Genomic DNA, 165,918 nt, shown 5'->3' with positions numbered 1-165,918 from the left:
CGCCGCCCGTGCCGGTCCAGCAGTCCGGCTGCGGGTGGGGCGGGGCTGGGGGCGGGCCCGGTGCTGCGCAGCTGCGGGATGCCCAGGGAAACGCTCATGACACCGCCTCGATGGTCGCGTCCGGCCCGCACGGTGCTCGGCGTGCCGGGATGGTCCGCCCAGTGTAGTCAGTCCCCACCCCGCCGGGGACGTGCCGTGCCCCGGCCGGGTCCTCCGCCGGCGGTCCGCGCCGGGTGCCCGCCGTGTGCCCGGCACGTCCCGGTCGGCGTCAGGCCGGCTCCGGCGGGGCCTGCTCGTCCAGCCGGGCGAGGGCCTCCGTCCAGCGGGCCTCCCGTTCGGCCGGGCTCTGCTCCCACCAGGGCGTGCCCCGTTCGCCCAGACCGCGCTTCGCCAGCCCGACCCGGTCCCGCACGGCCCGCAGCTCGTCCTCCGAGCCCTCCCGCCGCGTGGTGCGCACCGCCGCGCGGGCGCGCCCCAGGTGGGACCTGAGCCGGGCCGCGACGTCCTCCGGCAGCGCCGGGTCCTGCCGCCGCCAGCGCCGTCCGTCCACCACGATCCACCGCCCGTCCGGCGTGTGCTCCACCTCCCGCTGTGCCATGTCCCCGATCCTGCCAGGTCCGCCCGTCTCCGTGGGCCGCGCGGCGGGCCCCTACGCTGGGGGCATGAGCAGGCACGCCGAGCACCCGGTCCGCAGCGTCGACGAGCACCGCCGTGCGGTCACCGAGGCCCTGCGCGGAATCCGCCCCCGCGTGGAGACGGTCCCCCTGGGACAGGCCACGGGCCGGGTCCTGGCCGAGGACCTCGTGGCGCCCCTGGCCCTGCAGCCCTTCGACAACTCCCAGATGGACGGCTTCGCGGTGCGCGCCGCCGACACCCGGCGGGCACCGGGGGAGGAGGACGCGCGGCTCGTCGTCGTCGCCCCCGTCCCGGCGGGCCACGTCCCGGGGCCCCTGGCGCCCGGGGAGGCCGCCCCGGTCATGACCGGGGCGCCGCTGCCGCCCGGGGCGGACGCCGTGGTCCCGGTCGAGGAGACGCTCCCGGGCGGATTCCCGCCCCCGGGGAGCGTGCTCCGCGTGCCGGCCGGCCAGCCGGCGGGACGGTTCGTGCGCCGGGCGGGCGAGGACCTGGCCCAGGGCGCCACCGCCCTGTCGGCCGGGCAGCGGCTCACGCCCGCCCGGATCGGTCTCGCCGCCGCCCTGGGGTGCGCCGCGCTGCGCGTGCGGTCCCGGCCCCGGGCCGTGGTCTACACGACGGGGGACGAGGTCGTGGCCCCCGGGACCGCGCGCGGGCCCGCCCAGATCTTCGACGCGAACGCGGCGATCCTGGGCGCCCAGCTGACGGAGGCGGGCGTGGAGGTCCTCGCCGCCCACCTCGTCCCCGACGACCCCGGGGCCTTCGCCGCGCGGCTGGCCGCCGACGCCGCCCGGGGGCCCGACCTCTTCGTCTCCTCCGGCGGCGTCAGCGAGGGCGCCTACGAGGTCGTCCGCCAGGTGCTCGGGCCCCACGGCGCGTTCGTGCACGTGGCGATGCAGCCGGGCGGGCCGCAGGGGCTCGCCCACCGGGACGGGGTGCCCTTCGTGTGCCTGCCCGGCAACCCCGTGAGCACGCTGGTGTCCTTCGAGATGTTCCTGCGCCCGGCCCTGACCGAGGTCGTCGGCGCCCCCGTCCCCCGCCCGCTCCGCACGGCGCGGCTCGCGGAGGCCGTCCGCCCGCTGCCCGGCCGGACCCAGGTCCGCCGGGGCGTGTGGGACGGCACGGAGGTGCGGATGGCCGGCGGTCCCGGCTCCCACCTGCTGGCCGCCGCGGCCCGGGCCAACGCCCTCGCCCTGCTGCCGCCGGGGGACGCGGAGCTGCCGGCGGGCGCTCCCGTGGAGCTGCTCGAGCTCGACTGACGGTGGCCGGGCCCGTCCGCCCCGCTGACTAGACTGGTCCGCGCCCCTCGCCGCGGGCCCCGGTCCGGGACCGGGACCGCGGCGACGACCGCTACAGAACAGGCCCCCATGACGTCCCTGCCCGCGCCCCTGCTGCTCGCCGCCACCGCCGTGATCCAGGCGCTCGGCCGCTACGCGTACCACCAGAACGCGATCACCGTGGTGGGCCAGATGCTGTTCCCCATCTTCTTCGCCGTCCTGGCGATCTTCCTCGCCCGGCGGGGGACGGAGGGCGCCTTCGGCACCACGCACCTCGTGCTGCTCGTGGCCGGCGCGCTCCTGTTCGTGCTCAGCCTGGTGGGCTGGAACGGCACCGTCCCGCAGCTGTACCCCTCGGTGTGGGTCTACTACGCCGCGTTCGCGCTCGTGGCGGTCGAGGCCGCGCTGCGGATCGCCGGGACTCCCGGCCGGCGGCGCGGCACCCCCGCGGACGAGGAGCCGTCCCGCCGCTGAGCGGCTACCCGGCCCCGCCGGCACGCGCGACGACGAGCGCCGCCAGCTGCTCCGGGCGGGTCTCGGGCAGCCAGTGCCCGGCGTCCAGCTCCACGAACCGGTACGGGCCGCGCACGTGCTCGGCGGTCAGCTCCGCGGCCCGGCGGCCCAGGGCGGGATCCCGGTTGCCCCAGGCGTAGGTGGTCGGGACGTCGACCGTCCCCGGGCGCAGCCGGGACAGCGGCACGGCGCGGTACCAGTCCAGGGCCGCGGTCAGGGCCCCCGGCTGCTGCATCCGGGAGGCGTAGCGGGCGGCCTCCGCGGCGGGCAGGCCGGAGCGGCGCAGCAGGTCCCCGAGCCGCGGGCCCAGCACGGTCTCCGGGAGCCGGGGCAGCTGGAAGGCGGCCACGTAGGCGGAGCGCAGCGCCTGCCCCGAGCGGAGCAGGGACCGGGACAGTGCCCGGGGATGGGGCACCGAGGCCACCGTGAGGGACGCCGTCCGCTCGGGCCGGTGCGCCGCCAGGGCCCACGCCACGATCCCGCCCCAGTCGTGGCCGAGCACGTGCGCGCGCGCCACCCCGGCGGCGTCGAGCACCGCCACGGCGTCCTCGACGAGCAGCTCCAGCCGGTAGGCCCCGCGACCGCGCGGCCGCGCCCCGGGCGAGTAGCCGCGCTGGTCGGGGGCGAGGGTGCGCAGGCCGGCGGCGTGCAGCGCGGGCGCGAGACGGTCCCAGCTCGTGCGGTCCTGGGGGAAGCCGTGCAGCAGCAGCACCGGGGCGCCGTCGACGGGCCCCTCGTCGCGGACGTCGAGCAGCAGGCCCGCCGACGGGCACCGGGCGAGCCGCTCCGTCCCGTCCGGCCGGACGGTGCCGTCGTCCACCCGCTCGGTCATCCGGGGTCCGCCGCGCCGGCGGCACCGGGGTGCGCCGCTCCGCCGCGTCCGGCGCCGCGCAACGGCTCCCCGCGGGGGCGCACCGGCGGGTCCTCGACGCCGGCGGCGTGCTCGTCCGTCATCGGGTGCTCCTTCGCGGGTCGGCGGCCTCGGCGGCGCGGGAGGGCGTGCGGCCACGCTAGCACCGCGCCCGACCGGCAACCAGGCCCGGCGCCGGACAGGGCGTGGGCCAGAATAGGAGGACGCACCGACCGGAGACCCGAAGGGACCGCACCGACATGACCGACCAGCAGCAGGGCCTCACGCATGTCCGGGCGGACGGCTCCGCGCACATGGTGGACGTCTCGCACAAGGACGTCACCACCCGCGAGGCCACCGCGACGGCCACGCTGCGCACCCGGCCCGACGTCGTCGAGCAGGTCTTCGCCGCCGACCTCCCGAAGGGCGACGCCCTTCCGGTGGCCCGGGTCGCGGGGATCATGGCGGCCAAGCGGACCCCGGAGCTCGTCCCGCTGTGCCACCCCCTGCCGATCAGCAAGGTGGAGGTGGACTTCGAGCGGCTGGCCGACGGCGTGCGGATCACCGCCACCGTGCGCACCCGCGGGGTGACCGGCGTGGAGATGGAGGCGCTGACCGCGGCGTCGGTGGCCGCCCTGACGCTCTACGACATGATCAAGGCCGTGGACAAGCTCGCCGAGATCGACCGGGTCAGGGTGCTCGCCAAGTCCGGCGGGAAGTCGGGGGACTGGTCGCGGGACGGCGGTGACCGCGCATGAGGAGCGCCGCCGTCATCGTCGCCTCCACCCGGGCGGCCGCCGGGGTCTACCGGGACCGGAGCGGGCGGATCGCCGCGGACTGGTTCGGCTCCCACGGCTTCACCGTGGAGGGCCCGTTCGTGGTGGCCGACGGTGAGGACGTCCGCGCCCAGCTCGAGCGCCTGCTCGTGGCGCGGGCGCCGGAGGACCGGCCCCGTGTCGTGGTGACCACCGGCGGCACCGGCCTGTCCCCCGACGACCTGACCCCGGAGGTCACCCGCCCCTTCCTCGACCGGGAGCTGCCGGGGATCATGGAGGCACTGTGGGCGGAGGGCCGGAGGACCACGCCCCTGGCGGTGCTCAGCCGCGGGCACGCCGGCGTCAGCGGGCACACCTTCGTCGTCAACCTTCCCGGCTCCACCGGCGGGGTGTGGGACGGGCTGAAGGTGCTCGAGCCCCTGCTCGACCACGTCTGCGACCAGCTCGAGGGCCACCGCGACCGCGGGCACACCGGCCCCGGGCCCCGGCACCCCGCCGCCGACCCGCAGGACCCCGATCAGCAGGCTCCGGGGCCGCAGGCCCCGCCACCGCGGGGACCCGCCCCGCAGGAGCCCGAACCGCGCGAGGAGAACGACCGATGAGCACTCCCGGACCCATCCAGGCGGACACCGCCGTCGTCGCCGCGTTCGTGACGGACGAGCCGCTGGACCACGGACAGGCGGTCTCGGCCGTGCAGGACGAGCGCACCGGTGCCGTGGTCTCCTTCAGCGGCGTGATCCGCGACCACGACGGCGGACGCTCCGTCACGAGCCTGGACTACACCTGCCACCCCGGCGCCGACCGGGCGGTCAAGGACGTGGCCCGGGCGGTCGCCGAGCAGTTCCCGGGCACCCGGATCTGGGCGGCCCACCGGATCGGCCACCTGGAGGTCGGGGACTCCGCCCTGGAGGCCGCCGTCGGCGCCGCCCACCGCAAGCTCGCGTTCGCCGCCTGTGACGCGCTCGTCGACCGGATCAAGGCCGAGGTGCCCATCTGGAAGGAGCAGTCCTTCGCCGACGGCTCCACCGAGTGGGTCGGACTGGACGCCTGAGCGCCGTGGAGCTGCCCCCGCTCGTCGACCCCGCCCCCGCGCTCACCGACGCCGAGCTGCGCCGCTACGCCCGGCACCTCACCGTCCCCGAGATCGGGGAGGAGGGCCAGCGGCGGCTGAAGAACGCCCGGGTGCTGTGCGTGGGCGCGGGCGGACTGGGCTCCCCGGCGCTGCTCTACCTCGCGGCCGCGGGCGTGGGGACCCTCGGGGTCGTCGACGACGACGTGGTGGAGTCCTCCAACCTGCAGCGCCAGGTGATCCACGGGGAGGCCGTCCTGGGGGTGCCCAAGACGACCTCGGCCGCGGCGCGGATCGCCGACCTCAACCCGCTGGTGCGCGTGGTGGAGCACCGCGAGCGGCTCACGGCGGCGAACGCGCGGCGGGTCCTGGCCGGCTACGACCTCGTGCTGGACGGCTCGGACAACTTCGGGACCCGCTATCTCGTCTCGGACGCGTGCGAGCTCGGCGGCGTCCCGCACGTGTGGGGCTCCATCCTGCGCTTCGACGGCCAGTACTCGGTCTTCTGGGGCGCGCACGGGCCGACCTACCGGGACCTCTACCCGGTGCCGCCGGCGCCGGGCAGCGTGCCCGACTGCGCCGAGGCGGGGGTGCTCGGTGTGCTGCCGGGCCTGCTGGGGACCGCCATGGCGGTCGAGGCCGTCAAGCTGGTCACCGGGGTCGGCACCACCATGCTGGGCCGGGTGGCCACCTACGACGCCCTGTCCGCGCGCTGGTGGGAGATCCCGCTGGCGCCCACGCCGGGGCGCCCGCCCGTGCGCGCCCTGCAGGACGACGCCGGGGAGCCCTCCTGCGCGGCGCCCGCCCCGGCGCGGCCGCCGGGGAAGGAGCCGGCCGAGGAGCTGCCCACGGTCACGGCGCCCCGGCTCGCGGAGCTGCTCGCGGCCCGGGAGCGCGGCGAGGCGCAGTTCGAGCTCATCGACGTGCGCGAGCCCTACGAGGCCCGTCTCGCGGCCATCCCGGGGGCGCGTCTGCTCCCCCTGGCCGGCTTCGAGTCCGGCGAGGCCCTCGCGCAGATCGACCCCGCCCACCGGGTGCTGCTGCACTGCAAGGCCGGGGCGCGCTCCGAGCGGGCCCTGCGGCTGCTGCGGGCGGCCGGGCACACGGACGCCGCGCACCTGGAGGGCGGGGTGCTGGCCTGGATCGAGCAGGTGGATCCCGCCCAGCGGCCCTACTGACCGTCCGGAGCGCCCGGCCGGCCCGGGTACGCGCGGAGCGGAATCCGCTGGCGGGTCCGCCCCCGCACGTGCCTACGGTGGGGCCGTACCGTACCGACGAAAGGATTCCCCGCATGTCCGAGAACAGCATCTCCGCCAGCCGCCTCATCGACGCCCCCGCCGACGCCATCTTCGACGTCCTCAGCCTTCCGTCCCGGCACCAGCAGATCGACGGCTCCGGCACCGTGGTCTCCGGCGACGACCAGCGCATCCAGCGGGTCGGCCAGGTGTTCGTGATGAACATGAACGGTGAGCACATGGGCGGCGACTACGTCATGGAGAACACCGTCTCGGGCTTCGACGAGAACAAGCTCCTGGCCTGGCGGCCGAAGCCGCAGGGCGCGGAGCTCGAGGGCTGGGAGTGGATCTGGGAGCTCGAGCCCCAGGGCCCGGGCGCCACCCTGGTCACCGAGACGTACTCCTGGGAGCACGCGAGCCCCGAGGCCAGGAAGGCCGTGTCCTTCCCGCTCTTCGAGGAGGGCGCCCTGGAGAACTCCCTCGAGCGGCTCGCGGCGGCCGTCTCGGAGAAGTGACCGGCTGACGCACAGTGCCCCCGGCCGCACCGCTGCCGGGGGCGGCGTGCGTCCGGTGCCGCTCAGGCGTGCCCGGAGCCCTCCAGGGGCCGCTTCTGCTGCACCGCCGTCCAGTCCCCGGAGCCGGCCAGCGGGTCCATCCACACGATCTCCCAGAGGTGCCCGTCGGGGTCCTGGAAGCTGCGCGAGCGCAGGAAGTCCCGGTCCTGGGGGCGGCCCTCCGCGGCGCCGGCGGCCACCGCGCGGACCACGAGCGCGTCCACCTCTCCCGGGCTCGCCACGGTCACGGAGGCGATGACCGCGGCGCAGCGCCTGGTGTCCGTGACGTCCTTGTCCGCGCGGCCGCGGAACGTCAGGTGGTCGAGGAGCACGACCCACAGGTCCTCGCCGGCCACGACGGTCACGGCGTGCCGGTCGGAGAACCCGGGGTGGGCGGTCCAGCCCAGCGCGGTGTAGAAGCTGCGGGACGCCGCGAGGTCGACCACCGGCAGGTGGATCAGGACGGCGGGCGCCACGAGTGCTCACCCGCCCCGCCGGCCCGGGCCGGCACCGGCGCCGGGTCCACCCACAGGACCTCCCAGTGGTGCCCGTCCGGGGCCTGGAAGCCCCGCGAGCGCAGGAAGCCGTAGTCCATGGTCTCGCCTTCCGTGGCACCGGCGCGGACGGCCCGCTCGACGACGGCGTCGACCTCCGCGGGGGAGCCCACGTCGATCGCGGTGACGACCGAGGAGTCGGCCGCGGTGCCGGGCGACTCCGGGCCCACCGGGCACCGGTGCCGGTCCTCGCTGAGGACCATGACGTGCGCCGCGCCCCGCACCAGCATCGTGGCGCCCTCCGGGACGTTCGGGCTCGGGGGGTCCAGCTCCCAGCCGAGACGGGAGTAGAACCGCCTCGCCCGGTCCAGGTCTGCGACGGGAAGGGCGACGAAGTCGGCCGTGATCATGACGTCTCCTCCAGAGTGCGGCAGAGCTCGGGTCCAGGATGGTCCCGGGTGTGTGCCGCTGCAACCGTGTGACGGGAGATCGGCGCGCATGTCGCCGTGGCAACGCCCCGGCAACGGCACGGTGTCGGAGCGGCCCCGGAATGGGTGCCGGACCTGCGCCGTTGGAACGGTCATGCTGGTCATCGGAGTCGTGTCGTTCGGAGGGCCGGAGGCCCTCGCCGTCCACGAGGTGCCGGATCCGCACCCGGGTCCCGGGGAGGTCCGGATCCGGGTGCGGGCGGCGGCCGTCAGCCCCACGGACACACTCCTGCGCGCCGGGGGGCAGGAGCTGGGCGGGCGGCGCCCGCCGTACGTGCCGGGTATGGACGCGGCCGGGACCGTCGACGAGGTCGGTGAGGGCAGCGCCTGGCGGGTGGGGGACGCCGTGATGGCGATCGCCCTGCCCCGCGGTGAGCACGGGGGCGCCTACGCGGAGCTGCTGGTCGCCCCGGACGACTCGATCGCCCGGATCCCGGCGAACACGGACTTCGCCGCGGCCTCGACCCTGCCGATGAACGGGCTGACGGCCCTGCAGGTCCTCGAGGAGCTCCGCCTCCAACCCGAGCAGACGCTCGCCGTCACTGGGGCCGCCGGCACCCTGGGCAACTACGTGGTGGAGCTGGCCGAGCACCAGGGCCTCACCGTGGTGGCGGACGCCGCCGACCAGGACCTGGAGCTGGTGGAGAGCCTCGGCGCCGACCACGTGGTGGCCCGCGGCGACGACGTGGCGGAGCGGATCCGGGAGTTCTTCCCGGAGGGGGTGGACGCACTGGTGGACGCCGCCGTGCTGAACGAGAGGGCCGCTCCCGCGGTGCGGGACGGCGGCCGCTTCGCGACCGTCCGGAACTGGGACGGGGACCCGGGCCGGGGCATCACCGTGCACCGGATCAGCGCGCCGCGCGAGCACCGGTCCGGGCACAAGCTCGAGCTCCTGCGCCGCTGGGTGGAGGAGGGGGTGCTGACGCTGCGCGTGGCCGACGTCCTGCCCGCCGCGGAGGCCGCCGAGGCCCACCGCCGGCTCGAGGCCGGCGGCGTCCGGGGGCGGCTGGTCCTGCGCTTCTGACCGCGGGACCGCGCCTCGACCCGGACCCCGGCGGCCCGGACGCTCGGGGCCTCAGCGGCCGGAGCGGTACTGGTGGTCGATCCCCGCCTGGTCGACCCTGCGGTGGAAGCGCATCCCGGCCAGCCCGCCGAGGATCGCGGCGACCAGCGGGACGACCACGGCCGCGACCAGGGCGATCACGCCCCCGGTGCTCAGGGCGCCCTCGCCGATCGGGATGCGCGGGAAGCCGTTGACGTCACGCAGGACGTCGAACCGCTCGCCGGCCGCGGCGCCCAGGACGGCGAGCACGACCGCGACGACGACGGCCCAGACCCACACGGCCACGCCCTGCCTGGCGCCGTCGAAGCGCGCCATCCGCCCCGCCACGTAGCCGCCGGCGAAGTAGGCGACGAACAGGATCAGGGCCAGGACGATGCCGCTGACGATCCCCACGGCGCCGGCGTTCTGCCCCACCTGGTCCGCGATCTCTGCCGGGTCGGTGCTGGTCGCCACGCCGATGCCCGCCCCGATCCCGGTGAGCAGGGCGGTGAGCAGCACGGCGACGCCGGTGGCGGTCATCCAGCCGAAGAACGCGCAGCCGAGCTTCACGCCCCCGTACTCCTGCTTCTGCGCGGCGACCACCTCGTGGCGGCGCGCCCGGGGGGTCGTGGCGCCCGCACCGTCCGGGGCGCTCCGCCCGGGGCCCTCGGGGACGGACGCCCCTGCCGGTTCCTGGTGCACCATGGCGCTCTCCTCACCTCGGGCCATCAGCTGGGTCAACAGGTTCCTCCGAACGTCCGGGGCGCGCAACCGAGCGCCGCGGACCCGGTGGAACCGGTGCCGCCGCCCGGCAGCGGGAGTAGCCTGACGGTTCCGGCACCACCTCGAGAGCGGCCCGCCGGCGGCGGGCGGAGAGGCACGACCATGGACTTCACCCCTCGCACCGCCATCGTGACCGGCTCGGACTCCGGGATCGGCCGCGCGACGGCCGTCGCTCTGGCCGCGGCCGGGATGGACGTCGGCATCACCTGGCACCAGGACGAGGCCGGTGCCGAGCGCACCGCGGAGGAGGTCCGCTCCCACGGCCGCCGCGCCGTGGTCGCCCGGCTGGACACCGCGGACCTCGACGGCTGCGGCGGCGTCGTGGACGACCTCGTGGAGCAGCTCGGCGGGCTCGATGTGTTCGTGAACAACTCCGGCACGGGCGCCGGCGTCCCGTTCCTGGAGACCCCGCTGGGCACCTGGCGCCAGGTCGTGGCCACCGACCTGGACGGGGCCTTCGTCTGTCTCCAGGCGGCCGCCCGGCACATGGTCGCCGCCGGGCGCGGGGGACGGCTGATCGCCGTGACCAGCGTGCACGAGCACCTGCCCCGCGTCGGCTCCAGCGCCTACGACGCCGCCAAGCACGGGCTGGGCGGGCTCGTGAAGACCATCGCCCTGGAGCTGGGGGAGCACGCGATCACGGCGAACGCGGTGGCTCCGGGGGAGATCGCGACGCCCATGACGGGCCAGGAGGACGAGGACCCCCGGCGCACCCGCCGTCCCGGCGTGCCGCTGGGCCGGCCCGGGGACGCCCGGGAGATCGCCGCGGTCATCGCCTTCCTCGCCTCCCCGGCCTCCGCCTACGTCACCGGCGCGTCCTGGGTGGTCGACGGCGGCATGGTGCAGATGGGGCCGCAGGCCGGCTCCCACCTCACCAGCGACGACTGGCGCAGGGGCTAGGCCGGACGGGACCGCCCGGCGCTCCGCCGGCCGGCCCGCCCGTGCGGGCGGGTCCCGGTGCGCGACGGTGCGAGCCCCCCGGGCGGCGGGCTTAGAGTGGGGACCGCCCCGCCCGCCGCACGAGGAGTCCCGCCATGCGCGCCAGCACGACCGCGACCGGTCCCGACCGCCACGGGATCGTGGCCGCGGTCGGCCGGAGCTCCTCCCGCGCGCCGGCCGGCACCCCCGCCCGGGAGCCGGGGCCCCGGTGACCGTCCCCTCCGCCTCCGCCGCCGTGGCGTCCCGCCCCCGGCGCTCCGCGCCGCTCACCGGGACGGTGTGGCTGCTGCTGGCGGGCGCGCTGGTGCGCTCCGTCTGGCTGGTCTTCGACGGCAGCATCGACCTGGACGTCTACCGGCTCGGCGGCATGGCCGTGGTGAACCGCCACGGGTTCGACGACGAGCTCTACGGCCCGGGCCTGAGCCGGGACGGCGACGGGGGGCTGCCCTTCACCTATCCGCCGTTCGCCGCCCTGCTGTTCGTGCCGCTGGCCTATCTGCCCGAGTGGCTCACCGAGCTCGCCCTCGCGCTGTTCACGATCGGCTGCGCGGCCGGGCTGTCGTGGCTCCTCCTGCGCCACGCGGCGGACCACGGACGGCCGCTGCCCCTGCAGAGCCGCCTGGACCCGGCCACGGCGGTGGCGGCGGGCACCGCCGTGCTGCTGTGGTCCGGGCCGTGGATGCGCAACGTCGGCCTGGGGCAGATCAACGCGCTGATCCTCGCCCTGGTGCTCTACGACCTCCTGCGCACCCGCGACGACAGTCCGCTCGGCCGGGTGCCGCGCGGGTTCTGGATCGGGCTGGCCGCCGGGATCAAGCTGACGCCGCTGGCCTTCGGGCTGGTGTTCCTGGTGCGCGGACAGCTGCGGCCGATCCTCGCGATGGGCCTCACCTTCGCCGCGACCGTCCTCGCCGGGTTCCTCGTCCTGCCGCGGGACGCGGTCGTGTTCTGGACCCGGGCCGTGGTCAGCGACGAGCGCGTGGGCAGCCCCGCCTACGTGGACAACACCTCGCTGCAGGGGGTGCTGCTGCACCTCGGCGTTCCCGTCGGTCCCGAGCCCCTGCTGCGCTGGGGGCTGCTGCTCGTGCTGCTGGTCGGCGCCGCCCTGCTGATCCGGGTCCTCGCCGCGCGCGGGATGGTCCTCTCCGTGGTGGCCGTCAACGCCCTCGTCATGCTCTACCTGTCACCGGTCACCTGGTCCCACCACCACCTGTGGTGGGGGCTCGTGCTCACCGCGCTGTGGGTGGAGGCCTGGCCCGCGTTCCTGCGCGACGGCCCGCGCCGGTCGGCCGCGGCGCTGGGCGCGGTCGCCCTCGTGGGCCTGTACGTGGGGCCGATCCGCTGGGACGCCTGGCTGCGCCCGCTCGGCGCCCCCGGGCCCGTGATCGACGTGGTGGCCGCCGTGCCCTACCTCGCGCTGCTCCTGCTGCTCGGCCTCTGGGTGGTCACCGGGCTCCGGGCCGGGGTCCCGGCGGCCGGTCCCGGCCGTGGCTGAGCGCGTCCCGCCGGGGGCGTGGACCGGCTACGACCGCGGCAGCCGGGGCTACCGCCGGGTCCTGCTCGCCCTGCTGTGCGCCGGGGTCGCCACGTTCGCCCAGCTCTACTCCGTGCAGGGCGTCCTGCCGCTCATGGCGGCCGACCTGGGGATCGACGCCGCCCGCGCGTCCCTGGGCGTCTCGGCCGCGACCTTCGGGCTGGCCGTGGGCGTCCTGCCCTGGTCCGTGGTCTCCGACCGCTGGGGCCGGCTGCGGACCATGGTGATGGCGGTCGTGGCCGCCACGGCGCTCGGGCTCGTGATGCCCTTCGCCCCGACCTTCGAGACCGTGGTGGCCCTGCGCTTCGTGGAGGGCGTGGCCCTCGGCGGCATCCCCGCCGTGGCCATGGCCTATCTCGCGGAGGAGCTCGACCGCCGGCACGCGGCCGTCGCGGCCGGCACCTACGTGGCCGGCACGAGCCTGGGCGGGCTGGCCGGGCGCATCGTCGCCGCCCCCGTGGGGGACGCGTTCGGCTGGCGGACCGGCACGGTCACCGTGAGCGTGCTCGCCGCGCTCGCCGCCGGCGTGTTCGTCCTGATCGCCCCGCGCCAGCGCGGCTTCGTCCGCCAGACCGTCCGGCTCACCGGGCCGTCCGGGCTGCTGCGCCGGCTGGGCGCCAACCTGGCGGACCGGGGCCTGCTGGTGCTGTACCTGCAGGGCTTCCTGCTCATGGGCGGGTTCGTGGCGATCTACAACTACCTGGGCTTCCACCTGGGGGAGGAGCCGTTCGGCGTCTCCCAGACCGTGGTGAGCCTCCTGTTCCTGGCCTACCTCTCCGGCACGTGGTCCTCCGGCACGGCCGGGCGGCTCGCGGCCGCCCACGGCCGGAGGGTGGTGCTCGTGTGCAGCGGACTGGTCATGCTGGCCGGGCTGCTGACCACCCTCGTCCCCTCGATCCCCGTGATCGTGGCGGGCCTGCTGCTGTTCACCGCGGGCTTCTTCGCGGCCCACGCGGTGGCCTCGGGCTGGGTGCCCGTGCGCTCGCGCACGGGCAGGGCCCAGGCGTCGTCCCTCTACACGCTCTTCTACTACGGGGGCTCGTCCGTGCTGGGCACGGCCGGCGGGGTCTTCTACACCGCCGCCGGCTGGTCCGGGGCGGTCGCGTTCGTGGCGGCGCTCGTCGTCGTCGCCGTCCTGCTCGTGCTGGCGGTGCTCCGGGAGCCGGAGCGCACCTGACCCGGCGCCGGGCCGGGGGAGCCGTCAGTCGTCCGTGCCGCCCCAGCGCAGGGGGAACACCTCGAAGGAGCTCGCGAGCGGCACCCCGGCCCGTGCGCCCACGGCCTGCGCGTTGCCGCGCAGGAAGGCGTCGGGGTCGAAGTCGGCCCAGCCGAGGCCGTCCAGGTACGCCCGGTGGGCCCGCAGGGACGCCACACCGGTGTCGAAGTCGTCCGTGACGTCCACGGCGTGCCGGGCCTGCGGGGAGCCCGCGGCCCACACGGCCACCACCCCCGGCCACGGTTCCAGCCCCGACTCGACCTGCTCCGGGTGGATCCACCGGTTCCCGGCGTCCCGGGCGGCGTCCAGAGTGGCGCGGCCCACCGCGATGTGGTCGGCCTGGTTGAGGTTCGTGGCGCCGTCCCAGGTGTCGCGGAAGTTGTTGGTGAGCACCACGTCCGGCCGGTGCCGGCGGACCACCTCGGCGATCCGGCGGCGCAGCGCCACCCCGTACTCCAGGACCCCGTCCGGCAGCCGCAGGAACTCCACCTCGTCCACGCCCACCACCCGGCAGGACTCCCGCTGCTCGGCCTCCCGCAGCGGGCCCGCCTCCGGCGGGGCCATCCCGTCGATCCCGGCCTCCCCGCTGGTCACCAGGCAGTAGACCACGTCCTTGCCCTGGCCGGTCCACCGGGCCACGGCGGCCGCGGCGCCGAACTCCATGTCGTCCGGGTGGGCGACCACCACGAGGGCGCGGTTCCAGTTCTCGGGCAGGGCGGTGAGCGGCGTCTCGGTCATGGTGCCCATCATGGCCCGCGCCGCGCGGACCGGCAACGCCCGCCGGGCCGCCGCGGCGCTCAGCCCGCCGCGGCCCCGCCGGGCGCCAGGGCCGGCCGCTCCGTCCGGGCCGCCTGCGGCGGCACCGGTGCCGCCGCCGCGCGACCGCCCCGGTCGCGGACCGCGCCGACGAGCTGCCACAGGGCGTAGCCGAACAGGGCCGCGGCGACCAGCACGACCCCGCCGCGCTTCTGCTCCGCGTCCAGCAGCGTGGCGGCGTGGCCGACCCAGGGCACGTGGTACCTCACCACGCCGCGCAGCTGGGTGGCGGTGACCGGCTCCGGGTCCGGGACGGCGTTGGCGTCGCCCTGGGTCGTGAAGCTGCGCGCGCCCTCGCCGTCCACGGCGACGGAGACGATCCGGTGGGTGACCAGGGTGTCGTCGTCGGGCCGGGGCATGAACGTCACGACGTCGCCGGTGCTCAGCCGCGCGGCGTCGGCCTCGCCCTCGAGGGGTTCGACGACGACCTGGCTGCCGGTCGGGACGGTCGGCTCCATCGAGCCGGAGAGCACCGTCAGCGGCACCCAGCCCAGGACCAGGGGCAGGACGACGACGGCCAGCAGCAGCGCGGAGACCGCGGTCAGGAGCACGACGAGCAGCGGGTGGAGGGCCTTGCGGAGCACGGTGGTCATGACGGCAGTCCTTCGCAGGTGAGGTTGTTGCTGGCGCCGGCGATCTTGATCCGCCAGGCGTAGGCGCTATCCACGTGGCGACCGGTGCCGGGGTCGAGGACGGCCCGGACGAGGGCCTCGTAGTCCTGGTTCTTCTCGTATCCCGGGAGGCCCCGGACCTCGTCGGAAGTCAGCCGGATCTCCCTCGTGGACCCGTTCAGCACGACCTTGACCGGCGTGGGCGCTCCGGTGCTGCCGCTCGGGCGGACCAGGACCTGCCACTGCGTGACGGCCGGGGTGCCGGCAGCGCCACTCCAGGTCCAGCGCAGCGCCGCCGTGCCGTCGTTCGCCCGGCACCGCGCCGCATACTCCGGTTTCGGAGCCGAGGGCGGGAGGTCCACCGTCCACGGCACCGACCACGAGCGGGCTGCCGACCAGCTGCCGTTGTCGAGGGAGGAGGCCTCCAGCTCGGTGACCACCTGCAGGGCCCGCCCGGCCAGGGGGCGCAGCGCGTCCTCGGCGACGCCGTCCGTGGACACCGTCAGGCACACACCCGCGGGACGGTCCCGCTGCAGGGGCGCCCGGGTGGTCCCCGGGACGGCCACCGCGGCGGACCCGCCCGGCGCGACGGCGCTCCAGGTGGCGGGCGACGCGGGGGAGCTGCAGTCCGTGCCGGTGCGGTAGGCGAGGCGCAGTCCCGCCGGCGGTGCCACGGGCGTCCCTGCGGTGTCGGTGAGGGAGACCTGCCGGGGCCGGTACTGGACGCCGAAGCCGGACGTGTTGGTCAGGGTCGCCGCGCTGCCGTCGACGGCGACGTCGAACCCGATCCGGCCCATGGTGAGGGCGGGCACCTCCGCCTGCCCGGCGGCGGACCAGCGCGCCCGGGTGCCGCTGTTCGGCGTCGTGAGCACGACGACGGTCAGCAGGAGGAGGACGGCGAGCGCATAGGTCGCGGGGGTGCGGTACTTCCTCATAGGGGGGCTCCCGGGTTCAGTTCTGGGTCAGGGCGAGCGTCAGCGGGCCCGGTGCGAGGGCGGTGCCCTGCGCCGAGGGGTCGGCGGGGACGTCGTAGGAGACGGTGACGTCGTAGACGGCGCCGTCCTGGGCCTCGGTCACGGTCTAGGCGGACGGTCCGGGGCCCGGGACCGGGGGCGCCGTGCCGGGCGCTGGGGCCAGCTCCACGCGCGGGACGACCGCGCCGCCGGCCGGCACACCGGGATCGACCGTGAGGGTCGCGGTGAGGTTGGCGCCCGCCAGGTCGAGGTGTGCGCGGGTCGTGACGACGACCGTGTCGCCGGGAGCCAGTGCCGGTACGGCGCCCGCCGGCCCGGTGAGGTCGGTGGTCGCGCGCCGGACGGCGCCGGTCGCCGGGTCGAAGTCGGTGTGCTGGAGGGCCGTCCGCGCCGGCTCGAGCACCAGGTCGAGGGTTCCGGTGCTGACGGCCTGCGTCTCGAGCGGGACGGCGTCGGACCACCGGGCGGCCGTGCCCATGCTGTTGCCGAGCAGCGTCAGGGCGAGCAGGGAGGCCGCGGTGGCCGCGAAGGCGCGGCCGGCGGCCGAGGGGTGGGGGCGGGCGGGCTGTGTCACGGGGGCCTCTGGGGGTGAGACGGAGAATCTGTGGATGGAGTCCCCGGTGCGGCGCTGCCGCCGCACCGGGGACTCCCGGAGCTGCTCAGAGGCTCTGGTCGAGCACCAGGTTGAAGCCCGCCAGGGACTGGGCCGGGATGTTCTGGCCCTGGTCGCCCGAGACGCTGCCGGCCTTCCAGGTGAAGGCCGCGACCACGTCGACCTGCTTGCCGTCGTTGGCCTCGGTGACGTCGTAGACCTTGTCGCCGTCCCCGTCCGAGAGCCCGTCGACCTGCAGGGTGTAGTCGAGGTACGTCCCGATGGCGGACTTGAGGTTCGCCGGCAGCTCCAGGGCGAAGGCGGCCTGGAGATTGTCGCCCTCGGCCTGGATGGTCGGGGAGACCTTCAGCTTGACGGTGTCGCCCGGGACGACCTGGTACTTGTTGATGTCGATGACCTTGTCGTTGCCGTCGGTCCAGATGACCCCCTCCTCCAGGGCGAGGCTCAGCTCGCCGGTGGCGATCGTGTCGTCGGAGGCGATGGCCTCGGAGTCGGACCACTTCGAGAAGGTGCCGCCGCCGGCGGCCAGGAGGCCGACGGCCACGACGCCGGCCAGGACGGCCTTGCCGGTGCGGCGGTTCTGGGCGCCCCGCGCGGGGGACTCGGACGGGAGGTGCTGTGCTGCAGAGGACATGGTTCCGCTTTCGTGCAAGAGGAGTGGGAGGAGGGCTGCGCGGGTGCGGTGCGCACCGCGCGGGCCCCGGTGGAGCAGGGGCGCCCGCCCCGGGATCAGGGAGGCCGGCGTCCCCGGTGCGCCCGAGGGCGCTGGTCCGCGGGACCGCGGTGGATCGCCGGGCGATCCGCCGGTAGCCCGCCGCCGGATCGCCTTGACGTGTCAACTCTAGACAAAAGTCTATGAATTCGAACAGAGTCCGGTTGTCCCCACTTCACCTGACGTTACTGCTCGGTAATGGGCTCGGTCCGGCCGGTCCGGTCCCGGGCCTAGGATGCCGAGGGGAGGGTCCCCACCCGGAGGGCCCCGGAGCGGAGGACCCCATGACCCGAGCATCCCAGCGACGCCGGGTGCACCGGTACACGGCCGAGGGCGACGGGGGCGGCCGCGCGGACACCCTCGCCGGGGAGGAGCCCCTGGAGATCCGGCTGCACGGCAGCTCCTTCACCGTCACCATGCGCACCCCGGGCCACGACTTCGACCTCGTGGCCGGGTTCCTCGTCTCCGAGGGCGTCGTGCGGGCGCCGTCGGAGCTCGCGCAGATGGACTACCGCAGCGGCGTCGGCCCCGACGGGCAGCGCACCTACAACGTGGTCGACGTCCGGCTCGCGCCGGGGGTCGCCCTGCCGGACACCTCCATGCAGCGCCACGTCTACACGTCGTCGTCGTGCGGGGTCTGCGGCACGGCGTCCATCGAGGCCGTCACCAAGGTCTCCTCCTTCGACCCCGCGGCGGACCCGGTCCGGCTCCCCGTGCCGGGGCTGCTCACCCTGCCGGACCGGCTGCGCACCGGGCAGAAGCTGTTCGCCACGACCGGCGGCGTGCACGCCGCCGGGCTCTTCCGCTGGCCCGGACACCCCGCCGGGGCCGGAGACGGCCCGGCCGAGCCGGAGCTGCTGTGCGTGCGGGAGGACGTCGGGCGGCACAACGCCGTGGACAAGGTCGTGGGCTGGGCGCTGCGGGAGGGCCTGCTGCCCCTGCGCGGCACCGTCCTCCAGGTCTCGGGACGTGCCTCCTTCGAGCTCGTGCAGAAGGCCTCCATGGCCGGTGTGCCCGCGCTCGCGGCGGTCTCGGCGCCCTCCGCCCTCGCGGTCGACCTCGCGGACGAGGTGGGCATCACGCTGCTGGGATTCAGTCGCGGGACCTCCTTCAACGCCTACGCCCACCGGGAGCGCCTCGTCCCCTGACCGGGCGGGGAGCCCTCCGGCGCTGACTACGATGGGGGCATGAAGCCCTTCCTGCTGCTCGCCACCCGCGCCGAGGACGACGTCGCGGACGAGGAGTACGAGACGATCCGCCGTTTCAGCGGTCTGCAGGAGAGCTCGCTCCACCGGGTCCGCCTGGAGGCCGGCCCCATGCCGCCGATCGACCTCGAGCGCTACTCCGGGGTCATCATCGGCGGCTCCCCGTTCAACTCCTCCGACCCTCCCGAGCTGAAGTCGGAGACGCAGCGGCGCGCCGAGTCGGAGATGCGGGACCTGCTCGACGAGGTCGTCGCCCGGGACTTCCCCTTCCTGGGCGCCTGCTACGGCGTCGGCACCCTGGGCACCCACCAGGGCGGGATCGTGGACCGCACCCGTGGCGAGGAGATCGGGGTCATCGAGGTGACCCTCACCGAGGAGGGGCGGAAGGACCCGCTGCTGCGGGACTTCCCGGACGTCTTCCACGGGTTCGTGGGGCACAAGGAGGGCACGCGCGCCCTCGCGCCCGCCGCCGTGCTGCTGGCCACCGGCACGGGGTGCCCCGTCCAGATGTTCCGGATCAGGCGGAACCTCTACGCCACCCAGTTCCACCCCGAGCTCGACGCCCCCGCCCTGCTCAACCGGATCGAGGCGTACAAGGAGCACGGCTACTTCCCGGCCGACGGGGTCGAGGAGGTCAAGGACCGGATCCGCCGGGGCCCGCCCGTGACCGAGCCGGAGAAGCTCCTCGCGGCGTTCGTGGACCGCTACGCCCGCTGAGCCCGCCGCGGCCGCCCCGGGCTGCCGCGCCCGCGGGTCGCCCGGGGCCGATAGCGTAGGGGCATGACCATGCGCGCCGCCCCGTGGAGCCCGGGCCCCCTCGACGACCACCGCCCGGAGCCCGCACCCCGGGTCCTGCCGTACCACCGCCTGGCCCACGCCGATCCCGCGCACCGGTGGTGGAAGCCTCTCGTGGAGCTGCTGCTCTTCGGCGCCTTCTACCTGGTGCTGACGATCCTGTTCAGCGTCGTGTGGGCGGTCGGCATGCTGGCCGTGCGCGGGGAGGAGGCCCTGGACGACCTCGCCCTCGACCCCGCGGCCCTGGACATGATGGACCCCGCGGTCTTCTTCATGCTCTTCTTCTCCCTGGTCCTCATGATCCCCGCGCTGCTGGCGGCCCGGGCGATCATGGGGCCCCGCCCGGTCGGGCTGCTGCTGTCGGTCACCGGGCGGCTGCGCCGGGGCTTCCTGGGCCGGTGCCTGCTCGTGGCGCTGGCCGTCTACGCGCTCGGCCACGCGGCCGCGCTCCTGCTGGAGCTGGCGGTCCTCGGGACACCGCCCCCGCCCCGGCCGGTGGAGGGGTTCTGGTGGCTGATCGCGATGATCGTGCTCGTGGTGCCGCTGCAGTGCGCGGCCGAGGAGCTCGTCTTCCGCGGCTACCTGCTCCAGACCGTCGGCCGCTGGCTGCGCCGGCCCGTGTTCGCCGTCCTCCTGCCGGTGCCCCTGTTCACCTTCGGGCACCTGTACGACGTCTGGGGCCTGCTGGCCGTGGCCGTCATGGCGGTCGTCGCCGGGTGGCTGACCTGGCGCACGGGCGGGCTCGAGGCCGCGATCGCCCTGCACGTGGTCAACAACGTGGTGGCCACGCTCTTCGGGGCCTTCGGCCTGGCGGATCCGGACGCCCAGGAGTCCACGGGGCTCGCCCTCGCGCTCTCGGCGGCCATGCAGGTGCTCTTCGCGTGGCTCGTGGTCCGCTCCGCGCGCCGGCACGGGCTGGAGGTCACCCGCACCGTGCACCCGCCGCGCCCGGCCGTGCCCGGCCCGGGCGCGCCGGCGTGGGGCGGTCCCGGGGACGCCGCGTGGGCGTGCCCCGGCCCTCCCGCCTGCCCCGGCCACTGGACCGGCCGGGCTCCCCGGCCCGTGCCGCAGCGCCTTCCGTAGACTGGCGCCATGGACCCCCGCCCCGCCCCCACCGCCGACCCGCTGTCCACCGCCGAGGATCTCGGCCGCTACGTGCTGGACTCGCCGAGCTCCTTCCACGCGGCCCACGCCGCGGCCGCACGGCTGGAGGAGGGCGGTTTCACCCGGCTCGACGAGACCGTGGACTGGACCGGGACCGGCGTGCGCGGGCGGCGCTACGTGCTGCGCGACGGGGCCCTCATCGCGTGGGCCACTCCCGCGGAGGTCACCCCGGCGGCCGGCTTCCGGATCCTCGGCGCGCACACCGACTCGCCGGGCTTCAAGCTCAAGCCCCGGCCCACCACCACCGCGCACACCTGGTACCAGGCGGGCGTGGAGGTCTACGGCGGGCCGCTGCTGAACTCGTGGCTGGACCGCGAGCTGCGCCTGGCCGGGCGGCTGGTGCTGCGCGGCGAGGACGGCGCACCGGTCGAGCGGCTCACCGCGACGGGCCCCGTGGCGCGGATCCCGCAGCTGGCCGTCCACCTGGACCGTGAGGTCAACAAGGGGCTGCAGCTGGACCGGCAGCAGCACGTGCAGCCGATCTGGGGCGTGGGACGCCCGGAGGGCGCCGACGTCCTGGCGCTGCTGGCCGAGCACGCCGCCGGCGGTCCCGTGGACCCGGCGCGGATCCTCGGCTACGACGTGGTGCTGGCGGACACCCAGCCGCCCGCCGTGTTCGGGCACGGGGGGACCCTGCTCGCCTCCGGGCGGCTGGACAACCTCTCCTCCGTGCACGCCGGGCTCGGCGCCCTGCTGCGCGAGGCCGAGGCCGTCGAGGACGGGCGGCACATCGCGGTGCTCGCCGCCTTCGACCACGAGGAGATCGGCTCCGGCACCCGCTCCGGGGCCGCCGGGCCGTTCCTGGAGGACGTGCTGGTGCGCGTCGCCGACGGACTGGGGCGCACCGCGGCCGAGCACCGCCGGGCCCTGGCCGGGTCCGTGTGCCTGTCCGCCGACGCCGGGCACCTGGTGCACCCCAACTACCAGGGCCACCACGACCCGGTGAACCGGCCCGTCCCGGGAGCGGGGCCGCTGCTGAAGATCAACGCCGACCAGCGCTACGCCACGGACGCCGTGGGCGCCGGGATCTGGGCCGAGGCGTGCGGGCGCGCCGGGGTCGGCTACCAGGAGTTCGTCTCCAACAACCGGGTGCCCTGCGGCTCCACGATCGGCCCCATCACGGCCGCCCGGCTGGGCATCCGCACGATCGACGTCGGGATCGGCCTGCTGTCCATGCACTCGGCCCGGGAGCTGTGCCACGTGGACGACGTCGCGGCCCTCGGCGCCGTCGCCGGGGCCTTCTTCACCGCCTGAGACCGGCTCCCGGCACCGCCGGGGCACGGCCCCGCCGACACGGGGAGGGGCCGTGCCCGACCCGGCACGGCCCCTCCTCCCCGGGCACCGCCCGGGCAGGGATCAGCCGGACAGCGCGCCCACCGCGACCCGCTCGGCCGGGAACTGCGGCATGGCGATGTCGGCCATCCGGGCGAGCACCCGCACCACCTGGCAGGAGTAGCCGAACTCGTTGTCGTACCAGACGTAGAGCACCAGCGAGCTGCCGTTGACGATCGTGGCCAGGCCGTCCACGACGCCCGCCCGGCGGGAGCCGACGAAGTCCGTGGAGACGACCTCCGGGGAGTCGGTGTAGTCGATCTGCTTGCGCAGGGACGAGTTCAGCGAGATGTCCCGCAGGTACCGGTTGACGGCGGCCTCGGACTCCGGGGCCTCCTCGAGCTGGAGGTTCAGGATGGCCATGGAGACGTCCGGGGTGGGCACGCGGATCGCGTTGCCGGTCAGCTTCCCGGCCATCTCCGGCAGGGCCTTGGCCACGGCCTTCGCGGCGCCGGTCTCGGTGATGACCATGTTCAGGGCGGCGGAGCGGCCGCGGCGGTCGCCCTTGTGCCAGTTGTCGATGAGGTTCTGGTCGTTCGTGTAGGAGTGCACCGTCTCGACGTGGCCCTGGGCGATGCCGTACCTGTCGTTGAGGACCTTCACCACCGGGGTGATGGCGTTGGTGGTGCAGGACGCGGCCGAGAGGATGGTGTCCTCCGGGGTGATCATGTCGTCGTTGACGCCGCACACGATGTTCTTCAGCTCGCCCTTGCCCGGCGCCGTGAGCAGGACCTTGGCCACGCCCTTGGACTGCAGGTGCTTGGACAGGCCCGCCTCGTCGCGCCACACGCCCGTGTTGTCCACGACGATCGCGTTGTCGATGCCGTAGGCGGTGTAGTCGATCTCGGACGGGTCGCTCGCGTAGATGAACTGGATCGCCACGCCGTTGGCGGTGATGACGTTGTTCTCCTCGTCGACGTGGATGGTCCCGTCGAACTTCCCGTGCACCGAGTCCCGGCGCAGCAGGGACGCGCGCTTGACCAGGTCGTTGCCGGGCTTCTTACGCACCACGACGGCGCGCAGGTTCAGTCCGGTGCCGTCGTTGCGGTTCACCAGGATGCGGGCGAGCAGGCGGCCGATGCGGCCGAACCCGTAGAGGACCACGTCCTGGGACTCCGGGAGGTTCTGCGCCCTGCGGTCCACGACCGGGGCGAGCTCCTCGCGCAGGAACGCCTCGAGGTCCTGGTCCGACTCCTGGGCCAGCCGGTTCAGCTTGCCGAGGTCCACCGCGCAGGTGCCGAGGTTGAGCCCGGACATCACCTCGAGCAGGCGGGTGGTGTCCTCCAGCGGCAGCTCCTGGCCGTCGATGCGGCGGGCGAAGCGGTGGGCCTTGAGGATCTGGGTGACGGACTTGTGCACCAGCGAGCGGCCGTAGACGGTCGGCACGACCTTGTTCTCGCGGTGCAGGCGGCCGACCAGGGGAACCATGAGCTCGGCGAGGGCCTCGCGGTCGGACCAGCTTTCGGGAGTGCTCAAGAATGACTCTCTTCCTCGGCCGGGGACGTCATCGTGTCCGGCCGTGACGGGCCGCGCCTCGTTGCGCGGTCTCGGGTGCGCGCGCCGCTGCGGGTCGCGCAGGGTGCCACCGCCCATTCTAAGGGCACCGCGCGCCCGGGGCGGGGCCTCATGACGCCCCCGGGACGCCGGTGCGGCGGGAACGGCGGGTGCTACCGTGAGGGCATGCTGACGGTGATCGGTGAGGCGCTCGTGGACGTGGTCTCCAAGCGCGGACAGGAGCCCCGCGCGCACGCCGGCGGGAGCCCCATGAACGTGGCCGTGGGCCTGGCCCGCCTCGGGCACCGGGTGCAGTTCCTGGGCCGCTACGGCGAGGACGAGTACGGCGCCCAGGTCGAGGCCCACCTGCGGGACAACGGCGTGCTCCTGCCGTTCGAGGCCGACGCCCGGCCGACCTCCGTGGCCGAGGCCGTCATCGGCGACGACGGCGCCGCGACCTACGACTTCCAGCTGGACTGGTCCCTGGACCTCGGCGACGAGCAGCTGGGCGAGCTGCTCCGGGACACCACCCTGCTGCACGTCGGGTCGATCGGCGCGATGCTCGAGCCCGGCGCCTCGAAGGTGCGCCACGCCGTGGAGCTGGCCCAGCACACCGCGCTCGTGTCCTACGACCCCAACTGCCGGCCGTCCATCATCCCCGACTCCTCGCGGGCCCGGGCGCGCGCCGAGCAGCTCGTGGCCCTCGCCGACGTCGTGAAGGCCTCGGACGAGGACCTCCTGTGGCTCTATCCCCACCGCGGCGTCGAGGAGAGCGCCGCGGCCTGGCTCCGGGCCGGCGCGGAGCTCGTCGTCGTCACCCGCGGCCCGCTGGGGCCCTGGGCCCTCACCCGCGCCACCGGCCCGCGCGGGGTGCAGGTGCCCGCCGCCCAGGCCGACGTGGTGGACACCGTGGGCGCCGGCGACTCGTTCATGGCCGCGCTGCTGGCCTGGCTCACCGACCACGGCTTCACCGGGGCCGCGGCCCGCGAGCGGCTCGACGACCTCGACGCGGAGCAGGTGGGCGAGCTGCTGCGCTACGCCGCCTCGGCGGCGGGCGTCACGGTCTCGCGCGCCGGTGCCGACCTGCCCCGCGCGGACGAGCTGCCCTCCTCCTGAGCAGAACCGATCCGTCCGCGCCCGACCGACAGGAGGACCCCGTGCCCGACCGCGCACCGTCCGCCGGCCCGCGTGCGGCCGGACCGGCGCCGCGAGGAGCCGTGAGCCCGCTCCCGTGACCCCGGCCCCGCAGGTGCCCGGCGACGCGGCACCCGTCAAGCTGATCGCCAGCGACCTGGACGGCACCGTGCTGGGGGACGACTTCCGGTTCCGCCCGCGCACCGTCGAGGCGATCCGGGCCGCCCAGGACGCGGGCCTGCACGTGGTGTTCGTGACGGGCCGGCCCATGCGCTGGCTCGACCCGCTGCGCGAGCAGCTGGCGCACCAGGGCGTGGTGATCTGCTCCAACGGTGCGGTGGTCTACGACCTCACCGCCGACGTCGTGGTCGAGTCCAGCCTGTTCCCCGCGCACGAGGCCTTCGCGATCATGGCGGAGGTGGCCGCACGCCACCCCGGCACGCTGTTCGCCGCCGAGACCCTGGACGGCGTCTACACCGACCACGGCTGGGCCCGCACCGACCGCATGGAGACCGGCGCCCCGCGGGTCGGGCCGCTGCGGGAGCGCCTGCCCGCCGGAACGGGACTCGTGAAGCTCCTCGCCAAGCTCGACGCCGCCGACCCGCAGGAGTACTACCGCGCGCTCACCGACCTGGTGGCCGGACGGCTGTCCGTCACGCACTCGGTCGCGGCCTCCCCGCTCGTGGAGATGGGCCAGCGCGGGCTGACGAAGGCCCGCACCCTGGAGCAGTACGCGGCCGAGCGCGGGATCCTGCCGCAGGAGGTCATGGCCTTCGGGGACATGCCCAACGACCTCGAGATGCTGACCTGGGCCGGCCACGGCTACGCGATGGCGAGCGGGCACCCCGCCGTCGCCCGGGCGGTGGGCCGCACGGCCCCGCCGTTCGCGGAGGACGGGGTGGCCCAGGTGATCGAGGCCCTGCTGCTCGGCCGCCGCCCCGGCGCGTCACGGGCGGGACATTCCGCTACCACGGGGTAACAATGGGAGGGTGACCCCTCCAGCGCCCCGGCGCCGCGCCCCCGCCGCCCTCGCCCACCGCGGCTTCTCGCGCGAGGGCGCCGAGAATACCCTCGACGCCTTCCGCGCGGCGCGCGACCTCGGCTACGAGTGGATCGAGACCGACGTGAACACGACCGCCGACGGCGTGGTCCTGTCCTTCCACGACGGCACGCTCGAGCGCGTGACCGGCGACGCCGGGGAGGTCTCCCGCCTGACGTGGGAGCAGATCCGCTCCCGGCGGGTGGCCGGGGCCGGGGGCATCCCGCGGCTCGCCGACCTGCTGACCGAGCTCCCGGAGCTGAAGCTCAACATCGACGTCAAGGACGAGGCGTCGGTGACCGCCCTGCCCCCGCTGCTGCACGCGCTGGGGGCCGTGGACAGGGTGCGGGTGACGTCCTTCTCCGAGAGCCGGCGCCGGCGCACGCTGCGCCGGCTCCGCGCGCTCGCCGGGCGCTCCGTGCCCACCTCCTCCGGCCAGGGCGGGATGCGCCTGCTGCTCGTGTGCTCCTGGCTGGGCGGGCCGAGCTGGCGTCTGCTGCGGCGGGCCGCGGCCCGGTGGATCGAGCCCTTCGACACCGTCCAGATCCCGCGGCGCCACCGGCTCCGCGGCGGGGCCGAGCTCGAGCTCGTCACCCCGCGCTTCCTGGACTTCGCCCACCGGCACGGCATCGACGTGCACGTGTGGACCGTCAACGACACCGCGGAGATGGCCGAGCTGCTGGAGCTGGGCGTGGACGGGATCGTCACCGACCGCGCCGACCTCCTCGCCGGGCTGCTGGCCGAGCGGGGGCAGTGGCCGCCGTCGGTGGCGTGAGCCATGACACGTCCGGGTCCCGCGTGGCAGGGTGGGGCCATGACCCACACCGCCGCCGCGCCCGCGGACACCGACCAGCACGTCCTCGCCGAGGTCCGCAACGGGACCGGGCACCTCGTGCTCAACCGTCCCCGCCAGCTCAACGCGCTCACCGCGCAGATGTACCACGACCTGAAGGCCGCCCTGGACGCGTGGAAGGACGACGACGCCGTGCGCCACGTCCTGGTCACCTCGGCCTCCGACCGGGCCTGGTGCGCCGGCGGTGACATCCGGCAGGTGCGGGACGCCGTGCGCGGCGGGCAGGTCGGGGCGGCGACGCAGGTCTTCGCCGTCGAGTACGCCCTGGACTGTCTGATCGCGGACTACCCCAAGCCCTACGTGGCGCTCATGAACGGCATCTGCATGGGCGGCGGCATGGGCATCTCCGTGCACGGGTCCCACCGCGTGGTCGGCGGATCGACCGTCATGGCGATGCCGGAGACGAAGATCGGCTTCTTCACCGACATCGGGGCCTCCTGGTTCCTGCCGCGCGTCTCCCGCCCGGATCGCCGGGGGGAGTCGAGCCCGGCCGTGGGGCGCTGGCTCGCCCTCGGCGGGCAGCGGATCGGCGGCGCGGACGCCGTGGCGCTCGGACTGGCCGACGTCCTCGTGGCCGACGAGGACTTCCCCGCTCTCGCGGCGGCCGTGGTGGAGGAGGGGCCCGCCGAGGCCCTCGCCCGCTACGCGCGCGAGGCGGGGCCCTCGCCCGTCGTGGCCCGGTGGGAGGAGATCGAGGACCGCTACGGGGCCCCCACCCTGCCGGAGATCGTCGCCGCCGCCCCCGAGGACCTCACGGGCATGAGCCCGTCCTCCCTGGTGCGCACCTTCGAGCTGCTGGAGCGCGGCGCCGCCGACGGCAGCGTGCGCTCCTGCCTGGAGCGGGAGCTGCGCCTGGCCGCGGACACGATCGCCCGGCCCGACTTCGCGGAGGGCGTGCGCGCGGTCCTCGTGGACAAGGACAACGCCCCGGCGTGGGAGCACGCCTCCGTCGCCGACGTCGACGTCGACGCGGTCCGGGCCGTGCTGGACGAGAAGCTGCCGCTTCCGCTGTGACCGGGTCCGCCCGGCGCGCTCAGCGGTGGGCGGCGTCCTTGCCGTTGCGCCCCACCACCGCGCCCACCGGGCCGGCCGTCCCCCCGGAGCCGGTGGGCCGGTCCACGAAGCGGCGGTAGCCGAGGAACAGGACCGCCACCAGGGACGCCGTGACCACCCCGAAGCCGACGAGGGTGTCCTGGGAGATCAGGCTGCGCACCACGCTGTGGAGGAGGGTGAACAGCCCGCCCAGCAGGATCCCGTCGCCCAGCACCGGCCCGCGCCGCCCGACCAGCAGGCCGAGCCCGAGCAGCACCACGGCGACGACCAGGACCATCAGGCCCACGTCCCGGCTGTGCCGCAGGAACCGCTCCTCCCACACCTCCCGGTCCCGCAGGTGCCCCGCCCACTGCTGCTGCTCCTCCGCGGTCAGCTCGCGCACCTCCTGCGCGGCGACGAGCTCCGGGGCCGCCTGCGGCTCCCGCGGCCCGGGGTGGACCGTGCTGACGCCGAGCCCCACGAACAGCGCGATCAGCGCTCCCAGGACGACCGCGTAGACCGTGCCCACGGTCCGGGTCTGCGTGCGGTCGCCCATGCGGCGTGCTCCGTCCTCCCGCCGTGCGGGATCGTGCGTGCGGGATCGTGCGTGCGGGCCGGACGGTCCGCCGCCGGCCCCAGGTGCTCGCATTATCGGCCCGGCCCGCGGCGATGTCCACGTCCGTCACCTGGCGGGCGGATCTTCCGCCGCGTTCCGCCCCTGCCTACGCTGGAAGCGTCCGCTCCGGCGTCCGGTCCGCGGTGCCCGCGGCCGGGCACGAGGCGGCGCCGGGACGGCGGGACGCACCCGCCGGAGGGGTGGTGGAAGACATGGTGGTCTTCGAGGACAGGGCCGACGCCGGGCGCCGGCTCGGCAGGCGGCTGCTGCCCCGGCGCGGCCCGGACGTGGTGGTGCTGGGCCTGCCCCGCGGCGGAGTGCCCGTGGCCCACGAGGTGGCCCAGGTGCTCGACGCCCCGCTCGACGTCATCGTGGTCCGCAAACTGGGGGTCCCCTCCCAGCCGGAGCTGGCGATGGGCGCCATCGGCGAGGAGGGCGCCCGGGTGCTCGACGAGCGCACCCTGCAGTACTTCGGCGTGACGGACGCGCAGCTGGAGCGGATCGAGGAGCGGGAGCGCGCCGTGCTCGAGGCCCGCACCGCCCGGTTCCGGGAGGGACGGGAACGGGTCGACCTCACGGGCCGGACCGCCCTCGTCGTCGACGACGGCATCGCCACCGGCGCCACCGCGCGCGTGGCCTGCCGGATCGCCCGCCAGCTGGGCGCCGGGCGGGTGGTGCTGGCGGTGCCGGTGGCCCCGGAGGAGGCCCTCGGCCGGGTGACCGAGGCCGACGAGGTGGTCTGCCTGGCCACCCCGCCGTACTTCGCGGCCGTGGGCCACCACTACCGCGACTTCTCCGCGACGCAGGACGACGAGGTGGTCGCCCTGCTGGACGCCGCCCGCCGCCGGCACGAGGCGCAGCTGCCCCCCGGGCGCGGCGCCGCCGCGCCCGAGGACGCCGGGGACGCCGTGGACGTCGAGGTGCGCATCCCGGCCGGGGCGGGACGGCTCGAGGCCCGTCTGCACCTGCCGGCCCCCGGCGCCGGGGTGGTGGTCTTCGCCCACGGCAGCGGCAGCGGCCGGCTCAGCCCGCGGAACCAGTACGTGGCCTCCGTGCTGCAGCGGGCCGGTCTGGGCACCCTGCTGCTCGACCTGCTCTCGGACGAGGAGGAGGCCGAGCGCGCCCGCGTCTTCGACGTCGAGCTGCTCGGCCGCCGGCTGCTGCTGGCCACGGCCTGGCTGCGGGAGCAGCCGGGCTCCGCCGCGTCACCGGTCGGCTGGTTCGGGGCGAGCACCGGGGCCGGCGCGGCCCTGTGGGCGGCGGCCGAGCCCGGGGCGCCGGTGGCGGCCGTGGTCTCCCGCGGCGGCCGCCCCGATCTCGCGGGGGAGCGGCTGCGCCTCGTGCGGGCGCCCACCCTGCTGGTCGTCGGCAGCCGGGACGTGGAGGTGCTCGGCCTCAACCGCTGGGCGCAGGAGTCCCTGCGGTGCCCCACCCGGCTGGCCGTCGTGGAGGGCGCCGGGCACCTGTTCGAGGAGCCCGGCACGCTCGACGAGGCCGCCGGGCTGGCCCGCGACTGGTTCCTCCGGCACCTGGCGCCGGTCCGGGAGCACACCGGCGGAGACCCCCGGTGACCCCCGCCGCCCACGAGCGGTCCCGGGCCGCCGACGTCCTCGCCGGGATCCGCTCCCTGGCCGCACCGCTGGCGGGCGCCCCGGACCTCGACCTGCTCGTCGAGCGCTGCGCAGGGGCCCGGTTCGTGGCCGTGGGGGAGGCCTCGCACGGCACCCACGAGTACTACCGGTGGCGGGCGCTGCTCAGCCGCCGGCTCATCGAGGAGCACGGCTTCACCTGGATCGGGGTGGAGGGCGACTGGCCCGACTGCTGGCGGCTGAACCGGTGGGTGCGCGGACAGGCCGAGCAGGACCTCGACGCCCGCGGCGTCCTGGCCGGCTTCGGCCGCTGGCCCCGCTGGATGTGGGCGAACGAGGAGGTCGCCGAGTTCCTCGACTGGCTCCGGGCGGAGAACGCGCGCCGGCCGGAGGCGGAGCAGGTGGGCTTCTACGGGCTGGACGTGTACTCGCTGTGGGACTCGCTGCGGGAGGTCATCGCCTGGCTCGGGAACCACGCGCCCGAGGCCCTGCCGGCCGCGCTGCAGGCGTGGCAGTGCTTCGTCCCGTACCACGAGGACCCGCACGAGTACGCGTGGAGCACCCGGATCGTGCCCGAGAGCTGCGAGGCCGACGTCGTCGCCCTCCTGGCCGAGGTCCGCCGGCGCACGCTCGACCGGCCGGAGGGCGACCCCGCCGCGTTCGACGTCGCGCTCAACGCCATGGTCGCCACCGACGCCGAGCGCTACTACCGCACCATGGTCCGCGGGGACCGGCAGTCCTGGAACGTGCGCGACGAGCACATGGCCGACACGGCGGAGCTGCTCTCCCGGCACCACGGCCCCGGCGCCAAGGGGCTCGTGTGGGAGCACAACTCGCACGTGGGGGACGCCCGGGCCACGGACATGTTCGACGCCGGGCTGGTCAACGTGGGACAGCTGCTGCGCGAGCGGCACGGTGTCCCCGAGGTGGTGCTCGTCGGCATGGCGGGCTGGCGCGGGACCGTGGTCGCGGCGGAGTCCTGGGGAGCGGCCGAGGAGGTCGTGGGCGTGCCCGAGGCCCGGTCCGGCTCCTCCGAGGACCTCCTGCACCGGGCCCTCGGGGAGCCGGCGGTCCTCGTGTTCGGCCGGGACCGCTCCGGTGCCTGGCTGTCCGGGCGGCTCGGCCACCGGGCCATCGGGGTGGTGTACCACCCGTGGCGCGAGGCCGGCAACTACGTCCCCACCCGCATGGGGGAGCGCTACGACGCCCTGCTGTGGTTCGAGGAGACCTCGGCGCTGCGCCCGCTGGCGCACGAGCCGCCGCCGGAGGAGCCCGAGCTGGGGACCGAGCCCTCCGGCTTCTGAGGCCCGCGGCGCCGGGCCCGGGGCGCGGTGCGGCGCGGTGCGGTGTGGCGGGTGCCCGCGGGCCCGGGCGCGCCCCGGCCGGGCGCCCACGCGGCGATCCGGGTGACGGTGCCGTGGGCGGGCAGCTCGTCGGGCAGCACGAACCGCACGGGCGGGGTGCCCTGCACGGCGTCGTCGTGCTCCGCGGCCCAGCGCAGCAGGTCCACGGCGGCGGGCTCGACGTGGTGGGCGGAGGTGGTGTCCACGACCACCGCGATCCCCGGCACCAGGGTGCGGGCGCGGCGGACCAGCGGGCACAGCGCGCGGTGGTTGAGCTCGGTGACGCACCCGGTCACGACGAGCCGGACGTGCTGGCCGTCCAGGTCGACCTGGACGAGGACGGACAGTCTGTGGTGCATGTGGTTCCTCTCCCGCGGTGCGTCGAGCGTGACCGGCCGCTCGACCCGCACCCCACGCTAGGGGACGGGTGACGGACGTCACGGGAAAATGCGGCCTCCTGGGCGCACATTTCCTCTACCGACGGGTAGAAGAGGAGCGGCTCAGCCCAGCGGGGAGGGCAGGCGGGTGGTGTCCGGGGCGAGCGGGTCGCTGCCCACCGTGCCCCGCCCGCGGGCCAGCGCCGCCATGAGGTGGTAGACCACGAGCGTGGCGGCGGTGCCCAGGGCGATGCCCGCGAACTGCAGGCCGAAGGCCTCCCACGTGTAGTCGGCGATGCCGATGATCATGGCGACCGCGGCGGTGGTGAGGTTGACCGGGTTGGAGAAGTCCACCCGGTTCTGCACCCAGATCCGCACGCCCAGCATGCCGATCATCCCGTACAGCACCGTGGCCGCCCCGCCGAGGACGCCGGCGGGGACCGTGGCCACGGCGGCGCCGAACACGGGGAAGACGCTGAGCAGGACCGCCACGAGGGCGGCCACCCAGTAGGCCGCCGTCGAGTAGACGCGCGTGGCGGCCATGACGCCGATGTTCTCGGCGTAGGTCGTGGTCCCGGAGCCGCCGCCCGAGCCGGCGACCACGGTGGCCAGCCCGTCGGACATGATGGCCCGCCCGATCCAGGGGTCGAGGTCGTCGCCGGTCATGAGGGCCACCGACTTCACGTGGCCGATGTTCTCGGCCACCAGGACGAGGATCACCGGGATGAACAGGCCCATGAGGGGCAGGTGGAACTCGGGGGCCTGGAACGGGGGCAGCCCGAAGAGCCCCTGCTCCCGCCACACCGTGCCGAGCACGGAGAAGTCCACCTCCCCGCGCAGCACCGCCGTGACGTAGCCGATGCACACGCCGAGCAGGATCGACAGGCGCCCGGGCAGGCCGCGGAAGAGCACCGAGACGAGGATGATGGAGGCCAGCGTCACCAGGGCGGTGACCGGGGCCCGCATGAAGTTGTCCTTGGCGGACGGGGCCAGGTTGAAGCCGATGAGCGCCACGATGGTGCCCGTGACCAGGGGCGGCATGAGCCGCTGGAGCCAGGACGTGCCCGCGAACTGCACCACGAGACCGATGAGGAACAGTGCCGCGCCGGCCATGAGGACGCCGCCGAGGGCCCCGCCGGGGCCGTACTGGTTCGTCGAGGCGCTGATCGGTGCGATGAACGCGAAGGAGGACCCCAGGTAGGAGGGCACCCGTCCCGCCGTGACCACCAGGAACAGGATCGTGCCCACCCCGGAGAAGAAGAGCGTCGTGGAGGGCGGGAAGCCGGTGATCAGCGGCACCAGGAAGGTGGCGCCGAACATGGCCACCACGTGCTGCGCGCCGATGGTGACGGTCCGGGGCCAGGTGAGCCGCTCACGGGGCGTGACGACCTCCCCGGGGGTGACGGTGCGCCCGTCGCCGTGCAGGCGCCAGCCCAGGCCGAGGCGGGCGGCGGCGGTGGTCCGTCCGGGCACGGGGGAACTCACGGGGGAACTCATGCGGGTCTCCTCGACGGCGGGGTGCAGCCCGGAGCCGGGCCCCCACCACTGTACTCGGTGCCCCGGGCGCGCGGAGAGGGCCCCGGGGCCGTGGCACGGCGGTGTCGGACCCCCTCCATATGATCAGCACGGTGATGGAAACTATGATGGTGGCCGGTTCACCCCACCGGACGGACAGGAGTCGACACATGCGTCAGCCACAGCCACGAGGCCCGCTGGGCGAGGACCTCCTCGCGGTGCTCGGGGAGGCGCCCGGCACCCCGGCGGCGGAGTCCGGGGCCGCGGCGCTGCCGGACGCCGCCCGCGCGGCCGTGTCCCGCGCGGACGGCGTGCTGGCCGACGACGACGTCCAGCTCAGCCTGTTCCTCCTGCACGCCCTGCACTACCAGGGCATCGACGGCGTCGACGACCGCTGGGAGAGCGACCCCGAGCTGCTGCGCACGCGCGGGATCCTCTCGGACGCGCTCGAGGCGCAGCTGCGCGCGGAGCTGCCCGCCGACACCGTGCCGGGCACTCCGCAGGCGGTCGCGGACGCGCTGTTCGCCATGGCCGCCGACGACGACGGCCCGAGCCTGGCGCGCCACCTCTCCGGCCGGGCGGACGCCGCGCAGGCGCGGGAGTTCCTGCAGCTGAAGTCCGTCTACCAGCTCATGGAGGGCGACCCGCACACCTGGGGGATCCCGCGGCTGGCCGGGCGGGCGAAGGCCGGCCTGATCGAGATCCAGATCGACGAGTACGGGGGCGGCAACGCCGCCCGGATGCACGCGGCCCTGTTCGCGGCCGGGATGCGCGAGGCCGGCCTCGACGACGCCTACGGCAGCGCCGTGGACCGGGTGCCCGCGCCGTGGCTCGCCGGCGTGAACACCGTCAGCATGTTCGGCCTGCACCGCCGGCTGCGCGGGGCGGTGGTCGGCCACCTGGCGATGTACGAGATGACGTCGTCGGTGCCCTCCAAGTTCCTCGCCCGCGGCTTCCACCGCCTGGGCCTGCCGGCCGCGGCCGCGTTCTACGACGAGCATGTGGAGGCCGACGCCGCCCACGAGCAGATCGCCGCGCGGGACATGGCCGGGGGGCTGGTGGTCGAGGATCCCGCCGTCGCGGCGGACGTCTTCTTCGGCGCGCGCTGCGTGCTGCACCTGGACGCGCTCGCCGCCCGCCACGCGCTGGACCGCTGGGAGGCGGGGGAGTCCGCGCTGCGCCCGGCCCCGGCGGAGTCCTCCGTGCCCGGTGCGGCGGAGCTGGTGCGGTGAGCGCGGAGCGCGCCCCCGAGGGCCGGGACCAGGAGCCGCTCCGGGAGCCCGCGCCCGGCGGGCCCGCGGAGCCGGTGTCGATCACCGTGTGCCCCGACGGCCCGCTGCTCGTGCGCGGCGGCTATCAGCTGTTGGACGGGGACGACCGCCCCATCGACCCCGGGCGGGCCACCGTGGCGCTGTGCCGGTGCGGGGCCTCCTCCATCAAGCCCTTCTGCGACGGCTCGCACAAGCGCGCCCGCTTCCGGGCCCGCTGAGCCTCAGCGCCGCGGCGCCCGCTCGCGCAGCAGCCACTGGGCGAGCCCGTCCAGGACCATGCCCAGCAGGCCGATGACGAGGATCACCACGAGCATCTCGTCGTAGGCCAGCCGGTCCCGGGCGTTGAGGATCTCGTAGCCCAGGCCGCTGCTGACGCCCAGCATCTCGGCGGGGACGATGACCACCCACGAGATCCCCAGGGCGAGCCGCACGCCGGTCATGACGAAGGGCCGGACGCTGGGGAGCACCACGGTGCACAGCCGCTCGACCGGGGTGGCCCCCAGCGTCTCGGCGACGCGCAGGTGCAGCGGGTCCAGCGCCGTCACGCCCGCGGCCGTGTTCATGGTGATCGGCCAGACGGCGGCGGCGGCCACGAGGAAGACGACGGGCGCGTCGCCCACCCCCGGCAGGGCCACGGCGACCGGCGCCCAGGACAGCGGGGAGACCATGCGCAGGAACTGCACCACCGGAGTGCTGGTCCACCGGAAGCGGCGGGAGGACCCGACGAGCAGGCCCAGCGGCACCCCGATCACCGTGGCGACGGCCAGCCCGCACAGCAGCCGCCACAGGCTGGTCAGACCGTCCTGGAGCACCACGCCCCGCTCGACCAGCGAGGCCACGGCGCCGGGCATGCGCTCGGGCTGGAACGCGGCGACCATCGTGCTGGCCCCGGCCGCGGCGTGCGTGAACGCCCACCACGCGGCGACCGTGGCCAGCACCCCGAAGACCCCCCCATGCCGGGTCGGCCCCGCGGGAGCCGGCGCGCCGGGCCGCCCGCGCGGGGGCGGGACGGCCGGGCCCGGTGCGGGCGACGTCGTCGAGGTCGGTGGGGGTCCCCGGGGCGTCCTGCGGGGTCCGGTGCGGGGCGCTCATGGGGCGATCTCCTCGGTGCGGGTCATGCCGGTCAGGCCGAAGACGCCCAGCCCGCCGACCTTCTCGATGCAGCGGGTCACGAGCGTGTCGTCGACGAGCTCGCGGTGGGCGGCGGCCGGGTCGAGGCCGTCGAGGAACCCGGCCGGGGCGTCGACCACGGTTTCCTGCATGGCACGCACGAGCTCCTCGGTGTAGCTCGGGTACGGGCACGGGTTCCAGGCCGGGCCCCGCCTCCCGGCGTGTCCGGACCGTCGTCACGGCGCGCAACACGGGCGGTTCCGGGCGTCTCCCGTGCTATCGGGGCACGCCGCGTCCGCACCCCGGTCCCCGGGTGCAGCGCCCCGCGGCTCGCTACCCTGGTGGGATGCGCGCGGAGGAGCTCAACCGGTCCGTCCAGGACTGCCTGAAGACCGTCTGGCTGGCCCAGGAGTGGTCGGCCGACCCGGTGACCACCACCGGCCTGGCCCAGAGGCTGGGTCTGTCCCCGTCGACCGTCTCGGAGGCCGTCAAGAAGCTCACCGCGCAGGACCTGCTGGGCCGCACCGAGCACGCGGGGATCGTGCTGACGGACCGGGGCCGGGAGGTCGCGGTGCAGATGGTCCGGCGCCACCGGATCCTCGAGGCCTTCCTCGCCACCCGGCTCGGCTACGCGTGGGACGAGGTGCACGAGGAGGCCGAGGTGCTCGAGCACGCGGTGAGCGAGAAGTTCATCGCCCGGGTGGACGCCCTCCTGGGCCACCCGGAGCGGGACCCGCACGGGGACCCCATCCCGGGGCGGGACGGCACCGTGCCGCCGGCCACGGCCGTGCTGCTGGCCGACGTCCCGCCGGGCACCACCGTGGTGGTGGCCCGGGTCTCCGACGCCGACCCCGACCGGCTGCGCCGGCTCGGCGAGGCCGGGATCCGGCCCGGGACGGAGCTCGTGCTGGGCGAGCACCTGTCCCGGGCCGTGGCCGTGACGGTGGGCGGGGCCGTCGTCGAGCTGGGCCTCCTGGCCGCCGAGGCGGTCTGGGTCCGGCCGCGGCCCTGAGCCGGGCCGGGCCGCCTCAGGAGATGACGCCGTCCACCAGGGCCTTGGCCTCCTGCTGGACCTGCGCCAGGTGCTCCTCCCCGAGGAAGGACTCCGCGTAGATCTTGTAGACGTCCTCGGTGCCGGACGGGCGGGCCGCGAACCAGGCGTTCTTGGTGGTGACCTTCAGCCCCCCGATCGCCGCGCCGTTGCCGGGGGCGTTGGTGAGCTTGGCGGTGATCTGCTCCCCGGCCAGGGCGTCGGCCTCCACCTGGGCGGGGGAGAGCTGCTTCAGCGCGGCCTTCTGCTCGCGGGTCGCGGGCGCGTCGATGCGCTGGTAGACGGGCGCGCCGAAGTCCTCCGTGAGCTCGGCGTAGCGCTGGGACGGGGTCTTCCCCGTCCGGGCCGTGATCTCCGAGGCCAGCAGCGCGAGGATGATCCCGTCCTTGTCGGTGGACCACACCGAGCCGTCCGTGCGCAGGAAGGAGGCGCCGGCCGACTCCTCGCCGCCGAAGCCGATCGAGCCGTCCATCAGGCCGGGCACGAACCACTTGAAGCCCACCGGCACCTCCACGAGGTCCCGGCCCAGGGAGGCCGCGACGCGGTCGATGATCGAGGAGGACACCAGGGTCTTGCCGACCCCGGCCTCCGGGGACCAGCCGGTGCGGTTCCGGAAGAGGTAGTCGATCGCCACGGCGAGGTAGTGGTTCGGGTTCATCAGGCCCGCGTCCGGGGTCACGATGCCGTGGCGGTCGGTGTCGGCGTCGTTGCCGGTGGCGATGTCGTACTTGTCCCGGTTGCCGATGAGGGAGGCCATGGCCGAGGGGGAGGAGCAGTCCATCCGGATCTTCTCGTCCCAGTCCAGGGTCATGAACGCCCACTGCGGGTCCACCGCGGGGTTGACGACCGTCATGTTCAGCCCGAAGCGCTGGGCGATCTCGCCCCAGTAGGCCACGGAGGCGGAGCCCATGGGATCGGCGCCGATGTGCAGCCCGGAGTCGCGGACCACGTCGAGGTCGATGACCTCCGGCAGCGTCCGCACGTACTCCTCGAGGAAGTCGTAGCCGCCGGTGGTCCCCGCCGCGCGGGCCTGCGCCAGGGGCACCCTGCGGACCCCCGCCATGCCGTTCTCCAGGAACTGGTTGGCGCGCCGGGCGATCCACTCGGTGGCGTCCGTGTCCGCGGGGCCGCCGTTGGGCGGGTTGTACTTGAAGCCGCCGTCGGAGGGCGGGTTGTGCGAGGGGGTGATGACGATGCCGTCGGCCATGCCCTCGGCCCGGCCGGTGTTGTGGGTGAGGATCGCGTGGGACAGCGCCGGGGTGGGCACGTATCCGTCGCGGGAGTCCAGCAGGACGGTGACGTCGTTGGCGGCCAGGACCTCGAGCGCGGTGTCCTGGGCGGGCCCGGAGAGCGCGTGGGTGTCCTTGCCCATGAACAGGGGCCCGGTGATCCGCTGGCCGGCGCGGTACTCCACGATGGCCTGCGTGATCGCGGCGATGTGCTGCTCGTTGAACGACCCGCGCAGGGACGAGCCCCGGTGCCCGGAGGTGCCGAAGGCCACGCGCTGGTCCGGGTCGGAGGGGTCGGGCACGACGTCCGTGTAGGCGTCGAGGAGCCTGCCGAGGTCGACGAGGTCACTGGGTTGGGCGACGGTGCCCGCTCGATTTGTCATGCCGCCCAACCTACCGCCGGGCCGTCGGCTGGCGGAGGCGGGCGCGCGATCTGGTCGCCAGGTTGCGGTGATTCCGCTCTGCGCGAGCCGCGGTGGCGGGGCTGGAGGAATCGGGGCCGGTGGGCGAGGATGAGGGCACCAGCGAGCGCACGACCCAGCGAGGAGGCCGGCAGCATGAGCGAAGCATCCGACGAGACGACCGAGGGCTCGGGCAAGGGCCCGGAGGGCACCGTCCCGGACAACGACCAGGGCATCGGGCTGACCACCGACGACGACCGGACCGGCTTCGAGCCGGAGGAGGACCCCGAGGCGGCCACCGAGCCGGGGGACGACCCCGGAGCGGGCGACGTGGCCCTGGGCCACTCCTAGTCCACCGCGGTGCCGGGCGCCCGCCCGCCGACCGGTCCCGGTCGGCGGGCGGGCGTTCCACGGCCCGCATCCCCGTCCGGCCTGCCGCCCGCCCCGTGGCGCGGCGCCCGGTGCGCCGGGGAGGCCTCCAGTTGCGCGGCGACGGCGAGCAGGTGCGCCTCCGCGCTGGGGCGGCCGACGAGCTGGACGCCCATGGGCACGACCGGACCGCCGGCCGGGCCGGTCCACAGCGTCGGGACGGTCACCGCGGGCAGACCCACCACGTTCACGATCGAGGTCCACGGCGTGTACTGGCACTGGCGCATGTAGTCCTGGTCCGCGCCGGCGGGGTCGTCCTGCCCGTACCCTGCCCAGTACCAGCCCAGGGGCCGCGGCGGCAGGGCCAGCGCTGGCGTGAGGACCATGTCCCAGGCCCCGTACGCCCGGATCACCTCTTGCTCGATCCGGCGCAGCGTGCCCACGGCCCGCGCCAGGTCGACGGCCGAGCGGCGCAGGGCGCGGGCGCGGAAGGCCGCCGCCAGGCCGGTCAGCCGCTGCGCCTGCCCGTGGTCGAGGGGCGCGGTGCCCATCGCGGTGGTCCAGACGTCGAAGAAGGCCCCCGGGTACTCGGGGTCGTAGCCGATCGAGGCCTCGCCGACCTCGTGCCCGGCCGCCCGCAGCCGGGCGATCCCCGCGTCCAGGGCGGCCCGCGCCTCGGGGGAGACCTCGATGTCGTAGACGGTGTCGAACGGCGAGGCGGTGCTCACCCCGATCCGCAGCGGCCGCCCGCCCCAGGGCGGGTCCCCCCGGCGGGCGGCCCGCACGGTCTCCAGGAAGGAGGGCTGCGGCGCGGCGGCCACCGCCCGGTGCACCACGTTGCCGTGGGCCGGGCCGGGGACCGGGGCGCAGAGCACGTCCAGCAGCAGGGCCGCGTCCTCGGTGGTGCGGGCGATGGGTCCGTTGACCACGAGCTGCGCGGCGTCCGACTGCGCGTCCGCGGTGGGCACCCGCCCGCGGTTGGGCTTCAGGCCCACCAGCCCGCACGCCGCCGCCGGGATGCGCACGGAGCCCCCGCCGTCGGAGCCCGGGGCCAGGGGCAGCATGCCCGCTGCCACGGCGGCGGCCTGCCCGCCGGAGGATCCGCCGGCGCCGGTGCCGGGGTCGTGCGGGTTGCGCGCGGGCGGGGCCACGAGGTTCTCGGAGTAGCAGTTGAGACCGAACTCGGGCACCTGGGTCTTGCCCAGGCACACGGCGCCGGAGGCCGCCAGCACGGCCACGAGGTCGTCGTCCCGGGCGGCGGCCGGCGCCGCGGTGCCGGGCTCCGCCACGGCCGCGGAGCCGTAGCCGGTGGGCATGCCGGCGACGTCGTGCAGGTCCTTCACCGCGAGCGGCACCCCGTGCAGCGGTCCGCGGGGCGCGCCGGCGGGCAGGGCGTCGAGGGCGCGCGCCCGCTCGAGCGCCGGTCCGTGCGCCACGTGCACGAACGCGCCCAGCTGCGGATTGCGCTCCTCGATCCGGTCGAGGTAGAACGCCGCGGTCTCCGCCGCGCCCAGCTCGCCGCGCGCGAGCGCGTCCCGCAGCTGCACGGCGGTGAGGTCCCCGATCCCGGTCACGGCGGCTCCTGCTCCTCGGCCACGGCGCTCCGGGGACGGCGGTCCGGGACACACTGTGGGGTGTGCTGCCCAGGCTAGTAGGGTGAGGGCGCCCGGACCGCGACCCGCGGTCCCCGATCCGCACCGGAGGCCCACCGTGCCGACCGCCCGCCCGTCCCGTCCCGCCGTGGCCCGTGCCGCGGCGGCGGCCGCCCTGCTCCTGGCCCTGACCGGCTGCTCCCTCTTCGACCGCGAGGCCGGGTCCGGCGGCGCGTCGGCGGAGGCCGGCGTCGACACCGTGGAGGAGACCTGCGCCCGGGTGCTGGAGGCGGCGCGCACCGCTCCGGAGCGGCTCCGGGAGGACCCGGCCGGGCTGCTCGCCGAGGTCGAGGACCTCGCCGCCACCGCCCCGCCCGAGCTCTCCGGGCAGATCACCTCGATCCGCGAGGCCGTCGAGGACTACCGGCAGGGCGAACGGTCCATGCTCAGCGTCGCCCGGGAGGCCCGGGCGCTGCAGGAGCGCTGCTCCGGCTGACCGCGCCCGGGCCCGCCCGCAGACGAGCACGAGGGGCCGTCGCGCAGCAGGTCCTCGCCGATGACGAGCGGGGGCAGCAGGCGCACGATGTTGCCGAACGTGCCGCAGGTCAGGATGATGACGCCCTGCGCCATGCACTCCGCGGCGATGGCCTTGGCGGCGTCCGCGTCCGGCTCCTTGCCGCCGGGCAGCACGAACTCGAGGGCCATCATGCCGCCGCGGCCGCGGATCTCCCCGACGATGCCGGTCTCCTCGGCCACCGGGGTCAGCTCCTCGCGGATGATCTCCTCGATCCGGCGGGCACGGGCGATGAGGTCCCACTCCTCGATGGTCTCCAGGGCCCCCAGGGCGGCGGCGCAGGCGACGGGGTTGCCGCCGTAGGTCCCGCCGAGGCCGCCGGCGTGCACGGAGTCCATGATCTCGGCGCGGCCCACGACGCCGGACAGCGGCATGCCGCCGGCCACGCCCTTGGCCACGGTGATCAGGTCGGGCACCACGCCCTCGTGGTCCACGGCGAACCACTTGCCGGTGCGGGCCACGCCGGCCTGGACCTCGTCGGCGACGAACACGGCGCCGTTGTCGGTGCACCACTGGGACAGCGCCGGCAGGAACCCCTCGGCGGGCACGATGAAGCCGCCCTCGCCCTGGACGGGCTCGATCACGACGGCGGCCACGTTGCCCGCGCCCACCTGCTTCTCCACCTGGAGCAGGGCGCGGCGGGCGGCCTCGGCGCCCGTCATGCCCTCCGGGTCGCGGAAGGGGTAGGAGACCGGCACGCGGTAGACCTCGCCGGCGAAGGGCCCGAAGCCCTGCTTGTAGGGCATGACCTTGGCGGTCATCGCGAGGGTCATGTTGGTGCGTCCGTGGTAGGCGTGGTCGAAGACGACGACCGCCTGGCGGCCGGTGTGCACCCGGGCGATCTTCACGGCGTTCTCGACGGCCTCGGAACCGGAGTTGAACAGCGCGGCCTTCTTGGGGAAGTCCCCGGGGGTGAGCTCGGCGAGCTTCTCCGCGACGGCCACGTAGCCCTCGTAGGGGGTGACCATGAAGCAGGTGTGCGTGAAGTGCTCCACGGCCTCCTTGACGCGGGCGACCACGGCGGGCGCGGAGGCGCCCACGGTGGTCACGGCGATGCCGGAGCCGAGGTCGACGAGCTGGTTGCCGTCGACGTCGAGCACGATCCCGCCGTCCACGTCCGCCGCGTAGGCGGGCACGCTGGAGGCCACGCCGGAGGCCACGGCCTCCTGCCGGCGGGCGGACAGCTCCTGGGAGCGGGGTCCGGGCAGCGTGCCCTCGATGCGGCGCACCTGCTCCAGCCGGTACTGGATGTCGGGCAGGGTCTCGGTCATGGGAGACGTCCTTTCGGGAAGGGGGTGCGGTCGCCGCGGGAGCGCGGCGACCGCACCGGGGGTGGAACGGTCCGTCCGGGGACGGGGGATCAGGCGGGGGTGCCGGTGCCGGGGTTCGGGACGTCGGCCCAGGGGTTCTCCACGCCGATGTACTGGGTGGAGGTGTACTCGGCGATGCCCTCGGCCCCGCCCTCCCGGCCCAGGCCGGACTGCTTGACCCCGCCGAACGGGGCGGCCGCGTTGGAGATCACCCCGACGTTGAGGCCCATCAGGCCGAACTCGATGCGGTCGCCGATGCGCAGGCCGCGGGAGATGTTCTCGGTGAACACGTAGGAGGCCAGCCCGTACTCGGTGGCGTTGGCCAGCTCCACGGCCTCGTCCTCGGTGGCGAAGGTGACCACCGGCGCCACGGGCCCGAAGATCTCCTCGGTGACCGCCCGCGCGTCGGTGGGCACGTCGGCCAGCAGGGTGGGCTGGAAGAAGTAGCCGGGCCCGTCCACCCGCTTGCCGCCGACCACGACGCGCGCCCCGCGCGCCACGGCGTCCTCGACGAAGGCCTCCACGGAGTCGCGGGCCTTGGCCTCCACGAGCGGGCCGACCTGCACCCCGTCCTCGACCCCGTTGCCCACCGTGAGGGCGGACATCTTCTCGGCGAGCTTGGCGATGAACTCCTCGGCGACGTCCTGGTGCACGAGCAGCCGGTTGGCGGCGGTGCAGGCCTCGCCCATGTTGCGCATCTTCGCGGCCATCGCCCCGGTGACGGCCTTGTCGATGTCGGCGTCCTCGAAGACGATCAGCGGGCCGTTGCCGCCGAGCTCCATGGAGGTGCGCAGCACGTTGTCGGTGGCGGCCTTCATCAGCTGCTTGCCCACCGGGGTGGAGCCCGTGAAGGAGACCTTCCGCAGCCGCGGGTCGGCCATGATCGGCTCGGACACGTCCGAGGCGGACTTGGAGGAGACCACGTTGAGCACCCCGGCCGGGATCCCGGCGTCGATCATGATCTGCGCGAAGTACTGGGAGGTCAGCGGGGTCAGCCGGGCCGGCTTGAGCACCATGGTGCATCCGGCGGCCACGGCCGGGGCGACCTTGCGGGTGGCCATGGCCAGCGGGAAGTTCCACGGGGTGATCAGCAGGCACGGGCCCACCGGCTTGCGGGTCACCAGCATCCGCAGGTTGCCCTCGGGGGTGTCGAGGTAGCGGCCGTAGTCGCGCACGGCCTCCTCGGAGAACCAGCGCAGGAACTCACCCCCGTACTTCACCTCGCCGGCCGCCTCGGTCACGGGCTTGCCCATCTCCAGGGTCATCAGCAGCGCCAGGTCCTCCGCGCGCTCCTGGACGAGGTCGAAGGCCCGGCGCAGGATCTCCGAGCGCTCCCGGGCGGGGGTGCGCGCCCAGGACTCCTGGGCGTTTGCGGCGGCGTCCATGGCGGCGGCGGCGTCCTCGCGGGTGGCCGAGGCCATCGTCGCGATGACCTCGCCCGTGGCCGGGTTCTCCACCTCGAAGGTGCCCCCGTCGGAGGCGTCGCGCCAGACGCCGTCGATCAGCAGCCCGGTGGGGGTGGCGGCCAGCAGCGCGCTCACGCGCTCCTGGAGGGAAGCGGCCGTGGCGGCCTTCTCCGTGATGCTCATGTATCAGCCTCTCTAGCTCGACGCACGCCCCGGGCACCGGGGCCGGTGCCTGCACGGTGCGTCAACGGGATGGTCGGACGGGCGGGCGACGACGTCGGGCCCGCACGTCCATGGTACGAGTCCCCGGACGACCGTCGCGGGCCCGATGTTCCGTAGGACCGCCGCACCGGGTGCCGGGCCGCTCGTCGGGTGCTGCCGGGAGGCCCGTCAGCCCGTCGACGAGCTCAGACTAGCGCTCCCACCGGAGGGCGCAGTGCTGAACTTTTGGCGTCTGGACAGGCATGGTGCACAGGGCCCGGGTGGTGCGGTCACACCGCCCGGGCCCGGTGCGGGACCGGCCGGGATCAGGCCCCGGCGCGGCCGCGCCGGCGGTCGACCTCGGCGACGAGGCGGTGCTCGGCGTCGACGCCGGGGCGGATCCCGGTGGGGATGCGGAGCAGGAAGACCAGCCCGAGCAGCCACCACAGCCCGAAGATGGCCCAGGCGGGCGCGCTCAGGAACGCGGGCATGCCGGGCAGGTACAGGCTGATGAGACCGACGCACAGGACGACCGAGAGCACGCCGATGGCCGTGCCGCCGTGGCTGCGGCCGCCGATCCTGAAGGGGCGGTCCATGTCCGGCTCGCGGCGGCGCAGGATCACGAACACCACCGAGACCAGGGCGTAGGCGATCACGATCGACGGGGAGCCGGAGTCCACCAGCCAGCCCAGCATCTCCGCGCCGAAGAAGGGCGCCACGAACGAGAGGGCGCCCACGAACAGCAGGGCGTTGGCGGGGGTGCCGTACTTGGGGTGCAGCCGGCCGAACCACTGCGGCACCATCCGGGAGTTGCCGAGCGCCCAGAGCAGGCGGGACGCGCCCATGAGCAGCGAGTTCCAGGAGGTGAGGATGCCCGCGAGGCCGCCGGCGATGAGCAGGTTGGCCACGGTGGTGCTGCTGAACATGGCCCCCATGGCGTCGGCCACGGCGATGTCCGCGCCGGCGATGTCCGCGGCGGACATCGCCGAGGACGTGGTGAGCACGACCATGACGTACCACGCCGCGGCGAGCAGGACGGAGACGATGATGGTCCCGCCCAGCTGCTTGGCCGGCAGGTGCATCTCCTCGGAGACCTGCGGGATGACGTCGAAGCCCACGAACAGGAACGGGACGGTGACGAGCACGAGGAAGAAGCCCGCGGTGCCGCTGGTGAAGAAGGGCTCCATGGTGGCGACCGAGCCCCGGGTGAACGCCCCGAAGATCATCATCAGACCCACGATCAGCAGGAACAGGATCACGAAGATCTGCACCGTGGACGCGTGCTTGACGCCGCGGATGTTGACCCCGGTGATCAGGACGGCGGTCAGCGCCCCCACCAGGGCCCAGGTCAGGTTCACCTCGAAGCCGGCGACGGTCCACAGCGGGATCTGGCTCAGGCCGGGGAAGATGTACTGCACCGTGCGGGGCACGGCCACGGCCTCGAAGGCCACGATGGTGATGTAGCCGCCGGTGATGGCCCACGAGCCGATGAAGGCCCACCGGGCCCCCATGCCGCGCAGCAGGTAGTTGTGCTCCCCGCCCGCGTACGGCATGGCCGCCACGAGCTCGCCGTAGACGAGGCCGACCACGGCCATGATCAGGCCGCCGGTCACGAGGGCGAGCACGGCGCCCATGGTGCCGGCCTCCACCAGCCAGTCGCCGGTGAGGATGACCCAGCCGAAGCCGATCATCGCGCCGAAGCCGAGGCCGATCGCGTCGAGGCGCCCGAGGACCCTCTTGAAGCCGTGGTCCTCGCGGTCCGGGGAGGGCGGTGCCGCGCCCCGGGTGTCGTTGCTGCTCATGGCCGTGCATCCTTCGTGTCGAGGACACCGGGGGTGTCCGATGGGGAGGGGCCGCGCGGGGTCCGGGCGGCCGGGAAAGAGGGTACACAGCCATTGTTGCGTTTCTGTGAGCCACCTGGACGGCCCGCGCCCTGCGGGCCGGGACCCGCAGGCGTGGGCGCCCACCCGGCCGCGGACTAGGCTGGTCAGCGCAGACCCATCCGCAACGAGAGGACCCGCACGATGGACAACCTGGACAACCTGCCCAGCGCCTCGGTGGAGGAGATCCCCGAGGGCGCGCGCATCCTGGACGTGCGCGAGGACACCGAGTGGGAGGCCGGGCACATCGCCGGCGCCCAGCACATCCCGCTGGGCCAGCTCCCCGAGCGCTACGGCGAGGTGCCCGCGGACGAGGACGTCTACGTGATCTGCCGCAGCGGCGGCCGGTCCCTGCGGGCCACGGCCTACCTCCAGCAGTACGGCTTCGACCCCGTCAACGTCCTGGGCGGCATGGGGGCGTGGATGGACGCCGGCAAGCCCATGGTGTCCGAGACGGACGAGACGCCGACCGTCCGTTGAGATACGCCTACCTGGGCCCCGCCGGCACCTTCACGGAGGCCGCCCTGCTCGGCGTGGAGGGCGCGCGGGAGGCCGAGCGCCGCCCGGTGTCCTCCGTGCCCGTGGCGCTCGCGGCCGTGCGCGCCGGCGAGGTCGACGCCGCGATGGTCCCCATCGAGAACTCCGTGGAGGGCGGGGTGACGGCCACCCTCGACGCCGTGGCCACCGGCAGCGACCTGCGCATCGTGCGCGAGGCGCTCGTGCCCGTCAGCTTCGTCCTCGTGGCCGCCCCGGGCACGACCCTCGCCGACGTCCGCACCGTGTCCACGCACTCCCACGCCTGGGCACAGGTGCGCGGCTGGATGGACGAGCACCTGCCGGGCGCCGGCTACGTCCCGGCGTCCTCCACGGCGGCCGCGGCCCTGCCGCTGCTGCCCGGTGCCGGGGCGGAGCCCGGCTTCGAGGCCGCGGTCTGCTCACCCGTGGTCGTCGAGCGGCACCCCGAGCTGGAGGTGCTCGCCGAGGACATCGGGGACAACCGGGCCGCGGTGACGCGCTTCGTGCTCGTGGCCCGCCCGGACGCGCCCCTGCCGCCGCGCACCGGGGCGGACCGGACCACGCTGGTCGTCCCGCTGTGGGAGGACCGGGCCGGGGCGCTGATGGAGATCCTCGAGCAGTTCGCCACCCGCGGGGTGAACCTCTCCCGGATCGAGTCCCGGCCCACGGGCAACGTCCTCGGGGAGTACTTCTTCAGCATCGACGTGGACGGGCACCTGCACGACGCCCGCGTGGCCGACGCCCTGGTGGGCCTGCGCCGGGTCTGCCCGAGCACCCGGTTCCTCGGCTCCTACCCGCGCGCCGACCGCAAGGCCGCCACCGTGGCCCGGCACCACGCCGACGGCGCCTTCCGCGAGGCCGCCGCCTGGGTGGCCGCGCTGCAGGGCCCCGGGGCGGCGGACGGCGGGCCCGCCCCCGCGTAACGGAGCGTCCCGCACCGCTCGCCGCTTGTTAGCTATTGCGAATGCATGCACCATGGGTGGTGCGGGAGCGTCCGTTCCCGCGATCTTCAGCCGGTGTCGACCGACCCCCCGGGCCGGTGCCGAGCCCGACCGGAGGTGCCACCATGCCTGCTCCCGCCGCCCGCCGTTCCGCCCTCGCCGCCGCGTCCGCCGCGCTGGTCTGCGCGCTCGCCGCCGCCCCGGCCGCCGCCGGGGGCCCGGAGGGCCCCGGGGGGCTCCGCACCGAGATCGTCCCGGCACCCGCCGCCGGCGACCCGCGGACGGTGGAGGACCTCGTGCCGGCCGCCCGGCTCGCCCTCGACCCGGCGTCCCCGGCCCCGGACCGGGAGCGGGGCCCGCTGCTGGCGGTGGGCGGGGCCGTGGTCGCCCTCATGGGCGCCTTCGTGGCGGGCCTGAGCCGCCGTCCCGACCCGGTCGACTGAGCCGGGCGCGCGGGCGGGTCCGGCCGGCGGGCCCCGCGGGTCAGTCGGCCTGGGAGGGGGGCACCCGCACCGAGAGCACGCCCGGCAGGATCTCGGACTCGAAGCCCTTGATCAGCCCCGTGCCGTCCCCGTCCACCTGGGACTCGACGGGCTCGTGGAACTCCACGCGCACCCTCTTCCCGGCGAAGAACTCGATCACGGGCAGGTCCCGCCGCTGCCGGAACACCACCTTCGCGGCCATCAGCGCCCACTCCAGGGTGCTGCGCGGGGACATCACCACGAGGTCCAGCACGCCGTCGTTGATCTTCGCCTGGGGCACGAGGATCATCCCCGCCGTGAGGATGCCGCAGTTGGCGGCCATCACCGAGCGCACCCGCCGGCTCTGCCACTCGCCGTCGTCGATCCGGAACCGGGCCCACCGCGGCGGGGCGAACAGGTGCCGGACGCCGGCCTCCCCGTAGGCGGCCCAGCCGACCAGCTTCTTGAGCTCGTCCTTGGTGTCCGTCATGATCTGCGCGTCGAAGCCGGCCCCGCCCATCACGCAGAAGGCGTGGTCCTTCACCGTCCCGTCGGCCAGCTCCAGCCGGAAGCTCGCCATGTCGATGGCCCGCTCGTCGCCGAAGAGCGCGATGTCCACGTTGCGGTGCGGGTCGCCGAGGTCGGCGCCGAGGTTGCGGGCCAGGAGGTTGCCCGTGCCCAGCGGCAGCAGGCCCAGCGGCACGTCCCCGTCGACGAGGGTCTCGGCGACGGCCCGCACGGTGCCGTCGCCCCCGGCGGCGAGGACGAGGTCGAAGCCCTGCTCCAGCGCCCGGCGGGTCATGGAGAACCCGGGGTCGTCCTCCTCCGTCTCGAAGAAGACGGGGTCCGGCAGCCCGCCCTTGCGGCAGCCGATGATGATGGCGTCGCGGGCGACGTCCGCGTCGGCCTTGATCGGGTTGATGACGACGGCGACCCGTTTCGGGCCCACTGGAGTGGCGGTCACGGGAGGACTCCTCGGTTCGGCGGTGCTGGGCGTGGGCGGCGTCGTGCGGTGACCGCGCGGGGCGGCGCGCCCGTCCCGGGGCGCCGGGCGGACCGCGGCGGTCCTCCAGCCTAACCCGCCGGCCCCGCCCGGCCCGAGCACGGGTCTTGGGTACCCTGTCAGGGTGATCGACATCAACCAGCTCCGTGAGAACCCCGACGTCTTCCGCGCCTCGCAGCGCGCCCGCGGGGCGGACGTGTCCCTGATCGACCGGATCCTGGAGGCGGACGTCGCGCGCCGCAACCTGATCACCGAGTACGAGAACCTGCGGGCCGGGCAGAACGCGTTCGGCAAGCAGGTGGCCCGCGCGCAGGGCGAGGAGAAGCAGGCGCTGCTGGCCGAGGTCAAGGAGCTGGCGGCCCGCGTCAAGGAGGCGCAGGCGGCCGCCGAGGCGGCCCGCGTCCGGCAGGACGAGCTGGTCTCCGTGGTCGAGAACCTCGTCCTCGACGGCGTCCCCACCGGCGGGGAGGACGACTACGCGGTGCTGCGGACCGTGGGGAAGCCGCGGGACTTCGCCGCCGAGGGCCTCGAGCCCCGGGACCACCTGGAGATCGGCGAGCTCGTGGACGGCATCGACATGGAGCGCGGGGCCAAGGTCTCCGGCGCCCGGTTCTACTTCCTCAAGCGCGACGTCGCCCGGCTCGAGACCGCCCTGCTGCTCATGGGCCAGGACCTCGCGCTGGACAACGGCTTCGTCCCCATGACCACGCCCAACCTCGTGCGCCCCGAGATCATGAGCGGCACGGGCTTCGACATCGCCCACTCCGACGAGATCTACCACGTGGGCAAGGACGGGCTCTACCTGGTGGGCACCTCCGAGGTCCCGCTGGCCGGGTACCACGCCGACGAGATCCTCGACCTCGCCGACGGGCCGCTGCGCTACGCCGGCTGGTCCTCCTGCTACCGGCGCGAGGCCGGCTCCGGGGGCAAGGACACCCGCGGCATCATCCGCGTGCACCAGTTCAACAAGCTGGAGATGTTCGTCTACTGCGCCCCGGAGGACGCCGAGGCCGAGCACGCCCGGATGCTCGGCTGGGAGGAGGAGATGCTCGCCCGCTGCGAGCTGGCCTACCGGGTGATCGACACCGCCGCCGGGGACCTCGGCGCCTCCGCCGCGCGCAAGTTCGACTGCGAGGCGTGGGTGCCCACGCAGGGCCGGTACCGCGAGCTGACCTCGACCTCGAACTGCACCACCTACCAGGCCCGGCGGCTCAACGTGCGCGAGCGGCTGCCCGGCACCACGGACGACGCCGGCAGGACCCGCAAGGGCGGCACCCGCACGGTGGCGACGCTCAACGGCACGCTGGCGACCACCCGCTGGCTGGCCGCGATCCTGGAGACGCACCAGCAGGCGGACGGGTCCGTGCGCGTGCCGGAGGCGCTGCGCCCCTATCTGCGCGGCCAGGAGAGCATCCCCGTCCGGAGCTGAACCGACGGGCCGCGTTCGACCCGTATTCATCTCATGCCGAAATGCTGGTCACCCTGTCGGTGTGATGTGGCACCATGTCCCGCATGACGAAAGAAAAGACGGCTGGCACCGAGGACCAGCACGAACTGATCAGCATCAACTCCACCGTCCCGCTGAAGGTCGATCACTCGGAGGACCTCGGCGACACCGGCGGCACCACCGCACCCACGCGCTCGGCCGCGGACGTCCGCGTCCCGCTCAAGGTCCAGCCGCCCCGCTCCAACGGGTGGAAGAAGGAGGCGGGGGTCCGCTACCTCGTGGCCCTCGACGTCGACGGCACCCTCGTGGACCACGACGGGCACATGTCCCCGGCGGTGCGCGACGCCACCCGCGCCGTGCTCCGGGCCGGCCACCACGTGGTCATCTCGACCGGCCGCTCCAAGGGGGCGACCCTGCCCGTGGTCGAGCTCATCGGCCAGGAGCGCGGCTACGCCGTGTGCTCCAACGGCGGCATGACCCTCGAGCTGGACCCGGCGCTGCCCGACTACCACCGGGTCCTCGAGTGCGTCTCCTTCGACCCCGGCCAGGCCCTCGAGGCCCTCGAGCACCGCCTGCCCACGGCGAAGTTCGCCCTCGAGACCGAGGACGGCTCCTTCTACTCCACGGAGCGCTTCCAGGACGCCTCCTTCGGCATCGAGGCCGTGGGCGTGGACCTGCACCAGCTCGCCCGGATGCGGGCCGTGCGCATGGTCGTCTACAGCACCGAGCACACCCCGGAGGAGTTCGCCCTGGCCATCGACGAGGCCGGTCTGCACGGCGTCACCTACTCGGTGGGCTGGAGCGCCTGGCTGGACATCGCCGCCAACGGCGTCTCCAAGGCCAGCGCCCTGGAGCAGGTCCGGCGCCGGCTGGGCGTGGACCCCTCCCACACGGTCGCGGTCGGCGACGGCCGCAACGACATCGAGATGCTCGGCTGGGCCGCCCGCGGCGTCGCCATGGGCCAGGCCCCGGACGAGGTCGCGGCCGTCTGCCACGAGGTGACCCACACCGTCTACGAGGACGGCGTCGCCCGGATCCTGCGCTCCCTGCTGTGAGGGGTGCGGCTCACAGGCCGTACTCCTCGAGCAGGCGCAGCCACACCTCGCTGATCGTGGGGAAGACGGGCACCGCGTGCCACAGCCGCTCCAGCGGCACCTCGCCGACCACGGCGACGGTCGCCGCATGGAGCAGCTCCGTCACGTCCGGGCCCGCGAAGACCGCCCCGACGAGCGTGCGGCGGCGCCGGTCGACCACCAGGCGGGCCCAGCCGCGGTAGCCGTCCCGGTGCAGGGCGGCCCCCGCCACGTCGATGTCGTGCTCCACGACGTCCACCTCGAGCCCGTCCGCGCGGGCCTGCTCCGCGGAGCGGCCCACGGAGGCCACCGCAGGGTCGGTGAACACCACCTGGGGCACGGCGCAGGCGTCGGCGGTGGCCGCGTACCGCGACCACGCGGGAACGGGGTCCCCGAGCCGCCCGGCGGCCCGGGCCACGACCGCGTCCCCCACGGCCCGCGCCTCGTACTTGCCCTGGTGGGTGAGCAGCGCGCCGCCCGCGGCGTCCCCCGCGGCGTACAGCCACTGCTCCTGCGGGCCGGCCACCCGCCCCGAGGCGTCGACCCGCAGGGCCGCGGGGTCCACCCCGAGCTCCTCGAGCCCGAGGCCCTCCAGGGCGGGGCGCCGCCCGGTGCTCACCAGCAGCCGCTCCGCGCGCAGCGTCCCGCCGTCGTCGAGGACGAGCTCGACGCCGTCCCGGCCGTGCCGGACCCGCTCCGTGCCCCGCCCCTCGAGGACGGTGACGCCCTCGGCCGCCAGCGCGTCGGCCACCAGCCGTGCCGCCGGCCGGGGGAACGCGCCCAGCAGCCGGCCGCGGGCGACCACGGTGACCCGGGAGCCCAGCCGCGCGAAGGCCTGCGCCAGCTCCGTGCCGGACACCCCGCCGCCGAGCACCGCGAGCGAGGCGGGGACCTCCCGGGCGGCGGTGGCCTCCCGGGTGCCCCAGAACGGCCCGTCCGCCAGCCCCGGCACCGGCGGCACGACCGGGCGCGAGCCCGTGGCCAGCACCACGGCGTGGCGGGCCGCGAGCCGCCGCACGTCCCCGTCCCCGGCGGTCACCTCCACCTGCCGCGGCCCGGCCAGCCGCGCCCGGCCCCGGAGCAGCTCCACACCGGCGCCGGCGAGCCACTCGGCCTGGCCCGCGTCGTCCCAGTGCACGGCGAAGCCGTCCCGGCGGCGCAGCGCCGCGGCCGCGTCCGGGCGCCCGGTGACGGCCTCCGCGGCCCCGCCCACCCCGCGGGCGGCCTCGACCGCGGCGCCCGGGCGGAGCAGCGCCTTGGAGGGGACGCAGGCCCAGTAGGAGCACTCCCCGCCCACGAGCTCCGCCTCCACGAGCGCGGCGCTCAGCCCGCCCCGCACCACGCGGCCGGCCGCGTTCTCGCCGACCGGGCCGCCGCCGATCACCACCACGTCGTACGTCTCCGGGGTCCGTGTCATCCCCCGAGTCTGCCAACGGCGGGGGCGCCCGACAACCGGCCCCGCCCCGCCCCCGGGGGTGAGCCGGGTCACGACTGCGGAACTGCGGGTGATAGGGTCCTCGGCAGACCGGGTGACCACGTCATCGCCGACGAGCCGAGGGGCATGCCGTGACCGAGTACGTGTCCGACCGGTGGGAGCAGATCCTCTTCGCCGGCTGGCAGCACTTCTCCCTGGTGGTCCAGTGCCTGGTGCTGGGCACGGTCCTCGCGGTGGCCCTGGCGGCCCTGTGCTACCGCTCGCCCCGGCTCACCGCCGTGGCCAACGGCGTCTCCGCCGTGGGCCTGACCATCCCCTCCTTGGCCCTCATCGGCCTGCTCATCGCCCCGCTCGGCTTCGGGGTGCCGCCCGCCGTGGTCGTCGTCACGTTCTTCGCCGCGCTGCCGGTCCTGCGCAACGCGGTGGTCGGACTGGCCGGGGTCCCGCCGGCCACCGTCGAGGCCGCCCGCGGCCTGGGCATGAGCCGCGCCGCCACGTTCCTGCGGGTCGAGCTGCCGATGGCCTGGCCGGTCATCCAGGCCGGCATGCGCGTCTCGGCCCAGATGGCGATGGGCGTGGCCGCCGTCGCCGCCTACGTGCTCGGCCCGGGCCTGGGCGGCTTCATCTTCTCCGGGCTGTCCCGGCTCGGCGGCGCCAACTCCCTGGCCTCGGTCCTCACCGGCGTCGTGGCCGTCGTCGTCGTCGCCCTCATCCTGGACGGGCTGCTCGTGCTGCTCGGCCGACTCACCACATCGCGAGGTATCCGTGCCTGACTCCGTGACCGCCCCCCGCACCGACTCCTCCGTCACCGGTGCCCGGATCCTGCTGGAGAACGTCTCCAAGCGCTACCCCGGGCAGGCCCGGGCCGCCGTGGACGGGCTGACCCTGGAGATCCCCGCGGGCAGCACCGTGATGCTCGTGGGGCCCTCCGGGTGCGGGAAGACCACCACGCTGAAGATGATCAACCGGCTCATCGAACCCTCCGCGGGCCGGATCGTGATCGACGGCCAGGACGTCACCTCGATGGACGGCGACGAGCTGCGCCGCGGCATCGGCTACGTCATCCAGGCCGGCGGGCTGTTCCCGCACATGAGCGTGGCCACCAACATCGGCATGGTGCCGAGGATGCTGGGCTGGGACCGGGCCCGCACCGCCGCCCGCGTGGACGAGCTGCTGGAGCTCGTCTCCCTCGACCCGGCCGTGTACCGCAACCGCTATCCGCGGGAGCTCTCGGGCGGGCAGCAGCAGCGCGTGGGGGTGGCGCGGGCCCTGGCCGCGGACCCGCCGGTGCTGCTCATGGACGAGCCCTTCGGCGCCGTGGACCCCATCACCCGCCAGCGCCTGCAGGACGAGCTCATCAACATCCAGCACGAGCTGCAGAAGACCATCGTGTGCGTCACGCACGACTTCGACGAGGCCGTGAAGCTGGGCGACTGGATCGCGGTCTTCGACGAGGGCGCCCGGGTGGTGCAGTACGACGCCCCCGAGCGGATCCTGGCCGAGCCCGCCGACGAGTTCGTGGAGGACTTCATCGGCACGGGCGCCGGCCTCAAGCAGCTGACCCTCACCCGGGTGCGGGAGGTGGACCTCGTCCCCGCCGTGACCGCCCGGCCCGGTGAGGACGTGCGGGCGGTGCTCGCCCGCGGCGAGCGGTCCGGCACCCGGGACGTCGTGGTCCTCGACGACCGGGACCGTCCGCTGTCCTGGCCCGCCCGCCGGCAGCTGGAGCGCTTCGGCACGGTCCCCGGCGAGCGCAACGAGCGGCTGCCGCTGGTCGGCACGGGCGCCACGCTCAACGACGCGCTGGACACGATGCTGGTCTCGAGCACCGGCGCGGCCCTCGTGGTGGGCCCCCGGGACCGCTTCGAGGGTGTCATCTACGTGGAGACCGTCATGGCCGCCATCACGGAGGCCCGCCGGGCCGTGGACCCGGAGGACGCGCCGCTGGGGCACAACACGGGGGAGCTGCCCGCCGTGCGCTCCGCCGGCCCCGGCGGTGAGGGCCGGTGAGCACGCGGACGGGCCGTCCCGCGGCGGCCGCTGCTGAGGCCCAGGACGGCCCGGTGACCCCGGACGCCTCCGCCGACGTCGACCGGAGGACCTGGCGCGGGCTGCTCCTGCAGCCCGTGGTGGTGCTCGCGGCGCTGGGCCTGCTGGCGCTGTGGCTGTCCACCGCCGAGCTGACCGAGACCGAGGCGGTGACCCTGCGCCCGGGCGCGCTGTGGGACCTCACGGTGCAGCACCTGCGGCTGACCGTGGTGGCCACCGTGGTGGTGCTGCTGGTGGCCGTGCCGGTGGGGGTCCTCCTCACCCGCCCGCCGCTGCGCGTCCTCACCGGCCCGGTGATCGCGGTGGCGAACATCGGCCAGGCCGCCCCGGCGGTGGGGCTGATCGTGCTGTTCGCGTTCTGGCTGGGCTTCGGCTTCCGGGCGTCCGTGGTGGCGCTGATCGTCTACGCGATCCTGCCCGTGCTGAAGAACACCATGGTCGGCCTCGACGGCGTCGACCGCAGCCTCGTGGAGGCCGGCCGCGGGATGGGCATGAGTGCGCTCGCGGTCCTGCTCCGCGTCGAGCTGCCGCTGGCCGTGCCGGTCATGCTGGCCGGGGTGCGGACCGCGCTGATCCTCGTGGTCGGCACCGCCACCCTCGCCACCTTCGTCAACGGCGGGGGACTGGGGCTGCTGATCACCACGGGCGTCAATCTCGACCTCGTGCGGGTGCTCGTGGCCGGCTCGGTCCTCGTGGCGCTGCTCGCCCTGACCATCGACTGGATCGGCCGCGTCGTGGAGCACGTCGCCCGCCCGAGGGGACTGCGATGAGAACCCCCCGCCCCGCGGGCGCCGCCCTGCTGCTCTCCGGCGCCGCGCTGCTGCTGGCCGGCTGCGGGCTGGAGTCTTCCACCGCCTACGTGCCCGCCGCCGCGCCCGGCTCCATCCGGCCCGTCGAGGGCGCCGGGGGCACCGAGGTGACGGTGACGGCCAAGAACTTCACCGAGCAGCTGGTCCTCGGCAAGATCGCCGTGCTGGCCGTGGAGGCCGCCGGCTTCGAGACCCGGGACCTCACGAACGTGCCCGGCTCCCAGCCGGTGCGCGAGCTCATGCTCTCCGGGGGCGCCGACCTGACCGTCGAGTACACCGGCACCGCGTGGCTCACCTACCTCGGCCACGAGCAGGGCATCCCGGACCAGCAGGAGCAGTGGCGGGCCGTGCACGACGAGGACCTCGGCAACGGGCTGACCTGGGGCGCCCCGGCCGCGCTCAACAACACCTACGCCATGGCCGTGCGCGCCGAGTACGCCGAGGCCCACGGGCTGCGCACGGTCTCGGACATCGCCGGGCTGCCGGTGGCGGAGCGCACGTTCTGCGTCGAGGCGGAGTTCAACTCCCGCAGCGACGGGCTGACCCCCCTGCTCGCCCACTACGGCCTGGACCGCGGCAGCGAGGTGCCGGAGGACAACGTCGGCATCTACGACACCGGGGCGATCTACTCCGCCACGGACAGCGGCGAGTGCAACTTCGGGGAGGTCTTCTCGACCGACGGGCGCATCCCCGCCCTGGACCTGACCGTCCTCGAGGACGACCGGCAGTTCTTCCCGGCCTACAACGCCGCCCCGGTGTTCAGCACGGAGCTGCTGCAGCGGTTCCCGGCGCTGGAGCAGGTCCTGGAGCCGGTCTCCCGGGCGCTGACCGACGACGTGATGCAGGAGCTCAACCGGCAGGTGGACGTCGACGGGCGGGACCCGGCCGACGTCGCCTACGAGTGGATGCTCGCCGAGGGGTTCGTCGTGGAGGCCTGAGCCTCCGGGCCGGTCCCGGGCGGTTCGCACAGCTCCAGCAGCCGCGCCGCGGCGGGGCGTGCGTCCCACTCCTCCTGCCACAGGGCGCGCGCCACCGCCTTGGAGACGGCCTGCGGGGTGACGCCGAGCTCCCCGGCCACCACCTTCTGCTGCCCGCGCGCCCCCGGCACGAGGAGGTCGACGACGCGCCACTCCGCCGCCGTGCGCTGGGCCACGATCCGCCCCAGCAGCCGCAGCACGGACTGGGCCCGGGCCGCGGCCGCGGCGTCCTCCGCGGCCACGCACACCGGCACCCGCCCGGCCCGGGCCGCCGCCGCCGCGGCCCGGTGGGCGTGCACCGTGCCGGGGCCGTCGGCGCGCAGGCCCGTGCTCCCGTCGGCGCCGGACACGGTCCCGAGCCCGACCGGGCCCACCCCGATCCCCACGATCCACGCCCCGTCCCGCAGCCCGGCCAGGGCCGCGGCCACCGCCGCGGCCGGGTCCGCGGTGATGCCCTGCACCGCGTGCGCCCGGACGCACTGGAAGGGCACCACGGCCCCGAGGTCCCCGAGCCGGCGCGCCAGGGCCGGGGCGAGGTCGCCCGCCCCGCGGCGGCGCTGGTCCAGGCTCACGACGTACACGCTCCCAGTATCGGTCACCGCGGCGGCCCGCTCCCCGCGGCGCGGCCGGGGCTCACTCCCAGAACCGCGGCTCGATGTCCGCGCCGCGGGCGAGCAGCTCGTCCTCCAGCGGCTCCCGGCAGATCAGGGGCAGGCGCAGGCAGCCGATCCGGTCGTCGGGGTCGAAGTAGGCCGTGAGCCGGTCGAAGCCCTGCCGGAACCGGGAGAGCTCCTTGGCGGTGGCGGCGACCTCCGTGAGGTCGGCGTCGGAGGCCAGCACCCAGAAGGACGCCGGGTCGGTGAGCTGCAGCAGCCCCACCGGCCCCCCGGCGTCGTTGTTCTCGGTGCCGGCCCAGCCGGGCACGCGCAGCCAGCCGCCGGGTTCGGCCGCGCCCAGGGCCGGCGCCACGGGATCGTACTCCCACGCCCGGGCCCGCTGCAGCCACCACGGCGGGGCGGGCAGGTAGAGCGGGCCGTCCAGGTCCACGGGCCACCGCGCGGCGGCGAAGGCCCCGGCGTCGACGCGGTCCCAGAAGGGCGCGGCGGTGAGGTCGGTGCCCACGCTGTTCAGGGCCGCGCCCGGGTCGTCCCGCTGCATCCCGTGCCAGTACGTGGGGCGGGTGGACACGCCCGCGCCCCGGAGCAGGGCGTCGAGCTCCTCGAGGTGAGCCGGCTCCCCGAGCACCACCGTCCGGTTCTCGAAGTGCAGGACGTAGGGCACGCGGGCCGAGCGCTCGCCGCTCACGGCGACCCCGGGCCCGCCCCGCGGCGGCACAGCCGGGTGAACCGGCCCAGCAGCTGCAGGCCCTCCGGGGTGGCGGGCAGGTAGTCCGTCAGGGCGGGGGAGCGCACGAGCACGGCGCACCACTGCCCGCGGGAGACCGCCACGTTGAGCCGGTGGGGGGACAGCAGGAACTCCATGCCCCGGTGGCCCTCGGCGGAGGAGGCGGCCATGGACACGATCACCACGGGGGCCTCCTGCCCCTGGAACCGGTCGACGGTCCCCACCCGGACCCCGGCGCCCGCCTCGTCCCGCAGCCCCGCCGCGCGCAGCTCCTGCGCCACGAGCTCGACTTGGGCGTTGTAGGCCGCCACCACGAGCACGTCCTCGGGGGTCAGGGCCGCGGGCGGGGCGTCCGGGCCGGCCCGCCACGGGGTGCCCACGAACTCCCGCGCCAGCGCCACGACCTGCCGGGCCTCCTCGGGCGAGGCCGTGCGGTTGCCCGAGTGCTCGACGTAGCAGGTGCGCAGGCCCGGGGCCACGCCGGTGAGCTCCCGCCGGGACGCGGCGGGGGCGGAGCCCAGCCGCCCGGCGTAGGAGAGCTCGGAGACCGGCTCGCACAGGGCGGGGTGCATCCGCCAGGTGCGGTCCAGGAAGTAGCCGTACTCGGCGGGCAGCGTGGGCGACCCGTGGGAGAGCCAGCCGAGCGCCGACTCGTCGACCGGCAGGGGGTGGGTGCCCTGGGAGACCTGCGGCAGCTGCTGGGGGTCCCCGAGCAGCAGCAGCCGGCGTGCGGCGCGGGCCACGGCCAGGGTGTTGGCGAGCGAGTACTGCCCGGCCTCGTCGACCACGAGCAGGTCCAGGGCCTCGTCCTCGAGGTACGCGGCGTTGGAGAAGTCCCACGCCGTGCCGCCGACCACGGCGCCGCCCTCGGCGAGGAAGGCGGCGAAGTCCCGGCCCGCGAGGGCCCGCCAGGGCCCGGGCGCGGGGCGCCCAGCCGGCGCCTTCTTGCCGACGCGCTCGGCGGGCACGCCGCCCTTCGCGATCACCCCGCCCAGCAGGTTCTCCACCACCGCGTGGGACTGGGCCACCACGCCGATCCGCCACCCGGCCTCCACGAGCCGGCCGACCACGTGGGAGCCGAGGTGCGTCTTGCCGCTGCCGGGCGGGCCCTGGACGGCGAGAAAGCTGCGGTCCAGGGAGCGCAGGGCCTCGACCACGGCGTCGATCGTGCCGCCGGGACCCGGGGCGGGCAGGGGCCCGCCGCCGGCCGGCCGCGGCGGCTCGCGCAGGAGCAGCCGCAGCCCCGGCAGCCCAGGCAGCTCCGGCAGGGCGTCGGCGGTGCGGGCGGCCAGGGTCTGCAGGGACTCCTCGAGGGAGGCGGTGGCGATCGGCCGCTCCGGGGTCAGGGCCAGGGGGAGCTCGGCCCAGGGCTCGGGGGAGGGGGCGCCGCGGGGCGTGCGCAGCCGCTCCCGCACGGTGAGCACCGCCGTGCCGTCCTCGCGCTCGTCGAGCTCCTCCAGCGCGGCGGCCCAGTCCCCGGCCCGGCCGCTGCCGCGTCCGGCGGCCTCCTCGGCGAGGTGGGCGGGCACGGGCGGGCCGTAGACCAGGAACAGCCCGGTGGCCCCCGGCCGGAGCGTGGAGCCCTCGCCGAACCGCCCCGTGAGGCGCAGCAGGCGGGTGGGCGCGGCGCCCCGGCGCCGGGCCGGGTCCTTCGCCCAGTCCTCCAGCACCTCGGCCCGCTGCACCACGAAGACGTCGCGGGTGTCCTCCCAGTCCTCGACCGGGCCCTCCAGCCGGTCGAAGTGGGACCACCAGTACTGCTTGCGCTCCCGGCGGTGGTAGCCGGTGGCGGAGGCGACCATCGCCACGGCCGTGCGCTGCCGGGGCCCGAGGGTCTCGGCGGACCCCGGGCGGTCCAGGAACGCGCGCAGCCGCTGCTCCGCGTCCGTCATCGCGGTCCCGGGGAGCTCCTCGGCGGGCTCGGGCCGGGCCGGGGCGGGCCGGTGGTGCGCCGGGTCGGGGGAGATCCCGGCGAGGCCGAGCAGCCAGTCCCGCAGCCGCAGGGTGGAGAGGCAGTCGTAGGCGTTGTAGTCGGCGATGCCCGCCAGGATCCGGTCCGCCTCCTCCGCCCGTCCGGCGTCCCGGGCGGCGCAGGAGTCGGCGTAGGCCACCACCGACGCCCCGGCGTCCACCACGTCCCCGGTGCGCAGGTGCCGGCCCATGTACAGCGGCTCCAGCCGCTTGATGGAGTAGGAGCTCTCGGACAGCCGCAGGCCCGCCCGCACGGTGTCGTAGAGGTCCACCAGGACGTTCTCGCGCAGCAGCCGGTCCACGGCGTCCTCGCCCACGGCGTGCACCAGGGAGAGCCGGCGCAGGGCCGCCTTCTCGTAGTCGGCGTAGTGGTAGACGTGCATCCCGGGGAAGCGCGCCCGGCGCTCGGCCACGTAGTCCAGGAACTGCCGCAGCGCGGTGCGCTCCTCCTCCCGCGAGTGGGCCCAGAACGGCCGGAAGACGGGATCGGCCCCCGGGGCGGAGGGCTGCTCGACGACGCCGAAGAGGTACTCGAGCCCCCAGGACGTCGGGTCCCCGGGATCCTGCCACAGGGGGTCGCCCTCGAAGTCGAAGAACACGTCCCCGGGGTTCGGCGCGGGCAGCCGCCGCAGCGGCTCCGCGGAGGTGACCCGGTAGGCCGTGCGGTGGCTCCGCCCGTCCTTGACCCACTCGACGGCGCCGTCCTCGCCGCCGCGGCCCGTCTGCATCGCGGCCTGGTCCCGCAGCCTGCGGACCGCGACCGGCAGGCGCGGCCCCTCGAGCCCGGCGAGCTCGTCGACGGTGCGCACCCCGTGCCGCTCGCGCAGCGTGCGGCGCATCCGCACCGACATGCCGGCGGTCAGCAGCAGGTCCCGGTGCTCGGCGACGGCCCGCGCGCAGTGCCCGCAGCGCCCGCAGCGGCCCACGCGGTCGTCGTGCCACCGGACGGGGCCGGTGCGCGCCCGGTGCGCGGCGGCGGCCGCCACGAAGCGCTCCCGGCGCTCGCGGTAGACGGCCAGGTGCTCGGCGACGGGGAAGACGGCCTCGCGCCGGTCGCCCAGGACCAGCGTGACCTCCGGCGCCACGGGAGCCCCCGCCCGCTCGAGCTGGTCGGCGTAGGCGGCGAGCTGGAGCAGGGCGGTGACCTTGGCGTGCCGGGCGAGCTTGGTGTCGTGGACGGCGTAGGCGCCGTCCGGGCGGCGGACGAGGAAGTCGGCGCGGCCGTGGAAGGCGCCGTCGAAGAACGAGGCCTGGAAGACGACGTCCGCCCCGGCGCGGAGGGCGGCCAGGGACTCCGCGTGCTTGGCCGCCAGTCCGGTCCGGTCCGTGCCGCGGGCCGGCTCGACCTCGTAGACGCCGCGGCCGGTCCCCGGGTCCCAGGGGCCGAACGCCGCCCGGTGGGCGGCGAGCACCCGGTGCTCGTGGGCGTCGCCCAGGGCGGCCGTGCGGGTGCGCATCGCGTCGCGCTCCTCGGGGCGCCGCGGCGCCCGGCCGAGCAGCTCGTCCAGCACGCTCAGGCTCGCGAACGGGCACTCGGCCGCGCGCACCAGGTCGCTCGCGGAGAAGACGAGGTCCGCCTCGGGGCCCAGCAGGAACATGCGCATCCTTCCGACGGGACCGGGGCCGTCCCGGGTCCGGGACCATCGAACCACAGGGGCCGGACGGCGTAGGGCCGGGCGGACCGGGATCGGCCGGCAGGTCCGGGGACCTGCCGGCCGACTCCCGGCGGCGGTGGAGCCGCTCCGCCGGGATGGGCCGGGAGAGATCGGTGGATCGCGGCGCGGGTGGGGGGACCCCCGCCGCTCCCGGGCACCTCTCGGGTGCTCACCGGAGACCTCGATCCCGGCCGGCGGCCCGGATGCCGTGGGGGGATGCATCCCGGACCGTCGGGCCGGCTGGGCCGGCCGATCCCAATATAACGAAATTCATGGAGTTGCCACAGGGGTCCGGGACGCGGCGGGGGCCGGGGACCGGTGTGGTCCCCGGCCCCCGCCGGTGCGCCGTCCGCTCAGTCGGTGGACGAGGCCTTCTCCTCCGCCTCGGCGGCGGACTCGTAGTGCGACTGCTCGAAGCGCTCGAGCGCCTCCGCGACGAGGCGCTCGGCCGTCTCCCGGCCCTCCCAGCCCTCGCCCTTGACCCACTTGTTCGGCTCGAGGTCCTTGTAGCGCTCGAAGAAGTGCTGGATCTCCTTGAGCTTGAACTCGTCGATGTCGTCCAGGCCCTGGATGTGGTCGTAGCGCTTGTCGGTGGACACGCACAGGATCTTCGCGTCCCCGCCGGCCTCGTCGTTCATGTTGAACACGGCGATCGGCCGGGACTCCACGAGCACGCCCGGGACGATCTCGAAGTCCAGCAGCACGAGGGCGTCCAGGGGGTCGCCGTCCTCGCCCAGCGTGTCCTCGAAGTACCCGTAGTGCGCCGGGTACTGCATCGAGGTGAACAGCACACGGTCCAGGCGCAGGCGGCCGGTCTCGTGATCGATCTCGTACTTGACGCGCGATCCCCGGGGGATCTCGATGGTGACGTCCAACTCCATGGTGTTTCTCCTCGTGCGTGCGAAGGCCGGCGGGACCCCGGGTCCTCCGGGGCGGCCGGACAGGGCTGACAGCGGCCGGGCACGGCCGCACCACCCGGTGGGGTGGGGGCAGATCCGCCCCCACGATAACCGCGGCCCCGCGGGCGGCGGTAACCGCCCGGGCGCGGGACACGCCGGGACGGGCCCCCCGCGCGGGCCACAATGGGCACCATGCACACCCCCCGGCGCCCCGCGCCCGGCCGCCGGCGCCGGGTCCTGGCCACCTCGCTCCTCGCGCTCGGCGCCGGCCTGGCCGGCTGGTCCCACCCGGTCTGGCTCCCCGCGCCGGCCCCCGGAACGGCCGTGCCGCCGGCGGCGCGGGCCCTCCCCGCGGCCGCGCCCGCCCCGCACGGCGCGGTGCCGCCGGACCCGGGCGCGCCGACGCCCTCCGCCGCCGAGGTGGCGGCGGCGGTGGGCCCGGCCCTCGACGGCGCCCCCGCCGGGCGGCGCTCCGTCCTGGTGGCCGACGCCCTCACCGGTGCCCCGCTGCACGAGCAGGACCCGGACGCGGCCCTCGTGCCGGCCTCCAACCAGAAGCTGCTCACCCTCCTGTCGCTGCTGACCCACGCCGACCCCGGCGAGCGGCTGCGCACCGCCGTCGTCGCGGGGGAGGACCCGGGCACGGTCGTGCTCGTTGCCGGCGGCGACACCCTGCTGCGGCCCGGCCGCTCCGACCCGGACTCGGTGCAGGGCCGCGCCGGGGTGCGGACCCTGGCCCGGGACACGGCCCGCGCGCTCGCCGCCCGGGGGGAGGGCGCGCCCGGCACCGTGCGGTGGGACGCCGGGCTCTTCCCGGGGCCGGCCCTCAACGAGGCCTGGGCCGCCGGGGACGTCGCCGCCGGGCAGATCGGGCCCGTGGCGCCCATGGCGTTCTGGTCCCACCACGTGCCGGCCGGGGACGGGGCCTCGCCCGTCCGCCCCGGTGACGCGGCGGCGGACGTGGCCGCGGTCTTCGCCGCCGAGCTCCGGGCGGCGCTCGCCGCCGAGGGGATCGCCGCCCCGCCCGCCCGGCTCGTCCCCGGACCGGCGCCCCGGGGGGCGGCCGAGCTGGCCGCGGTGGAGTCCGCCACCCTGGCCGAGCAGGCCGAGCTGATGGTCCGGAACTCCGACAACCACCTCGCGGAGGTCCTCGCCCGGATCGCGGCCCGGGCCGCGGGCCACCCGGGCAGCATCGCCGGCGGGCGCGAGGCCGCGGCCGAGGCGCTCGCGGCCCTCGGGGTCGACCCGGCGGGCCTCGTGCTCTCCGACGCCTCCGGGATGTCCCTGGAGAACCGGGTCCCCGCCCGCGCCCTCGAGCGGGTGGTGCGGGCCATGGCGGTGGACGGCACCGGCGCGCTGGCCCCGGGGGCCCGTGCGCTGCCGGTGGCCGGCGGGTCCGGGACCCTCGCCGGGCGGTTCGACGACGAGGCCGAGGCCGCCGGGCGGGGAGCGGCCCGGGCCAAGACAGGGACGCTGAACACGGTGGTGTCGCTCAGCGGCCACGTCTCCACCCGGGAGGGACGGCTGCTGACGTACGCGGTGGTGCTCAACGAGGTCCACGACCCCGCCGGCGCGCGCGACGCCGCCGACCGCGCCGTGGCGGCCCTCGCCCGACTGTGACGCGCGCCGCGGGAGCTCCCAGGCGCGTGTGGTTGCATGAGGCCATGACCGCAGCACACCGCACCCCGGAGTCCGGGACGTCCTCGGCGGCGCCGGGCATAGTCCGGTGGGACCTCGCCGCCGCCGCCGCCGCACGGATCACCCCGCCGGGGCCGAAGATGTCCGCCGGGGCCATGCAGACCGCGGTCGCGTCGATGCGCCGCCACGCCGAGGCCTCCGTGGACCACGTCCACCGCATCACCGGGCTGGAGTCCGCCCGGGACCTGCGGGACTCCACGGTCCTGGTGGTGGACCGCGCCGGGTGGGCCCGCGCCAACGCCCAGACCTTCCAGCTGCTCATGGAGCCGGCGGTCGAGGCGCTGCGCCGCCGCCGGCCGGAGCAGTTCGGCGCCGCCGCCACCGCCCTCGGCGGAACGGCCACCGCCATGGAGATGGCCGCCGTGCTCGGCTTCCTCTCCTCGAAGGTGCTCGGCCAGTACGACCCCTACGCGGGACTGGTCTCCGCCCTCGCCGCCCAGCGCCACCCGGGCGGGCGGCTGATGCTCGTGGCCCCCAACATCCTCACCGTGGAGCGGGAGCTCAACGTGGAGCCCGAGGACTTCCGGCTGTGGGTCTGCCTGCACGAGCAGACCCACCGGGTCCAGTTCGCCGCGGCGCCGTGGCTGCGCACGCACATGATGGAGCAGATCGACGAGCTCGCCGACTCGCTCATGGGCCAGGCCGAGACGCTGGGCGCCCGGCTCACGGAGGCCGTCCGGACCCTGCCGGGACGGGCCGCCGGCCGCGGGGAGCCCCGGCCCTCCCTCGGCGTGGTGGGCCTGCTGATGGGCCCCCGGGAGCGGGAGGTCCTCTCCCACCTCACCGCCGTGATGAGCCTGCTCGAGGGGCACGCGAACTTCGTGATGGACGGGGTGGACGCCTCGGTGGTGCCCACCGTCAAGACGATCCGGCGGCGCTTCGAGCGCCGCTCGGAGCTGCAGGGCAGCCTGGACCGCTTCGTCCGGCGCCTGCTCGGCATGGACGCGAAGATGCGCCAGTACAGCGACGGTCAGCGCTTCGTCTCCGGCGTGGTGCGGGCCGTGGGGCTGGAGCAGTTCAACCGGATCTGGGAGGCCCCGGAGCACCTGCCCACGGAGGCCGAGATCCACGCCCCGGAGCGCTGGATCGAGCGCGTCCTGGGGGCCGGCGCGCCGCTGCGCTGAGCCGTCCGCGCCCACGGCGCCGCAAAGTGTGCTAGACGGGACCGACCCCCGGCTGACATGCAGATTCATCAAGTTTTCGGGGTGCGCGGACGGGCGCGCCGACCGCGGTCACAGGTCGACACGCGGTAGGTGGGGATCACCTTTGTGTGACAGTATTTTTACGTGAGCACAGAGAACATCGAACAGCAGGTCAAGCTGTACGGCCAGCCCCTCTCGGAGCGTTTCGGCACCGTGGTGCAGGCCTACGGCATCACGCAACGGCGACTGGCCGAGGTCCTCGGCCTCTCCGCCCCCATGCTGTCACAGCTCAACAGCGGCCGCCGGATCAAGATCGGCAACCCCGCGGTCTACGAGCGCCTCGTGATGCTGGAGCAGCGCATCGGCACCCCGGACATCGAGGAGACGCTCTCCGCGGTGGAGGCCTCGCAGCCGGTGCTGTCCACCACGCAGATCCAGGCCGGCATCCACAGCGAGACCAACGCCGTGGCCGCCCTGGCCCACGTGGTCCCGCAGCGGGAGCTGGAGGCCGCCCTCGACCTGCTGGGCGACACCGCCCCGACCCTCGCCAAGGTCGTGCGCCTGGCCGTGCGGGAGGCCCAGAACCAGCAGGCCGCGAGCGCCCGCGAGGACGCCCGCCGGTGACCCAGTTCGCCCGCCGCGGCCGGCTGTCCCCGGACGTCGCCGCGGGGCGCCGCCGTGTGCTCGACGCCGTCCGGCAGCACGTCCCCCGGACCCGTCCGGAGCCCCCGCTGGTGCTGGTCGCCTGCAGCGGCGGGCCCGACTCCCTCGCCCTGGCCGCCGTGGCGGCCCACTTCGCCCGCCGCGGCACGCTGCGCGTGGGCGGGGTGGTGGTGGACCACCGCCTCCAGGAGGAGTCCGCCGCGGTGGCCGAGCGCACCGCGCGCGCCCTCGAGGACCTGGGGCTGGCCCCCGTGGTCGTGACCGCCGTGACCGTGCGCCGGGACGGCGGCGGGCCGGAGATGGCCGCCCGCACCGCCCGCTACGCGGGGATCGCGGAGGTCGTGGCGCGCACGGGCGCGGACGCCGTGCTGCTCGGGCACACCCTCGACGACCAGGCGGAGTCCGTGCTGCTGGGCCTCGCCCGCGGCTCGGGCACCCGTTCCCTCGCCGGGATGCCCGCGGCGCGCGAGCTCGACGGCGTGACCTACCTCCGGCCCTTCCTCGACCTCTCCCGCGAGCAGGCCCGGCGGATCTGCGCGGCCGAGCAGCTCGAGCCGTGGCACGACCCCACGAACCGGGACACCTCCCTGATGCGCTCCCGGGTCCGCCACCGGGTGCTCCCGCTGCTGGAGCAGGAGCTCGGGCCCGGTCTCGCCCGCGCCCTGGCCCGGTCGGCGGCGATCCTGGGCCCGGACGCCGACTACCTCGACGCCGCCGCGCGGGAGCTGCTCGACCGGGCGCGGGCCGCCGCACCGGAGCTGCCGGGCTCGCTGGCCCTGGACCTGGCGACCCTGCGAGAGGCCCACCCCGCGCTGCGGCGCCGGGCCCTGTCCGCGGCCGTGGTGGACGCCGGCGGGGAGACCCCCGCCCACGAGCGCCTCGGCGCGCTCGACGCGTTCGCCGGGGAGCACGGGGCCGCGGGGCCCGTGCAGATGGCGGGTAAGGTGTCCGTGTGGCGCCGCCGCCCGCCGGCAGGCACCCGTGGTCCGGGACACCTGGAGCTCGTCCGCCCGCGCACCGCGGCCGGGGCGGGCGCCGCCGGCCCGCAACCGAATTGACGCATCACACGAGGAGCGCCGTGAAGGCTGAGGACGTCCAGGGGGACCTCACCGAGGTCCTGTTCAGCAAGGAAGACATCGAGGCGAAGATCGCCGAGCTGGCGGCGGCCGTCGACGCCGACTACCGGGGGCGGGACGTGCTGCTCGTGGGCGTGCTCAAGGGCGCGGTCATGGTCATGGCCGACCTGTGCCGGGCGCTCCAGGGCCAGTACCCCATGGATTGGATGGCGGTGTCCTCCTACGGCTCGGGCACCAAGTCCTCCGGCGTGGTCCGCATCCTCAAGGACCTCGACACCGACCTCTCGGGCCGCGACGTCCTGATCGTCGAGGACATCATCGACTCGGGGCTGACCCTGTCCTGGCTGCGCGCCAACCTGGAGTCCCGCCGCGCCGCCTCCGTGGAGGTCTGCGCCCTGCTGCGCAAGCCGGAGGCCGCGAAGACCTCCATCGACGTCAAGTACGTCGGCTGGGACATCCCCAACGAGTTCGTGGTGGGCTACGGGCTGGACTACGACGAGAAGTACCGCAACCTCGACTGCATCGCCACGCTCGCCCCGCACGTCTACGCGTGAGCGGCGGTGCCCGGCGGCGGTCCGCCGGGCACCGCCGTCCGCCCGCGCCCGGGTCCGCTGTCCGCTGACAGGGAACTCGCGGGCGCCTCCGGGGGAGACCCGCCGTGCGGGCTGTACATTGAAGGTCTGCGTCCCCTGGACCCCCGGCCCTGGGCGGGCCCCGGCTCGAGGGGCCCGGACAACCATCCACGGGAGGATCAGCGGCTTGGCCACGGCGAAAAAACCCAACAGCTTCTTCAGAGGACCCTGGTTCTGGGTCCTTCTGGCCGTTCTGGTCCTCTTCCCCGTCGTGGGCTCCCTCACGACCGGTGCGGGCAACCGCGTGGACACCAACGTCGGTCTGCAGCTGCTGCGCGAGGGACAGGCCTCCGAGGCCAAGATCTACGACGGCCAGCAGAAGGTCGAGCTCCAGCTCGAGGAGGACCTCAGCCTCGACGGCCGTGACCTCGGGCGCAACGTCGAGTTCTACTACGTCACCCCGCGCGGCGAGGAGGTCGTCGACGCGATGAACGCGGCCGACCTCCAGGGCTTCACGGACCAGCCGGTGGAGTCCAACTGGTTCACCAGCCTGCTCGGCTTCCTCCTGCCGTTCCTGATCATCCTGGCCATCTTCTGGTTCGTGTTCTCCCGCATGCAGGGCGGCGGCTCGCAGGTGATGCGCTTCGGCCGCTCGCGGGCCAAGATGTTCGACAAGGACAACCCCACCGTCACCTTCGCCGACGTGGCCGGGGCGGACGAAGCCGTCCAGGAGCTGGACGAGATCAAGCAGTTCCTGGTGGAGCGCGACCGCTTCACCGCCCTCGGCGCCAAGGTCCCCAAGGGCGTGCTGCTCTACGGCCCGCCCGGCACCGGCAAGACCCTGCTCGCCCGGGCCGTGGCCGGGGAGGCCGGGGTGCCCTTCTTCTCCATCTCCGGCTCCGACTTCGTGGAGATGTTCGTGGGCGTGGGCGCCTCCCGCGTCCGGGACCTGTTCCAGCAGGCGAAGGAGAACGCCCCCGCGATCATCTTCGTGGACGAGATCGACGCCGTGGGCCGCCAGCGCGGCGCCGGCATGGGCGGCGGCAACGACGAGCGGGAGCAGACCCTCAACCAGCTGCTGGTCGAGATGGACGGCTTCGACGCCACCACCAACGTCATCCTCATCGCCGCCACCAACCGCCCGGACGTCCTCGACCCGGCGCTGCTGCGCCCGGGCCGCTTCGACCGGCAGATCGGCGTGGAGGCCCCGGACATGAAGGGCCGCCTGCAGATCCTGCGGGTGCACGCCCAGGGCAAGCCGCTGGCGGACAACGTGGACCTCGCCGGCGTGGCCAAGCGCACCCCGGGCTTCACGGGCGCCGAGCTCGCCAACGTGATGAACGAGGCGGCGCTGCTCACCGCCCGGTCCCACGCCCAGCTCATCGACGACCGCGCCGTGGACGAGGCGATCGACCGCGTCATCGCGGGCCCGCAGAAGCGCAGCCGGATCATGAAGGAGCTCGAGCGCAAGGTCACCGCCTACCACGAGGGCGGGCACGCGCTCGTGGCCGCGGCCCTGCGCAACACGGACCCGGTCACCAAGATCACGATCCTGCCCCGGGGCCGCGCCCTGGGCTACACCATGGTCATGCCCCTGGACGACAAGTACTCGACCACCCGCAACGAGCTGCTCGACCAGATGGCCTACGCCATGGGCGGGCGGGCCGCCGAGGAGATCGTCTTCCGAGACCCCTCCACCGGCGCCTCCAACGACATCCAGAAGGCCACCGACACCGCCCGCAAGATGGTCACCCAGTACGGGATGAGCGCCCGCGTGGGCTCCGTCAAGCTGGGCGGGGACAGCTCCGAGCCGTTCCTGGGCCGCGACGCCGCCGGCGGGGGCCGGGAGTACTCCGAGCACACCGCCGCCCTGGTGGACGAGGAGGTCCGGGCGCTGCTCGACCAGGCCCACGACGAGGCCCACCAGATCCTGATGGACAACCGTCCCGTCCTCGACCGCCTGGCCCTGGAGCTGCTCGAGAGGGAGACGCTCAACGAGGCGCAGGTCGCGGAGATCTTCCACGACATCCGCCGGCGGGACCTGCGCCCGGTGTGGCTGTCCAAGGACACCCGCCCGCTCTCGGAGGACCCGCCGGTGGTCACCCAGGCCGAGCGCGAGGAGGCCCGGCGGCTCCACGCCCAGGACCCCGCGACCCTGGCACCCCAGGACCAGGCGGCCGCCGCGAAGCCGGAGCACCCCCTGGAGGTGCCCGAGCGCGGCCACTCCGTGCCGCCCGGGGACGGCGCCGGGTCCTCCGGCGCCGTGGGGGCCGCCCCGGGCCCCGGCGTGGACTGAGCCGGGCCTAGGATGGAGCGACAGCCGGTCGCGTCCGCCGATCCCCGTCGCGTCCGGCAGAACCGGCAGACCCCGAAGGAGGGCGCGTTGCCCCACGAGGCCCACACGCACACGCACGACCCCGCCGCCGAGGCCTTCGAGCCGCCCTACCCGGACCCCGCCCCCGCGCTCGCGGCCGGGGCGGGGGCGGTCGACCAGCCCCGCGTGGCCGCGGCCGTCCGGGAGCTGCTGCTCGCGATCGGCGAGGACCCCGACCGGGACGGCCTGCAGGGCACCCCGGGACGGGTCGCCCGGGCCTACGCGGAGATGTTCGCGGGCCTGCACCAGGACCCCGCCGAGATCCTCGGGACGACGTTCGACATCGGCCACTCGGAGATGGTCCTGGTCAAGGACATCCCCTTCTACTCCACGTGCGAGCACCACCTCGTGCCCTTCCACGGCCACGCGCACGTGGGCTACATCCCCGGCCACGACGGCATGGTCACCGGGCTGAGCAAGCTGGCCCGGCTGGTGGAGCTCTTCGCCCGCCGCCCGCAGGTGCAGGAGCGGCTCACCACGCAGATCGTCGAGGCGATCGTGGAGCACCTGAAGCCCGCCGGGGTGATCGTGGTGATCGAGTGCGAGCACCTGTGCATGTCGATGCGCGGGGTGCGCAAGCCCGGGGCGATGACCGTGACCTCGGCCGTGCGCGGCCAGCTGCGCGAGACCGCCACCCGCGCCGAGGCCATGAGCCTCATCCTGGGGCGGTGAGCCGGTGACCACGACGACCCGCACCGCGCACGGACCCCTCGGCTGGGGCTCCTTCGAGGACCTGCCCACCGGCCGGACCCTGGTCATGGGCGTGCTCAACGTCACCCCCGACTCGTTCAGCGACGGCGGGGAGCACGCCGGGCACGAGGCCGCGATCGCCCACGGGCTGCGGCTGCTCGCCGAGGGCGCCGACGTCCTCGACGTCGGCGGGGAGTCCACCCGCCCGGGCTCGGAGCGGATCACCCCCGCCGAGGAGCAGCGCCGGATCCTGCCCGTGGTGGAGGCCCTCGCCGCGGCGGGGGCGGTGCTCAGCGTCGACACCCTCCACGCCGCCACGGCCGCGGCGGTGCTCGACGCCGGCGCGCACCTGGTCAACGACGTCTCGGGGCTGTCCGCGGCCCCGGAGATGGTGGAGCTCGTCGCGGAGTGGCAGGCGCCGTACGTGCTCACGCACGCCCGGGGCACGCCGGCGACCATGGACGGGCTGGCGGTCTACGACGACGTCGTCGACGACGTCCTGGCCGAGCTGGAGACCCTGCGGGACCGGCTGGTCGCCGCCGGCCTGGCCCCCGAGCGGATCGTGCTGGACCCCGGGCTGGGCTTCGCCAAGCGCGGGGCGCAGAACTGGGCGCTGCTGCGCGCCCTGCCGCGCTTCACCGCCACGGGCCACCGGGTCCTGGTGGGCGCCTCCCGCAAGCGCTTCCTCGGCGCCCTGCTCGAGACGCACGGCACGGCCCGGCCCCCGGCCGGGCGCGACGCCGCGACCGCGGCGGTCAGCGCCCTCTCGGCCCACGCGGGCGCGTGGGCCGTGCGGGTGCACGACGTCCGCGCGAGCGCCGACGCCGTGGCCGTCGCGCACGCGTGGCGCGGCACCGAGCCGGCGGTCCTGCGCCCCGGCGCCGTCCGGGCGGACGCCACCGGGGGAGGGTTCCGGTGAGCCGCCTGCCGCGCGAGGAGGCCGACGCCGGGCGCCTGCGCGCCGGGGACCGAGCCGGGCGCCAGCACGTGCCGGCGGCCCCGCCGCGCGTGCCCGACCGCCGGGACCGGATCACCCTGCTGGGTGTCGGTGCCGTGGGCTACCACGGGGTCCTGGACCAGGAGAAGCGCAGCGGTCAGCCGTTCTTCGTGGACCTGGTGATGTACCTGGACCTCTCGCGGGCCGGGGCCGAGGACGACGTCGCCCTGACGGCCCACTACGGCGAGGTCGCCGAGGAGGTGCGGGACATGGTGATCGGCCCGAGCGTGAACCTCATCGAGACCCTCGCCGACCGCATCGCCCGCCGCCTGCTCGAGCGCTTCCCCCTGGAGGCGGTGGAGGTCACGGTGCACAAGCCGAAGGCGCCCATCGAGGTGACCTTCTCCGACGTGTCCGTGACGATCTACCGGGAGCGCTGACGTGGGAACCCTGGCCGTCCTCGCCCTCGGCGCCAACCTCGGCGACCGGGAGGACACCCTGCGCCGGGCCGCCCTCGACCTCGCCGCCCACCCGCGGATCACCCTGACCCGGGCCTCGCCCGTGGTGCGCTCCAAGCCGGTCGGCGGCCCGCCGGACCAGGGCGACTACCTCAACGCGGTGGTCGAGGTGGACACGGAGCTCAGTCCCTTCGGTTTGCTCCGGGCCTGCCAGGAGATCGAGCAACTCCACCACCGCACCCGGACGCAGCGGTGGGGACCCCGGACCCTGGACATCGACATCGTGGTCTACGGCGAGCTGCGCCTCGACGAGCCGGACCTGACCGTCCCGCACCTGCGCGCCGCCACGCGGGCGTTCGTGCTGGTGCCCTGGGCGCTGATGGACCCCGCCGCGACCCTGGAGGGGCGCCGGGTGGCCGACCTGGCCCGCGAGGCCGAGGACCTCGGCGGCCTGGGCCCGGACACCGTGCCGCTGCTGCCCGCCGGGCCCGGCGGCGGGGACCGGGACTGAGGAGGCCGCGCCGTGCACGTGCTCACCGTCCCGGCCCTGCTGCTGTGCGCCGCCGCCGCCGGAGCCCTCGGCTGGACCGCCAACCGGCTCTCCACGGGGGCGGGCGGGCCGCTGCTGATCCTGCCGTGGGTCTCGCTCGCGGCCGTCGCGGCGGCCGCCGTGGCCCTGCTCGTGCTGGGCGTGCGGGTCAAGCGCTACCAGGAGGGGGCGCACCCGGAGCGCTTCGACCCCCTGGTGGCGGCCCGCACCGTCGCCGGGGCGCAGGCGGCGGCCTGGGCGGGGGCCGTGCTCACCGGCTGGCACGCCGCCGTGGCCGTCGACCAGCTGGCCCTGCTGACGGTGCGCTCCGAGCAAGGGCCGCTGTGGGCGTGCCTGGCCCACGCCGCGGCGGGGCTGGCCCTCGTCGTCGTCGGCTGGATCGTGGAGGGCTTCTGCAAGCTCCCGCCGGACGATCCCGAGGCCGGGGAGGACGCCGAGTACGGTAGGGGACGGCAGAAGGAGCTCCCCGAGGGAGAAGGTGGTTATGCCCGAGAGATCCGCGAACGGCCCCGGGCGCGGCCCCGCGGCCGGGACGCCCGGTGACCGGGTGCCGCTGAGCAACCGGGCGATCGACCCGGACGGGCTCGTGTGGACCCGGGTCTCCCCCCGGCACGTCACGGTGACCGTGCTGTCCGGGCTGGCGGGCACCGCGTTCTGGCTCGCGGTGGTGGGCTGGCCGGCGGTGCTGGCCGGCACGGGCGTCTGGTCCGCGGCCCCGCTGGGCTGGCTGCTGCTGCCGCCCGCGGCGGTCCTGGTAGTGGGGGCGCTCTCCGTCCTCCTGGCCCCCCGGCGGGTGCGGGCGCTCGGCTACGCCGAGCGCGGGGAGGACCTGCTCGTGCGCCGCGGGCTGCTTTACCAGCGGGTCACCGTCATCCCCTACGGGCGGATGCAGTACGTGGACGTGTCGGTCTCGCCCCTGCAGCGCAGCTTCGGGCTGGCCACCGTGAAGCTGCACACCGCGGCCGTCGGCAGCCACGCCGAGATCCCGGGGGTCGAGCACGCCGAGGCGTCGCGGCTGCGCGAGCGGCTCACCGCGCGCGGCGAGGCCCTCCTGGCGGGCCTGTGAGCGGCGCCCCGGGCCCCACGCCCGCGGCGGCCGGCGCGTGGCACCGCGTCCACCCGCTGACCCCGGTGGTCAAGGGGTGGCTGGCGATCCTCGTGCTCGCGGGCGGCTTCGTCAACATCGTGCTCGACGACCTCGTGCGCGCCTACCTCGGCGGCGGGGACTCCCCGGCGCAGGACTTCGACCCCGGCCGGGTGGGCGCGGTGTTCTGGTGGGTGCTGGCCGGGATCGTGCTGCTCGTGCTCCTGGTGGCGGGCGCCGTGGTGCTCGTCGCGTGGTGGTTCACCCGCTACCAGGTGACGCCCGAGCACGTGCGGGTGCGCTCCGGGGTGCTCTTCCGCCAGGAGCGCCAGGCCCGCCTGGACCGGGTGCAGGCCATCGACATCCACCGGCCCTTCCTGCCCCGCGTGCTGGGCCTGGCCGAGCTGAAGTTCGAGGTGGCCGACGCCGGGCAGTCCGCGGTGTCCCTGTCCTACCTCACGCACGATCGGGCCCGCGCGCTGCGCGGCGAGCTGCTGGGCCGGCTCGGGCTGGCCGCCGGCCCGGGGGCCCCCTCCGGCCCGTCGGCCCCGGGCGGCCTGCCGGGGTCGCCCGGGCGGCGTCCCGCGCCCTGGGCGGCCACCGGCGACGAGGAGCGCCCGGTGCTCACGGTGCCCGTGCCCCGGCTGCTCGGCTCCGTGCTCGCCTCCGGCTCGGCCGTGGTCCTGGCCGTGCTGCTGCTGGCCGCCCCGGTCGCGCTCGTGCTCGACCCCGTGGCCGCGCCGGCGGTGCTCGCGGCCTGGCTGCCGGGGCTGGTCAGCTTCGGCGCGGTGGCCTACCGCCGCTTCGAGCAGGGCTACCGCTTCCGGCTGCTGCGCATCCCCGAGGGCGTGCGCGTGCGCTGCGGGCTCTTCAGCGTCCGCTCTCAGACGGTCCCCGCCGGGCGGGTGCAGGCGGTGGGCGTGGACCAGCCCCTGCTGTGGCGGCCCTTCGGCTGGTACCGGGTCCGGGTCAACGTGGCCGGCTACGGACCCGCCGCGGGGGAGGGCGACGCCATGCGCTCGACCCTGCTGCCGGTCGGCACCCTGCCGGAGGTGCGCACGGTCCTGCACCTGGCCCTGCCCGGCGCCCGGGACGGGGACCTCACGGCCCTGCTCGAGGAGGGCCTGCACGGCCTGGGCGCGCAGGGCCGCTACACCACCTCGCCGCGCCGGGCGCGGTGGCTCGACCCGCTGGTGCACCGCCGCACCGGCTTCGCCGCGACGGAGGACGTGCTCGCCGTCCGGTCGGGCCGGCTGAGCCGCCGCACCGACGTCCTGCCGCACGAGAAGACCCAGTCCGTGGCCGTGTCCCAGGGCCCGCTCGAGCGCGCCCTGGGACTCGCGGACGTCCACCTGCACTCGACCCCCGGCCCGGTGACCGTGGCCGTGGCGCACCTCGACACCGCGCACGCCCGGGCCCTGGCGGCCGCCCAGGCGGCGCACGCCGCCGGCGCCCGTAGACTGGCCGACGCCCCGAGCCACCCCCGAACCCCCCTGCAGGAGAGAGCATGACCCGTCCCTCGGACCGCCCCGGACGCCTCGGGGTGGGGATCGTCAGCGCGGGCCGGGTGGGCACCGTCCTCGGCGCGGCGCTGCGCGCGGCCGGCCACGCCGTGGTCGGGGTCAACGCGGTCTCCGAGGCCAGCCGGGACCGGGCCGAGGCCCTCCTCCCGGACGTGCCCGTCCTGGACGTGCCCGCCGTCCTCGAGCGGGCCGAGCTCGTGCTGCTCGCCGTGCCCGACGACGAGCTGCCCGGGCTCGTGCAGGGCCTCGCCGACGCGCAGCTGTGGCAGGCCGGGCAGCTCGTGGTGCACACCGCCGGGCGCTGGGGCACCGGCGTCCTCGACCCCGCCCGCCGCCTGGGGGCCATCCCGCTGGCCGTCCACCCGGCGATGACCTTCACGGGTCTGAGCCTGGACCTCGCCCGCTTGAACGACTGTTCGTTCGGGATCACCGCGCCGGGGCCCGTGCTGCCCATCGCCCAGGCGCTCGTGGTGGAGATGGGCGCCGAGCCGGTGGTCGTGGCCGAGGCCGACCGTCCGCTCTACCACGCCGCCCTCGCCCACGGCGCCAACCACCTGATGACCGTGGCCGGGCAGTCGATGCAGGTGCTGCGCGACATCGGGGTGGAGCACCCGGACCGGATGCTCGGGCCCCTGCTGCGCGCGGCCCTCGACAACGCCCTGGCCTCCGGGGAGTCGGCGCTGACCGGTCCCGTCGCCCGCGGGGACGCGGGCACCGTGGCCGCCCACCGCGGGGCCCTGGACGAGTACGCCCACGGGCACCAGGGGGACGACGTCCTGCTGGCCTACCTGGACCTCGCCCGCGTCACCGCCCGCCGCGCCCTGGACCGCGGCCTGCTCGACCGCCCCCGCTACGACGCGGTGCTGGCGGCCCTCGACCTCACCGACGGAAAGGACACCCCGTGAGCACCTCCACCACCCCCCGCGTCTGCCGGGGCATCGGGGAGTTCCGCGCCGCCCTCGCCGAGCGCCTCGCCGCGGCGCCCGGCGAGGCGTCGCTGGGACTCGTGCCCACCATGGGCGCGCTGCACGAGGGGCACGCCCACCTGGTGCGCCTCGCGCGGGAGGAGAACGCGGTGGTCGCCGTCTCGGTCTTCGTCAACCCGCTCCAGTTCGGCCCGGACGAGGACCTCGAGCGCTATCCGCGCACCCCCGAGGCCGACCTCGAGCTGCTCGCCCGCTGCGGGGCCGACCTCGTGTTCGCCCCCGCCGTGGAGCAGATGTACCCCGACGGCGAGCCGCTGGTGCGCGTGACCGCCGGGCCGCTGGGGGCCGTGCTCGACGGCGCCAGCCGCCCGGGGCACTTCGACGGCGCGCTGACGGTGGTCAACAAGCTCCTCAACATCACCGCCCCGGCCGGTCCGGGGCCGTTCCGGGCCTACTTCGGGGAGAAGGACGCCCAGCAGCTGCTGCTGGTGCGCCGGATGGTCGCCGACTTCGACCTGCCGGTCACCGTCCGCCCCGTGCCGATCGTGCGCGACGCCGACGGCCTGGCCCTGTCCTCGCGCAACCGCTACCTCGACGCCGGCCAGCGGCACGCGGCGCTCGTGCTCCCGGCCACCCTGCGGGCGCTCGCGGCCGGGGAGCTGGACCTCGACGCCGCCCGCGCCCGGATCGACGCCGAGGACCAGGTCCGGCTCGACTACCTCGTCGTCGTCGACCCCCGCACGCTGGCCCCGGCGGCGCCCGCCCCCGGGACCCTCGCCCTCGTCGCGGCGCACGTGGGCAGCACCCGGCTGATCGACAACCTGGCCCTCTGAGGTCCGCCGCCCGGACCTGCCCGGGCCCCGGGGGAGGATTTGACCCCCGCGATATCCTGGACCACTGTGACCAACGCGCAGAACACCACCCCGACCGTCCAGGACCAGGCCGCCGAGCAGGCCGAGCTCTCGGAGCAGATGCAGTTCCGGCTGGCCAAGCGCGCCCGGCTGCTCGAGTCCGGCCGGGAGGCCTACCCCGTGGGGGTGGAGCGCACGCACACCCTCGCGCAGGTCCGGGAGGCCCACGGCCACCTGGCGCCCGGGGAGGAGACCGGGCGGTCCGTGGGCGTGGCCGGGCGCGTGGTGTTCGTGCGCAACACAGGCAAGCTGTGCTTCGCGACCCTCCAGGAGGGGGACGGCACCCGCCTGCAGGTCATGCTCTCCCTCGCGAAGGTGGGCGAGGAGTCCCTGGCCGAGTGGAAGCAGCTCGTGGACCTCGGCGACTTCGTGGCCGTCCACGGCGAGGTCGTCGCCTCCCGCCGCGGGGAGCTGTCCGTCATGGCCGACGCGTGGTCCATGGCCTCGAAGGCCCTGCGGCCGCTGCCCACGCTGCACAACGAGCTCAACGACGAGACCCGGGTGCGCCGGCGCTACCTCGACCTCATCGTCCGGCCCGAGGCCCGCGACGTCGTGCTGAAGCGGGCGCGGATCATCCAGACGGTGCGCAACGTCCTGGTCGAGCGCGGCTACGTGGAGATCGAGACGCCCATCCTGCAGCTGGTGCACGGCGGGGCCAGCGCCCGGCCGTTCGAGACCCACCTGAACGCCTTCGACCAGGACATGACCCTGCGCATCGCCACGGAGCTCTACCTCAAGCGCGCCGTGGTGGGCGGGATCGAGCGGGTCTTCGAGATCGGCCGGGTCTTCCGCAACGAGGGCGTCGATTCCTCGCACAGCCCGGAGTTCACCACCCTGGAGGCCTACGAGGCCTACGCCGACCAGTTCACGATGGCCGAGCGGATCCGGGAGATCATCCTCGCGTGCGCCGACGCCCTGGGCGTGGACACGATCGAGACGGACCGGGGCACGATCGACCTGCGCGGGCCGTGGCGCTGGCTCTCGGTGTACCCCGCGCTGTCCGAGGCCGTGGGCCGGACGATCACCCCCGGGACGCCCGTGGCGGAGCTGCGCCGGGTCGCCGAGGAGCACGAGGTCGCCGTGGACCCGGCCTGGGACGCGGAGAAGCACGTGCTCGAGCTGTTCGGGGAGATCGTGGAGCCCACACTGATCCAGCCGACCTTCGTGTGCGACTACCCGCCCTCGGCGCAGCCGCTGGCCCGCCCGCACCGCTCCGAGCACGGGCTGATCGAGGCCTGGGACCTGATCATCGGCGGCATGGAGCGCGGCACCGCCTTCTCCGAGCTGATCGACCCCGTGGTCCAGCGCGAACGGCTCACCGAGCAGTCCCGCCGCGCCGCCGCCGGTGACGACGAGGCCATGCGCCTGGACGAGGACTTCCTGCGCGCCCTCGAGCACGGCGCCCCGCCCATGGGCGGTCTGGGCCTGGGCCTGGACCGGCTGATCATGCTCTTCACCGACCTGGGGATCCGGGAGACCATCCTGTTCCCCCTCATGAAGCCGGAGCAGGACTGAGCCCGTCCGCGGGCCCTCAGCCTCCGCCCAGACCGTCCCGGGAGAATCGCCCCATGGAATACGTCTTCGTCCTGCTGCCCTCCATCAGCATCGGCCTCATCTTCTGGCTGGTCCTCCGGTCGATCCTCCGCGGCGACCGCGCCGAGCGCGCCGCCCAGTCCCGCTCCCAGGAGGACGCGCAGCGCTGGTACGACCAGCTCCGGGAGCGCGACGGCGCCGACGTGCCCTTCGGCCACCGGCCGCGCCGCGGGCGCGGCGCGCGGCGCTGACCCGGCGCTCCTCCGCCCCGGCACCTTTCCGATGAATTCGGATCGGTGCCGCGTTTCTTCCCCCGACTTTCCGCCAGGAATCCCGGCGGGGTTTATCCCCTTTTCCGTGCCGACGAATTGCGACGCGAAATTGTAGGATAAAGTCGTCAGCACCGGGAACAGGAGTTCCCGGTACTGCCCGGAATTCATGATCCGGGTCTTCCGTCCCGGCACGGGGGAATCAGCAGCAGTTCAGGCCGCACCGGACCGGTGCGACCGCAGCAGGACGAACGCCGAAAGGCGGAGGGAAGTTTCAGCCATGGCACAGACCGTGAAGATCATTCTCGAGGACGACCTCGACGGCGGACCGGCCGAGGAGACCGTCCGCTTCGGACTGGACGGGACCCAGTACGAGATCGATCTCTCCGAGGAGAACGCCGCGAAGCTGCGCGACGCCGTGCGGCCCTTCATCGCCAAGGCCCGCCGGGCCCAGGGCAAGCAGACCCCGAAGCAGGCGCGCTCCGGCGCCGCCCGCCCCACCGGCAGGTCCAACCCGGACACCGCGGCGATCCGGCAGTGGGCGCGCGAGAACGGCCACCCGGTCTCCGACCGCGGCCGCATCCACCAGGACGTGCAGAAGGCGTACTACGACGCCCACCAGTGAGCACGCCCGCACCGGCGCCCGGAGGACGATCCGGCGCCGGCGCGGACACCAGCAGGAGGGGCCGGTAATCCGGCCCCTCCTTTTGTGCTCCCGCGGATCTCCGCCGTATCACCGCCACCGCACGGCCGTTTCACCGCGACAGCACTGCTGTTTCACCGCGATAGCGCGGCCATAGCACCGCCGTTTCACCGCCCTGATCCGGGCGGTTCTCCGGTGCGGCTCCGCGCGGACGATTTCTGCCGGCGCGGAGTGACTTCTGGGCCGGTCCGGGATATTGCCGAGCACGGCGCCCGCGCCGCCTCCGGAATAGCCGTGGGCCGGTGCGGGGATAAAGGTGCCGGAATTGCGCGCGTGACCTGCGCGTTCGGCGGTGCGGGCGGGAATCCGGATATCGCCCGTGCCCTTTCCCCGGCGCGGGCGGAGCCGCCGCCGGCGCCCCGTCTCGCCGGTGGCGAACAGCCCCCCGATCGGGCTCCCGGGTGCGTAGCATCGTCTGCAGACATCGACTGAGGAGTATCCATGTTCGAACGCTTCACCGACCGCGCCCGCCGGGTCGTGGTGCTGGCCCAGGAAGAGGCCAGGATGCTCAACCACAACTACATCGGCACCGAGCACCTGCTGCTCGGGCTGATCCACGAGGGCGAGGGGGTCGCCGCCAAGGCGCTCGACTCGATGGGCATCACCCTCACCGGCGCCCGCGAGCAGGTCCAGGACATCATCGGCCCGGGCCAGCAGGCCCCGTCCGGGCACATCCCCTTCACCCCGCGCGCCAAGAAGGTCCTCGAGCTCTCCCTGCGCGAGGCCCTCCAGCTCGGCCACAACTACATCGGCACCGAGCACATCCTGCTGGGCATCATCCGCGCCGGCGAGGGCGTGGCCGCGCAGGTGCTGACCAAGCTCGGCGCGGAGCCGCAGAAGGTGCGCTCCACCGTGCTGGAGCTGATCTCCGGCTACCAGGGCGGCGGGACCCCCGAGAAGGAGGGCGCCGGCGTGCGCTCCGCCGGGCAGTCCGAGGGCACCCCCGCCGGCTCGGCGGTGCTGGACCAGTTCGGCCGCAACCTCACCGCGGCCGCCCGCGAGGGCAAGCTGGACCCGGTCATCGGGCGCTTCCGCGAGATGGAGCGCGTGATGCAGATCCTCTCCCGGCGCACCAAGAACAACCCGGTGCTGATCGGCGAGCCCGGCGTCGGCAAGACCGCCGTGGTCGAGGGCCTGGCCCAGGCCATCGTGCGCGGCGACGTCCCGGAGACCCTCAAGGACAAGCACCTCTACACCCTGGACCTCGGCTCCCTGGTGGCGGGCTCCCGCTACCGCGGCGACTTCGAGGAGCGGCTGAAGAAGGTGCTCAAGGAGATCCGCACCCGCGGGGACATCATCCTGTTCATCGACGAGATCCACACCCTCGTCGGTGCCGGCGCGGCCGAGGGCGCGATCGACGCCGCGTCGATCCTCAAGCCCATGCTCGCCCGGGGCGAGCTGCAGACCATCGGCGCGACCACCCTCGACGAGTACCGCAAGCACATCGAGAAGGACGCCGCCCTGGAGCGCCGCTTCCAGCCGATCCAGGTGGACGAGCCCTCCGAGGCGCACGCCGTGGAGATCCTCAAGGGCCTGCGCGACAAGTACGAGGCCCACCACCGCGTCTCCATCTCGGACGAGGCCCTCGAGGCCGCCGTCCACCTGGCGGCCCGCTACATCTCGGACCGCTTCCTCCCGGACAAGGCGATCGACCTGATCGACGAGGCCGGCGCCCGGCTGCGGATCAAGCGGATGACCGCCCCGCCGGAGATCAAGGAGCTCGACGACCGGATCACCGAGGTGAAGCGGCTCAAGGAGGCCGCCATCGACGGCCAGGACTACGAGAAGGCCGCCTCGCTGCGCGACACCGAGCAGAAGCTCATCGCGGAGCGCGACGACAAGGACCGGTCCTGGCGCGAGGGCGGCGACGAGCTCGCCGAGGTGACCCCCGAGGTCATCTCCGACGTCCTCTCCGCCTCCACCGGGGTGCCCGTGTACAAGCTCACCGAGGAGGAGACGGGCCGTCTCCTGCACATGGAGGACGAGCTGCACAAGCGCATCATCGGCCAGGACGACGCCATCAAGGCGCTGTCCCGCTCGATGCGGCGCACCCGCGCCGGGCTGAAGGACCCGAAGCGGCCCGGCGGCTCGTTCATCTTCGCCGGCCCCACCGGCGTGGGCAAGACCGAGCTCGCGAAGGCGCTCGCGGAGTTCCTGTTCGGGGACGAGGACGCCCTCATCACCCTGGACATGTCCGAGTACCAGGAGAAGCACACCGTCTCGCGCCTCTTCGGAGCCCCTCCCGGCTACGTGGGCTACGAGGAGGGCGGCCAGCTCACCGAGAAGGTGCGCCGCAAGCCGTTCTCCGTGGTCCTCTTCGACGAGGTCGAGAAGGCCCACCAGGACCTGTTCAACTCCCTGCTGCAGATCCTCGAGGACGGCCGCCTGACCGACTCGCAGGGCCGCGTGGTGGACTTCAAGAACACCGTGATCATCATGACCACGAACCTGGGCACCAAGGACATCTCCCGGGCCGTGCCCGTGGGCTTCCAGACCGGGGTGGACTCCACCTCCAGCTACGAGCGGATGCAGGCCAAGGTCCAGGACGAGCTCAAGGAGCACTTCCGGCCCGAGTTCCTCAACCGCGTGGACGAGATCATCGTCTTCCCGCAGCTGACGGAGTCGGAGATCGTCCAGATCGTGGACCTCTTCGTGGCCCGGCTGCAGGAGCGGCTGCGGGACCAGGGCATGTCGATCGAGCTCACCGACGCCGCCAAGGTGTGGGTCAGCCGCCGCGGCTACGACCCGGCGATGGGCGCCCGGCCGCTGCGCCGCACCATGCAGCGGGAGATCGAGGACCGGCTCTCCGAGAAGATCCTCTTCGGGGAGATCAGCTCCGGGGAGAAGATCACGGTGGGCACCGAGGGCGAGGGCGACCAGGAGGTCCTGACCTTCTCCTCCACCCCGATGTACGACCTGACCGGCGACGGCATGGTCGACCCGATGGACGGCTTCGAGGACGTCGAGGCCGTCCGCGGGGACGGGGAGCGCGGCGCCGAGGGCTGAGCCCCTCCCGCCGGACGAAGGGCCCGCTGCGCACCGGCGCAGCGGGCCCTTCCGCGTCCCCCGAACTGCGGTCGGTCTCGGGGCGACATGCCCGGCGGCCTGCGGAGTTAGCGAGCGTACACTTGCCGGGTGACCGAACTGCGCCTGCGACCCGCCCGCACCTCCGACGTCCCCGCGATCAAGGAGCTGGTGGCCCCGCTGGCCCGGGCCGGGGTGCTGATCAACAAGGACACGGTCGCCTACTACGAGGGCATCCAGGAGTTCCTCGTCGCGGAGAGCGCCGACGACGGCCCCGTGCGCCTCGTCGGCTGCGGGGCGCTGCACGTGATGTGGGAGGACCTCGGCGAGGTCCGGACCCTGGCCACCTCCGAGGCCTGGCGCGGGCGCGGCGTCGGGCGGGCCCTGCTGACGGGGCTCATCGAGCGGGCCCGGGCCGTGGGGGTCTCCCGGGTGTTCTGCCTGACCTTCGAGGTCGACTTCTTCCGCCGGTACGGCTTCGAGGTGATGCCCAACCAGCAGCAGCTGGACCCGGACGTCTTCGCCGAGCTGATGCGCTCCCACGACGAGGGCGTGGCCGAGTACCTCGACCTGGCCCGGGTGAAGCCGAACACGCTCGGCAACACCCGGATGATCCTCGAACTCAGCCCGGAAGGCTGATCCCCGCGGGACCACGCGCCGCGAGACCGTCCTGGAGCAGTCCGTCCAGGGCGCGCCGGCGCTGCTCCTCCGGGGCGCCGAGCGCGTGCAGGGCGTCCAGGGCGCGCAGGGCCTCCGGGGCCAGGCCGGTGCCGGTCGCGACGTCCACCGGGCCGGTCAGGTGCGGCTCCGGCACGGGGTCGCGCCCGGCCCGGAGCACGGCCAGCACGGCGCCGCGCACCTGGCGGTCCGTGCCGTGCCAGCTCTGCCCCCGGGGCGCCTCCTCGGGCTCGGGCCGGCCCGCGGCGACCCACGCGCACGCGTGCCGGACGGGGCACTGCTCGCAGCGCGGTGAGCGGGCGGTGCAGACCACCGCGCCGAGCTCCATCACGGCCTGGTTCCAGCGCACGGCGAGGTCGTCGTCCTCCGGCATCAGCCGCTCGGCGAGCCGGGTCTCCGCGGCCGTCAGGGAGCGGGACGGCAGCGCCCGCCCCGAGACCACGCGGGCCTGCACCCGCCGGATGTTGGTATCCACCACGACCTGCCGGTCCCCAAAGGCGAACACCGCGATCGCGGCGGCCGTGTAGGCGCCCACACCGGGCAGGGCCAGCAGCTCGTCGTGGCCCGCCGGGACCCGCCCGCCGTGGCGCTCGGTGATCTCGACGGCGGCCGCGTGCAGGCGCAGCGCCCGCCGCGGATAGCCCAGCCGCCCCCAGGCCCGCACCGCCTCGCCGGTGCTGGCGGCCGCGAGGTCGGCCGGGCGCGGCCAGCGCTGCAGCCATGCCCGCCACACCGGCAGCACGCGCACCACGGGCGTCTGCTGGAGCATGAACTCGCTGACCATGACACCCCACGGGGAGCAACCCGGGTCCCGCCACGGGAGGTCCCGGGCGGCGACGTCGTACCAGCCGGTCACGGCGCGGTGCAGGTCCGGCAGGCCGGGGTCCACGGCGGGGGCGGGGGCGGGAACGGGGCTCATCGCACCCACTGTAGCCTTGGTGGCATGGCGCAGAAGGGTTCCGGGAGCACCCCCCACGGACGGTCGGGGAACGGTCACGACGACGACGGACGGGCTCCCCGCACCTCCGAGGCGCGGCGGGTGGGCCCCGAGGTCTACCGGCGCCGGCGGATCGTCGCCGCGGTCGCGGCGGGCGTGCTGCTGCTGCTCGTGGCCGTGGGGATCGGCTCGGCGGTCGTGGCCATGCTCGGTCCCGGCGAGCCGGAGGCCGCCCCGGCCCCGGCGGCGACCACCGCCGCTCCCACGGTCTCCCAGGAGCCCTTCGCCGACTTCACGCCGCGGCCCGACGAGAGCCCCTCCGCCTCCCCGTCGGCGACCGCCACGGAGGGACCGGCCGAGGAGTGCGGGACCGACCTGGCCGTGCGGGCGTCCACGGACCGGGAGAGCTATCCCGAGGGGGAGGAGCCCGTGCTGGTGCTCACCCTGGAGAACACGGGGGACGATCCCTGCACGGTCAACGCCGGCACCTCGCAGATGGTCTACGAGGTCGGCTCGGGGGCGGACACCGTCTTCGACAGCCGGCACTGCCAGGCCGGCTCCGCGGACGAGGAGCGCACCCTCGAGCCGGGGCAGGAGGAGAGCGCCCGGCTGACGTGGAACCTCCGGCGCACCGCCGAGGGCTGCACGGAGGCGGGGGGAGCGGCGCAGGCCGGCTACTACCGCCTGGTGGTCTCCCTCGGGGAGCGCACGAGCGAGCCCGCGGCGTTCGTCCTGGAGTGAGCGGTCCGCGCCGCGCTCACATGAAGCGTTCGAGCAGGCTGGTCTCGGCCATCCGCGAGAGCGACTCGCGGACCGTGCGGGCGCGCTGCTCGCCGATGCCCTCCACCGCCTTGAGGTCCTCGAGGTTGGCGGCCATGAGGGACTGCAGCCCGTCGAACTGGCGCACCAGGCGGTTGGCCACCGCCCGGGGCATGGACTTGATGCCCTCCAGCAGCCGGTAGCCGTGCGGGTGCAGGTCCGTCTCGAGGCTGCCCTGCGGCTCGATCAGCCCCACCGACACCGCGATCCGCTGGAGGTCGATGAGCTCCGCGGGGGTGAGCTCCGCGAGCCGCTCCAGCCCCTGGTCGATGTCCTCCGCGGGAGTGCCGTCCGGCAGGTAGTCCCGCAGCACGACGTCGGGCCCCGGGCCCGTGCCCGCGGTCAGCTCCTCGAGCTGCAGGGCGATGAGCCGGCCGTCCACGCCCAGCTCGAGGACGTACCAGCCGATCTCGGAGGAGATCCGCCGCACCATCTCCATGCGCTGCAGGGTCAGCGCCACGTCCCGCACGGTCACGGACGCCTCGATCTCCAGCGAGGAGAGGTTGCCGAGGACCTGCTCCATGCGGTTGCTGTAGTGCTCCAGCGTCTGCAGCGCCTGGTTGGCGCGGGCCATGATCGACTGGGAGCCCTCGATCGCGTAGCGGGTCTCGCCCACGTAGATCGTGATGACGCTCATCGACTGGCTCACCGAGATCACCGGGACCCCGGTCTCCTTGGCGGTGCGCTCCGCCGAACGGTGCCGGGTGCCGGACTCGGTGGTGCCGATCGAGGCGTCCGGCACCAGCTGCACCCCGGCCTTGAGGATGCGGGTGGCGTCCCGGTCGCACACGATGGCGCCGTCCATCTTGGCCAGTTCCCGCAGCTTGGGCGCGGAGAAGTCGGTGTCGATGTCGAAGCCCCCGGAGCAGATCGCCTCCACGGACCGGTCGAAGCCCAGCACCAGCAGTCCGCCGGTGCGCCCGCGCAGGATCCGTTCGAGACCGGTGCGCAGCTCGGTGCCCGGCGCGATGCGGGCCAGCGTCTTGCGCAGTGCGTTCTCAGGGGTCTTCGCCACCGTCACATCATACGGCCGCGGCGGTCTGCCGCTTCTGCCCGGAGCCGGCGCCCGACCGGGGGAAGAGCAGCTCCATGGCCTCGGTGATCGTGGTCACCTCACGCACGGTGAAGCCCGCCGGGACCGCGCCCGGGCCGGTGGAGCTGGCCGGCACCACCGCGTGGGTGAAGCCGAGCCGGGCCACCTCCTGGATGCGGCGGCCGATGCCCGGGACCGGGCGCACCTCGCCGGCGAGGCCGACCTCCCCGAAGCACACGAGCCGCTGGGGGAGGGGGCGGTCCTGCGCGGCGGACGCCAGGGCCATGGCCACGGCGAGGTCGGTGGAGGGCTCGGCGAGCTTCACCCCGCCGACCGTGGAGACGTAGCAGTCCAGCCCGGCCAGGTTGACCCCCGCCCGGCGCTGCAGCACGGCGAGCAGCATCGCCACCCGGGAGGAGTCCAGGCCGGCCGTGGCGCGCCGGGGCTGCGCGGTGGCGGAGCGGTCCAGCAGCGCCTGCACCTCGGCGAGGAGGGGCCGGCGGCCCTCGAGCGTGACGGTCAGGCACGTCCCGGAGACCGGCATGGCCGTGCGGGAGACGAACAGACCCGAGGGGTCCTCCACGCTCGTGATGCCGGTCTCGGTGAGGTCGAAGCAGCCGACCTCGTCGGTGGGCCCGTAGCGGTTCTTCACCGCCCGCAGCAGCCGGATCCGGGAGTGCTTCTCGCCCTCGAACTGGCACACCACGTCCACGAGGTGCTCCAGCAGCCGCGGCCCGGCGATGGAGCCGTCCTTGGTCACGTGGCCGACGAGCAGGGTGGTCATGTTCCGCTTCTTGGCCGCGGCGATGAGGGAGGCCGCGACCTCGCGCACCTGCGTGACCCCGCCGGCGGACCCCTCGACCTCGGCGCTGGCCAGCGTCTGCACGGAGTCGACCACGAGCAGGCGGGGCGAGATCGTCTCGATGTGCCCCAGGGCGGTGGCGAGATCGGTCTCCGCGGTGAGGTAGAGGGTGGGGGCGACGGCGCCGATCCGGTCCGCGCGCAGCTTCACCTGCGCGGCCGACTCCTCCCCGGTGACGTAGAGGACGTCGCGGGTCCCCGCGCCGGCGCCCTCCGCGAAGCGGGCGGCGACGTCGAGCAGCAGGGTCGACTTCCCGACCCCCGGCTCCCCGGCCATCAGGACGACCGCCCCGGGCACGAGGCCGCCGCCGAGGACCCGGTCCAGCTCGGGAACGCCGGTGGGCGCGGAGGTCGCGACGGTGGCGTCGACCTGGGCGATGGGCCGGGCGGGCTCGGCGATGGAGCGCGCCGCCGTCGTCCGGGCCTTGTGCTCGCCGATCTCCTCGACCGTGCCCCACGCCTGGCACTCCCCGCACCGGCCCACCCACTTGGCCGTGCTCCAGCCGCACTCGGTGCAGCGGTAGGCGGGGGAGTTGCGGCGGGTGCGGGTGCTCATGGCGTCCAGGCTAGCGACCGCGGCGGACGGCCTAAGCCCCCCCTCGGCGCCGGTGGACGGCCCGACCCCACGGCACCGCCGGACGTGCGGGGCGGAGGTGCACGGTGGACGGCCTCGGCGCCCGGGCGCGGCGGGCGGCGTCAGCGGGCCGTCGAGGCGCCGGCCCGGCCCAGGTCGAGGAAGGAGCGGAGCTCGGCGAAGGCCTCGGGCACCACGGAGTAGTGGGCCCACTTGCCGCGCTGCTGGCGGGTGACCAGTCCGGCGTCGACGAGCCTCTTCATGTGGTGACTCACCGTGGGCTGGCCGATGTCCACCACCGCGGTCAGGTCGCACACGCAGACCGGGCCGCAGCCCTGGGCCGCCACGTGCGAGAGCAGCCGCAGGCGCGTGGGATCGGACAGGGCCTTGAGCCGGCCGGCGATCCGCCGGGCCTCGTCGGCGGTCATGGGCCCGCCGGAGAGCGAGCAGCACTCCGAGCCCGTCGCGCGGGGGGCGCACTGCTCGGCGGCGGCGGACCGGAGCTCCGGGGCGGACGTCATCCCCTCATCCTACATTGACGTTCATCGATGTGATCCCTAGGGTGTCCGGTGGACCGCCGTCGACACGAAGGACCCAGCCCGCCCATGAGCGCCCCCGCCCCTGCCCCCGCCACCTCCCGGGGGGTGCTGCAGGACCTGTCCTTCCTCGACCGCTGGCTGCCCGCCTGGATCGTCGCCGCCATGGTCGCCGGCCTGCTGCTCGGCCGGTTCGTGCCGGGCCTGGACACCGCCCTGGACGCGGTGCGGATCGGCGAGGTGTCCGTGCCCATCGCGATCGGGCTGCTGGTGATGATGTACCCGGTGCTCGCCCGGGTCCGCTACGACGAGACCCGCCGTGTGGCCGGGGACCCGCGGCTGATGGGGGCGTCGCTGGTGCTGAACTGGGTCGTGGGACCGGCGCTGATGTTCGCCCTGGCCTGGATCTTCCTCCCCGACCTGCCGGAGTACCGCACCGGTCTGATCATCGTGGGGCTGGCCCGGTGCATCGCGATGGTGCTGATCTGGAACGACCTGGCCTGCGGGGACCGGGAGGCGGCGGCGGTGCTGGTCGCGGTCAACTCCGTCTTCCAGGTGATCGCCTTCGGCGCCCTGGGCTGGTTCTACCTCCAGGTCCTGCCCGGATGGCTGGGCCTGCCCACCACCAGTGCCGAGTTCTCCCTGTGGTCGATCGTGCTGAGCGTCCTGGTGTTCCTGGGCGTCCCGCTGGCCGCCGGGTTCCTCACCCGCACCCTGGGCGAGAGGGCCAAGGGCCGGGACTGGTACGAGGGCACGCTCCTGCCCCGGCTCGGTCCGTGGGCCCTGTACGGGCTGCTGTTCACCGTCGTGCTGCTCTTCGCCCTGCAGGGGGACGCGATCACCTCCCACCCCGGGGACGTGGTGCGCATCGCGTGGCCGCTGCTGGTGTACTTCTCCCTCATGTTCGGCGTCGGCCTGCTCGCCGCCCGCGCCCTGGGGCTGGACTACGCCCGGTCCACCACCGTGGCCCTCACCGCCGCCGGCAACAACTTCGAGCTGGCCATCGCCGTGGCCGTCGGCACCTTCGGGGTGACCTCCGGGCAGGCCCTGGCCGGCGTGGTCGGGCCGCTCATCGAGGTGCCCGTGCTGGTGGCCCTGGTCCACGTCTGCCTGCGGGCCGGGGGGACGCTCTTCCCCGGCGACCGCACCGTCCCCGTCCGCTGACCCTGTGACCCCGTGACCCCCGAGGAGTACCCGATGAGTCCCGAGAGCACCAAGCCCTCCGTCCTGTTCGTGTGCGTGCACAACGCCGGGCGGTCCCAGATGGCCGCCGCCTACCTGACGCACCTCTCCGGCGGCCGGATCGAGGTCCGGTCGGCCGGCTCCGCCCCGGCCGACGCGGTGAACCCGGCCGCCGTGGCGGCCATGGCCGAGGAGGGCATCGACCTGAGCGCGCAGACCCCGAAGATCCTCACCGACCGGGCGGTGCAGGACTCGGACGTGGTGGTCACCATGGGCTGCGGGGACGCCTGCCCGTTCTACCCGGGCAAGCGCTACGAGGACTGGGCGCTGGAGGACCCGGCCGGACGGGGCGTGGAGGCCGTGCGCCCGATCCGCGACGAGATCAGGACCCGCGTCGAGCAGCTGATCGCCGAGCTGCTGCCGGCCGGGAACGGGGCGTGAGGGCCGGACCGCCACCGGTCCCGCCCGGGAGCCCGTGAGCCGTCCCGCGGCCCCGTCGAGGCCGTCGGCGCGGGTGGGGCGGTGCTCAGGCGCGGTCCCAGCCATCCAGCCGGGGGAGCTGGTCGCGCGCCTCCTCGTGGGTCATGCCGGCCGCCTCGAGCAGGTCCACGACCATCGGCCGCATGTCCAGCACCAGGGTCTCGCCCTCCATGGTGCGCACCCCCATCTCGCGGGGGTGCAGCCGCCCGGCCACGTCCGCCAGCTCGTTGCGGGCCTGGCGCAGGTAGCTCTCCCGGGACCCGGGGGCGGCCACCGCCAGGGCGTTGCCCAGGGTGGTGACCGCGTCCGCGAGGTCGTCCAGGGCGTCGGTGAGGGCGGCCACGGCCTCGTCGGAGAGGGTCACGTGGTTGAGCACCGAGGCGAGCCGGCGGGTGAGCACCCGGGCGTTGCGCACGGCGAGGTCGAGATAGCGGATGGAGCGCCCGATGGTCTCGATCTCCGCGCGGCGGCCGCGGTACAGCGGGGAGGCCGTGGCGATCTCCACGGCGGACCTCAGCCCGGAGGTCACCGAGTCCACGAGCGGCTGGGTCTGGCGGGAGCGCACGAGGGCGTGCCAGGCGGCGGTGGCGTCGTAGTCCTCGACGGCGCGGCCGGCCTCCCGCAGCACCCCGGAGAACTCGTCGACGAGCGCCCGCAGGTCCTGGCGCGGCTGCCGCCGCGGGTCCGTGGGCACGAAGTACGCCATGGCCAGGGCGCACGCCCCGCCCACGACGGCGTCGGTGGAGCGGGCGAACACGCCGTCCTGGGAGGGCGGGAGCAGGACTACGAGCACCGACTGCAGGCCCATCTGCGTGGTGAACAGCGTGCCGTTGTCCAGGAAGCGGGCGAGCAGGATCGAGGTCATGAGCACCACCGCGGCCTGCCACACCCCGGCGCCCAGGACATGGATGAGCGTGTCGCCCACGGCGATGCCCAGGGTGCAGCCGATCGAGACCTCGAGCACCCGCCGGTAGCGCAGCCCGTCCTTGGCGAAGCCCAGGGCCACGAGGGCGGCGGTGGCCGCGAAGATCGGCCCGGAGTGGCCCAGGAGCCGCTCGGCGATCACGTAGGCCCCGACGCTCGCGACCGTGATCTGGAAGCTCTGGAGCAGGCCCGTGCGCACCCGCGTCAGGCCGACCCGGGTGCGGCTGCGCACCGCACGGGCCGCGGCTCGCGCACGGTCGCCTGGCTGCATGGGCCCATCCTAGGGGAGCGGGCCGGGGCGGCCCCGCGGCACGGCGGACCGGCGGCAGGTGCCGGCCCGGATGTGATCTTGCCGACCCGCGACCGGGGAACCCGGCACTGTTCACCCTCCGTTCACTTTCCCGGGGCAATCTGGTCAGGTGCGATTCCTAGCGTCTCCCTGTGTGGGGGCGCCGGAGCGAACTCGCGAACCTCACTCCTCACCGGACGCGGCTCCATGCCCGCCGTCCGTAGCACCAGGCCCCTCGCCGGGCCAAGACCGTGATTCTGAAGGGGCAACTCAGTGAAGGCATTCCAGCTCGGCCGTTCCGCCGCCGTCCTCACCCTCGGCGCGCTCGCGCTGACCGCGTGCGGGTCCGACAACGCCACGGGGGAGAGCTCCTCCGGGGAGTCCGCCGCCACGGGAGGATCCGGTGTCACGGGCACGCTGACCGGCATCGGGGCGTCCTCGCAGCAGGCGGCCATGACCGCGTGGCAGAACGGCTTCCAGGGCGCCAACGCCGAGGCCCAGGTGCAGTACTCCCCGGACGGCTCCGGGGCGGGGCGCGAGGCCTTCACCGCCGGCGGCGCGGACTTCGCCGGGACCGACGCCTACCTCGACGAGGAGGAGTACGAGGCGTCCAAGGAGGTCTGCGGGCCCGACGGCGGCTTCCACGTCCCCGCCTACATCTCCCCGATCGCCGTGGCCTTCAACCTGCCCGGCGTCGAGACCGTCAACATGGACGCGGAGACCATCGCGCAGGTCTTCACCGGCGAGATCACCGAGTGGAACGACCCGGCCATCGCCGAGCAGAACCCCGACGCGGACCTGCCCGACACCCGGATCACCGTGGTGCACCGCAACGACGAGTCCGGCACCACCGAGAACTTCCAGGAGTACCTGGCCGCCGCCGCCCCCGAGGTGTGGACCGAGGAGGTCTCCGGCAACTGGCCCGCCCAGTGGGCCTCGGAGAACAACAAGGGCACCGCCGGGGTCGTCTCCTCGACCAGCTCCACCGAGGGCGCCATCACCTACGCCGACGCCTCCGCGATCGGCGACCTCGGCACCGTGGCCGTGGGCGTGGGCGAGGAGAACGTGCAGTACTCCCCGGAGGCCGCCTCCGCGGCCGTGGAGTCCTCCACTCCGGTCGAGGGTCGCGCCGAGTACGACATGGCGATGGACCTCGAGCGCGACACCACCGAGTCCGGGGCGTACCCGATCGTGCTCGTGTCCTACCACCTGTTCTGCAGCCAGTACGATTCCCAGGAGACCGCCGACCTGGCCAAGGCCTTCGGCGAGTACGTGGTGAGCGAGGAGGGCCAGCAGGCGGCCGCCGAGGCGGCCGGATCCGCCCCGATGTCCGAGAACCTGCGCACCCAGGCGCAGGAGGCCCTGGGCAACATCACGGCAGCGGGCTGATTCCGCCCACTTGATCCCGTTCGGGGCGGGCCGACCCGCCCCGAACGGGACATTTGTGTGTGGGGCATCTCGGGAGCGAGGTGCCCCACCGGACCCAAGCGCAGGGGGCACGGTCCGGCCCCGGCGCGATCCGTGTCAGGCAATCGAAGGGGGCACCCGACATGTCCACCACCGTCACCACCCAGGAAACCGACGCCGGCAGCCGCAGGCAGGCCGCCGGCGGCCGGAGGGGCGACTCCGTATTCTCCGGGCTGAGCCTCGGCGCCGGCGTGCTGATCCTCGCGGTGCTGGCCGCCGTCGCGCTGTTCCTCTTCCTGCAGGCGCTGCCCACGTTCCAGGCGCCCGCGGACGAGATCTCCGGCGGGGCCGGCTTCTTCTCCTACATCTGGCCCCTGGTCATCGGCACGATCATCGCCGCGATCATCGCCCTGGTCATCGCGACCCCCCTGGGTGTGCTGGTGGCCCTGTACATCTCGCACTACGCGCCGGCGCGGATCGCCAAGCCGGTGGGCTACGTCATCGACCTCCTGGCGGCCATCCCCTCGGTCGTCTACGGCGCCTGGGGCACCACGGTCTTGGCCTCCTCGCTCGTGCCGTTCTACGGCTGGGCCGCGCAGCACCTCGGCTTCATCCCGATCTTCGCCGGGCCGGCCTCCCAGACGGGGAAGACCATGCTGACGGCCGGGATCGTGCTGGCCATCATGGTCCTGCCGATCATCACGGCGATGTCCCGGGAGATCTTCATCCAGACCCCCAAGCTCCACGAGGAGGCGGCGCTGGCCCTCGGCGCCACCCGGTGGGAGATGATCCGGATGACGGTGCTGCCCTTCGCCCGCCCCGGGATCATCTCCTCGGTGATGCTGGCCCTCGGGCGAGCGCTCGGCGAGACCATGGCGGTGGCCCTGGTGCTCTCCAGCGGACCGCTGATGGCCTCCCTGATCCAGTCCGGCAACCAGACCATCGCGGCGGAGATCGCCCTCAACTTCCCGGAGGCCTACGGGCTGCGGCTCTCCGAGCTGATCGCCGCGGGCCTGGTCCTGTTCCTCATCACCCTGGTCGTGAACATGATCGCCCGTGCCATCATCGCCCGCTACAAGGAATTCTCGGGAGCCAACTGATGCTGAACACCGCTCACGCCTCCTCGCCGACGTCCGGCGGCCGCGCGCCCCGCCTGACGCGCAACCAGCGTCCGAAGTGGCTGGTGCCCGCGATCGGTGCCGCGTCGATCGTCGTCGGCGCCGCGCTCGCCGCGCTCGTCGGCTTCAACGTGGCCCTCTGGGCCGTGTTCGCCGCCGTGCTCTTCCTGCTGGCCGCGGCGCTCGCCGTGACCGTGGTCGAGGGCCCCCGGAAGGGCGCCGACTCCCTGGTGACCTACCTCGTCTACGCCGCCTTCGTGCTCGCGGTCGTGCCGCTGATCTCGGTGATCTGGACGGTGCTGGCCAACGGCCTGCCGGGGCTGAACTCCAACCTGCTGCTGACCTCGATGAACGGCGTCACCGGCGCCACCGACAACGCCGCGGCCGCCGGGGAGACCCCGGTGCTCGGCGGGGCCTACCACGCGATCGTCGGCACCGTGTCGATCACGTTCTGGGCCACCCTCATGTCCGTGCCGATCGGGCTGCTCACGGCGATCTACCTCGTGGAGTACTCGAAGGGCGCCTGGCTCGGGCGCGCCATCACCTTCTTCGTCGACGTCATGACCGGCATCCCGTCGATCGTCGCCGGCCTGTTCGCGGCGGCCCTCTTCGGTCTGATCTTCGGCCCGTCCACCCGCTTCGGGTTCGTCGCGGCCGTCGCCCTGACGGTGCTGATGATCCCCACGGTGGTGAAGAACACCGAGGAGATGCTGAAGATCGTCCCGAACGAGCTGCGCGAGGCGTCCTACGCGCTGGGCGTGCGCAAGTGGCGGACGATCACCAAGGTCGTCATCCCCACCGCGATCTCGGGCATCGCCTCCGGCGTGACGCTGGCGATCGCCCGCGTGATCGGGGAGACGGCGCCCCTGCTCGTGACCGCCGGCTTCGCGACCTCCATCAACTGGAGCTCGTTCTCCGGCTGGATGACCACCCTGCCGACCTACATCTACTACCAGATCCTGACGCCCACGTCGCCCACGAACCCGGACCCGTCCCTGCAGCGCGCGTGGGCTGCGGCACTGATCCTCATCGTCATCGTGATGCTGCTCAACCTGGTCGCCCGTGTCGTCGCGCGCGCCTTCGCGCCCAAGATGACCGGTCGCTGACCACACCGCACGCCTCACCCTCGAGAAAGCAGCAAGGAACCAGCATGTCCAAGCGAATCGACGTCCACGACCTGAACGTCTACTACGGCGACTTCCGCGCCGTCGAGGAAGTCAACATGGGCATCGACGCCCGCTCGGTGACCGCGTTCATCGGTCCGTCCGGATGCGGCAAGTCGACCTTCCTCCGCACCCTCAACCGCATGCACGAGGTCATTCCGGGCGCCCGTGCCGAGGGGCAGGTCCTCCTGGACGGGGAGGACCTCTACGGCCCGGGCGTGGACCCGGTCGTGGTGCGGTCCATGATCGGCATGGTGTTCCAGCGCCCGAACCCGTTCCCCACCATGTCCATCCGGGACAACGTGCTCGCCGGCGTGAAGCTCAACAGCAAGCGCATCTCCCGGTCGGACGCGGACGCCCTCGTGGAGAGCTCGCTGCAGGGCGCGAACCTGTGGAACGAGGTCAAGGACCGCCTGGACAAGCCGGGCTCGGGCCTCTCCGGCGGGCAGCAGCAGCGCCTGTGCATCGCCCGGGCGATCGCGGTGAAGCCGGAGGTGATTCTCATGGACGAGCCCGCGTCGGCGCTGGACCCGATCTCCACCCTGGCGATCGAGGACCTGATCAACGAGCTCAAGCAGGACTACACCGTGGTGATCGTGACCCACAACATGCAGCAGGCCTCCCGCATCTCGGACCGGACGGCGTTCTTCAACATCCAGGGCACGGGCAAGCCGGGCAAGCTCATCGAGTACGGCCCGACCTCGGAGATCTTCTCCAACCCGAAGCAGCAGCAGACCGAGGACTACGTCTCCGGCCGCTTCGGCTGAGCCGCCGCGCCGACGACGACGGGCGCCGACCCCACCCGGGGCGGCGCCCGTCGTCGTCCGCGCCGGGCGGACGCGGGTGCCCGCCCGGGCGCCGGCGCGCTAGAGCAGGGGGGAGAGCGCCAGCAGCAGCGTGCCCGAGACGGCCCCGCACACCGGGACGGTCACGGCCCACACGAGGACCACCCGCCGCACCACGCGGGCGTTGACCGTGTGGAAGCGCTGCTGCCGTCCGGCCCCGAGGATCGCCGCGGCGGTCGTCTGGGAGGTCGACATCGCCACCGGGATGAGCGTCCCGCCCAGGAAGAGCAGGGAGCCGGCCACGCCCTGCGCCACGGCGCCGCGGAAGGGGTCGATCGTGATCATCCGGGAGGACAGCGTGTAGGCGATCCGCCAGGCCCCGAACAGGGTGCCCGCACCCAGCCCCGCGGCGACGAGGACCAGGATCCACGGCTCGGCGGCCCGGACCGAGACCGGCAGGTCCGCGCACAGCATCAGGGTGGTGAACACCCAGACGGCCCGCCGCCCGTGGGTGAGGCCGTGGCCGAAGGAGATGGCCGCGGCTCCGGTGGCCTGGACGACCTGGGAGCGGAAGGTGGTGGTCGAGGGCTCGGAGTGGCGCAGCAGGTGCAGCAGCGGGACCACCAGCGCCCAGGCCAGCCCGTAGGCCAGCAGCGGGGCCACCAGGAGCGGGACGGCCAGCTGGGACAGCGTCGCCGCGGTCAGGGGGTCCTGGTCGGTCAGGTCCACGGCACGGGCCCCCAGCATCGCCCCGAGCAGCCCGCCCAGCAGGGCGGTCGTGGAGGAGGACGGCATGCCCAGCCACCACGTGAGCACGTTCCAGGCGATGGTGGTCGCCAGGGCGCACACCAGCGCCGCCGAGCCCACCGCGTCCAGCGGCACGGGGGTGGCCGGGAAGATCCAGTCGGTCAGCAGCCAGCCGGCGGCGAAGACCCCGGCCGTGTTCACCAGGGCGCTGAGCACCAGCCCGACCTTCGGGGCCAGCGCCCGGGACCGGACCGGCAGGGCGAGGGCGTTGGGGGCGTCGTGGAAGCCGTTGACCACCACGTGCACGGTGGCGAGGAGCAGCCCGAGGACCGTGAGCAGCACCAGCACCGCGGCTCAGGACTCCGCCACGACGATGCGGCCCACCTCGGTGGACACGCGCACCAGCGCCCGGGCCGCCTCCACGAAGCGCTGGGCGGCCTGCTGCCGGCGCAGGGCCGGGACCGCCTTGTGGTGCTCCAGCAGGTGGGCCATGTGCAGCTGGTGGATCCGCTCGGCCTGCTTGCCGAGGCGCAGCATCTCGTACCAGTAGTCGTCGAGGCCCTGCAGCCCGGCGAGGTCCCGCATGGCGCGGGTGGTCAGCTCGGACATGCGCACGATCACCCCGAGCTGGTCGGTGGCGTACGAGGGGGGCCGGGTGAGGCCGTGGACGACGTGCGCCTCGGCCACGGCCAGGAGCTCCTCGGCGGCCTTGTTGAGCCAGTGCCCCAGCACGTAGACGTCCTGCCGGGGGACGGGGATCACGAACGTGGAGCGCACCGTGGTCATCACGGAGAAGTAGAGGTCGGTGGAGCGGGCCTCGCACTCCCGGATGCCGTCGAGGGTCGCGGCGTCCACCTCGGGGGACCCGATCAGCTCCGAGAGAAGGCGGACGGACGCCGTCACCTGTCCCGACATGTCGGCCAGCAGGTCCAGGACCAGCTCGTCCTCCGGGAAGATGCGAAGCGCCATCTGGTGACCGTCCTGGGCGTCGGGGCCGGCGCCGCGGAGCACGGCGGGCTCCACTGTACACGGCACAGTCGGAGGTTCCGCGGGTCCGCGGACGGCGGCGGAGGAGGAAGGGGGCGGTGCCGGACCGGGAGCGCCTCTCGGCGGAAGGCCGCTCGTGGCGGCTATGAGATGGAGCCCGGGGCTGCCGCGGCCCGGCACCTGCAGTCCATGGTAGTCCACGTGCCCCGCAGGCCAAGCCCGGAGGCTGTGGCCTCCCGCACGGCCGGCGGTGGCCGCGGTCTCAGTCGAGGTGCCCCCGGCGCCAGGCGTTGGCCGAGGCCTCGAGCTCCTCCGCGGTGCGCTCGAGGCGCTGGGTCAGGGCCACGGTGCTCGGTCCCCGGGGCGCGTGCGGGTCCACGACCGGCAGCTGGCCCGTGTCGGCGAGCCGGATCCGTCCCAGGGCGATCACGCGGCAGAAGGCCGCGAACCGGTCGAGGGCGACGTCGAACGCGCCGTTGAACGCCCCGGACAGGATGGCGTCCGCCATCGTGGTGATCTCCTCGGCCCCCGGGGGCTCCGCCACGCCGGCGACCACGTGGGAGACCTGCGCGGTGCCCCGGCCGGCGGCGAAGTACCGGCCCATCCGCACGGGGTCCTTCCGCACCCCGGCGCGCAGCGCGTAGAGCCGCCAGAGCGCGCCGGGCAACGAGACCGCCGGGGCCTCCGCCCACATCTCGGCGATGCCCTCCAGGCCCTGCTCGTCGGTGAGCTCGATGAGCCGGCGGCTGACCTCCGGGTCGTCGCTGGCCCGCCCCCGGGAGACCAGGGCGTGGGCGGCGAGGTGCGCCGCCTCCGAGACGCGGGCCGGGTCCGGGCCGCCCTCGTGGGCGTCGAACTTCTCGGGGGAGAACTTCACCGGCTTGTGGTGGCGGGGGACGTCGCTCATGCGTCCAGGGTACGGCCGCGGTTCCCGCCGGGCCACGGCGTGCTCACCAGTCGCTGGCCGAGGCGTGCACCGCCGCGTCCCGCCACTGCTGGTCCGCCCGCTCGAAGCCGTCCCGGGCCAGCGCCCGCCACAGCCGCAGCCCCAGCGCCGGGTCCTCCTGCTCGAGCTCCGCCAGCGTCTGCGGGGACAGGACCCGGGCCGTGACGTCCGTGATGGCGCTGAGGGTGGTGTGCTGCTTGTCCCCGGTGCCCAGGGCCAGCTCGCCGAAGCTCATGCCGGGGCCCAGCACCTGCAGCTCCACGCGCTCCCCGGACGGCGTGCGCAGGGACATCGACACGTCCCCGGTCACGATGAGGTGGATGCCGGCGAAGTTCTGGCCGGAGCGCAGGATGTTCTCCCCGGCCGCCCACGTGCGCTCCACGGTGCGGGCCCGCAGCGCGCGGGCGTCCGCCGGCTCCAGCCGGGAGAACAGCTCCGACTCGACGGGCCGGACCCGGGACGGGGTGCACTCGGGTCCGCCGTGCTCCTCGAGCAGCGCGTCCTCGACCCACTTGATGGCCGCGGCACGGCTCGGGAAGACCTCCAGCGGCGGATCCCCCCGGAAGGAGCGGCCGAAGTCGGGGTTGCCGGCGACGACCACCACCGTGCGCCCGGCCGCGTGCAGCTCCTGCCGGGTCCGGGCCAGCATCGGCATCGCGTAGTCGGCGATGACGTCCACCCGGCGCAGGTCCACCACCACGTAGGAGGCGTCGTAGGCGACGTCGCGGACCGTGCGGATCGCCGTCTCCGTGCCCGTGAACAGCAGGTCGCCCTGCAGCTCCACGACGACGGCGTCCGTCCCGTGCTCGGCCAGCACGGCCTCGGCCTCCGCGTTGCGCCGCACCAGGGACGGGGACTGGTCGATCGGGTAGCTGGCGCGCACCGTGGAGCGGGCCACCCGGGCGGTGTGCGTGAAGTGCAGGTCCAGGTCCTGGGAGAGCCGCTCGCACGCGAGCACCCCGCGCACGCTGTTGCCGTGCCGGTCCAGGGCGGGAGAGAAGGTCGCCACCGCCAGCTCGCCCGGCAGCACGGCGATGATGCCCCCGCCCACCCCGGACTTCGCGGGCAGGCCCACCCGCACCATCCACTCGCCGGCGTCGTCGTACATCCCGCAGGAGCTCATGACGGACAGGACCCGGGAGACGGTCCCGGCGTCGAAGACCTCCTCGCCGGTGAGCGGGTTGGTGCCCGCGTTGGCCAGGGTCGCGCCCATCAGGGCGAGGTCGCGGCAGGTGACCAGCACGGAGCACTGGGCGAAGTAGTCCTCGAGCGCCTGGGTGGGGTCCCCCTCGATGATCCCCGCGGAGGCCAGCAGGTAGCCCAGGGCCCGGTTGCGGTCCCCGGCGTCGTGCTCCTGGGCGAGGACCTCGGGGCTGATGGCCAGGTCCCGGCCGGCGCAGCGGGAGTAGGCCTCCCGGATCCGGTCCCGGCGCAGGTCGCGGTCGCTGTCCGGGACCAGCCACGTCGAGGCGATCGCCCCGGCGTTGATCATGGGGTTGGCCGGGCGCCCGCTGCCGGGCTGGAGCGAGATCTCGTTGTAGGCGTCCCCGCTGGGCTCCACGTCCATCTTCGCGTGCACGGCCTCCGCCCCGAGGTCCTGCAGGGCGAGGGCGTAGGTGAAGGCCTTGGAGATCGACTGGAGGCTGAACTCGTCCCGCGTGCTGCCCGCCTCGTAGACGTGGCCGTCCGCCGTGGCGATGACGATGCCGAAGCGCTCCGGGTCCGCCCCCGCGAGGGCCGGGATGGAGGAGCTGGGGGCCCCGCCGCGCTCGTCCCGCAGCTGCTCCACCACGTGCTCGAGGTACGCGGTGACGGCCGAGGGGCCGAAGAGTCCCGTCTCGACGCGCTCTTCTTCCTCGGTGCTCGGCTGCGGCACGGGCGGTCCTCCGGTCGGGTCGGTGTGCACGGTCGTCACGACCACTCTAGGCGGACGCGCCCGGGTGCTCGTCGGCCCCGCCCGGGCGGGCGGCGTCCCGGGCGCCCGGGGGACCGTGCGGTAGAGTGGTGCCCGCTCCGGACCGGCCGCGCCCCGTGCCCGCCGACCGGCAGCGGGCCTCTAGCTCAGTTGGTAGAGCAGTGGACTTTTAATCCATGGGTCGTGGGTTCGAGCCCCACGGGGCCCACCCGTCCGAAAGGGCCCCCTTCCCGTCCGGGAAGGGGGCCCTTCCGCACTCCGTGGGCCGGGGACGGTGCGGCGGCGTCCGCGGGGCCGGTGCGGGGCGTGCCTAGTCGAGCAGGCGCAGCGCCTCGTCGATCCGGTCCCGCAGGAGCCTGGCCTGCGCCACGGTCCAGGCCTCGTGGCCGATGTGCAGCACCACGCCGTCCGGATGGGCGTAGGAGCCGTCCGGGGTGGTGACGACCTCCCACGTCTCCAGCAGGGCCACCGGCGAGGGGCCGGCGAGGGAGCGGGCCGGCAGCTCCCGCGAGTTGGTGACCGTCTCGGGGTCGGTCACCTCCTGAGCGGTGGCCCAGGCGGGACGGGGGACGAGAGCCGTGTTCTCGTGCATGGGGGTGCCTTCCAGGGAAGAGGGGTGATCCCATGTTCCTGCATGTGGGAGCCGTTTCCGGCGACCGGGCGGCGTGTGTCGCGCCGCTGGGCGAGGACTGGACGTCCGTCGGCCCGGACTGGACCTTCGTCGTGCGTGCGCGGGACGCCCGCTACCGCCCGTCGAGCTGCTCGGAGGGCGTGGGCACCGACTCGGGGCCCGGCTGGTCCGGGGCCGGCGCCCCGGAGCCGACCTGCGCGTCGCCCGAGGCGCTCTCGGGCACGGGCGTGGTGGTCACGGGCGGCGGCGGGCTGAAGGTGCTCGTGGAGGAGGTCCCGGGCGGTGTCGCGGGGGCGTCCGGCCCGTCCTCCCGCGCGTCGTCGCAGCCGGTCAGCGCGAGGGCGAGCAGTGCCGCGGCGGGAATGATCCGGCGCATCCGGGTGGTCCTCTCGGTCGGTGACCCCTCCACGGTATCCGTGCCGGACCGGATCCGCAGGGACCCGCACGCCCGGGACGGTGCGCGGCGTCCCGGGCGTGCGGGTCGGGGCGGTGCTACCGGCGGTGCTGTCGGCGGCGCAGCCGGGGCACGTGGCGCAGGAGCAGGGCCACCACCACGGCGCTCACGCCCAGCAGGCCGGCGCCGATCCCGGCGGAGAGGTGCATCCCCGCCTCGAAGGCCGCCACGGCCGAGGCGAGCAGCTGGCCGGCCGCGGCCGGGTCCAGGGCTCCTGCGACGTCGACCGCCCCGCCGAGGGTCTCGGCCGCGGTGGCGGCCTGGTCCGGGGCCAGTCCCGGCGGCGGCACCACCCGGTCGGCGTAGGTGGCCGTGACGGCCGTGCCCAGCACGGCCACGCCCAGCCCCGCGCCGAGCTCGTAGGCGGTCTCGGAGATCGCCGAGGCCGCGCCGGCCTGCTCGGGGGCCACCTCGGCGAGGATGAGGTCTCCCGCGATCGTCTGGGCGGCCCCGGAGCCGAGCCCGATCACCATGAGGGCGACGACGAGGAGCGTCCCGCCGGAGAGGTCCCCGAGCAGCACCAGCAGGAAGCCGGAGGCCATGACCAGCAGGCCGCCGCCGAGCACGAGCGCCGGGCGGACGACGCCGACCACGTGCACCGCGAGCAGCCCCGACACGATGGTCACGGCCGCTCCCGGCAGCAGGGCCAGCCCCGCCCGCATCGGCGGCACGCCCTGGACGAGCTGCAGGTACTGGGAGACGAAGAACAGGAAGCCGATGAAGGTGGTGGAGGCCACCAGGTTGTTGAGCAGCCCCCCGGTGAAGGGTGCGTGGCGGAACAGGCGCAGGTCCAGCATCGGCACCGGCCGGCGCAGCTGGCGGCGCACGAACAGGGTCCCCGCGGCGGCGGCGAGCAGGACCGCCGCGGCCACGGCCGGGGAGGGCCCGTGCGCGCCGAGGTCCTTGAGGCCGTGGACCAGGGCGACCATCGCCGTCATGATCAGCACCGCGCTGAGCACGTCCACGGGCCCCGGGGCAGGGTTCCTGGACTCCGGCACCAGCACCGGGGCCAGGACCAGCAGAGGCAGCAGCACCGGCACGGCGATGAGGAGGACGGAGCCCCACCAGAAGTGCTCCAGCAGGAGCCCGCCCAGCACCGGGCCGAGGGCCCCGCCCGCGGAGAAGCCCGTGGCCCAGACCGCGATGGCGGCCCGCCGCTGGGTGGCGTCGTGGAAGATGTTGCGCAGCAGGGACAGGGTGGCCGGCATCAGCATGGACCCGAAGAGCCCCAGCAGCGCCCGGGCCGCCACGAGCACCGCCCCCGTGGGCGCGAACGCGGCCAGCGCGGACACCACCGCGAACCCCGTGCTCCCCACCAGCAGCAGCCGGCGGCGCCCCACCCGGTCCCCGAGGGACCCCATCGGCACGAGCAGCCCGGCCAGCACCAGCGGATAGGCGTCCACCATCCACAGCAGCTGCGTGCCGGTGGGGCGCAGCTCCCGGGAGATCTCGGGCAGCGCGAAGTTGAGCACCGTGTTGTCCACGGAGATCAGCAGCACCGGCAGCATCAGCACCACGAGGGCCGCCCACTCCCGGGCGCCGGCGCGGGCGGGGGGTGCGGCGGTGGCCGGGGACGGCATGGCGGGCGGGTCCTCTTTCCGGGACGGCGGGCGTGGGCACCATCCTCGCAGAGCCCGGCCGGCGGGGGCGCCGCACTAGACTGCTCGGGAAGGCCGGCCGGACGAGCCCGCCCGGCCCGCAGCGACGGAGAAGAGGTCCCCGATGGTCGAGCCGGTCCCCACGAGCGCGATGTCCGACGCCGCCCCCGGTGTCTCCGAGCAGTACGAGGCGGTCCGCGACCGTGTCCTGGAGCTGCGCGAGGACTACGAGCGGGCGCGGGAGGAGTTCCGCTGGCCGCGGATGGAGCACTTCAACTTCGCCCTGGACTGGTTCGACCACGTGGCCCGGGACCCCGGGCGGGGCAGCCGCGACGCCCTGTGGATCGTTGCCGCCGACGGCTCGGAGCAGCGGCGCACCTTCGCCGAGCTCGCCGGGTCCTCGGCCCGCACCGCGAACTGGCTGCGGGGCCTGGGGGTCCGCCGCGGCGACCGCATCCTGCTGATGCTGGGCAACCAGCTGGAGCTGTGGGAGACCCAGCTCGCCGGGATGAAGCTGGGGGCGCCGCTGATCCCGACCGCCGTGATGATGCCGTCCGCGGACCTGCAGGACCGGGTCCGGCGCGGCCGGGTCTCCTGGGTCGTGACGGACGCCGCCAACGCCCCGAAGTTCGCCGCGGTGGACGGCGACTACGGTCTCGTCGTCGTGGGCGGGGAGGCCGAGGTGGAGGCGGCGCGGGAGCAGCTGCCCGGCCGGGCGGTGCGCCGCTACGCTGAATCCGCCGGCGCGGACGCCGTGTTCGTCCCCGAGGGGGTCACCCGCTCGCGCGACCCGCTGCTGCTGTACTTCACCTCCGGGACCACGTCGCAGGCCAAGCTGGTGGAGCACACCCACTACTCGTACTCGTTCGGGCACCTCTCCACCGTCTACTGGATGGGCCTGCGCCCCGGCGACGTGCACCTGAACATCGCCTCGCCCGGCTGGGGCAAGCACTCGTGGTCGAACTTCTTCGCCCCCTGGATCGCGGAGGCCACCGTGTTCATCCTCAACCAGGACCGCTTCGACGCGGTGGGGCTCATGGAGCAGATGGGCCGCGCGGGCGTCACCAGCTTCTGCGCCCCGCCCACCGTGTGGCGGATGCTCATCCAGGCCGACCTGCACCGCGTCCAGGACCCGCCCGTGTCCGCGGTCTCCGCCGGGGAGCCGCTGAACCCCGAGGTGATCCGCCGGGTGCAGGAGGCGTGGGGCGTGACGATCCGGGACGGCTACGGCCAGACGGAGACCACGCTGCAGATCGCCAACACCCCCGGCCAGCCGGTCGTGCCGGGCGCCATGGGCAGGCCGCTGCCGGGCTTCGTCGTCGAGCTCCTGGACCCCCGCACCGGCGCACCCGCCGAGGAGGGCGAAATCTGCCTGAAGGTGGACGACGATCCCCCCGGGATCATGGCCGGGTACATCGACGAGCCCGAGCGCACCGCCGAGGTCGTCCAGGACGGCTGGTACCACACCCGGGACATCGCCCGCCGGGACGAGCACGGGGTCTACACCTACGTGGGGCGCACCGACGACGTCTTCAAGGCCTCGGACTACCGGATCTCGCCGTTCGAGCTGGAGTCGGTGCTCATCGAGCACCCCGCGGTCGCGGAGGCGGCCGTGGTCCCGGCCCCGGACCCCGTCCGGCACGCCGTGCCGAAGGCCTACCTGGTGCTCGCCGCCGGGGCGGAGCCCACCCGGGAGCTCGCGGGGGAGATCCTCCGCTTCGCCCGGGAGAACCTCGCCCCCTACAAGCGGGTGCGCCGGGTCGAGTTCACCGACCTGCCGAAGACGATCTCGGGCAAGATCCGCCGCGTGGTGCTGCGCGAGCGCGAGGAGGCCGCGCAGCGACCGGCGGCCGGCGCGCCGGCGACGCCTCCCGCCGACGGCCTGGGCGTCGAGTACACCGAGGCGGACTTCCCGGGGCTGCGCGACTGAGCGGCGGCGCGCCCGGTGCCCCCGGCGGGGGCACCGGGCGCGCAACGTGACGTCACCAGGCGCCGGGAAAGGGTGCCCAACGGGGGACAGACCGAGGCCGGTCTGTCCCCATTTCATGCCACGTTTTCCGATGCAAATGAATCGACGAGGTGCTCCGAGGCCGCCACAAGGCCGATGTGGCAAGCGCAAACACATGAAAAAACGTCGGTGTCGGCCGTTCGGAATATGACGTCGGCCGCCGTGACAGGTCCTGGAAACCCTGCCACCATGGAGTCAATTGGTTCACCCGACGAGGATGGGCCAACGGATCCGCCGGGGGGCGGATCGACCGCGGTCCATCGGGGGATGGGCCGCCCGCACGCAGGCACCGGGGGGTGCCGGTGCGACCGGTTCATCGGGGGGTGAACCGACACGGGAGCACCGCTGGGGGGCGGTACTCCCACCAGGCGAGTCTCTGCTCGCCACCGGCCGTCAGGCCGGACGATGCGCCCGTTGCGGGGGCCATCCGTTCCGACGGATGGGCAACGGGCGCATCGCTCTGTCCGCGCCCGACCGGTGGCGCCGGGCGGTGCGGCACGGTGCGCCGTGCCGCACCTCCCGGCGACCACCGCGCCACGGCGTCGGAGGACCCTGGAAGACTGGGGCCCATGACCACCTCCCCGGCCTCCGCCGCCGCCCAGGACACCATCCAGGACACCGCCCTGCACGAGGACGCGCTCGGGCTGCTGCGCGCGCTCACCGGCCGGGCCGACGCCGCCTTCCACCCCGGCCAGTTCGAGGCGATCGAGGCCCTCGTGGGGCACGGCCGGCGCGCCCTGGTGGTGCAGCGCACCGGGTGGGGCAAGTCCGCGGTCTACTTCCTCTCCGCCCTGCTGCTGCGGGCGCGCGGCCGGGGCCCCACCCTGATCGTCTCCCCGCTGCTGGCCCTGATGCGGGACCAGGTCGCCGCCGCGGCCCGGGCGGGCGTGCGGGCGGCGGCCATCAACTCCGCCAACGCCACGGAGTGGGGGCAGATCTCCGCCCAGCTGCAGGCCGACGAGCTCGACGTCCTGCTCGTCTCCCCGGAGCGGCTGAACAACCCGGTGTTCCGGGAGCAGCAGCTGCCGCAGCTGGTGGCCCGGCTCGGGCTGCTCGTGGTGGACGAGGCGCACTGCATCTCGGACTGGGGCCACGACTTCCGCCCCGACTACCGGCGCATCCGGGACCTGATCGCGCGCCTGCCCGAGGAGGTCCCGGTGCTGGCCACGACCGCCACCGCCAACGAGCGGGTGGTCGCCGACGTCGAGGAGCAGCTGGGCGTGCGGCCCGGCGGCACGAGCACGGGGGAGGTGTTCACCCTCCGGGGCCCGCTCTCCCGGGCGTCCCTGCGACTGGGCGTGCTCGACCTGCCCTCGGCCACGGCCCGGCTCGCCTGGCTGCTCGAGCACGTCGGGTCCCTGCCGGGCAGCGGAATCATCTACGCGCTCACGGTGGGGGCCGCCGAGGACACCGCCCAGGCCCTCGCCGAGGCCGGCCTGCCGGTGCGGGCCTACACCGGGCGCACGGACCAGGGCGAACGGGAGGAGCTCGAGGCCGCCCTCAAGGAGAACCGGGTCAAGGCCCTGGTGGCCACCTCCGCGCTGGGCATGGGCTTCGACAAGCCGGACCTCGGGTTCGTGGTCCACCTGGGCGCGCCGTCCTCGCCGGTGGCCTACTACCAGCAGGTCGGCCGGGCCGGGCGCGCCACCGACAACGCCGACGTCCTGCTGCTGCCCGGCACGGAGGACCGGCAGATCTGGGAGTACTTCGCGACCGCCTCCATGCCCACGGAGCAGAAGGCCGCCGCCGTCCTCGGCGAGCTGGCCGCCGCGGGGGGCGCCCTCTCCGTGGCCGTCCTGGAGTCCCGCGTGGACGTCCGGCGCAGCCCGCTCGAGCTGCTGCTGAAGGTCCTCGCCGTCGAGGGCGCCGTGGAGCGCGTGCAGGGCGGCTGGCAGGCCACGGGCGTGCCGTGGCGCTACGACGCCGAGCGCTACGGCCGGATCGCCGCCGCCCGGGTGGACGAGCAGAACGCCATGCTCGACTACGAGCGCACCACCGGGTGCCGCATGGAGTTCCTCGCCCGGCAGCTGGACGACCCCACGGCCGCGCCGTGCGGGCGGTGCGACACCTGCGCCGGCCCGTGGTACCCCACGACCGTGGACGAGAGCGCCACCGACTCCGCCGGGGCCGCCCTGACCCGGGTGGGCGTCGTGCTGGAGCCCCGGGCGCAGTGGCCCACGGGGATGCCGCGGCTCGGCGTGGACGTCAAGGGCCGGATCCCCGAGGACGAGCGCTGTGCCGAGGGCCGGGCCCTGGCCCGGCTCACGGACCTGGGCTGGGGGAACCGGCTGCGCGAGCTGTTCCGCACCGACGAGCAGGGCGCCCCGGTCGACGGGCCGGTGGACCCGGCCCTCGGCCGGGCCTGCGTGCAGGTCCTCGCCGAGTGGCGCTGGGCGGACCGGCCCGCGGCGGTCGTCTCCGTCCCGTCCCGCTCCCGGCCCCGGCTCGTGCGCTCGCTGGCGGAGGGCATGGCCGGGGTGGGCCACCTGCCCTACCTCGGGGAGCTCGACGTCCCCGAGGGCTTCCCCGCCGGCGGGCACGGCGGCAACAGCGCCTACCGGCTGGCGGCCGTGTGGGAGAAGTTCCGGGTGGGCCCGGGGCTCGCCGAGGAGCTGGACCGGCTCGGCGGACGACCCGTCCTGCTCGTCGACGACCTCGTGGACAGCCGCTGGACGCTGGCCGTGGCCGCCCGCGCCCTGCGCCGGGCCGGCGCCGGGCCGGTGCTGCCCTTCGTGCTGGCCTCCCAGGGCTGAGCCGCCGGGGCCGGGCCGCGGGGTCGGGCCGCGGGGCGGACCGGGCCGGGGGAGCGGCCGGGCCCCGTCTTGTACGCTGTCCTGCGTGTCCTCCCCTCCCACGCCGCTCGTCGACGTCATCATCCCCGTGCACACGCCCGCACGACCCGTCGACCGGGCCGTCGGCGCGGTCCTGGCCGGAGGCCTCGCGGTCGGCGAGCACGACGGGGTGCGCGTCACGGTGGTCTGCCACAACGTCGACACCGCCCTGATCCGCGAGCGCCTCGCCGCGCAGCACCGGCCGCTGGTCGACCTGCTGGAGTGCTCCGACGGCACCCGCAACCCGGCCGCCCCCCGCAACCTGGGCCTGGAGCGCTCCTCCGCCCGGTACGTCTGCTTCGTGGACAGCGACGACACCATCGCGCCCGGGGCGCTGGCGGCGTGGACGGCGGTCGCGGAGCGCCACGGCTCGGCGGCGGTGCTCCCGCGCCTCGTCCACGGCGGCGGCGGCGTGCTCCGCACCCCCGTGCCCCGCCCGTTCCGCCGCGCGGACCTCGACCCGGTCAAGGACCGGCTGGCCTACCGCACCACCAGCCTGGGGCTGCTGCGCCGGCAGGTGCTGGCCGAGCGCGGGCTGCGCTTCCAGGGCCAGTACGTCACCGGCGAGGACCTGGGGCTCACCGCCCGCGCCTGGTTCGGCGGCGGACGGCTCGACCTCGCGCCGCGGTGGGCGCACTACGTGGTGCACGACGACGCCGCCGACCGGATCACCCGGGCGCCGCGGCCCCTGGAGCAGGAGCTCGCCGCCTTCGTGGACCTGCTGGGCGGGGACTGGGCGGCGGGGCTGCCGGAGCGGCAGCGCAGCGCCATCGCGGTGAAGGTCCTCCGGGTCCAGCTGTTCGGGACGGTGCACGCCCGGGCGGCGGCGGGGGCCTGGTCCGACGCCGACGCCGCGACCTGCCGGGCGCTGCTGCGGCTGGTGGAGTCGGTGGCCGGGACGGCGCTCGAGGTGCTCCCGCGGGCCGACCGGGACCTGCTGGACCTCGTGGTCCGCGACGGGGCCGCCGCCGGTGAGGTGCACGCCGCGTCCGCCCGGCGGCGCCGCTTCGGCCGGCCCGCCACGCTGCTCACCCGGGACCCGCGCCGGGTCCTGCACCGCGAGGCACCCCTGCGCTTCATGGCCGCGTCGCTGCTGGTCTGACCGGCCGGTGCGACAATGGTGGCCTGTCCATCGTCTGACCCCCCTCCTGACGAGAGAGTTCCATGAGCCGTCTCCTGCCCGCCGAGCTGTCCGCGGGGACCGCGCCCGCCACCGCCCCCGCCCCGGCCGCCCACCGCTTCCGTCCCGAGGTGCAGGGGCTGCGCACCGTGGCCGTCCTCCTGGTCGCCGTCTACCACGTGTGGATCGGCGGGGTCTCGGGCGGGGTGGACGTCTTCCTGTTCATCTCGGCGTTCCTGATGACCCTCTCCTTCGTCCGGCGGCTCGAGGCCGGGACGGGGCCGCAGCTGGGCCGCTACTGGGCCCGGACCTTCTCGCGGCTGCTGCCGCCCGTCGTCGTCACGGTGCTGGGCACCCTCGTGGCGGTGCGGATGCTGTTCCCCTCCGACCGCTGGTACGCCGCGATCGAGGAGGCGGCGGCCACGGTGCTCTACGCCCAGAACTGGGTGCTCGCGTTCAACGCGGTGGACTACTACGCCGCGGACACCTCCCAGGCCAGCCCGTTCCAGCACTTCTGGTCCCTGTCCGTGCAGGGCCAGGTGTTCCTGCTCTGGCCGCTGCTGCTCGCCCTGTGCGGACTGCTCGCCCGGCGCACCCGGCAGCCCGTGGGCCGGGTGGCCGCCGTCGTGTTCGGGGCGGTCTTCCTGGCCTCCCTCGTCTTCTCGGTGGTCTCCACGAACCACGAGCAGGCCTTCGCCTACTTCGACACCCGCGCCCGGCTCTGGGAGTTCGCCCTCGGCTCGCTGCTGGCCCTGGCGGTGCTGCGGGGCGTCACCCTGCCGCACGCCCTGCGCCTCGTCCTGGGGTGGGCCGGGCTCGTGGCCATCGCGGTGTGCGGGCTGGTCCTGGACGTCCAGGGCTCCTTCCCCGGGTGGGTGGCGCTGTGGCCGCTGACCGGGGCGGCGCTGGTGATCCTCGCCGGTCACACCGGGGACCCGCGCGGGGCGGACGCCCTGCTCACCCGCCGCCCCCTCCTGGTCCTCGGCGAGGCGTCCTACGCGGTCTACCTCGTGCACTGGCCGGTGCTCGTGACCTACCTGGTGGTCACGGACCGCGAGAAGGCCACGCTGCTGCACGGGCTGGTCATCCTGCTGGCCAGCATCGTCCTGGGCGTCCTGGTGCACCGGCTGGTCGAGCGCCCGCTGCGGCTCGGCACCGGTGCCCGGGCCGGCCTGCGCCAGCTCGGGCTGATCGTGCTGTGCCTGGTCCTCGTGCTGGTCCCCGCCGCGGGGGCCCGGGCGGTCCTGGACCGGCACGCGCAGGAGGCCGCGGCCCGGGCCGCCGTCGAGAACCCGGGAGCCGCCGTCCTGGCCGGGGACCTCGCCTGGCAGCAGGACCCGGCGGTGCCCACGATCCCGAACCCCCTGGTGCGGGAGGGCCAGTGGTCGGCGCTGCCGGAGAAGTGCGACGCCGCGGCGGAGGACTGGTTCGGCGACCACGTCGTGGCCTGCACGGCCCTGCCCGTGGACCCGGACGCCGAGGTCGACGCCATGGTCGTCGGCAACTCCCACGCCGAGCAGTGGCTGCCGGCGTTCCAGCGCGTCGCCGAGGACCGCGGCTGGAACCTGCTCTCCGCCGTCAAGGGCGCCTGCCGGTACCAGCCGGTCGAGACCACCGACGAGCCCGAGTGCCAGGAGCTCATCCGGCTCACGGACCGCTACATCGAAGAGCAGGACATCGACGTGGTCTTCACGACCTCCACCGTCACCTCCACCGACGGGCCCGGCGAGCAGATCGCCCCCGGCTTCGCGCAGCTGCTCGAGGACCTCGACGAGCGGGGCGTCACCGTGGTCGGGATCCGCGACAACCCGCGCTTCCCCTTCAACATGGTCACCTGCATCGACCAGGACGGGCCCGACGCCGCGCGCTGCAACCCGCCGCGGGAGCAGAAGCTGGCGCCGCAGAACCCGGCGGACGCGCTCGAGGCCTCGCACGGCAACTTCGTCAACGTCGACATGAGCGACTGGATCTGCCCGGACGGCACGTGCCCGTCCCGGATCGGCAACCGCTGGGTCTACATGGACGACAACCACATGCCCCGCGACTACGTGGTCACCATGGCCCCGGCCTACGCGGAGCAGTTCGACCGGCTGGTGGAGCGCCGGGCGCAGCCCCTGCCCGGCGGGTGAGCGGCGGAGCCCGGTGCGGCGGCCGGGCAGGGGCTCAGCGCCGGAGGCGGCCCGCGACGGCCCGGACCATCGGGCGCAGGTCACGGGCGCTGAGCCCCGCCCACACCGCGAGGAACACGGCGGTGACCCCCAGGGCCGGCAGCACCCGGAACCCCGGGCCGAGGATCTGCAGAGCCGCCAGCACCAGCCCGTAGCCGACGCCGATGCGCAGCAGGATCCCGCCCCAGCGCATCCGGTCCAGCCGCCAGACCACCAGCAGCGGCAGCACCGCGCTGACCAGCGCGCCCACGAGGTAGCCCACGGCCGAGGCCGTGATCCCCAGCTCCGGGCCCAGCACCACCATGGTGCCCACCCCTGCGGCCAGGCCCAGGCCGTTGGCGGCGGCCAGCACCTTGATCCCCCAGGGCTCGGTGCCGTTGAGCCGGGCGTTCGCGGCGTTGAAGCTGGTCGCCGAGACGGCCAGGAACAGCAGGACGAGCAGCGGCTCGGCGTCCACGAACTCCGGCTCCGCGAAGTACACCAGCCGCAGGACGGGCTCCGCCCACAGGGCGCCCACGCCGAAGACCGGCAGGAAGACCGTGACCATCGTGCGCAGGATGGTGTCCACCTGACGGGTCAGCCCCGCGGTGTCCCCGGCGGCGTACATGCGGGCCACACTCGGGGACAGCGCGGTGAGCATGGCCCCGGACAGCATGCTGGCGGGTGTCGCGAGGGACACCGCGGCGGCGTAGAGGCCCACCTCGGGCTTGGTGGCGAAGCCGTCGCCGATCACGAGGGACAGCTGCATCAGGCCGCTCGCCGCCACGAGGTGGGCCGAGCCCCACGCGGTGAAGAGCAGGATCTCCCGGCGTTGGGCCGGGTCGAGGCGGGCCCCGCTGCGGCGCGGCCACGCCGGCAGGGCATAGACCGTATAGCCGGTGATCAGGGGCAGCAGCAGCACCCAGTGCCAGCCCGCGAGCAGGACCAGCAGCAGCAGGGTGAGGGTGAGGAACGAGCTGATCGTGTCCCACGCCGTCGTCGTCACGAACTGGTTGTTGCCCGTGCGCACGCCGCGCACGAAGTTGTAGGCCGACAGGGAGAGCACGAGCAGCCCCGCCGAGACCGTGTAGGCCCACGGGAGCTCGATCACGAACGCGGCGTAGAGCACCGCCGAGACGGACAGCACCGCCATGCCCGCGGACGCGCTGGTCGCCGTGAACGAGGCGGTGGCGGCCTGCGCGTCCCGGTCCTGGCGCCCCCGGGCCATCGCGATGAACTTGGACGCCGCCGTGCCGGAGGCCTGGGGCCACAGCAGGACGAGGAACAGCGCCAGCGAGATCGTCAGGTTGACGTCGGCGAGCGCTCTCTGGCCCATCAGGTTGCCCACCAGCACGCTGTAGCCGAAGCGGGACAGCCCCTGGACGAACACGGCCACCACGGTCAGCGCGAACGCGGACCCCAGGGGGTTGTCGGTGTTCGCGTGGTTGGGGGGCGGGAAGAGGATCGGGCGCAGCCGGGACATCAGGCGGCCGCCCCGGGGGCTGGGCTGGTCATCGGGTCCGAGTCTACCCAGGCCGGCCGGGCCCTCGGGCGATGCGCCCCGGGCCCCGCCGGCGTGGATACGCTGGGGGCATGAGCCAGCACACCGAGACATCCCCCGGCCCGCGCCCCGTGCGGACGCCGCAGACCAGCGGCAGGGGCTGAGCGGCATGCGCGTGCTCGTCGTCAGCACCTGGTACCCCTCGGCCGAGCGCCCCGGGGAGACGCCGTTCGTGCCCCGGCACGTCCGGGCCGTCTCCCGCCATCACGACGTCCGGGTGGTGCACGTCCGGCTCCTGCGCACCGGACCGGTCCGCGGCGAGGTCTGGGACGGTGTCCCGGTGCTGCGCGTGCCGTTCCACCCGCTCCGGCCGCGGACCCTCCTCCGGGCCTACCGGATCCTCCTGCGGGGACTGCGCGGGGCCGAGCTCGTGCACAGCATGGCGTTCTCCGCGGCCCTCGTGCTCGCCCCGCTGGCCGCGGCGCGGCTCCTGGGCCGCCCCTGGGTGCACACCGAGCACTGGAACGGCGTCCACACCCCGGAGCAGGTCGGCGGCGTGTGGCCGTGGTTCGCGTGGTCGCGCCACGTGCTCCGGCTGCCGGACCTGGTCACCGGGGTCAGCGAGGCGATGTGCGCGACCCTGCGGCGCTTCTGCCGCCCCGGCAGCGTCCGCTGGTGGGGCAACGTGGTGGACCACGACGACGCGGTGGTGCCGCCGCCGCGGGGGAGGACCCTCGAGCTCGTGTCCGTCGGCGGCCTGTGGGGGCTCAAGGACCCGCTGCTCGCCGTCGAGGCGGTGGCGGCGCTGCGCCGCTCCGGCGCGGACGTGCACCTGGTGTGGTGCGGTGAGGGACCGCTGCGCGGCCGGGTCGAGGAGCGCATCGAGGCGCTGGGCCTGCAGGGCGCGGTGGAGCTCGCCGGCAGCCTCGAGCCGGCGCAGGTGCGTCGGCGCCTGGCCGCCGCGGACGTGTTCCTGCTGCCCAGCCGCACGGAGACGTTCTGCGTGGCGGCCGCCGAGGCGCTGGCGGCCGGCCGGCCCGTGGTGATGGGGGCGGTCGGCGCCCACACGGAGTTCCTGCACCCCGGCAACTCCCGCCTCGTGGCCGAACGCACCCCGGAGGCCTTCGCCCGGGCCGTGCTGGACCTCGCCGCCGCGGAGGACCTGCTCACCCCGGAGGCGATGGCGGAGGAGATCCGCGCCGTCTACGGCGGCGAGCGGATCGCCGCCGACGTCGACCGGCTCTACCGGTCGCTCACGCCCGGCTCGGGCGCGGGGCGTCGGCTTTGACCCCGCGGCCGGTCCTCGCTTAAGCTGGCCTGTGTTGTCCACCCGGCGTGGTGGACGGCGGATGGAGACGTGCCAGAGCGGCCGAATGGACTTCACTGCTAATGAAGGGTCGGGGTTAAACTCGACCGGGGGTTCAAATCCCCCCGTCTCCGCACTCACGATGTCCTCGGACATCGACAACACCCCCGGACCGCATGGTCCGGGGGTGTTCGTGTTCTCCCGTGCCGTCGGCTGCGTACCCCCCGACGTCAGTGAGGTTCGGAGGAGGAGCACGACACGACGGCGCACGGAGCAGGCAACGACGTGACTATTGGCTACGGCCGAGTAGCATCTGATTTGCATATGTTCATTGCTGTTCGGAGGCCCCCATGTCCGTACCCAACCGACGCCGCGTTGTCGCTGTTCTGACAGCAGCGCTCATCTCCGCCACAGGCATCGGCCTGACCGCCCTGCCTGCCCATGCGGCACCGGCCGGCGCTCCGCAGAGCCAGGTGCTCCTCACGGCACAGTTCCGTGTGGGCGGTGCCATCGGAGCCAAGTGGAGGAGCCTGGGCGGCAGCAGCGGCTTCCTGGGCCAGCCCGTCAAGAGCGAGCAGCGCCTCAGGAGCGGCGGCGCCTATCAGTCCTTCAAGGGCGGGGCGATCCACTGGTCCCCGCGGACCGGAGCTCATGCCACCAGAGGTGCCATCCAGAAGACCTGGGCTCGCGCCGGCTGGGAGAACGGCAGATACGGTTATCCGACGAGCGACGAGTACTCCACCTCCACCGGAAAGGCGCAGCGCTTCCAGGGTGGCGTCATCACGTGGACGGATCCGGCCAAGAAGCCCGCGCCCACCGGCACCCGGACCTATCGGGGCAACGGCGACGCGGTCATCACCATTGCCAAGCCCGACGGTCTCAAATCCGTCGCCGCGGTGCAGTCGTCGTACAACGGGCCGGGGAATTTCGTCGTCTGGGGGTTGGACTCCGGATACGGGAACACCGATCTGCTGGTCAACACCATCGGGTCCTATTCCGGCACCGCGCTGCTCGACGAGTTCGACTGGGGAAACAAGACCACGCGGCTCGAGATCACGGCTGAGGGTCCGTGGACCGTCACCGTCAAGTCGACCAAGGTCCTCCCCGCCTACGGGGCCGGGCGTGCGGTCGCCGGCAAGGGCGATACGGTCTTCCGGTACACGGGCGGCAACTCCACCCGCCACCTCTCGCACAGTGGCGCCAGCAACTTCGCCGTCTGGTCGTACGGCAACAGCGGGATGGACGACCTTCTGGTCAACCGTATCGGGCGGTACTCGGGTCGGGTGACCTATCCCGGTCCCGGCCTCGTGGAGGTCACGGCAGACGGGTCCTGGACGATCAAACCCTGATCCGCCATTCCTGGCCCCTCGGTGGCACGGCGGAGCGCCTTGCACGCGACGAGTGGCAGGTCGGACCGGAACGAAGTGCAACGCGAGCCACCCCGGACCCGCGGTCCGGGGTGTTTCGCGTTGCGGGGCCGCGCCGGACCCGGTGCCGCGCGTCATCTGCGGCGGTGCCCGTGACCGCCACCGGGGCGCTTCCTAGACTGGTGCCCAGCGTCGCCGAGGGGCCGATTCCAGGGGGAACACCATGTCCGAGCAGCAGCAGCCCGGCGTCCCGGCCGACCCGTCCCCGGGCCGCGCCACCGCGCAGTGGGAGGCCGGGGCCCCCGACCGCTCCGTGCTGGAGCGGGCCCTGGACGCCGTGACGGTGCGCCGGGTCTTCGGCGAGGCCTACGAGCTCGACGGCGCCACCATCGTGCCCGTGGCCCACGTCCGTGGCTGGGGCGGGGGCGGGGGCGGCTCCGGCGAGCAGCACGGCGAGTCCGGCAGCGGCTCCGGCCTCGGCTTCGGGGTCAACGCCTCCCCGGCCGGGGTGTACGTGCTCCGGGACGGCGCCGTGACGTGGCAGCCGGCCGTCGAGCCGGTCCGGATCGCCCTGCCCGTGGGCCTGGCGCTCGTCGCGGCGCTCGGCGCGGTCGGCTGGGCCCTCGCCACGCGCCGGGCCTGAGCGCCCGCACCCGGGCGACCCCTCCGGGGCAACCTCTACCGGGTGCCCGCCCCTGTCCCCCTGCCGCCGGGCCCTGACAGGATGCGGCCATGTCCTTCGCGCTCCGCGTCCTGGTCAACGCGCTCGCCATCTGGGTGGCCGCGTGGATCCTGCCCGGGATGCGGCACACGGCGGACCCCTCGGTGGTCCCGGAGCGCGAGCAGCGCTGACCGGACGCGGGCTCAGTCCCGGTGCAGCGCCGCCCAGAGGAACTCGTGGGAGAGGGCGTGCAGCCGGGCCGCCTGCCGGTTGTCCCCGGCGCCCGCGTGCCCGCCGTCGGTGGCCTCGTAGAACCACACGTCCTCGTAACCCATGTCCAGCATCCGCGCCGCGGTCTTGCGGGCCTGCACCGGGCCCACGCGGTCGTCGCTCGTGGCGGTCCAGAACAGCACCGGCGGGTAGTCCTGGTCCGCGCGCAGCAGGTGGTACGGCGAGAACGTGCGCACGGACTCCCACTGCGCGGGATCGTCCGGGTCCCCGTACTCCGCGATCCAGGACGCCCCGGCGGAGAGCCTCGTGTAGCGGCGCATGTCCAGCAGCGGCACCCCGCAGGAGACCGCGCCGAAGAGTTCCGGCCACCGGGTGAGCATGTTGCCCACGAGCAGCCCGCCGTTGGACCCGCCCGAGCAGGCCAGGCGCCGCCGCGCGCACACGCCCCGGGCCTGCAGGTCCGCCGCGACCGCCGCGAAGTCCTCGTAGGCGCGGTGCCGACGCTCCCGCAGCGCGGCCCGGTGCCACGCCGGGCCGTACTCCCCGCCGCCCCGGATGTTGGCGAGCACGTACACCCCGGAGCGGCCGGCGGCGTCGGCGCGGGACAGCCAGGACCGCCCGAGCGCCCCGGAGTAGGAGGGGGTCCGGGAGACCTCGAAGCCCCCGTAGCCGGAGAGCAGCGTCGGGTTCCCGCCGTCGAGCACCAGCTCGGCCGGGCCCACCTGGAAGTACGGCACCCGGGTGCCGTCGGCGGAGACCGCGAAGTGCTGCTCGACCGTCAGCCCGGACGCGTCGAAGAACGCCGGCGCGGTCCTCGCCGGGCGCGGGGGCGCCCCGGCGCCCCCGCCGGCCGGGAGGGTGCCCCGGGAGACGGTGGTCGGGGTGAGGAAGCCGGAGGCCACCAGCCAGTAGTCGTTGCCCGCCTCGGGGTCCTCGTCGTCGACGGCGTAGGCGTCCAGGCTGGACAGCGCCGGCGCCCCGGGCAGCTCGACGGTGGTCCACGGGCCCGGCTCGGCCACGCGCACCACCGAGGAGACGTCCCGCAGCAGGTTCAGGATCAGCCGGTCGGCCGTCCAGGACCAGGACTGCAGCGCGGTGTGCTCGTCCGGGACGAACACCGGCGCCACGGAGCGGTCCCCGGCCAGGAAGGCCTCGAGCTCGGCCGCCAGCAGGGAGCCCGCGGGGTGGACGGTCCCGTCCAGCTCCAGCTCCTCCTGGGGGCGCAGCAGCAGCCACTGCCGGTGCAGGTCCACCGTGACGCTGTCGGGCACGTCGACGTGCACGAGCTCGCCCTCCCGCACCAGGTAGGTGCGGGAGGAGAAGAAGTCGACCACGTCCACGGCCAGGTCCCGGACGAAGCCGGGGGTGTGGTCGCGCACGAACACCGCCTGGACGTGCTGCTCGTCCACCTCGAAGACCTGGCGGGCCTGCTGGAGGTCCTGGCCGCGGCGGAGCACGCGCACCGTGCGGGGATAGGAGGAGGCGGTCATCGAGCCGGGCCCGAAGTCGGTGCCCACGTGCACGGTGTCCGCGTCGACCCAGCTCACCGAGGACTTCGCCGTGGGGACGTCGAAGCCGCCGGGCACGAACCGCCGGTGCTCGAGGTCGAACTCGCGCACCCGCCGGGCGTCGCCGCCGTCGGGGGAGAGGCTGATCAGCGCCCGCCGGTGCCGCCCCCCGGTGTACTGGGGGCGCAGCAGCCGGGCGCCGCCGTAGACCCACTCCACGCCCTCCTGGGCGGAGAGGGCGTCGACGTCGAGCAGCAGCTCCCACTGCGGGTCCTCGCTCAGCCAGGACTCCCAGGTGGTGCGGCGCAGGACGCCGCGCGGGTGCTCGGCGTCGCGCCAGAAGTTGTAGTAGTGCGGCCCGTGCTTGGCGACCATGGGAATCCGGTCGGTGGAGTCCATGACGTCGAGCACGTCCGCCTCCAGGCGGCGCAGCTGCGGTCCCTCGAGCGCGGTCAGCGTGCGGGCGTTCTGCCGGGCGACCCACTGCAGGGGCGCCTCGCCCGTGATCTCCTCCAGCCACAGGTGCTCGTCGTGCGGCTGCTCGGCGGTCGGTCGGGCGGCGGTCTCGGCGGTCTCGGTCATGTCCGCCATCGTAGGCCCCGCCCGGTCCGGCCCCGCCCTCTTCCGGCGCGGCCCGCGCGGGTCGATACCCTGAGGGTCATGAGCGCAGCGGGCAGGACAGGGACCGAACGACGAGTCACGGTGATCGGGGCGGGCCCGCGCGGGCTGTCCGTGGTGGAGCGGCTCGCGGCCCGCTCGGCGGCCTCGGGCACCCGGGTGCGCATCGACGTCGTCGACCCCTTCCCGCCCGGTCCCGGCCACGTGTGGCGGACCAACCAGTCCCCCCTCTACCTCATGAACACGCCCTCGCTGTTCCCCACCGTGATCGCCGACGACGGGGTGCTGCCCGTGGACCCGGTCGAGCCACTGCGGAACATGAGCTTCGAGCACTGGCGGCTCGCGGCCGTGTCCGGGGCGATCGCCGTGGACCCCGACGACGCCGCGCAGCTGACCCGGATGACCCCCACGTCCTACCCCTCCCGGCGGATGTACGGGGTCTATCTCGACTGGCTCTTCCGCACCCTGCAGGACGCCCTCCCGGGCTCGGCGCAGCTGAGCGTGCACCGGGCCGAGGCCGTGGGCGTGCACGTGCGCGAGCACGCCCGGCACCGCTACGACGTGGAGATCAGCGGCGGGCAGAACCTGCCGGCCGACGCCGTGGTGCTCGCCCTCGGCCACCTCGACGCCGACCTGCGCCCGGACCAGCAGGAGCTCGTGGACGGCGCCGCGGAGTTCGGGCTCACCTACTGGCCGCCGGCCGTGCCCGCCGACGTCCACTGGGACGACCTGCCGGCCGGGGAGACCGTCCTGGTGCGCGGGATGGGACTGAACTTCTGCGACGTCCTGGCCCAGCTGACCGAGGGCCGCGGCGGCATCTACACCCAGGAGGGGGAGCGCTTCGTCTACCACCCCTCGGGCCGGGAACCGGTGGTCGTGGCCGGCTCCCGCCGCGGCGCCCCCTACCGCTCCAAGGCGGTGCTCGAGGGCTACTACGCGCGCGCCCTGAGCACCCGCTTCTTCACCCTCGACGCCGTGCGGGCGCTCGCGGCGCGGGCGGACGGGCCCCTGTCCTTCGAGGCGGACCTCTATCCGCTGATCCGCAAGGACGCGCAGTGGAACTACTACACGGTCCTGGCCCGGACGGCCCCGGAGTCCTTCGAGACCGACCCGGAGGACTTCCTGGCCCGCTTCGACGCCGTGCTCGGCACCGGGGACGACCACCCGGAGGGGCCGTGGACCTCCCGCGCCGAGCGGCTCATCGCCGCGGCGGTGGTCCCGGGCCGGCAGCTCAACGCGCTGCGGCTCGCCCGCCCGTTCGAGGGGGTCGGCTTCGACTCCCACGACGAGTACGCCGCCGCCGTGGTCCACCACCTGGACCGGGACGTGCACGGGGCGCTGGCGGGGGAGGACGACCCGCTGCAGATGGCGATCGCCTCGCTCAACGCCGCGCGCACCGTGCTGAAGGCCGTGCTCGCGGACATCGGGATCGGCGACGCCTCCTGGACGGACGAGCTGCGCCGCAGCTTCGAGCCGTTCGTGGAGGGCCTCGCCTCGGGGCCGCCCGTGCTGCGGACCCAGCAGCTGGCGGCCCTCGCCCGGGCCGGGGTGGTCCGCTTCCTGGGGCCCGACCCGCAGTTCCTCGTGGACGAGGAGCAGGGCCGGTTCGTGGCCGGCTCGCCGTGGGTCAAGGACGAGCCCTTCCACGCGGAGCACCTGGTGGAGGCCATGTCACCGCCCAACGACGTCCGCCGCAACATCTCTCCGCTGCTGTCCGCGATGCACCGGGAGGGCCTGGTGCGGGTGCGGGCGATGGAGACCCGGGACGGCGTCGCGACCGTGCCCGGTACCGGCCTCGACGTCAGCCGCCCCCCGTACCGGGTCGTGCGGGTCGACGGCGGCGTGGAGCCTGGTGTGCACGTGCTCGGCCTGCAGCTCTCGGCCGTGCAGTGGGGCGTGGCGATCGCCGCCGAGGCCGGGGCGTCCGCGGAGCTGGGCGCGCGGACCCTGGCGGACGCCGACCGCATCGCCGAGGCGGTGCTGGCCCCCGCCCTCCTCCGCGGCTGACGACCGACCCCCTGTCCCTCGGGCGGCCACGGGGTCCTGTGGTCGCCCGGGGACAGGGGGGTCGGCGTGGGAGGCGCCCGGGGCGGGCGCGCCGGGGCCGCTCAGCCGAGGCGGCCCTGCAGGACCTCGCGGGCGCGGTCGGCGGCGTGCTCCCGGAGGCCCTTCCCGGGGTGCTCGCCGGTGGTGCCGCGACCCGGGTGCTCGCCGGAGGTGCCGCGGCCGGGGTGCTCGCCGGAGTTGCCCCGGCCCGGCTTCGGCGGGTCGGTGGGCGCCGCCCCGCCGACGGCGAGGCCGACGACCTCCGGGTTGTGGTCGGAGGCCCGGTACGGGTCCGGCGCGTAGAGGTCGGTCACGTTGTAGTTGTGCCGGCTGTACTCCAGGCCCACGGACTCGTGGGCGTTGATCTCCCAGATGTCCGAGCCGGTGACGAGCTCGGCCGCGGCGGGGGAGGCCAGGACGTGGTCCAGCGAGCCGAGCAGCCCGCCGTAGGCGTAGGAGTACTCGCCCTCGGGCGCCAGGTTCGCGTACCCGGCGTCGTGCAGGACCCGCATCGGGTCCTCCTGGTCGTAGGAGTTGAAGTCACCCGTGAGGAGGACCTTGTCCGTGCCCTGCGAGCTCTTCAGCTGCTCGGCGAACGCGACCAGCGCCTGCGCCTGCGCGGTGCGGTCGGCGTTCCAGCCGCCGGCCCCGTCCCCGGCGTCGGCGTTGGGCCCGGTGCCGGGCGCGGAGCCCTTGGACTTGAAGTGGTTGACCACCACGGTGAAGTCGTCGGCCGGGCCTCCGCCGGCGGGCCGGAACGTCTGGGCGAGCGGCTCCCGGGCGTTGTCGAAGTTCTCCTCGTCCTGCAGGATCACGGACTCGCCCACGGGGCCGACCGCGGCGGGCCGGTAGATGAACGCCGTGCGGATGACGTCCTCGTCCTCGAGGGCGGGTCGCTGCGCCGGTGAGGGCGCGTACGCCCAGACCTCAGCCCCCGCCGCCGCGTTGAGGGCCGCGACCAGGTCGGCGAGCGCCTGGTCGCGGTCCTTGCCGAACTTCGCGGAGTTCTCGATCTCCTCCAGGGAGACCACCTCGGCGTCGAGGGCGTTGATCGCGGCCACGATCTTGGCCTGCTGGCGCTCCAGGTCCTCCTGCTCGGCCGCGCCGCGGGCCGAGCAGCCCCCGCGCACGGAGATCGGGTCACCGGCGCGGTCGGTGTAGTAGGAGCACCCGGAGAGCTCGTCACCGGTGGTGCTGAAGTAGTTGAGCACGTTGAACGTGGCGAGCTGGAGGTCCCCGCCCACGTCCTCCGGGGCGGCGGTGCGGGTGTTCCCGGCGACCACCGGCGCGTCCTGCGGGTTCTCGCCGGTGAGGTGCGTGGTGGGCTGGAGGCGCCACTCGTCGAAGGAGTAGCCGAGCACCACGGGCGCCACGAAGTCGACGGGCGCGCCGATCCGCATCGGGGTCTGCGGGGTGAGGTAGGGCAGCGGCACCGACGCGTTGGCGGGGTTGCCGTAATTGGTGGTCGCGCCGTCGTCGAGGAGCACCCCGCGGGCGGCGTTGTCGGCGGCCTGGGCGGCGGCCTCGGGAGAGCCGGGGGCCCCGACGGCGGTGGGCTGGACCAGGGGTGCGCCGCCGGCGGCGAGCCCGAGCTCCCCGTAGGTGTTGAGGCCGTAGTTGTCCGTGATCACGAACTCACCGGAGGGGTCGAGCAGCATGCCCTCGAGGCGCTCGCGCCCGGCGTCGTCGGCCGGCCAGCCGACCGTGGCCGGCTCGACGGCCTCGGCGGGCTCGTCCAGGACCCGCAGCCCGTCGGGGCGCACGCTGAGCTGGGTCTGGCCGTAGTACTCGGCGACCGTCCCGGTGACCTCCACGTACTGGCCGGGCCGCACGCCGGCCACGGCCGAGGGGGAGTGCACGAACACGCCGTCCGAGGCCGTGTGGCGGCCGGGGTCGAGGTCGCCGCCGGTGCCGGGCGTCTGCACGTACCACCCGTCGAGGCCGCCCGTGGCGTAGACGGCGGTGACCACGCCGCGGGTGGTCACCGTCCGACCGGCCACGGGCGAGGCGTCCCCGGTGCCCTGGATCTCCCGGATCGGGAGGCTGACGGGCGGGGCCGTGGGCTCGGGCTCGGGCGCCGGGCCGTCGCCGCCGGAGTTCTGCGGGGTCACGGTGCCGGTGGCCGTGAAGTCGGCGGAGTTGTCGTCGGTGTCCGCTCCGTCCTGGCGGGTCATCGAGCGGGGGTCGCCGTTCGTGGCCGGCCCCGTGGCCGGTGCGCCCTCGAACGTGTTGGAGGTGCCGTAGCCGAGGAGGTCCACGACGCCGTCCGCGCCGGTCACCGAGCCGGTGGGGGCGCTCAGGCGCTCGGCGCCGTCGGAGAGCAGGATCGTCCCGGAGACTCCCGCGGGATTGAACGAGGTGGTCAGGTCGGGGGCGGGCAGGGGCTCCCCGGCGGTGCCGTTGGACCCGCCCTGGACCAGGAAGTAGCCCCCCGGGGCGATGGTCCCGGACAGCGCGACGGCACTGGCCGCGCCGGTGCCGCCCGCGGAGCGGTACTGCAGCGTCCAGCCGGTGAGGTCCACGGGCTCGGAGGTGGGGTTGTAGAGCTCGACGAACTTGTGCCGGTGCACGGCATCGGCCGAACCGCCGTTGGTGTAGGCCTCGTTGATGACCACGGCGGTGCCGTCCGGGGCGGCGTGGACGGGAACGGTCAGCGGCGCGGCGAGCAGCGCCGCCGCCAGGGCCCCGCTCAGGGGCAGGGAGAGCAACGTCTTCACGGTGGGAGGGTTCCTTCGGCTCGGGGGGAGGGACGGGCGAGGACGACGGGGGAGGACGACGGGGGAGGACGACGGGGGAGGACGGAGCGGGCAGGGCGCGGGTCAGCCGAAGAGGCGGCCGAGGACCTCGCGGGCGCGCTCGGAGCCGTGCTCCCACACGCCGCGGCCAGGCTCGCCCTTCCCGGGGTGCCCGCCCTTCCCGGGGTGCTCCCCGGGCCGGCCCGCGCCGGGCTGCTGGGGCCCGGCCGGGTCGGTGGGCTGCGGGTCGGTGGGTTCGGGCGTCGCGCAGTCCGCGGCCAGGCCGAGGACGGCGTCCGGGACCCGCACCCGCGTGCCGGTGGGGTCGGCGACCAGCCACACGGCGGTGCCGTCGGCCAGCTCGGCCGTGTCGAGGCTGACGGAGGCCGCGCCGTCGAGGACCGGGACCGTGCCGAGCTCCGGCCCGTCCGGGGCGCCGGCGCGCACGGACAGGGAGGCGGTGTCCGGGGCGCCCAGGGACGTCATGTCCAGGGCGGAGACGTCGAAGCGGACGGTGCAGGCCTCGGCGGCGGCGCCGGTGAGCTGGACCGAGCGGCGGTCGAACCCGGGGCCGAGCGGCGAGTTCGCGGCGAGGTACGCCGCGAAGGCCTCGCGGTCGATCCTGCCGGTGTCGGTCGCGGCCGTGCCCTCGGCGAGCGCACTGAAGTTGTCGCCGCCCGCGGTCAGGAAGGACACGGAGCCCACCACGTAGCTGCCCGCGGGGTCGTAGGGCGCGCCGTCCACCGTGATGGAGGTGATCCGGTCGCCGGCCGGCCGCGAGGGGTCGGCGGTGTAGGAGACGTTGTCCGAGAGCCCCAGCTGGAGGTAGGGCCGGGAGGAGCCGGCGGGCTGCCACTGCTGCTCGAGGACCTGCTTGAACTGGGCGCCGGTGAGGGTGACGGTGTTGAGGTTGTTGGCGAAGGGCAGCACCTGGTTCACCTCGGCCTCGGTGACCTGGCCGTCGCGGTCGCCGTCGATGGCCTCGCCGGGGGTGTCCGCCCACAGCAGGTCCGCGCGCAGTCCGCCCGGGTTGATCAGGCCGATCTGCACGCCGTGGGGCTCCTGCAGGGTGGCGCGAATGGACTCCGCGACGAGGTTGCCCAGGCTCGACTCGGCGCCGCGGTCGTCGCGGGCCGGCCGGCCGTCCCGGAGCCCGTAGGCGGTGGTGATGTCCCCGGTGATCCGCCCGACCGGGGTGCGGCCCTGCTCGACGGCCACGGCCTCGGCCCCGGCGACGATCTCGGCGACCCGGGCGACGCGGGGGTACCGGTCCACCAGCTCCGCCTCGGAGGCGGTGACGGTCTCGCCGACGTCGAGCACCTCGGTGCGCGCGTCGACGGCGTCGGTCTCCCGGTCGTAGCTGAAGGAGACGCGTCCGAGGCTGCCGCCGTAGGAGCCGGCCTGCAACACGGCGCGCTCGAAGGCGCCGTCGCCGTCGCGGTCGACGGCCTGGTCGTAGACGGCGTGGGTGTGCGCGGTGAACACCACGTCCACGGTCTCCGAGGTCCCGGTGACCAGCCGGTCGCCCAGGACGTCGGAGGTCGCGGCGACGCCCTCGTGGTACAGGGCGACGACGACGTCGGCCCCCGCCGCCTCGAGCCGCTCCGCCTCGGCGTTGACCGCCGCGACGGGATCCCCGAAGGTGATGCCCTCGATCCCGGCGGGCGAGACGAGGGTGGCCGTCTGCTGGGTGACGGCGCCGACCACGCCGACGCGCACGCCGTCGACGTCGAAGGTCGCGGACGCCTCGGTGACGGACGCGCCGTCGGGGCCCAGCACGTTGGCCGCCAGGTAGGGGAAGCCGGCGCGCTCGGTGATGCGGCCGGTGAGGTCCTCCACGCCGCGGTCGAACTCGTGGTTGCCCACGGCGGAGGCGTCCAGCTCCAGGGCGTCGAGCACGTCCAGGGTGGGGTTGTCCTGCTGGACGGCCGAGACGTACTCGGAGGCGCCGACGTTGTCGCCGCCGGACAGCAGCAGCGTGCCGTCCTCGTTCTCGGCGCGCAGCTGCTCGATCGCACCCGCGAAGAGCAGCGGGTCGGAGGCGAGGCGGCCGTGGTAGTCGTTGAAGTAGAGCAGGTCGACGTCGGCGTCCGCCGGGGCGGAGGGCGCGGGCGGCGCGGCCGGGACCACGTCGGCGTGCGCCGCCGGGAGGACGAGAGCGGACGAGGAGACGACGCCGGCGGCGAGGGCCGCGTGCAGGGCAGGACGGTGCTTCGGGGGTGTCATGAGGGGGTCCTCCGGGGCGGGTGACGATCGGTGTCCCCATTGGAGCACGCAGACGTGAACGCCCGGCGTCGTGACGGGCACATGTCGGCGGCGCACCGGGGAACCGGCCGGAGGGGCGCGGCAGCGCCACGGCCCCCGGCGCGTTGCGCCGGGGGCCGTGGCAGGAGCGGAAGGTAAGGGATTTGAACCCTTGGTACGGGGTCACCGCACACCGGTTTTCAAGACCGGCTCCATAGGCCGCTCGGACAACCTTCCCCGCGCTCGCCGGGACGGCGGAGCGCGCCGCCCATTCTTCCACGCCGCTGGGAACGCCAGCAAAGCCCCCGCTAGGGTGGGCGCGTGAGCGCACCGGAGAGCCCCGCCCGCGGGACGACGACGATCGTGTGGTTCCGGGACGACCTGCGCGTCACCGACCACCCCGCCCTCGAGGCCGCGTGCCGACGCGGGGAGGTGCTGGCCCTGGTCGTCCTGGACGAGCAGTCGGCGGGCGTGCGCCCCCTCGGCACGGCCTCGAGGTGGTGGCTGCACGGGTCGCTGCGCTCCCTGCGCGCCTCCCTGGAGGAGCTGGGGATCCCGCTGGTGCTGCGCCGCGGCCCCGCCGGGGAGGTGCTGCCCGAGGTGCTCGAGCGCACCGGGGCGGGCGGGATCACCTGGAACCGCCGGTACGGAGGGCCCGAGCTCGCGGTGGACGCCGGGGTCAAGCAGTGGTGCTCGGAGCACGGGGTGGAGGCCCACTCCTACCAGGCGTCGCTGCTGCACGAGCCGTGGGCCCTGCGCACGGGGGCCGGGGGCCCGTACAAGGTGTTCACCCCCTTCTGGAAGGCCCTGCGCGCCCTGGAGATCCGTCAGCCGCTGCCCGTCCCGGACGCCGGACGGGGCGCGGACCGGGCCGTCGCGGACCGCGCCGCCGGGGAGGACCTGGAGTCGTGGGGCCTGCTCCCCGACGCCGGGCGCGCGGCGGGGCTGGCCGGGACGTGGACGCCCGGAGAGGCCGCCGCGTGGGAGCGGCTGGACGACTTCCTGGACCGCGCCGAGGACTACGACGAGGGCCACGACCGCCCCGACCGCGAGGGCACCAGCCGGCTCTCCCCGCACCTGCGCTGGGGGGAGATCAGCCCCTTCGCGGTGTGGGACGCCGCCGTCCGGCACCGCGCCGAGCGGGGGAGCAGCCCGGGGCTGGAGAAGTTCCTGACCGAGCTGGGCTGGCGGGAGTTCAACTGGCACCTGCTCCACCAGCAGCCGGAGCTGCACGTGCGCCACGTCCGCCCGGCGTTCGACGCGTTCCCGTGGCGGGACCCCGCCGAGGGCGCCGCGGACCTGCGGGCCTGGCAGGAGGGCCGCACCGGGTTCCCGCTGGTGGACGCGGGCATGCGGCAGATGCTGGCCACGGGGTGGATGCACAACCGGGTCCGGATGGTCGCCGGGTCCCTGCTGACCAAGAACCTCCTGCTGGACTGGCGCAGCGGGGAGCAGTGGTTCTGGGACCACCTCGTGGACGCCGAGCCCGCCAGCGGGCCGGGCAACTGGCAGTGGGTGGCCGGCTCAGGGGCGGACGCGAGCCCGTTCTTCCGGATCTTCAATCCGCTCACGCAGGGGCGCCGGTTCGACCCCGACGCCCGCTACATCCGCCGGTGGGTCCCGGAGCTGGCCGGGGACTCCGGGGTGGACCCCCACGAACCCGGCCTGCTCGGGCCGGCGGTGGGCTACCCCGCCCCGGTGGTGGACCTGCCGGCCAGCCGCGCCCGCGCCCTGGACGCCTACGCCTCCATCCGCTGAGCAGCGCGGCCGGCCACCCCGGTCACCCCGGGGCGTTCGCCGGCGGGGGAGTCCGGCGGCCGCGGGCGACCCGGGCCGGGAGCGGGGACACAATGGGAGCGCACGTCGTTCCCGACAGGAAGGCCCCATGATGCGCGCAGTGCTCGAGACCACCCCCGGCGGGCCGGAGGTGCTCGCCGTGACCGAGGTCCCCGCCCCTGAGCTCACCCCGGACGGCGTGCGGATCCGCGTCCGGGCCGCCGGCATCAACCGGGCCGACGTCATGCAGCGCCTGGGCCGGTACCCCGTGCCCCCGGGGGCCTCGGCGGTCTTCGGCCTCGAGGTCTCGGGCACGGTCCAGGAGCTCGGCCCGGCGGTCCCGGCGGGAGCCCGGCTCGCGGTCGGGGACGACGTCGTCGCGCTGCTGGACTCCGGGGGCTACGCCGAGGAGGTGGTGGTCCCCGCCGGGCAGGTGCTGCCCGTCCCGCAGGGGGTGGACGTGCAGGCCGCGGCCGCGCTGCCCGAGGTGTGCGCCACCGTCTTCTCCAACGTCTTCATGGCCGCGGCGGCCCGGGAGGGGGAGACGGTCCTCGTCCACGGCGGCACCGGCGGCATCGGCACCAACGCGATCCAGATGTGCCGGGCCCTGGGCCTGCGGGTGCTGACCACGGTCGGCGGTCCGGGCAAGGCGGCCGCGGCCCGCGAGCTCGGCGCGGAGACCGTCGACTACCGCGAGGAGGACTTCGTGGCCCGCGTCCGGGAGCTGACAGACGGCCACGGCGCGGACATCGTCCTCGACGTGGTGGGCGGGTCGTACCTGGACCGGAACCTGGACGCGCTCGCCGTCAACGGGCGGCTGGTCGTGATCGGCCTGCAGGGCGGGCGCCGGGGGGACCTGGACCTGGGCAAGCTCATGGCCAAGCGGGCCGCGGTCATCGGCACCACGCTGCGCGCCCGGCCCGCCGGGGAGAAGGCACGGATCATGGCCGCCCTGCGCGAGCACGTCTGGCCCCAGGTCGAGGCCGGGCGGATCTCCCCGGTGGTCGACCGCGCCTTCCCCCTGGACCAGGCGGCGCAGGCCCACGAGTACTTCGACTCGGGCTCGCACATCGGCAAGGTCCTGCTCGTCCCCTGAGCGCGGGGACGCGGTCGGGCGGTGCTGTGTCCGGGATCACCGGGGACCTAGAATCGGACCTGTTTTCCCGGGAGGCGCACAGCTTCCCCTCTCACGTCTGGAGACCTGCCATGAGCTCTTCCCACCAGCCCCCCGGGCGGCCCGGGGGCACCGTGCCGCCGGGCGCCGCCGGGGGCGCCCCCGCCGTCACCGCGGAGCGGCCCCCGGTCGCCCTCGACCCCGCGGTCCTCGACCAGGAGACCCGCCGCTGGACCCCCGCCAAGATCGCCCTCTGGGTCGCGATCGCCCTCGTGGGGGCCCTGGGCTGGTTCATGCTCGCGATCGCCCGCGGGGAGGCCGTCAACGCCATCTGGTTCGTCTTCGCCGCCGTGGCCACCTATCTGATCGCCTACCGCTTCTACTCGAAGTTCATCGAGGACAAGCTGGTGCGCCCGGACGACACCCGGGCCACCCCCGCGGAGTACAAGGCCAACGGCAAGGACTTCATGCCCACCGACCGCCGCGTGCTCTACGGGCACCACTTCGCGGCCATCGCCGGCGCGGGCCCGCTGGTGGGCCCCGTCCTGGCCGCGCAGATGGGCTACCTCCCCGGGACCATCTGGATCATCGTGGGCGTGATCCTCGCCGGCGCCGTCCAGGACTACCTGGTGCTGTTCTTCTCCATGCGCCGCGGGGGCCGCTCGCTCGGCCAGATGGCCCGCGAGGACCTGGGCGTGGTCGGCGGCACGGCCGCGATCGTGGCCACCCTCGCCATCATGATCATCATCACCGCGATCCTCGCCCTCGTGGTCGTCAACGCCCTCGGGGAGTCCCCGTGGGGCGTCTTCTCCGTGGCCATGACCATCCCGATCGCCCTGTTCATGGGCGTGTACCTGCGCTACCTGCGCCCGGGCAGGGTCATGGAGGTCTCCGTGATCGGGTTCGCGCTGCTGATGCTCGCCATCGTCGCCGGCGGCTGGGTCGCGGAGAACCCCGCGTGGGCCGAGGCCTTCACCCTGGAGCGCACCACCATCGCCTGGGGCATCATCGTCTACGGCTTCGTGGCCGCGATCCTGCCGGTGTGGCTGCTGCTCGCGCCGCGCGACTACCTCTCCACCTTCATGAAGATCGGCGTGATCGGGCTGCTGGCGATCGCCATCGTCGTCGTCCGCCCCGAGGTCACCGCCCCCGCCGTGGACGTCTTCGCGTCCCGCTCGGACGGGCCGGTGTTCCCCGGCTCGCTGTTCCCCTTCCTCTTCGTCACGATCGCCTGCGGAGCCCTCTCCGGCTTCCACGCGCTGATCTCCTCCGGCACCACCCCGAAGCTGCTCGAGAAGGAGCGCCAGGCCCGGTTCATCGGCTACGGCGGCATGCTCATGGAGTCCTTCGTGGCGATCATGGCCCTCGTGGCGGCGGTGACCATCGACCGCGGCCTGTACTTCGCCATGAACTCCTCGGCCGCCGTCACGCAGGGCACCGTGGAGGGCGCGGCCGCGTTCGTGAACTCGCTCGGGCTCACCGGCGTGAACGTGGACCCCGCCATGCTCGAGTCCACGGCCCAGGCCGTGGGGGAGGAGTCGGTGGTCTCCCGCACCGGCGGCGCCCCGACCCTGGCCGTGGGGCTGGCCAACATCCTGGCCCAGCTGTTCGGCGGCGCCGGCATGATGAGCTTCTGGTACCACTTCGCCATCATGTTCGAGGCGCTGTTCATCCTCACCGCCGTGGACGCCGGCACCCGGGTGGCCCGGTTCATGCTCTCCGACTCCCTGGGCAACGTGCTGCCGAAGTTCCGGGACACCTCGTGGCGGCCCGGTGCCTGGCTGACCACCGCGATCATGGTCGCCGGCTGGGGCGCGATCCTCTACATGGGCGTGACCGACCCGCTGGGCGGCATCAACACCCTGTTCCCGCTGTTCGGCATCGCCAACCAGCTGCTCGCGGCCATCGCCCTCGCCGTCTGCCTGACCATCGCGGCCAAGCGCGGGTCCTTCCAGTACCTGTGGATCATCGCGCTGCCGCTGGCGTTCGTCACCGTCATCACGGTCTACGGGTCGATCCTGAAGATCTTCTCCTCCGTGCCGGCGGTCGGCTACTGGGCCCAGCACAACGCGTTCCGCGAGGCCAAGGCCTCCGGCGCCGAGACCTTCGGGACGGCCAGGACCCCGGAGGCCATCGACGCGGTCATCCGCAACACGTTCATCCAGGGCTCGCTGTCCGTCCTGTTCGTGGTGCTGGCGGTGATCGTCATCGTCACCGCCCTCGTGCGCACGGCGCAGGCCTTCGCCCACCGCGACGACCCGGAGCACCCCTCCCGGCGCAACACCGAGGACCCCTACCGGCCGGCGGAGATCTACGCCCCCGCCGGCCTGGTCGCCTCGGCCCCGGAGAAGGAGCTCGAGCGGCAGTGGGCCGAGTACCACCGGGCGCACCCGCAGCCGCGGAGGCGCAGCCATGGCTGACACCTCCGCCCTGCGGCGGGAGCTGCGGCACGGGCTGCGCCGGCTCGCGGACGGGATCGGCCGCGCGGGCCGGGCCGCCCTGACCGGCGACAAGTACGAGCACTACCTGAAGTACCACGCCTCGACCGGGTGCGAGCACCCGCCGATGACCGAGGCGCAGTTCTGGCGCGACTACCACACGTGGCAGGACGACAACCCCCAGGGCCGCTGCTGCTGAGACCGCCCCGCCCCACCCCGGCCCCGGAGCCCCGTGCTCCGGGGCCGGGTCCGTCCCGGCCCCACCGGCGCGGGAGGCGCCCCCGGCCGCCGTAGGATGGACTGTCTCCTCCCGAAAGGACCGCCCGTGGCATTCCTGCGCGACTACCGCGCCGCTCGCCGTGACGAGGCCGAGCTCGGACTGGGCGTGTGGCGCCGCGCCCACGACCGGTTCCGCCGAGGTCTGGACCGCTTCCACCAGATCCTCGAGACCCTCCCGGACAAGGCGCTCGCGCAGTCCGTGGTGCCCACCGCGAACGCGCTGGCCGACCTGCTGCCGGAGGTGCGGGCGATCTGCGCCGCCGCCCAGCGCACGGCGCCCAGCACCGGCCACGACATCCCCGCCTCGAGCGGCGGCTACCTCAACGACGTCCACCGCGAGCTCTCCCGGGCCGGCAACGCCATGGCCCAGGCCGCCGAGGCGCTGACCATGGCGCGGTTCATGCGCACCGACGACGAGAGCGCGGCCCACCGGCTGGACGCGGTGGTGCGCCGGGCCGAGGCGGTGCGCGGGCACGTGGAGCGCGCCCGGGAGCTCCTCGAACGCGGGTGAGCCGGGCCCGCCGGGGGTGGACCCCTCCGCCTGCTGCTGGTTTGATGGAGGACATGACTGCTCCAGGGTTCGACTACCGCGCGGCCGACGACGAGTTCGACGCCCGCTGGTCCCGCTCCCCGCTGGGCCGTCCCGGGCCCCGGGGCCCCGGCCGGTTCGCCCCCGGCTACGACCTCCCCGGCCACCGCTGGAGCCCGTACGGGCGCGGCGGACGCCGTTCGGGCCTGCGCATGCTGCCGTTCCCCAGCTACTCGACCCGCACCCGGCGGGGCACGAACGTCTCGGTGGGCGGATGCTGCCTGCCCATCCCCATCGGGTGCCTCACGACCACGGTCCTCGCCGGCGCGGCGGCCGTGGTCGTCGGGCGCGCCGCCCGGTCCTGAGGGCCGCTTCCGGGCGCCGCCGCGGGACCCCGGCGGGTCAGGCGGCCACCGGCTGCGCCGGGGCGCGGTGGAGCACCTCGACCGGCGTGCGCACGGGCACGTCCTGCTCCGCCTCCGGCGGCGCGGCCAGGCGCCACCCGACGGCCTCCAGGTCCAGGGCCAGCCGGGCGTGCCCGGTCACCGGCCCCTCGTCGCAGTAGCGGCCGAAGGACCGGTGGACGTCCTCGAGCGCGCACCAGCGGACCAGGGCCGCGGCCCCGCCCACGGCGGAGGCCCGGGCGGGGACGGCGCCCACGTTGCGGTCCTGCAGGGCGGTGAGCGCGCGGTCCAGGAACCCCGGCGGCAGCTCGGCGTCCGGATCGAGCAGCAGGACGAGGTCGCCGGCCCCCATCCGCACCGTGCTCAGGGCCTGGTTCACCGCCCCGGCGCGGTGGTGCGGGTTGTCGACGGTGAGCAGCACCTCGGCGCCCGCACGCAGCGCGACGTCCACGGTGGCGTCCGTGGACCCGTCCGACATCACGAGGATCCGCTCCGGGGGACGGGTCTGGCGGTGGAGCGAGGTGACCGCGTGCCCCACGCGGGTCGCCTCGTCGTGGGCGGGGATGATGGCCGCGATCATGACGACGCCTCCCGTGCTGCGCGATGCGCGTCCCGGGGGTGCTTCCCCCCGCGGCGGGAGCCCCGAACGGCTCCCCGAGTGCGTGCTGCAGATGACACCGGATGTCCCCCCTGACGTCCTGTCCTGCCGCCAATTCTAGGGATCGCCGCAGACAGTTCACATACGCAAATAGGGGGACGGCGGGGTCTACGGGCCCTCGGGATCGCACTCCCGGGAGAGCTCCCAGACGTTCGCGTCCCCGCGGCGCTCGAACACCACCCGGCTCACGAGGGCCTGGATCAGGGCCAGTCCCCGGCCGGACTCCAGGTGCTCCTCGGCCATGGCCCGGTCGAGGTCCACCTCGGCCGGGGCGGCGCCGATCTCGTAGATCATCGCCTCCAGCCGGTGCGGTGCCGCCACGAGGTCCACCTCGAGCTGGATCGGGGCCTCCGCGGCGGGCACCGCGTGCACCACCACGTTGCCGGCCGCCTCCATGACCGCCAGCGTGAAGGCCATCCGGTCCGCCTCGGGCACGAACGCGGCGTCGTCCCACAGGGCGTCGAAGTCCTCGTGCAGGGCGTCCACCGTCTCGGCGGTGGCCGGACCGCGCCGGGAGCGGCGGGACGTGGGCTCAGTCATCGGCGAAGGCCGCGTCAGCGGTGTCGTAGGGCGTCAGGACGCGGTGCATGCTGGTGAGCTCGAGCACCATGCGCACCTGGGGCCGGACGTTGGCGATCCGCAGGTCCCCGCCGGCCTGCCGGGCCAGCTTGAGGCACCCGATGAGGGCGCCCAGGCCGGAGGAGTCCATGAACTCCGTGCCGCCGAGGTCCACCACCACGTGGTTGCTGCCCCCGTCCACGACCTGCGCCACGACCTCCCGCAGCTTCGGCGCTCCCACCATGTTCAGCCGTCCGGTGCCCGTGATGTGGGCGAACCTCGGCTTCTGCTCAACCGTGAACTGCATCGGCTTTCCTCTCCTCCGGGTCGGAGCCCGGGTATCTCGCGGTGGTGCCGAGCACGCTCGGCACCACCAGGTCGAAGGCGACCCGGGCCACGTCGGCCAGGGTCCCCGCCGGTTCGTTCGGTCCCCGCACGGAGCGCGGCGCCGGGCCGTGCGGCCGGCCGCCCCCCGTGGGGACGCCCCGTGCTGCCACGGGGCAGAGCATCGGCGCGGTGCGGCGGACGACGGCCGCGGACCCGCTGAGGTAGGTCCACATCGTAGCGAAGCACCTGAGCCGCTGCCCCCGTCCGGGCCGGGGCCGCGGCAGCGGGTTCTCGCGGAGCAGCACCCCCCGGGCCGGAGCCGTCGACGCCGAGGAGCCGAGGGGCACGGCGGTCCACGCGGACCGGTTCGGCGACCCGGGCCGGCGCCGGGCGACGCGGTCGACGCCCAGCGGCCGGTCGAGGAAGCGGCTCACGCTCCGCCCTGCGGTTCCGGGAGCCGGCGCAGGACCACCGCGGTCACGTCGTCGCCGGGCAGGTCGGGGTCCGGGACGGCGCCGCGGGCGAGGTCGAGCACGGCGGCGCAGACGGCCTCGGCGTCCGCGCCGCGGGAGGTGGCCTCGGCCACGGCGTGCACGGCCTCGTCCACGTCCTCGTAGGCGTCGAGCAGGCCGTCGCTGACCACCACGAGCGTGTCGCCGGGCGCGAGCGCGAACCGGCCGGGCGTCCAGCTCGTGCCGGGCACCGCGCCCACGGGCGGTCCGCCCGGGCGCAGCCGTGCGACGCCGTCCGCGTGGACGTGCAGGCCCAGGCCGTGCCCGGCGTCGACGTAGTCCACCATGCCGCGGGCCGTGTCCAGCCGGGCGTGGAAGAGCGTGACGAAGGACCCGGAGTGGTCGAGGTCGTTCTCGAGCTGGCGGCAGGTGTCCCGGAAGGCCTGCTCCATGTCGGGCTGTCCGGCGGCCGAGCGCAGCACGGCCCGGACCGTGGCGGCGATGAGCGCGGCGCCCATGCCCTTGCCCATGGCGTCGGCCAGGGAGACCTGCAGGCCGCCCTCGGTGGTGTACCAGTCGAAGAAGTCCCCGCCCACGCTGCGGGAGGGCCGGCACGCGCCGGCCACGTCGTAGCCGGCCACGACCGGGGCGACCGAGGGCAGGAGGCTGCGCTGGACCTCCGCGGCGCGGCGCAGCTCCTCCGCGTCGGCCTGCTCCGCCCGGGCGCGCGGGCGGCGGAACATCGCCTCGATCCGCGCCTGCAGCTCGCGCGGGCTGAAGGGCTTGCTGATGTAGTCGTCCGCCCCGAGCTCCAGGCCCTCGAGCCGGTCGATCTCGCCGGGGCGGGCGGTGACCATGAGGAGGTAGGCGTCCGAGAACTCCCGGACCCGCCGGCACACCTCCATGCCGTCGAGGTCGGGCAGGTTGAGGTCGAGGGTGATGAGATCGGCGCCGTTCCGGCGCACGGCCTCGAGCCCCTCGAGGCCGGTCGCGGCCGTGGTCACGGTGAAACCGCGCATGCCGATGGTCTGGGCGAGCAGGTTGCGGATGTCGTCGTGATCCTCGATGACGACGGCACGACGGCCCTGGGGGGAGGGGGTCATGGACCCATTAAGCCGCTAATCTTTGCGAATGTCATCCCGACCCTCCGGGGACGGCTCACTCCCGTCGGAAGTGCATCCCGTGGACCGCATGCTCACCGTCCTGTCCCTCGACCGGCTCCGCTTCCACGAACTGTCGATGCGCCGGAGGGTGCTGCTGAGCCAGCTGCCGTTCACCGTCACGACGGCGGTGCTCGTCCTCGGCGTGTGGGTGGCGCACGCACCCCTGCGCGGGCACCTCCAGCTGCACCTGGCGACGGCGCTGACCCTGGTGCTGACGGCCCTGTGCGTGCTCGTGCCGTGGGACCGGCTGCCCGACGGGGCCTTCCTGGCCGTGCCCGTCCTGGACTTCGTGCCCCTGACCCTCCTCCGGGAGGCCACCCTGACCTGGGTGACCGGGGTGGGGATCATGGCCGCGTTCCCCGTCGTCTGGCTCGCCGCCTCGGGGCGGCTGCCCCGGGCCGCCGCCCCGCTCGGCTTCCTGCTGTCCCTCGCGATGGTCTGGGTCCCGCTGCTCGTCCCGCCGCGGCCGCTGACGGTGCAGCTGTTCACCGCCCCGCTGCTGATCCCGGTCATGCTCCTGGGCATCGGGATCACGGTCCAGGTGCTCTCGAACAGCATGGAGAGGCAGAACGCCGAGCTGACGGCCAAGGACGCGCAGCTGCGCCGCCTGCTGGACGTGACCGCCCGCCGGGAACGGCTGCTGCAGACCGTCATGGACACGGTGGACGTGGGGGTGCTGGCCATCGACGAGGACGGCCACGACGTCCTCATGAACCGGCGCCAGCGCCGGATCCACGAGCTCTCCCTGCCCGAGGGCCGGTCCGACGGCGCCGAGGCCGACCTGCTCATCTACGCGGACGCGGAGGGGACGCCCCTGCCCGCGGAGCAGCGCGCCGCGGCCCGGGCGGTGCGCGGGGAGTCCTTCACGGACCTGCTGGTCTGGGCCGGCCGGGCCCCCGCCCAGCGGGTGCTCTCCGTCTCGGCCCGGGTCATGCGCGACGACGACGGACGCCCGGAGGGCTCCGTCCTGTCCTTCAACGACGTCACCGAGCTCGTCGCCGCCCTGCAGGCCAAGGACGACTTCCTGGCCGGGGTCTCGCACGAGCTGCGCACGCCGCTGACCTCCATCCGGGGCTACACGGAGCTGCTGGCCATGGACGACGGCCTGCCCGGGCACGTCCGCTCCGGGCTGGAGGTCATCGAGCGCAACGCCGACCAGCTGCTGGTCCTGGTGGAGGACCTGCTGGGCACGGCGGGCTCGGTGCTCGAGCCGCAGCTCGTGGCCGCCGACCTCGTGCAGGTGGTCGAGCAGTCCGTGGCCGCCGCCGGCCCGAAGGCCGCCGCCGGCGGGGTGGACCTGCGCGTCGAGGCGCCGCGGCGCCTCGTGCTGGAGTGCGATCCCGTGCGCATCGGCCAGGTGCTGGACAACCTGCTCTCGAACGCGATCAAGTACTCGCCGTCCGGCGGACCCGTCACGGTGAGCATCACCCCCGCCGGGCGCGCCGTGCAGCTGCGGGTGGCGGACCGCGGCATGGGCATGCGGCCGCAGGACGCCGAGGAGGTCTTCGGCCGCTTCTTCCGCAGCGCCAACGCCCGGATGAGCGCGATCCCCGGGCTGGGCCTGGGACTGGCCGTCGCCCGGAAGATCGTGGAGCGCCACGGCGGCGGCATCCGCTGCGAGAGCGAGCTGGGGGAGGGCACGGTCTTCACGGTCGTCCTGCCGCTCGCCGGTCCCGGGGCCGCGGGCTCGGGCCCGCTCGAGGCGCTGCAGCGCCAGGACTGACGCCCGGAGCAGGACCGGGGCACCGCCGGTCCCGGGCCCGGGGACGACGAAGGCTCCGGGCCCTGGTGGGCCCGGAGCCTTCCGGGAGAGCCTCCTGTCGGAATCGAACCGACGACCTTTTCATTACGAGTGAAACGCTCTACCGACTGAGCTAAGGAGGCCTGCACGTCACCGTCCGGGACGGGATCAGTGCAGGTGAAACTGTAGCAGAGAGCGTCCCGGCGTCCGCAATCCCGGCCGTCCCGGCGTGGTGCCGGTGCGGCACCGGCACCACGCCCGCGTTCCCCGGGTGTTCACCCGCCCTTCGGCCGTGGCGCCTTCCGGGCCCCCCGCCGGGGGCGCACCATGGACGGACACGACGACGGGGCGGGCCGCTGGGGCTCCCCCGGGACAGGAGGGCCCGCGGTGGGCGAGACGGCGCAGGACCTCGACCTGGCGTTCCTGGACATGTCCGGGACCCTCTTCCACGACAACGGGATCGTGGAGCGGGCCTTCGAGCGGACGGCGGCCGGCCTGGGCGTGGACCCGGACTCCGAACGGTTCCGGCGGATGCTCGAGCACCTCCGCAGCTGCCCGGGGCAGTCGCGGTCCGGGACGCTCGAGCAGCTCTTCGCCGCCGAGCCGGACCGGGCCCGGCGGGTCGTGCGGGACTTCGAGCGCCACCTCGACGACCTGCTGGCCGCCGAGGGCGTGTGCCCGGTGGAGGGCGCGGAGCAGGCGGTCGCGCAGCTGCGCGAGGCCGGGCTGCGGGTGTGCCTGGCCACCGGCCACAACCGGCACAGCATGAACACGCTGCTGGAGCAGCTGGGCTGGACGGGCCTCGCCGACCTCAGCCTGTGCCCCTCGGACGCCGGGCGCGGCAGGCCCTGGCCGGACATGGTCCTCACCGCGGTGCTGGCCCTGGACCTCGGCGACGTCCGCCGGGTCATGGTCGTCGGGGACACGGTGGCGGACATGCAGGCGGGCCGGCGCGCCGGATCGGCCGCCGTCGTCGGGGTCCGCACGGGCGCCCACCCCGCCGAGGCCCTGCGCGCGGCCGGTGCGCACGTGGTGGTGGACTCCGTCCGCGACCTGCCCGGCCTCCTCCGCGCGCCCGTGGCCCTGTCCCGCTGAGCCCCCGGCACGGACCCGCCCTCCGCGCCGGGACGACGACGACCCCGTCGGCTGGCATGCTGGTCGAGGGGGGCGGCAGGCCGCCGGTCCCCGCCCTCGTCCGCCGGCACACCTCAGAGGACCCCCATGGAACGACCCGCCCCGCCTCCCCACCGCTCCTGGCGGACCTCGCAGCGTGTGCTGATCACGGGGCTGACGCTCGCCTTCGGGGCGCTGGGACTGGTCGTCCTGCTCGCCGGCGCCGAGGCCGGGGCGCGCGCCTGGCACGGCCGGGCGGACCTGTGGCTGGAGGCCGCCGCGGTGACGGCCCCGGACGTGGGCGGCCTGGCCCCCGGTCTCAGCTCGGAGGGCTACGACCTGGTGCACGTGCGCGTCACGGGGGCGGAGTCCTCCAGCATGGTCCTCTACGCCCTGACCCTGGCCCTGGGCACCGTGGTCTTCGCCGGCATCTGCTTCTTCCTCGCCTACCTGTGCCACCGCATCCACCTCGGCCGGCCGTTCGACCGGGTCCTGACCGTGGGGCTGACGGCGTCCTCGCTCTCGCTCGTGGCGCTGTCCCTGCTGGGCCCGTTCCTCTTCGCGGCGGCGCAGGGGAGGATCTTCGCCGAGCTCGGCGTGGAGCTCGGCCGGGCGCCGTTCGTCAACGGCTGGTCCTTCGGGGACACCGACGCGGTGCTGCTGGTCGCCGGGGTGTTCCTCGGCCTGCTGGCGCTCGCCTTCCGCGCGGGCGCCTGGTGCCAGCGCACCGAGCCCGCGCGGTCCTGACCCGCCGGTCCCGGGCGGGTGCCGGCCGGTGCGACCCGTCCGGTCCCGCTCCGCCCCGTCCGGTCTCGCTCAGTCCCGGTCCGGTCGGTCCAGGGACACGACCGCCAGGAAGCCCCGGCCGGTGAGCTCGGGGCTGTCCGGCTCGGCGCCGCGCACGGTGTCGAGGACCCCGACCTCCTCGGCGCTCCTCCCGCCGGCCGTGAGCACGGCGCGGCCCGAGAGCAGGACCGCCAGCTGGTCCGCGAAGACGGGGTGCGGGCGCTTCGCGGACAGCTCCAGCACCACCACGTGCGCCCGGACCGCCCCGCGCGCGGCCAGGACCTCGAGGGCGCGGACCGGGCCGGTGGGCAGCGCGGCGTCGACGGGCTCGTCGGCGGGACCCCGGAACGGCCGGTGCCGCTCCAGCGCCTGCTCCCGCCCGCCGGCGCCGAGCACGAGCAGCTCGCCGTCGACGACGGTGAGCACGCGCTCCGCCCCGGCGGCTGCCGGCAGCGTGCCGGGGCGCTCGATGTCGAGCAGGGAGAGCTGCCAGGCGCCGGCCGGGCCGGCGGCGATCCGGCGCACCGTGCGGCCTCCGGCGCGGGCGACGGGCAGGTCGCCGGCGCGCAGCAGGACGGGGCGGGGGAACGGGTCGGTCACGGGAGCCTCCGGTCGGCGGTCGTGGACGGTCTCAGGAGCACGTGGTCCCCTCCTCGGGCAGCTCGCCCTCGAGCAGGTAGGCGTCCACGGCGGCCTGCACGCAGTCGTCGCCCGAGGTGTAGGCCGTGTGCCCGTAGCCGTCGTAGCTCAGCAGGCGGGCGCTCTCCAGCTGCTCGGCGAGGGCCTGGGACCAGTGGTAGGGGGTCGCGGGGTCGTGCGTGGTGCCCACGACGAGGATCGGGTCGGCGCCGGCGGCGTCGACCGGAGCGGGTGCGGCCGCGGGCCCCACCGGCCAGCCCTGGCACGCGGCGTCGCCGTAGCCGAGGTAGGGGCCGAAGGTCGGCGCGACCTGTTCGAGCTGCTCCTGGTGCCGGGCCATCTGCTCCTCGGTGACCGCCTCGGCGGACCGGTCGAGGCAGTTCACCGCGGTGAAGGCCATCGTGGTGTTGTTCGCGTACCGGCCCTCGGCGTCGCGCCCGTGGGTGGCGTCGGACAGCGCCAGCAGCGGGGAGAGGTCCCCGTCGAAGGCGGCCCCCAGGGCCTCGTTGAGCTGCGGGTAGGACGTGGTGGTGTACAGCGGGGTCAGGATGCCCTCCACCACGTTCGTGGCGGTGACCCGGCGCCCGTCCCCGGCGGTGACGGTGCCCTCCTCGACCGAGGCGATGAGCTCCTGGATCCGCGCCGTCGCCGCGTCCGGGTCGGCGTCCCCGACCACGCAGCCGCGGATCTCGGCGCGGCACACCTGCACCCAGTGCCGCAGGTTCTCCTCGAAGCCCGCGGCCTGGTCCGCGGTGGCCTGCCGGTCGCTGAGGGTCGGGTCCACCCCGCCGTCGAGCACGAGCCGGCCCACCCGGTCGGGGAACAGGTCGGCGTACACGGCGCCCAGGTGGGTGCCGTAGGAGAAGCCCAGGTAGGTGGTCCGCTCGTCGCCCAGGACCGCCCGCAGGACGTCCAAGTCCCGGGCGGCGCTGACGGTGTCCATCTCGGCGACCAGGTCCCCGGAGTTCTGCACGCACTGCGCGCCGAGCCGCTCGTACTCCTCGCGGATCTCGTCGGCGGGGTCGGACCGCGGGTCGAACATCGGCTCGGCGCGCCACGCGTCCAGCTCGGCGTCGTCGAGGCACTCGATCCCCGCGGAGCGGCCCACGCCCCGCGGGTCGAAGCCCACCACGTCGTACACCTCCCGCACCTCGTCCGAGACCGTGTACTCGGCGAAGGCCGTCGCGTCCACCCCGGAGGCCCCGGGGCCGCCCGGATTGATCAGGAGGCTGCCGCGGGAGCGCCCCTCGGCCGGGAGACGGGACATCACCACGGTGGTGATCTCCCCGGACGGGTCGTCGTAGTCCAGGGGCACCTCCACGGCGGCGCAGCGGAGGTCGTCCTCCGCGCCGTTCGCCTCGATCTCGAACTCGCACCCGCCCCAGTCCACCGTCTGGGTGTAGAACCGCTCGAGCTCCGTGGGCGTGCCCTCCACCACGGCGCCGCTCGCGCCCCCGGACGGGGGCCCGGCCGTGCCGGGGACGCCCAGGGAGGCGCACCCGCCCAGGAGCAGGCCCATGGCGGTCAGCGCGGCCGCGGCGGGCAGGGGCGCGCGGCGTGCTCGGGGGGCGCGGCGGGTCATGGGGCTCCTCGGGGCGGGGGAGTCGGACGGGGTCACAGCAGGGAGACGGCCATCGCCTCGAACGCGAGCTGCGCGCTGACGTTGGTGCGGATCCGGTCCCGGGTCCGGCTGATCACGTCGATGCGCTGCAGGGTCTGCTCGGGGGTGGCGTTGGAGGCGTGGTCCCGCAGCTGCTGGGCCAGGTGCTCGTTGACCAGACCGGAGCCCGTGCGCAGCTGCAGCGTCAGGACGTCCCGGTAGAAGGTGGTGAGGTCGATGAGGAAGCGGTCGAGGGTGTCCGTCTGGATCCGCCGGGAGCGCCGCTTCTGGTCCGCCTCGAGCCGGTTCAGCGCGCCGCGGATGGCCGGCGGCACCCGGCCCGACTCGGGGGCCCCCAGCGCCACCAGCAGCTGCTTGCGCTCCGACTCGTTGCGGGCCTCGGCGTCCGCCTGGGACTCCTCGACCGCGATCTTGTGCAGCCGGTCGGCGGCGCGCACGGCGTCGGGCACCCCGGAGAGCTTCAGCGGCATGGACACGACCTCCTGCCGCCGCGTCCGGGCGTCGTCGTAGAGGGCGAGCCGCTTGGCGATCCCGACGTGGGACTGGGCGAGCCGGGCGCTCTCCTGCGCCCGCTGCCGGGGCACCCCGTGCCGGCGGATGAGCAGCTCCGCGACGTCCTCCACCGCCGGGACCTTCAGCGTGGCGGGCCGGCAGCGGGAGCGGATGGTCACGAGCACGTCCATGGGGCTGGGGGCGCACAGCAGCCAGATCGTGTTCGGCGGGGGTTCCTCGATGGCCTTGAGCATGACGTTGGAGGTGCGCTCCACCATCCGGTCGGCGTCCTCGACCACCATCACGCGCCAGCGGCCCACCGAGGGCCGGTCCTGGGCGCGCACCACGAGCTCCCGCGCCTCGTCGATGGTGATCTGCGGGTTCTCCGTCACGAAGTGGGTGAGGTCGGCGTGGGAGCTGGCCAGCACCGTGCGGCAGGCGTGGCAGTGCCCGCAGCCGCGGTCCGCGGGGTCCTGCTGCTCGCACAGCAGCGCCGCCGCGAAGGCCAGGGCCGCGTTGGACCGGCCGGAGCCGGGCGGGCCGGTGAACAGCCACGCGTGGGTGGGCCGGTCCTCGCGGGCGGCGCGGCGCAGCTGCGCGACCACGGCCTCCTGGCCCAGGAGCTGGTCCCACACGCTCACGGGGCCACCTCCGCGGCGGTCCGGGGGAGCGCGGCCAGCCGGCCGCGGACGGCGGCCGCGAGCTCCTCGGCCGGCCGGGTCGCGTCGAGCACCAGGTAGCGCTCCGGGGCCCGGGCGGCGAGTTCGAGGAAGGCCTCGCGGTTGGCGTCGTGGAAGGCGTCGGGCTCGAGCTCCAGGCGGTCGCCGGCGTCGCCGTCCCGGGCCTCGCGGCGGGCGCGGCCCGTGCGGGCGGGGACGTCCAGCAGCACGGTCAGGTCGGGCACGAGACCGGTGGTGGCCCACGCGTTGAGCTCCGCGACACGGTCCACCCCGAGCCCGCGCCCGGCGCCCTGGTAGGCGGCGGAGGAGTCGGCGTAGCGGTCGCAGACCACGATGCGCCCGGCCGCGAGGGCGGGGCGGATGAGCTGCTCGACGTGGGCGGCGCGGGCGGCCGCGAACAGCAGGGCCTCGGTGCGGGCGTCCACCGGGCCGTGCGCCGGGTCCAGGAGCAGGGCGCGCACCCGCTCGCCCAGCGCGGTGCCGCCCGGCTCCCGGGTGCGCACCACGTCGTGGCCCTCCGCGCGCAGGGCGTCGGCGAGCAGGCGGGCCTGCGTGGACTTCCCGGCGCCGTCCCCGCCCTCGAACACGACGAACACCCCGCGCCGGGCGGGCGCGGGGGAGGACTCCGGGGCGGGGGCGGACGGCGGGGCGGGAGCCGGTCGGGTGGTCACTCCACCAGCCTATCGACCGCGGGGGACGGGGAGCGCTCCGGGCCCTGCCGCTGGGGACCCGGCGGGCCGCTAGCCTGTGACCATGACTGCGCGCCCCGAGACCCCGTCCGCCCACTCCACCGACGCCCTGCGCCCGGACACCGTGGTGGTGGCCGGCGGGCGCCCCGCCCCGGAGCACGACGCCCCGGTGGGGCCCTCCATCGTCCTGACCTCCACGTACCGGGGCTCCGGCGGCCTCGACGCCGCCGACCGCGCCTACGGCCGCTACAGCAACCCCACGTGGGAGGACATGGAGGACGTCCTGGCCCGGCTCGAGGGGGCCGGGCAGCCCGGGCTGCTCTACGCCTCGGGCCTGGCGGCGATCGCGTCGGTGCTGTCCCTCGTCCCCGCGGGCGGGTGCCTGGTCATGCCCCGGCACAGCTACCAGGGCTCCCTGGCCCTGGCCAAGGACCTCGAGGCGCGCGGGCTGCTGACGATCGTCACCGTGGACGTCGCGGACACCGAGGAGGTCGTGGCCGCCCTCGGCGGCGCGGACCTGCTGTGGCTCGAGAGCCCCACCAACCCCATGCTGGAGGTCGCCGACCTCCCGGCGCTGCTCACCGCGGCCCGGGAGCGCGGCATCCTCACGTGCGTGGACAACACCTTCGCCACGCCCCTCGTGCAGCGCCCGCTCGAGCACGGCGCCGACGTGGTCGTGCACTCCGTGACCAAGTACCTGGCCGGGCACTCCGACGTCGTGCTGGGGGCGGCCGTCACCTCCGATCCCGGCCTGCGGGACCGGCTGAAGGGCCACCGCTCGCTGCACGGGGCGATCCCGGGGCCGTTCGAGGCGTGGCTCGCGCTGCGGGGGATGCGGACGCTCGCGCTGCGGATCGAGCGCTCCGCGGCGACCGCGGGGAAGCTCGCCCGCCGGCTGCAGGAGCACCCGGCCGTGCTCGAGGTCCGCTACCCCGGCCTGCCCGGGGACCCGGGGCACGAGCGCGCCGCCGCCCAGATGGACGGGTTCGGCGCGATCGTGGCCATCGTGCCGGCGGGGGACGTCGACGCGGTCGAGGCGGCGGTGGACCGGCTGCGGGTGTGGACCCCCGCGACCTCCCTCGGCGGGGTCGAGTCGCTGATCGAGCGGCGGCGCCGGCACCACGAGGAGCCGCGCAGCGTGCCGGAGACGCTGCTGCGGCTGTCGGTGGGCATCGAGAACGTCGAGGACCTCTGGGAGGACCTCGACCACGCCCTGCGCGGGATCGACCGGTAGGCTGGGCACCGTGGACATTCCCTGGGTCTTCTACCTCGTGCGATTCATCGACATCGCCCTCGCGCTGGTCGTCGCCGGCCTGGCCGTCTGGGCCTTCGTCGACTGCCTGACCAAGGCGCCGGTGCAGTTCCAGCGCGCGTTCAAGCGCACCAAGGGCTTCTGGCTCGCGCTGACCGGCGGGTCCCTCGCGTTCACGGTCTTCACGCTGCTGCTGCTGCGCCCCAGTCTCTTCGTCCTGCTCATCGCGGGCACGGCCGTGGGCGTCTACCTCGCCGACGTCCGCCCGGCCGTGGGCCTGGAGTCCAAGGGGCCCAACAGCTGGTGACCCGCCCCCGTGGCGCCGGCTTGTCCCGGGCTCGCGCCCGGATGGAAGAATGGGGCCATGGCTACCGAATCAGCACCGTACAAGCTCGTCCTGCTCCGCCACGGACAGTCCGACTGGAACGAGAAGAACCTGTTCACCGGGTGGGTGGACGTGGACCTCACCGACAAGGGGCGGGAGGAGGCCGTCCGCGGCGGTGAGCTGCTCGTGGAGAAGGGCATCGCCCCCGACGTCCTGCACACCTCGCTGCTGCGCCGGGCGATCACCACGGCGCACCTCGCCCTGGACCGGGCGGACCGGCACTGGATCCCCGTCAAGCGGTCGTGGCGGCTCAACGAGCGCCACTACGGTGCGCTGCAGGGCAAGGACAAGACCCAGGTCCGCGAGGAGTACGGCGACGAGCAGTTCATGACCTGGCGGCGCTCCTACGACGTCCCGCCGCCCGAGCTGGACGACTCCGACCGGTACTCCCAGGCCGGGGACCCCCGGTACGCCGACGTGGCGCACGCGCCCCGCACCGAGTGCCTCAAGGACGTCCTCGACCGCTTCATGCCCTACTGGGAGCAGGAGATCGTCCCGGACCTGCAGGCCGGGCGCACCGTGCTCGTGGCGGCGCACGGCAACTCGCTGCGCGCGCTGGTGAAGCACCTGGACGGCATCTCCGACGACGACATCGCGGCGCTGAACATCCCCACGGGCATCCCGCTCTACTACGAGCTGGACGAGGACCTGCGCCCCGTGGTGGCCGGTGGCCAGTACCTCGACCCGGAGGCCGCCGCCAGCTCGATCCAGGCGGTCGCCAACCAGGGCAAGAAGTAGGCCCGGCACCGCAGCACGCCGAAGGGCCGGCCCCACCGCGGCGGTGGGGCCGGCCCTTCGGCGTTCCCGGGCGCGGGACGTGCCGCGCCCGGGCGGGAGCTCACACGCCGCCGTCGCGGCCCACGTGCCCGTGTCCGGTCGGGTGGTCGGAGGTGGCGGGGACCCACTCCCCGGTCACGAGGTAGGAGACCTTGCGGGTCACCGAGACACCGTGGTCGCCGATCCGCTCGAGGTAGCGGGAGCACAGGGTGACGTCCACGGCCGTGGGCACCGGGTACTCCCAGGCGGGGTCGGCCAGGACGTCGAACACCGACTGGTGCAGCGCGTTGACCTCGCCCTTGAGGGCGTAGATGTCGTTGGCCAGGGAGAGGTCCCGGGTCTGGAGCACCTGGATGACCCGGTCCACGATCTGCAGGTCGAGGTCGAACATGCGGGTGAACGTCTCCACGAGCGGCCCGGGGATGACCGGCTCCGGGTAGCGCAGGCGCACGGCCTGGGCCAGGTGGCGGGCCAGGTCCCCGGCGCGCTCGAGCGAGGCGCTCATCCGCAGCGCCCCCACGATCATCCGCAGGTCCGAGGCCACGGGGCTCTGCAGGGCGAGGATGTCGATCGAGCGCTCGTCGAGGTCGTTCTGCAGGAAGTCGATCCGGGCGTCGTTGGAGATGACCTCCTCGGCCAGCTCGATGTCCGCGTCGAGGAGGGCGTCCTTGGCGCGGGCGAGGGCCTCGCGCACCAGGGTCGCGATCTGGGTGAGCTCCTCCCCGACCTGGTGGAGTTCTGCCTGGAAAACCTTGCGCACGGGTGTGTCCTTTCGAGATGCGGCACGTCCGGGGTCCGCGGCCGGGGTGCGGCGCGGGGCGGAACGGATGACGAGGGGGCGAGGTGCGAGCACACCCGCCGCCACGCTCACAGCCAGGAGTGAACTTCCGCTCATCTTAGGGTGAACGTCCGTTGAACCTGTAGCGCGTGACGCCCGGCGGGACGTCCCCGGGCCGGGGGGAGCCTAAGCTGGATCCGTGAGTCCAACAGCCATCGCCGTCGTCGCCGGCCTGCTCGGCTTCGCCCTGGGCGTGAGCGGCCTGATCGGCCTGCGGCTGAGCGGGCGCGGCCGCCGCGCCCGCGCCGACGTGCAGGAGCCCGCCCTGCCGGACGGCACCGCGGACGTCCTCGCCGTGATCGGGCGGGCCTACGTGGTGGTGGACGGCGTGGACGGGGTGGTGCGCGCCTCCCCGGCCGCCTACGCGTTCGGGCTGGTCCGCGGGCACACCGTGGTGCACGACCAGATGCTGGAGATGATCCGCCGCGCCCGCCGCAGCGGGGTGATCGAGGAGCGGCGGGTGGAGCTGACCCGCGGGCCCTTCCAGACCGGTGCCGTGGTGCTCGACGTCCGGGTGGCGCCCATCGCCGAGGAGTACATCCTGCTGCTCGCCGACGACCAGACCGAGATCGCCCGGGCGCAGTCGATCCGCAACGACTTCGTGGCCAACGTCTCGCACGAGCTGAAGACCCCGGTGGGGGCGATCGGGCTGCTGGCCGAGGCGATCGAGGACGCGGCCGAGGACGAGGAGGCCGTGCGCCGCTTCGCCAAGCGGCTGCACAAGGAGTCCGTGCGGCTCACCGCCCTGGTGCAGGACATCATCGAGCTCTCCCGCCTGCAGAGCGCCGACGTCGTCACCGAGGGCCGGCCCGTGGACCTCAACCAGGTGATCGCCGACGCCGTGGACCGCAACCGGTTCCCGGCCGAGACCAAGCGGATCGAGCTGGTGGTCGGCGGCCACGTGAGCCGGCCCGTCTTCGGCGACCCCGACCTGCTGGTCACGGCCCTGCGCAACCTCATCGACAACGCGGTGCACTACTCCCCGGAGGGCACCCGCGTGGGCATCGGTGTCCGCGAGCGGGACGGCATGGCGCAGATCTCCGTCACCGACCAGGGCCCGGGCATCCCCGAGGACGAGCAGGACCGGATCTTCGAGCGGTTCTACCGCGTGGACGCGGCCCGCTCCCGGCGCACGGGCGGGACCGGGCTGGGCCTGAGCATCGTCAAGCACGTCATGTCGCAGCACGGCGGGGAGGCCACCGTGTGGTCGCAGCCGGGCCGCGGCTCCACCTTCACCCTGCGCATCCCCCAGATCGAGGGCGCCGACGAGCCCGAGCGGACCGCCCCGGCGGCCGCCGGCGCGTCCGCCCCGCCGGCGCCCGCGACGGCGCCGCCCGACCCAGTGACCACGACCCCACGGCCGGCCGCCACCGCGCGCCGGACCGGGAGCACGGAGGACCGACAGTGACCCGCATCCTGATCGTCGAGGACGAGGAATCCCTCAGCGACCCCCTCTCCTACCTGCTGGGGAAGGAGGGGTTCGAGGTGCAGGTCGTGGACAACGGCCTCGACGCCGTCACGGAGTTCGACCGGGCCGGGGCCGACCTGCTGCTGCTGGACCTCATGCTCCCCGGGCAGTCCGGCACCGAGGTGTGCCGGCAGGTGCGGCAGCGCTCCTCGGTGCCGATCATCATGCTCACCGCCAAGGACGCCGAGATCGACAAGGTGGTGGGGCTCGAGCTGGGCGCCGACGACTACGTCACCAAGCCCTACTCCTCGCGCGAGCTCGTGGCCCGGATCCGCGCCGTGCTGCGCCGCCAGGCGGAGCCCGAGGAGCTGGTCACGGCCACCGTGCAGGCCGGCCCGGTGCGGATGGACGTGGAGCGCCACGTGGTGAGCGTCAACGGGGAGCAGGTGGCCATGCCGCTCAAGGAGTTCGAGCTGCTGGAGATGCTGCTGCGCAACGCGGGCCGGGTGCTCACCCGCGGGCAGCTCATCGACCGGGTCTGGGGCTCGGACTACGTGGGGGACACCAAGACCCTCGACGTGCACGTCAAGCGGCTGCGCGCCAAGGTGGAGCCCGACCCCTCCGCGCCCCGGCACCTGGTCACCGTGCGGGGCCTGGGCTACAAGTTCGAGGCCTGAGCGCCCGCCGCGGGAGCCGCCGCGGCGGGCACACGGGAGAGGGCCCGGAACCCGCGGTGCGGGTCCCGGGCCCTCTCGCCCGTGCGCGGGATCAGTGCTCGTCGGCCTGCTGGCCTCCCACGAACGCCTCGTCGCCGGGCTCCGCCGGGACGTTGGAGGGGTTCGCCGGGGTGGTGGGGGCCCCGCCCGGGATGTACTCGGCATAGCGGGGGAAGGTGTGGTCGAGCACCGGCACGGACTCGGTCACGGACTCGCCGGCGGCGCTGATCACGGTCTCGACCATCAGCCCGGGCCTGGCGCCGGCCGGGTCCAGGAGCACGGGCTCGCTGTCGGCCAGCCGCAGGGTGGTCCCGGCGGGGATGGGGATCTCGCCCGTGGCGCCGTCCGCGTCCACCGTGACGGTGATGTCCTGGTCGCCGTTGTTGGTGAGGCTGCCCAGCAGGCGGCCCTCGGCCTCGGCGCTCTCGGCCACGATGAGCAGATCGGTGGCCTTGAGGTCGCCCATCTGCACCACGATGCCGTCCGCGGGCGCGTAGCCCACCCCGGCGGTGGCCACCGGGTTCACGGCGCTGCACCCGCTGGCGGTGAGCAGGGCGGCCACGGCGGCGGCACTGAGGCCTGCGCGCTTCAGGGACTTGCGGGCGGCGGTCTTCACGGCGCGTACTCCTCGGGAGCTCAGGACGATGTCCCCACCAGCTTATCCGTTTGCCGACGGATCGTCCGCATCGCCGGGCGTCCGGGGGCGCTCACGGCGGATCGGCGAATCCTACACCGTGTTAGAATGGACGTTCTGAAAGGGGTATTTCCATATGGTTTTTGAGGTTGGCGAGACGGTTGTCTATCCGCACCACGGCGCGGCGACCATCGAGGAGATCAAGACCCGCACCGTCAAGGGCGAGGAGAAGATGTATCTCAAGCTCAAGGTGACCCAGGGCGACCTGGTCATCGAGGTCCCCGCAGAGAACGTGGACCTGGTGGGCGTCCGCGACGTCGTCGACGAGGACGGGCTGAAGAAGGTCATCTCGGTCCTGCAGGCGAAGGACACCGAGGAGGCCAGCAACTGGTCCCGGCGCTACAAGGCCAACCTCGAGAAGCTCGCCTCGGGCGACGTCCTGAAGGTCGCCGAGGTCGTGCGCGACCTGTGGCGCCGCGACCGCGACCGCGGGCTCTCGGCGGGGGAGAAGCGGATGCTGACGAAGGCCCGCCAGATCCTCACCTCCGAGCTCGCCCTCGCCAAGAAGATCGACGAGGAAGAGGCCGAGAAGCGCCTCGACGACATCCTGGCGTCCTGACCTCCCCGTGACCGGGAACGGGCCACGGCCCCCGACGGCGAACCCGCCCTCTCCGGAGGGCGGGTTCGCCGTCGTCGTCGTGGCGGCCGGGTCCGGCACCCGGCTCGGGCACGGCATCCCCAAGGCCCTCGTGCCCCTGGACGGGCGCCCCCTCCTGGAGCACGCGCTGCGCGGCGTCGCCGCGGCCGGGATCGCCGACCGGGTGCTCGTCACGGTCCCCGCCGGCGACGTCGCCCTGTCCGCCCTCGCCCGGGCGCACGGGGCCCTGCCCGTGACCGGCGGCGCCTCCCGCGCCGCGTCGGTCCGGGCGGCCCTGGCCGTCCTGGAGCGCACCGGTCCCCGGAGCAGCGGGGTGCTGGTCCACGACGCCGCCCGGTGCCTGACCCCGCCGGAGGTCTTCCGGGCCGTGGCCCGGCGCGTGCGCTCGGGCGACCGGGCCGTGGTGCCGGTGCTCCCCGTCGCGGACACGATGCGCCGGGTCGACGGGGCCGGCCGCTCGCTGGGGACCGTGGACCGGGCGGCCCTGCGCGCAGTGCAGACCCCCCAGGGCTTCGACCTCGCCCTGCTGCGCGCCGCCGACCGCGCCGCCGCCGAGGCCGGCGCGGACCCGGAGACCGTCACCGACGACGCCTCGCTCGTGGAGACCCACGCCCCCGGGGTCACCGTCCAGACGGTGCCCGGCCACGAGCACGCCTTCAAGATCACCCGGCCCCTCGACCTCGTGCTGGCCGAGGCCGTGCTCCGGGGCCGGGCGCCCGGCGCCGCCGGCACGGTCCCGGTCGCCGCCGGGCCCTCGACCGCCACCACCCCCGAGGAGCGCTGAGCCCGTGAACCTGCCCCGCACCGGCATCGCCGTGGACGTCCACGCCTTCGGGCCCGAGGGCACCCCGCTGTGGGTCGCCGGGCTCGAGTGGCCGGGGGAGCGCGGCCTCGCCGGCCACTCCGACGGGGACGTCGTGGCCCACGCCGCCGCCGACGCCCTGTTCTCCGCCTCCGGCACCGGGGACCTGGGCTCCAACTTCGGCGTGGACCGCCCCGAGATGCAGGGTGCCTCGGGTCTGCACATCCTCACCGAGGCGGCCCGGATCGTGCGGGCGGCCGGCTTCGAGATCGGCAACGTGGCCGTGCAGCTGATCGGCGAGCGGCCGCGCTTCGCGCCCCGCCGCGCGGAGGCCGAGGCCGCCCTCAGCGCCGCCGCCGGCGCCCCCGTGACGGTCAGCGCCACGACCTCGGACCACCTCGGGTTCCCCGGCCGCGGCGAGGGGCTCGCGGCCGTGGCCACGGCCCTGGTCGTCGCCGCGGGAGCGGGCGCAGCCTGACCGTCCCGCGGGCGCGCGCCCTTATGATGGGCCGTGTGACTCTGCGCTTCTACGACACCGCCACCGCCACCGTGCGGGACTTCGAGCCCGTCCGCCCCGGTGAGGCCCGTCTGTACTACTGCGGTGCCACCGTGCAGGGCATGCCGCACATCGGGCACGTGCGCTCCGCGCTCGTCTTCGACCTGCTGGCGCGCTGGCTGGAGTTCCGCGGCCACCGGGTCACCACGGTGCGCAACGTCACCGACATCGACGACAAGATCCTCGCCAACGCCGCGGCCTCGTACGCCCCCGACTACGCCGGCGACCACCCCCGCGAGCCGTGGTGGGCGCTGGCCTACCGGTTCGAGCAGGTCTTCAACGCCGCCTACGACGCCATCGGCATCGCCCGGCCCACCTACGAGCCGCGCGCGACCGGCCACGTCCCGGAGATGCACGCCCTGATCCGGGCCCTCGTCGACGCCGGGCACGCCTACCCGGCCCCGGACGGCTCGGGCGACGTCTACTTCGACGTCCGCTCCTGGGCGCGCTACGGGGAGCTCACCCACCAGTCGGTGGACGACATGCAGGACGCCCCGGACGCCGACCCGCGCGGCAAGCGCGACCCCCGCGACTTCGCCCTGTGGAAGGGGCACAAGCCCGGCGAGCCGGAGACCGCGCGCTGGGACTCCCCCTGGGGCGCCGGCCGGCCCGGCTGGCACCTCGAGTGCTCCGCGATGGCCGGGAAGTACCTCGGGGAGCACTTCGACATCCACGGCGGGGGCCTGGACCTGCGCTTCCCCCACCACGAGAACGAGCTCGCCCAGTCCGCGGCGGCCGGGCAGCGCTTCGCCAACTTCTGGCTGCACAACGGGCTGGTCACCTCCGCGGGCGAGAAGATGTCCAAGTCGATCGGCAACACGGTCTCCCCGGCGGACATGCTCGCCGCGGCCCGCCCGCTGGCCGTGCGCTACTACCTCGGGCAGGCCCACTACCGCTCCGTGCTGGACTACCGGCCCACCTCGCTGACCGAGGCGGCCGCCGCGGTGGAGCGCGTCGAGTCCTTCCTGCGCCACGCCGCGGACGCCGGTCTCGACTCCGCCTGGACGCCCGCCGACGTGCCGGCGGCCTTCCAGGAGGCCATGGACGACGACCTCAACGTGCCCCAGGCCCTCGCGGCCCTGCACGAGGCCGTGCGGGCGGGCAACTCCGCGCTCGCCGACGGCGGCGACCCCACCGCGTTCGCCCGCGCCGTGCGGGCCATGACCGACGTCCTCGGGCTGACGGGGCTCATGGACCTGGGCGGGACCGGCGGCAACGCCGCCGAGCACGCCGCCCTCGACGCCCTCGTGCGCTCCCTGCTGACCCAGCGCGAGCAGGCCCGCTCCGCCAAGGACTGGGCCCGGGCCGACGCCATCCGGGACGAGCTCGCCGCGGCCGGGGTCGCGGTCCGGGACGGCGCCGACGGCGCCGCCTGGTCCGTGGCCTGAGCCGGCCCCACCCACCCCCGACCGAGAACAGAGGAATCCCATGCCAGCCCCCAAGCGCCCCGGTGCGATCCGCAAGAACAAGAAGGGCCCCCTCGTGGGCACCGGCGGCCACGGCCGCAAGGCCCTCGAGGGGCGAGGACCGACGCCGAAGGCCGAGGACCGCCCGTACCACAAGGCGCACAAGATGAAGAAGGCCGCCGAGCGCCGCCAGCCCCCGGGCGGGCGCGCTGCCTCCCGCACCCGGGGCAAGGTCCAGGAGGACCTCGTCACCGGGCGGAACTCGGTGGTCGAGGCGCTGCGGGCGGACATCCCCGCCAAGGCCCTCTACGCGGCGAGCAGGATCGACGTGGACGACCGCGTGCGGGAGATCCTGCAGATCTGCGCCGAGCGCGGGATCACGGTCCTCGAGGCCTCCAAGTCCGAGCTCGACCGGCTCACCAGCGACGCCGTGCACCAGGGCGTGGCCCTGCAGGTGCCGCCCTACGAGTACGAGGACGCCGTGGAGACCGCCCGCAGGCTGATGACCCAGTGGGAGAAGCGGCACATCCGCCGCCCGCCGCTGCTGGTCGCCCTCGACGGCATCACCGACCCGCGCAACCTCGGGGCCATCATCCGCAGCGCGTCGGCGTTCTCCGGCAACGCGGTCATCGTCCCCGAGCGCCGCTCCGTGGGCGTCACCGCCTCCGCCTGGAAGACCAGCGCCGGCGCCGCCGCCCGCGTGCCCGTGGCGAAGGCGGCCAACCTGAACCGCGCGCTCGAGGAGCTCAAGGGCATGGGCTACTTCGTGGTCGGGCTCGACGGCGACGGCGACGTCCAGCTGCCCGGGCTGGACCTCGCCACCGAACCGCTCGTGATCGTGGTCGGCGCCGAGGGGAAGGGCCTGTCCCGGCTGGTCACCGAGAACTGCGACCAGGTCGTCTCCATCCCCATCGACTCCGCCATGGAGTCCCTCAACGCCTCGATGGCCGTGGGCATCACCCTGTACGAGGTGTCACGGCGCCGTGCTGGTTCCTGAGCCCCGGCGGCAGGACACCGGCCGGCCCTACGTCTCCCACCCGTACCCGCTCGGGGTGCACCCCTCGCACGAGCGCGACGGCAGCGCCAACGTGGCCGTCTACGCCCCCGGCGTGCCGGACCTCGACATCGTCTTCCGGCTGCCGGGCGGGCGCTGGCAGCGGCGCCGGCTCACGGGGCGCACCGGCGGGGTGCACCACGGGACGATCCCCCCGGCGGAGCAGCAGCGGCTCTCCGAGACCGGCTTCGAGTACATGCTGCACCGGGACGAGGCGCCGGCGCTGCCCGCCGGCACGGAGTACGGCTTCGTGCCCGCGGACTCGCCGGTGGCCGCCCGCCGCCGCGGCCCGGACCCCGCCGACCACCAGGTCCTGCTCGACCCCTACGGGAAGGGCCTGCGCCGCGTGGCCCCGCCGGCCGGCGTCGCGGACCCCGGCCCCGACGCCTACGGCGGGCGCTACGTCTCCGTCATCGCCCAGCAGGACTTCGACTGGGACGAGGACCGCCCGCCGGCCACCGCGTGGCGGGACACGGTGATCTACGAGGCGCACGTCAAGGGCCTCACCGCCCTGCACCCCGACGTCCCCGAGCACCTCCGGGGCACGTACGCCGGCCTGGCCCACCCGGTGATGACCGACTACCTCACCTCCCTGGGCGTCACGGCCGTGGAGCTGCTGCCCGTGCACGCCCACCTGGACGAGCCCCACCTCACGGCCCTGGGGCTGAGCAACTACTGGGGCTACAACACGCTGGGCTTCTTCGCCCCGCACGCCGGCTACGCCACCGAGGCCGCCCGTGCCCGCGGCCCCCAGGGGGTGCTCGACGAGTTCAAGGCCATGGTCCGCGACCTGCACCGGGCCGGCCTCGAGGTCTACCTCGACGTGGTCTACAACCACACGGCCGAGGCCGGGCAGGACGAGCCGGCCTACTGCTGGCGCGGTCTCGGCGACGAGGCCTACTACCGGCACGGCGACGACGGCCGCTACGTGGACGTCACCGGGTGCGGCAACTCGGTGAACTTCGGCAACCCCCGCGTGGTGCAGATGGCCCTGGACTCCCTGCGCTACTGGGTGGAGCGCTGCCACGTGGACGGCTTCCGCTTCGACCTCGCCCCCGAGCTGGCCCGCGACGAACGCCACCGCTTCACCCGCAACCACCCCTTCCTGGTCGCCGTGAACGCGGACCCCGCCCTGTTCGGCACCAAGCTCGTCGCCGAGCCGTGGGACGTGGGCATGGGCGGGTGGCAGACCGGGCACTTCCCCGAGGGGTGGGCCGACTGGAACGACCGCTTCCGGGACACCGTGCGCGACTTCTGGCTCACCGGCCCGCGCAGCATGAGCCTGGGCGGGGACGGGGGCAACGCCTCGCGCCTGGCCGGGGCGCTCACCGGCTCCGCGGACCTGTTCGCCGCCTCCGGGCGCAGCGCCCTGGCCTCCGTGAACTTCGTGACCGCCCACGACGGCTTCACCCTGGCCGACCTCGTGGCCTACGACAACAAGCACAACCAGGCCAACCTCGAGCGGAACCGGGACGGCACCAACGACAACCACTCCTGGAACCACGGGGTCGAGGGCCCGGCCCGGGACGTGCGGATCCGGGCCGACCGCGCGCAGACCGCGCGCAACGTCATGGCCACCCTGCTCTTCTCCCAGGGCGTGCCGATGATCACCGCCGGGGACGAGTTCGGCCGCAGCCAGCGCGGGAACAACAACGCCTACTGCCAGGACAACGAGCTCTCCTGGGTGGACTGGCGCCACACCCCCGCCGACCGGGCGATGCTGGCCGCGACCCGCTCCCTCGTGGCCGTGCGCGGCGAGTTCCTCGCCGGGCAGCCGTCCCACTTCCCGACCCGCCCGGACGAGGTGATGATGCACTGGTTCGGCCCGGACGGCTCGCCCATGACCGCGGCCGACTGGCAGGCCCCCGGCTCCCGCACCATCCAGGTGCTGATCGGCTCGCGCGGCGGACGCGTCTCGGGGCTGATGGTGGTCAACGGGGCGAGCACCGACATGGCGATCACGGTCCCGGACGTCACCCAGCTGCTCCACCCCGACGAGGAGGAGCACCCGTTGCGGGCCTCGGAGGGCGTCTACGCCCTGGTGCACAGCACCGCCTCGGTCCTGCACGGCCGCTACGGCGCCCGCTACCGGGCCGGGCGGCCCCAGGGCGTGCCGGCCAACTCCGTCACCCTGTTCCGGCTCCTCTGAGGGGCCCCGGCCGGGCACACGCCGGGGGCCGCACCCCTGCACGGGTGCGGCCCCCGACGTGCGCCGGCCCGGTCCTGCCGGGCCGGGCTCAGGCGTTGGCCACGAGCCCCAGCTCCGCCCGGTCGGCGAGGTGGGGGTGGGTCGGCAGCACCCGCACGGTGTAGCCGAAGGGCCCGGAGCGGTCCACGGTGATCGTCCCGCAGAACCGGTGCCGCCCGCCCCCGAGGTCGCCCGTGGGGCGCAGGGTCGCGTACTTGCGCTCGTGGATGTGGTCGGTCTCCGAGACGCGGCCGTAGCCGATCTCCGCGCGGACGTCCTCCGGGGCCAGCGAGCCGAGGGTGACGTAGGCGCACACGGAGAGCTCGTCGCCGATCTGCGGGTCCTGGGCCACGCCCTCGGTGTCGACGTGCTCCACCGAGACCTGGCCCCAGGCCTGGCGCACGCGCCCGATCCACCGGGACTTCGCGCGCGCGGCGGCGTGCCCGTCCGCGGCGGCCCGGCGCCCGGAGACGGCGGCGGGGACGTAGAGCTCCCGCACGTAGTCCTCGAGCATCCGCTTGGCCGAGACGCGGGGGCCGAGCGTCGCCAGGGTGTGCCGGACCATGGCCAGCCACTGGTGCGGCACCACGTCCGCGCCCGGCTCGGCGGCGTCGGCCGTCTCCCCGTAGAAGCGCGGCGCCACGTGGTTCTCGATGAGCTCGTAGAGGGCGGCCGCCTCGATGTCGTCGCGCTCGTCCGGGTGGGCGCCCTCGTCCGCGGTGGGGATGGCCCAGCCGTTCTGGCCGTCGTACATCTCGTCCCACCAGCCGTCGAGCACCGACAGGTTCAGCCCGCCGTTGAGGGCGGCCTTCATCCCCGAGGTGCCGCAGGCCTCCAGCGGGCGCAGTGGGTTGTTCAGCCACACGTCGCAGCCGGGGAACAGGGTCCGGGCCATCGCGATGTCGTAGTTGGGCAGGAAGACGATCCGGTGGCGCACCTCCGGGTCGTCCGTGAAGCGCACGAGGTCCTGGATGAGCCGCTTGCCCTGCTCGTCCGCCGGGTGGGACTTCCCCGCGACCACGAGCTGCACCGGGCGCTCCGGGTCCAGCAGGATCTTCTTGAGCCGCTGCGGGTCCCGCAGCATGAGCGTGAGCCGCTTGTAGGTGGGCACCCGGCGGGCGAAGCCGATCGTCAGCACCCCGGGGTCGAGGACGGAGTCGGTCCAGCCGAGCTCGGCGTCGGCGAGACCGCGCTTCTTCCAGGAGGCCCGCAGCCGGGCCCGGACGTCCTCCACCAGGCGGGTCCGCAGCTCCCGGCGCACCGCCCACAGCTCGGCGTCGTCCACCCCGTAGATCCGCCGCCACCGCGCGGCCCGGTCGAGGTCGGAGCCCATCGGGTCCAGGGCGAGCTCCGCCATGCGGGGGTCGATCCACGTCATGACGTGCACGCCGTTGGTGATGGAGCCGATCGGCACCTCGTCCTCGTCGAAGCCCGGCCACAGACCCTGGAACATGCCGCGGGAGACCACGCCGTGCAGCTTGGCCACGCCGTTGGCGCGCTGGGCCAGGCGCAGGCCCATCACCGCCATGTTGAACTTGGACGGGTCCCCGTCGTCGTAGTCCTCCGCGCCGAGGGAGAGGACGTTGGCCGTGGGGACGGCCGGGGCGAGACCGGCGTTGAAGAAGTGCTCGATCTGCGCCCGCTCGAACCGGTCGATGCCCGCGGGCACCGGGGTGTGGGTCGTGAACACGGTCGCCGAGCGCACCGAGGCCAGGGCCTCGTCCCAGGTCAGCGCCTCGCTCCCGTCGGCGGGGTCCATGAGCTCCGCGATCCGCTCGATGCCCAGGAACCCGGCGTGGCCCTCGTTGCAGTGGAAGACCTCCGGGGCCGGCGCCCCGGTCAGCCGCGAGAACGTGCGCAGGGCGCGGATCCCGCCCATCCCGAGCAGCAGCTCCTGCTGCAGCCGGTGGTCGCCGCCGCCGCCGTAGAGGCGGTCGGTGACGCTGCGGGCGTGGTCGTCGTTGTCCGGGATGTCGGAGTCGAGCAGCAGCAGCGGCACGCGCCCCACGTCGGCGCGCCAGATCTGCGCGGACAGCGAGCGCCCGTTGGGCAGCGGCAGGGTGATCCGCGCGGGCGTCCCGTCCTCCTCCCGCAGCAGGGACAGGGGCATCCCGTCCGGGTCGAGCACCGGGTAGGACTCCTGCTGCCAGGCGTCGCGGGAGAGGGACTGCTTGAAGTACCCGTGCTGGTAGAACAGGCCCACGCCCACGACCGGCACGCCGAGGTCCGAGGCGCTCTTGAGGTGGTCCCCGGCGAGGATGCCCAGCCCGCCCGAGTACTGGGGCAGCACGGAGGTCACACCGTACTCGGCCGAGAAGTAGGCGATGGCCCGGGGGGCGTCCTCGGTCTGGGTCTGCTGGTACCACAGCTCGTCGGTGAGGTAGCACTCCAGGTCGGCGTCGAGCTCCTCGATCCGCCGCACGGTGGCGGGGTCCTCGGCGATCTGCTGGATCTCCTCCCGGGTGAGGGAGCCCAGCAGCTTGACCGGGTCGCCGTGCACGGTCTCCCAGGCCTGCGGGTTCAGATCCGCGAACAGCTGTTCGGTCGGCCGGTGCCAGGACCAGCGGAGGTTCCTCGCGAGACGGCTCAGAGGGGCGATGGACTCCGGCAGCACGGTGCGCACGGTGAATCTACGGATTGCCTTCACGCGGTCAGACTACCGGTGGACCGGCCGGAATCGGCGGTGTCCTCGCACGGTCGTCCCCCCGGCGTGCCGGGCGCTCCCGCAGGCGCGGGGACGCCGCCGCGCCCTTCGACAGCGGGCTTAACGATCGCGGGGTTTGTCGCTAACGTGTTCCAGGTGAGCCAAGCCAACACGCCGTCCCCGTCCGACCCGGCCGCGAGCCCGGCCGGCACGTCCGCCACCGACCTCCCGGCGGCGCCCGCCGCCGAGGCCGCCGTCCCCGCCGCCGTCCCGGCCGAGCAGCCGGCGAAGAAGGCCCCGGCCCGCCGCAGGGCCTCGACCGCCCGGAAGGCCCCGGCCGCGGACGCCGCGTCCGTGGAGGACGAACCGGGCATCTCCGTGGTCCCGGCCGCGGAGCCCGCCACCACCGCGCGCAGGACCTCGACCCCGAGGACGTCGAAGACGTCGACGGCCAGGACGTCGACCGCGAAGACCGCCACCGCGAAGACCTCCGCCGCCAGGACGTCGACCGCGAAGGCCGCCACGGCGAAGACCCCGGCCGCCCGCACGTCGACGACGAAGAAGGCCACGACCACGCGCAAGGCCCCGGCCACGCGCCGGAAGGCCGCCGGGTCGGCGTTCTCCCGCGAGGAGCTGGTCTACGGGCGGATCCCGGTCGTCGGCGTGAGCCCCGTGGTCGAGGACGGGCGCTTCCCGGCCAAGGCCGTGCCGGGCGAGTCGATCCGGGTGGGCGCCACCGTGTTCCGGGAGGGCCACGACGCCCTCGGCGTCACCGCGGTGCTCTACGACCCGCAGGGCGCCGAGACCGAGCGGGTGCCCATGCGCCTGACCACCCCCGGCACCGACCGCTACGAGGCGTGGCTGACCCCGACCTCCGAGGGCGCCTGGACCTTCGCCGTCGAGGGCTGGGGCGACCTCTACGAGACCTGGCGGCACGCCGCCGAGATCAAGATCGGCGTGGGCCAGGACGTCGAGCTGATGATGGCCGAGGGCGTGCTCCTCTTCGACCGCGCCGCCGCGGAGGAGGGGCGCCCGGACGCCGACGCCGAGCTGTTCCGCGCCGCCTCCCGCACGCTCGGCAACCAGGAGCTGGCCGCCGAGCACCGGCTCGAGGCCGGCACCTCGGCCGAGGTGCTGGCCGTGGTCGCCGAGCGCCCGATGCGCGACCTCGTCACGCAGAGCCGCCGCTACCCGCTGAAGGTCGAGCGCACCGCCGCCGGCCGCGGGTCCTGGTACGAGTTCTTCCCGCGCTCCGAGGGCGCCGTCCTCGACCCCGGGACCGGCACGTGGACGTCCGGGAACTTCCGGACCGCCGCGGAGCGGCTCGAGGCCGTGGCCGGGATGGGCTTCGACGTGGTGTACCTGCCCCCGATCCACCCGATCGGCCGCGCCCACCGCAAGGGCCCGAACAACACGCTCGTGGCCGGCGCCCAGGACCCCGGGTCCCCGTGGGCCATCGGCGCCCCCGAGGGCGGGCACGACACGATCCACCCGGACCTCGGCACGTTCGAGGACTTCGACGGGTTCGTGGCCCGCGCCGCCGACCTCGGACTCGAGGTCGCCCTGGACCTGGCCCTGCAGGCGTCCCCGGACCACCCCTGGGTCACGGCCCACCCGGAGTGGTTCACCACCCGGGCCGACGGCTCCATCGCCTACGCCGAGAACCCGCCGAAGAAGTACCAGGACATCTATCCGATCAACTTCGACAACGATCCCGAGGGCATCTCCCTCGAGGTGCTGCGGATCGTGCAGCTGTGGATCTCCCACGGCGTGAAGATCTTCCGGGTGGACAACCCGCACACCAAGCCCCTGTGGTTCTGGGAGTGGCTGATCGGCACCGTCAACGCCCAGCACCCCGAGGTCGTCTTCCTGGCCGAGGCGTTCACCCGCCCCGCCATGATGCAGGGCCTCGCCCGGGTGGGCTTCCAGCAGTCCTACTCCTACTTCACCTGGCGCAACACGAAGGAGGAGATCGAGGAGTACCTGCAGGAGGTCAGCCACGAGACCTCGGCGGTGTACCGCCCGAACTTCTTCGTGAACACCCCGGACATCCTCACGGAGTACCTCCAGTTCGGCGGTCCCGCGGCCTTCCGGATCCGCGCGGTGCTGGCCGCCACGGGCTCCCCGCTGTGGGGCGTCTACGCCGGCTACGAGCTCTTCGAGCACGTGGCCCGGCAGGGCGCCGAGGAGTACGTGGACAACGAGAAGTACCAGTACCGCCCCCGGGACTTCGCCGGGGCGGAGGAGCGCGGGGAGTCCCTGGCCCCGTACCTCACCCGGCTCAACGAGATCCGCCGCCGGCACGCCTCGCTGGGCGACCTGCAGAACCTGACCGTGCAGTCCACGTCCGACGACGCCCTGGTCGCGTACTCGAAGACCAAGACGGTGCGGCACGGGGGCTCCGCCTACAAGGACACGATCATCGTGGTCGTCAACGTGGACCCGCACGCGACCCGCGAGGGCACGGTGTGGCTCGACCTGGCGTCCCTGAACCTGGACGACGCCGACTTCAACGAGGACGGCAGCTTCTGGGTGGACGACCTGCTCAGCGGCGACTCCTGGAAGTGGGGCACGCACAACTACGTGCGCCTCGACCCGCACCACGAGCCGGCGCACGTCCTGCACGTCCGGCGCAACGTCAAGTAGGGATCCTCCGGACCCCGTCGGGGCCCTCCCGGGCAGCGCCACCCGGGAGGGCCCCTTCCCACCCGAAGGCCTTCGACCCACCTGCCCGAAAGGCGGCACCCCCGCATGAGCATCTCGCCGTTCTCGCTCAACGCCCCCGGCATCTCCCACGACCCCGACTGGTTCCGCAAAGCGGTGTTCTACGAGGTCCTCGTCCGGGCGTTCTCCGACGCCAACGGTGACGGCTCCGGCGACTTCTCCGGGCTGATCGACAAGCTCGACTACCTGCAGTGGCTGGGCATCGACTGCCTCTGGCTGCCGCCCTTCTTCGAGTCCCCGCTGCGCGACGGCGGCTACGACATCTCCGACTACTACTCCGTGCTCGACGAGTTCGGCACGATCAGCGACTTCAAGCGCCTCGTCGCGGAGGCGCACGCCCGCGGCCTGCGGGTGATCATCGACCTGCCGCTGAACCACACCAGCGACCAGCACCCCTGGTTCCAGGCCTCCCGGGAGGACCCGGAGGGACCCTACGGCGACTTCTACGTCTGGTCGGACACGGACGAGCTCTACCAGGACGCCCGGATCATCTTCGTGGACACGGAGGAGTCGAACTGGACGTTCGACCCGATCCGCCGCCAGTTCTTCTGGCACCGGTTCTTCTCCCACCAGCCCGACCTCAACTTCGAGAACCCGGCCGTGGTCGAGGCCGTCCACGACGTGGTGAAGTTCTGGCTGGACATGGGCATCGACGGGTTCCGCGCCGACGCGATCCCCTATCTGATCGAGGAGGAGGGGACCAACTGCGAGAACCTCCCCGGCACCCACGACTTCCTCGTGCAGCTGCGCCGGATGATCGACGAGGAGTACCCCGGGCGCGTGGTGATCGCCGAGGCGAACCAGATGCCGCACGAGGTCGTCGAGTACTTCGGGACCGAGCAGGACCCCGAGTGCCACATGTGCTTCCACTTCCCGATCATGCCGCGGATCTTCTACGCGCTGCGGGACCAGAAGGCCGCCCCCATCGTGGACACCATGCAGGAGACCCCCGACATCCCGCGCGGGACCCAGTGGGGGACGTTCCTGCGCAACCACGACGAGCTGACGCTCGAGATGGTCACCACCGAGGAGCGCCAGGCGATGCTGGGCTGGTACGCCCCGGACTCCCGGATGCGCGCCAACGTGGGGATCCGCCGCCGGCTGGCGCCGCTGCTGGACAACTCCCGGGCGGAGATCGAGCTGATCCACGCCCTGCTCCTGTCCCTGCCGGGCAGCCCGTTCCTGTACTACGGCGACGAGATCGGGATGGGGGACAACATCTGGCTCGACGACCGCGACGCCTCCCGCACCCCGATGCAGTGGACCCCGGACCGCAACGCCGGGTTCTCCAAGGCCGATCCGGGCAAGCTGTACCTGCCCGTGATCCAGTCGCTGGTCTACCACTACAACCAGGTCAACGTGGAGGCGCAGCTGGCGTCGTCGTCGTCCCTGCTGCACTGGATGCGCCAGATGCTGGCGGTGCGCAAGGCGCACCCGGCGTTCGGCCTGGGCAGCTACGTCAACGTGGAGACCGACCACGACTCCGTGCTCGCGTTCCTGCGGGTGCTGCCCGACGAGGAGACCGAGGACGGCCGCGGCGAGACGGTGCTGTGCCTGTTCAACCTGGCCCACACCCCCGCGTGCGCCCGCATCCGGCTGCCGCAGTTCGCGGGCCGGGGGCTGCGCGAGCTCTTCGGCGGCGACCTGTTCGGGGAGGTGGACGAGGCCGGGGAGTACCGCATCACCCTCGGCAGCCAGGACTTCTTCTGGCTGAGGCTGCGCGCGGCCCGCCGCGACGACGGCACGCACCCGCAGACCACGGCCCTGCCGATCATCACGCCCGCCAAGACGTCCTGAGCGCCACCGCGCGTCCGGCCACCACCCCGCCCGCCCCGGAAGGACCCGATCCCATGACCGACCAGCACCCCGACGAGCTCCTCGACCTCCTGCGGCGCTGGTTGCCGCAGCAGCGGTGGTTCCCCTTCGCGGACGGCGGCGCGGACGCGGAGCTGCGGGTCCTCGCCCAGCTCACCCTCCCGGAGCGGGCGGGCGGCACGGCCCGGGTGCTGCTCCTGGAGGTCGCGGCGGGGGACCGCACCGAGCTGCTCCAGGTGCCGCTGACCCTCCGCCCGGCACCCCTCGAGGGCGCCGAGCGGTTCCTCGTGGCGGAGCCGGCGGCCCCGGCGGACGCCGGCGAGGGGCGGACGGCCGCGCCGGGCGCGGAGCAGGGCCCCGGTCCGCTGCGGGCGGCGCGCAGGCTCAAGGACCGCGCCGCACGGGCCGGGCGGGCGGTGGCCGACCGCACCGGTCTGCCCGTGCCCGGGGCCGACGGCGCGGTGGCGGGATCCTGGGTCTACGACGGCGTGGGGGACCCCGCCTTCGTGGGCGCCGCGCTCGAGCTCATGCAGCAGCAGGAGACCGCCGGGGGCGGACCGCTCGGGCTGTCCCTGACCGGCGCGCACGGGGACGCGCTGCGCGTGCCCTACGCGGTGGAGTCCCGGGACCAGGTCCGGGTGATCTCCAGCGAGCAGTCGAACTCCTCGGTGATCATCACCCCGCCGCCCGGGCGGACGCACGCCGATGCCGTCATCGTGAAGTTCTTCCGCGTGGTGGGGGAGGGCGCCAACCCGGACGTGGAGGTCGGCCGCGAGCTCACCACCCTCGGCTGCCCCGCGGTCCCGGCCACCTTCGGCTGGCTCGACGCCCGCTGGCGCACCGGCCTCGCCGCCGCGGAGGGCCAGCTCGCGGTCGCCACCGAGTTCCTCGCCGGGTCCGCCGACGCCTGGGGCCGGGCCGTCGAGGCCGCCGGGCAGGGCGCCGACTTCACCGACGAGGCCCGGGAGCTGGGCCGCACCACCGCCCGCGTGCACCGGGACCTGGCCCGCGCCTTCGGCACGGAGACCCCCGACGACGCCGCCCGCACCCGCCTCCTGGACGGCCTCGCCGGGCGCCTCCGGTGGGCCCGGGCGCAGACCGGGGACCTGTTCGCCGAGCACGCCCAGGCCCTCGACGCGCTGCTGGCCTCCCTCGACGGCGTGACCGAGCTGCCCCCGCTGCAGCGCATCCACGGGGACTACCACCTGGGGCAGGTGCTCCAGACGGAGGAGGGCCAGTTCAAGGTCCTGGACTTCGAGGGCGAGCCCCTGCGCCCGATCGAGGAGCGCACCCGGCCGGACGTGGCCCTGCGCGACGTCGTGGGCATGCTCCGCTCCTTCGACTACGCCGCCGCGTTCGGGGCGCGCGCCGGAGCGGGGGACACCGAGCAGTGGGGCCGCCGGACCGCCGAGGCCTTCCTGTCCGGCTACGAGCAGGGCGCCGGGCACGCCGTGGACCGCGACTCGCCGCTGTTCCTGGCGCTGTGGCTGGACAAGGCGCTCTACGAGGTCGTCTACGAGCAGCGCAACCGGCCGGACTGGCTGAGCGTGCCGGCCGGCGCGGTGCGCCGTTTCCTGGACGATCTGCCGTCGCGTAGCGTGAACCCTGAACCCGCCGGCGCGGACTCCGCGCCCGGCACCGGCCATGACGACGACAGGTCCCGTTCCGCCCGGCTCGCTGCGGCGGAACCGGGAACGGAAACCGAGGACGCAGTGACCGCCAGCACCCCGCAGGACCGATCCGACCCCGTCCGGGCGGCCGGCCACGACGTCGCCCCGGCCGGGCCCGTCGCCGTGCCGGAGCACGTGCTCGCGGCCGTCTCCGAGGGCCGCCACCACGACCCGCACGGCGTCCTGGGCGCCCACCTGGGCCCGGACGGCAGCGTCACGGTGCGCACCCTGCGCCGGTTCGCCACGGCCGTCTCCGTGGTCACGCAGGACGGCGCCTTCGAGCTCGAGCACGAGTGGGGCGGCATCTTCACGGGCGTGGTCCCGGCCCACGAGCCGGGCCGGATCCCCGACTACCGGGTGGACGTCACCTACCGGGACCTCGAGCCGCAGCGGAGCGACGACCCGTACCGCTTCGCCCCCACGCTCGGCGAGCTCGACCTGCACCTGATCGGGGAGGGGCGGCACGAGACGCTGTGGACCGTCCTCGGCGCCCACGTGCGCCGCTACCCCTCGGCCCTGGGGGACGTCACCGGCGTGAGCTTCGCCGTGTGGGCGCCCAACGCCCAGGCCGTGCGCGTCATCGGCGACTTCAACGGCTGGGACGGCAGCGAGCACGCGATGCGCTCCCTCGGGTCGTCGGGCGTGTGGGAGATCTTCGTGCCGGGGCTGGGCTCCGGCACCACCTACAAGTTCCGCATCCTCGGCCGGGACGGCGGCTGGCGGGAGAAGGCCGACCCCATGGCCTTCGGCACCGAGGTCCCGCCCTCCACCGCGTCGCGCGTCTTCGAGTCGACCTACGAGTTCCAGGACGACGCCTGGCTGGCCCGCCGCGCGGCCACCGACCCCCACAACGCCCCGATGAGCGTCTACGAGATGCACATCGGCTCGTGGCGGATGGGCCTGGGCTACAAGGACCTCGCCAAGGAGCTCGTCGAGTACCTCACCTGGCAGGGGTTCACGCACGTGGAGTTCATGCCCGTGGCGGAGCACCCGTTCGGCGGGTCCTGGGGCTACCAGGTGACCTCGTACTACGCGCCGTCCTCGCGGTTCGGCAGCCCGGACGAGTTCCGCTACCTGGTGGACCAGCTCCACCAGGCCGGCATCGGCGTGATCGTGGACTGGGTCCCGGGGCACTTCCCCAAGGACGAGTGGGCCCTGGCCCGGTTCGACGGGGAGCCCCTGTACGAGCACGCCGACCCCCGCCGCGGGGAGCACAAGGACTGGGGGACCCTGATCCCCGACTACGGCCGCAACGAGGTCCGCAACTTCCTGGTGGCCAACGCCTCCTACTGGCTGGAGGAGTTCCACGTCGACGGGCTGCGCGTGGACGCCGTCGCCTCCATGCTCTACCTGGACTACTCGCGCAACGAGGGGGAGTGGGAGCCGAACGTCCACGGCGGCCGGGAGAACCTCGAGGCCATCGCGTTCCTCAAGGAGGCCAACGCCACGGCCTACAAGCGCACCCCGGGGATCGTCATGATCGCCGAGGAGTCGACCTCCTACCCGGGGGTGACCCGGCCCACCGACGCCGACGGGCTCGGCTTCGGGCTGAAGTGGAACATGGGCTGGATGCACGACACCCTCGAGTACATGGCCGAGGACCCGATCAACCGGTACTACCACCACAACCAGCTCACGTTCTCGCTCGTCTACGCCTTCTCGGAGAACTTCCTGCTCCCGATCTCCCACGACGAGGTCGTCTACGGCAAGGGCTCCCTGCTGCGCAAGATGCCCGGGGACCGGTGGCAGCAGCTGGCCAACGTCCGCGCCTACCTGGCGTTCATGTGGGCCCACCCGGGCAAGCAGCTGATCTTCATGGGCACCGAGTACGCCCAGGAGTCCGAGTGGTCCCAGGAGCACGGACTCGACTGGTGGCTCTCCGAGACCCCGCCGCACAAGGGCGTGCAGGAGCTCGTGCGCACCCTCAACACCGTCTACCGGGACACCCCGGCGCTGTACGAGCGGGACAACAACCCCGCCGGCTTTGAGTGGATCGACGCCGCCGACGCCGGGCGCAACACGCTGTCCTTCACCCGCTGGGACGAGCAGGGCAACCCGCTGGTGTGCGTGGCCAACTTCGCCGGCAACCCGCACGAGAACTTCCGGCTGGGCCTGCCCTGGGCCGGGGAGTGGGACGAGGTGCTCAACACCGACGCGGAGCACTTCGGCGGATCGGGCGTGGGCAACCTCGGGCGGGTGAGCGCGACCGAGGGCGCCCACAACGGCAGCCCCGCCTCCGCCGTGCTGACCGTCCCGCCGCTGGCGGTGCTGTACCTCAAGCCGGCCGAGCACTGAGGCCGCACCGGTCGTCCCGCGGGGGCGGACCGGTGCGCCGGGGCAGGGGCCCGGGTCTTCGGACCCGGGCCCCTTCCCCGTTCCCGCCCCGCGGTGTGTGGCGCGGACCGCCGGGTTGCACGGGCCGGGGAAACCGGGTAACTTCTTCCGAGTCGTCGCGGCGAGGAGCTCCTCCGGGAGCACCACGGGACGGCGCCCCACCCGACCTTCCGGACCGAACGGCCAGCGCGCTGCGAGGATCCGGGGACGTGCTAGGGTGGCGGCTCGTGAGCTTCGCCTGAGGGCGGCTCCGGTCACGATCGGGTCACCAAGTGTTCACCCAGGATTGACCGGGACGACCAGCAGGGCTAAGGTTGCAGAGCACTCCGGGAGCACGGTGTCCAGCGGGACACGCTCACCGGTCTGTTGTTTGAGAACTCAATAGTGTGCCATGTTTGTTGATACCAAATGTTTTGTTTGGTTGATGGATCGCCTGTGTCCCGCCTCCGTGGGGTGTGGGTGGTCGTTTCGGCCTGGATCGCTCGCT

At 74.6% G+C, this 165,918-nt stretch carries 149 protein-coding genes and 4 tRNA genes; 95 read left to right on the top strand and 58 right to left on the bottom strand.

What is annotated here, in order from left to right:
• Positions 1-268: 268 nt before the first annotated feature.
• Positions 269-598, bottom strand: coding sequence for a biopolymer transporter Tol (locus tag ACWCOM_RS06985; protein WP_454548017.1), 330 nt, complete (start codon positions 596-598; stop codon positions 269-271).
• A gap of 64 nt (positions 599-662) precedes the next feature.
• Between ACWCOM_RS06985 and ACWCOM_RS06980 the strand changes: the two genes are divergently transcribed.
• Positions 663-1,892: a molybdopterin molybdotransferase MoeA gene (locus ACWCOM_RS06980; RefSeq protein ID WP_454548016.1), complete on the top strand. Its 1,230-nt coding sequence runs from the start codon at positions 663-665 to the stop codon at positions 1,890-1,892.
• A 108-nt stretch (positions 1,893-2,000) separates the two neighbouring features.
• Entirely contained in the window at positions 2,001-2,384 is a 384-nt protein-coding gene (locus ACWCOM_RS06975; RefSeq protein ID WP_454548015.1) for a hypothetical protein, read from the top strand.
• Positions 2,385-2,388: 4 nt separating this feature from the next.
• On the opposite strand, the gene ACWCOM_RS06970 is transcribed toward ACWCOM_RS06975, so the two are convergent.
• Together ACWCOM_RS06970 and ACWCOM_RS06965 are read right to left on the bottom strand one after the other, a co-directional pair.
• Complete coding sequence (locus ACWCOM_RS06970; protein WP_454548014.1) at positions 2,389-3,255, bottom strand: alpha/beta fold hydrolase; 867 nt, start codon at positions 3,253-3,255, stop codon at positions 2,389-2,391.
• Entirely contained in the window at positions 3,252-3,377 is a 126-nt protein-coding gene (locus tag ACWCOM_RS06965) for a hypothetical protein (protein ID WP_454548013.1), read from the bottom strand. The genes ACWCOM_RS06970 and ACWCOM_RS06965 overlap by 4 nt, the downstream gene beginning before the upstream one ends.
• A 156-nt stretch (positions 3,378-3,533) precedes the next feature.
• Here ACWCOM_RS06965 and moaC point away from each other — a divergent pair, with 156 nt between their 5' ends.
• The 5 genes from moaC to ACWCOM_RS06940 all read left to right on the top strand — a co-directional run bounded on the left by moaC (position 3,534) and on the right by ACWCOM_RS06940 (position 6,868).
• Complete coding sequence (gene moaC / locus ACWCOM_RS06960) at positions 3,534-4,031, top strand: cyclic pyranopterin monophosphate synthase MoaC (RefSeq protein WP_454548012.1); 498 nt, start codon at positions 3,534-3,536, stop codon at positions 4,029-4,031.
• A complete protein-coding gene (locus tag ACWCOM_RS06955) occupies positions 4,028-4,651 on the top strand; it encodes a MogA/MoaB family molybdenum cofactor biosynthesis protein (RefSeq protein ID WP_454548011.1) in 624 nt (207 codons plus the stop codon). The genes moaC and ACWCOM_RS06955 overlap by 4 nt, the downstream gene beginning before the upstream one ends.
• Positions 4,648-5,100, top strand: coding sequence for a molybdenum cofactor biosynthesis protein MoaE (locus ACWCOM_RS06950; RefSeq protein ID WP_454548010.1), 453 nt, complete (start codon positions 4,648-4,650; stop codon positions 5,098-5,100). The genes ACWCOM_RS06955 and ACWCOM_RS06950 overlap by 4 nt, the downstream gene beginning before the upstream one ends.
• 5 nt (positions 5,101-5,105) lie before the next feature.
• Positions 5,106-6,296: a molybdopterin-synthase adenylyltransferase MoeB gene (gene moeB, locus ACWCOM_RS06945; RefSeq protein WP_454548009.1), complete on the top strand. Its 1,191-nt coding sequence runs from the start codon at positions 5,106-5,108 to the stop codon at positions 6,294-6,296.
• A gap of 113 nt (positions 6,297-6,409) precedes the next feature.
• Positions 6,410-6,868 carry an SRPBCC family protein gene (locus tag ACWCOM_RS06940; protein WP_454548008.1) on the top strand — a complete coding sequence of 153 codons (459 nt, stop codon included), beginning with the start codon at positions 6,410-6,412 and terminating at the stop codon, positions 6,866-6,868.
• Positions 6,869-6,930: 62 nt separating this feature from the next.
• Here ACWCOM_RS06940 and ACWCOM_RS06935 read toward each other — a convergent pair whose 3' ends face one another.
• Positions 6,931-7,383 carry a VOC family protein gene (locus ACWCOM_RS06935; RefSeq protein ID WP_454548007.1) on the bottom strand — a complete coding sequence of 151 codons (453 nt, stop codon included), beginning with the start codon at positions 7,381-7,383 and terminating at the stop codon, positions 6,931-6,933.
• Entirely contained in the window at positions 7,365-7,811 is a 447-nt protein-coding gene (locus ACWCOM_RS06930) for a VOC family protein (protein WP_454548006.1), read from the bottom strand. Before ACWCOM_RS06930 ends, ACWCOM_RS06935 begins: the two co-directional genes overlap by 19 nt.
• Before the next feature lie 172 nt (positions 7,812-7,983).
• Here ACWCOM_RS06930 and ACWCOM_RS06925 point away from each other — a divergent pair, with 172 nt between their 5' ends.
• Positions 7,984-8,913 carry an NADP-dependent oxidoreductase gene (locus ACWCOM_RS06925; RefSeq protein ID WP_454548005.1) on the top strand — a complete coding sequence of 310 codons (930 nt, stop codon included), beginning with the start codon at positions 7,984-7,986 and terminating at the stop codon, positions 8,911-8,913.
• 51 nt (positions 8,914-8,964) lie between these two features.
• Here the strand turns inward: ACWCOM_RS06925 and ACWCOM_RS06920 are convergent, their stop codons facing one another.
• Complete coding sequence (locus ACWCOM_RS06920) at positions 8,965-9,672, bottom strand: hypothetical protein (protein WP_454548004.1); 708 nt, start codon at positions 9,670-9,672, stop codon at positions 8,965-8,967.
• Positions 9,673-9,816: 144 nt separating this feature from the next.
• On the opposite strand from ACWCOM_RS06920, the gene ACWCOM_RS06915 reads away from it, so the two are divergent.
• The 3 genes from ACWCOM_RS06915 (at position 9,817) to ACWCOM_RS06905 (ending at position 13,364) form a co-directional block, all read left to right on the top strand.
• Positions 9,817-10,614: an SDR family oxidoreductase gene (locus tag ACWCOM_RS06915; RefSeq protein ID WP_454548003.1), complete on the top strand. Its 798-nt coding sequence runs from the start codon at positions 9,817-9,819 to the stop codon at positions 10,612-10,614.
• A 247-nt stretch (positions 10,615-10,861) separates the two neighbouring features.
• Positions 10,862-12,148 (top strand): glycosyltransferase family 87 protein, encoded by a 1,287-nt coding sequence (locus tag ACWCOM_RS06910; RefSeq protein WP_454548002.1) that lies wholly within the window; start codon positions 10,862-10,864, stop codon positions 12,146-12,148.
• Positions 12,141-13,364 carry an MFS transporter gene (locus tag ACWCOM_RS06905; protein ID WP_454548001.1) on the top strand — a complete coding sequence of 408 codons (1,224 nt, stop codon included), beginning with the start codon at positions 12,141-12,143 and terminating at the stop codon, positions 13,362-13,364. The genes ACWCOM_RS06910 and ACWCOM_RS06905 overlap by 8 nt, the downstream gene beginning before the upstream one ends.
• Positions 13,365-13,388: 24 nt before the next feature.
• Here ACWCOM_RS06905 and ACWCOM_RS06900 read toward each other — a convergent pair whose 3' ends face one another.
• From ACWCOM_RS06900 to ACWCOM_RS06875, 6 genes are all read right to left on the bottom strand, one after another.
• Complete coding sequence (locus ACWCOM_RS06900) at positions 13,389-14,141, bottom strand: PIG-L deacetylase family protein (RefSeq protein ID WP_454548000.1); 753 nt, start codon at positions 14,139-14,141, stop codon at positions 13,389-13,391.
• Positions 14,142-14,200: 59 nt separating this feature from the next.
• Positions 14,201-14,812 (bottom strand): signal peptidase I, encoded by a 612-nt coding sequence (locus tag ACWCOM_RS06895; protein ID WP_454547999.1) that lies wholly within the window; start codon positions 14,810-14,812, stop codon positions 14,201-14,203.
• A complete protein-coding gene (locus ACWCOM_RS06890; RefSeq protein WP_454547998.1) occupies positions 14,809-15,765 on the bottom strand; it encodes a hypothetical protein in 957 nt (318 codons plus the stop codon). Before ACWCOM_RS06890 ends, ACWCOM_RS06895 begins: the two co-directional genes overlap by 4 nt.
• Positions 15,766-15,781: 16 nt before the next feature.
• The gene (locus ACWCOM_RS06885; RefSeq protein WP_454547997.1) at positions 15,782-15,907 is read right to left on the bottom strand and encodes a hypothetical protein; all 126 of its coding nucleotides are present in this window, start codon (positions 15,905-15,907) and stop codon (positions 15,782-15,784) included.
• Between the two features lie 3 nt (positions 15,908-15,910).
• On the bottom strand, positions 15,911-16,378 hold the full coding sequence (locus ACWCOM_RS06880; protein WP_454547996.1) for a hypothetical protein: 468 nt from the start codon (positions 16,376-16,378) through the stop codon (positions 15,911-15,913).
• A gap of 85 nt (positions 16,379-16,463) precedes the next feature.
• On the bottom strand, positions 16,464-17,051 hold the full coding sequence (locus tag ACWCOM_RS06875; RefSeq protein WP_454547995.1) for an alternate-type signal peptide domain-containing protein: 588 nt from the start codon (positions 17,049-17,051) through the stop codon (positions 16,464-16,466).
• A gap of 362 nt (positions 17,052-17,413) precedes the next feature.
• On the opposite strand from ACWCOM_RS06875, the gene fdhD reads away from it, so the two are divergent.
• The 4 genes from fdhD to ACWCOM_RS06855 all read left to right on the top strand — a co-directional run bounded on the left by fdhD (position 17,414) and on the right by ACWCOM_RS06855 (position 21,547).
• The gene (gene fdhD / locus ACWCOM_RS06870; protein WP_454547994.1) at positions 17,414-18,277 is read left to right on the top strand and encodes a formate dehydrogenase accessory sulfurtransferase FdhD; all 864 of its coding nucleotides are present in this window, start codon (positions 17,414-17,416) and stop codon (positions 18,275-18,277) included.
• A gap of 39 nt (positions 18,278-18,316) precedes the next feature.
• Complete coding sequence (locus ACWCOM_RS06865; RefSeq protein ID WP_454547993.1) at positions 18,317-19,051, top strand: glutamine amidotransferase; 735 nt, start codon at positions 18,317-18,319, stop codon at positions 19,049-19,051.
• 63 nt (positions 19,052-19,114) lie between these two features.
• The gene (locus ACWCOM_RS06860; protein ID WP_454547992.1) at positions 19,115-20,212 is read left to right on the top strand and encodes a CPBP family intramembrane glutamic endopeptidase; all 1,098 of its coding nucleotides are present in this window, start codon (positions 19,115-19,117) and stop codon (positions 20,210-20,212) included.
• A gap of 9 nt (positions 20,213-20,221) precedes the next feature.
• The gene (locus ACWCOM_RS06855; RefSeq protein WP_454547991.1) at positions 20,222-21,547 is read left to right on the top strand and encodes a M18 family aminopeptidase; all 1,326 of its coding nucleotides are present in this window, start codon (positions 20,222-20,224) and stop codon (positions 21,545-21,547) included.
• Positions 21,548-21,649: 102 nt separating this feature from the next.
• Here ACWCOM_RS06855 and ACWCOM_RS06850 read toward each other — a convergent pair whose 3' ends face one another.
• Positions 21,650-23,101: a glyceraldehyde-3-phosphate dehydrogenase gene (locus ACWCOM_RS06850; RefSeq protein WP_454547990.1), complete on the bottom strand. Its 1,452-nt coding sequence runs from the start codon at positions 23,099-23,101 to the stop codon at positions 21,650-21,652.
• A 204-nt stretch (positions 23,102-23,305) separates the two neighbouring features.
• On the opposite strand from ACWCOM_RS06850, the gene ACWCOM_RS06845 reads away from it, so the two are divergent.
• The 4 genes from ACWCOM_RS06845 to ACWCOM_RS06830 all read left to right on the top strand — a co-directional run bounded on the left by ACWCOM_RS06845 (position 23,306) and on the right by ACWCOM_RS06830 (position 27,159).
• A complete protein-coding gene (locus tag ACWCOM_RS06845; protein ID WP_454547989.1) occupies positions 23,306-24,235 on the top strand; it encodes a carbohydrate kinase family protein in 930 nt (309 codons plus the stop codon).
• A gap of 115 nt (positions 24,236-24,350) precedes the next feature.
• A complete protein-coding gene (locus tag ACWCOM_RS06840) occupies positions 24,351-25,232 on the top strand; it encodes an HAD family hydrolase (RefSeq protein ID WP_454547988.1) in 882 nt (293 codons plus the stop codon).
• Between the two features lie 10 nt (positions 25,233-25,242).
• Complete coding sequence (locus ACWCOM_RS06835; protein ID WP_454547987.1) at positions 25,243-26,067, top strand: glycerophosphodiester phosphodiesterase family protein; 825 nt, start codon at positions 25,243-25,245, stop codon at positions 26,065-26,067.
• A 39-nt stretch (positions 26,068-26,106) separates the two neighbouring features.
• Complete coding sequence (locus ACWCOM_RS06830; RefSeq protein WP_454547986.1) at positions 26,107-27,159, top strand: enoyl-CoA hydratase/isomerase family protein; 1,053 nt, start codon at positions 26,107-26,109, stop codon at positions 27,157-27,159.
• Positions 27,160-27,178: 19 nt separating this feature from the next.
• On the opposite strand, the gene ACWCOM_RS06825 is transcribed toward ACWCOM_RS06830, so the two are convergent.
• On the bottom strand, positions 27,179-27,733 hold the full coding sequence (locus ACWCOM_RS06825; RefSeq protein ID WP_454547985.1) for a hypothetical protein: 555 nt from the start codon (positions 27,731-27,733) through the stop codon (positions 27,179-27,181).
• Between the two features lie 272 nt (positions 27,734-28,005).
• Between ACWCOM_RS06825 and ACWCOM_RS06820 the strand changes: the two genes are divergently transcribed.
• Together ACWCOM_RS06820 and ACWCOM_RS06815 are read left to right on the top strand one after the other, a co-directional pair.
• Complete coding sequence (locus ACWCOM_RS06820; RefSeq protein ID WP_454548022.1) at positions 28,006-29,364, top strand: phosphoribosyltransferase family protein; 1,359 nt, start codon at positions 28,006-28,008, stop codon at positions 29,362-29,364.
• Complete coding sequence (locus ACWCOM_RS06815) at positions 29,361-30,686, top strand: erythromycin esterase family protein (protein ID WP_454547984.1); 1,326 nt, start codon at positions 29,361-29,363, stop codon at positions 30,684-30,686. Before ACWCOM_RS06820 ends, ACWCOM_RS06815 begins: the two co-directional genes overlap by 4 nt.
• Here ACWCOM_RS06815 and ACWCOM_RS06810 read toward each other — a convergent pair.
• Together ACWCOM_RS06810 and ACWCOM_RS06805 are read right to left on the bottom strand one after the other, a co-directional pair.
• Complete coding sequence (locus ACWCOM_RS06810) at positions 30,581-31,084, bottom strand: hypothetical protein (protein WP_454547983.1); 504 nt, start codon at positions 31,082-31,084, stop codon at positions 30,581-30,583. The genes ACWCOM_RS06815 and ACWCOM_RS06810 overlap by 106 nt on opposite strands.
• A gap of 141 nt (positions 31,085-31,225) precedes the next feature.
• Positions 31,226-32,599: a uracil-xanthine permease family protein gene (locus ACWCOM_RS06805; RefSeq protein ID WP_454547982.1), complete on the bottom strand. Its 1,374-nt coding sequence runs from the start codon at positions 32,597-32,599 to the stop codon at positions 31,226-31,228.
• 188 nt (positions 32,600-32,787) lie between these two features.
• On the opposite strand from ACWCOM_RS06805, the gene ACWCOM_RS06800 reads away from it, so the two are divergent.
• Together ACWCOM_RS06800 and ACWCOM_RS06795 are read left to right on the top strand one after the other, a co-directional pair.
• Complete coding sequence (locus ACWCOM_RS06800) at positions 32,788-33,849, top strand: iron-containing redox enzyme family protein (RefSeq protein WP_454547981.1); 1,062 nt, start codon at positions 32,788-32,790, stop codon at positions 33,847-33,849.
• Positions 33,846-34,106, top strand: coding sequence for a CDGSH iron-sulfur domain-containing protein (locus ACWCOM_RS06795; protein WP_454547980.1), 261 nt, complete (start codon positions 33,846-33,848; stop codon positions 34,104-34,106). The genes ACWCOM_RS06800 and ACWCOM_RS06795 overlap by 4 nt, the downstream gene beginning before the upstream one ends.
• Positions 34,107-34,109: 3 nt before the next feature.
• On the opposite strand, the gene ACWCOM_RS06790 is transcribed toward ACWCOM_RS06795, so the two are convergent.
• Positions 34,110-34,826: an ABC transporter permease gene (locus ACWCOM_RS06790; RefSeq protein ID WP_454547979.1), complete on the bottom strand. Its 717-nt coding sequence runs from the start codon at positions 34,824-34,826 to the stop codon at positions 34,110-34,112.
• 150 nt (positions 34,827-34,976) lie between these two features.
• Positions 34,977-35,159, bottom strand: coding sequence for a hypothetical protein (locus tag ACWCOM_RS06785; RefSeq protein WP_454547978.1), 183 nt, complete (start codon positions 35,157-35,159; stop codon positions 34,977-34,979).
• A 185-nt stretch (positions 35,160-35,344) separates the two neighbouring features.
• Between ACWCOM_RS06785 and ACWCOM_RS06780 the strand changes: the two genes are divergently transcribed.
• Positions 35,345-36,010 (top strand): metal-dependent transcriptional regulator, encoded by a 666-nt coding sequence (locus ACWCOM_RS06780; protein WP_454547977.1) that lies wholly within the window; start codon positions 35,345-35,347, stop codon positions 36,008-36,010.
• Between the two features lie 16 nt (positions 36,011-36,026).
• On the opposite strand, the gene pgm is transcribed toward ACWCOM_RS06780, so the two are convergent.
• Complete coding sequence (pgm, locus tag ACWCOM_RS06775) at positions 36,027-37,661, bottom strand: phosphoglucomutase (alpha-D-glucose-1,6-bisphosphate-dependent) (RefSeq protein WP_454547976.1); 1,635 nt, start codon at positions 37,659-37,661, stop codon at positions 36,027-36,029.
• Between the two features lie 174 nt (positions 37,662-37,835).
• Here pgm and ACWCOM_RS06770 point away from each other — a divergent pair, with 174 nt between their 5' ends.
• Positions 37,836-38,030, top strand: coding sequence for a hypothetical protein (locus tag ACWCOM_RS06770; protein WP_454547975.1), 195 nt, complete (start codon positions 37,836-37,838; stop codon positions 38,028-38,030).
• On the opposite strand, the gene ACWCOM_RS06765 is transcribed toward ACWCOM_RS06770, so the two are convergent.
• On the bottom strand, positions 38,027-39,622 hold the full coding sequence (locus tag ACWCOM_RS06765) for an amidase (RefSeq protein WP_454547974.1): 1,596 nt from the start codon (positions 39,620-39,622) through the stop codon (positions 38,027-38,029). The two genes, ACWCOM_RS06770 and ACWCOM_RS06765, sit on opposite strands and share 4 nt — an antisense overlap.
• A gap of 136 nt (positions 39,623-39,758) precedes the next feature.
• Between ACWCOM_RS06765 and ACWCOM_RS06760 the strand changes: the two genes are divergently transcribed.
• A complete protein-coding gene (locus ACWCOM_RS06760; RefSeq protein WP_454547973.1) occupies positions 39,759-40,136 on the top strand; it encodes a hypothetical protein in 378 nt (125 codons plus the stop codon).
• Here the strand turns inward: ACWCOM_RS06760 and gabT are convergent.
• The 3 genes from gabT to ACWCOM_RS06745 all read right to left on the bottom strand — a co-directional run bounded on the left by gabT (position 40,061) and on the right by ACWCOM_RS06745 (position 44,933).
• Positions 40,061-41,485 carry a 4-aminobutyrate--2-oxoglutarate transaminase gene (gene gabT / locus ACWCOM_RS06755; RefSeq protein ID WP_454547972.1) on the bottom strand — a complete coding sequence of 475 codons (1,425 nt, stop codon included), beginning with the start codon at positions 41,483-41,485 and terminating at the stop codon, positions 40,061-40,063. The genes ACWCOM_RS06760 and gabT overlap by 76 nt on opposite strands.
• Positions 41,486-41,574: 89 nt before the next feature.
• The gene (locus ACWCOM_RS06750) at positions 41,575-43,113 is read right to left on the bottom strand and encodes an NAD-dependent succinate-semialdehyde dehydrogenase (protein WP_454547971.1); all 1,539 of its coding nucleotides are present in this window, start codon (positions 43,111-43,113) and stop codon (positions 41,575-41,577) included.
• 344 nt (positions 43,114-43,457) lie between these two features.
• A complete protein-coding gene (locus tag ACWCOM_RS06745; protein WP_454547970.1) occupies positions 43,458-44,933 on the bottom strand; it encodes an APC family permease in 1,476 nt (491 codons plus the stop codon).
• Positions 44,934-45,155: 222 nt separating this feature from the next.
• Here ACWCOM_RS06745 and ACWCOM_RS06740 point away from each other — a divergent pair, with 222 nt between their 5' ends.
• From ACWCOM_RS06740 to ACWCOM_RS06730, 3 genes are all read left to right on the top strand, one after another.
• A complete protein-coding gene (locus ACWCOM_RS06740) occupies positions 45,156-45,491 on the top strand; it encodes a rhodanese-like domain-containing protein (protein WP_454547969.1) in 336 nt (111 codons plus the stop codon).
• Complete coding sequence (pheA, locus tag ACWCOM_RS06735; RefSeq protein WP_454547968.1) at positions 45,488-46,450, top strand: prephenate dehydratase; 963 nt, start codon at positions 45,488-45,490, stop codon at positions 46,448-46,450. The genes ACWCOM_RS06740 and pheA overlap by 4 nt, the downstream gene beginning before the upstream one ends.
• A 143-nt stretch (positions 46,451-46,593) precedes the next feature.
• Positions 46,594-46,911 (top strand): hypothetical protein, encoded by a 318-nt coding sequence (locus ACWCOM_RS06730; RefSeq protein ID WP_454547967.1) that lies wholly within the window; start codon positions 46,594-46,596, stop codon positions 46,909-46,911.
• Positions 46,912-46,951: 40 nt separating this feature from the next.
• Here the strand turns inward: ACWCOM_RS06730 and ACWCOM_RS06725 are convergent, their stop codons facing one another.
• On the bottom strand, positions 46,952-47,893 hold the full coding sequence (locus tag ACWCOM_RS06725) for a diacylglycerol/lipid kinase family protein (protein WP_454547966.1): 942 nt from the start codon (positions 47,891-47,893) through the stop codon (positions 46,952-46,954).
• 163 nt (positions 47,894-48,056) lie between these two features.
• Between ACWCOM_RS06725 and serS the strand changes: the two genes are divergently transcribed.
• Both serS and ACWCOM_RS06715 read left to right on the top strand, forming a co-directional pair.
• A complete protein-coding gene (gene serS / locus ACWCOM_RS06720) occupies positions 48,057-49,361 on the top strand; it encodes a serine--tRNA ligase (protein WP_454547965.1) in 1,305 nt (434 codons plus the stop codon).
• A gap of 74 nt (positions 49,362-49,435) precedes the next feature.
• Positions 49,436-50,434 (top strand): HAD family hydrolase, encoded by a 999-nt coding sequence (locus tag ACWCOM_RS06715; RefSeq protein WP_454547964.1) that lies wholly within the window; start codon positions 49,436-49,438, stop codon positions 50,432-50,434.
• A 10-nt stretch (positions 50,435-50,444) separates the two neighbouring features.
• Here ACWCOM_RS06715 and ACWCOM_RS06710 read toward each other — a convergent pair whose 3' ends face one another.
• Positions 50,445-51,869, bottom strand: a complete 1,425-nt coding sequence (locus ACWCOM_RS06710; RefSeq protein ID WP_454547963.1) for a dihydrolipoyl dehydrogenase family protein — start codon at positions 51,867-51,869, stop codon at positions 50,445-50,447.
• Between the two features lie 149 nt (positions 51,870-52,018).
• Between ACWCOM_RS06710 and ACWCOM_RS06705 the strand changes: the two genes are divergently transcribed.
• Genes ACWCOM_RS06705 through ACWCOM_RS06690 form a run of 4 tightly spaced genes read left to right on the top strand, consistent with a single transcriptional unit; the run spans position 52,019 to position 55,683 of the window.
• The gene (locus tag ACWCOM_RS06705) at positions 52,019-52,660 is read left to right on the top strand and encodes an ABC transporter permease (protein WP_454547962.1); all 642 of its coding nucleotides are present in this window, start codon (positions 52,019-52,021) and stop codon (positions 52,658-52,660) included.
• Positions 52,653-53,897 carry an ABC transporter ATP-binding protein gene (locus ACWCOM_RS06700; RefSeq protein WP_454547961.1) on the top strand — a complete coding sequence of 415 codons (1,245 nt, stop codon included), beginning with the start codon at positions 52,653-52,655 and terminating at the stop codon, positions 53,895-53,897. The genes ACWCOM_RS06705 and ACWCOM_RS06700 overlap by 8 nt, the downstream gene beginning before the upstream one ends.
• 53 nt (positions 53,898-53,950) lie before the next feature.
• Positions 53,951-54,706, top strand: a complete 756-nt coding sequence (locus ACWCOM_RS06695) for an ABC transporter permease (RefSeq protein WP_454548021.1) — start codon at positions 53,951-53,953, stop codon at positions 54,704-54,706.
• On the top strand, positions 54,703-55,683 hold the full coding sequence (locus ACWCOM_RS06690; RefSeq protein ID WP_454547960.1) for a glycine betaine ABC transporter substrate-binding protein: 981 nt from the start codon (positions 54,703-54,705) through the stop codon (positions 55,681-55,683). Before ACWCOM_RS06695 ends, ACWCOM_RS06690 begins: the two co-directional genes overlap by 4 nt.
• Here the strand turns inward: ACWCOM_RS06690 and ACWCOM_RS06685 are convergent.
• The 4 genes from ACWCOM_RS06685 to ACWCOM_RS06670 form a co-directional block, all read right to left on the bottom strand.
• Positions 55,641-56,303: a hypothetical protein gene (locus tag ACWCOM_RS06685; protein WP_454547959.1), complete on the bottom strand. Its 663-nt coding sequence runs from the start codon at positions 56,301-56,303 to the stop codon at positions 55,641-55,643. The genes ACWCOM_RS06690 and ACWCOM_RS06685 overlap by 43 nt on opposite strands.
• 52 nt (positions 56,304-56,355) lie before the next feature.
• The gene (locus ACWCOM_RS06680; RefSeq protein WP_454547958.1) at positions 56,356-57,027 is read right to left on the bottom strand and encodes a hypothetical protein; all 672 of its coding nucleotides are present in this window, start codon (positions 57,025-57,027) and stop codon (positions 56,356-56,358) included.
• On the bottom strand, positions 57,024-60,635 hold the full coding sequence (locus tag ACWCOM_RS06675; RefSeq protein WP_454547957.1) for a TM0106 family RecB-like putative nuclease: 3,612 nt from the start codon (positions 60,633-60,635) through the stop codon (positions 57,024-57,026). Before ACWCOM_RS06675 ends, ACWCOM_RS06680 begins: the two co-directional genes overlap by 4 nt.
• 410 nt (positions 60,636-61,045) lie before the next feature.
• Positions 61,046-61,573, bottom strand: coding sequence for an inorganic diphosphatase (locus ACWCOM_RS06670; RefSeq protein WP_454547956.1), 528 nt, complete (start codon positions 61,571-61,573; stop codon positions 61,046-61,048).
• A 210-nt stretch (positions 61,574-61,783) separates the two neighbouring features.
• Here ACWCOM_RS06670 and dacB point away from each other — a divergent pair, with 210 nt between their 5' ends.
• From dacB to ACWCOM_RS06570, 20 genes are all read left to right on the top strand, one after another.
• Positions 61,784-63,211: a D-alanyl-D-alanine carboxypeptidase/D-alanyl-D-alanine endopeptidase gene (gene dacB / locus ACWCOM_RS06665; protein WP_454547955.1), complete on the top strand. Its 1,428-nt coding sequence runs from the start codon at positions 61,784-61,786 to the stop codon at positions 63,209-63,211.
• A 44-nt stretch (positions 63,212-63,255) separates the two neighbouring features.
• A complete protein-coding gene (locus ACWCOM_RS06660; RefSeq protein WP_454547954.1) occupies positions 63,256-64,413 on the top strand; it encodes a zinc-dependent metalloprotease in 1,158 nt (385 codons plus the stop codon).
• A 162-nt stretch (positions 64,414-64,575) separates the two neighbouring features.
• Positions 64,576-65,055 carry a hypothetical protein gene (locus ACWCOM_RS06655; RefSeq protein WP_047804727.1) on the top strand — a complete coding sequence of 160 codons (480 nt, stop codon included), beginning with the start codon at positions 64,576-64,578 and terminating at the stop codon, positions 65,053-65,055.
• Entirely contained in the window at positions 65,052-66,152 is a 1,101-nt protein-coding gene (tilS, locus tag ACWCOM_RS06650) for a tRNA lysidine(34) synthetase TilS (protein ID WP_454547953.1), read from the top strand. Before ACWCOM_RS06655 ends, tilS begins: the two co-directional genes overlap by 4 nt.
• A gap of 20 nt (positions 66,153-66,172) precedes the next feature.
• Positions 66,173-66,724, top strand: a complete 552-nt coding sequence (gene hpt / locus ACWCOM_RS06645; RefSeq protein ID WP_454547952.1) for a hypoxanthine phosphoribosyltransferase — start codon at positions 66,173-66,175, stop codon at positions 66,722-66,724.
• 205 nt (positions 66,725-66,929) lie between these two features.
• Entirely contained in the window at positions 66,930-69,038 is a 2,109-nt protein-coding gene (gene ftsH / locus ACWCOM_RS06640; protein WP_454547951.1) for an ATP-dependent zinc metalloprotease FtsH, read from the top strand.
• Between the two features lie 87 nt (positions 69,039-69,125).
• Positions 69,126-69,788, top strand: a complete 663-nt coding sequence (gene folE / locus ACWCOM_RS06635; RefSeq protein WP_454547950.1) for a GTP cyclohydrolase I FolE — start codon at positions 69,126-69,128, stop codon at positions 69,786-69,788.
• Positions 69,789-69,792: 4 nt separating this feature from the next.
• Positions 69,793-70,725: a dihydropteroate synthase gene (folP, locus tag ACWCOM_RS06630; RefSeq protein WP_454547949.1), complete on the top strand. Its 933-nt coding sequence runs from the start codon at positions 69,793-69,795 to the stop codon at positions 70,723-70,725.
• A complete protein-coding gene (gene folB / locus ACWCOM_RS06625; RefSeq protein ID WP_454547948.1) occupies positions 70,722-71,183 on the top strand; it encodes a dihydroneopterin aldolase in 462 nt (153 codons plus the stop codon). The genes folP and folB overlap by 4 nt, the downstream gene beginning before the upstream one ends.
• Before the next feature lies 1 nt (position 71,184).
• Positions 71,185-71,712, top strand: coding sequence for a 2-amino-4-hydroxy-6-hydroxymethyldihydropteridine diphosphokinase (gene folK / locus ACWCOM_RS06620; protein WP_454547946.1), 528 nt, complete (start codon positions 71,185-71,187; stop codon positions 71,710-71,712).
• 12 nt (positions 71,713-71,724) lie between these two features.
• On the top strand, positions 71,725-72,294 hold the full coding sequence (locus tag ACWCOM_RS06615) for a DUF3180 family protein (RefSeq protein ID WP_454547945.1): 570 nt from the start codon (positions 71,725-71,727) through the stop codon (positions 72,292-72,294).
• 10 nt (positions 72,295-72,304) lie between these two features.
• Positions 72,305-72,817, top strand: a complete 513-nt coding sequence (locus ACWCOM_RS06610) for a PH domain-containing protein (RefSeq protein ID WP_454548020.1) — start codon at positions 72,305-72,307, stop codon at positions 72,815-72,817.
• Complete coding sequence (locus ACWCOM_RS06605) at positions 72,814-74,346, top strand: PH domain-containing protein (protein WP_454547944.1); 1,533 nt, start codon at positions 72,814-72,816, stop codon at positions 74,344-74,346. The genes ACWCOM_RS06610 and ACWCOM_RS06605 overlap by 4 nt, the downstream gene beginning before the upstream one ends.
• Positions 74,343-75,263 (top strand): Rossmann-like and DUF2520 domain-containing protein, encoded by a 921-nt coding sequence (locus ACWCOM_RS06600; RefSeq protein ID WP_454547943.1) that lies wholly within the window; start codon positions 74,343-74,345, stop codon positions 75,261-75,263. Before ACWCOM_RS06605 ends, ACWCOM_RS06600 begins: the two co-directional genes overlap by 4 nt.
• Entirely contained in the window at positions 75,260-76,117 is an 858-nt protein-coding gene (gene panC / locus ACWCOM_RS06595; RefSeq protein ID WP_454547942.1) for a pantoate--beta-alanine ligase, read from the top strand. Before ACWCOM_RS06600 ends, panC begins: the two co-directional genes overlap by 4 nt.
• A 66-nt stretch (positions 76,118-76,183) precedes the next feature.
• The gene (lysS, locus tag ACWCOM_RS06590) at positions 76,184-77,710 is read left to right on the top strand and encodes a lysine--tRNA ligase (RefSeq protein WP_454547941.1); all 1,527 of its coding nucleotides are present in this window, start codon (positions 76,184-76,186) and stop codon (positions 77,708-77,710) included.
• A gap of 53 nt (positions 77,711-77,763) precedes the next feature.
• Entirely contained in the window at positions 77,764-77,979 is a 216-nt protein-coding gene (locus ACWCOM_RS06585; RefSeq protein WP_454547940.1) for a hypothetical protein, read from the top strand.
• A 298-nt stretch (positions 77,980-78,277) separates the two neighbouring features.
• Positions 78,278-78,622, top strand: coding sequence for a histone-like nucleoid-structuring protein Lsr2 (locus tag ACWCOM_RS06580; RefSeq protein ID WP_454547939.1), 345 nt, complete (start codon positions 78,278-78,280; stop codon positions 78,620-78,622).
• Positions 78,623-79,141: 519 nt separating this feature from the next.
• Positions 79,142-81,706, top strand: a complete 2,565-nt coding sequence (locus tag ACWCOM_RS06575; RefSeq protein WP_454547938.1) for an ATP-dependent Clp protease ATP-binding subunit — start codon at positions 79,142-79,144, stop codon at positions 81,704-81,706.
• Positions 81,707-81,835: 129 nt separating this feature from the next.
• Complete coding sequence (locus tag ACWCOM_RS06570) at positions 81,836-82,363, top strand: amino-acid N-acetyltransferase (RefSeq protein ID WP_454547937.1); 528 nt, start codon at positions 81,836-81,838, stop codon at positions 82,361-82,363.
• Here ACWCOM_RS06570 and ACWCOM_RS06565 read toward each other — a convergent pair.
• Positions 82,347-83,321, bottom strand: coding sequence for an A/G-specific adenine glycosylase (locus ACWCOM_RS06565; protein WP_454547936.1), 975 nt, complete (start codon positions 83,319-83,321; stop codon positions 82,347-82,349). The two genes, ACWCOM_RS06570 and ACWCOM_RS06565, sit on opposite strands and share 17 nt — an antisense overlap.
• Before the next feature lie 24 nt (positions 83,322-83,345).
• Between ACWCOM_RS06565 and ACWCOM_RS06560 the strand changes: the two genes are divergently transcribed.
• Positions 83,346-84,080, top strand: coding sequence for a hypothetical protein (locus tag ACWCOM_RS06560; RefSeq protein ID WP_454547935.1), 735 nt, complete (start codon positions 83,346-83,348; stop codon positions 84,078-84,080).
• Between the two features lie 16 nt (positions 84,081-84,096).
• Here ACWCOM_RS06560 and disA read toward each other — a convergent pair whose 3' ends face one another.
• From disA to ACWCOM_RS06545, 3 genes are all read right to left on the bottom strand, one after another.
• A complete protein-coding gene (disA, locus tag ACWCOM_RS06555) occupies positions 84,097-85,173 on the bottom strand; it encodes a DNA integrity scanning diadenylate cyclase DisA (protein WP_454547934.1) in 1,077 nt (358 codons plus the stop codon).
• Positions 85,174-85,180: 7 nt separating this feature from the next.
• The gene (radA, locus tag ACWCOM_RS06550) at positions 85,181-86,608 is read right to left on the bottom strand and encodes a DNA repair protein RadA (RefSeq protein ID WP_454547933.1); all 1,428 of its coding nucleotides are present in this window, start codon (positions 86,606-86,608) and stop codon (positions 85,181-85,183) included.
• Positions 86,609-86,748: 140 nt separating this feature from the next.
• Positions 86,749-87,147: an ArsR/SmtB family transcription factor gene (locus tag ACWCOM_RS06545; protein WP_454547932.1), complete on the bottom strand. Its 399-nt coding sequence runs from the start codon at positions 87,145-87,147 to the stop codon at positions 86,749-86,751.
• A gap of 84 nt (positions 87,148-87,231) precedes the next feature.
• On the opposite strand from ACWCOM_RS06545, the gene arsB reads away from it, so the two are divergent.
• Entirely contained in the window at positions 87,232-88,326 is a 1,095-nt protein-coding gene (arsB, locus tag ACWCOM_RS06540; protein ID WP_454547931.1) for an ACR3 family arsenite efflux transporter, read from the top strand.
• Between the two features lie 33 nt (positions 88,327-88,359).
• Positions 88,360-88,785, top strand: coding sequence for an arsenate reductase ArsC (locus ACWCOM_RS06535; protein ID WP_454547930.1), 426 nt, complete (start codon positions 88,360-88,362; stop codon positions 88,783-88,785).
• A gap of 85 nt (positions 88,786-88,870) precedes the next feature.
• On the opposite strand, the gene ACWCOM_RS06530 is transcribed toward ACWCOM_RS06535, so the two are convergent.
• Complete coding sequence (locus ACWCOM_RS06530; protein ID WP_454547929.1) at positions 88,871-90,019, bottom strand: FUSC family protein; 1,149 nt, start codon at positions 90,017-90,019, stop codon at positions 88,871-88,873.
• A 291-nt stretch (positions 90,020-90,310) separates the two neighbouring features.
• On the opposite strand from ACWCOM_RS06530, the gene pstS reads away from it, so the two are divergent.
• From pstS to pstB, 4 genes are all read left to right on the top strand, one after another.
• Positions 90,311-91,426 carry a phosphate ABC transporter substrate-binding protein PstS gene (pstS, locus tag ACWCOM_RS06525; RefSeq protein WP_454547928.1) on the top strand — a complete coding sequence of 372 codons (1,116 nt, stop codon included), beginning with the start codon at positions 90,311-90,313 and terminating at the stop codon, positions 91,424-91,426.
• A 161-nt stretch (positions 91,427-91,587) separates the two neighbouring features.
• Positions 91,588-92,544: a phosphate ABC transporter permease subunit PstC gene (pstC, locus tag ACWCOM_RS06520; protein ID WP_454547927.1), complete on the top strand. Its 957-nt coding sequence runs from the start codon at positions 91,588-91,590 to the stop codon at positions 92,542-92,544.
• On the top strand, positions 92,544-93,668 hold the full coding sequence (gene pstA / locus ACWCOM_RS06515) for a phosphate ABC transporter permease PstA (protein ID WP_454547926.1): 1,125 nt from the start codon (positions 92,544-92,546) through the stop codon (positions 93,666-93,668). The genes pstC and pstA overlap by 1 nt, the downstream gene beginning before the upstream one ends.
• A gap of 44 nt (positions 93,669-93,712) precedes the next feature.
• Positions 93,713-94,492, top strand: a complete 780-nt coding sequence (gene pstB, locus ACWCOM_RS06510) for a phosphate ABC transporter ATP-binding protein PstB (RefSeq protein WP_454547925.1) — start codon at positions 93,713-93,715, stop codon at positions 94,490-94,492.
• A 99-nt stretch (positions 94,493-94,591) separates the two neighbouring features.
• On the opposite strand, the gene ACWCOM_RS06505 is transcribed toward pstB, so the two are convergent.
• From ACWCOM_RS06505 to glsA, 4 genes are all read right to left on the bottom strand, one after another.
• Positions 94,592-95,605: an anion permease gene (locus tag ACWCOM_RS06505; RefSeq protein WP_454547924.1), complete on the bottom strand. Its 1,014-nt coding sequence runs from the start codon at positions 95,603-95,605 to the stop codon at positions 94,592-94,594.
• Positions 95,606-95,611: 6 nt separating this feature from the next.
• Complete coding sequence (locus tag ACWCOM_RS06500; protein ID WP_454547923.1) at positions 95,612-96,226, bottom strand: DUF47 domain-containing protein; 615 nt, start codon at positions 96,224-96,226, stop codon at positions 95,612-95,614.
• A 280-nt stretch (positions 96,227-96,506) separates the two neighbouring features.
• Positions 96,507-97,151: a hypothetical protein gene (locus tag ACWCOM_RS06495; RefSeq protein WP_454547922.1), complete on the bottom strand. Its 645-nt coding sequence runs from the start codon at positions 97,149-97,151 to the stop codon at positions 96,507-96,509.
• 43 nt (positions 97,152-97,194) lie between these two features.
• A complete protein-coding gene (glsA, locus tag ACWCOM_RS06490; RefSeq protein ID WP_454547921.1) occupies positions 97,195-99,066 on the bottom strand; it encodes a glutaminase A in 1,872 nt (623 codons plus the stop codon).
• Positions 99,067-99,240: 174 nt separating this feature from the next.
• Between glsA and ACWCOM_RS06485 the strand changes: the two genes are divergently transcribed.
• Positions 99,241-99,313 (top strand) — tRNA-Lys (locus ACWCOM_RS06485).
• 102 nt (positions 99,314-99,415) lie between these two features.
• Here ACWCOM_RS06485 and ACWCOM_RS06480 read toward each other — a convergent pair.
• From ACWCOM_RS06480 to ACWCOM_RS06470, 3 genes are all read right to left on the bottom strand, one after another.
• Positions 99,416-99,697 (bottom strand): hypothetical protein, encoded by a 282-nt coding sequence (locus tag ACWCOM_RS06480; RefSeq protein ID WP_454547920.1) that lies wholly within the window; start codon positions 99,695-99,697, stop codon positions 99,416-99,418.
• Between the two features lie 151 nt (positions 99,698-99,848).
• Positions 99,849-100,112 carry a hypothetical protein gene (locus tag ACWCOM_RS06475; protein ID WP_454547919.1) on the bottom strand — a complete coding sequence of 88 codons (264 nt, stop codon included), beginning with the start codon at positions 100,110-100,112 and terminating at the stop codon, positions 99,849-99,851.
• Positions 100,113-100,228: 116 nt separating this feature from the next.
• Positions 100,229-101,770, bottom strand: coding sequence for an MFS transporter (locus tag ACWCOM_RS06470; RefSeq protein ID WP_454547918.1), 1,542 nt, complete (start codon positions 101,768-101,770; stop codon positions 100,229-100,231).
• Between the two features lie 142 nt (positions 101,771-101,912).
• Between ACWCOM_RS06470 and ACWCOM_RS06465 the strand changes: the two genes are divergently transcribed.
• The 4 genes from ACWCOM_RS06465 (at position 101,913) to ACWCOM_RS06450 (ending at position 109,876) form a co-directional block, all read left to right on the top strand.
• Entirely contained in the window at positions 101,913-103,718 is a 1,806-nt protein-coding gene (locus tag ACWCOM_RS06465; protein ID WP_454547917.1) for an AMP-binding protein, read from the top strand.
• 647 nt (positions 103,719-104,365) lie between these two features.
• Positions 104,366-106,549, top strand: a complete 2,184-nt coding sequence (locus ACWCOM_RS06460) for a RecQ family ATP-dependent DNA helicase (RefSeq protein ID WP_454547916.1) — start codon at positions 104,366-104,368, stop codon at positions 106,547-106,549.
• Positions 106,550-106,634: 85 nt separating this feature from the next.
• Positions 106,635-107,729: a glycosyltransferase family 2 protein gene (locus ACWCOM_RS06455; RefSeq protein ID WP_454547915.1), complete on the top strand. Its 1,095-nt coding sequence runs from the start codon at positions 106,635-106,637 to the stop codon at positions 107,727-107,729.
• Positions 107,730-107,791: 62 nt separating this feature from the next.
• The gene (locus ACWCOM_RS06450) at positions 107,792-109,876 is read left to right on the top strand and encodes an acyltransferase family protein (RefSeq protein ID WP_454547914.1); all 2,085 of its coding nucleotides are present in this window, start codon (positions 107,792-107,794) and stop codon (positions 109,874-109,876) included.
• A 34-nt stretch (positions 109,877-109,910) separates the two neighbouring features.
• On the opposite strand, the gene ACWCOM_RS06445 is transcribed toward ACWCOM_RS06450, so the two are convergent.
• Positions 109,911-111,377 (bottom strand): lipopolysaccharide biosynthesis protein, encoded by a 1,467-nt coding sequence (locus ACWCOM_RS06445; RefSeq protein ID WP_454547913.1) that lies wholly within the window; start codon positions 111,375-111,377, stop codon positions 109,911-109,913.
• 187 nt (positions 111,378-111,564) lie between these two features.
• Here ACWCOM_RS06445 and ACWCOM_RS06440 point away from each other — a divergent pair, with 187 nt between their 5' ends.
• The 4 genes from ACWCOM_RS06440 (at position 111,565) to ACWCOM_RS06425 (ending at position 114,711) form a co-directional block, all read left to right on the top strand.
• Complete coding sequence (locus ACWCOM_RS06440) at positions 111,565-112,683, top strand: glycosyltransferase family 4 protein (RefSeq protein WP_454547912.1); 1,119 nt, start codon at positions 111,565-111,567, stop codon at positions 112,681-112,683.
• Between the two features lie 63 nt (positions 112,684-112,746).
• Positions 112,747-112,835, top strand: a tRNA-Ser gene (locus tag ACWCOM_RS06435).
• Between the two features lie 216 nt (positions 112,836-113,051).
• Positions 113,052-114,050, top strand: a complete 999-nt coding sequence (locus tag ACWCOM_RS06430; protein WP_454547911.1) for an LGFP repeat-containing protein — start codon at positions 113,052-113,054, stop codon at positions 114,048-114,050.
• 241 nt (positions 114,051-114,291) lie between these two features.
• Positions 114,292-114,711: a spore germination protein GerW family protein gene (locus ACWCOM_RS06425; RefSeq protein ID WP_454547910.1), complete on the top strand. Its 420-nt coding sequence runs from the start codon at positions 114,292-114,294 to the stop codon at positions 114,709-114,711.
• 221 nt (positions 114,712-114,932) lie between these two features.
• Here ACWCOM_RS06425 and ACWCOM_RS06420 read toward each other — a convergent pair whose 3' ends face one another.
• Positions 114,933-117,050 (bottom strand): prolyl oligopeptidase family serine peptidase, encoded by a 2,118-nt coding sequence (locus ACWCOM_RS06420; RefSeq protein ID WP_454547909.1) that lies wholly within the window; start codon positions 117,048-117,050, stop codon positions 114,933-114,935.
• Positions 117,051-117,128: 78 nt separating this feature from the next.
• Between ACWCOM_RS06420 and ACWCOM_RS06415 the strand changes: the two genes are divergently transcribed.
• The gene (locus ACWCOM_RS06415) at positions 117,129-119,093 is read left to right on the top strand and encodes an FAD/NAD(P)-binding protein (RefSeq protein ID WP_454547908.1); all 1,965 of its coding nucleotides are present in this window, start codon (positions 117,129-117,131) and stop codon (positions 119,091-119,093) included.
• Between the two features lie 101 nt (positions 119,094-119,194).
• Here the strand turns inward: ACWCOM_RS06415 and ACWCOM_RS06410 are convergent, their stop codons facing one another.
• The 3 genes from ACWCOM_RS06410 to ACWCOM_RS06400 all read right to left on the bottom strand — a co-directional run bounded on the left by ACWCOM_RS06410 (position 119,195) and on the right by ACWCOM_RS06400 (position 124,348).
• On the bottom strand, positions 119,195-121,849 hold the full coding sequence (locus ACWCOM_RS06410) for an ExeM/NucH family extracellular endonuclease (protein ID WP_454547907.1): 2,655 nt from the start codon (positions 121,847-121,849) through the stop codon (positions 119,195-119,197).
• A gap of 102 nt (positions 121,850-121,951) precedes the next feature.
• Entirely contained in the window at positions 121,952-124,093 is a 2,142-nt protein-coding gene (locus ACWCOM_RS06405; protein ID WP_454547906.1) for a bifunctional metallophosphatase/5'-nucleotidase, read from the bottom strand.
• 167 nt (positions 124,094-124,260) lie between these two features.
• Positions 124,261-124,348: transfer RNA gene (locus tag ACWCOM_RS06400), tRNA-Ser, on the bottom strand.
• An 84-nt stretch (positions 124,349-124,432) separates the two neighbouring features.
• Here ACWCOM_RS06400 and ACWCOM_RS06395 point away from each other — a divergent pair.
• From ACWCOM_RS06395 to ACWCOM_RS06370, 6 genes are all read left to right on the top strand, one after another.
• Positions 124,433-125,869, top strand: a complete 1,437-nt coding sequence (locus tag ACWCOM_RS06395) for a cryptochrome/photolyase family protein (protein ID WP_454547905.1) — start codon at positions 124,433-124,435, stop codon at positions 125,867-125,869.
• Positions 125,870-125,999: 130 nt separating this feature from the next.
• Positions 126,000-126,983, top strand: a complete 984-nt coding sequence (locus tag ACWCOM_RS06390) for an NAD(P)H-quinone oxidoreductase (RefSeq protein ID WP_454548019.1) — start codon at positions 126,000-126,002, stop codon at positions 126,981-126,983.
• A gap of 110 nt (positions 126,984-127,093) precedes the next feature.
• Positions 127,094-129,421 (top strand): carbon starvation CstA family protein, encoded by a 2,328-nt coding sequence (locus tag ACWCOM_RS06385; RefSeq protein WP_454547903.1) that lies wholly within the window; start codon positions 127,094-127,096, stop codon positions 129,419-129,421.
• Positions 129,414-129,638 carry a CstA-like transporter-associated (seleno)protein gene (locus ACWCOM_RS06380; protein ID WP_156269903.1) on the top strand — a complete coding sequence of 75 codons (225 nt, stop codon included), beginning with the start codon at positions 129,414-129,416 and terminating at the stop codon, positions 129,636-129,638. Before ACWCOM_RS06385 ends, ACWCOM_RS06380 begins: the two co-directional genes overlap by 8 nt.
• A 126-nt stretch (positions 129,639-129,764) precedes the next feature.
• Positions 129,765-130,229, top strand: a complete 465-nt coding sequence (locus tag ACWCOM_RS06375; RefSeq protein ID WP_454547902.1) for a hypothetical protein — start codon at positions 129,765-129,767, stop codon at positions 130,227-130,229.
• Positions 130,230-130,282: 53 nt separating this feature from the next.
• Positions 130,283-130,612, top strand: a complete 330-nt coding sequence (locus ACWCOM_RS06370) for a hypothetical protein (RefSeq protein WP_454547901.1) — start codon at positions 130,283-130,285, stop codon at positions 130,610-130,612.
• 37 nt (positions 130,613-130,649) lie between these two features.
• On the opposite strand, the gene ACWCOM_RS06365 is transcribed toward ACWCOM_RS06370, so the two are convergent.
• The 4 genes from ACWCOM_RS06365 to ACWCOM_RS06350 form a co-directional block, all read right to left on the bottom strand.
• Entirely contained in the window at positions 130,650-131,231 is a 582-nt protein-coding gene (locus ACWCOM_RS06365) for a glycosyltransferase (RefSeq protein ID WP_454547900.1), read from the bottom strand.
• Between the two features lie 186 nt (positions 131,232-131,417).
• A complete protein-coding gene (locus tag ACWCOM_RS06360) occupies positions 131,418-131,849 on the bottom strand; it encodes an ATP-binding protein (protein WP_454547899.1) in 432 nt (143 codons plus the stop codon).
• Complete coding sequence (locus tag ACWCOM_RS06355) at positions 131,842-132,174, bottom strand: STAS domain-containing protein (protein ID WP_062736377.1); 333 nt, start codon at positions 132,172-132,174, stop codon at positions 131,842-131,844. Before ACWCOM_RS06355 ends, ACWCOM_RS06360 begins: the two co-directional genes overlap by 8 nt.
• A gap of 450 nt (positions 132,175-132,624) precedes the next feature.
• The gene (locus tag ACWCOM_RS06350) at positions 132,625-133,749 is read right to left on the bottom strand and encodes a PP2C family protein-serine/threonine phosphatase (RefSeq protein ID WP_454547898.1); all 1,125 of its coding nucleotides are present in this window, start codon (positions 133,747-133,749) and stop codon (positions 132,625-132,627) included.
• Positions 133,750-133,837: 88 nt separating this feature from the next.
• On the opposite strand from ACWCOM_RS06350, the gene ACWCOM_RS06345 reads away from it, so the two are divergent.
• Positions 133,838-135,532, top strand: a complete 1,695-nt coding sequence (locus tag ACWCOM_RS06345) for a sensor histidine kinase (RefSeq protein ID WP_454548018.1) — start codon at positions 133,838-133,840, stop codon at positions 135,530-135,532.
• A gap of 88 nt (positions 135,533-135,620) precedes the next feature.
• Here the strand turns inward: ACWCOM_RS06345 and ACWCOM_RS06340 are convergent.
• A tRNA-Thr gene (locus ACWCOM_RS06340) sits at positions 135,621-135,693 on the bottom strand.
• 244 nt (positions 135,694-135,937) lie between these two features.
• Between ACWCOM_RS06340 and ACWCOM_RS06335 the strand changes: the two genes are divergently transcribed.
• Both ACWCOM_RS06335 and ACWCOM_RS06330 read left to right on the top strand, forming a co-directional pair.
• A complete protein-coding gene (locus tag ACWCOM_RS06335; RefSeq protein WP_454547897.1) occupies positions 135,938-136,645 on the top strand; it encodes an HAD-IA family hydrolase in 708 nt (235 codons plus the stop codon).
• A 126-nt stretch (positions 136,646-136,771) separates the two neighbouring features.
• A complete protein-coding gene (locus ACWCOM_RS06330; protein ID WP_454547896.1) occupies positions 136,772-137,410 on the top strand; it encodes a hypothetical protein in 639 nt (212 codons plus the stop codon).
• 69 nt (positions 137,411-137,479) lie between these two features.
• Here the strand turns inward: ACWCOM_RS06330 and ACWCOM_RS06325 are convergent, their stop codons facing one another.
• Genes ACWCOM_RS06325 through tmk form a run of 4 tightly spaced genes read right to left on the bottom strand, consistent with a single transcriptional unit; the run spans position 137,480 to position 141,552 of the window.
• On the bottom strand, positions 137,480-138,049 hold the full coding sequence (locus ACWCOM_RS06325; protein ID WP_454547895.1) for a HutD/Ves family protein: 570 nt from the start codon (positions 138,047-138,049) through the stop codon (positions 137,480-137,482).
• A 31-nt stretch (positions 138,050-138,080) separates the two neighbouring features.
• Positions 138,081-139,670, bottom strand: a complete 1,590-nt coding sequence (locus tag ACWCOM_RS06320; protein ID WP_454547894.1) for an alpha/beta hydrolase — start codon at positions 139,668-139,670, stop codon at positions 138,081-138,083.
• 32 nt (positions 139,671-139,702) lie between these two features.
• Positions 139,703-140,842, bottom strand: coding sequence for a DNA polymerase III subunit delta' (locus ACWCOM_RS06315; protein WP_454547893.1), 1,140 nt, complete (start codon positions 140,840-140,842; stop codon positions 139,703-139,705).
• Complete coding sequence (gene tmk, locus ACWCOM_RS06310; RefSeq protein WP_454547892.1) at positions 140,839-141,552, bottom strand: dTMP kinase; 714 nt, start codon at positions 141,550-141,552, stop codon at positions 140,839-140,841. The genes ACWCOM_RS06315 and tmk overlap by 4 nt, the downstream gene beginning before the upstream one ends.
• Before the next feature lie 82 nt (positions 141,553-141,634).
• Between tmk and ACWCOM_RS06305 the strand changes: the two genes are divergently transcribed.
• The 3 genes from ACWCOM_RS06305 to ACWCOM_RS06295 are packed head-to-tail and all read left to right on the top strand — an operon-like array spanning position 141,635 to position 143,945.
• The gene (locus ACWCOM_RS06305) at positions 141,635-142,804 is read left to right on the top strand and encodes a trans-sulfuration enzyme family protein (protein ID WP_454547891.1); all 1,170 of its coding nucleotides are present in this window, start codon (positions 141,635-141,637) and stop codon (positions 142,802-142,804) included.
• A gap of 10 nt (positions 142,805-142,814) precedes the next feature.
• Positions 142,815-143,129 (top strand): DUF2516 family protein, encoded by a 315-nt coding sequence (locus ACWCOM_RS06300; RefSeq protein ID WP_047803014.1) that lies wholly within the window; start codon positions 142,815-142,817, stop codon positions 143,127-143,129.
• A gap of 57 nt (positions 143,130-143,186) precedes the next feature.
• Positions 143,187-143,945 (top strand): phosphoglyceromutase, encoded by a 759-nt coding sequence (locus ACWCOM_RS06295; RefSeq protein ID WP_454547890.1) that lies wholly within the window; start codon positions 143,187-143,189, stop codon positions 143,943-143,945.
• Positions 143,946-144,045: 100 nt separating this feature from the next.
• Here ACWCOM_RS06295 and phoU read toward each other — a convergent pair whose 3' ends face one another.
• Positions 144,046-144,744 carry a phosphate signaling complex protein PhoU gene (gene phoU, locus ACWCOM_RS06290; RefSeq protein WP_454547889.1) on the bottom strand — a complete coding sequence of 233 codons (699 nt, stop codon included), beginning with the start codon at positions 144,742-144,744 and terminating at the stop codon, positions 144,046-144,048.
• A 217-nt stretch (positions 144,745-144,961) separates the two neighbouring features.
• On the opposite strand from phoU, the gene ACWCOM_RS06285 reads away from it, so the two are divergent.
• Both ACWCOM_RS06285 and ACWCOM_RS06280 read left to right on the top strand, forming a co-directional pair.
• Positions 144,962-146,230 carry a sensor histidine kinase gene (locus tag ACWCOM_RS06285; protein WP_454547888.1) on the top strand — a complete coding sequence of 423 codons (1,269 nt, stop codon included), beginning with the start codon at positions 144,962-144,964 and terminating at the stop codon, positions 146,228-146,230.
• The gene (locus tag ACWCOM_RS06280; protein WP_454547887.1) at positions 146,227-146,907 is read left to right on the top strand and encodes a winged helix-turn-helix domain-containing protein; all 681 of its coding nucleotides are present in this window, start codon (positions 146,227-146,229) and stop codon (positions 146,905-146,907) included. Before ACWCOM_RS06285 ends, ACWCOM_RS06280 begins: the two co-directional genes overlap by 4 nt.
• A gap of 91 nt (positions 146,908-146,998) precedes the next feature.
• Here ACWCOM_RS06280 and ACWCOM_RS06275 read toward each other — a convergent pair whose 3' ends face one another.
• A complete protein-coding gene (locus ACWCOM_RS06275) occupies positions 146,999-147,562 on the bottom strand; it encodes a hypothetical protein (protein ID WP_454547886.1) in 564 nt (187 codons plus the stop codon).
• A 154-nt stretch (positions 147,563-147,716) separates the two neighbouring features.
• On the opposite strand from ACWCOM_RS06275, the gene ACWCOM_RS06270 reads away from it, so the two are divergent.
• Genes ACWCOM_RS06270 through glgX form a run of 6 tightly spaced genes read left to right on the top strand, consistent with a single transcriptional unit; the run spans position 147,717 to position 154,205 of the window.
• Positions 147,717-148,199: a CarD family transcriptional regulator gene (locus ACWCOM_RS06270; protein WP_017831963.1), complete on the top strand. Its 483-nt coding sequence runs from the start codon at positions 147,717-147,719 to the stop codon at positions 148,197-148,199.
• 7 nt (positions 148,200-148,206) lie between these two features.
• Complete coding sequence (gene ispD / locus ACWCOM_RS06265; RefSeq protein ID WP_454547885.1) at positions 148,207-149,022, top strand: 2-C-methyl-D-erythritol 4-phosphate cytidylyltransferase; 816 nt, start codon at positions 148,207-148,209, stop codon at positions 149,020-149,022.
• A 4-nt stretch (positions 149,023-149,026) separates the two neighbouring features.
• A complete protein-coding gene (ispF, locus tag ACWCOM_RS06260) occupies positions 149,027-149,518 on the top strand; it encodes a 2-C-methyl-D-erythritol 2,4-cyclodiphosphate synthase (RefSeq protein ID WP_454547884.1) in 492 nt (163 codons plus the stop codon).
• A 35-nt stretch (positions 149,519-149,553) separates the two neighbouring features.
• The gene (gene cysS, locus ACWCOM_RS06255) at positions 149,554-150,984 is read left to right on the top strand and encodes a cysteine--tRNA ligase (RefSeq protein ID WP_454547883.1); all 1,431 of its coding nucleotides are present in this window, start codon (positions 149,554-149,556) and stop codon (positions 150,982-150,984) included.
• A 40-nt stretch (positions 150,985-151,024) separates the two neighbouring features.
• Positions 151,025-151,999: a 23S rRNA (guanosine(2251)-2'-O)-methyltransferase RlmB gene (rlmB, locus tag ACWCOM_RS06250; RefSeq protein ID WP_454547882.1), complete on the top strand. Its 975-nt coding sequence runs from the start codon at positions 151,025-151,027 to the stop codon at positions 151,997-151,999.
• Positions 151,986-154,205 (top strand): glycogen debranching protein GlgX, encoded by a 2,220-nt coding sequence (gene glgX / locus ACWCOM_RS06245; protein WP_454547881.1) that lies wholly within the window; start codon positions 151,986-151,988, stop codon positions 154,203-154,205. The genes rlmB and glgX overlap by 14 nt, the downstream gene beginning before the upstream one ends.
• 88 nt (positions 154,206-154,293) lie before the next feature.
• Here the strand turns inward: glgX and glgP are convergent, their stop codons facing one another.
• Positions 154,294-156,891 carry an alpha-glucan family phosphorylase gene (gene glgP, locus ACWCOM_RS06240; RefSeq protein WP_454547879.1) on the bottom strand — a complete coding sequence of 866 codons (2,598 nt, stop codon included), beginning with the start codon at positions 156,889-156,891 and terminating at the stop codon, positions 154,294-154,296.
• 144 nt (positions 156,892-157,035) lie between these two features.
• Between glgP and ACWCOM_RS06235 the strand changes: the two genes are divergently transcribed.
• From ACWCOM_RS06235 to glgB, 3 genes are all read left to right on the top strand, one after another.
• A complete protein-coding gene (locus ACWCOM_RS06235) occupies positions 157,036-159,534 on the top strand; it encodes an alpha-1,4-glucan--maltose-1-phosphate maltosyltransferase (RefSeq protein WP_454547878.1) in 2,499 nt (832 codons plus the stop codon).
• Positions 159,535-159,639: 105 nt separating this feature from the next.
• Entirely contained in the window at positions 159,640-161,409 is a 1,770-nt protein-coding gene (gene treS / locus ACWCOM_RS06230) for a maltose alpha-D-glucosyltransferase (protein WP_454547877.1), read from the top strand.
• 53 nt (positions 161,410-161,462) lie between these two features.
• Positions 161,463-165,392, top strand: coding sequence for a 1,4-alpha-glucan branching protein GlgB (gene glgB / locus ACWCOM_RS06225; protein ID WP_454547876.1), 3,930 nt, complete (start codon positions 161,463-161,465; stop codon positions 165,390-165,392).
• The last annotated feature ends 526 nt before the right edge of the window (positions 165,393-165,918 follow it).

Source organism: Kocuria sp. KH4 (genome assembly GCF_053711175.1).
The sequence above is the reverse complement of the archived record's forward strand: the minus strand, read 5'-3'. Positions and strand labels throughout refer to the sequence as shown.

What these genes read in the sequence shown, in the direction of transcription:
- pgm (WP_454547976.1), bottom strand. Translation starts at nt 37,661, where the DNA reads ATGACAAATCGAGCGGGCACCGTCGCCCAACCCAGTGACCTCGTCGAC.
- ACWCOM_RS06830 (WP_454547986.1), top strand. Translation starts at nt 26,107, where the DNA reads ATGACCCACACCGCCGCCGCGCCCGCGGACACCGACCAGCACGTCCTC.
- pstC (WP_454547927.1), top strand. Translation starts at nt 91,588, where the DNA reads ATGTCCACCACCGTCACCACCCAGGAAACCGACGCCGGCAGCCGCAGG.
- dacB (WP_454547955.1), top strand. Translation starts at nt 61,784, where the DNA reads ATGCACACCCCCCGGCGCCCCGCGCCCGGCCGCCGGCGCCGGGTCCTG.
- ACWCOM_RS06675 (WP_454547957.1), bottom strand. Translation starts at nt 60,635, where the DNA reads ATGTTCCTGCTGGGCCCCGAGGCGGACCTCGTCTTCTCCGCGAGCGAC.
- ACWCOM_RS06480 (WP_454547920.1), bottom strand. Translation starts at nt 99,697, where the DNA reads ATGCACGAGAACACGGCTCTCGTCCCCCGTCCCGCCTGGGCCACCGCT.
- ACWCOM_RS06365 (WP_454547900.1), bottom strand. Translation starts at nt 131,231, where the DNA reads ATGATCGCGGCCATCATCCCCGCCCACGACGAGGCGACCCGCGTGGGG.
- ACWCOM_RS06270 (WP_017831963.1), top strand. Translation starts at nt 147,717, where the DNA reads ATGGTTTTTGAGGTTGGCGAGACGGTTGTCTATCCGCACCACGGCGCG.
- gabT (WP_454547972.1), bottom strand. Translation starts at nt 41,485, where the DNA reads ATGACCGAGACCCTGCCCGACATCCAGTACCGGCTGGAGCAGGTGCGC.
- pstB (WP_454547925.1), top strand. Translation starts at nt 93,713, where the DNA reads ATGTCCAAGCGAATCGACGTCCACGACCTGAACGTCTACTACGGCGAC.
- ACWCOM_RS06900 (WP_454548000.1), bottom strand. Translation starts at nt 14,141, where the DNA reads ATGACCGAGACGCCGCTCACCGCCCTGCCCGAGAACTGGAACCGCGCC.
- ACWCOM_RS06430 (WP_454547911.1), top strand. Translation starts at nt 113,052, where the DNA reads ATGTCCGTACCCAACCGACGCCGCGTTGTCGCTGTTCTGACAGCAGCG.
- ACWCOM_RS06535 (WP_454547930.1), top strand. Translation starts at nt 88,360, where the DNA reads ATGAGTCCCGAGAGCACCAAGCCCTCCGTCCTGTTCGTGTGCGTGCAC.
- ACWCOM_RS06810 (WP_454547983.1), bottom strand. Translation starts at nt 31,084, where the DNA reads ATGCACCACAGACTGTCCGTCCTCGTCCAGGTCGACCTGGACGGCCAG.
- ACWCOM_RS06445 (WP_454547913.1), bottom strand. Translation starts at nt 111,377, where the DNA reads ATGTCCCGGCTGCGCCCGATCCTCTTCCCGCCCCCCAACCACGCGAAC.
- ACWCOM_RS06980 (WP_454548016.1), top strand. Translation starts at nt 663, where the DNA reads ATGAGCAGGCACGCCGAGCACCCGGTCCGCAGCGTCGACGAGCACCGC.
- ACWCOM_RS06690 (WP_454547960.1), top strand. Translation starts at nt 54,703, where the DNA reads ATGAGAACCCCCCGCCCCGCGGGCGCCGCCCTGCTGCTCTCCGGCGCC.
- ACWCOM_RS06565 (WP_454547936.1), bottom strand. Translation starts at nt 83,321, where the DNA reads ATGAGCCCCGTTCCCGCCCCCGCCCCCGCCGTGGACCCCGGCCTGCCG.
- ACWCOM_RS06385 (WP_454547903.1), top strand. Translation starts at nt 127,094, where the DNA reads ATGAGCTCTTCCCACCAGCCCCCCGGGCGGCCCGGGGGCACCGTGCCG.
- ACWCOM_RS06820 (WP_454548022.1), top strand. Translation starts at nt 28,006, where the DNA reads ATGGTGGTCTTCGAGGACAGGGCCGACGCCGGGCGCCGGCTCGGCAGG.
- glgB (WP_454547876.1), top strand. Translation starts at nt 161,463, where the DNA reads ATGACCGACCAGCACCCCGACGAGCTCCTCGACCTCCTGCGGCGCTGG.
- ACWCOM_RS06580 (WP_454547939.1), top strand. Translation starts at nt 78,278, where the DNA reads ATGGCACAGACCGTGAAGATCATTCTCGAGGACGACCTCGACGGCGGA.
- ACWCOM_RS06405 (WP_454547906.1), bottom strand. Translation starts at nt 124,093, where the DNA reads ATGACACCCCCGAAGCACCGTCCTGCCCTGCACGCGGCCCTCGCCGCC.
- ACWCOM_RS06890 (WP_454547998.1), bottom strand. Translation starts at nt 15,765, where the DNA reads ATGAGGAAGTACCGCACCCCCGCGACCTATGCGCTCGCCGTCCTCCTC.
- ACWCOM_RS06495 (WP_454547922.1), bottom strand. Translation starts at nt 97,151, where the DNA reads ATGAGCGACGTCCCCCGCCACCACAAGCCGGTGAAGTTCTCCCCCGAG.
- ACWCOM_RS06345 (WP_454548018.1), top strand. Translation starts at nt 133,838, where the DNA reads ATGCTCACCGTCCTGTCCCTCGACCGGCTCCGCTTCCACGAACTGTCG.
- ACWCOM_RS06860 (WP_454547992.1), top strand. Translation starts at nt 19,115, where the DNA reads ATGACCATGCGCGCCGCCCCGTGGAGCCCGGGCCCCCTCGACGACCAC.
- ACWCOM_RS06805 (WP_454547982.1), bottom strand. Translation starts at nt 32,599, where the DNA reads ATGAGTTCCCCCGTGAGTTCCCCCGTGCCCGGACGGACCACCGCCGCC.
- ACWCOM_RS06925 (WP_454548005.1), top strand. Translation starts at nt 7,984, where the DNA reads ATGCTGGTCATCGGAGTCGTGTCGTTCGGAGGGCCGGAGGCCCTCGCC.
- ACWCOM_RS06770 (WP_454547975.1), top strand. Translation starts at nt 37,836, where the DNA reads ATGAGCGAAGCATCCGACGAGACGACCGAGGGCTCGGGCAAGGGCCCG.
- ACWCOM_RS06470 (WP_454547918.1), bottom strand. Translation starts at nt 101,770, where the DNA reads ATGCCGTCCCCGGCCACCGCCGCACCCCCCGCCCGCGCCGGCGCCCGG.
- ACWCOM_RS06380 (WP_156269903.1), top strand. Translation starts at nt 129,414, where the DNA reads ATGGCTGACACCTCCGCCCTGCGGCGGGAGCTGCGGCACGGGCTGCGC.
- ACWCOM_RS06975 (WP_454548015.1), top strand. Translation starts at nt 2,001, where the DNA reads ATGACGTCCCTGCCCGCGCCCCTGCTGCTCGCCGCCACCGCCGTGATC.
- ACWCOM_RS06320 (WP_454547894.1), bottom strand. Translation starts at nt 139,670, where the DNA reads ATGACCCGCCGCGCCCCCCGAGCACGCCGCGCGCCCCTGCCCGCCGCG.
- ACWCOM_RS06600 (WP_454547943.1), top strand. Translation starts at nt 74,343, where the DNA reads ATGACCCGTCCCTCGGACCGCCCCGGACGCCTCGGGGTGGGGATCGTC.
- ACWCOM_RS06970 (WP_454548014.1), bottom strand. Translation starts at nt 3,255, where the DNA reads ATGACCGAGCGGGTGGACGACGGCACCGTCCGGCCGGACGGGACGGAG.
- ACWCOM_RS06855 (WP_454547991.1), top strand. Translation starts at nt 20,222, where the DNA reads ATGGACCCCCGCCCCGCCCCCACCGCCGACCCGCTGTCCACCGCCGAG.
- ACWCOM_RS06985 (WP_454548017.1), bottom strand. Translation starts at nt 598, where the DNA reads ATGGCACAGCGGGAGGTGGAGCACACGCCGGACGGGCGGTGGATCGTG.
- ACWCOM_RS06370 (WP_454547901.1), top strand. Translation starts at nt 130,283, where the DNA reads ATGACTGCTCCAGGGTTCGACTACCGCGCGGCCGACGACGAGTTCGAC.
- ACWCOM_RS06350 (WP_454547898.1), bottom strand. Translation starts at nt 133,749, where the DNA reads ATGACCCCCTCCCCCCAGGGCCGTCGTGCCGTCGTCATCGAGGATCAC.
- ACWCOM_RS06460 (WP_454547916.1), top strand. Translation starts at nt 104,366, where the DNA reads ATGACCACCTCCCCGGCCTCCGCCGCCGCCCAGGACACCATCCAGGAC.
- ACWCOM_RS06660 (WP_454547954.1), top strand. Translation starts at nt 63,256, where the DNA reads ATGACCGCAGCACACCGCACCCCGGAGTCCGGGACGTCCTCGGCGGCG.
- ACWCOM_RS06710 (WP_454547963.1), bottom strand. Translation starts at nt 51,869, where the DNA reads ATGACACGGACCCCGGAGACGTACGACGTGGTGGTGATCGGCGGCGGC.
- ACWCOM_RS06545 (WP_454547932.1), bottom strand. Translation starts at nt 87,147, where the DNA reads ATGACGTCCGCCCCGGAGCTCCGGTCCGCCGCCGCCGAGCAGTGCGCC.
- arsB (WP_454547931.1), top strand. Translation starts at nt 87,232, where the DNA reads ATGAGCGCCCCCGCCCCTGCCCCCGCCACCTCCCGGGGGGTGCTGCAG.
- treS (WP_454547877.1), top strand. Translation starts at nt 159,640, where the DNA reads ATGAGCATCTCGCCGTTCTCGCTCAACGCCCCCGGCATCTCCCACGAC.
- ACWCOM_RS06425 (WP_454547910.1), top strand. Translation starts at nt 114,292, where the DNA reads ATGTCCGAGCAGCAGCAGCCCGGCGTCCCGGCCGACCCGTCCCCGGGC.
- ACWCOM_RS06575 (WP_454547938.1), top strand. Translation starts at nt 79,142, where the DNA reads ATGTTCGAACGCTTCACCGACCGCGCCCGCCGGGTCGTGGTGCTGGCC.
- ACWCOM_RS06800 (WP_454547981.1), top strand. Translation starts at nt 32,788, where the DNA reads ATGCGTCAGCCACAGCCACGAGGCCCGCTGGGCGAGGACCTCCTCGCG.
- ACWCOM_RS06950 (WP_454548010.1), top strand. Translation starts at nt 4,648, where the DNA reads ATGAGCACTCCCGGACCCATCCAGGCGGACACCGCCGTCGTCGCCGCG.
- ACWCOM_RS06750 (WP_454547971.1), bottom strand. Translation starts at nt 43,113, where the DNA reads ATGAGCATCACGGAGAAGGCCGCCACGGCCGCTTCCCTCCAGGAGCGC.
- radA (WP_454547933.1), bottom strand. Translation starts at nt 86,608, where the DNA reads ATGAGCACCCGCACCCGCCGCAACTCCCCCGCCTACCGCTGCACCGAG.
- ACWCOM_RS06895 (WP_454547999.1), bottom strand. Translation starts at nt 14,812, where the DNA reads ATGACCACCGTGCTCCGCAAGGCCCTCCACCCGCTGCTCGTCGTGCTC.
- ACWCOM_RS06730 (WP_454547967.1), top strand. Translation starts at nt 46,594, where the DNA reads ATGCCTGCTCCCGCCGCCCGCCGTTCCGCCCTCGCCGCCGCGTCCGCC.
- ACWCOM_RS06420 (WP_454547909.1), bottom strand. Translation starts at nt 117,050, where the DNA reads ATGACCGAGACCGCCGAGACCGCCGCCCGACCGACCGCCGAGCAGCCG.
- ACWCOM_RS06465 (WP_454547917.1), top strand. Translation starts at nt 101,913, where the DNA reads ATGGTCGAGCCGGTCCCCACGAGCGCGATGTCCGACGCCGCCCCCGGT.
- rlmB (WP_454547882.1), top strand. Translation starts at nt 151,025, where the DNA reads ATGCCAGCCCCCAAGCGCCCCGGTGCGATCCGCAAGAACAAGAAGGGC.
- ACWCOM_RS06360 (WP_454547899.1), bottom strand. Translation starts at nt 131,849, where the DNA reads ATGACTGAGCCCACGTCCCGCCGCTCCCGGCGCGGTCCGGCCACCGCC.
- ACWCOM_RS06530 (WP_454547929.1), bottom strand. Translation starts at nt 90,019, where the DNA reads ATGCAGCCAGGCGACCGTGCGCGAGCCGCGGCCCGTGCGGTGCGCAGC.
- ACWCOM_RS06415 (WP_454547908.1), top strand. Translation starts at nt 117,129, where the DNA reads ATGAGCGCAGCGGGCAGGACAGGGACCGAACGACGAGTCACGGTGATC.
- ACWCOM_RS06355 (WP_062736377.1), bottom strand. Translation starts at nt 132,174, where the DNA reads ATGCAGTTCACGGTTGAGCAGAAGCCGAGGTTCGCCCACATCACGGGC.
- ACWCOM_RS06390 (WP_454548019.1), top strand. Translation starts at nt 126,000, where the DNA reads ATGCGCGCAGTGCTCGAGACCACCCCCGGCGGGCCGGAGGTGCTCGCC.
- ACWCOM_RS06330 (WP_454547896.1), top strand. Translation starts at nt 136,772, where the DNA reads ATGGAACGACCCGCCCCGCCTCCCCACCGCTCCTGGCGGACCTCGCAG.
- ACWCOM_RS06475 (WP_454547919.1), bottom strand. Translation starts at nt 100,112, where the DNA reads ATGCGCCGGATCATTCCCGCCGCGGCACTGCTCGCCCTCGCGCTGACC.
- ACWCOM_RS06500 (WP_454547923.1), bottom strand. Translation starts at nt 96,226, where the DNA reads ATGGCGCTTCGCATCTTCCCGGAGGACGAGCTGGTCCTGGACCTGCTG.
- ACWCOM_RS06955 (WP_454548011.1), top strand. Translation starts at nt 4,028, where the DNA reads ATGAGGAGCGCCGCCGTCATCGTCGCCTCCACCCGGGCGGCCGCCGGG.
- ACWCOM_RS06305 (WP_454547891.1), top strand. Translation starts at nt 141,635, where the DNA reads ATGACTGCGCGCCCCGAGACCCCGTCCGCCCACTCCACCGACGCCCTG.
- ACWCOM_RS06670 (WP_454547956.1), bottom strand. Translation starts at nt 61,573, where the DNA reads ATGGAGTTGGACGTCACCATCGAGATCCCCCGGGGATCGCGCGTCAAG.
- ACWCOM_RS06845 (WP_454547989.1), top strand. Translation starts at nt 23,306, where the DNA reads ATGCTGACGGTGATCGGTGAGGCGCTCGTGGACGTGGTCTCCAAGCGC.
- ACWCOM_RS06715 (WP_454547964.1), top strand. Translation starts at nt 49,436, where the DNA reads ATGTCCCGCATGACGAAAGAAAAGACGGCTGGCACCGAGGACCAGCAC.
- ACWCOM_RS06440 (WP_454547912.1), top strand. Translation starts at nt 111,565, where the DNA reads ATGCGCGTGCTCGTCGTCAGCACCTGGTACCCCTCGGCCGAGCGCCCC.
- ACWCOM_RS06780 (WP_454547977.1), top strand. Translation starts at nt 35,345, where the DNA reads ATGCGCGCGGAGGAGCTCAACCGGTCCGTCCAGGACTGCCTGAAGACC.
- ACWCOM_RS06825 (WP_454547985.1), bottom strand. Translation starts at nt 27,733, where the DNA reads ATGGGCGACCGCACGCAGACCCGGACCGTGGGCACGGTCTACGCGGTC.
- ACWCOM_RS06450 (WP_454547914.1), top strand. Translation starts at nt 107,792, where the DNA reads ATGAGCCGTCTCCTGCCCGCCGAGCTGTCCGCGGGGACCGCGCCCGCC.
- ACWCOM_RS06740 (WP_454547969.1), top strand. Translation starts at nt 45,156, where the DNA reads ATGGACAACCTGGACAACCTGCCCAGCGCCTCGGTGGAGGAGATCCCC.
- ACWCOM_RS06965 (WP_454548013.1), bottom strand. Translation starts at nt 3,377, where the DNA reads ATGACGGACGAGCACGCCGCCGGCGTCGAGGACCCGCCGGTGCGCCCC.
- ACWCOM_RS06560 (WP_454547935.1), top strand. Translation starts at nt 83,346, where the DNA reads ATGGCGCAGAAGGGTTCCGGGAGCACCCCCCACGGACGGTCGGGGAAC.
- ACWCOM_RS06915 (WP_454548003.1), top strand. Translation starts at nt 9,817, where the DNA reads ATGGACTTCACCCCTCGCACCGCCATCGTGACCGGCTCGGACTCCGGG.
- moaC (WP_454548012.1), top strand. Translation starts at nt 3,534, where the DNA reads ATGACCGACCAGCAGCAGGGCCTCACGCATGTCCGGGCGGACGGCTCC.
- ACWCOM_RS06930 (WP_454548006.1), bottom strand. Translation starts at nt 7,811, where the DNA reads ATGATCACGGCCGACTTCGTCGCCCTTCCCGTCGCAGACCTGGACCGG.
- ACWCOM_RS06745 (WP_454547970.1), bottom strand. Translation starts at nt 44,933, where the DNA reads ATGAGCAGCAACGACACCCGGGGCGCGGCACCGCCCTCCCCGGACCGC.
- ACWCOM_RS06295 (WP_454547890.1), top strand. Translation starts at nt 143,187, where the DNA reads ATGGCTACCGAATCAGCACCGTACAAGCTCGTCCTGCTCCGCCACGGA.
- ACWCOM_RS06875 (WP_454547995.1), bottom strand. Translation starts at nt 17,051, where the DNA reads ATGTCCTCTGCAGCACAGCACCTCCCGTCCGAGTCCCCCGCGCGGGGC.
- ACWCOM_RS06940 (WP_454548008.1), top strand. Translation starts at nt 6,410, where the DNA reads ATGTCCGAGAACAGCATCTCCGCCAGCCGCCTCATCGACGCCCCCGCC.
- fdhD (WP_454547994.1), top strand. Translation starts at nt 17,414, where the DNA reads ATGACCCGAGCATCCCAGCGACGCCGGGTGCACCGGTACACGGCCGAG.
- ACWCOM_RS06865 (WP_454547993.1), top strand. Translation starts at nt 18,317, where the DNA reads ATGAAGCCCTTCCTGCTGCTCGCCACCCGCGCCGAGGACGACGTCGCG.
- pstA (WP_454547926.1), top strand. Translation starts at nt 92,544, where the DNA reads ATGCTGAACACCGCTCACGCCTCCTCGCCGACGTCCGGCGGCCGCGCG.
- ACWCOM_RS06585 (WP_454547940.1), top strand. Translation starts at nt 77,764, where the DNA reads ATGGAATACGTCTTCGTCCTGCTGCCCTCCATCAGCATCGGCCTCATC.